This is a genomic window from Microbulbifer maximicatervae (SeqCode) (genome assembly GCF_056232625.1).
Map to the genome: position 1 here is coordinate 3345172 of NZ_CP174324.1, position 230686 is coordinate 3575857.

173 protein-coding genes and 2 tRNA genes (2 of these 175 running past the window's edge) are annotated in these 230686 nt (G+C 51.1%); 64 read left to right on the plus strand and 111 right to left on the minus strand.

Going from position 1 to position 230686, the window contains the following annotated elements:
- A protein-coding gene (locus ACJJI6_RS14630) for a SpoVR family protein (RefSeq protein WP_413664236.1) crosses the window boundary here: on the plus strand, nt 1–1461 show its 3' portion. 129 nt of this gene lie to the left of the window's left edge; 1461 of the gene's 1590 nt are visible here — the last part of the coding sequence; the start codon falls outside the window, past its left edge; it ends in the stop codon at nt 1459–1461.
- A gap of 76 nt (nt 1462–1537) precedes the next feature.
- Here ACJJI6_RS14630 and ACJJI6_RS14635 read toward each other — a convergent pair whose 3' ends face one another.
- The gene (locus ACJJI6_RS14635; RefSeq protein ID WP_413664235.1) at nt 1538–2110 is read right to left on the minus strand and encodes a helix-turn-helix domain-containing protein; all 573 of its coding nucleotides are present in this window, start codon (nt 2108–2110) and stop codon (nt 1538–1540) included.
- Between the two features lie 532 nt (nt 2111–2642).
- Here ACJJI6_RS14635 and ACJJI6_RS14640 point away from each other — a divergent pair.
- From ACJJI6_RS14640 to ACJJI6_RS14660, 5 genes are all read left to right on the plus strand, one after another.
- Nucleotides 2643–3863 (plus strand): multifunctional CCA addition/repair protein, encoded by a 1221-nt coding sequence (locus ACJJI6_RS14640; RefSeq protein WP_413664234.1) that lies wholly within the window; start codon nt 2643–2645, stop codon nt 3861–3863.
- Entirely contained in the window at nt 3847–4584 is a 738-nt protein-coding gene (locus ACJJI6_RS14645; protein ID WP_475710985.1) for a pteridine reductase, read from the plus strand. Before ACJJI6_RS14640 ends, ACJJI6_RS14645 begins: the two co-directional genes overlap by 17 nt.
- A gap of 108 nt (nt 4585–4692) precedes the next feature.
- Complete coding sequence (locus ACJJI6_RS14650; RefSeq protein WP_475710986.1) at nt 4693–5388, plus strand: response regulator transcription factor; 696 nt, start codon at nt 4693–4695, stop codon at nt 5386–5388.
- On the plus strand, nt 5372–6616 hold the full coding sequence (locus ACJJI6_RS14655) for a sensor histidine kinase (protein ID WP_475710987.1): 1245 nt from the start codon (nt 5372–5374) through the stop codon (nt 6614–6616). Before ACJJI6_RS14650 ends, ACJJI6_RS14655 begins: the two co-directional genes overlap by 17 nt.
- Nucleotides 6617–6821: 205 nt before the next feature.
- Nucleotides 6822–7880: a type 1 glutamine amidotransferase domain-containing protein gene (locus tag ACJJI6_RS14660; protein WP_475710989.1), complete on the plus strand. Its 1059-nt coding sequence runs from the start codon at nt 6822–6824 to the stop codon at nt 7878–7880.
- Nucleotides 7881–7901: 21 nt separating this feature from the next.
- Here the strand turns inward: ACJJI6_RS14660 and ACJJI6_RS14665 are convergent, their stop codons facing one another.
- Entirely contained in the window at nt 7902–8363 is a 462-nt protein-coding gene (locus ACJJI6_RS14665) for a winged helix-turn-helix transcriptional regulator (protein WP_282934464.1), read from the minus strand.
- A gap of 148 nt (nt 8364–8511) precedes the next feature.
- Here ACJJI6_RS14665 and ACJJI6_RS14670 point away from each other — a divergent pair, with 148 nt between their 5' ends.
- On the plus strand, nt 8512–9624 hold the full coding sequence (locus ACJJI6_RS14670) for an NADH:flavin oxidoreductase (protein WP_444936744.1): 1113 nt from the start codon (nt 8512–8514) through the stop codon (nt 9622–9624).
- Nucleotides 9625–9693: 69 nt separating this feature from the next.
- Here ACJJI6_RS14670 and folK read toward each other — a convergent pair whose 3' ends face one another.
- The 3 genes from folK to tsaD are packed head-to-tail and all read right to left on the minus strand — an operon-like array spanning nt 9694 to nt 11656.
- A complete protein-coding gene (gene folK / locus ACJJI6_RS14675; protein WP_444895330.1) occupies nt 9694–10185 on the minus strand; it encodes a 2-amino-4-hydroxy-6-hydroxymethyldihydropteridine diphosphokinase in 492 nt (163 codons plus the stop codon).
- Between the two features lie 2 nt (nt 10186–10187).
- On the minus strand, nt 10188–10577 hold the full coding sequence (gene folB / locus ACJJI6_RS14680) for a dihydroneopterin aldolase (protein WP_413664226.1): 390 nt from the start codon (nt 10575–10577) through the stop codon (nt 10188–10190).
- Nucleotides 10578–10621: 44 nt separating this feature from the next.
- On the minus strand, nt 10622–11656 hold the full coding sequence (gene tsaD / locus ACJJI6_RS14685; protein WP_445355152.1) for a tRNA (adenosine(37)-N6)-threonylcarbamoyltransferase complex transferase subunit TsaD: 1035 nt from the start codon (nt 11654–11656) through the stop codon (nt 10622–10624).
- 173 nt (nt 11657–11829) lie between these two features.
- Here tsaD and rpsU point away from each other — a divergent pair, with 173 nt between their 5' ends.
- The 9 genes from rpsU to ACJJI6_RS14730 all read left to right on the plus strand — a co-directional run bounded on the left by rpsU (nt 11830) and on the right by ACJJI6_RS14730 (nt 21418).
- Entirely contained in the window at nt 11830–12045 is a 216-nt protein-coding gene (rpsU, locus tag ACJJI6_RS14690) for a 30S ribosomal protein S21 (protein WP_020411530.1), read from the plus strand.
- Nucleotides 12046–12242: 197 nt separating this feature from the next.
- On the plus strand, nt 12243–12689 hold the full coding sequence (locus tag ACJJI6_RS14695; protein WP_108731584.1) for a GatB/YqeY domain-containing protein: 447 nt from the start codon (nt 12243–12245) through the stop codon (nt 12687–12689).
- A 15-nt stretch (nt 12690–12704) separates the two neighbouring features.
- Nucleotides 12705–14669: a DNA primase gene (gene dnaG / locus ACJJI6_RS14700; protein ID WP_475710991.1), complete on the plus strand. Its 1965-nt coding sequence runs from the start codon at nt 12705–12707 to the stop codon at nt 14667–14669.
- 196 nt (nt 14670–14865) lie between these two features.
- Entirely contained in the window at nt 14866–16734 is a 1869-nt protein-coding gene (gene rpoD / locus ACJJI6_RS14705) for an RNA polymerase sigma factor RpoD (protein ID WP_475710993.1), read from the plus strand.
- A 90-nt stretch (nt 16735–16824) separates the two neighbouring features.
- Complete coding sequence (locus ACJJI6_RS14710; protein WP_444912029.1) at nt 16825–17244, plus strand: diacylglycerol kinase; 420 nt, start codon at nt 16825–16827, stop codon at nt 17242–17244.
- A gap of 285 nt (nt 17245–17529) precedes the next feature.
- A tRNA-Ile gene (locus tag ACJJI6_RS14715) sits at nt 17530–17606 on the plus strand.
- A 289-nt stretch (nt 17607–17895) separates the two neighbouring features.
- Nucleotides 17896–18561 (plus strand): hypothetical protein, encoded by a 666-nt coding sequence (locus ACJJI6_RS14720; protein WP_444912028.1) that lies wholly within the window; start codon nt 17896–17898, stop codon nt 18559–18561.
- 8 nt (nt 18562–18569) lie between these two features.
- Nucleotides 18570–19781 carry a helix-turn-helix domain-containing protein gene (locus tag ACJJI6_RS14725; RefSeq protein WP_475707704.1) on the plus strand — a complete coding sequence of 404 codons (1212 nt, stop codon included), beginning with the start codon at nt 18570–18572 and terminating at the stop codon, nt 19779–19781.
- A 623-nt stretch (nt 19782–20404) separates the two neighbouring features.
- Nucleotides 20405–21418 carry a zinc-dependent alcohol dehydrogenase family protein gene (locus ACJJI6_RS14730; protein ID WP_475710995.1) on the plus strand — a complete coding sequence of 338 codons (1014 nt, stop codon included), beginning with the start codon at nt 20405–20407 and terminating at the stop codon, nt 21416–21418.
- A 58-nt stretch (nt 21419–21476) separates the two neighbouring features.
- Here ACJJI6_RS14730 and ACJJI6_RS14735 read toward each other — a convergent pair whose 3' ends face one another.
- Complete coding sequence (locus tag ACJJI6_RS14735) at nt 21477–22421, minus strand: GlxA family transcriptional regulator (protein ID WP_475710997.1); 945 nt, start codon at nt 22419–22421, stop codon at nt 21477–21479.
- A 509-nt stretch (nt 22422–22930) separates the two neighbouring features.
- Here ACJJI6_RS14735 and ACJJI6_RS14740 point away from each other — a divergent pair.
- Together ACJJI6_RS14740 and ACJJI6_RS14745 are read left to right on the plus strand one after the other, a co-directional pair.
- Nucleotides 22931–24019: a hypothetical protein gene (locus ACJJI6_RS14740; RefSeq protein WP_475710998.1), complete on the plus strand. Its 1089-nt coding sequence runs from the start codon at nt 22931–22933 to the stop codon at nt 24017–24019.
- A 128-nt stretch (nt 24020–24147) separates the two neighbouring features.
- Nucleotides 24148–24423, plus strand: a complete 276-nt coding sequence (locus tag ACJJI6_RS14745; RefSeq protein ID WP_475711000.1) for a hypothetical protein — start codon at nt 24148–24150, stop codon at nt 24421–24423.
- A gap of 62 nt (nt 24424–24485) precedes the next feature.
- Here ACJJI6_RS14745 and ACJJI6_RS14750 read toward each other — a convergent pair whose 3' ends face one another.
- The 5 genes from ACJJI6_RS14750 to pepB all read right to left on the minus strand — a co-directional run bounded on the left by ACJJI6_RS14750 (nt 24486) and on the right by pepB (nt 30669).
- Nucleotides 24486–25202, minus strand: coding sequence for a CARDB domain-containing protein (locus tag ACJJI6_RS14750; protein ID WP_475711002.1), 717 nt, complete (start codon nt 25200–25202; stop codon nt 24486–24488).
- Between the two features lie 290 nt (nt 25203–25492).
- Nucleotides 25493–26539: a DUF3667 domain-containing protein gene (locus ACJJI6_RS14755; protein ID WP_475711003.1), complete on the minus strand. Its 1047-nt coding sequence runs from the start codon at nt 26537–26539 to the stop codon at nt 25493–25495.
- A gap of 67 nt (nt 26540–26606) precedes the next feature.
- On the minus strand, nt 26607–27761 hold the full coding sequence (locus ACJJI6_RS14760) for a DUF3667 domain-containing protein (RefSeq protein WP_475711005.1): 1155 nt from the start codon (nt 27759–27761) through the stop codon (nt 26607–26609).
- A 232-nt stretch (nt 27762–27993) separates the two neighbouring features.
- Nucleotides 27994–29148: a DUF3667 domain-containing protein gene (locus ACJJI6_RS14765; RefSeq protein ID WP_475711006.1), complete on the minus strand. Its 1155-nt coding sequence runs from the start codon at nt 29146–29148 to the stop codon at nt 27994–27996.
- Between the two features lie 231 nt (nt 29149–29379).
- A complete protein-coding gene (pepB, locus tag ACJJI6_RS14770; protein ID WP_282934502.1) occupies nt 29380–30669 on the minus strand; it encodes an aminopeptidase PepB in 1290 nt (429 codons plus the stop codon).
- 357 nt (nt 30670–31026) lie between these two features.
- Between pepB and ACJJI6_RS14775 the strand changes: the two genes are divergently transcribed.
- Nucleotides 31027–32253 carry a tetratricopeptide repeat protein gene (locus ACJJI6_RS14775; RefSeq protein ID WP_475711008.1) on the plus strand — a complete coding sequence of 409 codons (1227 nt, stop codon included), beginning with the start codon at nt 31027–31029 and terminating at the stop codon, nt 32251–32253.
- Nucleotides 32254–32259: 6 nt separating this feature from the next.
- Here ACJJI6_RS14775 and ACJJI6_RS14780 read toward each other — a convergent pair whose 3' ends face one another.
- From ACJJI6_RS14780 to ACJJI6_RS14845, 14 genes are all read right to left on the minus strand, one after another.
- Complete coding sequence (locus tag ACJJI6_RS14780; RefSeq protein WP_475711010.1) at nt 32260–32625, minus strand: thiol-disulfide oxidoreductase DCC family protein; 366 nt, start codon at nt 32623–32625, stop codon at nt 32260–32262.
- 35 nt (nt 32626–32660) lie between these two features.
- Complete coding sequence (locus tag ACJJI6_RS14785; RefSeq protein WP_413664211.1) at nt 32661–33128, minus strand: cupin domain-containing protein; 468 nt, start codon at nt 33126–33128, stop codon at nt 32661–32663.
- A gap of 53 nt (nt 33129–33181) precedes the next feature.
- The gene (locus ACJJI6_RS14790) at nt 33182–34585 is read right to left on the minus strand and encodes a rhomboid family intramembrane serine protease (RefSeq protein WP_444914887.1); all 1404 of its coding nucleotides are present in this window, start codon (nt 34583–34585) and stop codon (nt 33182–33184) included.
- Nucleotides 34586–34723: 138 nt separating this feature from the next.
- Nucleotides 34724–36886, minus strand: a complete 2163-nt coding sequence (locus ACJJI6_RS14795; protein ID WP_475711012.1) for a mechanosensitive ion channel family protein — start codon at nt 36884–36886, stop codon at nt 34724–34726.
- Between the two features lie 99 nt (nt 36887–36985).
- Nucleotides 36986–37558 carry a DUF6515 family protein gene (locus tag ACJJI6_RS14800; protein ID WP_475711013.1) on the minus strand — a complete coding sequence of 191 codons (573 nt, stop codon included), beginning with the start codon at nt 37556–37558 and terminating at the stop codon, nt 36986–36988.
- A gap of 128 nt (nt 37559–37686) precedes the next feature.
- Nucleotides 37687–38943 (minus strand): PepSY-associated TM helix domain-containing protein, encoded by a 1257-nt coding sequence (locus ACJJI6_RS14805; protein ID WP_475711015.1) that lies wholly within the window; start codon nt 38941–38943, stop codon nt 37687–37689.
- Between the two features lie 77 nt (nt 38944–39020).
- Nucleotides 39021–41120 carry a TonB-dependent siderophore receptor gene (locus ACJJI6_RS14810; RefSeq protein ID WP_475711017.1) on the minus strand — a complete coding sequence of 700 codons (2100 nt, stop codon included), beginning with the start codon at nt 41118–41120 and terminating at the stop codon, nt 39021–39023.
- A 238-nt stretch (nt 41121–41358) separates the two neighbouring features.
- Nucleotides 41359–42477: an efflux RND transporter periplasmic adaptor subunit gene (locus ACJJI6_RS14815; protein WP_475711018.1), complete on the minus strand. Its 1119-nt coding sequence runs from the start codon at nt 42475–42477 to the stop codon at nt 41359–41361.
- The gene (locus tag ACJJI6_RS14820; protein WP_475711019.1) at nt 42474–45569 is read right to left on the minus strand and encodes an efflux RND transporter permease subunit; all 3096 of its coding nucleotides are present in this window, start codon (nt 45567–45569) and stop codon (nt 42474–42476) included. The genes ACJJI6_RS14815 and ACJJI6_RS14820 overlap by 4 nt, the downstream gene beginning before the upstream one ends.
- A gap of 399 nt (nt 45570–45968) precedes the next feature.
- Nucleotides 45969–46205, minus strand: a complete 237-nt coding sequence (locus tag ACJJI6_RS14825) for a hypothetical protein (RefSeq protein ID WP_475711021.1) — start codon at nt 46203–46205, stop codon at nt 45969–45971.
- A gap of 117 nt (nt 46206–46322) precedes the next feature.
- Nucleotides 46323–47444, minus strand: a complete 1122-nt coding sequence (locus ACJJI6_RS14830) for an efflux RND transporter periplasmic adaptor subunit (protein ID WP_475711023.1) — start codon at nt 47442–47444, stop codon at nt 46323–46325.
- Nucleotides 47441–50536, minus strand: coding sequence for an efflux RND transporter permease subunit (locus ACJJI6_RS14835; protein WP_475711025.1), 3096 nt, complete (start codon nt 50534–50536; stop codon nt 47441–47443). Before ACJJI6_RS14835 ends, ACJJI6_RS14830 begins: the two co-directional genes overlap by 4 nt.
- Before the next feature lie 141 nt (nt 50537–50677).
- Entirely contained in the window at nt 50678–51493 is an 816-nt protein-coding gene (locus tag ACJJI6_RS14840; RefSeq protein ID WP_475711026.1) for a LytR/AlgR family response regulator transcription factor, read from the minus strand.
- A 4-nt stretch (nt 51494–51497) separates the two neighbouring features.
- Complete coding sequence (locus ACJJI6_RS14845; protein ID WP_475711027.1) at nt 51498–52586, minus strand: sensor histidine kinase; 1089 nt, start codon at nt 52584–52586, stop codon at nt 51498–51500.
- Nucleotides 52587–52707: 121 nt separating this feature from the next.
- On the opposite strand from ACJJI6_RS14845, the gene ACJJI6_RS14850 reads away from it, so the two are divergent.
- Entirely contained in the window at nt 52708–53178 is a 471-nt protein-coding gene (locus tag ACJJI6_RS14850; RefSeq protein ID WP_475711028.1) for an EVE domain-containing protein, read from the plus strand.
- On the opposite strand, the gene ACJJI6_RS14855 is transcribed toward ACJJI6_RS14850, so the two are convergent.
- The 3 genes from ACJJI6_RS14855 to bioD all read right to left on the minus strand — a co-directional run bounded on the left by ACJJI6_RS14855 (nt 53175) and on the right by bioD (nt 56049).
- Nucleotides 53175–53366, minus strand: coding sequence for a DUF3094 family protein (locus tag ACJJI6_RS14855; protein WP_413664201.1), 192 nt, complete (start codon nt 53364–53366; stop codon nt 53175–53177). The genes ACJJI6_RS14850 and ACJJI6_RS14855 overlap by 4 nt on opposite strands.
- Nucleotides 53367–53475: 109 nt before the next feature.
- A complete protein-coding gene (locus ACJJI6_RS14860) occupies nt 53476–55257 on the minus strand; it encodes an acyl-CoA dehydrogenase C-terminal domain-containing protein (protein WP_475711030.1) in 1782 nt (593 codons plus the stop codon).
- Nucleotides 55258–55362: 105 nt separating this feature from the next.
- Nucleotides 55363–56049, minus strand: coding sequence for a dethiobiotin synthase (bioD, locus tag ACJJI6_RS14865; protein ID WP_475711031.1), 687 nt, complete (start codon nt 56047–56049; stop codon nt 55363–55365).
- 232 nt (nt 56050–56281) lie between these two features.
- On the opposite strand from bioD, the gene ACJJI6_RS14870 reads away from it, so the two are divergent.
- Nucleotides 56282–56770 carry a L,D-transpeptidase family protein gene (locus ACJJI6_RS14870; RefSeq protein ID WP_445359356.1) on the plus strand — a complete coding sequence of 163 codons (489 nt, stop codon included), beginning with the start codon at nt 56282–56284 and terminating at the stop codon, nt 56768–56770.
- Nucleotides 56771–56816: 46 nt separating this feature from the next.
- On the opposite strand, the gene bioC is transcribed toward ACJJI6_RS14870, so the two are convergent.
- Genes bioC through bioB form a run of 3 tightly spaced genes read right to left on the minus strand, consistent with a single transcriptional unit; the run spans nt 56817 to nt 60597 of the window.
- Nucleotides 56817–58361 carry a malonyl-ACP O-methyltransferase BioC gene (bioC, locus tag ACJJI6_RS14875; RefSeq protein ID WP_475711032.1) on the minus strand — a complete coding sequence of 515 codons (1545 nt, stop codon included), beginning with the start codon at nt 58359–58361 and terminating at the stop codon, nt 56817–56819.
- Nucleotides 58358–59551: an 8-amino-7-oxononanoate synthase gene (gene bioF, locus ACJJI6_RS14880; RefSeq protein WP_475711033.1), complete on the minus strand. Its 1194-nt coding sequence runs from the start codon at nt 59549–59551 to the stop codon at nt 58358–58360. The genes bioC and bioF overlap by 4 nt, the downstream gene beginning before the upstream one ends.
- Nucleotides 59548–60597, minus strand: coding sequence for a biotin synthase BioB (gene bioB / locus ACJJI6_RS14885; protein ID WP_475713460.1), 1050 nt, complete (start codon nt 60595–60597; stop codon nt 59548–59550). Before bioB ends, bioF begins: the two co-directional genes overlap by 4 nt.
- Before the next feature lie 180 nt (nt 60598–60777).
- Between bioB and ACJJI6_RS14890 the strand changes: the two genes are divergently transcribed.
- Together ACJJI6_RS14890 and ACJJI6_RS14895 are read left to right on the plus strand one after the other, a co-directional pair.
- A complete protein-coding gene (locus tag ACJJI6_RS14890) occupies nt 60778–61470 on the plus strand; it encodes a ComFC family protein (RefSeq protein ID WP_413664189.1) in 693 nt (230 codons plus the stop codon).
- A gap of 159 nt (nt 61471–61629) precedes the next feature.
- Nucleotides 61630–62775 (plus strand): beta-ketoacyl-ACP synthase III, encoded by a 1146-nt coding sequence (locus tag ACJJI6_RS14895; protein WP_475711034.1) that lies wholly within the window; start codon nt 61630–61632, stop codon nt 62773–62775.
- 135 nt (nt 62776–62910) lie between these two features.
- Here the strand turns inward: ACJJI6_RS14895 and ACJJI6_RS14900 are convergent, their stop codons facing one another.
- Nucleotides 62911–63399 carry a DUF1203 domain-containing protein gene (locus ACJJI6_RS14900; protein WP_475711035.1) on the minus strand — a complete coding sequence of 163 codons (489 nt, stop codon included), beginning with the start codon at nt 63397–63399 and terminating at the stop codon, nt 62911–62913.
- Between the two features lie 96 nt (nt 63400–63495).
- Nucleotides 63496–64041 (minus strand): PadR family transcriptional regulator, encoded by a 546-nt coding sequence (locus ACJJI6_RS14905; protein WP_444926528.1) that lies wholly within the window; start codon nt 64039–64041, stop codon nt 63496–63498.
- Nucleotides 64042–64283: 242 nt separating this feature from the next.
- On the opposite strand from ACJJI6_RS14905, the gene alaE reads away from it, so the two are divergent.
- The 5 genes from alaE to ACJJI6_RS14930 all read left to right on the plus strand — a co-directional run bounded on the left by alaE (nt 64284) and on the right by ACJJI6_RS14930 (nt 68894).
- Nucleotides 64284–64781, plus strand: coding sequence for an L-alanine exporter AlaE (gene alaE / locus ACJJI6_RS14910; RefSeq protein ID WP_413664185.1), 498 nt, complete (start codon nt 64284–64286; stop codon nt 64779–64781).
- A gap of 40 nt (nt 64782–64821) precedes the next feature.
- Nucleotides 64822–65523 carry an aspartate/glutamate racemase family protein gene (locus tag ACJJI6_RS14915; RefSeq protein WP_444895362.1) on the plus strand — a complete coding sequence of 234 codons (702 nt, stop codon included), beginning with the start codon at nt 64822–64824 and terminating at the stop codon, nt 65521–65523.
- 374 nt (nt 65524–65897) lie between these two features.
- Entirely contained in the window at nt 65898–67271 is a 1374-nt protein-coding gene (locus ACJJI6_RS14920; RefSeq protein WP_475711036.1) for a response regulator, read from the plus strand.
- Nucleotides 67272–67439: 168 nt separating this feature from the next.
- Nucleotides 67440–67793: a DUF4870 family protein gene (locus tag ACJJI6_RS14925; RefSeq protein ID WP_444914904.1), complete on the plus strand. Its 354-nt coding sequence runs from the start codon at nt 67440–67442 to the stop codon at nt 67791–67793.
- A 381-nt stretch (nt 67794–68174) separates the two neighbouring features.
- Nucleotides 68175–68894, plus strand: a complete 720-nt coding sequence (locus ACJJI6_RS14930; protein ID WP_413664181.1) for a cysteine hydrolase family protein — start codon at nt 68175–68177, stop codon at nt 68892–68894.
- Between the two features lie 557 nt (nt 68895–69451).
- Here ACJJI6_RS14930 and ACJJI6_RS14935 read toward each other — a convergent pair.
- Both ACJJI6_RS14935 and ACJJI6_RS14940 read right to left on the minus strand, forming a co-directional pair.
- Nucleotides 69452–70759, minus strand: a complete 1308-nt coding sequence (locus ACJJI6_RS14935) for an NAD(P)/FAD-dependent oxidoreductase (protein WP_475711038.1) — start codon at nt 70757–70759, stop codon at nt 69452–69454.
- A 1131-nt stretch (nt 70760–71890) separates the two neighbouring features.
- The gene (locus ACJJI6_RS14940; protein ID WP_475711040.1) at nt 71891–73765 is read right to left on the minus strand and encodes an MFS transporter; all 1875 of its coding nucleotides are present in this window, start codon (nt 73763–73765) and stop codon (nt 71891–71893) included.
- Nucleotides 73766–74087: 322 nt separating this feature from the next.
- On the opposite strand from ACJJI6_RS14940, the gene ppc reads away from it, so the two are divergent.
- Complete coding sequence (gene ppc / locus ACJJI6_RS14945) at nt 74088–76751, plus strand: phosphoenolpyruvate carboxylase (protein WP_475711041.1); 2664 nt, start codon at nt 74088–74090, stop codon at nt 76749–76751.
- A gap of 71 nt (nt 76752–76822) precedes the next feature.
- Here the strand turns inward: ppc and ACJJI6_RS14950 are convergent, their stop codons facing one another.
- A complete protein-coding gene (locus tag ACJJI6_RS14950; protein WP_444926523.1) occupies nt 76823–78067 on the minus strand; it encodes a DUF945 family protein in 1245 nt (414 codons plus the stop codon).
- 680 nt (nt 78068–78747) lie between these two features.
- On the opposite strand from ACJJI6_RS14950, the gene ACJJI6_RS14955 reads away from it, so the two are divergent.
- The 3 genes from ACJJI6_RS14955 (at nt 78748) to ACJJI6_RS14965 (ending at nt 80854) form a co-directional block, all read left to right on the plus strand.
- Nucleotides 78748–79134 carry a hypothetical protein gene (locus ACJJI6_RS14955; RefSeq protein WP_444940161.1) on the plus strand — a complete coding sequence of 129 codons (387 nt, stop codon included), beginning with the start codon at nt 78748–78750 and terminating at the stop codon, nt 79132–79134.
- A gap of 134 nt (nt 79135–79268) precedes the next feature.
- Nucleotides 79269–80207 carry an NADP-dependent oxidoreductase gene (locus ACJJI6_RS14960; protein ID WP_444959200.1) on the plus strand — a complete coding sequence of 313 codons (939 nt, stop codon included), beginning with the start codon at nt 79269–79271 and terminating at the stop codon, nt 80205–80207.
- A gap of 47 nt (nt 80208–80254) precedes the next feature.
- On the plus strand, nt 80255–80854 hold the full coding sequence (locus tag ACJJI6_RS14965) for a DUF1287 domain-containing protein (protein WP_475711044.1): 600 nt from the start codon (nt 80255–80257) through the stop codon (nt 80852–80854).
- Nucleotides 80855–80881: 27 nt separating this feature from the next.
- On the opposite strand, the gene ACJJI6_RS14970 is transcribed toward ACJJI6_RS14965, so the two are convergent.
- The 3 genes from ACJJI6_RS14970 to ACJJI6_RS14980 all read right to left on the minus strand — a co-directional run bounded on the left by ACJJI6_RS14970 (nt 80882) and on the right by ACJJI6_RS14980 (nt 82609).
- Nucleotides 80882–81736, minus strand: coding sequence for an AraC family transcriptional regulator (locus ACJJI6_RS14970; protein WP_475711046.1), 855 nt, complete (start codon nt 81734–81736; stop codon nt 80882–80884).
- Between the two features lie 80 nt (nt 81737–81816).
- Entirely contained in the window at nt 81817–82119 is a 303-nt protein-coding gene (locus ACJJI6_RS14975) for a DUF1330 domain-containing protein (RefSeq protein WP_444940163.1), read from the minus strand.
- 58 nt (nt 82120–82177) lie between these two features.
- Entirely contained in the window at nt 82178–82609 is a 432-nt protein-coding gene (locus tag ACJJI6_RS14980; RefSeq protein WP_475711048.1) for a DUF4345 domain-containing protein, read from the minus strand.
- 209 nt (nt 82610–82818) lie between these two features.
- Here ACJJI6_RS14980 and ACJJI6_RS14985 point away from each other — a divergent pair, with 209 nt between their 5' ends.
- From ACJJI6_RS14985 to ACJJI6_RS14995, 3 genes are all read left to right on the plus strand, one after another.
- Nucleotides 82819–83733 carry an SDR family NAD(P)-dependent oxidoreductase gene (locus ACJJI6_RS14985; RefSeq protein WP_444959196.1) on the plus strand — a complete coding sequence of 305 codons (915 nt, stop codon included), beginning with the start codon at nt 82819–82821 and terminating at the stop codon, nt 83731–83733.
- A 117-nt stretch (nt 83734–83850) separates the two neighbouring features.
- Nucleotides 83851–85758, plus strand: a complete 1908-nt coding sequence (locus ACJJI6_RS14990; protein WP_475711050.1) for a multicopper oxidase family protein — start codon at nt 83851–83853, stop codon at nt 85756–85758.
- A gap of 175 nt (nt 85759–85933) precedes the next feature.
- Nucleotides 85934–86374 (plus strand): nuclear transport factor 2-like protein, encoded by a 441-nt coding sequence (locus tag ACJJI6_RS14995; protein WP_475711052.1) that lies wholly within the window; start codon nt 85934–85936, stop codon nt 86372–86374.
- Nucleotides 86375–86669: 295 nt separating this feature from the next.
- Here the strand turns inward: ACJJI6_RS14995 and ACJJI6_RS15000 are convergent, their stop codons facing one another.
- The 7 genes from ACJJI6_RS15000 to ACJJI6_RS15030 form a co-directional block, all read right to left on the minus strand.
- Nucleotides 86670–87569 carry a hydroxymethylglutaryl-CoA lyase gene (locus ACJJI6_RS15000; protein WP_475711053.1) on the minus strand — a complete coding sequence of 300 codons (900 nt, stop codon included), beginning with the start codon at nt 87567–87569 and terminating at the stop codon, nt 86670–86672.
- On the minus strand, nt 87569–89569 hold the full coding sequence (locus ACJJI6_RS15005) for an acetyl/propionyl/methylcrotonyl-CoA carboxylase subunit alpha (protein WP_475711055.1): 2001 nt from the start codon (nt 89567–89569) through the stop codon (nt 87569–87571). The genes ACJJI6_RS15000 and ACJJI6_RS15005 overlap by 1 nt, the downstream gene beginning before the upstream one ends.
- A gap of 5 nt (nt 89570–89574) precedes the next feature.
- The gene (locus tag ACJJI6_RS15010) at nt 89575–90372 is read right to left on the minus strand and encodes an enoyl-CoA hydratase/isomerase family protein (RefSeq protein WP_282934596.1); all 798 of its coding nucleotides are present in this window, start codon (nt 90370–90372) and stop codon (nt 89575–89577) included.
- 72 nt (nt 90373–90444) lie between these two features.
- Entirely contained in the window at nt 90445–92052 is a 1608-nt protein-coding gene (locus ACJJI6_RS15015; protein WP_475713461.1) for a carboxyl transferase domain-containing protein, read from the minus strand.
- Nucleotides 92053–92170: 118 nt separating this feature from the next.
- Nucleotides 92171–93340, minus strand: a complete 1170-nt coding sequence (locus tag ACJJI6_RS15020; protein ID WP_475711056.1) for an isovaleryl-CoA dehydrogenase — start codon at nt 93338–93340, stop codon at nt 92171–92173.
- 110 nt (nt 93341–93450) lie between these two features.
- A complete protein-coding gene (locus tag ACJJI6_RS15025; RefSeq protein ID WP_444911985.1) occupies nt 93451–93867 on the minus strand; it encodes a MerR family transcriptional regulator in 417 nt (138 codons plus the stop codon).
- A 98-nt stretch (nt 93868–93965) separates the two neighbouring features.
- The gene (locus tag ACJJI6_RS15030; RefSeq protein ID WP_475711057.1) at nt 93966–95078 is read right to left on the minus strand and encodes a hypothetical protein; all 1113 of its coding nucleotides are present in this window, start codon (nt 95076–95078) and stop codon (nt 93966–93968) included.
- Nucleotides 95079–95388: 310 nt separating this feature from the next.
- On the opposite strand from ACJJI6_RS15030, the gene serB reads away from it, so the two are divergent.
- On the plus strand, nt 95389–96498 hold the full coding sequence (gene serB, locus ACJJI6_RS15035; RefSeq protein WP_475711059.1) for a phosphoserine phosphatase SerB: 1110 nt from the start codon (nt 95389–95391) through the stop codon (nt 96496–96498).
- Nucleotides 96499–96926: 428 nt separating this feature from the next.
- On the opposite strand, the gene ACJJI6_RS15040 is transcribed toward serB, so the two are convergent.
- Nucleotides 96927–98870, minus strand: a complete 1944-nt coding sequence (locus tag ACJJI6_RS15040) for a M1 family metallopeptidase (RefSeq protein ID WP_475711060.1) — start codon at nt 98868–98870, stop codon at nt 96927–96929.
- Between the two features lie 311 nt (nt 98871–99181).
- Between ACJJI6_RS15040 and ACJJI6_RS15045 the strand changes: the two genes are divergently transcribed.
- Complete coding sequence (locus ACJJI6_RS15045) at nt 99182–100843, plus strand: alkaline phosphatase D family protein (RefSeq protein WP_444892634.1); 1662 nt, start codon at nt 99182–99184, stop codon at nt 100841–100843.
- Nucleotides 100844–100911: 68 nt separating this feature from the next.
- On the opposite strand, the gene ACJJI6_RS15050 is transcribed toward ACJJI6_RS15045, so the two are convergent.
- Together ACJJI6_RS15050 and epmB are read right to left on the minus strand one after the other, a co-directional pair.
- Entirely contained in the window at nt 100912–102999 is a 2088-nt protein-coding gene (locus ACJJI6_RS15050) for a GGDEF/EAL domain-containing response regulator (protein ID WP_444926510.1), read from the minus strand.
- A 381-nt stretch (nt 103000–103380) separates the two neighbouring features.
- A complete protein-coding gene (gene epmB / locus ACJJI6_RS15055) occupies nt 103381–104421 on the minus strand; it encodes an EF-P beta-lysylation protein EpmB (RefSeq protein WP_475711062.1) in 1041 nt (346 codons plus the stop codon).
- Between the two features lie 750 nt (nt 104422–105171).
- Here epmB and ACJJI6_RS15060 point away from each other — a divergent pair.
- The 4 genes from ACJJI6_RS15060 to epmA all read left to right on the plus strand — a co-directional run bounded on the left by ACJJI6_RS15060 (nt 105172) and on the right by epmA (nt 108772).
- Complete coding sequence (locus ACJJI6_RS15060; protein ID WP_444918856.1) at nt 105172–105882, plus strand: iron-containing redox enzyme family protein; 711 nt, start codon at nt 105172–105174, stop codon at nt 105880–105882.
- 202 nt (nt 105883–106084) lie between these two features.
- A complete protein-coding gene (locus ACJJI6_RS15065) occupies nt 106085–106879 on the plus strand; it encodes an aldolase (protein WP_475711063.1) in 795 nt (264 codons plus the stop codon).
- A 313-nt stretch (nt 106880–107192) separates the two neighbouring features.
- Nucleotides 107193–107765 carry an elongation factor P gene (efp, locus tag ACJJI6_RS15070; RefSeq protein WP_108731510.1) on the plus strand — a complete coding sequence of 191 codons (573 nt, stop codon included), beginning with the start codon at nt 107193–107195 and terminating at the stop codon, nt 107763–107765.
- 53 nt (nt 107766–107818) lie between these two features.
- The gene (gene epmA, locus ACJJI6_RS15075) at nt 107819–108772 is read left to right on the plus strand and encodes an EF-P lysine aminoacylase EpmA (protein ID WP_475711065.1); all 954 of its coding nucleotides are present in this window, start codon (nt 107819–107821) and stop codon (nt 108770–108772) included.
- Here the strand turns inward: epmA and ACJJI6_RS15080 are convergent.
- The 13 genes from ACJJI6_RS15080 to ACJJI6_RS15140 form a co-directional block, all read right to left on the minus strand.
- Nucleotides 108759–109571, minus strand: a complete 813-nt coding sequence (locus ACJJI6_RS15080; protein ID WP_475711066.1) for a GNAT family N-acetyltransferase — start codon at nt 109569–109571, stop codon at nt 108759–108761. The genes epmA and ACJJI6_RS15080 overlap by 14 nt on opposite strands.
- A gap of 92 nt (nt 109572–109663) precedes the next feature.
- On the minus strand, nt 109664–110491 hold the full coding sequence (gene cysE, locus ACJJI6_RS15085) for a serine O-acetyltransferase (RefSeq protein WP_413664156.1): 828 nt from the start codon (nt 110489–110491) through the stop codon (nt 109664–109666).
- 1 nt (nt 110492) lies between these two features.
- Complete coding sequence (locus ACJJI6_RS15090; RefSeq protein WP_444918853.1) at nt 110493–111479, minus strand: SrkA family protein kinase; 987 nt, start codon at nt 111477–111479, stop codon at nt 110493–110495.
- A 159-nt stretch (nt 111480–111638) separates the two neighbouring features.
- The gene (locus ACJJI6_RS15095; RefSeq protein WP_475711067.1) at nt 111639–112109 is read right to left on the minus strand and encodes an ankyrin repeat domain-containing protein; all 471 of its coding nucleotides are present in this window, start codon (nt 112107–112109) and stop codon (nt 111639–111641) included.
- A 56-nt stretch (nt 112110–112165) separates the two neighbouring features.
- Complete coding sequence (locus tag ACJJI6_RS15100) at nt 112166–113665, minus strand: catalase (RefSeq protein ID WP_475711068.1); 1500 nt, start codon at nt 113663–113665, stop codon at nt 112166–112168.
- Between the two features lie 165 nt (nt 113666–113830).
- Nucleotides 113831–114217: a DUF6632 domain-containing protein gene (locus ACJJI6_RS15105; RefSeq protein ID WP_444906580.1), complete on the minus strand. Its 387-nt coding sequence runs from the start codon at nt 114215–114217 to the stop codon at nt 113831–113833.
- A gap of 25 nt (nt 114218–114242) precedes the next feature.
- Entirely contained in the window at nt 114243–114620 is a 378-nt protein-coding gene (locus ACJJI6_RS15110; protein WP_413664152.1) for a VOC family protein, read from the minus strand.
- A 145-nt stretch (nt 114621–114765) separates the two neighbouring features.
- The gene (locus ACJJI6_RS15115; RefSeq protein WP_444906581.1) at nt 114766–115182 is read right to left on the minus strand and encodes a hypothetical protein; all 417 of its coding nucleotides are present in this window, start codon (nt 115180–115182) and stop codon (nt 114766–114768) included.
- Between the two features lie 197 nt (nt 115183–115379).
- Complete coding sequence (acs, locus tag ACJJI6_RS15120; protein WP_475711069.1) at nt 115380–117317, minus strand: acetate--CoA ligase; 1938 nt, start codon at nt 117315–117317, stop codon at nt 115380–115382.
- 216 nt (nt 117318–117533) lie between these two features.
- Nucleotides 117534–117899: a cupin domain-containing protein gene (locus ACJJI6_RS15125; protein ID WP_413664150.1), complete on the minus strand. Its 366-nt coding sequence runs from the start codon at nt 117897–117899 to the stop codon at nt 117534–117536.
- A 40-nt stretch (nt 117900–117939) separates the two neighbouring features.
- On the minus strand, nt 117940–118314 hold the full coding sequence (locus ACJJI6_RS15130) for a 2-thiouracil desulfurase family protein (protein ID WP_445359337.1): 375 nt from the start codon (nt 118312–118314) through the stop codon (nt 117940–117942).
- Nucleotides 118315–118370: 56 nt separating this feature from the next.
- Nucleotides 118371–120194 carry an Ig-like domain-containing protein gene (locus ACJJI6_RS15135; RefSeq protein WP_475711070.1) on the minus strand — a complete coding sequence of 608 codons (1824 nt, stop codon included), beginning with the start codon at nt 120192–120194 and terminating at the stop codon, nt 118371–118373.
- Nucleotides 120195–120459: 265 nt separating this feature from the next.
- The gene (locus ACJJI6_RS15140; RefSeq protein ID WP_445359334.1) at nt 120460–120954 is read right to left on the minus strand and encodes a 2-thiouracil desulfurase family protein; all 495 of its coding nucleotides are present in this window, start codon (nt 120952–120954) and stop codon (nt 120460–120462) included.
- Nucleotides 120955–121132: 178 nt separating this feature from the next.
- On the opposite strand from ACJJI6_RS15140, the gene ACJJI6_RS15145 reads away from it, so the two are divergent.
- Complete coding sequence (locus ACJJI6_RS15145) at nt 121133–122050, plus strand: polysaccharide deacetylase family protein (RefSeq protein WP_445359333.1); 918 nt, start codon at nt 121133–121135, stop codon at nt 122048–122050.
- A 44-nt stretch (nt 122051–122094) separates the two neighbouring features.
- Here the strand turns inward: ACJJI6_RS15145 and panD are convergent, their stop codons facing one another.
- Nucleotides 122095–122481, minus strand: coding sequence for an aspartate 1-decarboxylase (panD, locus tag ACJJI6_RS15150; protein WP_413664143.1), 387 nt, complete (start codon nt 122479–122481; stop codon nt 122095–122097).
- Between the two features lie 13 nt (nt 122482–122494).
- Nucleotides 122495–123343, minus strand: coding sequence for a pantoate--beta-alanine ligase (panC, locus tag ACJJI6_RS15155; RefSeq protein ID WP_445359652.1), 849 nt, complete (start codon nt 123341–123343; stop codon nt 122495–122497).
- A 293-nt stretch (nt 123344–123636) separates the two neighbouring features.
- Here panC and ACJJI6_RS15160 point away from each other — a divergent pair, with 293 nt between their 5' ends.
- The 6 genes from ACJJI6_RS15160 (at nt 123637) to ACJJI6_RS15185 (ending at nt 130756) form a co-directional block, all read left to right on the plus strand.
- Entirely contained in the window at nt 123637–124335 is a 699-nt protein-coding gene (locus ACJJI6_RS15160; protein ID WP_413664141.1) for a DUF6515 family protein, read from the plus strand.
- Nucleotides 124336–124568: 233 nt separating this feature from the next.
- Nucleotides 124569–126491 carry a biosynthetic arginine decarboxylase gene (gene speA, locus ACJJI6_RS15165; protein WP_475711071.1) on the plus strand — a complete coding sequence of 641 codons (1923 nt, stop codon included), beginning with the start codon at nt 124569–124571 and terminating at the stop codon, nt 126489–126491.
- Between the two features lie 71 nt (nt 126492–126562).
- Nucleotides 126563–127756 (plus strand): saccharopine dehydrogenase family protein, encoded by a 1194-nt coding sequence (locus tag ACJJI6_RS15170; RefSeq protein WP_475711072.1) that lies wholly within the window; start codon nt 126563–126565, stop codon nt 127754–127756.
- A gap of 69 nt (nt 127757–127825) precedes the next feature.
- Complete coding sequence (nspC, locus tag ACJJI6_RS15175; RefSeq protein ID WP_108731493.1) at nt 127826–129019, plus strand: carboxynorspermidine decarboxylase; 1194 nt, start codon at nt 127826–127828, stop codon at nt 129017–129019.
- 63 nt (nt 129020–129082) lie between these two features.
- Nucleotides 129083–129955 carry an agmatinase gene (speB, locus tag ACJJI6_RS15180; RefSeq protein ID WP_413664138.1) on the plus strand — a complete coding sequence of 291 codons (873 nt, stop codon included), beginning with the start codon at nt 129083–129085 and terminating at the stop codon, nt 129953–129955.
- Nucleotides 129956–130066: 111 nt separating this feature from the next.
- Complete coding sequence (locus ACJJI6_RS15185) at nt 130067–130756, plus strand: DUF6515 family protein (RefSeq protein ID WP_444895406.1); 690 nt, start codon at nt 130067–130069, stop codon at nt 130754–130756.
- Here ACJJI6_RS15185 and ACJJI6_RS15190 read toward each other — a convergent pair.
- The 6 genes from ACJJI6_RS15190 to rpsF form a co-directional block, all read right to left on the minus strand.
- Nucleotides 130746–131837: a winged helix-turn-helix domain-containing protein gene (locus ACJJI6_RS15190; RefSeq protein ID WP_475711073.1), complete on the minus strand. Its 1092-nt coding sequence runs from the start codon at nt 131835–131837 to the stop codon at nt 130746–130748. The two genes, ACJJI6_RS15185 and ACJJI6_RS15190, sit on opposite strands and share 11 nt — an antisense overlap.
- A 54-nt stretch (nt 131838–131891) precedes the next feature.
- Complete coding sequence (dnaB, locus tag ACJJI6_RS15195) at nt 131892–133334, minus strand: replicative DNA helicase (protein WP_108731490.1); 1443 nt, start codon at nt 133332–133334, stop codon at nt 131892–131894.
- 109 nt (nt 133335–133443) lie between these two features.
- Nucleotides 133444–133890, minus strand: a complete 447-nt coding sequence (gene rplI, locus ACJJI6_RS15200; protein WP_282930238.1) for a 50S ribosomal protein L9 — start codon at nt 133888–133890, stop codon at nt 133444–133446.
- A 36-nt stretch (nt 133891–133926) separates the two neighbouring features.
- Entirely contained in the window at nt 133927–134769 is an 843-nt protein-coding gene (locus ACJJI6_RS15205) for a YybS family protein (protein ID WP_413664135.1), read from the minus strand.
- A 43-nt stretch (nt 134770–134812) separates the two neighbouring features.
- Nucleotides 134813–135043: a 30S ribosomal protein S18 gene (gene rpsR, locus ACJJI6_RS15210; RefSeq protein ID WP_108731487.1), complete on the minus strand. Its 231-nt coding sequence runs from the start codon at nt 135041–135043 to the stop codon at nt 134813–134815.
- A gap of 12 nt (nt 135044–135055) precedes the next feature.
- Entirely contained in the window at nt 135056–135499 is a 444-nt protein-coding gene (gene rpsF, locus ACJJI6_RS15215) for a 30S ribosomal protein S6 (protein WP_282930240.1), read from the minus strand.
- Between the two features lie 353 nt (nt 135500–135852).
- Here rpsF and ACJJI6_RS15220 point away from each other — a divergent pair, with 353 nt between their 5' ends.
- Nucleotides 135853–136680, plus strand: coding sequence for an alpha/beta fold hydrolase (locus ACJJI6_RS15220; protein ID WP_475711075.1), 828 nt, complete (start codon nt 135853–135855; stop codon nt 136678–136680).
- 223 nt (nt 136681–136903) lie between these two features.
- Nucleotides 136904–137701: an isocitrate lyase/PEP mutase family protein gene (locus ACJJI6_RS15225; RefSeq protein WP_444918840.1), complete on the plus strand. Its 798-nt coding sequence runs from the start codon at nt 136904–136906 to the stop codon at nt 137699–137701.
- A gap of 778 nt (nt 137702–138479) precedes the next feature.
- Here the strand turns inward: ACJJI6_RS15225 and rlmB are convergent.
- Nucleotides 138480–139235, minus strand: coding sequence for a 23S rRNA (guanosine(2251)-2'-O)-methyltransferase RlmB (gene rlmB / locus ACJJI6_RS15230; protein WP_444936796.1), 756 nt, complete (start codon nt 139233–139235; stop codon nt 138480–138482).
- A 12-nt stretch (nt 139236–139247) separates the two neighbouring features.
- The gene (gene rnr / locus ACJJI6_RS15235) at nt 139248–141986 is read right to left on the minus strand and encodes a ribonuclease R (protein WP_475711076.1); all 2739 of its coding nucleotides are present in this window, start codon (nt 141984–141986) and stop codon (nt 139248–139250) included.
- Nucleotides 141987–142229: 243 nt separating this feature from the next.
- Between rnr and ACJJI6_RS15240 the strand changes: the two genes are divergently transcribed.
- Nucleotides 142230–142316 (plus strand) — tRNA-Leu (locus tag ACJJI6_RS15240).
- Between the two features lie 171 nt (nt 142317–142487).
- Here the strand turns inward: ACJJI6_RS15240 and ACJJI6_RS15245 are convergent.
- The 3 genes from ACJJI6_RS15245 to ACJJI6_RS15255 all read right to left on the minus strand — a co-directional run bounded on the left by ACJJI6_RS15245 (nt 142488) and on the right by ACJJI6_RS15255 (nt 165922).
- A complete protein-coding gene (locus ACJJI6_RS15245) occupies nt 142488–161120 on the minus strand; it encodes a filamentous hemagglutinin N-terminal domain-containing protein (protein ID WP_475711077.1) in 18633 nt (6210 codons plus the stop codon).
- 111 nt (nt 161121–161231) lie between these two features.
- Nucleotides 161232–163217 carry a ShlB/FhaC/HecB family hemolysin secretion/activation protein gene (locus ACJJI6_RS15250; protein ID WP_475711079.1) on the minus strand — a complete coding sequence of 662 codons (1986 nt, stop codon included), beginning with the start codon at nt 163215–163217 and terminating at the stop codon, nt 161232–161234.
- A gap of 83 nt (nt 163218–163300) precedes the next feature.
- A complete protein-coding gene (locus ACJJI6_RS15255) occupies nt 163301–165922 on the minus strand; it encodes a bifunctional serine/threonine-protein kinase/formylglycine-generating enzyme family protein (RefSeq protein ID WP_475711081.1) in 2622 nt (873 codons plus the stop codon).
- Nucleotides 165923–166511: 589 nt separating this feature from the next.
- Here ACJJI6_RS15255 and ACJJI6_RS15260 point away from each other — a divergent pair.
- From ACJJI6_RS15260 to ACJJI6_RS15285, 6 genes are all read left to right on the plus strand, one after another.
- Nucleotides 166512–167000 (plus strand): Hcp family type VI secretion system effector, encoded by a 489-nt coding sequence (locus ACJJI6_RS15260; RefSeq protein WP_413664127.1) that lies wholly within the window; start codon nt 166512–166514, stop codon nt 166998–167000.
- A 163-nt stretch (nt 167001–167163) separates the two neighbouring features.
- On the plus strand, nt 167164–169071 hold the full coding sequence (locus ACJJI6_RS15265) for a type VI secretion system Vgr family protein (protein ID WP_475711082.1): 1908 nt from the start codon (nt 167164–167166) through the stop codon (nt 169069–169071).
- 13 nt (nt 169072–169084) lie between these two features.
- The gene (locus ACJJI6_RS15270) at nt 169085–169663 is read left to right on the plus strand and encodes a DUF6931 family protein (protein WP_413664125.1); all 579 of its coding nucleotides are present in this window, start codon (nt 169085–169087) and stop codon (nt 169661–169663) included.
- 3 nt (nt 169664–169666) lie between these two features.
- Complete coding sequence (locus ACJJI6_RS15275; RefSeq protein ID WP_413664124.1) at nt 169667–169960, plus strand: PAAR domain-containing contractile injection system baseplate protein; 294 nt, start codon at nt 169667–169669, stop codon at nt 169958–169960.
- 713 nt (nt 169961–170673) lie between these two features.
- Entirely contained in the window at nt 170674–171156 is a 483-nt protein-coding gene (locus ACJJI6_RS15280; RefSeq protein WP_475711084.1) for a DUF6795 domain-containing protein, read from the plus strand.
- Nucleotides 171157–171179: 23 nt separating this feature from the next.
- Nucleotides 171180–172334 carry a lipase family protein gene (locus ACJJI6_RS15285; protein WP_475711086.1) on the plus strand — a complete coding sequence of 385 codons (1155 nt, stop codon included), beginning with the start codon at nt 171180–171182 and terminating at the stop codon, nt 172332–172334.
- Between the two features lie 98 nt (nt 172335–172432).
- Here ACJJI6_RS15285 and tssH read toward each other — a convergent pair whose 3' ends face one another.
- The 18 genes from tssH to ACJJI6_RS15375 all read right to left on the minus strand — a co-directional run bounded on the left by tssH (nt 172433) and on the right by ACJJI6_RS15375 (nt 196821).
- Nucleotides 172433–175102, minus strand: coding sequence for a type VI secretion system ATPase TssH (gene tssH / locus ACJJI6_RS15290; RefSeq protein WP_475711087.1), 2670 nt, complete (start codon nt 175100–175102; stop codon nt 172433–172435).
- A gap of 41 nt (nt 175103–175143) precedes the next feature.
- Nucleotides 175144–176274, minus strand: coding sequence for a type VI secretion system baseplate subunit TssG (gene tssG / locus ACJJI6_RS15295; RefSeq protein ID WP_475711088.1), 1131 nt, complete (start codon nt 176272–176274; stop codon nt 175144–175146).
- On the minus strand, nt 176238–178067 hold the full coding sequence (gene tssF / locus ACJJI6_RS15300; RefSeq protein ID WP_475711089.1) for a type VI secretion system baseplate subunit TssF: 1830 nt from the start codon (nt 178065–178067) through the stop codon (nt 176238–176240). Before tssF ends, tssG begins: the two co-directional genes overlap by 37 nt.
- Nucleotides 178067–178540 (minus strand): type VI secretion system baseplate subunit TssE, encoded by a 474-nt coding sequence (gene tssE / locus ACJJI6_RS15305; RefSeq protein ID WP_444895421.1) that lies wholly within the window; start codon nt 178538–178540, stop codon nt 178067–178069. The genes tssF and tssE overlap by 1 nt, the downstream gene beginning before the upstream one ends.
- Before the next feature lie 5 nt (nt 178541–178545).
- Complete coding sequence (gene tssC, locus ACJJI6_RS15310) at nt 178546–180060, minus strand: type VI secretion system contractile sheath large subunit (protein ID WP_475711090.1); 1515 nt, start codon at nt 180058–180060, stop codon at nt 178546–178548.
- Between the two features lie 107 nt (nt 180061–180167).
- Entirely contained in the window at nt 180168–181655 is a 1488-nt protein-coding gene (gene tssC / locus ACJJI6_RS15315; RefSeq protein WP_444895423.1) for a type VI secretion system contractile sheath large subunit, read from the minus strand.
- Nucleotides 181652–182173: a type VI secretion system contractile sheath small subunit gene (gene tssB / locus ACJJI6_RS15320; protein WP_413664115.1), complete on the minus strand. Its 522-nt coding sequence runs from the start codon at nt 182171–182173 to the stop codon at nt 181652–181654. The genes tssC (ACJJI6_RS15315) and tssB overlap by 4 nt, the downstream gene beginning before the upstream one ends.
- 44 nt (nt 182174–182217) lie before the next feature.
- Nucleotides 182218–183522 carry a type VI secretion system protein TssA gene (tssA, locus tag ACJJI6_RS15325; protein WP_444895424.1) on the minus strand — a complete coding sequence of 435 codons (1305 nt, stop codon included), beginning with the start codon at nt 183520–183522 and terminating at the stop codon, nt 182218–182220.
- A gap of 178 nt (nt 183523–183700) precedes the next feature.
- Nucleotides 183701–184471 (minus strand): hypothetical protein, encoded by a 771-nt coding sequence (locus tag ACJJI6_RS15330; protein WP_444895425.1) that lies wholly within the window; start codon nt 184469–184471, stop codon nt 183701–183703.
- A gap of 149 nt (nt 184472–184620) precedes the next feature.
- Nucleotides 184621–185346 (minus strand): SapC family protein, encoded by a 726-nt coding sequence (locus tag ACJJI6_RS15335; RefSeq protein WP_444895426.1) that lies wholly within the window; start codon nt 185344–185346, stop codon nt 184621–184623.
- Nucleotides 185347–185362: 16 nt separating this feature from the next.
- Nucleotides 185363–186040: a type VI secretion system-associated protein TagF gene (tagF, locus tag ACJJI6_RS15340; RefSeq protein ID WP_444895427.1), complete on the minus strand. Its 678-nt coding sequence runs from the start codon at nt 186038–186040 to the stop codon at nt 185363–185365.
- Nucleotides 186041–186054: 14 nt separating this feature from the next.
- A complete protein-coding gene (gene tssM, locus ACJJI6_RS15345; RefSeq protein WP_475711092.1) occupies nt 186055–189597 on the minus strand; it encodes a type VI secretion system membrane subunit TssM in 3543 nt (1180 codons plus the stop codon).
- 57 nt (nt 189598–189654) lie between these two features.
- Complete coding sequence (gene icmH / locus ACJJI6_RS15350; protein ID WP_413664109.1) at nt 189655–190518, minus strand: type IVB secretion system protein IcmH/DotU; 864 nt, start codon at nt 190516–190518, stop codon at nt 189655–189657.
- Nucleotide 190519: 1 nt separating this feature from the next.
- Nucleotides 190520–191857, minus strand: a complete 1338-nt coding sequence (gene tssK, locus ACJJI6_RS15355; protein ID WP_413664108.1) for a type VI secretion system baseplate subunit TssK — start codon at nt 191855–191857, stop codon at nt 190520–190522.
- 72 nt (nt 191858–191929) lie between these two features.
- Complete coding sequence (gene tssJ, locus ACJJI6_RS15360; protein WP_445355220.1) at nt 191930–192589, minus strand: type VI secretion system lipoprotein TssJ; 660 nt, start codon at nt 192587–192589, stop codon at nt 191930–191932.
- On the minus strand, nt 192567–194438 hold the full coding sequence (tagH, locus tag ACJJI6_RS15365) for a type VI secretion system-associated FHA domain protein TagH (RefSeq protein ID WP_475711094.1): 1872 nt from the start codon (nt 194436–194438) through the stop codon (nt 192567–192569). Before tagH ends, tssJ begins: the two co-directional genes overlap by 23 nt.
- 86 nt (nt 194439–194524) lie before the next feature.
- On the minus strand, nt 194525–196021 hold the full coding sequence (locus ACJJI6_RS15370; protein WP_475711095.1) for a type VI secretion system contractile sheath domain-containing protein: 1497 nt from the start codon (nt 196019–196021) through the stop codon (nt 194525–194527).
- Between the two features lie 80 nt (nt 196022–196101).
- Nucleotides 196102–196821: a transposase gene (locus ACJJI6_RS15375; protein WP_444895432.1), complete on the minus strand. Its 720-nt coding sequence runs from the start codon at nt 196819–196821 to the stop codon at nt 196102–196104.
- A 190-nt stretch (nt 196822–197011) separates the two neighbouring features.
- Here ACJJI6_RS15375 and ACJJI6_RS15380 point away from each other — a divergent pair, with 190 nt between their 5' ends.
- The 3 genes from ACJJI6_RS15380 to ACJJI6_RS15390 all read left to right on the plus strand — a co-directional run bounded on the left by ACJJI6_RS15380 (nt 197012) and on the right by ACJJI6_RS15390 (nt 202098).
- Nucleotides 197012–197875, plus strand: a complete 864-nt coding sequence (locus ACJJI6_RS15380) for a Stp1/IreP family PP2C-type Ser/Thr phosphatase (protein ID WP_444895433.1) — start codon at nt 197012–197014, stop codon at nt 197873–197875.
- A gap of 23 nt (nt 197876–197898) precedes the next feature.
- A complete protein-coding gene (locus ACJJI6_RS15385) occupies nt 197899–200982 on the plus strand; it encodes a DUF6531 domain-containing protein (RefSeq protein WP_475711097.1) in 3084 nt (1027 codons plus the stop codon).
- A gap of 93 nt (nt 200983–201075) precedes the next feature.
- A complete protein-coding gene (locus ACJJI6_RS15390; RefSeq protein ID WP_475713462.1) occupies nt 201076–202098 on the plus strand; it encodes a succinylglutamate desuccinylase/aspartoacylase family protein in 1023 nt (340 codons plus the stop codon).
- Nucleotides 202099–202105: 7 nt separating this feature from the next.
- Here the strand turns inward: ACJJI6_RS15390 and ACJJI6_RS15395 are convergent, their stop codons facing one another.
- The 13 genes from ACJJI6_RS15395 to ACJJI6_RS15455 form a co-directional block, all read right to left on the minus strand.
- Nucleotides 202106–203326, minus strand: a complete 1221-nt coding sequence (locus ACJJI6_RS15395; RefSeq protein ID WP_475711099.1) for a lytic murein transglycosylase — start codon at nt 203324–203326, stop codon at nt 202106–202108.
- Between the two features lie 177 nt (nt 203327–203503).
- Nucleotides 203504–204157 (minus strand): PAQR family membrane homeostasis protein TrhA, encoded by a 654-nt coding sequence (trhA, locus tag ACJJI6_RS15400; protein WP_282930278.1) that lies wholly within the window; start codon nt 204155–204157, stop codon nt 203504–203506.
- Between the two features lie 141 nt (nt 204158–204298).
- Nucleotides 204299–205621 carry an adenylosuccinate synthase gene (locus ACJJI6_RS15405; RefSeq protein ID WP_413664100.1) on the minus strand — a complete coding sequence of 441 codons (1323 nt, stop codon included), beginning with the start codon at nt 205619–205621 and terminating at the stop codon, nt 204299–204301.
- A 112-nt stretch (nt 205622–205733) separates the two neighbouring features.
- Nucleotides 205734–206927: an ATP phosphoribosyltransferase regulatory subunit gene (locus ACJJI6_RS15410; RefSeq protein WP_475711100.1), complete on the minus strand. Its 1194-nt coding sequence runs from the start codon at nt 206925–206927 to the stop codon at nt 205734–205736.
- 199 nt (nt 206928–207126) lie between these two features.
- Nucleotides 207127–207999, minus strand: coding sequence for a protease modulator HflC (gene hflC, locus ACJJI6_RS15415; RefSeq protein WP_413664098.1), 873 nt, complete (start codon nt 207997–207999; stop codon nt 207127–207129).
- 11 nt (nt 208000–208010) lie between these two features.
- Nucleotides 208011–209165, minus strand: a complete 1155-nt coding sequence (gene hflK, locus ACJJI6_RS15420) for an FtsH protease activity modulator HflK (protein WP_475711102.1) — start codon at nt 209163–209165, stop codon at nt 208011–208013.
- Nucleotides 209166–209351: 186 nt separating this feature from the next.
- Complete coding sequence (gene hflX / locus ACJJI6_RS15425) at nt 209352–210662, minus strand: ribosome rescue GTPase HflX (RefSeq protein WP_413664097.1); 1311 nt, start codon at nt 210660–210662, stop codon at nt 209352–209354.
- A 131-nt stretch (nt 210663–210793) separates the two neighbouring features.
- Complete coding sequence (gene hfq, locus ACJJI6_RS15430) at nt 210794–211078, minus strand: RNA chaperone Hfq (RefSeq protein ID WP_020413623.1); 285 nt, start codon at nt 211076–211078, stop codon at nt 210794–210796.
- A 191-nt stretch (nt 211079–211269) separates the two neighbouring features.
- Nucleotides 211270–212193, minus strand: coding sequence for a tRNA (adenosine(37)-N6)-dimethylallyltransferase MiaA (miaA, locus tag ACJJI6_RS15435; protein WP_413665829.1), 924 nt, complete (start codon nt 212191–212193; stop codon nt 211270–211272).
- 70 nt (nt 212194–212263) lie between these two features.
- On the minus strand, nt 212264–214150 hold the full coding sequence (gene mutL / locus ACJJI6_RS15440; RefSeq protein ID WP_475711103.1) for a DNA mismatch repair endonuclease MutL: 1887 nt from the start codon (nt 214148–214150) through the stop codon (nt 212264–212266).
- Nucleotides 214151–214195: 45 nt separating this feature from the next.
- Nucleotides 214196–215506 carry an N-acetylmuramoyl-L-alanine amidase gene (locus ACJJI6_RS15445; RefSeq protein ID WP_413664095.1) on the minus strand — a complete coding sequence of 437 codons (1311 nt, stop codon included), beginning with the start codon at nt 215504–215506 and terminating at the stop codon, nt 214196–214198.
- Between the two features lie 55 nt (nt 215507–215561).
- On the minus strand, nt 215562–216056 hold the full coding sequence (gene tsaE / locus ACJJI6_RS15450) for a tRNA (adenosine(37)-N6)-threonylcarbamoyltransferase complex ATPase subunit type 1 TsaE (protein ID WP_475711104.1): 495 nt from the start codon (nt 216054–216056) through the stop codon (nt 215562–215564).
- Nucleotides 216056–217537: an NAD(P)H-hydrate dehydratase gene (locus ACJJI6_RS15455; protein WP_475711105.1), complete on the minus strand. Its 1482-nt coding sequence runs from the start codon at nt 217535–217537 to the stop codon at nt 216056–216058. Before ACJJI6_RS15455 ends, tsaE begins: the two co-directional genes overlap by 1 nt.
- Nucleotides 217538–217671: 134 nt before the next feature.
- Between ACJJI6_RS15455 and queG the strand changes: the two genes are divergently transcribed.
- Nucleotides 217672–218781: a tRNA epoxyqueuosine(34) reductase QueG gene (gene queG, locus ACJJI6_RS15460; RefSeq protein ID WP_475711107.1), complete on the plus strand. Its 1110-nt coding sequence runs from the start codon at nt 217672–217674 to the stop codon at nt 218779–218781.
- Between the two features lie 13 nt (nt 218782–218794).
- Here queG and orn read toward each other — a convergent pair whose 3' ends face one another.
- Nucleotides 218795–219334 (minus strand): oligoribonuclease, encoded by a 540-nt coding sequence (gene orn / locus ACJJI6_RS15465; protein WP_108731440.1) that lies wholly within the window; start codon nt 219332–219334, stop codon nt 218795–218797.
- 86 nt (nt 219335–219420) lie between these two features.
- Here orn and rsgA point away from each other — a divergent pair, with 86 nt between their 5' ends.
- From rsgA to asd, 3 genes are read left to right on the plus strand one after another with little or no spacing between them, the layout of a single operon-like run.
- Nucleotides 219421–220461 carry a small ribosomal subunit biogenesis GTPase RsgA gene (gene rsgA / locus ACJJI6_RS15470; RefSeq protein WP_445355230.1) on the plus strand — a complete coding sequence of 347 codons (1041 nt, stop codon included), beginning with the start codon at nt 219421–219423 and terminating at the stop codon, nt 220459–220461.
- On the plus strand, nt 220458–221252 hold the full coding sequence (locus tag ACJJI6_RS15475) for a sulfurtransferase (RefSeq protein ID WP_413664089.1): 795 nt from the start codon (nt 220458–220460) through the stop codon (nt 221250–221252). Before rsgA ends, ACJJI6_RS15475 begins: the two co-directional genes overlap by 4 nt.
- Before the next feature lie 25 nt (nt 221253–221277).
- Nucleotides 221278–222141 (plus strand): archaetidylserine decarboxylase, encoded by an 864-nt coding sequence (gene asd, locus ACJJI6_RS15480; RefSeq protein ID WP_444918811.1) that lies wholly within the window; start codon nt 221278–221280, stop codon nt 222139–222141.
- Nucleotides 222142–222193: 52 nt separating this feature from the next.
- Here the strand turns inward: asd and ACJJI6_RS15485 are convergent, their stop codons facing one another.
- From ACJJI6_RS15485 to gltB, 4 genes are all read right to left on the minus strand, one after another.
- Entirely contained in the window at nt 222194–223546 is a 1353-nt protein-coding gene (locus ACJJI6_RS15485) for a cyclic di-GMP phosphodiesterase (RefSeq protein WP_475711109.1), read from the minus strand.
- Nucleotides 223547–223716: 170 nt separating this feature from the next.
- Nucleotides 223717–224796, minus strand: a complete 1080-nt coding sequence (gene hemE / locus ACJJI6_RS15490) for a uroporphyrinogen decarboxylase (protein ID WP_475711110.1) — start codon at nt 224794–224796, stop codon at nt 223717–223719.
- 160 nt (nt 224797–224956) lie between these two features.
- Complete coding sequence (locus tag ACJJI6_RS15495) at nt 224957–226375, minus strand: glutamate synthase small subunit GltD family protein (RefSeq protein WP_282930294.1); 1419 nt, start codon at nt 226373–226375, stop codon at nt 224957–224959.
- Between the two features lie 20 nt (nt 226376–226395).
- Nucleotides 226396–230686, minus strand: partial view of a glutamate synthase large subunit gene (gene gltB, locus ACJJI6_RS15500; protein WP_475711111.1) — the 3' portion only. 158 nt of this gene lie beyond the right edge of the window; the window shows 4291 of its 4449 coding nt (coding positions 159–4449); the start codon falls outside the window, past its right edge; it ends in the stop codon at nt 226396–226398.

The following is a 230686-nucleotide window of genomic DNA, read 5'->3' on the forward strand; positions in this document are numbered from 1 at the left end:
GAGTTTGGGTTAGATACCTACCCAAATCAGATTGAAGTTATCTGCTCAGAGCAGATGATGGATGCCTACTCCTCGGTAGGAATGCCAGTGGGTTATCACCACTGGTCTTTTGGCAAACAATTTATCAGCGTGGAAAATAATTACCAGCGCGGATTGATGGGGCTGGCTTATGAAATAGTCATTAATTCTAATCCCTGCATCGCTTACCTCATGGAAGAAAATACCATGACAATGCAGGCTTTGGTGATTGCTCACGCCTCCTATGGGCACAATTCTTTCTTTAAAGGGAATTACCTATTTCGCTCCTGGACAGATGCCAGCAGTATTATTGACTATCTGATCTTTGCCAAAAATTATATTTCCCGCTGTGAAGAGCGCTACGGGCTTGATGAAGTCGAGGCCATTCTCGACTCCTGTCATGCCCTAATGAACTACGGTGTAGATCGCTATAAACGCCCTTACCCAATCTCGGCTATTGAAGAAGAACGCCAACAGCAAGAGCGAGAAGAGTACCGCCAGAGACAGCTCAATGATTTATGGAGGACCATCCCAAAACTCGGTGACGGTATAGAGGAGACAAAGGAGAAACGTTTCCCCGAAGAGCCTCAGGAGAATATCCTGTACTTTGTTGAGAAAAATGCCCCTCTCCTGGAAAACTGGCAACGGGAGCTGGTGCGTATTGTACGTAAACTGGCCCAATATTTTTATCCACAGCGGCAAACCCAAGTAATGAATGAGGGCTGGGCTACCTTCTGGCATTACACTCTCTTAACCGAGCTGTACAAGCGCGGGCGGGTGACTGAAGGCTTTATGATGGAGTTTCTACAAAGCCACACCAATGTTATCTACCAACCCTCTTTTGACAGCCCTCACTACAGCGGTATCAATCCTTATACCCTAGGCTTCAGTATTTTTACTGACTTACGGCGTATCTGTGAAAGCCCCACTGAAGAGGATCGCCGCTGGTTCCCAGACATTGCTGGAAGCAATTGGCGTGAAACCCTTCAATTCGCCATGCGCGACTTCAAAGATGAAAGTTTTATTTTACAATTCCTGTCTCCCAAGGTTATGCGAGACATGAAACTATTTTGTATCAGCGACAACGATAAAGAGAACGATATCATTGTCAGCGCAATTCACGATGAGAGCGGTTATCGCCAGTTGAGAGAGAACCTTGCGGGACAGTACAACCTAGGCAATCGGGAACCAAACATCCAGGTATATTCAGTAGATACCCGTGGTGACCGTTCACTGACCCTGCACCACACACAACACCGCCGTCGCCCTCTTGGTAAAGATACAGCAGAGGTATTAAGGCATCTTCACCGGCTATGGGGCTTCGATGTTCACCTGAACAGCTTGAACGGGGATCAAATAACGGCCAGTTGTCACTGCCCGGAGCAAGGTCGGGACCGACCGGAGGGTGAAGAAGAGTCTATGTTAATACCAAAACCCATTTAGGTTTCAGCGCGGGAGCTGTTGAAATACCAGCCCCGCACAGAATGGGGAAATAATACCCACTAGCGAATCGCGCTACTTAGGCATCAGCTTCCAACAAAAGCTTGGCCTTTGCAGAAAGTTCACCGTGCTCAGAACGGTGAGTTAAAAGAGCATCAGCTCCAGCATCCAGCCAACGGGCTTTCTCGCCATCGTCATCAGAAGGCACAACCAGAATGCTCAGGTTCGAGTATTCACTGCGGGATCTGAGGTAGTCCAGCACCTGAAACCCACTCTCCCCAAGCAATCCAGTGTCAACCACTAACAACGCCGGCTTGGCACTCGCCATCAAGATACCAGCGGAAAAACTATCACTGGCTACTTCTACTTCACACCCCATCTGCTGAAGCGCCTGGCGTCCACCTGAAGTCAGCTCAGGATCAGTCGTTAACAAAAGCACTTTTCGACTGGGAACTGCCAGGTCGTTCGGAACTGGCATTGAGTTGTCCCGCAGGAACCCCACGAAATCCTCAACACAGATACGGTGGTCACCACGCCCTGGAAGTTTGTATGCCTTGAGCTGGCCACGCTCAATCCAGCGAATCACCGTTCGGAAGTTAACACCGCAGTACCTGGCTGCTTCCCCGGTGGTTAGCACATGTAATTCGCTCATCTTTATTCTCCCCAACAACTGCGATTAAAAAGAAGAACAGTCAACTTCCCGAAGGTATCCTCTGCCCCACAGAGTTACACGTGAAATTATCCTGCCCAGCTGAACCGCCCCTATAAATTATGCTGTTTAATGCTGCAAACCCAGCCCGAAATTCGGTCCATGTAACTTATTAACGAACAGCGGAACAACCCCCTCAAAAAATACTAATAGATATAGTTGACAGGTAAGACAGGTTTCTTAGAATGACACTAGATTCGTGACTTGGGACTTGTCACGCGATCCTTTCCAGTGGCGTGGCCGTTAAGTCAGAGCCCCCACAGTTGGCAAAGAAATGTTTGCTAAGCGAATACCCTAAGACCCTGGGCCCCCTTGTTTTTTCGGGGCCTTTTTTTTATCTTGCCGAAGCTTCTTACACTCCTACCGCTCATCCTCCGTCCAGCAGACAAACCTGGAACAACGCCGGAACAAATGGACTTATGGCAGTACAATCACCTATCAGATCACTGGTCCCTCCAGCTCTGGAGCAAATGCTTTGAAGATCTACCTTGTTGGCGGCGCAGTGCGCGACAGACTTTTGAATCGCCCAGTCACCGAGCGTGACTGGGTAGTGGTTGGGGCAGATGCAGATAGAATGCAGGACCTCGGATACAGCCCAGTCGGCAAAGATTTTCCAGTATTCCTACACCCTGAGACCGATGAAGAATACGCGCTCGCTCGCACCGAAAGAAAGAGCGGCCACGGCTATGGCGGTTTTACCGTTAACGCCGATGCCAATATCACTCTGGAAGAGGATCTCCTGCGGCGAGATCTCACTATTAATGCCATTGCAGAAGACATCGACGGCAAGCTAATAGACCCCTACGGCGGGCAGAAAGATCTGGAGGCACGGCTTTTGCGCCATGTTTCTCCTGCATTTGCCGAAGACCCCCTAAGAATACTGCGAGTAGCCCGCTTTGCCGCCCGCTACCATCACCTTGGCTTTAGCGTTGCCCCTGAGACCATGATACTCATGCGCCAGATGGTAGAAGCGGGTGAAGTGGAATATCTGGTGGCCGAGAGGGTCTGGAAAGAGGTAAGCCGGGCACTTACCGAGCCAGACCCCGATATTTTTATTCGGGTACTGCGAGACTGCGGCGCCCTATCAGTACTTTTACCAGAGTTAGAGAATTTGTTTGGTGTTCCTCAGCCGCCCAAACACCACCCCGAAGTGGACACTGGAGAACACGTACTGCTAGCCCTGCGCGCCGCACCGGCAGAACTCCCCTTGCGTTTTGCAGTTCTGCTACACGACCTGGGCAAAGGACTGACTCCCGAGGAAATTCTTCCCAGCCACCACGGCCACGAGGCCGCCGGCGTGCCCCTGGTAAAGGCCGTCTGTGAGCGCTGGCGTACCCCAAAGGAGCTGACTGCACTAGCTGTCGGGGTCTGCGAATATCATCTGCATTGCCACAGAGCCTTCGAATTGCGCCCACAGACCATTATGAAAATGATCCGCAGTCTGGATGCCTTGCGACGTCCCGAGCGATTTAAAAACTTTCTTCGCGCCTGTGAGGCAGATGCCCGAGGTCGTGAGGGGCTGGAGAATAGAGATTATCCACAGGTGGACTTTTTGCGTGCCGCTCGAGATGGGGCAGCGGCAGTAACTGCCGAGGAGTTGATTAAACAGGGCTACCAGGGTGCGAAACTCGGGCAAGCACTGGACCGGGAGCGCATCAAGGCAATCGCCAAAGTAAAGGATGACTACATTGCGTAATGTGTTGATTACCGGTGCCGCCGCACGCCTGGGCCGTGCTATTGCTGAAGAGCTGCATAGAGATCACAGAGTTGTTATTCACTATCGCAACTCGGCTAATGCTGCCAAGGCCCTGGCAAACAAGCTGAACCAACGTCGCCCCAACTCTGCCATAGCGTTGCACAGTGAATTGAATAGCGCCGAAGCCTGCTCCAATCTGGCCCAGCGTGCACAAGAGGCCTGGGGCGGTATTGATGTTCTGGTCAACAATGCCTCAGCATTTCACCCCACACCTGTGGGAAAGGCGACCGAGGAGGACTGGGATCGGCTGGTAGGCAGCAACCTCAAAGCCCCCTTCTTTCTCACTCAGGCCCTGAAAGAAACACTCAGCCAGCAGCAGGGTTGCGTTGTTAATATGGCGGATATTCACGCCGAGCGCCCGATGCCCAAGCACACTATTTACTGCGCCGCCAAAGCAGGACTGGTAATGCTGACAAAAAGCCTCGCTCTGGAGCTATCGCCCCAGGTGCGGGTCAATGCAGTCGCCCCCGGTGCCATTCTTTGGCCGGAGCAAGAGGCAACTAACGAAGCCAAGAAAGCAAAAATCACCCAGCGCATTCCTTTGGCTCGAACTGGTGACCCCAGCGATATCGCCAAGACCGTGCGCTTCCTTGCCTGTGATGCCCCCTATATCAACGGTCAGGTTATTGCCGTTGACGGCGGCCGCAACCTCAATATCTAGAGCGGTCCAACCAATATCTAAAACAGTCCAACAATGGGGCTTCACTTCAATTTCACCGGCACTCTGTCAGAATGTTTTGTAACTTCCTCTACCAAAAGAGATTTGCCGGTGCGCTCACTGAAGATATTGTTGATTGAAGATAACCCCACTATCGCCCGCCAGCTTGCCGAATTCCTACATGCTGAGGGCTGGCAGATAGATTATGCCCACCGGGGTCGCCAGGGCTTACAGCTGGCCCTGGAACAAATCTTCGACCTGATCATTCTCGACCTGGGCCTGCCGGATATGGACGGCTTGGAGGTCTGCGAAAAGATCAAGGCACAAGCGCCAGTTAACATGCCAATTCTGATGTTAACTGCCCGAGATGCTCTCGCAGATAAGGAACGCGGATTTGGTATCGGTACCGATGACTACTTATGTAAGCCCTTCGAACCAAGGGAACTGATACTGAGATGCCGCGCCCTGGCACGTAGACACCAGCTGCATACCAGTGAAGAAATTAAGGTCGGTGATTTACAGATAAACCAGCGCCAGCAAGCGGCCTACCGGGATAAACAACATCTGCCCCTGACAACTATCGGTTTTCGCATTCTCACTATGCTCGCCCAGGCGTCGCCAGCACCAGTAAGCCGCTCGGCAATAATCCACCATATTTGGGGTGATGAACCCCCAGAAACAGACGCCTTAAAATCCCACATTTATAGTCTTCGCCAAACACTGGATAAGCCTTTCCAGGCCCCTATGTTGAAAACCATCACTAATCTCGGTTATCAGTTGGAAACTCCCAATGCGCGAAACCAGTAATTTACAGAGGAAGGTCTTCGCTATTTTTGGCAGTTTTACCCTGCTGCTATGCTTGGTGTTTTTTGCCATTTGTATGATGGTGGCCTATATAGTTGAAGACCATTTACTTGATAACTTATTAGCCGGAGAAGTCCGCTACCTCGAACAGCAGGCAAGACTGACTAATGCGACCCCAGAGCCACGCCTACCCTATTTAACGCTATACACTGAAAGCAAAATAATTCCGGCCGAACTGCGCACTGCCTTACCAAGCTATGCAGAAAAGGCTGAGTGGTTTAGTGATACGGAACATCACTTCCATTTACGCAGAGTACATTTTCCGGACAACCATTCCGCCGTTCTCGTAGCTGAAGTCAGTGAATTGCTCACTGTTACCCGACAATCTTCAAAGCTTCTCTGGCTTTTTGCCAGCGCCTGTATCTTGACCCTACTCTTAGCCCTCTATTGTGCTTTTCGTATTTCTCGTAAAACCATCGCGCCTGTAGTAACCCTCGCTAAAGCAGTTCAGCAGCAGAGAAACTGCGATTCTCAAATTTCCCTGCCCTATAACAATGAACAAGATGAAATCGGTTATCTCGCAAGTACGTTGCAAGACACTCTTAACCAGCTCAAGCTAACATTGCGCAGGGAAACTGAGTTTACCCGGGATACAAGCCATGAGTTGCGCACCGGGCTAACCATTCTGAAAAGCACACTGGCTCTCAGTCAAAATCGGGAAATGACTTTAGCTGAGAAAAATGAGCTATTAGAAACTGTTACCGGTATGGAAAAAACCGTTAAGACACTATTAGCCCTCGCCCGCTCTGAGTCTCTACAGTCGGAAGATATCCCATTGTGCGCTTTACTAGAGGAACGTCTTTTAGCTCAACACCAGTTAATTGTACAAAAGCATTTTAATGTTGATTTAAAGTTAGGGCACAAAGTCAGAGTCCTGGCCAATCGACACCTGGTAAGTCTGCTCTTCGACAACTTGATCAGCAATGCATTACAGCACGCTACCAGCCCTGAATTGGTTATTACCTATAAGGGGGACACACTCTTTTTTGAGAACGCCACAGACAACCAATTAGATCTAGAAACCTCCCTCTTACCCGGCCAAAAAAGGGAAGGCAGTGACGGTATTGGTCAAGGCCTTTTCCTGGCCAAGAGAATCTGTGAAGCCTTAAATTGGACCATCTCTATCCAATGTCGGAACAATATTTATCAGTGCGCTCTATCTTTTACATAGTAGCGTTCTAAGATTCAAATTTTTACCGTATGTGCTCGAGATGCATAGTGAATCGGCATCCATACCTTATACAATCTCGAGTGCAGCTTTTTCTTTCTTCCCAAATAGCAATTACAATCTCACCTGAATTTCACCTTCCATCCCTTATTCTCCTACGAACTCACTTGAAGATTTTCCGTCTACTACTGCAATTTTGGAGATTAATATGTTGAAGAAAATTGTTATTTCCCTGGCACTGACTTTGTCCGTATTTTTTGGTTTTATTATTTGGATTAAGGGCCTAATTCCACCCCAAGATCAGGACTTTTCCACTACGACAGTAAGTGACCTGCCGTATTTACAACAATTACCCAGGGAAAGCCGAGGAAAAATCTTAGCTGTTGTCACCAGTACTGAAACGATGGGAGGTAGTGGCAAGGCAACTGGTTATGAATTAACTGAACTGGCACGCCCCTATTACATCTTCTCAGCCAACGGATTTATTGTCGATATTGCCAGTCCCAAAGGCGGCAAACCGCCTGCGATGATCGATAAAGATGATCTGGGGCCTTTCGACTATGCCTTTCTCAATGACCCGGAGGCACAACAAAAGGTCAATCACAGTATTCCTATCGATCAGGTATCAGCAGAAGATTACCAGGCCGTATTTTTTGTCGGCGGTAAAGGCACCATGTTTGATTTCCCCGACAATCCCCATATTCAGTCCCTGGTGCGGGAAATCTATAACAGCGGCAAAATTATCGGAGCGGTATGCCACGGGCCAGCAGCCCTTGCCAATGTCACCCTGGAAAATGGCAAGCCCTTAATCGCCGATCGGCAGATCAGTGCTTTTACTAACGAAGAGGAGCTTTTTCTTATCCCTGACGCCGAGCAACGATTTCCATTCCTGCTTGAGGATCGCTTACGTGAGCAAGGCGCGTTTTTTCAGGCTGGGCCCACTTACCTGGAACAAGTCAGCGTGGATGGCCAGCTTATTACCGGGCAAAACCCCTGGTCCACCTGGCTGGCAGCTGAGAGTATGGTAAGCGCGATGGGGTATACCCCTGTTCCACGCCAAATCACTCCGGCGGAGCAGACCGTCAAATTACTACTCACTTATGAGCAGCGCGGCTTTACCGAGGCCACAGAGAAATTACACAAGCTGCAGGAGAAAGGGGAAATAGACCAGCGCCTACTGGCCATGCACGGCGTTGTCTCTGTTATGCGTTGGGAGCCGGGCAGGGCTCTGGACATAATCAGACTGCTATCCAAGAGCCAGGATTGATAGAGCTCCTCAAAAAGCCAGCTAGCCAGCCTGCTCTAGGGGCTGGCCATTTTCATCCACAAATAATACATCGCGAATACTGAGTTTTTGCCCTTGGGCATTTTGCACAGCAACTTCGGAGATAGGCTCACCACTGTTTTTATCGACCAGATGCATCCCATCTTTATTGCCGTTCCAGCGCAGATTCCACTGGCGTAGGGCGATTACCACCGTAAACAGGTCCCGACCTTTTTCCGTTAAACGGTACTCGTAGCGAGTGCCGTGTTCACCCGCATCAAAGCGTACCAGCACCTCGTTATCCACCAGACGTGATAACCGATCCACAAGGATATTTTTGGCAATTCCCAGGTTTCTTTGGAAATCTACAAAACGGCGAGTACCCAGCATCGCCTGCTTAATTATCAGCAGGGACCACCAGTCCCCCACTTCATTCAGGGCACAGGCCAGAGAACAGTCGAGATCATCAAAGCGTTTACGTGACATACCCCTAGTATACCGGTAAAAGAGTTGCAATACGAAACCAGATATTGAACTCAGCCTCGAAATAAGGTCTTATAACGCAACCGTTTTAATTGTGACCTAGTGGGACCAGTGAGTCCCAGTGTTGAATCGAGACATTCAGGAGAGAAATATGAGTGGTTCCCTGGACAACCTACTGCGTCCTTTCGAGCATAAATCCCTAAAGCTGCGCAACCGGGTCGCAATGGCCCCCATGACCCGCACTATGTCACCGGGCTATTCAGCCAATGACCAAGTGGCCGGCTATTACCGCCGCCGAGCTGAAGGTGAAGTGGGACTAATTATTACCGAAGGCACCTTCGTTAATCATAAAGCCGCAAACGGCTACGAGAATGTTCCGGCAATCTACGGTGAGGCCGCTCTCGCCGGCTGGAAAAAAGTGGTAGACGAAGTACACGCTGCCGGTGGCCAGATTATCCCGCAGTTATGGCACGTAGGCTCTGTGCGCAAAGAGGGCATAGGCCCGGATAAATCAGTGCCCGGCTATTCCCCCTCAGGCTTGTTCAAACCCGGCAAACCCAATGGCCAGGCGATGAGCAAAAAGGACATCCAGGAAGTTGTACAAGCTTTTGCAGACGCAGCCAAAGCAGCCAAGGAAATTGGGTTTGACGGTGTAGAGATTCACGGCGCCCACGGCTACCTGATCGACCAGTTTTTCTGGGAAGGTACCAACCAACGCGATGACGAGTACGGTGGCTCCATCGAAAATCGCACCCGCTTTGCAGTGGAAATTATCAAAGCGGTACGTGAAGCCGTAGGCGAAGATTTCGCCATAGTGTTGCGCTACTCCCAATGGAAGCAGCAGGATTACGAAGCCAAGTTGGCGCAAAACCCGGAAGAACTGAAACGCTTCCTAACACCGCTAGTTGAAGCCGGCGTTGATATTTTCCACGCCTCTACAAGACGCTTCTGGGTGCCAGAATTTGAGGGTTCTGATCTCAACCTGGCAGGCTGGACCAAGGAATTGACGGGAAAACCGGTAATTTCTGTCGGCAGTGTCGGCCTTGACGATGATTTTATCGGCGGCAATAACCAGGGCATGGGCGGTACTGCCAATCCTACCGATTTAGGCGAACTGACCCGCCGTATGGACAACCAGGAGTTTGACCTGATTGCCGTTGGCCGCGCGCTATTACAAGACCCACACTGGTTTGCCAAGGTGCGTGAAGATCGCGCGGAGGAAATCACTCCGTTCACTAAAGAAGCGCTAATGAGCCTAAGTTAATTACTCCTAATAAAAAAGCAGCCTCAAAGGGCTGCTTTTTTATCTACTTTTTTTAGAAATTTATCGGAATCACGGCCAAATAAATTCCACCGGCCACAATTTTTGTGAAGCCTGGTCGTACTCATCCCACAGCTGACGGTAAGTTTTCTGCTCGACCGGGTGCAATTCTTCTGGAGCAATCTCTGCCAGAGGCTGTAAAACAAAGGCATTTTTTACAATCTCACCTCTAGGCAATTTTACCCCATCGACAGTTCCGGTCAGGTGATCATAGGTGAGAATATCAATATCCAGAGTGCGCGCGCTGAACTTGGGCCCGGAACGCAGGCGGCCGTTGGCATCTTCAATACCGCGCAGACACAGGGCCAGCTGTCCTACCGGCAAGTCAGTTTGCAGCCCCACCACCAGGTTGTAAAAGTTATCGCCCTGGAAACCCACCGCTTCACTTTCGAAGACCCGGGACACCTGTAATTCGCCAAACCGCCCGGTCAAGGCATCCAGCGCTGCGCGGATATATTGCGCACGATTGATATTACTACCGAGGCTGAGATACACCTGAGCCACGTTTACACTCCCGCAGACATCGCTGCTGCACCTTTTGCCGGCCTCTCGCCGCGCTCAATAATGACACCCACATCCCTGGACCCTCTGACCGCACCCGGCTTGGACAACCGCATTCGCAGCCAGCTTACAGAAAACTCTTCCCTGACAATTGCCGCAGCCTGCTCTGCCATGGTCTCCACCAACAGAAACTCACTGCTTTCAATAAAAGCGATCAAGCGCTTGGCCACCGCTTTATAGTTAAGTGTGTACTCGATATTGTCTGTGCGCGCCGCCTCACTAATATCGAAGGCCATCTCCAAATCGAGACTGACCGTCTGTCGCACTTCCCGCTCCCAATCGTAAATACCAATAATGGTATTCACCTTTAAATCCCGTATATAAACAATATCCATTTATCGGCTCTTTTCTTTTTACTGCCAGGCTATTCCTGGGATTTTTAAAGTTCGGTCTTGGGCAATTCTGTCATAGGCCAGCGCGGACGCACATCTACCGCAAGGCTCGTCTGCTCCCCTGCTTTTAAACGTAAACTACCGGCGTAGGCGATCATGGCGCCGTTATCAGTGCAGAATTCATGGCGGGGATAGTAGACGCTGGCGTGATCCTTTCGCAGGCTCGTTTCCAAACGCTCACGCAATAATTTATTTGCGGAAACTCCACCGGCAATCACCAGGGTTTTATAGCCGGAAGCCTTAATAGCGCGACGACATTTAATCACCAGGGTATCCACTACCGCCTCCTGGAAAGCCGCAGCAATATCTGCGCAAGTCTGCTCGTCCGGCAAACCATCCTCGAGGGCGTGTTTACGCACCGTCGTCAGGGTGAAGGTTTTAAGACCTGAAAAACTGAAATCCAACCCCGGTCGATCCGTCATAGGCCGCGGGAAGGTAAAGCGTTTGGGATCTCCTTTCTCCGCCAGGGCAGCCAAACGCGGGCCACCGGGATAATCCAGGTCGAGCATTTTAGCGGCCTTATCAAAGGCCTCGCCGGCAGCGTCATCCAGGGATTCACCCATCAGTTCGTAATCGCCGAGCCCCCGCACCTCCACCAGCTGGGTGTGTCCGCCGGAAACCAGCAGGGCCACAAAAGGGAAGGCGGGCGGATTATCCTCCAGCATTGGGGCCAGCAGGTGGCCTTCCATATGGTGCACCGCCACCGCCGGAATATCCCAGCCATAGGCCAGTGCACGGGCCGCGCAGGCCCCGACCATCAGCGCTCCCACCAGACCGGGGCCTGCGGTATAGGCGATACCATTGAGGTCTGAAGGGCTGGTATCGGCCTTCTTCATTACCTGTCGAACCAGCGGCAAGAGCTTGCGCACATGATCACGGCTCGCCAGCTCGGGGACTACGCCGCCATAATCGGCATGCAGGTCCACTTGACTGAACAGGGCATGGCTGAGCAAACCGGACTCAGAATCGTAAATAGCGACGCCAGTTTCATCGCAGGAAGTTTCTATACCAAGGACGCGCACTTGATCTCATTCTCGTGACTACTTCGAGGGGTGGTTATCATACTGGAAAATGGGGTTGCGATCCCGTATAGGAGTGTTTAGAATTTGCGCCCTCGCTGTGAACCGGCCACCGGATGCAACTGCGAGAGCATTGCCGGAATGGCCGAGAGAAACGAATTTTAACAGGTATCCTAATGCCCTCTGTACGAATCAAAGACAACGAACCTTTCGATATCGCCCTGCGCCGTTTCAAGCGCTCCTGTGAAAAAGCAGGCGTACTGTCTGAAGTACGTCGTCGCGAGTTCTACGAGAAGCCCACCGCTGTTCGTAAGCGCAAAGCTGCTGCCGCTGTAAAGCGTCACGCTAAAAAGCTTCAGCGCGAAAACCGCAAGTTCCAGCGTCTCTACTAAGAGCCGCAGGCTGCATAAGCCTGTCGCAGCGAGGCGGCCGGACGGGCTTAGCCCGTAGCGGAGCTATAAAGAACGGCGTGCGAGCCATACTCGCGCGCCGTTTTTCGTTTGGGCTAACGCATTTCCCCCGCCCAGCAGACAAGCTATCCTAAGCCCCTGATCCAAAATTCATTGCCAACAATCTCGGAACACTCACTATGAGCACTCTCAAGGAAACCCTGACTCAAGCCACTAAAGACGCAATGAAAGCGCGAGACAAAGAGCGCCTGGCCACCCTGCGCCTGATCAACGCCGAGATCAAACGCGTTGAAGTCGACGAGCGCATCGACCTGGATGACGCCCGCATCCTCGCCCTGCTGGACAAAATGACCAAGCAGCGCCGCGACTCCATTACCCAGTACGAGAAAGCTGGCCGGGCTGAACTGGCAGCAGTAGAGCAGGCTGAAATTGAAGTTATCCAGGAATTCCTGCCGAAGCAGCTGAGCGAAGCCGAGATTACCGATATCGTTGCCTCCGCCGTCAAAGACACCGGTGCCAACAGCATGGCGGATATGGGCAAAGTCATCGCCCAGGTTAAACCCCAGGTGCAGGGCCGTGCAGATATGGGCGCGGTGAGCAAACTGGTGAAGGCCCAACTGGCCTAAGCTGAGCGAATCCCCATGGCCGGCAAGATACCCCAGCACTTTATTGACGATCTGCTCGCAAGGGCAGATATCGTCGAGCTGGTGGACAGCCGGGTCAAGCTGCGTAAAACCGGCAAAAACTACTCTGCCTGCTGCCCCTTCCACGACGAGAAAACCCCATCGTTTACCGTGAGTGCGGACAAGCAGTTTTATTACTGCTTCGGCTGCGGTGCCAATGGCAATGCCATCGGCTTCCTCATGGAGTACGACCGCCTGCCCTTCCCAGAAGCGGTGGAAAAACTCGCGGCCACCCGTGGACTGGAAGTTCCCAGGGAACAACTGGCACCGGGGCAAGAAAAGCGCCAGCGGGAGAGTCAATCTCTCTACCAGCTCACAGAGAAAGCCGCCGACTACTACCGTGAACAACTGCGCAACCACCCCGCCGCAGGCAATGCGGTGGCCTACTTGCGCAATCGCGGCCTCTCCGGTGAGATTGCCCGGGACTTTGGTATCGGCCTAGCGCCCCCGGGCTGGGACAACCTGCTCAATGCGTTAGCCGATACCCCCGAGAAAGCGGATCAATTGGAACTGGCAGGCCTGGCCATTCGCCGCCAGGACAGTGATGGCAATACCAAGCCCAACGCGCGCCACCACTACGACCGCTTCCGCAACCGTATTATTTTCCCGATCCGCGACCAGCGCGGGCGCGCCATCGCCTTTGGCGGGCGGGTACTGGGCGACGACAAACCCAAGTACCTGAACTCCCCGGAAACCCCGATTTTCCACAAGAGCCGCGAACTCTACGGCCTGTGGGAAGCGCGCCAGGCCAACCGCAATTTAGAGCGCCTAATTGTGGTTGAAGGCTATATGGATGTGGTGGCACTGGCCCAGTTCGATATCCGCTGCGCCGTCGCCACCCTGGGCACCGCTTGTGGCGAAGACCATATTCAACTCGCCTTCCGCCACACCTCGGAACTGCTGTTTTGCTTTGACGGCGACCGTGCCGGCCGCGCTGCCGCCCGCCGCGCTCTGGAGTCGGCCCTGCCGCAGATGCAGGACGGACGCAGCCTGCGCTTCCTGCTGCTGCCGGAAGGCGAGGACCCGGACACCCTGGTACGCCAACTGGGCGGTGAACGTTTCCAGCAGCTAATTAAGGAGCAATCCCTACCGCTGGAAGATTTTCTCTTCGACCTACTGAGCGAAGATATCAACCTGCAGACCATGGACGGCCGCGCGCGCCTGTCCAAACTCGCCGCCCCCCTGCTGGACCTGCTGCCCGATGGCGTCTACCGCCAGCTGATGTTCCAACAACTGGCCTCGCGCACCGGGCTCGACAAGGAAACCCTGCAAGAGGTTATCCGCACAGAAAAAGCTCGCACGCCGCAACAGCCCCACCCGCAACCTACAGCTGCACCGGGAGAGCCAAGCCAAGCACCCTCCCCTCACGAGGAGCTGGAGCACCGCACACCGCCGGAACCCTGGCAGCGCGACAACAACTTCAGTGAAAGTGCAGCACCGAATTACGACAGTCCGCGCCGCCAAAGCCAATATCTCCTGCCGCCAGAGCGCATGCTGATCGCCCTGCTGTTGCACCACCCGGAGCTGGCAACACAAATCGAAAATCCACAGCAATTCCCCATCGACGGCAATGCAGACCTGGCATTGTTTATCCAACTGGTGGAACTGTACAAAAGCCGCCCCCAATTAAATTTCTATCAATTGATCGGCCACTGGCGCGCACACCACAGCGCAGAATCTTGCGATACCCTGGCCAAGCTCGCTATTTCTCCACTGGTTTCGGTCGCGCGGCAACTCGCCCAGGATGACAGCAACCTGGAATACGATCCGCACACCGAATTTAACGACTGTCTGCTGCGCCTGAAACAAGCTGCAGACAAGCAGCGCAACCGCAATTTACTCGATCAACTTAAGAACAGCGCCCAGTTGAGCCCCGAAGAACAACTGGCTCTATTAGCCAATTGGCGAAAAAAGCAGAATTAATAAGCGCCAACCCCTTGAAAACTGCGGGCTCAGCACTATATTCACTCACCCCCGCCGGGCGGGATCGGGAACCCCAGCACCCTAAACATCGCACCTACGCCGTTACTTGACAGCTAGAGTGGTTATTGCTAGTGCAAATACGCTATAATCCCGCGTCTTTGTCCCGTATTTTCATTCCCAGAATTCAGGGTTGTGCATGACCGACAAAACCCAGCAACAGTCCCGCATTAAGGAACTGATCGCCCGCGGTAAAGAGCAGGGCTATCTGACCTATGCCGAGGTAAATGACCACCTACCGGAAGATATTTCCGATCCCGATCAGGTGGAAGACATTATTGGCATGATCAACGACATGGGCATCAAGGTGTTTGAAACCGCACCGGATGCCGAAGAGTTGTTGATGGCTGAAGGCGACAGCTCCGCTGATGAAATCGCCGCAGCCGAAGCTGCCGCTGCCCTGGCAGCCGTAGAGTCCGACGTAGGCCGAACCACCGATCCAGTACGCATGTATATGCGCGAAATGGGCACCGTAGAGCTGCTCACGCGCGAAGGCGAGATCGCCATTGCCAAGCGTATCGAAGAGGGCCTGCGCGAACTGATGGCCGCCCTGGCCTACTGGCCGGGTGCAGTGCAGCAGATCATCGATGAGTACGCTCTGATCGAAAAAGAAGAGCGCCGCATCCCCGATATTATCTCCGGTTGGCTCGACCCCGCCGACGAGGTTCCGCCCGGAGCCCAGGCCGGCCAAGCCGCCGCCGTTGCCAGCGCGCCGGAGTCATCAGATTCCGATGACGACGCCGAAGACGACGACAGCGATGACGACAGCAGCGACGAGGAAGAGGAAGCTACCGGCGGTATCGACCCCGAAGAACTCGCCGAGCGCATGAACGCGCTGATCGCCGCACAGAAAGTTGCCGACGAAGCCATCGCCGCCCACGGTCGCGATTCCAAAGAAGCTGGCCAGGCCCTCGAAGCCGTTGGCGATGTATTCCGCTTCTTTAAACTGGCTCCCCGCCAGTTCGACCCGCTGTACGGCGAAGTTCGCTACGTTCTCGATAGCGTGCGCGAGCAAGAGCGCGTGGTTATGGCCATGTGTATCAAACGCGCCCGCATGCCGCGCAAGACCTTTATCAAGGAATTCCCCGGCAACGAGACCAATGATGATTGGATTCCCGCAATCATCAAGAAAAAGCGCGATTACTCCGATGCCCTGCGCCACGTCGTAGACGAAGTTGTTCGCGCCCAGCGCAAACTGGCTCAGTTCCAGGAGCGCGCTAAGCTGGACGTAGGCCAGATCAAAGAGATCAACCGCCGCATGTCCATTGGTGAGGCCCGCTCACGCCGCGCCAAGAAAGAGATGGTCGAAGCCAACCTGCGTCTGGTTATCTCTATCGCCAAGAAGTACACCAACCGCGGCCTGCAATTCCTGGACCTGATCCAGGAGGGCAACATCGGCTTGATGAAGGCTGTGGATAAGTTCGAATACCGCCGCGGTTACAAGTTCTCCACTTATGCCACCTGGTGGATTCGCCAGGCCATTACCCGCTCTATTGCGGACCAGGCCCGCACCATCCGTATCCCGGTACATATGATTGAGACTATTAATAAGCTCAACCGTATCAGCCGCCAGATGCTGCAGGAAATGGGTCGCGAGCCCACTCCGGAAGAACTGGGCGAGCGCATGGAAATGCCGGAAGACAAGGTGCGCAAAGTCCTCAAGATCGCCAAAGAGCCGATCTCCATGGAGACGCCTATCGGCGACGACGAAGACTCCCACCTGGGTGACTTTATCGAGGATCAAAATCAATCCTCGCCGGTGGATACCGCCACTCAAACTGGCCTGCACGACGCCACCCGCTCCGTACTCTCCGGCCTCACCGCCCGAGAAGCCAAGGTACTGCGTATGCGTTTCGGTATTGATATGAATACCGACCACACTCTGGAAGAGGTGGGCAAACAGTTTGACGTAACCCGCGAGCGTATCCGTCAGATCGAAGCGAAAGCATTGCGCAAACTGCGACACCCCTCCAGGTCGGAGCATTTACGCAGCTTCCTCGACGAGTAAGCGCTAGACTAAAGCCCGGTTCAACCGGGCTTTTTTTTGTGACATAAAGATGACCTCCCCGCGCAGGCTTAGTGAAAGCAGGAGATAAGCATGCAAAAAGAAATGGCGAATAAGCAGGAAAAATCTGAAGAGATTGCCAACAAGCCCGGCAAGAAGGGGTTTGCTCGCCTCCTGGCTGCCACTAGCTACTCCAGTCAGGGGCTCGTCGCTGCATGGCGCAATGAGGAAGCTTTTCGCCAGGAAGTAATTGCCGCCTGCCTAATGGTGCCTCTCGCACTCTGGGCCGGGGAGACACCTACTGAGCGCGCCATATTGATTGCAGCCGTGATGTTTGTCCTCCCAATCGAACTTATCAACAGCGCTATTGAGGCGACCGTGGACCGCATCGGCCCCGAGAAACACCCGCTGGCCAAGATTGCCAAAGACACAGGCTCCGCCGCCGTCGCCGTCGCCCTCTTCGCTGCATTCCTGGTTTGGTGCTGTATCCTCATCCCTAAACTGCCGATTTAAATACTTTAGTATGAGATTTTGACCTCAATTTCGCATAAACAAGACAGCTGTACCAATTACAACCTCTAATTAATACTATCGAGCCAATTAAGGTGTTTGGCAGCTTTCGCAAGGTGGACGTCTACTCGATAAAGATTCAGTTGTTGGCGAAAGCTTGAGCAACAGGGAAAGAAGATTTCTAGAATTTGCCCATATCAGCCTTGAGTGCTAACAAAGGCATTGATTTGCAAGGGAAAATCTTGTACTTTTCCCAACCGCTTGCAACGATCCTCGCAAGCAATGTGTGGGCCCTTAGCTCAGTTGGTTAGAGCATCCGACTCATAATCGGCAGGTCCTGGGTTCGAGTCCCGGAGGGCCCACCACTTTCCTCTTCTAAAACTCTAAATACTTTACAGTGTTTAAACAGGCTCTCCTTAACCGATAACCACTCTTCAATTAATTTGAAAAAATTACCCCTATTAACCCTGTAAAGATTTACGCCCCGTTCCATATAGGGACTTAGATACCTAGCCTTCTTTATTTTCATAAAAATTCGACTAATAGTTACCACAGCCACCCAGAAAGAAATAGAGCATAAGCTACCCTAGCACTTGCAAAACTAAAATATTCAGGCAACAATTCCGCTTAACTAAACACAATGGACTGTGACAAATGACTGAACTCTTGAAGTCTCGCTTAATCCGCTATATAGCCAAGCACTTAGATAGAGAACTAATTCTTTCTATAGATGACGCTATACGTACCGCGTATGCCAAAGCGAACGCCAGGGTCCAAGAAGACATCAAGAATACCAGTCAAACTCGCCCCCGCGCCCAACTGAGACGCTATTATATTGATGATGCTTTAGCTGGCGCGCTGGCGAAAGGAAAACCATCAGTACAGCAGACCGTTCCTCGTGGTGAGCACTATATCGTGATCTGCTCAGGAAATATTACTCTTAGCCACATCGAACTCCATGGAAATTCTCGGGCGAGGCGCGCCAAACACAGAGCACTTCTCACTAAAAAAAATGCAATTTTAGAACCTGTAACACTTGACCTGTTTAAAGAAGCTCCTCCTAAATTTGACGATGCTTTACACGTGGTTGCAGTAGTTTTACACCCCGCTCCAGAGGTTCAAAACCAGTCTGAGCCGGGCGAGATATTTATTACAGTGCCTTATACGGACTGGACTGGCTACCATTTAGAAATTCCAATTCAAAAACTACTTATGGAGTATGAAACAGAGACAGAACATGATCCAAGCCTAAAGGACGAGGCTTGGCCAACACTGAAAGACGACTTGCAAAGAGAAGAAAATACGTCAAAGAGAAATTAGGTAGCGTTATGAGAACCGGAGTCAGCGGATTCCAGCCTGAGAGATTACTCCAGGCTAGAGAATCATTAGGTATAACAAGGGTCGCACTAGCGACCCTTGTTGGTGTTTCCCCTGCAACCATCTCAAATTGGGAAAAGGGTAGTCAGTTACCGGAAGAAGATAAGCTTCGTGCACTAGGAGAAGCTGTAAAGTTTTCAATGAGTTGGTTTTTAACAGACTCACCCAAGCACGGTGGCGCTCCCTATTTTTTTAGATCACTCTCATCATCAACGAAAACTGCAAGGGAGATGGCAAAAGTTCGATTAAATTGGGTGGCAGAAATGGCCAACATATTAGGTCAATGGGTAAACTGGCCTAAAGTAAATGTCCCCACCATATCGGAAGAAGCATTCCTAAAAATTACAGATTCTGAAATTGAAATGCTAGCTGCTGAGTGTAGAAAAACTTGGAAGCTAGGTATGGGGCCTATCTCTGACGTTGTTCTTACCTTAGAGAATGCTGGGGTAATATTTGCGCGTGACGAAATAGGCCACTTAAAAATGGATGGGGTTTCTCACTGGAGCCAAATAGACGATAGGCCTTATGTTTTTGTGACAGCAGATAAGGCAAACGGAATTAGAAGTAGGTTTGATGCAGCCCATGAACTAGGTCATTTAGTGCTTCATAGGAATATAGATGAATCTATGTTAAAACAACACTATAAAGAAATTGAGCGACAAGCTGACCTTTTTGCAGGTTGTTTTTTGTTACCAGCAGAATCTTTTTCTTTAGAGGTAAGTTGGCCAACATTAGAAACTTTACTATCTCTAAAACCTCGCTGGAAAGTATCAGTAGCTGCAATGATTATGAGATGCTACCAACTAAAAATAATAGATGAAGACCAAAAACTGAGATTATTTAAGGGGCGATCAGCAAGAGGGTGGACGAAAGGTGAGCCCTATGACGACCAATTTGCGTTTGAAAAACCTAGGTTACTCAATAGAGCAGCCAGAATGCTTGTAACAAAAGGTATTCTGAATCAGTCTGAACTTTCTCACAAGCTTGGCCTTTCAGAGTATTTAATAGAGTCATTGTGTGGATTGCCTTCTAACTTTTTTTCCTCTCAACCAATTGAAAATAATTTAGTAGAGTTAAAAGAGACGCTAAAAGAACGTACCGGCAATCAAAAAACAAATAACACTGGGAGTATTCTAAAATTCCCAGCAAACAAGATAAGATAAGCCTGCATATTATAAAAATGGTTGAGTGTAGGTAAGGCCCTCACTCGACCGAGTGGCACTGAAGAATTCTCACTTCTCCTTTAGTATCAGAAAATGGAATTTTTTCAGGAACCCCAGAATTTTTCAGATATAAATACAAAATATGCTCGCTTGTTGAAAATGTCGAAAAAAAATACGCGCCAATACAAATAAAAAACCGTAGATTACGGTCCTCATCCCCTGAAATATCACAAGCACTTTTTAGAGCCTCAATCAAGACCGCCAAGATCACACACCTAAAAGCTTTCATCAATATCAGTCAAACAACAAAGAAAACTAGTGCCAGAGGTGTCACGAAGTCTGAACCCTTAAATTATGCTTCAATAGAAATCAGTAATATATTAATACTCTGAGAAGGATATTAGCTTAAAAGATCGAAATAATTATTGATGATTACAATTTTATCCAACTCAGTTAGATGCCCTTACTCTAAATAATGTCAGATTCACCTACCTGAAACGACCTTTCCTTTAGACGTAGAAGGGCTATCCCTCAATTAATCTAGAAATTCCTCAGTTTATCAAAAGTGCCAAAGTTGATTTATTCTCTAGTGAACTAAGAAACCAATAAAAGGAAGGAAAACTATGAAGGCATTGACGCTAAAAACACCAGGCGGGCTAGAAAATATTTCGGTTAGCGACATCGCTGACCCGGGAGCACCCGGCCCAGGCCAAATCCGTGTTGCAATTAAAGCCTCCTCTCTCAACTTCCACGATCTTTTGGTCGCCAATGGCAGTATTCCCTCAGAAGACGGCCGCATTCTGATGTCTGATGGCGGTGGTATCGTGGATGCAGTTGGTGAGGGAGTTACCGATTTTCAGGTCGGCGATTCTGTTGTGTCATGCTTTTTCCCACAGTGGCCAGCAGGTACGCCTATGGCTTCCGTGGGTAATTTTGCCAATACGCCTGGTGACGGTATCGATGGGATGGCCGCTGAGTTTGTTGTGCGCGATCAGAGCGCCTTTACCCTTGCCCCAAAAGGCTGGAGCCACGTTCAGGCGGCAACCATTACTACCGCAGGCCTTACTGCTTGGCGAGCATTGGTAGTAGACGGCAAGGTAAAACCTGGCGACACAATATTGACTCTAGGCACTGGCGGAGTATCTATTACGGTAATTCAGATTGCCAAAATACTGGGGGCCAAAGTTATTGTAACTTCTTCTTCCGACAAGAAACTGGAACGCGCTAAAAAATTAGGGGCCGATCATGGCGTCAACTATCGCACCCATACACAGTGGTCAAAGAAGGTTATGGAGCTGACGGAAGGCAAAGGTGCGGACCATATTATTGAGCTCGGTGGCCCCGGTACACTAGAGCAATCGATCCATTCAGTCAGAGTTGGCGGCCATATTTCATTGATTGGTGTTTTGACGGGCCGCTCGGGAGAAGTGCCCACAGCACTGTTGATGGCCAAGCAGGCCCGGTTACAGGGCTTGATCGTTGGAAGCCGTAGGGATCAACGGGAATATGTCACCGCATTGGAAGCCAGCCAGATACAGCCAGTGATTGATAAGTCTTACCCTATGGAGGAACTGGCTGCGGCATTTGAGTACCAGGCCAGCGGGTCGCACTTTGGCAAGATCTGCGTCGAGTGGTAATGGAATAGCTCTCAATCTCGCCGCACTCTTAAAGCTAAGACACTTGTGAGAGCGCGGCTTAACTATTCCTACTGAAGTATGAGGGGGAAACTCCAAATTGGCCATAAAAAGCCCGGCGAAAGCTATCATAGCTTGCAAACCCTACCTGCCGAGCCACCTGAACAAGGCTTGCTGATTCACAGGTGATTAAATCCCGCGCCCGGTTTAAACGGAGCTGGTTTAGATAATGTCCGGGGGTGCTATTAAGATGTTGTTTGAACAAGCGAGTTAACTGGCGATCGCTGACGGAAATACGCTCCGCCATATCGGAAACGCTGATTGATTTCTGGTAGTTCTCCGACAGCCACTCCAATAGAGGATTGAGCCTCATACTGTCGCTGGATTGCACTTTAAGCAGATCAGAGTACTGTGACTGCCCTCCCCTACGCTGAAGATAAACGACCAGATCTTTAGCCACGCTGGCCGCAATAGTATTGCCATAATCCTGGCGAATCACTTCCAAGGCCAAGTCGACTCCAGATAGAATTCCCGCTGAAGACCACAGTTTTCCGCTTTCAATAAACAAGGGGTCCTGCTCAACCTGATAATTGACTGCTTGCTCGGCAAGCTGCCGGCAATGCCGCCAGTGAGTGGTAATACAGTGCTTTTGTTCCGGAAATATATCTGTTAGTAAGAATGCACCTGTACAGATACTCAAGACACGCTCTGCTTTGTCTGCGATTGCACGTAGCGCATTTACCTGCTTAGGGCTTAAGCGCAGCTGCCGCATCCCAGTACCGCCAGTAATGACCAGGTAATCAATTTCCCTATCCTGGTAAATATCAAAATCCACAGATAGGGCTTGGCCGTACGCGGTTTTAACTGATGCATTGGTTAAACCTATCAAACAACTTTTATAGGCCTCACTAACGAAACTATTAGCCTCCATAAAGGCATCCAAGGGCCCAAAGAGGTCTAAAGCCTGGAATCCATCAGCAACAAAAAAACCTATCTTCTTGGTCATAGCATCTCCTCCACACAGGGAATTGTACTCCAGTGGGCGCGTCTGCTATGACACATTTACGACACAAAACGACATTGGTACTTCACCTGAACTAGTTCAACATAGAACTACCTCCATGAAACTGAACCACCCAATCTCATAAGGCTGACAGAAAATTAGCTAGTCAGTCCAAATCCCACAGCAATTAAAACTCTACCATTCAGCTACTCAATGTTTGTAAGGTTTGTATTACCTAAACCGTTTGTACCAAATTGGTCAGCTCTTATCCTAAGTAGGAAGTTTTACTTAATAAAAAATAATCTTTAAGAAAATACTCAATATGCAAATGAACCAACCATGATGCCGGTCAAGTAATAAAAATTAATTTAGAGTTAACCTTCAGTTTTATTTACCAAACAAACTGCAGTTGCATTTTGCACCCACACCAATTTCCCAATCTATAAAAAACAACTTATTACTCCAAAAGTACCAATACCTAAAGCACAAGAAATACAGTAAGGATGTATTAAATGGCGTTACAGAAGTCCCCCGGACAAAAAAGAAAATCGATGGTGCGTACAGTATGTATTTTAGTTTTCCTTATTCTGACTTACTTTCTGTCAAACTATTACTCTCGTGCCAACAATGAATCATTAAGTTGGGTCGAAAATCATCAAGCTCTAGATGCTGAAGTAGTAGCGTTAAGAGAGGAGGAAGAAGAGTACCGGGGCCGCAAAGGTAAAAAGCGCTATCGTACAAATTACTATATTGACTATCAGTTTAACTATGAAGATGAGGACTTTGAATCCTCCGCAGAGGTTTCAAAAGGAATTTATAGTCAATATGAACAAGGTCAACCTATCGAAGTATGGTTTCCAGAGGGCGACATCTACGGTCATGTATTGGCGCAGAATGCTCAAAGAGATATCGAAAGTAACACACCTGTAGGAAACCTGATTCAAGCAGCACCTATCACTATAGGTATCTGCCTCGTCTTATATTGGATTTTAAGCTTCTTGTTTGTAAGGGAATCAAAAAAAGCACTACCCGAGGGCTTTTATACTGAGACGTCCTGGCTTGATATTGATGATAACTACCTCGTCGCCTTAGAAGGAGATGAACTCGTCTATTTTGATATCCCGAAAAAGCAGGCTTTAACTGCTCAATCTGCCTACCAAGCGGGGAAATCCCCTGAAGAAATATATCACTTGTGTAAACCTGAGACCGCAGCCCGAATCCCTCTCAATGAAATAAATTCACTTAGCAGTGACCACAATTCAGATGTAATAACTATCAAGTACGGGGATAAGACCCATTCTATTGAGTTCTTAAATCAAACAGTAAAAGCGCACGCATTAGAACGTATCGAGAAACAACTACCTGAGACAATGGATTATCAGCATATTCAGCGGTCTCGTTTGCAAGCCACTCTACCGTCACTTGTGATAGTAATACTGTTAATAGGCCTTATCTACTGGCTTGACTCATTTATTTTCCGTGCGATAGTTGGTTTTATTGGGCTAATCTCTGTGGCCCCGAATCTTTTGTCCAAATTAATTAGTCCGACAGAGACACGCCTCTGGGAGAAAGTCGAAGAAACCTCTGTAGAGCACGCATAGTGCAGAAGATGGCCAGCTTCGGCTGGCCGCTTAAATAGAGCTATCTGTTGCTCATAATCAAGCTCAGCTATACTGTCCCCAGAATAAACATAACGTCAGTCTGAAGACCCATTGGGATAGCAGAGATTATGAACTTCTCTTCATTAGCTTTTGCCATGCTCACCACAGCTACTACTCCTAATAGTTGCACAGATGGTATCGCTTTACTCCGTGGAGTAACAGCCATTGCCGCTGAATACCCTTGGCTAAGTGCAGATAAACAAGATTATATAGTCCGAGACTATCCACGAATGTATCTCGTGCTACCTAAAATACCAGGGGAGCAAACAGTCGGTAATGAACAGCCTAATGCTGCGGTGGATAAAGAAAGCTGCCAGGTTATTAATGTGTTTCTTTCGAGCTGATCTTATATAGTATCTCAAAGCTCCCTACGGCTTAGTTCCGGGAGCTCTCCCCCTATCTACTACTACCCTTGCTCAGCATAAGTCAGTGTATTGTTATTTTCGTTACACTCATCGACGAGATTGGTAAAGTCAGCAGTTACCTCTAAAACCGCATCCGGATCAAAAACCCAGTAACCCAAAGTAAATACAATACTTACAGTGCCACCTGCTGGAATTGCAGGCGTCGCCTGTACATCGTTGGCTAGTGTATCAATATCTAAAAGGCGAGCCTGGCTGATTGGCGCTGCCAGAGCACCTATATTAGTGATATCGACCACGATAATGGATTGCCCGGTTCCAGGATTCCAGATCGGATCATAGATTTGGCTCACTATCAGGTCAGGTTTATTACATACACACAGACACATATAGTGATCATCTTCTTTGACACCATAAGGGGTTCCGACATAGCAAACCGGCTTATCGTCAAACTGATTGCCATAGAGCCAGTGAGATGATGGGTCATTGACAGGTTTCTCGATTATTTCAGGGTCGCGAGTTACCTTACAAACACTGGTAGATTCAAAATCATCTATCAAGTCAGTAGCAACCTCTGACTCAGGCACCCCTCCAACCCAAATTGCGCAAGTCCGACGACATGTCAGTGGGCCCTGCCCCTGCCAATAATTTGGAAACCAACCCGCTTCATAGTTTTGCATACTTAAATCTTGAATTGGGTCTGCATAACTGCTAGAAGCTAAAACCCCTAGAATAACTACACGCAATATATATTTAAACATAACGCCCTCCATTTAAGTGAATACACCTATAAATTTACCCATTCCAGATTCATTTAACTTAGACTGAATTTATGGGCAGGGCGATTGTAAACTGTGCTTAATGAATATCTATGGAGACAGTAAAATTCTGGCGGGCATTAATTTTCTTTCTATTGAATGCAAACAAAAACAAACGCCTTCAAACCGTGTATTTCTAATAACAATTAGAATAGAAAGCCATCTATCATACAATTATAAATAGCAAAATAACGCAGCTGGATCAAGAATCACAAATTGGAATAACTAGAAATTTATAATTCAGCCAAACTATAAAATGCGGCCATTACCGTACAGAGTATAATTAGTGGCAGATAAACAAAATTTAAAACCGAGTATTTAATACAGGTCGAGACCCACCCCTCTTTATAAATATTCTTTTGCATCACTAGTAAATTTATTGGCATCCAAAGGAAAAGCAGTAGCAAAACCCCATAACATAAAATTTCCACCCAGAACAAAGGCTCAACAAATTCTTGCAAGAGAAAAATAGCAGTTCCTAGCAACAACGTTAGACTCACATAGGCATGGCTATGGAGCGATACAATAACATGCTCCATATACAGTTTTTCTCTACACGCATAAAGTAGCCACAATATACCTGAATATATTGGCAGCATAAGTAACAGCATTGTAGGAAGAGATCCGAAGAAAGCCTTAGCAAAGATTGTAGGGTTTTCCGACACTCGCTCAATATTACTTCTCGCCTTTTTGAATTCGATATCAAACCAATGACGCCATGACTGCGGCATAAACTCTACGGTATAGACTTTTTCTTCAATAATTGAGAGTACCCGATTAAAAGATATCGACCATACTTCTTGCTTATTTTCTGCTCCACGAATGTCCAATTTCCTGCCACCAGGTAAATCCCAGTCAAATTGTTTTTCTGTCTCACTTGTGGACGACGGAGCCATTTTGGCGGCAACATTATCGCTAGTGCGGATAGGCTGCTCTTGAGCAATACTCCAATCACTACTAATACGAATCAGAAAAAAGGCGCTTACGCAAAAAAAGATAAACAGCTTTACCGGGCTTACATATCGTGCTCTCCTTCCAGATAAGTATTCTATCGTTAAAAATCCTGGGGATAACAGTAAAGCCGGCAGTGTTTTCCACAAGCGTGAATCAAATGCCACAAGGGTATTTAGAAAGTCTCTAATTACACTTGATAAGCGTCTCACAATACCTTCTGCTGACTGTCCACAGCCATAACAGAAATGCCCCAATAAAATTGTATTACAGTTAGAGCAATAATCTTGCCTATCTACCGACGTTTCCTTTCGACTTCTAATACCCACTATATCTTCCGACTATATATAACTGTAAACTTTAAATGTCCATCAATTTATATCGCTAAAACCGTTATTACAATCCAGCCAAGCTCCAAACGATGGCAAAAACCGCTCCAATTGATAATAGACACAAGTAAGCCATCCCCAATACTGAATATTTACAAAAGGTTACAAACCAGCCTTGCCTATATATACGCTTTTGCATCCAAAGGAGATAAACCAGAACCCAAAAAATCAATAAGGTTATCAGGGCCTCTAAAGCTAATGTTATAGCAGTATACCCAGCCATGTTAACACTTAGCATGTATAAGGTATTTCCAATCAGGATACTTAGAAATATAAAAGCATGACTATGCAAAGCTACAATTAAGTGTTCCATATATAGTCGACGCTTAAAGATATAGAGCACCCATAACATCATGGCAAACATTGGCAACATGATTAACAATGCATAAGGAAGCGTCTTAAGAAATGCTTTCTTGAACCGATTTGGATTTTCAGTAACTTGTTTAATATTCTGGTTCGCATTTTCAATCTTGACATCCATCCAGTCTTGCATGGGCTTTGGCAGGCCTTTGATATCCATTCTTATTAATTTATTATCTGGATCATTGGCTGATGACTGCCAAACTGGCTCCGAATCCTCTTGGAAAATTATTCGCCCCTCATTACTGCCTTTAGCAATCTCATTTTTAATACCTCTTTTAATACCCTTTTCAACCACCTCTTTAGCTTCGGTAAGACTTATTTCAGCCTTCTTAATTTCTCCTAGCAGACCTTTTTGTTCAGGAATTTCAGTATGTACTGGCCGCCCCCCCTGCAAAAGGAGGTCGACACCCGATGCTTCTAACTGAGGTCCTTCTTTTGAAGCATCAGAACCCATAAAATTGATTGTCCAGTCTCCACTCAAACGGGTTACAAAAAGACTGGTGATACAGAGAAAAATAAATAGCCGTACAGGGCTTACATATCGAACACGACGACCAGAAAAATACTCTGTTGTTAAAAACCCTGGTCGGAAGAATAGCGCAGGTATGGTTTTCCATGTTCTGGAGTCAAACGCCAACAAGGTATCTAAGAAATCACCGATTACAGATGAAAAATGCCGCACCATACCTTTAACGGGCTGACCACAAGCATAACAATGGGGACCTAACAACTGTGTACAGCAGTTTGCGCACTTATTATCTTCATTACAAACACTTGCTATTGATGTCGTACTACTCAAGACCTACTTCCTTCGACATTCCCTTAAACTACTTACCACCAGTAATCGAAAGTCCAATTTTCTGAACAGAATTACGGATATAAGAATTTGCAATACAATATTCTGAATATAGACGGTGCTGCGAGCAAACTCTTTAGCTTAAATAACTTAACATCCAAGCAGCATAGCTTCACCAACACCAACCATTAAACGCTTATGCGTTTAATGGTTGGAATCCTATTAGGATATATCCTTATAACTCTGCCAAACTCCAAAGTACAGTAAGAGCCGCACCTACAGATAATAAAACTAGATAGGCTAACCCCAAAAAAGAATACTTAAACAAGGTCATGAACCAACCCTGCTGATATACACGCTTTTGCATCCAAAAAAGATAGACAGGAACCCAGAGAATTAATAGTGCCATCAGGCTATCAAGAGATGAGGATATAAATGCGTATCCGTCCAGTTGACTACTAATACTATAAAATAGGTTGCCAATCAGAATACTCAGGCAGATAAAAGCCTGGCTGTGTAACGCTACAATCAGGTGCTCCATGTAAAGTCTGCGTTTAAAGACGTAAAGCACCCACAGCATCATGGCAAATATTGGCAGTATGACTATAAGAGTTGACGGAAGAGCTCCCAAGAATGCTTTTTTGAAACGATTTGGATCATCGGTCACCCTTTCTACATTTTTATGGGCGCTCTCTACTTTACGGTTAACCCAATCTTCTAATGGTTTGGGAAGCCAATCAACTTGAAGAAACTCTCTATCTAACTCACTAATAGTCTCATTCAATCCTGAGGCCAGTTCCTCCTTAGAAAGGTTTTCCGATCCATTCTGGCCTCCATCAATTTCACTTAAATCTTCATTGAGTTTATGCAAATCACCGGTAAGCTTCTCTTGTCCGCTAATCAGATTTTTCTCAACATCTTCCAAAACAGCGACAGCATAACTATTGTTAACGTGCTTTTCTTTGCCTTTTCGAATATCTTCGATGGCGTCGTTATAACCTTGGCTCGCTTTTTCAACATCGACTGACTCAACGTCTACATTTCCAAAATTAATAGCCCAATCACTGTTTATCTGGGTTACAAAGAAGCTGGTGATACATAGAAAGATAAACAAGCGTACAGGGCTGACATAACGCACCCGTCGACCAGAGAAATACTCAGCGGTTAAAAATCCAGGTCTAAAAAACAGAGAGGGTATTGTTTTCCATGTGCGGGAATCAAAAGCAAGCAGGGTATCAAAAAAGTCTCCAATTACTGAGGAGAAATGACGAACCATGCCTTTAACCGGCTGACCACAGGCATAGCAATGGGGCCCCAATAGCTCTGCATGACAATTGGCACAATGGTTTGGATTATAATCCGAATTATTTGTAGAGGTTGCAGTGCTCATTACCGCTCACCGAATCACTGATTATCTTATTCACCTGGCAAAAGCTTCCAGGCCCAAGTATCTGCTAACGAACCAGAACCGAAATACCTCAATTAGCAGAACTCTACTAATATCCCGAATATCAGCTGGAGTACAATTTTTTTATGACTTATAGGTATTAAGAGAGAGGTAAAAGAAACGCGCCGACTATTAGGCGCGTTTCGAAGGGAATTTGGCATAAATTGCCGGTTGCTAATTATCCAAAAGGAAGCGTGCAATTGTACGCAGGCCGTGCCCTTTAGCACCTGGCGCCCACTGATCATTGCCACTGGGCTGGTAAGAGCCTGAAAGGTCCATATGCACCCAATTGCGACCTTCATCCCGTACAAAGCGAGCCAGGAAGGAGGCTGCCGTAGATGCACCAGGACTTCCCTCAATACCAACATTGGCGATATCGGCAAAGTTGGACGGGGTTTGCTCAAGGTGGAAACGCTCTAAAGGAAGCCTCCACGCCTTTTCATTTTCCTCAGAAGCTGCAGACAATACCTTTTGGGCTGCTTCATCTTCAAAACTAAAGACAGAGTTGAAATCCCGACCTACAGCCATCTTTGCTGCACCGGTCAGAGTAGCGGCATCCAATAACCAGCGAGGATCTTCTTCCGAAGCTGCAATTAAACCATCGGCCAGCACCAGACGCCCTTCAGCATCGGTATTCAGTATTTCTACACTCACTCCGTTTTTATATTTAATAATATCGCCCAATTTAAAGGCATGACCGGAGATCAGATTTTCTGCGCAGCAGAGATAGAGTTTGACCCGCTTGTTGAGACCTCTGGCTATTGCAAGAGCCAAGCCTCCAGTTACCATGGCCGCGCCACCCATATCGGATTTCATTGTGGCCATGTTGTTGGACGGCTTAATGCTGTAGCCGCCGGAGTCAAAAGTAATTCCTTTACCCACCAAACACATATCAACCGGCGCCTGGTCATCACCCGTCGGGTTGAAGTCCACTTGTAACATCACCGGCTCACGTACACTACCACGCCCAACGTTGTGGATACCGACAAACCCTTCACGCAGCAGGTCATCCCCGGCAACTATACGGTAAGTTACCGCACTGGGAGCCAGCTTTTGCAGCATTTCTGCAGCGCTCTCCGCCAATACACGCGGAGACACATCATCAGGAGTACCATTAGTAATTTCACGAACCCAGCGACTGGCATTTTCACGGGCGGCGAGTTCTTTTAACTCGGCGCTGTCATCAGTCCCCCAGTCAATTTTGTTGGATTTACGCGGGTTAAAAAAACCTGCCCAAAATGCCCAGCGGCTTTCAATGCTCCAGCTTTCTCCTTTGAGGACAACATCGTTGACCCCCATACCATCGAGCTTTCGGGCAGCTCGCTGCGCTGCAACCAACACAGCGCCTTTCGCAGCGCTAATATGAATATTGGCAGCGCTACCATCAAAGCTCAGCAGAGCTGATTCTCCCCAGGGTTCCGGCGCAAAGCCCTCAACCAAATGAATATGCATAGCCTTTGTCATACAACACCTATTTTGAAACTTGTGTACCAATTTTATCGGTATTTCTCCTGCATTCTAACAGGACATTAAAAATACTTGATGATTGCACCGCCACCGAGTCGACAGATAAACTGTGAACCAAGACAAAATAACTATTAAGTAGAGAAATTCGTTAGGGAAGAATAAATGGCTGATTCCTGCCACTATCACACTAGCAAGACTGCATCCTGGCAGTGCCAGCCCTGCAACCGTCAGTTCTGTGGCGAGTGTATTCCCGGCTCCAGCGCAAATTATCACGAGCAAGGACCCGACTGTCCCCTTTGCCGGAAGAGCCTGGAGTATATTGGGGCCAGTAACAGTGCAAAACCATTTTGGCAAATGGGACTGTTTTATTTCCTTTATGCTCTCAAACCAGGTCCATTAACTCTGATGGCGGTAGCCGCTGCCGGAAGCCTGGTAATTACCTCCATTGGGCTTCTCAGCCTCATTGCATTAGTGGCAGTTGTGGCGGTGGTAGTCCGTTACAACCTTTTAGTGATTGAAAAGCTCGCCGCAGGCCAACGGGAAGCCCCAGCTCTTACGGAGGCCCTGGACGGAAATGGAGCTGTATTACTCCTCAAAGTCGTCGGAATGACGCTGATTGCAATATTTGTCGGTTACAAACTTGTGCAATCTACCGGCAGCCTTGGAGTTTTAGCTATTTATGTGGCAGTGCTTTCTTTTTTAACGCCAGCTTCTATGATTGCCCTGGCTATCACACACAGCTTGAAGGCAGCAATCAACCCACTTAAGTTACTTGAATTTACTTTGGTTATAGGCTGGCCTTATTGGTTGTTATTAATTATTACTAATGTCATATCTTTCGCTCCAACCATTTTAATGGCTGTTGTTAGCGACAAGCTTCCCTCCTGGGCAATTATGCCAACAACAGCAGCTACTGTTACTTACTTTTACATAGTCTCAAGTGCTGTAATGGGTTATATCTGCTTGACTCGACAACAAAAACTCGGGGTAGCTACACTGTACGAAGATGACGACCATTACTTAGAGGAAAATGAATTCCTATGTAAACGAGCTCAGGCAGAAGCACAAATATTTTTGCGTGAAGGAGATTTCACTAGCGCTCGTCAGGCTTTAGTCGAGGGACTGCGCCGCTTTCCTAGCGACGAAATACTGAACGAACGCTATTACCGTCTGTTATTAGCAACCAAAGATAAAAAAGCCCTACTGGAGCTGGGGCCACATCTTTTAGAGAAATTTGTACAGATAAATCGCCCACACAAAGCGGCGGAGCTTTATATAGCTACAGAGCCCACTCCAGCTGTGCGCAAGTCTGAAGTTCGCCACGCTATCGCGCAGGTACTATATCATCAACATAAATATCAACTTGCAGCACAACTATTAAATAATCTACACAAAGAAGCCTATCCACAACTTGACGCCGCCTACCTATTATTAGCTCAAGTCTATATGGATGGATTAGGCCGAGAAGACTTAGCAAAAAAACTGCTTCACTTTCTCCGACAGAAATTCCCCGACAGCGCCTTGCGTTCTCAGATCAACACCTTGTGGAACGTATTAAACTCGACAACAGATATACATTGAGCACGACTACCAGTGCTTGAAAGCTCGATTCCAGAGATACAACCCTCTTGCAAAAAGATTGTAAAGGATATTTAGGCACCACCTCAGGCCAGGGAACTTCGACACCCTGGCCTTCCACAATTCCTTGGGGGAGTTCTCCCAAATCGTAATAAAAGCTTCGTAGCCTACTTTCAGATTTCCATCCGCATCCAATACATGCAGCCGCTCACGGATGAACTCTAAATCTGTATTCAGTTCCTTCGCTTTATCTTCATCAATATGAACATCTTCCCAATCCACTTGGCAGGTGACGGATTTTTTCTTTTGTGCTGAAATTCCTGCGTTACAAACTGGACAGGCGGAATTATAAAAGACCCGAATCTTTTCAGGCATATGCTAAAAATCCATTCTTTTTCTACCGGCGAAAACTACTTAGGGTGGTCAATGTCATCCCGATTCACCAACTCCCAAGGTAAACCACTATTTCGGTAGATCCGCTGATTTTTTTCTGGGTAGTCGGCAACATCATGTTGCAGTCGCTGGCCTACAACTATGCAGCGCAAGGTCACTTCCCCCACATTGCGCATCACATGAGCCGGGCCGCCAGCGGGGTAGCCAATAAAATCCCCTGCAGAAACCTGGTGGTGATCGTCACCAATACGCACCTCGGCCCTACCCTCCAAGATATAAACACATTCGTCTTCAAAATAGTGACAATGGAATTCTGTGGATTCATAACCTGGCTCGATTTCAATCATATGGAAACCAAAGCCGGATATGCCGGTAAGATCACCCAGGGACTTGTTTTTACGCACCGCATTGGCATTGAGGAAATGTACCTTGCGCTCCCCCTCCATCCCAGCAATTTCGGTCCCGGTCAAAATATAGCGACTCACTCTGCCCCCAATACATTACTTAATTATTTATAAGACATACCGAATTATGTTCTTCAACCTGAGGCAGCCATATCTTGGGTCATCTCTTTCACCTCGCGCGCGCGGCCTTCCTCACCCAGGCGACGATAGTAATTGACCAGAACCATTCCCAGCTTCGGAATCAAGGGGTGATTCACTCGCTGCTGTTTCAAGTGGCGCAGTAATTCCTCTAGCCACGGCCAGTCCTTTTCCTCCGCTGCACGCCGTGCCATCAATAAGTTTGCCTTTCCGGTGAGCGCCTTTGGACTTTTTGTTGCCGCCAAGTAGCGGCGATAGCCACTTGCCAGGGTATGGCCATCGATCTCCAGATTTCCTGCCTGGGCAAATAAAGCGAGATTGGCCCGGTGGTAACCGTCACTCTCTGGCGCCGCCGAGGTCAGTTCTATATAGCGCTCAATCAGTGTTAACGCCTGTGGATATTGCCGCACCGCTGAGGCTGCCGCTTCAGTGGCTTCCAGGATTTTTCCCTCTTCCAAAAAACGATCAATCCGCGCCAAGGCTACCCTTTGGGGGGACGGGGCCTCCTCTTCCTCCGGCATAGGTTCCACCATCGGGCGCCAGTACAACACCGCCAAAGTCAGGGCAAAACCCGCAAGTAAACCACCAGTATGGGCCCAGTAGGCAATGCTGGCATCTCCATACAAATAACCGAAAATCTCTTTACCCAACCACAGCGGTAACACCAGCAGCGCCGGTGCACTAAATTCGCCAAACATAAAACCAATGGTGTAAAAGAAACGTAGCCGGCGCACACCGTAAACCGCGACGAACATGCCCATAATTGCCGAGACCGCACCGGAGGCACCCACCATCGGTACATGACTGCCGGATTCCACCAGTACATGCAGACCTGCTGCCGCCAATCCTCCCACCAGGTAGAGCCCTATAAACCACAACCCTCCCAAGGCTAGTTCAACAGACAAGCCAAACAACAGCAGGAACACCATATTGCCTATAAGGTGATCCCAGCTTCCGTGTAGAAACATATGGCCAAAGGCCCCAGCAATACTCGGGTCTGCCGGTATCAGCCCCAGTGCGTTGCTACTGACCCTATCCCGCAGTTGGGCAAACTCCTGCCTCTGTCGTAACCACTCGGTCTCACCCTCTGCTTCGAGCTTCGGCAACAGCCAGTGGTGGAATTCAGGGTTACCCAGGGATTCCCGGTAAAAAAACTCTTCCCCTTCCACACCCATCTGCGCTCTCCACTCTGGGTGCATTTCATTGACATACACAAGAAAGCGTTGCTCTTCGAGGTCCGGTAAATCACTCTCAAAATAGTAATCTTCAGCTTCCTGCCAGCGAGCTTCATCCCCCCCTTGATAGAAAACAAACATCAGTAAGTTAAGGGCAATCAACGCAAAACACATTAATGGCGGCCGGCGCCAGTCGGGTTTGTTTTGGATGGGGATGATCAGCACGGGCTTCCCTTATTGTGATTTCATCAGCGCCCTGTGAGAAAACGCAGTAACACCGGTAAATGAACTTGCACCGACACAAAGGCCAGTGGGCTGAAAATACTATGAAATCCCGGAGGTGTCATGCCAGCCGGACCCCAGTTACTTCCTGGCAGTACGGCCAATGATCGCCGGAACATCCCAACTGCGCAGATGCAGATCTCTCTGAGGGAAAGGTACCTCAATACCCTTATCGCGAAATTCCCGCAACAACTCCAAGTTGTACAGGGCATAGGAGTCTCCCAGGGAAGTCACCATATTGCTGTTGACCCACACCACCAACTTGAAGTCAAGGGCATTATCTCCGAACCCCATCAGCCACACCTCGGTTTTTCGCTTCCAGTCGGTATGGGTGATATTGACTCGAGCAGCAGCTTCCAGGGCAGCTTCCCGCACCAAATCTGGGTCCGAGGCATAAGACACACCAAAGGGTACATGAATACGGCGCACAGGATCATCCAGTGTGTGGTTAATAACCCGGCCCGCAACAAACTCAGTGTTGGGCACCAAGATATCCACATTGTCCCGCGTGGTAATACGGGTTGAGCGCACGCTGATATCGCGGATGCGGCCAAAAACGCCCGACTCCAGCTCCACCAGATCACCCACTTTGAGAGGGCGCTCAAACAGCAAAATCAAACCGGAGATAAAATTCGAGAAGATCGCCTGAAGCCCAAAGCCAATACCTACCGACAGGGCTCCAGCGACCAGGGCCAACTTGGAGGTATCCAGGCCCAACATGCTGAGCACCACAATCAGGGCCGCGGAAATAAAGATGTAATGCAACACCCGCCCAAGATTGTACATGGAGGATTCACTGGCATGCTCCCTGCGCACAAGCCGGCGCAGGAAGGCCTGGGTGAGTCCAGACAATAGCCAGGCCCCCACCAAGACCACAATCATCTTGGCGATCAACCGCAGGGTTATCGGGTTCTGGGCAACAGTAAATAGCTGATAATCCGCCAACTTGCGCCAGCGGTTATAAGCTTGTCTTGCGCCCAGTGCGACTCGTTCGCGCACTGTTGCCCACCAACCCTGGCGCTCCTTGTAAACCTCCAGCTGGGCCTTTTCATAGCGCTGAATATCCTGCTCGAGGTCATTGGCGTGGGCCAAGCCACTGCCAATACGCTCAAAGTAAGACCACCAGCGACTCAGGTCTTCATTCTCTTCATCTTCACGCCAGGCCACCACCTGGCGCTGGCGCACCGCCAACTCCCGTGACGCACTTTCAATCACAGAGTTGGCGTTTTCCAATAAATCCCGACTGATAATCAGGGGGCGCTCTTCGCCCTCTTCATTCAGAACCTCATTGATGGATTGCAGCAACTCACTTTTGCGTTTTTCCAGCTGCTCCTCTAATAAGTCCACTTCAAGCTGCATCAGGGTGAGGTCTTTCTGCATATTGATGGTGGGGTCAGTGGAGGGTTCTGTAGTGCTTTGAATACTGGTGCGGGTCGCAGAAATACGTTCGATTTTCTTTTCGTTCGCGGCAATATCCTTATCTATTTCCTCTGCATCTTTACTGGAGTAGACGAGGGTATCCAGAAGTCTCCGCAATTTAATTTCTGCGCTGTTAATCTTTTCCCGCCAGGTTCCCAGGAAAGTATTAACGGTACTCAGCTGCTCAATAATATTTAGGTGATTTATTTGAGCTAAAAGTAGAGCCTGCGCCGCCTCATCCTCCTCTCGTCCACTGGAATCGCGCAGTACAATCACTTGTTTACGCAGTAAAGATAGAGACTGGGACTGGGTTGATTTAAGTTGGCGAGCCTCCAGTTCTACGCCTTTCAACCTACGTCGGCCACGGCTGATGGCAGAATCGGCCTTGGCCCAGTTCAATACCGTTGGGTTCTCTGGAAAATCCACATCCGGCATTAAAGGGACTTTCAGGTACTCCTCTCGTTTTTTCCAGGTAATTGCGATCCCTTGTAAACTTTGGCTAATCTTTTCTGCACCGTCCTGTAAGGCCTCATCCTCCGGCAAATCCTTTTCCCACTCCTCCCAGCTCTTTGTGACCAAGCTAAGCCATTCTCGTCGCTCTTCGGGAGAAGCACTGGTCCATCCAGTCCACCAATCTGCAGAGGGGTCAGCAAAATCCGGAACCTCCGGCTTAAACTCCTTGGGTTTACTACCGGGAAGCTGGGCGACACTGGAAACAGAGAGACAGGCGACGCTAAAGAAAAGGAGAAATGAAAGGGCGAGGTGAAGAAAAGAAAATTCTTTGCCGGCACTACAACGAGGGATGAAAAGGCTGGCACCCGGCATAAAATACTTCTATCCGTGAAAAAATCCGGCACTAATAAAATAGGCGCCTACTGGGCCATATTGTTCAGTGTAGCCCAGGGACTTCCCTGCCCCATGTATTTACCTGAAGCGCCGACTTTGACGCAAACATTTTCTGTATACCTTGCGATATTCACGCATAGCCTGCCTGGTTGTTTTACCAGGCTCACCCGTACTGCGCAGCAAATTTGCCGCCCGGGCTTCACAGTAAATATCCCAATCCTTACGATCGACTCGTTTACCCTCTGAGCGGTGCCGCAAATGGCGGGGCGGATACGCTCGGGGGTATATTTTCTTTTTCGGAGCTAGGGGATTGCGATTAACATGCTGCCAATTGGGAGGGGGTACGACCACCACATACTGATTGTCCTTGGGGTCTAATAGGAAAAAGGTACCATTACCCGCAAGCATATAATGCTTGTTACCCAAGGTAATGGGGGTTCCAAAAGGTACTCGGGCGACCCGAGCTCCCAGAGGCGGCTCAATCCGGGTATAGGCGTTGGGGCCTTTGCGGTAGAAATAACCATTTTTATAAAAAACTGTCTGGTTATTCACTTCGACAGGCTCAGCTCCGGGAGGCAGGTGGTCCGATCGAACCTGAGACTCCGAAACAGAACAGAAGAATACAAGAAATAGGGTAAGCAGGGATCGCATGGCTAATATCATCAGCAAATTGCAATCCGCTAAGGGTATGGTGCGAACAAGTCATCCCCAAGGCTATCCCAAGCGGTAACTAGAGCGCCATTAAATTGCTCCAATCACCACTGGTCTAACCGATAGAATTATACAGCTGTATTCGGCAAGGGAGACCTGCTATCCACCCGACTACTGACTGCCACACGACGTTTACGTAACCAGATTAAAACTCCAGTCACACTCAACATCGCAATCACCACCCCCATAATTGAAATCAGTATGCGACCAGGGAGACCGAGGATCCTGCCGGAATGCACTGGAAATTGCGCCTGTACAAATAAGTCTGCTGCCGTCCCTTCCCAGGGGATAAAGTCTCCGAGATATTCGCCGCTGTGGCCATCAAAAAATAGAGCCTTGTGACCAACACCTCCGGCGCCATGCCCTGCGCTGGCATCAAAAAATTCAGCTCGATATATCCCCCACTCCCGGGCATACCACAGGGAATTCAACGGTTGCTGCCAGCCAATCTGCGCAGCTTGGTTTTCTCCAATCGCGGCTATATCCCGAAAAGACAACGAGGGGGTAATTGGATTGCTGTGATCGTTAGGTGTGCGCTCTTCCAAGGGCGACGGAGTCACATCTGATACCAGCGACATCAGGGGAAAAAATACTTCTCGATAGAGATTCAGCGAGAAGGCCGTAAATGCAATTGTCAGCAGCAGCGCCCAGGTCCACAGACTGAACGCACGATGTAAATCAAATATGAGCCTGGCACGCCCAGCGCCGGCCTTAATCATCCATGCGGGCTTCCAGCGCTGCCACCAAGTCCGAGATGGCTTTCGGGTGGATTTCTTGCGGTGAGGTAAAGTCACCGCTAGTCCCACAAAGCAATCGATTGTCCATACCAGTGCAATAACGCCCAGCAGCCAAATCCCCCAGTGGTCAGTGCCCCAAAATTCAGGTATATGAAAACTATAATGCAGCTTGTACAAAAACGACATCAGGGTTTCAGTTGTTATTGGCCAGACACGTCCCCATTCGCGCTTACCAATAATTTCCCCATTGGTCGGATCGACAAATACCTGGTTGTAATCCACCGCAAAGAATTGACCGGTAGCCGGGTCAATTCGAGGCTCTACCCAGAAATACTGGGTGTGCCCAGGCTCCTGTACCAATTCAAAGTAGGATATTTGGACTTGCGGCAAGGACTCTTCAAGCCGTTCTGCCAACTCGATAGAGGCTAAGGGTTCGCCGCTGGAAGTAATTTTATATAAGTGGGGATTAAGCCACTCATCCAGTTCGTGATCCCAGGAGATAATAGCGCCGGTTAGCCCGGTGACTATCAGGAAGACCGCAGTAGCAAGCCCCAGGTAACGATGTAAAAGAACCAGGGTTTGACGCATAACATTTACCTAAAACTAAAAAACAGAAAACCCGGCACAAGTACCGGGTTAAACTGCAACGGAGTTAACTAAGCGCCTTAGTAGCGCCAGCTCACACTCAACTGTGCCTGACGCGGAGCGCCGTAATAGCCCTGGGTCCAATAGAGGCTGTTGATATATTTTTCGTTGGTCAGGTTATCAATATTGAGGCCAACCGTTAAAGCATCAGAAATATCGTACTTGGCAAAGGCGCTGAGCAACGCATAGCTATCCTGCTCTACACGAACACCCTCGACAGGCTCAATGTAAATATCATCCTGCCAATTGATACCGCCGCCGAACTTCAAGCCTTGAACTTGAGGTAAATCGTAGGCCACGGCCACCTTCAGGGTGTTGCGCGGAATATAAGTGCGATCTTCCTCACCGTCTTTATTGACTACTTCACTTAAGTGGGTAAGGCCAAAACTAACATTGAAATTCTCAGTAATTGAACCGATTAGCTCCAGCTCAACGCCCTTTGTAGTGAAATCACCACTCTCGTAAACATTCTTTCCATCAACCTTATCTAGGTATTCACCGAGATTATTCAGGTTGGATTCAAATAGCCCAACACTAGCCGTTGCTTGTCCACCCGCAAGGGAGTACTTAAACCCCACCTCGGAACTATCTCCCTCTGCGGCGCCCAATGGTTTAAATTCAGGGTTAACCCAAGACTGCGGGGTAAAGACTTCAGTATAGCTACCGTAGAATGAGAAACTATCGTTCAAATCAAAAGTGGCCCCTACATAGGGAACAGTTTCATCCGCCGAAGTGTCAGCATCAACACCATAATTGTAGCCGGATTGTTCCACTTCCATTTTGCGTGCGCCGGCCAATAAAGACAGGCTGTCGGTAATATTCAAACGAGTGGCAAAGTATAGGGACTTGTGTTCTTGATCGTCTTCGTGGCCATCTTCATAAGGATCAAAATCAACAAAGTCAGGCCGCGCCGTTGTGCCATTAGCCCAGTCACTGCCAAGAACCGGATAACCGTCGGAGTAGCTGTAGAAAGACTGGCCGGTAAGTTCGATATCCGCATAGTTGGCTCCCACCACCAACTCGTGATCACGGCCGAACAAATTGTAGGTTCCTGACAGGAATACATCCGCAATTTTTTGCTTTTCATCCAACTTGTAGCCAAAGGCATATCCATATAAACCCAGTTCGTTTTCTCTGTCTGGAGTGCCGTAAACATACATCTCCTCGACATCCATATCGATTTCATTCTGGGTCAGTAATGCAGTAACGGACCAGTTTGCGGAAAGATCCTGCTTCAGCTCAACAAAAGTCTGGGCTCTGTCTACATTGCGGAAAGCCCAGTCCGGTGCCGTGCTTGTGGAAATATCGTAATCGGTAGCGCTGCCATTGGTATAGAAAAGTGGCAGGGCACCTGACATGCTACCATCGGCTTCACTGCGATTTTGGCTGTGGCCTAAGGTCAGGGTGGTGGAATCAGTCAAATCTGCTTCCACAATACCGTAGTAGACACTGCCGTCAGTTTCGTAGCGGTCAAGATAAGAGTCAGCCTGATCCTCTGCAATCACCAACCGTCCTCGGACGTTATCGCTGATAGAACCTGAGATATCTCCCTGGGTGCGCAAACGTCCCTCTTCACCGACAACCAGATCTACACCCGCCTTGAACTCTTCTGTCGGACGCTTACGGATAAAGTTAACCGTCGCGGAGGGGTTAGCCAGACCTGTGGTCAGAGCTGCTGCGCCCTTCACCACTTCAACCTGATCAAATATCGCGGTGTCTTGATGCCCATGGGATAAACCAGAGGAAAAGGGAACACCGATACCATCGTATTGGAAGTTCACAATATCAAAGCCACGAGCAGTGTAATAAGTACGATCCGTCTCTACGTTCTCTACAGTTACCCCAGGGGTATATTTCAGCAGCTCATTAATATCCTGTAGGGCAAAGTCCTGGATTTGAGCTTGGGATATAGTTGTTACCGTTTGCGGAGTATCGTAAACAGATAGGCTTAGGCGAGAGGCGGTACTGGTCTCCTCCTGCACTCCGTAGACACTGACTTCTTCCATGGTTTCAGCAATGTCGCTTTCAGCAGACCAAGCAGAACTTCCCAGCGGGGCGAGCACGGTGGCAGCAATCCAGGCTGACAGCGCTTTTTTCTTCATTAAGCCGTTAATTTTCATCGGCTAAAACCTCATTCCAAATCAGTGAACGGTGCAGAGGCACCATAAACGGAGCGGATGATATTTGAACAAATATACGTCAGTCAATGCGAATGATTATTATTTAGTCGATGTACCCACAAATAGTTTGGATGGGGAGGGAACATCATTGCTTGGCGAAAGATTAGGAGGGCCAGGGCGATCACAAGCAGCGAGTCACCCTGTATTTGATCAGAAGGCCTTCAGGGAAAATCAGGAATTAGCCACTACCCGCCTGTAATGGCTCTTTATCCCGCACCACTTCCGACAGCACTTTAACTTCCTGTCCAGGCTGCAAGCGCTCAGCACCACGCACTATCACACGATCACCCTTGGTGAGATCACCGCTTACCGACACCCATTCACCATCTCCACTGCCGATACGCACAGATAATCGCTCAGCCTTATCCCCCTCGCCCACTCGATATACGAAGGTATCGCCATTTCTTAAAACCAAGGCATCCCTTGGCACAGACATGGTGGCCTGGGCCTGCGCAATAGGCACAGAGACCTGTACCGGCATACCGACAATCCAGTCCCACTGCTCCGGCGCACTCTGTGGCAAAGTTACCATCAGCTTAACTCGCCGGGAGCGATCGCTGGCCACAGGCACAAATTGACGTACCCGGCCGCTAAATAATTGATCATCCACCCGTGCCTCTCCCGGCAGAGAGACAGAATCACTGCGCAGTGCCACTGTGTCACCGATGCGAATCAGCGGCAGGGCCGTCAGGGGAATATCCGCCTCCACTTCCATCTGTGACATATCCAGGGCTCGCAGTAATTCCGAACCGGTGCGCACATATTCTCCCGCCTGTAAATCGCGGCTCACCACTAAAGTATCAAAGGGTGCATCAATGGCTGTTTTAGATAATTCATAGGCCCGTCGGTCGCGCTCAATTTGAGCCGCAATCAGGTCCTGAGCCATTGCCTCGCGCTCAGCCTGCTGCTCTTCCAATGCGGCTCGGGAGGTACTATTGGTTTCCGCCAACTTACTCAGTCGATTTAACTGAGCATCCATATAGGTCAACCGCGCACGCAGTTGTGCGATACGACTGTCACTATTGCGCAGCTGTAATCGCCAATGAGTACTATCCAGCTCGGCTAGGCGCTCACCCTTTTTAATAAAGCTGCCGGACTCAGCGACAAATTCCAACACACCATCCAGTTCAGAAGAAACCAGGATATCTCGTCGGCTCACCACCTCACCTGCAGACCACTGGCTCGGAGCAATTTCCCGAACTTGGGCCCGGTCCACCAATACCGCAATAGGATCGCCTTGCGCCCAAACGCCATTGGCACTCAGAGATAAAACGATACCTGCGAGTAATTTCTTCATTGTGAACTCCTCAGGGCAAACCTTTCGCGCATAGCCGCAAATTTGGGTAGTGGCAGGCTGCCGGTTTGCAGTAATGCCGGCAATAAAACCAGGGTAAAGAGCGTGCTCACTGCCATGCCGCCCACAATCACTGCGGCTAGGCCGCGGTAGATAACACTGCCTTCACCGGGAGCAACCAACAGTGGCAACATGCCAAACACGCTGGTCAGGGTACTCATAAAAATAGGGCGCAAACGCAGGCGCAAAGCCTGCTCTACAGCATCCACCCGAGTGCTACCTGCCATTTCTGCCGCTCGCGTCTGGTGCACCAGCAAAATAGCATTATTCACCACCAGGCCTAGCAGTATCACAAAGCCAATCATGGTGAGCAGATCCAGTGGTTGGAAATCGATCAAGTTTAAAATTTGTAGCGCCAACACGCCGCCCACCGTCGCCAGGGGCACGGTGAGCAATACCAGAGAGGCATCCCGCAAGGAGCGGAACAGTGCACTCATCAGCAGGAATAAAATTAGCAGCGCTAATAGGAAGTTTTGAGAAAGCGAAGCCAGGGCCTTATCCAAATCACTGGCATTTCCCCCTACCAATATACTGCCATCAGCAGGCAAGGCCTCACGTATTTGTGGCAGTACACTCAATTCCAGCTGTGCCCGCACCTCCTCCAGCGACACATCTTCCGGCGGTACAATATTCAGTGTAATGGTGCGCCGACCATCGACCCGACGCAAACTACCCGGCCCTACGGTACGCTCCACACTGGCCAGCTGACTAAGCGGCACCACTTCCCCACGAGGCGTTACCAACGGCGTATTTTGCAATTGCTCCGGGGTACTCCAGGGCTGCGCTTTAAAAATAATATCCAGGCGCTTTTCACCGTCAAAATACTCGCCGACATAGAGACCATTGCCCAGCGTTCGAACCAGTCCGCCCATATCCTGGCGATTCCAGCCCTGCTCCAGCATTGCGCGATCATTGGGGCGCACTGTCAATTCAGGTTCTGATAAAGATAAGCCTGGGTTGGTCTGCACCGGCGTTCCCGGCATCACCTCTTCAACAACCTCCACCCCAAGGGCAGCCGCACGCATTAGAGCTTCAGCATCACGGGATTGCAGATGAAGGGCGATATTGCGGTCACCGCCAAATTGGCCAAACAGATTACCCCGTGCAGCAAATCCTTGGAAATCAGGGATATCCACCAGGATTTCTTCCCGCAGGATTCTCTCCATCTCCTTAGCTTGATCCATATCCTTAACCCGCACTCCCATAGTGCCGCCATTAGGCCAGGTGATCACGTAGTAATTCTTTAGAGCAGGTTCGCGCTCACCACTCATGTAGGGTGCCATACGCTTATCCAGCTCATTGACGATTTCTGTTTCCAGAGTTTTGGTATTGGTGGATGCAGGGAAATTCATCCACACATCGACCGCATCCCTTTTAACGGGCGGTAAATAATCCAGGTTTGGCAAGAATAAATAAGTCGCAATCATCGGCATTAATAAAAGCCCACCAATAACCTGCCAACGACGCGCCCTGGTATTGGTCAAAGCCATAACCCGCGCCGTTATTTTTTCCCACACTCGGGAGAGACGGTCCTTGGTAGAGATAGGGGGGAGCCACAAGCGTGCAGCCAGGGGAACCACAGCCACTGCAACCAGCAGGGAAAACACCACCGCCACAGCAATGGTTAGGGCTAGGTCGCCAAAAACCTGCCCTTCAACGCTATTTAGGAAAAACACCGGTAGGAATATCGCAACCGTAGTTGCGGTACTGGCCAACAGCGCACCCCAGACCTGGCCTGCACCTTGCTCCGCAGCCTCCTCAGCTCCACTGCCTTTTTCCCTCAGGCGCACAATATTTTCCAACACTACTATCGCGGCATCGAGCACCATACCGGTAGCAAAGGCCAGCCCTGCCAGAGAGATGACATTAACGCTGCGGCCTGCGGCCGACAGCACCACAAAGGTCGAAAGTAATGAAATAGGAATCGCTGCAGCAACAATTAAGGTCGCACGCATACGCCGCATGAACCACCAGAGCACTCCGATAGCCAATACGATGCCCAAAATCATATTACCGCCGAGCAGATTTAAGGCCCGATAAACAAACACCGATGCATCAAATGATTGCACCAGCACAAGCTGCTCAGCTTTCAATTTAGTATCGTTCAGCTCAGCGACTTTTTGTTTAACTCGCTCCAAAGTAGCCAGCATATTGGCATTGTTGGTACGGTTAATACGAAGAGAAACTGCCGGGTTGCCATTTTGCGTGGTGACGCCGCGCGGCTCTGAAGGTCCCACCTTGACTTCGGCAATATCACCCAGGCGTACGGGCTGTCCATTGCGCCATTCCAGCACCAATTCGGATAAGTCTTTCGGTTCATATTCGCCGATAAAGCGCAGAGTATAACGGCGCCGTCCCACATCGGTGAATCCACCGGAGACATCCCTGGCCGACGCCAATTGTCGACTCACCGCCGGCAACTCTACTCCCAGTTCGGCTGCTTTCCAGGGATCAAAAATCACCTGTAATTCTTCCTGTGCCGCACTCCCAGACTGGGCCTGGACACTGGCAACTCCGAGCACCGACTCCAACTCCGGGCGCAGTACATCTTCAATCAGTCCGGCGTAGTCATCCAGGTTATTCTGGTTATCAGGTAATTTTTGCAGAAAGAAATAAGTCAGAGCTGTGGCATCGCCACCCCAGCCACCCAACATTACTCGCGGTGGTTCCGCATCCCGGGGCAATGGCGGCAGACTGCTCATACGACTGATAACGTCAATCAGCACCTTGTCCATATCGGTACCCATGGCAAATTCAAGATTTGCCCAGGCGCCGCCGCGACCGGCGTTAACTTGCATCATTTCCAGGCCAGTGAGGCCTTGTAAAACAGACTCAATCGGCTCAACAATTTCCGCTTCCACCTCCTTCGGTGCAGCTGCTCTCCAGCCCGCCTGAATGGCGATACGCGGATTATCAATATCCGGAAAAAGTTGAACCGGCAGCTGGCTGGCAAGGAAAGCCCCAAGCAGAACGGCCATAACCACTGCGACCCCCGCAGCGGCGGGATTTTTTAAAGCGACGCGTGTTAGTGCCATTACCTCAGCTCCAGTCTTTTATTGGCCCTGGAGGCTAACGGAATTTAAATTCCTTACAAGGAAGTTGCGACTAGTTGCCAGGAAAATTCGATCAGACCATGAAGAGCCTGCTAATTTACGGGAAAGAAAAGACACCTTCAATAAATGAAATTCACGCCTTAAGAGGCAGCGTTACAGCGGAAAACCCACCTGCTTTACTGCCCCATTGGAGAGCCATAAAAAATTTATGAATCAGAGGAAATGCTGGACTTTATTTTTATAGCTGCGGCTCATTTTTAGACATTCACCGCAATCTAACACCAGGTGGTATTCGTCATTAATATGGACACGTATTTCTCATACTTGACTTAAGTTTACTATGATTGAGCGGTGTATGCGCTAGGAGAGTTTCGGATCCAACTACTGCTCCAAGTTTTTCATAGTGATACGTATCACATGGGGCTCGCCTTGGACATGCATACACATATAGTTTCCAGAAGCATCGATCCGGTCGATTTCACTGGGGGTCACCGAAGTTATTTGCCCCGCATCTTTCACTACAACAAGCTCTATTCCGAGAGGCGGGCAGTTTGATCGAGCCGGGGATTTCGAAACAGAGCAAAAGAATACGAGAAGCAAAGTGAGCAGGGATCGCATAGCTATTGTCACCCGCAATCCGCTAAAAATACTGTTCGAGTGTGGCGATTCCAAACTTACTAACTCAGCTTCTCAACACCACTCTATAAGACTCCGCGATCAGTCACAAACTGGCCGTTATCCACTACCCGACTGTAACGGCTCTTTATCACGCACCACATTCGACAATACTTTAACTTCCTGTCCAGGCTGCAAGCGCTCAGCACCACGCACTACTACGCGATCGCCCTTGGTAAGATCGCCACTTACAGACACCCACTCACCGTCACCACTACCGACACGCACAGACATTCGCTCTGCCTTATCCCCCTCGCCTACTCGATACACGAATGTATTGCCATTTCGTAATACGAGAGCGTCTCTTGGTACTACTGTCGCCTCACGAGCCTTTGAAATAGGAACTGACACCTGTACCGGCATGCCTACAATCCAATCCCACTGTTCAGTAGGACTCTGTGGCAACTCTACCATTAGTTTTACGCGGCGGGAGTTCTCGCTTGCCACTGGCACAAACTGTCGAACCCGGCCAGTAAAGATAATCTCACTAGTACCCCCACCCTCCGAAGCGGATGTAACATCACTTCGCAAGGCAATCGTATCGCCAGGGCCAATCAACGGCAGAGCCCTTATGGGAATATCCGCCTCTACTTCGAGCTGTGACATATCCAAAGCTCGCAGAAGCTCCGACCCGGTACGTACATATTCCCCTGCCTGTAACTCACGACTCACCACTAAAGCATCGAATGGTGCCTCAATTGTCGTTTTCGAAAACTCGTAAGCACGCCTATCACGCTCAATTTCAGCGGCTAACAAATCCTGAGCCATCGCTTCCCTTTCCGCCTGCTGTTCCTCAAGCGCCGCACGCGAAGTGCTATTGGATTCCGCTAATGCGTTTAATCGGTTCAGCTGAGCATCCATGTAAATAAGACGAGCGCGTAAATGAGCAATACGGCTCTCACTATTGCTCAATTGCAGGCGCCAGTGAGTGGTATCCAACTTGGAAAGTGCTTCTCCTTTTCTTACAAAACTGCCCGGTTCCGCAACGAATTCTAATAAACCATCCAGCTCCGAGGATACTCGGATATCCCGGCGGCTCACTACCTTGCCCGCCGACCATTGACTGGGCGCCATCTCACGAATTTCCGCTTTATCTACCAAAACCGCAATAGCTCCATTTTGCGCCAACACCGGTACCGAGACGACAAAGAATAAAGCTATACACGCTACTCGTTTTTTCATTGGGAACTCCTCTCTGCCAATCTTTGACGTAAGCGGATGAATTGGGGAAGGGGCAAACGTCCTGTTTGCAAAAGTGCGGGTAATAAAACCAGTGTAAATAAGGTACTAATAGCCATTCCGCCAACAATCACGGCGGCCAATCCGCGATAGATTACACTGCCTTCACCTGGGGCAATTAGCAGAGGCAACATACCGAAAACACTTGTTAAAGTACTCATAAAAATGGGGCGCAAACGCAGGCGTAAGGCTTGCTCTACAGCCTCATCCCGTGTTGTGCCAGCAGACTCTGCCACACGAGTTTGGTGAACTAGAAGAATTGCATTGTTCACTACGAGCCCCAATAAAATTACAAAACCAATCATGGTAAGTAAATCAAGCGGCTGGAAACTAATTAAGTTCAGTACCTGTAATGCCAATACACCTCCTACTGTTGCCAGAGGCACAGTGAGGAGTACCAGGCCTGCATCACGTAGAGAGCGAAATAAAGCACTCATTAATAAAAATAAAATCAGCAGTGCCAAGAGAAAATTCTGAGAAAGAGAGATCAATGCTTTATCCAAATCGCTCGCATTCCCCCCTACCAAAATATTGCCGTCCTCCGGCAGAGCTTTTCTAATTTCTGGCAGTACCTCTGCTTCTAACAGTGCACGTACTTCCTCTAAAGATATTTCATCTGGTGGCACAATATGGAGAGTAATAGTACGGCGTCCATCAACCCTACGGAGACTACCAGGCCCTACAGTACGTTCCACATCAGCAAGTTGACTGAGGGGAACTACATCTCCACGGGGTGTTACCAGCGGGGTATTCTGTAGTTGTTCCGGCATACTCCAGGGCTGAGCCTTAAAAATCACATCCAGCCGTTTTTCACCATCAAAATACTCGCCCACATAAAGGCCGTTGCCCAAAGTACGGATCAAGCCGCCCATATCCTGACGGTTCCAGCCCTGTTCAAGCATGGCACGATCATTTGGTATAACACTTAATTCAGGCTCAGCAAGAGACAGACCGGGGTTAGTTCGTACTGGCGTTCCCGGTAGTGAGGATTTAATCACATCTACACCGTGAGATGCTGCCACCATCAGTGCATCAGCATCTCGAGACTGGAGGTGTAACTCGATGCTCCGATCCCCTCCGAACCGGCTAAATAAATTACCACGAGCAGCAAAAGCCTGGACATCAGGAATATCAACTAAAACCTCTTCGCGCAAGATACGTTCCATGTCCTTAGCTTTATCCATATCCTTTACCCGCACCCCCATATTGCCGCCCCCCGACCAGGTAATAACGTAATAGTTTTTCAGGGCGGGCTCCTTTTCACCGCTAATATAGGGCGCCATGCGGCGATCTAGCACATTAACAATTTCTGTCTCCAACGTTTTTTTATTGAACGCGGAGGGAAAGTTCATGTATACATCCACTGCGTCACGTTTTACCGGCGGGAGATAATCGAGATTAGGTAGGAAAAAATAAGTGGCGGCGACAGGTACAATAAATAATCCGACAATGACTTGCCAACGCCTGGCTGGAGTACGTGTCAACTTCATAACACGACCCGTAATAGAATCCCAAACCCCCTTGAGCCGATCTTCGCTGGAAATCGAAGGAAGCCAGAGTTTCGCAGCCAACGGTACTATCGCAACTGCTGCTAACAGAGAAAATACTACTGCAACCGCAATAGTTAGAGCGAGATCTCCAAAAACTTGACCTTCAATACTTTGAAGAAAAAATACCGGTAAAAAGATTGCCACCGTTGTCGCTGTACTTGCCAACAATGCGCCCCAAACCTGGCCCGCTCCACGCTCAGAGGCATCATTAGCATTTACCCCTTTCTCCCTGAGACGAACGATATTTTCAAGCACCACAATCGCAGCATCCAGCACCATTCCCGTGGCGAAAGCCAGTCCAGCCAGTGAAATGACATTGAGACTACGCCCTGCCGCTGACAGGGCAATAAATGTGGCCAGAAGAGAAATCGGTATTGCAGCAGCTACAATCAGGGTGGCTCGCATGCGCCGCATGAACCACCAGAGCACTCCCACTGCTAGAATGATGCCTAGAATCATGTTGCCACCAAGCAGGTTCAAGGCACGGTAGACAAATATTGAAGCATCAAAGGATTGCACCAATATCAGTTTCTCATTCTTCAGCTTGGTCTCATTAAGCTCTGCAACTTTCTTCTTAACCCGATCGAGTGTCGCGAGCATATTGGCATCATTAGTGCGATCAATTCGTAGTGATACCGCAGGGTTACCATTTTGAGTAGTGGCACCACGAGCTTCCGACGGTCCAACCCTTACCTCAGCAATATCACCAAGACGCACCGGCTGGCCATCACGCCACTCAAGTATTAGCTCCGATAATTCCTGTGGTTTGTATTCTCCAATAAAACGTAGGGTATAACGCCGACGCCCTACATCCGTAAAACCACCTGAAACATCACGTGCTGAGGCAAGCTGGCGACTCACCGCTGGCAATTGAATACCGAGTTCAGCCGCTTTCCACGGATCGAAAATAACCTGCAATTCTTCCCGGGCTGCACGCCCAGACTGAGCCTGAACACCAGCAACCCCTGATATTGACTCAAGCTCCGGCCGGAGCACATCTTCAATAAGGCCGGCGTATTCATCCAGGTGAGTGGCGTTTCCCGGCAGCTTTTGCAAAAAGAAATAAGTAAGGGGCGGGGTATTACCAAACAAGCCTCCGACCATGACCCGAGGGGGTTGAGCATCTCGCGGCAGTGGGGGCAAACTGCTCATGCGACTGATAACATCGATCAGTACTTTATCCATGTCAGTACCCATGGCGAACTCCAGGTTCACCCAAGCACCGCCACGGACTGCATTGACATGCATCATTTCAAGACCGGCAAGCCCTTGTAGAACTGACTCTATAGGTTCGACAATTTCTGCCTCAACTTCCTTCGGCGCTGCCGCTCGCCAATCAGCCTCAATAGTAATTCGGGGACTTGTGATATCCGGGAAAAGTTGCACAGGCAGTCGGCCGGCAAGGAATGCACCAAGCAATACAACCATAACCACAGCTACCCCCGCAGCTGCAGGATTTTTTAGAGCGGCGCGAGTGAGTGCCATTCCATGGACCCTTCTTTTTGTAATTGGGACAGAACACTAAAGGAAAAAAAAAATGAGGCAAGGCCTTAAAGACTAATTACTTAGAAATTTAGAGCAGACCAATAACTCTACATGATGGCAGCAGCCACTGGTCCGTATAGATTAGAGGAAGTGCTGTACTTTATTCTTGTAGCTGCGACTCATTTTCAAGCATTCACCACTATCCAGAACTAAGTGGTATTCACCATTAATATGGGCTCGTATCTCTCTTACTCGACTTAAATTGACGATAGTCGAACGATGAATCCGTTGGAACAATTTCGGGTCCAACTGCTGCTCCAGCTCTTTCATGGTGATACGCATCACATGGGTCTCACCCCGAGCGTGCACACACATATAATCACCAGCAGCATCGATCCAGTCGATCTCACTGGAGGGCACCAAAGTGATTTTGCCCGCATCTTTCACTGCAATTTTGTCCGGGTAGGCACTGCCGGCAAATTGCCCGCTAACCAATTTCTGTTCCAGCACCTCGGGGGATTCCTTGGTCAGATCGGCAACAGCTTCGAGTAATTGCTCTCGTTGGTTAGCGATATCAGCGTTGGCTCTCTGTTTCCTGACTCGGGTAAGAGCCAACTCCAAGCGCTCTTCTTCGATGGGTTTTAATACGTAGTCCACCGCATTGATTTCAAAAGCCTCTACCGCATACTGGTCGTAGGCCGTGACAAATACCACATGAGGCAGAGAGTCCAACGGAATCAACTGAACCAGTTGCAAACCGTTTACGCCGGGCATCTGGATATCCACAAATGCTACATCGGGCCTCAGCTCCAGTATTTTCTCCAACGCATCGCGACCATTGCCGCTCTCTGCAACCACCTCGATATCAGCCATCCGCTCCAGGCGCAGTCGCAAGCCGCGACGAGCCAGGGGTTCATCATCGACAACGATCGCCCTCAGGATCTCTACTCCACTCATTTCTTTATTCCTGTTCAAAGGGAATACGAATATTTACCGACAAGCCCCCTTCCGGACGATTGCGGAAACGCACTCTCTGGTCATCGCCATAAAGAGCCTTAAGGCGCTCACAGGTATTGCGAATACCCACTCCGTAGCCTTTGCCAATCAGGCGCAGCTCCTCTTCTGACATACCGGGGCCGTTATCGCTGACCTCCAGTAACAATTCGCCGGCGAAAACCCGTGACTTGATGCCAATCTCACCGCCCCACTCCAGTTGTGCAATCCCGTATTTGATCGCGTTTTCAACCAACGGTTGCAGCAACAGGCTCGGCACCAGGGCCTGGGGGGACTCCCCCTGTAAATCCAGATTCACCCCTAAGCGATCGGCGAAGCGCACCTTTTCAATGTCCAGGTACAGCATCAGCGCCTCAACCTCCTTCGCCAAGGTGACCTTCTGCATGGGGTCATTATCCAGAGAATGGCGCAGGAATTGAGATAGGCGCGTCACCATATTGTTGGCCGTGCGCCCGTCATTATCGAGGATCAAGGTGGAGATTGCGTTGAGTGTGTTAAACAGGAAGTGCGGGTTTAACTGGTAACGCAGCATTTTTAATTGAGCCTGATGCGCCATTGATTCCGCCCGCAACGCCTTCTCCTGCTGCGCCTGAGAGGAGCGGTAATACTTGATGCCGTAATAGAGCGCCGCCCAGGTCATCAGAATCAGAAATGAATAGGTGAACCAATAGATGGCCAGGAGTGCCGGGTGCTCATCACCATCGTGACCATACAGCCACAGAGAGCCGCTGAATTTTATTGCCGCCCAAATCACCGCCGCCATCACTACCAGCAATAAAGAACCTATTAATCGCAGCGCTGGAGGCATACTCCACAGGCGGTGAAAACCCAAACGCATGCTCTCGCTGAGAACAACTCCCGAAGTAGTGGCAACTATGATGTAGCCAGAGTGAATCCAGTGATCATTCACCCAGAAAAAACTGCCTACAAAGGTCAACAGCGTATAGCCCCCCCAACCAGAGAGCTGCAGGGCCCAGTACTGTGAGCGACGACTGGCCAGCTTCTGTGAGAGCCACTGAAGTGTTTTGCTTCCCATAATCTCCCGCTTACTGGGTAAAAATCTATGCGCCGATTTGACACTAATCGGCAGCTTCATACTAAATGGCGTCGAGAGCCGGCGAAACACCAACCGGCGCAGCAAAGAGACAAACTGCCGCATGACCTACTGGTTATTTAAATCTGAGCCCGATGAATACAGCCTCCAGGACCTCGCTGCCGAATCCAGCGGTTGCGGTCGCTGGGATGGTATCCGCAATTACCAGGCACGCAATTTTTTGCGCGATAAGGTGAAGGAAGGAGATGGCGTGCTGTTTTATCACAGTGCCTGTAAGGTGCCGGCAGTTGTGGGCACCGCTGAAGTGGTTCGCTCTGCCTACCCCGATCCGGCCCAGTTCGACCCAGAAAGCAAGTACTTTGACCCCAAGGCCAGCGAGGATAAACCGCGCTGGTACTGCGTCGATATTCGCTGGCGAAGTGAGTTCCAACGGCCGGTGCCCCTCGCAGAAATCAAGGGCACCCCCCAATTGGCAGAGATGGTGCTGGTAAAACAGGGGCGCCTGTCTATCCAGCCAGTTTCCGGTGACGAATGGCAGCTACTCCAGCACTTGGGAAGCTCCACGCCGCGCTAAACGATACCTTTTGTCTGGGCGATATACAGGCTCAGCAACGATAGCAGGGTCAATAACGCTAACAAGCCGAGTAACAGTACCCAGGGGCGGAAAGGCTTGCGTTCGACACTGTTAATGCCGGACTGCAGGTATTTATCGACCTTGGCTTGGTCTTCATCGGAGAGTTTCTTTTCGGAGGGATCTAACATGGGCACTTTCGCTCGTTATTTTTGTGCCCTGAGTTTAGGAGAAAGCTTTCTACAGCTCCACAAAAAAGCCCCGCAATGCGGGGCTTTTTAACACTTTCGCAGGGAGCTGTTAGAACAGCTCTTCCTCCAAGTCCATCAAGCTAGCGCTGCCTGCATTGACACTACCGGCCAATGCCTGGGTGCGTGGCAACAGGCGAGCAAAGTAGAAGCGCGCTGTCTTTATCTGGCCGTTGTAGAAGCTATCCGCCTCCGCTTTCGGCAGCGCCGCAGACACAATTTTCGCCCACATAAAGGCGTAAGCGACGTAGCCGAACAGGTGCAGGTACTCTACAGAAGCCGCACCCGGTGCGTGGGGGTCTTGCTGAGTGGCGGCAACCATATTCTCAGTTGCTTCACGCAGGCGTTGCATCTCAGCGATAAGCGGCTGGATAAACTCGGCCATTTCCTCGCGATCAATCTGGGCATCGATAAAACCCTGTACATCTGCAGCAAACAACTCGAACAGAGCACCGCCGGTAGCTACAGTCTTGCGCCCCACCAGATCCAGAGCCTGGATACCATTGGTTCCTTCATAGATCTGGGTAATACGCACATCGCGCACCAACTGTTCCTGGCCCCATTCGCGGATATAACCGTGGCCACCGAAGACCTGCTGACCGAGGATCGTGCAATCCAATCCCATATCGGTAGTAAAGGCCTTGGCCACCGGGGTCAGCAAGGCAACCATATTCTCCGCGTTCTTTTTCTCTTCACCCTCGCCGAACTTGGAAATATCCAACCACTTGGCCACGTAAGTGGACAGGGCGCGGCCGCCGTTCACCAAAGCTTTTTGGGTGAGCAGCATACGACGCACATCCGGGTGCACAATGATGGGATCTGCGGCTTTCTCCGGCTGCTTGGCGCCCGCTGGAGAGCGGCTTTGGATACGGTCGCGAGCGTATTCAACAGCATTTTGATAGGAGCGATCTGAAGCGCCGAGGCCCTGGATACCGACACCCAGGCGCTCGTAGTTCATCATGGTGAACATGGCCGCGAGTCCTTTGTTCTCCTCGCCGACCAGCCAACCCTGGGCACCGTCGAAGTTCATCGCACAGGTAGCGGAGGCCTTGATACCCATTTTGTGCTCGATCGAGCCACAGTTCACATCATTGTGCTCGCCGATGCTGTTGTCTTCGTTCACCTTGTATTTGGGCACCAGGAACAGCGAGATGCCTCTAGGTCCCTTGGGTGCGCCTGGCAATTTTGCCAATACCAGGTGGATAATATTTTCGGACAGATCCTGGTCACCGCCGGTAATAAAGATCTTGCTGCCGCTGATGCTAAAGCTGCCATCGCCACGGGGCTCAGCCTTGGTGCGGATAATACCCAGGTCTGTACCGGCGTGAGGCTCGGTAAGGCCCATGGCACCAGCCCAGGTGCCTTCATACATCTTGGGCAGGTATTTTTCTTTCAGCTCATCACTGGCGTGGGCATCAATTGCCAGGCAGGCGCCGTTAGTCAGAACCGGGTAGAGTGCAAAAGAGATATTTGAAGCATTGATCATCTCCTCAACCTGAGCGCCCAGCATTTTCGGCATACCCATGCCGCCGTATTCCGGGTTGCCCAGCAGTCCACCCCAACCGCCTTCACAGAAGGTGGCATAGGCTTCTTTAAAGCCTTTCGGCGTGGTCACCACACCGTCATTCCACTGGCAACCCTCTTCGTCGCCAGTGCGATTGATCGGATCCAGGGTGTTGGCAGCCAGCTTGGCCATCTCTTCGAGAATCGCATCTGCGGTCTCACGATCTACCGCTCCAGCCAACCCGGGCAATTCCGCCCAGAGTTTTTCCGCAGCAAATACCTCGTGAAGTAGGAAGTTCATCTCCCTTAGTGGCGCCTTATAGTCGGCCATGCTCCCGGTCCTCATTCAAGTGTTTCAAACGCTCGTTTGAATCTAGGGCCGAAGCGTCCCAATGTCAACAGTCTCGGGCCCTTGCGAGCCCGACAACTGCAGCGGTCAGTGAGGTAGAAGCGGAGTTATATCCAGATATTGCGCACCATTGCGATAGTCCGCAGCGGTGTCGAATGGAAGGGTACCTAGCAGAGGGGCGGGCAGTAGGGCCTTCAATGTCTGCAGATTCTCATCGGCTCGAGCCATCCCATCACGGGCGAAATTAGCTACCCAACCCGCCAGCGGCAGACCGTCGCGACGGATCGCTTCAGCGGTGAGCAGTGCGTGGTTGATACAACCGAGCTGCATACCCACCACCAGTATTACCGGTAAATTCAGCTCCCGAGGCAATTGTGAAAGGAAGCTTCTTGGGCCCAGCGGGGTGCGCCAGCCACCAGCACCTTCAATCAAAACCAGGTCGGCCCCTGCAGACATCACTCCCCGGCAGACGCCAGCCATCCGCGCAACATTTAACTGTTTGCCAATTTCTGCGGCCGCTATATGTGGGGCAATAGCGGGCTCCAGGGCAAAGGGGTTTACTTGCTGGTAAGGCAGCTTCAGAGTCATCGCTTCCTGGAGCAAAAGGGCATCTTCATTGCGCAGGCCATCATCCGTGTGCTCACATCCAGATGCCACAGGCTTCACTGCCGCCGTTTGCAAGCCTGCCTCCGCCGCTGCCGATAGCAGTGCGGCGCTCACATATGTCTTGCCGACCTCGGTGTCAGTACCGGCGATAAAATAGGTTTTTGCCAAGGCCTAACCCCCTCCTCCAATAAAAGTTAACTTTTTTCATGACGTGACTTTTCACGCCACTTAGATGGTGATAAATTAACCCGGTAGCGCAAATTTTGAACAAATCAGGCCGTACATCGATAAGAAGGCACGGGGTTGCGCTCACACAATAACCCCCTTTTAAAGGGGACAGACAGCAGGGATGCGGTGTCATTGCGAAATAACCGACAACTACCCGAACTGCTTAAAGACCATGCGATACCTGACCTTTGCCCTGCTCCTGCTGGTGCCAATCTTTGCTTCAGCGAAAGTTGATCCCGTTGACCACGTCGTAGTTTATAAGTCCAAGAAACTCATGCAGCTGATACGGGACGGCCGTGTCGTGAAAAGCTATACCGTGTCTTTTGGCGATAACCCCAGGGGACACAAGGTTCGCCAGGGGGACGAGCGCACCCCTGAAGGCCGCTACACACTGGACTGGAAGAATCCCAACAGCCGTTTTTACCGTTCAATCCACGTGTCCTATCCCAACAAGCAGGACCGTGCACGGGCAGCCAAAATGGGGGTCAGTCCCGGCGGTGACATTATGATCCACGGTATCAAGCCCCAGTGGTCCTATATGGAAAAACACCTGCGCCGCACCAACTGGACCGATGGCTGTATCGCCGTGGCCTCCAATCGCGAAATGGACGAAATCTGGGCTCTGGTGAAGACGCCAATCCCTATCGACATCTACCCCTGATCTCTTCAATCTTGCACCCGGCTCCCTGCGTTGCGATAGGCGCAGGTCAGCCGGATTTTTTTGCCCTGCAAGCGGTGAGATTCATATAGATCACCTCGTAAGTTACCGGCAATCCACGCTCTTCCCGCTTATTCTCATAGGCCACGGACAAGTGCTGCAGTTTGCGGCGACCTGTCATACCTTTATCCGCCGCCCGGTTAATATTGTGTGCACCCACTCCCTTAAGCTCCCGCATCAACTGGCGCAGGCTATCAAAGTGCAGTAGGCGCAATTCATCCGTAACCAATCCGCTGAGGTCACTGTGCAGTGCCGCTTCACGCCATTGCTCGGCGGGCAGGAACTGATTGACATGTACACCCCCATCCACTTGAGCCCAACTCTGTTTCAATTCCACCAGGGTTTTAGGGCCAAGGGTGGCAACCAGGCACCGCCCTTCAGGGGCCAGTATTCGCTGCAACTCAGCAAACAATTGCGGCAGGCGGTAGCACCATTGCAGCGCCATACTTGAAAACACCAAATCAATACTACCCGCCGCCAGGGGTAACTGCTCGGCATCGGCCGCAACGTAACCATCAGCTTCGGGTCTTTGCGTCCGGGCAAATTTCAGCATCCCCTCCGCCAGATCCAGGGCAATAATTTGCGCCTTAGGAAAATGCCGCCGCAACAGTTCAGTACCGAATCCGGTGCCACTGCCCAAATCGAGGATCGTACGGGGTGCCCAGCTGTCATCGGCTTGGGCCAACAGTTGCCGGCAGACTGCCCGCTGCAGATGGGCGCAATCATCGTAGCCCTGTGCTGCCCGGGTAAAAGAGCGAGCTACCGCAGCCTTATCAAACGGCTCAGCCGGGGGGGGGCCAATAGGCCCCAGAAACTCGAATAGATATTCAGCGACGATATCAGCCTTGGTGCAATGGGGTAAATGGCCCGTCTCGGGTATGACTTTAATAGTGCCCCCACACGCCTCAATGGACCGAGCAGCCTCAATGGGAACCAGGGCATCCCTGTCACCAAACAGGTGCCGTGCGGGCACGGACAGACGTTCCAGGTATTGGCGGTTATCCAACTCTGCCAGACAGCACAATGCTCCCCGCCAGGCATCACTATTTATTTGAGGTTTTTGTGCCTTGAGGTCTTTAAGCAAAGAGCGCATGGCGCTATCACCCCGTGCCTGCAGCGAGCAAAATCGCTCCCAGGTACTCTCCGGAGATGATGTAAAAGCATCGAAAAATGCCTCGAAAGTGCTCTCGGCCATGCCCGGCCAGCCATCTCGTTCCACAAAGCAGGCATTGGCAGCTATGGTCACTAGACCCAACACTTTGTCCTGCTCCACCATAGAAGCCAAGCGAACAGCCAACATGCCGCCGAGGGAGTGGCCAACCAGAATGCAGCGAGGGGGAAGCTGCAGGTAAAGCTTCTGCAGCAAAGCTTCTAGCGGGGGCCAATCTTCAGCACCCTGTGTCGCAAAGCCAGGTAACTCAATACAGTGGAGCTGGACTTCTGTACGGCTCTCGAGGGTTTTTACAAGCGACTGCCAAAGGAGTGCATTCCCGCCCCACCCGTGCAGGAAAACCAAGTGTTCAACCTGTGTCACTTATCCAGTACCCCTGCGCCCTGCAAAACCTGCTGTAACGCATTTAGTAACTCATCGATATCCTCAGTCCGGTGAGCCGCGCTCAGGGTAATGCGCAAGCGTGCAGTGCCCAGCGGCACGGTAGGCGGGCGAATGGCACCCACCAGGAACCCGCGCTCTTGCAATTCTCTGGCAACCGCCATCACGGTGTTTTCACAGCCCAACACCAGCGGCTGTATCGCACTGGCCGACGCCTGTAGAGGTAGGCCGAGCTGTAGTGCCCTCCGGCGAAAATAGGCGATATTTACCCGCAAACGCCCCTGTAACTGGGGCTCATCACGGATCAGTTCGATAGCCGCCAGGGCGCCGGCAGCCACTGCTGGCGTCATTCCGGTGGTATAGATATAGGGCCGCGCAAACTGGGTGAGGAAATCTATCAGTGACCGGGAGCCCGCAATAAAGGCACCGGCATTGCCAACCGCTTTACCCAGGGTACCCATCACAACCGGGGCTTGTTCCTGGGACAGCCCCGCCAGGGCACAGCTGCCCGCCAGTGGGTATGCTTCGCTACCCATTACGCCAAAGCCGTGGGCCTCATCAACCATTAACCAGGCGCTGTATTGCTTACACAGAGTGGCAATCTCAGCCAGAGGGGCCAAATCACCATCCATGCTGTAAACGCCATCCACCGCTACTAAAGTAGCGCCACCCCGGCTAGTAGCGCGCTGCAATTGGCGTTCAAGGCCAGCGAGATCGTTATGGGCAAAGCGCAGACTGTTGGCGCCACTCAAGCGGGCACCGTCAATCAGTGAGGCGTGATTAAGCCTGTCCGAAACAATATTGTCGGCTCGCCCCAACAGGGCACAAATAGTGCCGATATTCGCCATGTAGCCACTCGAGAATATCAGCGCCGCTTCTCGCCCGGTTACCTCGGCGATGCACTGCTGCAAGCGGTGATGAATATCTAGGTGACCATTAACCAGGTGAGAGGCTGTGGCGCCTGCACCACACTCCGCTCCCGCCTTCTGTGCTGCGATGACTTCCTCGCGGCTGGCAAGCCCCAAGTAGTCGTTACTGCTAAATACCAGTAGCTCCCGCCCATCGACCCGGGCTCGCGGCCCGGGTGCACGATCGAGGGTTTTTAGCTCCCGGTACAGATTCTGCTGGCGGCGCTCGGCGAGGCGCTGTTGCAGGACTTCATTCAGGGTCATTTGGCCGCGTCGTAGAAGAAGGCATCATTTTGCTGTTCGGTGATCTGCGCGTTCAATTTTGCTTCCACCTCAGCCTCATCGGCGTACTGCTGATACTCTTCTGGCTTAATACCCAGGCGACTGAACAACTGCATATCTTCGTTAGCTTCCGGATTCGCGGTCGTCAGCAGTTTTTCACCGTAGAAAATAGAGTTGGCGCCGGCGAGGAAAGCCATTGCCTGCATCTCATCGCTCATCTGCTCGCGACCGGCGGATAGGCGCACATGGGATTTCGGCATCATGATACGGGCCACAGCAATGCAGCGAATAAATTCGAAGGGATCCAGGTCCTTTTGTTCTTCCAGCGGGGTACCTGCGACTTTTACCAGCATATTGATGGGCACTGATTCGGGGTGCTCCGGCAGGTTCGCCAATTGCATCAATAACCCGGCGCGATCTTTATCGCCTTCACCCATTCCCACAATGCCACCAGCACAGACCTTCATTCCCGCTGAACGCACTCGCCCCAAGGTTTCCAGGCGATCCTGGTAAGTGCGAGTGGTAATAATCTCACCGTAATATTCCGGCGAAGTATCCAAATTGTGGTTGTAGTAATCGAGGCCTGCATCCGCCAACTCCTGGGCCTGATCATCATTTAGCATGCCCAGGGTCATACAGGTTTCCATACCCATCGCCTTTACTTCTCGTACCATCTGGGTCACGTAAGGCATGTCTTTTTTCTTGGGGGAGCGCCAGGCGGCCCCCATGCAGAAACGGGTAGCACCGCCGGCCTTAGCTGCCCTTGCCTCCTGCAACACCTTTTCAACCTTCATCAGTTTTTCCCGCTCCAGCCCGGTGTCATAGCGGGCACTTTGGGGACAGTAGGCACAGTCCTCAGGGCAAGCACCGGTCTTGATAGAGCAAAGGGTACTGACCTGTACCCGATTGGCGTCAAAATAAGCTCTGTGCACTTGCTGCGCGGTAAACATCAAGTCGCTAAACGGCATGGCGAAGAGGTCCAGTACCTGCTGGCGGGTCCAGTCGTGGCGGATCTCTGCGGCGGGCATTTGCTGGGCGGCAGTCACAGGGCGTACTCTCTCTGTTGCTTATTAAAATCGGATACTCACAGCCTGTTAGCAGGCTCTAGTGGAATCGATCAGCGGGCTCTAATTCAGCCTCTGCCGTTCAATCCACCAGACTGGCCAGTTTAGCCACGGCCAAACCGCTGTCAACTCGGAAGAGACGATATGGTTTACAAGCTTTTCAGTAGAAAACTTGCCCAAAGTCTGGCCCGCTGCCTGCTGTGCGGCGGAGCATCGGGAGAGGTTGGAATCTGTTCTGCCTGCACTCAGGAACTACCGGCGCTAGGCCGTGGTTGCCGCTACTGCGCCCTACCCTTGGCGGCGGCAAAAGATAATATTTGCGCGGCCTGTTTACAGAGGCCACCCGCCTTAAAGAAGATCAGCGCTGCCTGGCAATACGCTTACCCAATCAACCACTTAATCCAACATTTCAAATACCACCGGGACCTGGCCGCCGGACACAGCCTTATACAGCTAGCTGCCCGCCAATTGGGGCTTCCAGAGGATATGCCTGACATACTTACCCCGGTTCCTCTGCACTGGCGTCGCTATTGGCAACGCGGTTACAACCAGGCTCAACTTATTGCCAGTGGTCTGGGGCAAAACTGGTGCCTGCCAGTAGATCTGCAACTACTGCGCAAAACAACTTCCACCAAAACCCAGTCTCAACTCAGCCGCAACCAACGGCTGAAAAACCTGTCTGACAGCTTTGCCGTGCGCGGAGAAATATCGGGTGCCCATATCGGCCTGGTAGACGATGTTGTAACCACGGGAGCGACCCTTGAAATCATCACTCGCCAGCTACTCACAGCCGGGGCAAAACAGGTCAGCGCCTTCGTTTTGGCCAGAACGCCATGACTGTTCGGCGCGACTACAAATAGACCCATAGTCACCCCAACGTCACAATAGCTTACCTTGCCGTTCTGGCGCCTCAGTCCCTCTTCTGCCAGCACTGCTAAGGTTCTAACAGCGACTAAATTGCCCGCATTTCTGTTGTCGCGGGCCAGGAATTCAGCGATGAGTGAATACAAGTTGCCACGGGGCATTGTCATCAGCGGCACAGGCCTGTGGACCCCACCGGAATCTATTAGCAATGAAGAGTTAGTAGATGCCTATAACACCCATGCCGAGCAGTACAATCTTGAGCATGCTCAAGAGATCGAGGCCGGTGAGCGCGCAGCAAAACCTTTCTCTTCTGCAGAATTTATCGAGAAGGCCTCAGGCATCAAGAGCCGCTATGTGGTGACCCGCAATGGCATCCTTGACCCGAAGCGTATGCGCCCCCTTATTCCCGAGCGCGCAGATGACGAGCTGAGTGTACAAGCCGAAATGGGCTTAAAGGCCGCCAGACTAGCCCTGGAGAAAGCCGATAAGCAGGCGTCTGACATTGATTTGGTCATTGTCGGTGCCTCCTATATGCAGCGCGCCTACCCCGCTATTGCTATTGAAATCCAAGGTGCACTGGGTATCGATGGTTTTGCCTTTGATATGGAAGTGGCCTGCTCCTCAGCCACCTTCTCACTTCAGCGTGCGGTGGATGCGATCTGCTCTGGCTCAGCCAAAACTGTACTGGTTATCAATGCCGAGCTGGCCTCACCACAAGTGGATTACACCGACCGAGACAGCCACTTTATCTTTGGCGATGTAGCCGTAGCCAGCATTATCGAGCGCAGAGAAACCTGTACTGTCGAAAGCGCCTGGGAAATTCTCGGCACCAAAGCGAAAACCGTTTTCTCCAACAATATCCGTTCGAACTTTGGCTACACCGCTCGCGCCGCCGATGTGGACCCATTTGGTCCCGGTAAGTTGTTCCGCCAGAATGGCCGAAAGGTATTTAAAGAAGTTTGCCCCATGGCGGCGTCTCATATTGAAGCCCACCTGCAAGAGACGGACACCGATCCTCACAGCGTGCGCCGCTACTGGCTCCATCAGGCCAATATCAATATGAACAACCTGGTCGCCAAGAAGCTAATGGGTGACAATGCAAGCGTTGAGCGCGCGCCCATCGTTCTGGACCGCTACGCCAACACGGCAAGTGCCGGCTCAGTTATCGCGTTTAATTTACACAGCGATGACTTGCAGGTCGGTGACCGGGGAATTATCTGTTCCTTTGGCGCGGGCTATTCCATTGGCAGCTTGGTATTGGAAAAAATCTCCATTTAATTTTGAAATATTTTCGGAGTTCGGGAATAAATACTGAACTCCGAAACAACTACTAAAAAGACCGGTGGTTCTCACTCCCACTGACATCAGGATTTTATTTACCGGCGACCTGGCCTTCACAAATATCTATTAAAACTATGCGCGATCCAGCCGCAGCGCATAGCAACCATAAGCAGCGAAGCGCAGCAGAGCGAAATCAATCTCATCCTGCATAAAATATTCACTCACTTCTGTTTTTATTTGTTCAGGGCCCACCAATTTCGCAGACACGATGTGCTCTTCAGCGCTATAGGCGCGAAGCACTAGTGGCACACCACTCTTGAAATAATCTTCCGCATTATTATTTAGCGGGGGGAAGCTGTCCTGTGCTCTGAAGTCTTGTTCCGGCTGCGGCTGCGCCAGTACAAATACAGGCCCGTATTCCCGGTAAGGACCGGCAAAAGAGAAAGGGCAGTAGCTCGCCAGGAAGATTTTCTCCCCCGGCCGTGCGCGCCGTCGCACATCACGACATGGCTCACCGCCCTTGGCGCTCAGCTGCCGTACCGGCTGCCCTAGATCATCTAGACCTGCTTGACGAACCTTTTCTAAAAAATCTTCGCGGATAGGTGTTACGGTAAAAGTCATGGCTAAGGTCACCCCACTTGCTAAAAGAGCGAGGTTACTGAACACCAAACGGCATCGCTGGCCAGATTCGGGCACGTCATTCCAAGCGAGTAGCGGTTATTTTTTTACGGACTCTTCAAGCTCACTCAGCAGGCCTTCTGCCCAACTGATCCAGGTCTTTTCCGCCTCAATACCCAAAAGCAGGGTTTGATGTGCCAACCAGTAACGCTCCTGGAGTGCTGTATCACTCTTTAATACCCGCTCATTTTGCTCCTGGTAACTTTCCAGGGAGCTGCGATGTTGGCGCAGTTGGGCCTCCAGAGCACCTCGCATTTCATCCTTGCTCAGGTTGTGACCGGCGAACATACGCACCAGGAAAGGCTCGCGAATCTTCTGCGGCGCACTGGGCTGAGTGACCCAGTCACGCAGCTCGGCGCGGCCTAGATCCGTGAGGCTATAGACCTTCTTGTCCGGCTTGCCTTCTTGGGCTTGCTCTTCACAGTCCAGCAGGCCCTCCTCATGTAACTTGTGCAGCTCGCGATACATTTGCTGATGGCTGGCACTCCAGAAGTGGGAGACGCTGCGTTCAAAGCGCCGCTTAAGGTCATAACCACTGCCGGGCTCAATATCCAGCAAGGTGAGAACGGCAAAGCGCAAGGACATGAAAACTCCAACTCATCTTATGCAAAGAGTTGCATATTAACCGGTGCCAGCTATTCGTGACCAGCAGTCAGATTTCCATAACAAGATAATTAGATTAAAAAAACATTAAAAAATAGGACAAATGTATCGAGAGAAACTGGCAGTCGAGATGTAAGGCTAGCTTTTATGCAAATTGGAGATATAATCGCCGGCCTGTCGCCAAAGTCGTTTAGGCGGCCACTGTCTACGAGGTTGTTTGCCCAATGTCCGCGCCCGCACTATCCCCATCCAGTCCAGATGCCCCAGATGAAAAGGCTTCTGGTGCGCGCCGCTGGGACTTTATGCTGGACATCTTCGCCATGAATAGCTTCTCTTGGGCTGTAGCGATCCCCATCGAGCTGGTTCTGGCGGGTATGAGTTGGAACGAACACCTGAAAGTTCGCCTGATGGCCCTGGTATTCAATACCCTTATCGCCCGTCCATTCAGTATGTATCGCAACTGGATTGTGAACCGTTTTGGGGGCGGCGGCTTTATCAATGCCTATCTGGTAGACACCTTTGTATTCCTCAGCTTCCAGTTCCCGCTATATATGGCCAATATGCGCCTCGGTGGGGCCAGCTGGGACGAAATTGCCACCGCCAGTATTACTTTTATGCTCATCGCGGGAGCTCTTGGCCGCCCCTACGGAATTTATCTCGACTGGGTGCGCCGAGTGTGGATTAATACGCTTGTCCCCCTGTGGAGCAAACGCGCTGCCTGAGGGGTCACCGATACTCGATTAGGCATTACGAGAGAGGAACATGACTGTGTTGACCGATAACGCCATTGAAAACAGTTCCATGACCGTTGGCGTGGTCGCCGGCACCCCCACAGATACCCGCTTCGGATTGGACTTCCTCGCCGCGCGCCAACTTCGTGGCGTGGGCCTATCCCTATCTTCCTCTCCCCAGGCCCAGACTCAATTGCAAGCGCTGGAGCGCGACGCCCTTACCCAACAATTGATCGAAGCCATTGAGCAGCTGTACCAGGCCGGTGCAGAAGCGGCCATGATCTACTGCAACTCACTTTCCGGTGCTGTGGATATGACGGCGGTAAAAGCTGCTTCCCCCATTGAGGTGGTATCCCCTCTCGAGGTCTACGCTGAGCTTACCCAGCGCTACCGCAACTTTGGACTGCTGGCCGCCAACTGCCAAAGCTGCGCCAATATCGAGCGGGAAATACTCGAGCGCAATACAACCGCCAAAGTCATCGGTATTGGCAACTTGCAAATTGTGGAAGATATCGAGGACGGCCTCGCCGCAGAAATGATTGTTCGCCAACATGCCCTTGATGACTTGGTCGCGGCATTGGTGAAAAGCGGCGTACAGATCCTGATTTTGGGCTGCACCCATTTCGATTATTTTTATCGGGAATTGCTCGCACACTGCGATGGCATTCGCCTTTTCCTTCCCTCAGAGCGTATGTTGCAATTGCTGCAAGAGCGCATTCCCCAGGCTGCCTGAATACTATTTCCTCACGGCAGCTCCCGCGCAATTTGTTCTGGAGCTGTCGCTAAACTACCCATCCAACCTAGTAAATTGCTGCTAGATCCCTCTATGTAATCAGATGCAATCTGTGGATTAACTCCCTGCCAACAACCCGGCTACCCGATCCAAGGGCTGAACAGACGGGGCTGGCAGGCTACTTCTCTATTGGTACGTTCACTGAAGCGCCTCTGCTCCCCCCACAGCAGAAGGAAAATTTTTCTTGTACCAAAAGCGGGCTTATTGCAGTATCAAAAATCTCCGATGTGCCTGGGTATCCATTACAACAAGTCGTATTAAAACCTTTTTGGACTGCAGGATTTAGTCCAATTTAAATAACGTTGGTTACAAGGATGATAGAAACCACTTTGTCTGGGGGAATTCCCTCTCGTCACGTATTCTTGCGTGCCATATGCCTCGGCCTATTGGTCTCGGGTTCGGTATTTTTATCGAGTACTGCACAGGCCGATGTTATTACCACACTAAAAAGTCAGGTCCCGCTCTTTTGGGTGGGAATACCCGCTGTACTTGTACTGCTAATTTGTGCGTTTGCAATAAATAGGCAAGTTAAATTACGCCAATTAACCCTCGATACCAATGCTCGGCTTAAAAATTTGAGCAAGGAAAATAGCAATCTTTTCCAACAGGTACACAGTCGTAACAGCGAATTTGTCGCACTGGAAAAACAACTTGCTAATGCCCTTAGTGAGCTTGAACAATTGCGCCAGGAAAAATCTGATCTCCTCACCATAACCCGGCACCATTTACAGCATCCCCTGGATACACTTCTCGGCACTTTGAATTTATTAGCTCGCAGCGAAGACAACAATACGCGCGCCCTGGTAGAAATCGGGAAAAGACAATTAAATAGCGCCCTTAAATCCCTGGAGAACTTACATCAGTGCGGTAATGTTGAGACAGTAGAATTAAAACTCCCCACTGAAAGCCATCGTGCGCCCGGCAAACAGATCTCTGTTTTACTCGTTGAAAACAGTAAGCATGACTCCCTTCAACCCACCCTGGAAACCATGGGCCATAACGTACAGCGGGAGTGCAATGGGATCGATGGGAGCAGCGCTGCACTGCAAAAAAACTTCGATCTTATTTTGGCAGATACCCATCTTCCATTGATGGATGGTGTTGAAGCAGTGCGGGAAATCCGTAGGGAAAGAGGTGCAGAACTACCTATTTTTGCCCTTTTACAAAATGCCAGCTCTGGCGATAAGGAGCGCTACCAGGCCAGAGGCTTTACCGGGGTATTGACCCACCCGATCGGCGACCGACAGCTGATGCAATTATTGAGCTGGGCTGTTCGCCGAAGCCAGGGCATTGCAGGCCCCCAGGGAGCAAAGCCCACTCGACTGCTGAATACCAATACCCTATTTCGCCTGCGGGATACATTGGACCACCATACGTTTGCCGAATTACTCAGCGAGCGCACCGCTACCCTGCCAAAACAAATAACGTCATTAACCAGCGCTATTACTGGACGCCACTGGCTTGATGCAGAACAGCAGGCACAAAGACTGGCTCGCTCAGCTATTGAGGTCGGCCTCGAAACAATAGCTTCTCGCTTACGTACCCTGGCCGCAAACCTCTCTATCGATAGTGAAAGAGAACATTGTCGCCAACAGCGCACAGAGCTGTTACAGCTTATGCGCGAATCTGTGCGCCAGCTAAAGGCCTGGCGCGAGCGCAATGTTCACACTGAGTGGGCATTAAAATGAACCACCCTACTGTGGCCCGATTTCGAGTTACAGTACTCTTACTGGGAAGTAGTGGGGCGGAAGAGGCGTCTGCAATCCACCGCACAAATAACACATCCCAGCGCAGCTAAGTTGAAATGCACTATTTGCACCACACTATATTGGAGTGAATAGTAGAGAGATCAAGTTATGTCAGAGCAGTATCCCGAACGCAGTCAGGAAGCCCGAGAACAAAGCGGGCGCGACCTGGCCATTATGGTTTACCTGATCCAGGCGATCAGCTTATTTACCGCAGTGCCATTTTTTATCGGGGTATTAATCAACTACTTTAAGCGCAGCGATGTTCGCGGCACCCTGGCCGAGTCCCATTTCCGCTGGCAGATTCGCACCTTCTGGTTTTGGCTGCTGTGGACCATTGTCGGCTCCCTAACCATTTGGGTACTGGGACTGGGCTACCTGATTCTGGCAATTAACTGGGTGTGGGTAATCTATCGGGTTATTCGCGGCTGGCTGATGCTGGTAGACAGACGTCCGACCTATTAAAAGTAAGCCTTCAATTTGGGGCCCGAGTGATTGTGGGCCCTTATAAAATTCTGAGTTATTTAAATAAGTTCCCCGCTTCGAATATTTAGTCCACTTTCACACTTCAATACTTCGGACAGTTTTAAGAGATGAAATGGGTAGGAATTATGGGCGGGTATTGCCTAACGTCTCATGGACACAACTTTCAACGACTTAGATCTAAGTCTAAGATGTAGAAAAGTTGCCAGTATTTATGAGCGGTATAGTGACTACGGGGCTATAGCTGGATAAAGCCTTCCGAAGTGTTACGATTTAAGAATTACAAGATAGTACTGCTGTGGTTCTGTGGGGCTGCTATAACGGTTTTGTCTCATCGATAACCCCAACAACTAAGACTTGAGTATGGCTGATGATGGAGATGACAATGTGGTAAATTATCTGTCAACGAATATCAGCGCGGCTCTGGTTGTTGTCGACATGCAAAACGATTTTTGTTGCGCGGGGGGCTATTACGACCGTAGGCGACAGGGTTCCAGTAATATTGAGCTTGAAACTCCGTCACCAAGTAGAGATTGGAGTCCGCGGATCATCCGCAAAGGTGATGATCTGAAAAAGGTAGTTAATAATATTATTTTATGTATGAGGGTTGCCAAAGAGAGAGAGATTCCTATTCTTCTGTTAAAGACAGTTATTAAGCCAGATCATAAATATCTTAATTCTTTTCTTCGTGGCGAGGAAAATAGAGGTAGGTGTTACTATCCGTGTAAGTTAGGTACTTGGGGTGCGGAAATTATAGAGCCTATTTGGCAGATGGCAGAAGAGGGGGTAATTGTAGTTGAAAAGCATGTTTATAACGGCTTTGTTGGTACCTCCCTGGAAGAGGAATTACTAAGTTTAGGGGTTGATACAGTTTTTATTGTCGGTGTGGAAACACACATATGTGTCCTGGCTACTGCACAAAGTGCTTCATTTCGCTTCAAGACGTATGTTTTTGAAGATGCTGTTTGGAGTGCCAATTGTGAGCTTGCTAAGCATGCACTTTCAATATTTAAAGATGGTTATGGTTATATCGCTGATCACAAGATTTTGTATTTTGTGGGGGTATCACATGGCTCTCCATAAACAATATTTTAGAGTTGGTTTATCTTGAATTTAGTTTTCTGTCTAAACTATTTCGAATAGCTTGCCATATCCTAAAAATTTCGCGCAGTTTTAGGCTGTAAAACAGGCCGGCCCTTGGGTAGACCCTGAGGAAAATAAGGTTCGACCCTTCCGGGTATCTCGCTAAGATAGTAAAACTGTCAAGCGAGGTTAAGTATGAAAACAAAAAGTACACGAAGGAAATTCAAGCTGGAATTCAAGAAAGGGGTCTGAGCTCTAGTCTCTGAGCAAGGATATTCATTTTCTAGGACTGCAGAGGCTGTAGGAACAAATACCTGCGACGTGAGGTAAAGCAGTTGTGTATGGAGAAAGAAATCATAATTTTTTTCATGGGGAGGTTGTCTTCCTGTCGATATTACTAATAAGCCAACTCCCCGATCTCTGAAGACCTTTTGCCCTGCTCGCGCCTCAGTATCCTATGCATTGTCACTACTTCAGTGCCCCCCGGTGAGGATTAACCTTAAACAGGGCGACTTCGGTGTGTAGTCATCTTTTTGTCATGATAGTTTTTATCCTTATCAGTGCATTTTAAGACCGGGATTCAATGCTCGATTGGCTTGACTAAGTAAATAGAGCAGTATGGCCTTGGGCCAGCCGTGGATTGCCGCCAAGTGCATTTGGTAAAGGGAGTGGTAGGCCAAACTGGCAATACGGCCCTCAAGAGTAAGGTTTCTTCTTACAAAAGACCCCCTTAAGTTTCCTACAGCAGTGTTTGTACTAAGAGAAACCAGCGAACCACGATCCCGGTAATAGAAGTGCCCCAGGGATTTTTTTTCTATCAGGGCGATCAGGTTGGTGGAACAGAGCTTGGCCATCTGTTGTGCGGCGAGTGCACGTGATGGTACACGCCGTTTGTTACCGTCGATGCAGCTGGCACAATCCCCTATAGCAAAGACATGGGGGTCATTTTTACTTTGCAGGGTGGTTTTCACCTCTATCTGGTTGAGTTGGTTGGTGAAGAGACCATCCAACTGAGTGAGGAACTCCGGTGCCTTAACCCTGGTGACCCAGGCTCGAATTGCTGCGGGGATCTCTTTGCCGTCATCGGTAGTGAGGCTGTTGGCACTTGCAGTCTTAATATGGCAGTTGGTAAGTATACGAACCCCCATTTTAGATAGTTCTCGCGCGGCGCTGTTGCCTAATCTTGCCGGTAATCCCGGTAGTAACTGAGGCTCGGCCTCGACTAATGTAATGTCAATGGCACCGGTTCGGATACGCCCATATTGACTAACCTGTCTACTAGCAGCCATCAGCTCCGCAGAAAGTTCCACCCCAGTACAGCCACCGCCGATAATGGCAATTTGTAATGTTCTATCGGGGTGTGTTTCTAGGCATAAAAAGTAATCGAGCAGTTGCTTGTGAAATTTGTGTGCCTGCTCAATGCTGTCGAGAGGAATGCAGTGCTCGCGCACTCCTTGTGTATTGGAGTCATCGCTTATACTGCCAACGCAGATCACTAGATAGTCGTACTCTAGCTCGCGCGGAGGTATTAGTTCGCAGCCTTTGTCATTCAGCACCGCCCCTAGGGTCAAAATCTGGCGCTTCCTGTCGAGGGATTGTAGTGAGCCGAGCTGGAATTCATAGCCATTAGAGCTGGCGTGAATTTGGTAGTTAAGAGCATCCATGCTGGTATCTAATATGCCAGTGGCCACCTGATAGATTAGGGGCTTCCAGATATGGGTGCGATTCTTATCGACTAAAGTGATCTGAGCAGATGGGGCCTTACGCTTAAGCCCAAACATCCGAGTAGAATTGAAATGGCGTCCAAGTCGAGTTGCTAAATGAAGGCCGCTGGCTCCGCCACCGATGATCACAATCTTTTTCATGAAGGTTGGTCATCCTGTTTATTACTTAAAAAGTTGACTCACTAATCTTTTTATAACTCTTGTTGTATATAGGTGCTTGTCGGCGTCAATTTTGACGTCATAAAACTCAGAATTAACGGCGATAAAGTAATTTAGGCTAGTACGGGATTATCACACTTGGCTGTGTTCCGCTTCGTTATCGCGGGTAAGTAACTGCCGTCATTAGCCATTTCTACGCAGGTTTACCTTTGGGTGTGGCTTCTCATTGCTACTGATCACATCAATGATAGAGGCTTGGCTGCAACTCTCTACGGTAGTGCGCACACACAGGGCTCCACTTTGTCTGCCGCCTCTGCAGCGAACAGGCCACCACAGTCCTATGGATCTATGAACAGGGCCCAATGTCGCAGGGATTGCCATTCTTGCAGGTTTTATACAAAAGCCGCGATACAGGTGCGCGCCCGGCAACGGATTAGTAGCCCACATTTACAACGCTATGGCGTGGGCGTGGGAAATCTATCTCTATTGAGTAGACGCCAACCTTTTGGATAGGGTAGGAAAAAAATGGTGAAAATACAGAGTGAAGAACATGTATATTGAATACACAAGAGATTTCAAAGTTAGAGTGGTAGTTCTCATTAATCAACTGAAAGTAGAGAAGGCAAATTGGTCGAGAGGCCCAGCCGTAGAATAAGTATGACAAAGACAGCGAAATCTCAATCTCAATCTCAATCTCAATCTCAAAATGGTGATAATGAGATAAAATGTTTAAGAAAATAGGTTAAGAAATTATATAAGGAGGAAGCTTCCCTAAAAAGTGGGAAGTATTTCTGAAAGATTCGCGTGGGCAGCCCTTAATCCGTAGGGCATTGGTGTCAGGTACCTATGTAGATATTTGAGCGATTCACCCCAGGAGTTTTATAAGTATCTTCACCGTGATGAGAGTGATCGAGACATAGAAAATTGGCGAACTCTAGAAAGCACTTTCTCTCATGAGAATGCTATAGAAGGAGCGCGCGTAGCTTCCTACTGTGAGTATGAGTCAGTTAAATATACAACTTGGCTTCAGGTAATATAAAGGAATTATTGATTTTCTGAGCTAAGAATAACTAAGCCTCTATACGCATTCTCGTTTCTATCGTTCCTTCCTTATTAATTTCCCTTAAGATCTCGCATTTGTTTTTGTAGGCTTTCCGAATCTGTATTAATACTTTCTACCGGTTGCCCTGCGATAACAAGAACTTCGGGAAATAAGCGTCGTTTTCTTTTCTTTTTAAACTGCTGCACTGAATTCTCGGCTTGGGAACCGGCTCCATGTAAGGCAATGGGAATAACCGGAACAGACTTGCGCTTTAAAATTTCCTCAAGGTCTTTCAGAAATGGCTGCAACTCGCCATCTTCGCTGATTTTTCCCTCAGGAAAAATACAGAGTAATTCCCCATTTTCAAAACTCTCCACTATGGTTTTGTAAGTGCGTTCACGGCTGTTTGGATCATCAGGATCCAAACCTATGGGAATAGCATCGCCCATATGCAATATACATCGCAGTAAGCGGGATTTATAGATTTTAGGGTGTGCGATAAAGCGCACATAACGCTCGATGGTGTCCGCTAATATTACTGGATCTAGAAAACTGATGTGGTTACTGATAATGAGGGCGGGTCCCTCTCTGGGGATTTGATCCAATCCTTTTAGGCTGACCCGATAGAGGATTCGTGCAGGCAGCAATAGCAGCCCGCGCATGATGAACTCTGGTAGCTTGGCGAAAATCAGGGCGACCACAATCAGGTTTAGTAAAGCGATAATGATGAAATATGTGGGGATAGAGATCTTTAGGATATCCAGGAAAGTGATACTCACGAGAGTAGCGGCCACCATAAACAGTGCATTGACCATATTGCTGATCGCGATAATCTGCGAGCGGATCTTTACACTTGAGCGGTCTTGGATCATTGCGTACAAAGGAACAGTAAAAATACCGCCAAAAATACCAAGGAGCGCCATATTGAGAAGGATCCAATAGGAACCATGATGATTAAAAAATTGAGTCAGGTTTGCGTTGGGAAGTGTATGAAAACTATTGGATTGGAGACCCAGCGCCAATCCAGCGCAAGTGATGCCAATAGCACCCAATGGCACTAAACCCGATTCGATACGACCTCGGGATAGCCAGTTGCACAGCAACGACCCCAAGGCAGTGCCCACAGTGAGGCTGCTCAACAACAAAGTGATAACATCTTCATTTCCACCAAGAGTATCGCGGGTAAAGTTGGGAATCTGCGCAAGGAATGCGGTGATTGTCAGCCAGAACCAGGAAATAGCGAAAATGGAGTAAAACACTGGAGGTGTCTGCCATGCCAAGTACATGACACGCACGACGTGTGCCACCGGGTTCCAATTGATGTGCAGTTTCGGAGATGAAGGCGGGGCCTTAGGAATTGCACAACTTGCCAGAAAACCAATGACGGCCATGAATACCAAAATGACCGCGATAAATGTCAATCCGTGTTGGCCGGGATGGGTGAATCCGACCAATATAGTACCGACAATTGTTCCGGTCAGGGTACCAATAAAAGACCCCATTTGGATTAACGCATTGCCAGCGAGTAGCTCACTTCTATTTAATTGCTGGGGTATCAGGGAAAATTTTGCCGCACTGAAAAGTGTAGAGGAAGTGCCATAGCAGAAAAAGACCACCATGCTCAGGGCATAATGCTGGGTAAACATAGCAATAATACCCACGATACCTATGCCTATTTCGGCCAATTTGTAGATTCTGATGAGCTTACTTTTATCGAACTTATCGGAGATTTGGCCTGCCAAGGAGGAAAAGAGGAAGTAGGGCAGAATCATCAGGCTAAAGGCAATATTGATCAGCGTGTTAGCTTCTTCTTCAGCCATACGGAATGCGAGTAGAACTATTAACCCATTCTTGTACATATTACGACTGAAAACTGCAAGAACCTGGGTTACAAACAGCGGTAGAAAACGCCGCGTACCGAGCAGCTTAAACTGGTTTTGAGCCATTACTTATCGCTCTTGTGGGCAATGCTCCGCATGGTGGCTGTGGCGCTATAGATTGCTGCTTAAAGATCCAATGATGCTTATGCAGCTATGGATCTATCGGCTGAAATCCGAATCTGTACCTGAATATAGCGAATTCAGTAAACTGTCCGAAATGTTGACACTTTAAAACCGCCACAATCTGGCTGGACATTAACGCACCGATATTTCCCGTTATTTTTCCGCCAAAAGTTGCAGCTGCAACATTGCATGCTTCAGCGCAAAGTGTGCGAATATGCCTATCCGATTGACTTTCACCGCGTTGTTAACAGGGAGAAATAGATTCGTGAACCAGGACCAGAATGCCCCCTTGCGGGAAGATGTACGCCTGCTGGGTGACGAGCTCGGCGCAGTATTGCGAAACCAAGTTGGCGAGCCACTATTTGATACCGTTGAGAATATTCGTCAGGCGGCCGTTGAAAGCCGCAGCAAAGGGGCGATGCAGGCCGATCACTTGCGAGAGCTACTCGACCCCCTGGATGATGCGACCCTATTGGAAGTTGCCCGGGCATTCAGCCAGTTTCTAAACCTGGCCAATATTGCCGAACAGCGCCATCGCGAGAGACTGCACCGCCAGCACCAGCGCTTTCCCGGAGATCCCGATACAGACCGCGGCCTGCGACAGGTACTGGCAGAGTTAAGCAAAGCGGGGAAGTCTCCCGAGGAAATCCACGGGACACTAAAAGAGTTATCCGTAGAACTGGTCCTAACCGCTCATCCCACCGAAGTGACACGCCGTACCCTAATTCGCAAATACGATCGAGTTGCAGACCTGCTCAACACACTGGACAGGCCCGACCTGACCCCTGAAGAATCCCAGGATTTACGTCGCCACCTACAAGAACAGATCCTTTCCGCCTGGAGCACCGACGAGATCCGCCGCTCCAGGCCCACCCCAGTTGATGAAGCCAGGTGGGGCTTTGCCACCATCGAACAATCCCTGTGGCAGGCAGTTCCGAGGAGTATGCGGGAAATAGACAGTGAATTGGCCCTGGCCAAGCTGCCCCCATTACCGGTTGATTGGGTTCCCATCCACTTTGCCTCTTGGATGGGGGGAGACCGGGACGGCAACCCCAATGTCACCGCCAGCGTCACCCGGGAAGTTCTGCACCTAGCCCGCTGGATGGCCGCCGACCTCTATCTGCGCGATGTGGAAAACCTGCTCGCAGACTTGTCCATGCATCGCGCCAGCGAAGAACTTTTACAGCGCACTGGCCCCAGCCACGAGCCCTATCGCCTGGTGCTGCGCCAGGTTCGCGACCGTCTCAAAATAACCCGGGAAAAAATGGAGGCCCGCATTGGTCGACGTGCAGAGCCTTCCGGCCTCGCGTTTACCAGCAGCGAGCAGCTGGCCGACGAGCTGCGCCTGATCGACCGCTCCCTGCGCGATGTGGGCCTCTCAGCCATCGCCGATGGCCAACTTAAAGATACCCTGAGGCGACTCAACTGCTTCGGCATCACTTTATTGCGCTTGGATATACGACAGGAATCCACCCGCCACGCTGACACCCTGGATGCCATTACCCGCTATCTGGGTATGGGCAATTACAGCAGTTGGAGTGAAGAGGAGAAACAGGAGTTCCTGGTGTCCGAGCTGGACAGCCGCCGCCCACTGGTGGACGAGAGCTTTTACCGCAGTGATTTCTGTGACGAAGAGGTAAGTGAAGTCTTACAGACCTGCAAGGTCATTGCCGAACAGGGTCCCGAGGGATTAGGTGCCTACGTTATCTCAATGGCGACCACACCTTCCGATGTTCTCGCTGTAATGCTGCTGCAAAAAATTGCCGGGGTGCAGGTGCCAATGCGAGTGGTTCCCCTGTTTGAAACCCTCGACGATCTCGATGGTGCAGCTACCACTATGAGTACCCTGCTGAATATCCCCCTCTACAAGCAGCGTGTGCTCGATGGCCAGGAAGTGATGATCGGCTACTCGGACTCCGCCAAGGACGCCGGCTTCCTGGGCGCCGCCTGGGCCCAGTACCGCACACAGGAAACTCTCACCGGTATATTCCGCAACCACGGTATCCCCCTAACTCTGTTTCACGGCCGTGGCGGCTCCATATCCCGGGGCGGCTCTCCTACTCGTATGGCCCTGCTGTCGCAACCACCGGGATCAATAGCCGGACGTATTCGCGTTACCGAACAGGGAGAAATGATTCGCTTCAAATACGGCCGTCCCTCTGTAGCCGCCTACAACCTGGAGCAGTATGTCGCCGCAACTCTGGAGGCGACACTGATGCCCCCGGCAGAGCCGCGTTCGGAGTGGCGCGCGGAGATGGACCGGCTCACGGAAGTCTCCGTCGGCAACTATCGGGAAGTCGTGCAGGATGACCCAGCCCTGGTGGCTTACTTGCGCACTGTCACCCCGGAAACCGAGCTGAGCCGCCTGGCCCTGGGCAGTCGCCCGGCAAGGCGTAAACCCGGTGGCGGTGTCGAATCACTGCGGGCGATTCCGTGGGTGTTTGCCTGGACCCAGATACGACTGATGTTACCGGCCTGGCTGGGCACTGGCGCCGCCTTGGAGAATGCCCTCAAGCACGCAGATGAAACTGATATCTTGCGGGATATGAGCCGCCAATGGCCCTTTTTCCAAGGCGTTGTGGATATGCTAGAAATGGTACTGGCCAAGGCCGATCCCCGCGTTGCCTCCTGGTACGAAGAACGACTCACCCAGGATGCAGACCTAATCCAACTGGGTGTCAGTTTGAGAGAGCGACTGGCTCACACCGTAGAGGCCCTAAAACAGCTTACCGGGCGGGAGAGCTTGTTGGATAACAATCCCGTAATGCGCTGGTCCATCCGCGTGCGCGATCCCTACACTGACCCTTTGCACCTATTGCAGGCCGAGCTGATGGCACGTTTGCGCGAACGGGAAAGTGATGCGGTACTGGAAAGTGCGCTGATGGTCACTATCGCAGGGATTGCAGCGGGCATGCGCAATACGGGTTAAAAGACCACGGCAGCTGTGATGATACTGGGATTTGAGGCCTGCTTTTTTCACAATAGCAGGCCCCCAAGCAATCAGAACCTGCCGGTAAGTGCCATCACGAACAGGTCTGCCGGCAACTGCTCTCCATTCACCTCCAACTGGCCACGATTGACCTTGAGGTACATTTGCAGCTCACCCTTGTCTTCGATCAGCAGGCCATAATCTCGCAGAAGCATTGCCTGACCTACCAGGGGGGACTGCAAGAGCGCCTGCTCTGCAGCGCTAACGGTCATACTACCTACCAGCGGTTTGAGCCACTGATCGATCTCACTGGCACCTCGGCGGGAGGATTTGCGCATACCCCGCCAATCGATATCAGCATCTACTAACACCGGGCCATTGCGAGATTGAATCGCCAGCTGTTGCTCCAGGCGCAGCGGGCGGCTCATTTCACGGGCCCAATTCCGCTCAGGGGCCGGCAACAATACGCGCAGGTAGTGCCCCAGATCCGCAGTCTTAATTCTCGGCAAGGTCATCTGCTGGCGCACAGAGGTAATCGGTGTTGCCGAGTCCACGGTGGGAAGCTTCAGGTCACTGATAACTTTCAGGGTCTGTGCCGCCAATTCTTCCAAGGTCAGGTCCAGGGTAACATCGCGCAATTGAACCGGCCCGGAATCTGATTCTGCCCTCAGCAACGACAAGCGCAGCTCCGCATTACCGCCCTCGCCGGGCATATATTCAAACTCGCCTTCAAGGGGCTCGGTAAACAGTACTTCGATACCTTCGCGAATATGGCGCAAGCTTCCCAGCTCCACGACACCGTTCAGCACAGCACCGCTGTAATCCGTAGATACGGCAATCTCCCCACCGTCAAACTCCAGCTCCCCGAGTGGGCCAGTATTTTTGAAAGGGTCTAAGCGGAGGGTATTCAGCACCCGGTTGTCGGCGGTAACCAGGGTCTCCAGAACTACCGGACTCGCCTGTAAAGCGCCATAAATGGACTCCAATTGAGCGCGCAATTCAGGCTGTAGTTGATCCAGCTCCAGCCGGGTCTCGGTATAAACCACACCCAGGCGCGGCCCCTTAGAGGTAAGCAACACCGGCCCATGATGGATCTCGGTATTGAGCTGGGTAGTGCCATCCGGCAATGCCACTTCAGTATTGGTTTCAGCACCAAACCATCCGCGTTCGTAACCCGTGGAATTCCCCCCCTGCAAGCGGCCCAACTGCTGCTTCCAAATTTCCTCTACTTTGGGGCCGATAAAACCCGGCGCAGCCAGCGCAGATATCACCATTAGGGCAAGCACAATAAATAGAAGTGAACGCAGTAGTTTCATAAAAAATCATCTAGCGAAGGGGTTTGCGCCGATGGTATCAGATTATGCAGCTATTAGTGCGACAAGAGCCTCGTTACTTGGTACGAATGCTGAACATTCATCAACCACGGCATAAGGACCTACGACCCATTTCTAAAGAGCAGAATCTCGGCTTGTAAATTAGTAGATCTATATTTCAAAAGCTCTGCTCAAGCCTAAGAAGAGGGGTTTGTAAGCGGCCATAAATTGAAATTGACCATTATGCTGGAGATCAGCTCACAAGTCTCTTGATCTCCTGTGGCACGCCTGAGTAATTTTATGGCTCGTTGACAGTTTTAAACAACAATGTAATTTTTTAAACCACCCTTTAACTTCCCCTTAATCAGAGCAATTTAAAATGGTAGGTAACAATCTATTTTTCTTGTATTTCAATCTAACCCAGATTCTTATCTCCACGATTTAGCTTTCTTACAAATACCTCAGCAAAATAAAGGTCCTGATTACTATAAGAAAACCGCTATCTAGGAAATTTTTTGTTTTTTACCTATTCATGTAAAAAATAATTATTGAATTCATAACCGTTATCTCGATCGGATCTTAAAAGATACCTTTACAACAACCGAAACTTCCATTACCGCACGTTGGGACACTCCCCCAGTTTGAGTAGACTTGTGGCCAAACTAGGAGAAGGAGAAGACGTTATGCGATATCTTGTTTCAATGGTGCTCTTGTGTTCTCTCGCAGGTTTCAGTTATGCAGATGACCGCATGACGCGCCTCCCATCCAACGCTGAACCCGTGCAGATTCTCGGCAAGACTTATTATCAAAGTGGTAATAATTTCTATGCCTTTAACGAGCAGGGCCGCTATTTCTACAGAGTACAGCCCCCCACCCGTATTCGTAGCTATGAGAATCCCCGGGATATGTATATCCGCGGTTCACAACCCCGCCCCCAAACTTGGGGTCTGACTAGAGACCAGGTAGAAGGCTGTATGAATGCCGCTGCAGATATGGCAAATGCTAACCCTGCGGTAGGTGGTAAGATTTATATTCGCGAATATAACCGCTGTATCAGTAACTTGCGCTAGCCATTGTGGCTATATTTACTGCTACAAGGGGCCTTCGGGCCCCTTTCTCAATTTTTGTTTTTTTACAGTTACTCAACTAGTAAGTCTTTCAACACACTTAAGCTTTCAATCCTCTAATTTTAGAGCTGTGAAATATGCTAGCCGCTATTATCAGGTCTTATGGCAATCCCATCGAAATGGCAGAGATGCCTAAACCCTCACCGGATAAAAATAGTATTTTAGTAAAGGTTCAATCGGCCAGTATCAACCCCCTCGATAACTGGGCAATATCAGGGGCTTTACAAAATGTAATGCCTGTAAAAATGCCGCATATTGTCGGGTACGATGTTACTGGGAAAGTAGTAGAAATTGGCAGCGCTGTCAGAAATTTTAAAATTGGCGATCTGATATTTGCACGCCCCGATACAAATCAAGCGGGTACGATTGCCGAATACACTTCAATCAAAGCAATGGACGCAGCTATCCGCCCCAGCAATCTTTCCAACAATGAGTGTGCCGCTTTCCCTCTCGTGGGTTTAACAGCCTGGCAATCTCTCGTTGAAGTGGGAAAGTTACAGAAAGGACAAAAAGTCCTTATTCATGCCGGCTCTGGCGGAGTCGGTACTATCGCTATTCAAATTGCCAAATATATAGGCGCCTTCGTAGCCACAACCACCAGTGATGCCAACTTTACATTAGTCAAACGGCTCGGTGCCGACACTGTTATCAATTATAAAACCGAAAAATTTGAGGAATTACTCGAGGATTATGACCTTGTACTCGACTCTTTAGGCGGAGAAGTATTAGAAAGGTCTGCCAAAGTTCTTAACAAACATGGTCTATTAGTATCAGTCTCCGTCAAAGCTAAAGGGTCATATACCTTAATTGAAAAGATGAGGCAGCGTCTCCAACTAGTCTATTCATGGCCAAGTGGCACTACTCTCGCAGAACTTGCTTCATTACTTGAGAAAGGATTTTTGAAACCGGTTATTGATAGAGTCTACCCCATACATGAAACTCAAGCCGCACTCGACTACCTAAATAAGGGAAGAGCCAAAGGTAAAATAGTTATTGATGTGTTGCAGGGTAAATAAACGATAGTATAGGATTTCAACCTAGACTCAAAAAAACTGGAGCCCTAGTGAAACGGATATTTCTATTTTTGGGTACCCTGATTTCTGCCGCCAGTTATGCACAAAATATAACTTTGGCCGAAGCTGCTCTGGAGCGAACCTATCATAAGGTACGCTACGATCCTGCTTATGTGTCTATCCCCTATCCAAATGGAGATGTGCCGGCTGATACCGGTGTTTGTACCGATGTAGTGATTCGATCATATAGGAAGCTGGGGATCGATTTGCAAAAAGAAGTTCACGAGGATATATCGGGTCATTTTCAAGCCTACCCGTCTAAACGCATTTGGGGACTTTCCAGGCCAGATAAAAATATTGATCACCGGCGAGTACCCAATCTACAGGCTTTTTTTACTCGCAAAGGGCTATCACTCTCAATAAGTGACAAGGCAGAGGATTATCTACCCGGGGACATCGTTACCTGGATGCTGCCCGGTAATTTACCGCATATCGGTATTGTGACTGCGAAACGCTCTCAAAAAACCAACCGGTACTTGGTCGCACACAATATCGGGGCTGGACCCGTGCTGGAAGATATATTGTTTTCCTTTAAAATTACTGGGCATTACCGATACAACGCCAGCCAAGCAACCGAAAAGATTGAGTAGCGAAAAAACTACGCTATTGCCAAGCGATTACGGCCTTTCTTTGACCGGGATATGGAGAAACATTTCCGCTGTCGGGCTGGTAACCTGATATCTGGGTGGGTACAGCTCAAAGTCTGGCCTCTCAATATAGTCGTAATTGGACTTTGGCAACCAGCTTCCCCAAATATACTTCAATGTCTGTTCCAGGGTGGTAATAGATCCGCGGTGAACAAATTTTGCATATAGCTGCTCCGGTAGTTCCCGCGCCACCATTCCCTCGGGTACCTGAGTCAGGTCGGCAACCGGCGCGCAGCAGACATACTTAAACTGAATTTCATCACCCGCTTCCTCATAACATTCATAGATACCAAAAGATTCATCGCTGATACGATTGGAGATTTTATCCCTGTAGGGCCGAAATGCAGACCAGAGCTTTGGCAAGCTGAGATTTTCATGGTCGTATTCCTGCGCTACCCCCACCAATTGCATCGCTGGCCGCGAAATAATTTGTGGCTCCATGGACAACTCATTTTGCAAGAAGTGCAGCATATGAGGGCTAAATTGATCCTTATACAACAACCGAAAAGGATCCTGCTGCTTTCGATACTGTGCCGGGGTTACGTTAAATAAAGCTTTAAACGCGCGAGTAAACGCTTCTTGGGAGTCAAATTGGCACTCCATGGCAAGCTCAAGAATACCAATATCTTCACTCAACAACCTCTTTGCGGCGACGGTCAATCGGCGCTTACGCAAATACTCTTTCGGTGAGTCCCCCACTAATGCCTTAAAAATACGGCTGAAGTGGTAGGTGGAGTAATGAGAGGCAGCAGCAATTTCGTGAACAGAAATTTTGTCATATAGATGCTGCTCTACGAAGTTAATACTTTTAAAAAATCTCTGCATGAGAGGCTCCTTTACTGCCAGTCTACGTTGGGACGGTGAAATTTTCGAACAATACCTTCCCGGTTTAGTATGCCTTTAAATTAAATTCGCTCACTAGTGATAAAAAAGCGTAAATGGGCAAATGCTTTGTCCCTCAAAGGAATAATAGCCTGGTAGGCTGGATCATTAAAGAATGCATAGATCGCCTCCCGATCCGGAAAAGATACCACAACAAATGCCCTTGGTGACCGCCCCCCGTCCAGGGCCTCTTCCACATCATAAGAAGCAATAGGCACCCCCCCATACTGTTGCATTAATTGCGGTGCCAGACCACTATACTGCTGAAGAGCCTGCAATTCCTGTAAGTTTGGTGAAGACTCTATATGTAAAAATACTGGTAACAAAGTAATAACCTCTTAAGTGTAAATAAATTTTAGTTGCTTAACTAAGAGCTTCTAATGACTAACTTTGAGAGGCTACTCGCCTATGCCAAAAAACCAGAAGTGGAACTATCGCAAGCTCAATAATCGTAGGGGGTAAGACCTGATCATCCACCAATCCAAATTCCAGAATATTGCTTAAGCGGCCCAGACCGCCAATAAAGAGGGATAAAGCCACGAAGTAAAACAATGCTTTATGTTTTTCGATATTGCTCAGGAAATACAGTAGAACCAATCCCTGGGCAAAGAAAACACCAAAGGCAAATCGATATTGATTATCCCCAAATCCTCTCAAGGGGCTATCCGGGCCAAAAATCATAGCACCACCACTCAGAGCTACACTGCCATTCAGCCCTCCAAATGCACTGATACCACCGGGTACAAAACAGATCACCGCTAGCGCTACCACTAACAATTGGAAAATTTTTCTTTCTATAGAACTCGCCTGATTCATAGTGTCACCTTAGTTTGCCGTATTTGGAGTGATGACCTAATCATATTGGCCAGTAAGGCCCTATTTTTGATATTTCTTGCGGTCTTGGTATCCCACTAAGACAGCAAGAAATATCAAAAGACGAGGCGCTTAACCGCTTATCTTTCTCTCCAACAGCCGGGTATATCCATATCCGGGCACCAGTTCCCAATATCCACAGAGACAGAAAGATGATTAAGAGTGTTTTGATTACCGGAGCGAATGCAGGCTTAGGCAGGGAATGCGCCAAGCAACTGGCGGAATACCAGCAGATTAACAAGATCTATCTCGGCTGCCGCAATCTGCACAAAGCCAAGGAAGCCCAAGCCGATCTGGTGTCGGAAACAGGCAGGAATATCTTCGAAGTATTGCTGATCGATGTCGCGGATCAACAATCCGTGAAAGAGGCAGTTAACAACCTGGACTCCCCGATTGATGCTTTGGTTATGAATGCTGGCGGTACCGGGGGGAAAGAGTTTTACGACAAGACCCCCGAGGGAGTCACACAAATTTTCGCCGTCAACCTGCTCGGGCATGCACTACTGACTAACGAGTTACTGAAAGCCAATAAATTAACCCAGACTGCTATCTACGCCGGCTCCGAAGCCGCTCGCGGTGTAAAAGAGATGGGTATGAAGCGACCAGACCTGAAAAGCGCCTCTGTGGGGGAGTTTATGCAGATCTGCGAAGGAGAGCTCTATGCCAGTACCAAAGACGCTACGGTACCCTATGGTCCGATAAAGTATATGGGCGCCCTATGGATGTCTTCCATGGCGCGGGAATTCCCCCATATCCGCTTCGTAACCATGAGCCCCGGGGCTACTGTAGGCACAGAGGGCTTCAATACACTGTCGTTATTCAAGCAATATATGATGAAGGGCATGATGCGGATTATGCTGCTATTGGGCAAAGTCCACAAAGTAGAAATAGGCGCCAAGCGCTATATCGATGCCCTGCTGGATACAACATCCTTCCGCACAGGTATTTTTTACGGCAGTGAACGTGGATTGACTGGACCTCTTGGTGAACAGCGGAAGCTTTTCCCGGACCTGGACAATCCTACCTATCAAGACAATGCCAAAACGGCGATCAATCGCTTTATCTAATGAAGGGTCCCAACAGGGAAGGGCCCTGTACACCCTTCCCTGCCCCCAAGTTAACGCCACCGATACCGCTTGTTTACCTATACTTGACTGTTAAATACTTACTGCTAAAAACAGCCAATGTTTCGGGTAATCTTTTCCCTGCTGTTGTTAATTCCCCTTGCCCTGACTGCTGCTGAAGATGTAGCTAAAGCAACTCCCCTGCGGCTGCTGGATCCAGCAACTGTGGATAAGTTCGTCAATGAACTGCCAATACCCGCAGAAATCCGCCCTCAGGGCTCAGCCTCGATTAAACTACCCGCCCGCCCCACTGAAGTTTGGATGGGGCTACGGGATAAGGAAGGCAAACGTTTAATGACAAAAGCCTGGGGTTTTGAATATGCAGGTCGCATCCACTCTCCTGGCCCTACTATTCGCGCCCGAGAAGGCCAACCGGTATTTGTACACTGGGCCAATGAGCTACCGGGTCCACATCTATTTCCTGTGGATCGATCCATTCACCTCGCCGACGTAAAAGATCCAAAAGCTGTACCTATGGTTATCCACCTTCACGGCGGGCATACAGAGTGGAAAAGTGACGGCAACCCCCTCGCTTGGTACACCCGCAATTATCGTGAGACGGGACCATTATTTGAGAAAAAGATTTACGAATACGACAACTCCCAGGATGCCGCCACTATCTGGTATCACGACCACACCCTGGGCATGACGCGCCTTAATGTTTACGCAGGTCTATTCGGTTTTTACCTGGTTGGCGATGACAATGAAGACCGTCTGATACAGGAGAAACTGCTCCCTGCAGAAGAGCGCACTTTTGTAGCCGCTATTACAGACAGCTTGTTTAGCTCCGATGGGCAGCTGTATTTTCCTGGCTGGAGGGACCAGCCTCCATCACCGGTTTCCCATGAGGTGGTTAAGGCCAATTGGCCCAATCCGTCCCATCTCGACGAATTTTTTGGCAATATTATTCTGGTAAACGGCATGACCTGGCCCAAAGTCAGTGTCACTCCACACGTCTATCGATTTCGGTTACTCAACGCATCTGATACCCGCACACTGATACTCAGGATCGACGAAAATACACCCTTTGTACAAGTCGGCGGTGACGGCGGATTTCTCGATTACCCTGTAAAATTGAACGAGTTGATATTGGCACCCGCAGAGCGAGCAGATGTTTTAGTAGATTTCAGTGGTTATGAAGAGCGTGAACTAACACTGCGGAACTTTGGGCCGGATGTCCCTTTTAAAGGATTTGTAGAGGCCAATGATCCAAAGAGTTCAATTCCACTTGTCTATAACCCGGATGGTAAACGCGTATTAAGCGATGGGCGCGGCGGCATCACACCAGCTACCGATCCAAATACTACAGGCCAGATCCTACAATTCCATATTGCTTCAACATCGATAAACACCCCTTCTAATAAACAGAAATCAGAGATTAAAAATACCACTGGAGATTTAAAACTCAGCCTAAATACTCCCTTGCGCGCCCCACTTAATAGGCTTAACCAAGCCAGTCGCACACGACAACTTGCCACCTATCGGTTGGATGATCCCTATGGCCGCAATCTGCTCATGTTAGGTCCAGTAAAGGAGGGCTCCCTATTTTTTGAAGACCCTACTACAGAAATAATCCAACACAACGCAGTTGAGATCTGGGAAATATACAACCCTACAGTATCGGCTCATCCAATCCATATTCATCTGGTGGAATTCCAGGTACTGGATCGCCAGCCTTTTAAAGGAAAACTTATTGCCAAGCAGCAGAAATTTATGCATACAGATAAGATATTTCAGGGTGCACGCCTGGAAATAGAATCTCTACAAGGGAAACCCCTTCCACCACAACCAGAAGAAAGCGGCCCCAAAGATACGGTCATCGCCCTTCCCGGCCAAGTAACACGGGTAATTGCGCGCTTTGATCGAGAAGGCCTCTATGTATGGCACTGTCATCTGCTCTCCCATGAGGATTACGATATGATGAGGCCGTTTAGGGTGTTGGCGCCAAAGCCAATAAACAACCAGTAATCTATTAACCTCTAATCTCAGATAAAGAGTAAACACCTAAAAACTAATCGATAAGCCGAACAATAAATAAGACAGCAAGAAAAAGAATAGAACCAAACAACATTATCAATGGTTACAATCATCCAAGAAAACCAACAATAACTCGGAATTGATCTGTACAAAATAAGTAATTACGATGAAAAAACTAATAATATTATTATTTTTTACACTGGCATCAGGGGCAATTGCCACTGAAATACCGGAATTAACAAAGGAAAAATTGAAGAAAAAAGCTGTCCTTATCAATGAGCTACAGAACAAAATGCTGATGAAGGGATCGACAGTCGAAGATATCGACAAACTATTTTCTCACTACACAGACGACTTTATCTATATTCATGAAGTTTATGGCGGCACCTACACCAGAGAGCACCTATACAACAACTCCATAAAGTATTTAAAGGAGGGAGAATATCAAATGACTGGCGCTAGATATAAAATTATATCAATCATCGCTGGTTACAAAGCAGTCTCACTTGAGCGGCAACAAACCTATCAAGGCGTTACCTCTAACCACTTAACAGTATTTGAATTTGAGGGTGATCAGATTTCTAGGATTATTGAATACTGGAAATAGGAATCTAATGAAATGTTTGATTATAGAGCTCTATACATGTCTCTAAATCTATCACTCTACATGTCGTTAATTTCTGTCAATAAAAATCAACAACCAAGAGGGGATATTATTTCTCTAAGCGGGAAGCTGAGCAGACGCTTAAGGATTGAAATTTAAGAATTAACTGAGAAGGGGTGAGGCAAAATATCTTAGAACAGGCAACCCTGTTTATTTTAGCTCTGACAAAAATGATTCTAAAATTATCTAAAAGGTTCTCTCCAGAAAAAACACTCTCTGGAGAGACCCCACTACTCACTCAGCAGGGCACCAAAGCCTTAGCCACACGGGAGTTAGTCTCCCGCCCCAGCTGTTCAGAAATAAAGTTCCCAGCCTCTGCCAGCAACTGTAAATCCACGCCGGTTTCAATACCCATGCCATTGAGCATATAAAGTACATCCTCACTGGCAACATTACCGGAAGCGCCACGGGCATAGGGGCAGCCGCCCAGGCCGGCTACGGCGGAATCTACTACTGCGACACCCATTTGTAAGGCCGCGTAGATATTGGCCAATGCCTGGCCGTAGGTATCGTGGAAATGCACCGCAAGTTTTTCCACAGGCACGCGGGTCATTACCTGCTCCAGCATACGCTTGGCGGATTCCGGGGTGCCGACACCGATGGTGTCGCCGAGGGAAATTTCGTAGCAACCCATTTCCAATAGAGCGGCACTAACTTCTGCCACTTTGGCCGGATCAATATCGCCTTCATAGGGGCAACCAAGTACGCAGGATACGTATCCGCGCACGGGTATACCGTCTTGCTTCGCTTTTTCCACCAGTGGACGGAAGCGCTCAAGACTCTCAGCAATACTGCAATTAATATTTTTCTGGGTGAAGGCTTCTGAGGCCGCGCCGAATACGGCGACTTCATCCGCTTTGGCTTCCACTGCGCGCTCATAGCCTTTTAAGTTTGGCGTGAGTGCGCTGTAGATAACACCGTCTTTACGCTGGATACCCGCCAGCACTTCCTCGCTGGCAGCCATTTGCGGTACCCACTTGGGGCTGACAAAACTGCCGGCTTCAATAACCGACAGCCCACTGGCACTGAGCTTATTCACCAGAGCGATACGGGTCTCCACAGAGATAGGCTGCTTTTCATTTTGCAGCCCATCGCGAGGGCCCACTTCGACGATTTTGACCTGTTTGGGCAAAGTCATTATTGCTCCTCCCCGGCAAAATCCACCAGCAGACTACCGCCATCCACTAATTCACCTTCAGCACAGAAGAACTGCTGCACGGTGCCGGCGGCTGGAGCCCGCAGGGTGTGTTCCATTTTCATGGCTTCCATTACCAGTAGCGGCTGGTCTTTTTCCACCGTAGAGCCGGGCTCAACCAGCAGCGAAATTATGGTGCCGTTCATAGGGGCATCCAGGCCGTGGGCCTGGTCATTGCTCTCGCCCATATCCGGTGGCAACAGCTTGAATTCCACCTGGGTGCCATCGATAAATACGGCACCGCCATCGCGGGTATCCACGGCGGAGAAACTCATGCGACGGCCATCCACCAACATCAAGTCCCGCCCTGGCAGAAGGCGAATCTCACCGCTGTTTTGTTCCTCAGGCAAGGCATCGCAAGTCCAGCGCAGGCTATCGCCCTCCGCAACAAAGCGAATTTGAGCGTGCTGGCCACGGTAGTCCACCGTCTGGGTACGACTGCCAGCCCGAGCATTGCGCCAGTTATCACCATTGTGCCAAGGAGAGAAAGGATCCCGCTGAGGTGCGCTATTGCGCAGATCGCGCTCTTCACGCTGCTGCAAATAACCGGCAATAGCAGCACATTTCAGCGGCGTCAGTGTCTGCTCCTGGTGCAGTACTTCCGCCTCGTAGTCCTCGATAAAGTGCGTCGAAATACAACCGCTGGCAAATGCCTGGTGATTGATCACTCGGCGCAGGAATTCAATATTGTGGCGCACACCGGCAATTTGATAATCACGCAGTGCGCGATCCAATTTGGCCAGGGCTTCTTTGCGGGTGCGGCCGTGGCAGATTAATTTGGCGATCATCGGGTCGTAATGCACGCTGATTTCATCGCCGGTCTGCACACCGGTATCCACTCGCACACCCTCGCCTTCCGCCGGGGGCTGGTGGCGCACCAACACGCCCGTTGCCGGCAGAAAATCATTGTCCGGGTCTTCGGCGTAGATCCGCACTTCCATGGCGTGGCCGTTGATCTGCAGCTCATTCTGGCTCATGGGCAGGGTATCGCCAGCGGCAACTGACAGCTGCCAGGCCACCAGGTCCTGGTCGGTGATCATTTCCGTCACCGGGTGCTCCACCTGCAGGCGGGTATTCATTTCCATAAAGTAGAAGGCACCGCTGGCATCCAGCAGAAATTCCACCGTGCCGGCCCCCACGTAACCAATCGCGTGGGCCGCGCGCAGGGCCGCTTCACCCATGCGGGCGCGCAGCTCCGGAGTCATGCCCGGTGCGGGAGCTTCTTCCACTACTTTTTGGTGGCGGCGCTGCACCGAGCAATCCCGTTCAAACAGGTAGACGCCATTGCCCTGCTGATCACAAAACACCTGGATTTCCACATGGCGGGGACTCACCACATAGCGCTCTAGCAACATAATGTCGTCGCCAAAGGCATTCATGGCCTCACGCTTGGCAGCGGCCAGAGCTTCGTGGAATTCATCGGCACTGTCGACACGGCGCATGCCCTTACCACCGCCGCCGGCAGCAGCTTTCAGCAATACCGGGTAACCGATACGATTGGCATGGCCTTCCAACAGCTCTTCATTTTGATTGGTGCCGTGGTAACCGGGCACCAGGGGCACATTGGCCCCTTCCATAATACGCTTGGCTGCGGACTTGGAGCCCATCGCCTCAATCGCGCCGGTGGGTGGGCCGACAAAAATAATGCCGTTGCTATCGCAGGCGCGGCAAAACTCCGCGTTTTCCGACAGGAAGCCATAACCCGGATGGATGGCATCGGCACCAGTCTGCTTGGCAGCACCCAATACTTTGTCGATATCCAGATACGAATCCCTGGCCGGGGCCGGACCCAGGTGCACCGCTTCGTCCGCCATCTGCACATGCAGAGCGTCGGCATCCGCATCGGAATAAACGGCGACAGTGGCCACCCCCAGGCGGCGCGCGGTCTTGATAATGCGACAGGCAATTTCGCCGCGATTAGCTATTAACAGTTTGCGAATCATAAAAATTACCCTTCGCTACCATTCATCCAACTGGGTGCACGCTTTTCCAAAAATGCACTCAACCCTTCCTGTCCTTCCGGCGACACACGCACGGCAGCGATCAGCGCGCTGGTCTGGCCCTGCAATTCATCGTTGATAACCCGGTTGGACATGGACATAGCCAGTTGCTTAGCCATGGCGACTGCCTTGGGGCCATTGTCGGCAATGGCATTCACTAATTTCTGCACATGCAGGTCCAGATCGGCCTCGGCACAGACTTCGGATACCAAACCGATCTGTTCCGCGCGTTCAGCGGGGAAACGTTCCGCTGTGACAAAGTAACGACGCGCATGGCGAGTGCCGATAGCATTGATGACATAGGGACTGATGGTGGCGGGCAGCAACCCGATTTTGACTTCGGACAAACAGAAGCTGGCGCGCTCAGAGGCCACGGCCATATCGCAGCAGCTCACCAGGCCCACGGCCCCGCCAAAAGCGGCGCCCTGTACTCGCGCAATGGTGGGCGCAGGAAAAGTGTCGAGCTTGTACAGCATGGCAGCGAGCGCAGCTGCGTCGCGGCGGTTTTCCTCTTCTGAATAAGTCGCCATGCGCTTCATCCAGTTGAGGTCGGCTCCGGCAGAAAAGCTCTTGCCATTGGAGGCTAGTACCAACACACGTACAGCGGGGTTTTGCGCCAGGGTGTCAAAGGTGGTGGCCAGCTCGTGGATCAGTTCATCATCAAAAGCGTTGTGGATTTCCGGCCGGTTCAGGGTGACCGTGGCCACGCCCTCGCTATCCACTTCGCACAGCAATTTATCGCTCATTGTAATTCCTCGATTGGGGCGTCTATCAAAAGCGGCACCGGAACATTTCGCTGGCGCCGCAACCACGGTTCCTTACATGCGGAACACGCCGAACTTGGTCTCTTCCGGTTCCTTGTGGCTGGCCGCCGCCAGGCACAGACCGAGCACGCGGCGAGTATCCGCCGGATCGATAACGCCGTCATCCCACAAGCGCGCGGAGGCGTAGTATGGGTGCCCCTGGTGTTCGTAGTTATCCACAATCGGCTGCTTAAACTGGCGCTCTTCCTCTTCGCTCCAGGATTCCCCTCGGGCGGCCATCTGGTCGCGCTTCACCTGGGCCAATACGCCAGCAGCCTGTTCCCCTCCCATCACCGAGATGCGCGCATTGGGCCACATAAACAGGAAGTTGGGATCGTAGGCGCGGCCACACATACCGTAGTTACCGGCGCCGAAAGAGCCGCCGATAAGGATGGTAATTTTGGGCACCTTGGCGGTAGCGACAGCGGTCACCATCTTGGCGCCGTGTTTGGCGATGCCGCCCGCCTCGTACTGTTTGCCCACCATGAAACCAGTGATATTTTGCAGGAAAACCAATGGAATCTTGCGCTGCGCGCACAACTCAATAAAGTGCGCGCCCTTCTGCGCACTCTCCGCAAACAGGATGCCGTTATTGGCAACAATTCCCACCGGGTAGCCCTGGATACGGGCAAAACCGGTTACCAGGGTGGTGCCGTACAACGCTTTAAATTCATCGAACTCAGATCCGTCCACAACCCGCGCGATAATCTCGCGCACGTCAAACGGCTGGCGCGAATCTTTGGGCACCACGCCGTAAATGTCTTCCGGTGGATAAATCGGCTCCACTGGCTTTTGGATATCCAGGCCGGGATTTTTGATACGATTCAGGCACGCTACAGAGCGGCGCGCCAACTGCAACGCATGTACATCGTTATTGGCGTAGTGATCGGAAACCCCGGAAGTGCGACAGTGCACCTCGGCACCGCCGAGTTCCTCCGCGGAGACTTCTTCACCGGTGGCCGCTTTCACCAGGGGCGGGCCCGCCAGGAAGATGGTGGCCTGCTCTTTCACCATAATGGATTCGTCTGCCATGGCCGGCACATAGGCTCCACCGGCGGTGCAGCTCCCCATAACCACCGCGATCTGCGGAATATTCTGTGCAGAGAGATTGGCTTGGTTAAAGAAGATGCGACCGAAGTGCTCTCGGTCTGGGAAAACGTCGTCCTGGCGCGGCAAATTGGCACCACCGGAATCCACCAGGTAAATGCACGGCAGATTGTTCTGTTCGGCGATGGTCTGCGCACGCAGGTGTTTTTTTACTGTGAGGGGATAATAGGTTCCACCTTTTACAGTGGCATCGTTGGCCACTATCACACAGGGCTGACCGGAGACGGTGCCGATGCCGGTAATAATGCCCGCGGCCGGGACATCTTCACCATAAACCTCGTGAGCGGCCAGCTGGGAAAATTCCATAAAAGGACTACCCGGATCGAGCAGCGCATCGATACGGTCCCGTGGCAATAATTTTCCTCGCGCCAGGTGTTTTTCCCTTGCGCGCTCGCCGCCGCCCTGGGCGATGGCTTCCACTTTCTCGCGCAGGTCTGCCACCAGCGCCTGCATCTGCTCGCGGTTTTCGCCAAAGGCGGCATCGCGCGTGTTTATTTTGCTCTGCAACTGATTCATAAAGTCCGATTCACTTTCCCGGAGAAAAGACCTCCACAGGGCGCAGCTTATTGCCGCAGTGCCCGGCTGGAGACAGCTGCCGCCGACAGGCGTCGGCGGCGAGAAGAAATGCCCAGCCTTAGCGGGTCTCTTTAAACAGCTCGCGACCAATCAGCATACGGCGCACTTCAGAAGTGCCCGCGCCGATTTCGTAGAGCTTGGCATCGCGCAACAGGCGACCGGTGGCGTACTCGTTGATATAGCCATTGCCGCCCAAGGTCTGAATGGCCTGCAGGGCCATCTGGGTTGCGCGCTCCGCAGTAAACAGGATTACTGCGGCGGCGTCCTTGCGCGAGTCCTCACCGCGATCACAAGCCCGGGCCACAGCGTACAGGTAAGAGCGGCTGGCATTCAGGTCAGCGTACATATCGGCGATCTTACCCTGCATCAGCTGGAACTCACCGATGGCCTTGCCGAACTGCTTGCGCTCGTGAATATAGGGAACCACCACATCCAGGCAGGCCTGCATAATACCGACAGGGCCTCCGGAGAGAATCGTGCGCTCGTAGTCGAGACCGCTCATCAATACGCGTACACCGCCGTTCAGTTCACCGAGGATATTTTCTTCCGGCACTTCACAGTCTTCGAACACCAGCTCACAGGTGTTGGAACCGCGCATGCCCAGCTTGTCGAGCTTTTGCGCCTGGGAGAAGCCGGCGAAACCGCGCTCAACGATAAATGCAGTGATACCACCGGAGCTGATGCCCGGCTCAGTGCGAGCGTAGATCACGTAGATATCGGCATCGGGACCGTTGGTGATCCACATTTTATTGCCGTTCAAAATAAAGCGATCACCGCGCTTCTCGGCGCGCAGTTGCAGACTTACCACGTCGGAACCGGAGTTGGGTTCACTCATGGCCAAGGCGCCTACATGTTCACCGGAACACAGCTTGGGCAGGTACTTGAGCTTCTGCTCGCGGGTACCATTTTTACGGATCTGGTTTACGCACAGGTTGGAGTGGGCACCGTAGGACAAGCCCACAGAAGCAGAGGCGCGGGAAATCTCTTCCATGGCCACAGCGTGTGCCAGGTAACCCATATTGGAACCGCCGAACTCCTCTTCCACGGTCATGCCCAGCAGACCCAGCTCGCCAAACTTTTTCCACATGTCCGCTGGAAACAGGTTGTCTTCATCGATCTGCGCCGCGCGCGGGGCCAGCTCCGCCTGGCAGAACTTGTAAACCATGTCACGGAGCATATCGATGTCTTCACCGAGACCGAAATTCAGGGTTGGGTAGGAGGTGTTCATAACGGCTCCACTGATATTTAAAAATGTCTTTAATTCAAATAACCGCCTTGGCGGCTGTTCAATACCACATGAGGCAACTGCGCCACTCTTGGCACAGTGCCGAAATCTGTTTAGGAAACGCTGCTGTCATCGCTTTGCGCCAGGGACTCACGGGCCCTGGATTCAGCTTCATCCAGCTCTTCCATGAGGCTTTCGATATCCCGCAGTTGCTGTTGTAACTGCAGTCGCTTTTGCGCGATGCGCTCCAATAGACGGTGCAACTGCTCTACATTGCCGTGGGCCGGGTCGTACATATCGATAATTTCGCGGCTCTCATCCAGGGAGAATCCCAGCCGCTTTCCGCGCAGGATCAGCTTTAGGCGCACACGCTCTTCGGGACTATAGACACGAGTCTGGCCGCGACGCTCCGGATTGAGCAGGCCCTTGTCCTCATAGAAGCGGATGGCGCGAGTAGTGATATCGAACTCCCGCGCCAGCTCGGAAATGCTGTAACTATGGGGCTCCATTTGGCTAGCTTCTGCTTTCATAACGACTTCCTCAAGATGCCATCAAGCCTAGCAAGAGTTTACGTTAACGTAAACGTAAAGCACGCGCCAAAAAAGAACCCTAAGGCACTTCCAGTCACTTAGCCCACGGGGGTCCTGTGGGGAGTAGACTCAGCGCCGAGCAGCTGTTGAAGCTGATTGTTGAGAAGTTTTTGATAGGAAGGGGTTAGGCCGGTCACCTCCAATGCCCAACCGGCACCGTGGTGCTCAATTCGCCCCACCAGGGAACTGTCTTCAAGAAGCTCTGGGTGCAAAAACAAGCCGCGGGACTGGTTGAGTAGCTGATCGGCACAGAAATCCGGACTCTGTGGCTGGGATGGGACTACCGCCAGAGCCAGCTTCAAACCGGTCGCACGGCTAACGCTCTGCATCTCCCGCAGCAATAAACCACAGCAGACTGCGCGGAAGGCCGCATCAGTTCCAGTGAAATCCAGGCCGATCTGTGGCCCGGCGCAACTCAGGGGGGTGGCACCGTATATGCGCTGCAGCAAACGCATGCGTCCATCTAGCTCCCGCTGCAAACCCTCCAGGGCACTGCGACTTAACTGGTTGCCCAACTGCGCCCAGTTAAGGGGGCGAAGATAAAGCCCAACGCTGGGCTCGGTAACTTCAGCTACAGCTTGAGCAGACTCAGTAACTTGTGCGGGCAATTTGCGCTCCCGGGACAAGCTACCGGTAAGCAGGGCCGCAGCTGCACTAAATGGCAGGGCAAAAACGAGGGTCAGCAACAAGCTGGCCCAAGGGAAGGTAACGGAATTACCAGGCTCAAACGCTACGGTAATATTGCCGGCAATACTATCGTGCAGGACCACTGGCTCGGTGATCGTCTCCCCCTCTTTCAGGTCCCCCACTTCGGCCAGGGAATTCGATTCCACATCCTCAATTAAAATGCCGGAAACCATTGGAAGCTCCAGCAGTTGGCGAGCGATCAGCTGTAAGCTGATACGATCCCCGGCCACAATACTCTCCAGGCTCTGCCCCGCGAGAATAGTCGCAGCCGCCTTTGCAGTAATTCTGTCTCGCTCTATCTGACCATCGCGCTGCTGACCATAAAAATGCCCCAGTGCCGCCGCACAGAATATTGCCAGTGTCACCCAGATAACCAGTGCCAATAGGCGCTGACGGGCGCGTTTGGACAACTGTGCTAATTGAGCCGGTATTTTGCGAAGAATAGATACAATGGAAACTGACATAAACGGCGGCAGACATCTTGCGTATTGTTTTTTTACTATTGCCCCAGCTGTTTTGGAGCAGCGAGCATTTTAACGGTAGGCACCAAAATTGTGCATACCCAATTAATTCCTGAGCGATTGGTAAAGCAGGCGGCGAATTAGTTCAACTCAACTCGCACAATTCGAAAAGAAATTTTACTCCCCATTCGAACTGAGCCCATTAAAATCCCTGCTGACCGGCAATCAATGAAATTAAAGCCCGGCAATTTTAGCGAAGAATCTCATAAGAGCTATAATGCGCCGGACATTTAATTCAATCGGGACAGAGCTTATGGGTGATCAAATAAATTCACAGGAATTCCACCTCTCCCTGAAACAGATTTCCCAGGCTCCAGGAAGTGGCACCCTGCGCTACCTGAGCTATCGAGATCATACCGCCAAGCTCGGCCTGGAGTATTCCGGTGAAGCCCCTTTTCCCGGTGAGGCTACGGACTTTACCCCGCCCCCCGAAGAACCGAGTGCACTTGAAGCCATTTGGTGTATCACCCTGCTGAGCCCCTCTGCCTCCCTATCCCAACTCCAATACCTTCTGCGATTTTTTGATGAACAACAGTGGAGCCTATTCGCCGCTGATACTTTGGCACAAAGACGCGATCGCACCGTAATCCGCTTCCAAATTGATGGCGATCTCGATTTTGACACCGCGCGCCTGGCCTGCCTTGGAGTGGCCGATGAGTTGGGAGTAGACCTAACAATCCAGGCTTCTGTTACCCAGAGGGTGCCAAAGCTGGCGGGCTTTGATATGGATTCAACCCTCATCGATGCCGAGGTTATCGATGAACTGGCAAAAATTACCGGTATCGGTGATCAGGTCGCCGCCATTACTCAGGCCACAATGGCCGGTGACATGGATTTCTGCGAGAGCTTTAAACGGCGCATGGCCTTGCTAAAAGGGTTTTCAGAGCAGCGTTTGGCAGAAATTGCCCGGGAATTGCCGTTAAAAGAAGGGGCCTATGAATTGCTGGCAGCCTTGCGCGCACTGGGCTGCAAAACGGCACTGCTTTCTGGCGGCTTTACCTACTTCGCAGAATTCCTGCAGCGAGAGCGCCTGCCCCTGGATTATATCCATGCCAATGAACTGACATTTGCCGAAGGGGCCCTCACCGGCGAAGTAGTGGAACCCATTATTGATGGCGATCGTAAACGCAAGTTACTGCAGGAAATTGCCGGAAGCTTAGATTTGGCACTGGAAAGTGTTGTTGCTATGGGTGACGGCGCCAACGATATTCCCATGTTGAATTTAGGGGAGCTGGGTATCGCCATTCACCCCAAGCCCAAGGTGAGGCTACAGGCCCCCCAGGCCATCAATCTGTTTGGCCTGGACGCCGCCCTCTACTTATTTGGTCTCAATGACCAACAAATTGCCAAGCTCGGGGTATAACCCGGCTTAGCTCTTAAAGCATCGCGTGAGGAAAAGGGAAACTCGGCCGCTTGTTGTGATCTGTGCAAGCACTGGGCCCGGGTTTCTGCCCACAACTGGCAAGAAAAAGCCCCAGGACAACTATTAATAAAGCCCGTTTATACATAGGTGCCTCCCTTCCTGAGTAAAATCTCTGGGCAGCAGAGTACGCAAAGGCAATCCATTTGAACAGCCGTTTAATGATTTTCATGCCAGAAATCTGGCGTATTAATCACGCTACCGTACCAGTTCACTTAGCTATAAAAACAAACTGAAAGAATGCCCATAAAAAATATTTTGTGGAGCACAACTTTAGCATTAGCCAAAGTGGAAGGGAAAAAGAAAGGGGAGAGTTGCCGCAACTCACATATTGACCTATGGGAATTGCGACAACTGGGAAAAGAGAGCGATTAACTCTCTTTCTTACCGTAAATTACCAGGCTATTTACTTTCACCGTCAGCGGGTGATAACCCACCTTGGCGCGCTCAAAAATGCGTGCAGCCACATCTTTTTTACCGGTCTCAACCATATTGCGATACAGCGGGCGCAGGAACTTGTTGCGGCCGATACTGGTGAGGAAATTCTCAAGGCGCTCGAAGGCCGGCTCGTAGTCGTTGCGCACTGCAATCATCAGCCAGCTGAAAGCCACTTCGTTATTGCGGGATTCGGTCAGGCCAAAGGCGCCGTCCAATTCCTTCAACTGCGCTTCCGTCAGTTTCTCCGGCATACCATCGAGGAAGTACTTCCACTGGTGGAAAGTCCAACCTTTGGTATCGATATCCTTCGCCGCCAGTTTGCCGTCCAACCACTGTTGACGCACTGGATCTAATTTAGTGAAGGCATCGGACTGCGGATGCGGCGCACCTTCGGGAATACCCGGATCGAAGATCCACTGAAGGATACGATCGCGGTCCAGCTTGTCAGCGTGCTCAACCAGCAGGGTTTTGTCGAGGTACTTAACGAAGTCTTCGGTGGTGATGCTCTGGAAGGAGAAGTGGTTGAAGTACTCCATCAGGAAGCGGTCAAACGCTTCGCGACCTACTTTCTGCTCCAGCTCATACAGGAACAGGGAGCCTTTCTCGTAGGGAATATTGGAGAAGACTTCATCGGGGTCACGTCCGCGCAGGTCGATCGCCATAATCTCATCGCGAGGCTCTTTATCAGCCAGATCCGCTTGCAGGTCGTCATAGCCCAGGGCCATTTCCATCTGGTAGCGCTCATCACCGTAGACGAACTGCATAATGCGGTTAGTCAGGTAGGTGGTGAAACCTTCATTCAGCCAAAGGTCTCGCCAGCTGGCATTAGTCACCAGGTTGCCGGACCAGGAGTGGGCCAGTTCGTGGGCAATCAGGGCTACTAGGCTCTTATCGCCGGCGATCACCGTCGGAGTGATAAAGCTAAGGCGCGGGTTTTCCATACCGCCGAAGGGGAAGCTGGGCGGCAGAATCAGCAGGTCGTAACGATCCCAGTGGTAGGGGCCATAAGCCTTTTCGGTCACTTCCAGCATAGATTCGGTATCGGCAAACTCCGCCGCTGCAGATTCCAGCATGGAGGGCTCAGCGTAGACACCGGTACGCTCGCCCATGGGCTTGAACTTCAGGTCACCAACCGCCAGGGCAATCAAATAGGAGGGAATGCGCTGGGGCATTTCAAACTCGTAGACGCCATCTTTGGCTGACTGCGGGTCATTGTTCGCACTCATGACTGCGCGCAGTTCTTTCGGAGTGCGTACAGTGGCGTTGTAAGTGAGACGAACTTTCGGGGAATCCTGCAGCGGAATAAAGCTGCGCGCATGGATCGCCTGGGCCTGGGTAAACAGGAACGGATGCTTTTTACCCGCAGTCTGCTGGGGCTCCAACCACTGCACGCCAGAAGCGCCCGGCGCTGTGCGGTAGCGGATAGTAATGCTGTCGGCATCTTCCGGCAGCTCAATATTTAGCGGGGTGCCCAGGTGACTGTCTTTCTCGCCCATGGAGAATTTTACTGGCGCGCCATCGGCGGACACAGAAACCACTTCCAGCTCGCGGGTATCGAGCACCATCGGCAGGTTCTTGTCGTTGAGGCGCTTGAAGTCCAGCTTGGCTTCGCCTTCGAGAACCTTGCGGGAGAAGTCGACAGTCAGGTCCAGATCCAGGTGCTGAATCTGGTAATCATTGCTGTTGGCGAAAGAGTGGTAATCCACACCGGACTGCGGCGCTTTTTCAACACCCGGCTTCTTCTCGATCACAGCGGACGCCTTCATCGGCGCGCTCGCACTGTCTAATTCGGCCTTAGAAGGCTCCGACTTGGAACAGCCACCGGCAACGGCAAGGCCGCCAACGATAAGACTGGTACACAGTAAACGGGGCAACATGGGTCTACTCCCTGAGTTCAGCTTTTCAATTTGCGCCACAGGATACCTGACAGAGCGCAGATGAGAAACGACAGGGGACTCTATACCCGCCGTAAGCGGGCACACCGATCACCCGCTCGAGCCACGGGTACCGACGGTCATGCCGCGTTTTGCCAATAAACCAGATTAATGTCTCAGTTTCGTCGCCCTAGGACGAATTTCATGACTAATAGCAGTAAGGGAGGAAAAATACTGACCGGGAATTAATACATCGTTCACTTTCCAGATTCAGACTGCGGTTCTTTTATAACAAGCACTACAAGGAGAACCCCATGTCTCTGTCCCGGAGGCGGTTTCTACAATTTTCCGGCGCAAGCCTGGCAGCCCTGCCCCTACTGAAAGCCTACGGTTCCGGCCAGGAGCCCTTCCAGCACGGCGTGGCCAGCGGTGACCCCCTGGCAGATCGCGTAATTCTCTGGACCCGTATCACCCCATCCGCCGATCCGGAATTCCAGTCCATGGTGCCCTACACCTGGCAGATCGCCCTGGACCCGGAAATGGCCATGGTGATCAATAGCGGCAGCGGTATTACCGGGCCCGATGTGGACTACACCATCAAAGTGGATGCCAGCGGTCTGCAACCCGGCACCAGTTACTACTACCGTTTCTACTCTAACGGTATCGACTCGCCCATAGGCCGCACCCGCACCCTGCCCATCGGCCATGTGGATAAGCTGCGCTTTGCGGTTACCAGCTGCTCCAACTATCCCATGGGTTATTTCAATGTTTACCGGGAAATTGCCCTGCGTGCAGACCTGGATGTGGTACTGCACCTGGGGGATTACATCTACGAGTACGGACCCGGTGGCTACGGTACCGGCACGGGCCTGGGGCGAGAGCCAGTCCCCGCCAAGGAAATGGTGGATATTCAGGATTACCGCCTGCGCTACGCCCAGTACCGCTCCGACCCGGATTTACAGGAGGTACACCGCCAACACCCATTTATCTGTGTCTGGGACGACCATGAAACCACTAACAACGCCTGGGCCGGCGGGGCTGAAAACCACAATGTCCAAGATGGCGAGGGCGACTGGTTTGTACGCCGCTCGGTAGCCAACCAGGCCTACTTCGAGTGGATGCCCATCCGCGATAACGGCATCTTTGATCTATTTGGTGACAGGGCCATCTACCGCAGCTTCCGCTTCGGCAACCTGATGGACCTGATGATGCTGGATACCCGCATCGCCGCGCGCTCCGAGCAGGCCAACTGGTTCGATCAGCAGACCGCCGACGACCCGGAGCGCAGCATCCTCGGTACCCAGCAGGAACAATGGCTGCACAGTAGCCTGACCCAGTCCCAGTCGGATGGCGTACGCTGGCGGGTATTAGGGCAACAAGTAATGATGGCGCAACTCACCCTGGCTCGGGATTTGTCTGTGAATATGGACCAGTGGGATGGTTACACCGCATCCCGCGAGCGCCTGTTCGACCACATTGCCGACAATAATATCGACAATTTTGTCGTCCTCACTGGAGATATCCACAGCTCCTGGGCCTGGGACCTGGCCAGCAATCCTTTCAGTATTTTGAAATACGGGCGCCTGACCGGACGCGGCGCCCTCGGCGGAGAATTTGTCACCCCCGGAGTAACCTCCAGCTTCCTGGACAAATCCCACCTGACGGATGTTGCAGCGATTGCTATGGACGGGTTAATACCACACCTCAAGTGGGTGGAGATCACCCAGCGCGGTTACCTGTTGATGGATGTTTCCCACTCCCGCGCCAAGGCCCACTGGTATCACGTGGATACAGTCACCAGTCAGAATTACAACGCCAGCCTGGCAAGGATTTATAAGCAGGAAGCCGGGCAGAACCATATCCAGCGTGCCTGGAGTGAGAGCACTTCCGGCGAGCTGGTGCCGGAGCCGGCACCGCAGTATGGCGCCCTGGCTCGCAATACCATTGCGGCCCTACGCAGCCGCTACAACGTCTGATTTACAGGCAATAAAAAACCGCACCCCTGTAAAGATGGTGCGGTTTTTTAAAGGCCTACCGCGAGAGTTTATTCGAGACTGAAATCGAAGTTCATATCCTCCGCCGGCGCCTGCACATAGTACCCCTGAATATAATCAGTACCGGTCTGCCACAAAGTCGGCAGCATACTGGCCTGCTCAATATGGGGCACTATCACCTTGGTATCCGCCTCACCCAAGCGCTGTACCAATCCTGCCAGGGAGTCACTGCTCTCGCCTTCATCCTGGACCTCGCGCACGAAGGAGGGATCGATCTTGGCGATATCCACTTTCACATGCTCAAGAGCCTTGAACGGATTGAGTCCAGTGCCGAAATGACAGACCGAAACGCGACAACCCAATTGCTGGACCTGAGTGGTAAAGTCCCGGGCCGCGTGCAGGTTGCTGTTGATATCCTCCTGACGCAACTGGAAGATCACCGTTCCCGGCGCAACCTTGGCAGCTTTGAAGGCAACCCCCAGCCAGCCGGGTAAGCTGCTGTCCACCAGTGAAGCAGTGGTGATATGCAGCATCAAAGAAATATTCTTACCCTCAGCCCTGGCGGCTGCGGCGGCCTTGATCGCGGTAATAATTACCCAGCGATCCATTTTCGCCGACAGACCCGCATCGCCGAGTTCCTGCAGGAAGGCCAGCGGCGCCAGCTCTTCCTTGTCATCGAGCATACGCACCAATACTTCGTACAGCTGCTCGCCAGTTCCCTGCAAACTGAGGATTGGCTGGTAGAGCAACTTCAGACTGCCAGCTTCCAGCGCTTGTACCACCCGTGCACGGTGATAGGTATCGGCGTCGGCACCACCTTCAGTATCCGGCTCGTAGAGCGCAAAATTCCCACCTTTCTTCTCTTCACCCAAGGCCTGCTTGTGAGCAGATAGCGCTTGGTCCAGCACCTGTTGCGCACCGCTGGAGGCCTCACTCATCAGGGAAATACCGATAGAGGCAGTAATTTGCAGGGTTTTGCCATCTGCATCGAAGATGGTATCGGAAATCTTCTTCAATATATCCTGCGCGCGTTGCTCGATGCTGTCCGGAGTTGTATTCGGGCTGAGCAGGCAGAAGGCATCTTCACTGTAGCGGGCCAGGGTATCGCCACTGCGTTGGCAGGATTTGAGTAATTCCGCCATGCCTTTTTGCAGTGCGTCGGCACCTGCCACTCCAACAACTTTCAACACTTCATCTTCAAAGCGATCCACTTCTATCAGCATCAGACCGCCAGTATTGTGGGAGTCCGCTGCAGATTTGATGCTGGAATCCAGTACCTGCAGGAAGTGCTGACGGTTGAAAAGCCCGGTCAGCGGATCGCGATTCTTGATATCGCTGAGCTGCGCTTCCAATTGCTCCGTATCACCCCGGCGCGAGGCAATACGCACCTGCAGACAGCGCTCATCGTCGTAGGTGGTGCTGAGTACCTCTGCGCGGGTAGGCAGGGAATCGCCAGAGGCGGTCTTAGCGGTAAATTTCCACTCTTTCGCCTCCAGCTCATTGTTGTCGATAGCGCAGCTTTTGAGGAATTCACGCCCCTCTTCCTGCTCATTTTCAGCCAGCATATCAATCAGTGGCTGGTATTCGATGTCCTCGCCAGAGTCGTAACCAAAGCGCTCTGCAAGGGAGTCATTGGCGTAGACGATCAAGCCATCAGATATATAAGCGATGGCATCTTTGGAGCTATCGAGTAGCTCCTTGGCACGGTTAAGGGTCGCGTGATAGCGCCGGTCGTGTAGGCGAGCCTGACGGCGATTGGCGAGCGCCCCCAGCTCCCGCTGTATCACAAAGAGAAGGTGTTGGTCTTCATCCACCACTACGACATCGCGGGCTCCGAGCTTCAAACCTTCCACCACGGGTTGGGCACCGGTGCGCTCGGTCAGCATAATTACCGGGACATCTTTTTGCAGCTTGCTGATGGTGCGCAACGCCACTGAGGGGGGCACTTGAGTACTGCTTTCAGCCGCGATCACTAAATCCCAGGTTTTATCCTGGAGCAGGCGGTTAAACACAGCCTCGCTGGCCACATGCTGTGCTCGGTTGGGACGGCCTGCGTTGTGCAGCATACTCACAAGGCGCTGGGCTTCCGACGGGGTATCGTGAATCAGGAGAAGTCGTATTGTGTCGTTGCTACTCATTATTTGCTCTATTTTTTTAATGGCGGCACACAGCTACCGCTGGCGGTAATTTTAGGGGGCGTCAAGGATGGCATACAAGGGTAGATCAAACTGGTACCTGTGATCTAAATCACACAACGCTCCCCTATAAAAGCTTCCGCCTTTCCCATTTGCGAAACCACAGCCGCTAACCAAACTTTCCCAACCTAAGAAGCCCCTGAATACAGCGCTATAAAGCGAAATAGCAGCTGCTGAATAGGTCGACCGGCCAACTATATCTGGCACGGGCGTTACGGGGTTAGCCTAGATCAATTTGGCGATATTTATTCGCCCAACCTATTTCTCTTCATGAAAATCCCTGTCGAATACACAAAGACAACCCTTACAGCTATCAGCTGAGGTTTAGCTATGCTCAGCAACTACCGGGGACTTTGATGGGACGCCGGGGATTTCACGCACCAGTTTGGGTACCAGATAACCGGGTAACTGCTGGCGGAGATGTTCGATTAACTCCAGCGCTTTCGCATCAGAGACTTCAAAATGTGCGGCACCATTTACTCGATCCAGCTGATGCAAATAGTACGGAAGTACTCCTGCTGCAAAGAGGGATTCGCTCAACGCACCCAGCGCCTCGCGACTATCATTGACGCCTTTTAATAGCACCGCTTGGTTGAGCAGGGTGACCCCTGCGCTTCGCAACTTTTGCAGAGACTCCCGCACCTCACTATCAATTTCATTGGCGTGGTTGCAGTGCAACACCAGCACGGGCTTCAAGCGGGAACCGGTAAACCAATCCAACATTTTCTGGTTTACCCGGCTGGGAGCAACTATCGGGAGGCGGCTGTGAATTCGCAGCTTATCTACATGGGGAATCTCAGCCAGCTCATCGGTGAGCCAGGCCAGTTGACGGTCACTCATTACCAAAGGATCACCGCCGCTCAAAATCACTTCGCGCAGCTCAGTGCGCGCGCGAATGTAGTCTAGAGCTGCCAGGCTCTGTCTGCGAGTTAGGTGGTTGTCGCCGTAGGGGAATTCACGTCGGAAACAGTAACGACAATTGACCGCACACTGGCCCGCAGTGATCAGTAGTAGGCGCCCGTGGTATTTGTGAACAACTCCAGGCAGAGGGTTAGCCTCTGCCTCTTCAAGGGGGTCTGCACTAAATCCCGGCACTCTCTCCAACTCATCCGCACCGGGTAAAACCTGTAACAACAATGGGTCTTCGGGATCGCCGCAACGCATGCGCCGGACAAAGGGGCGCGGCACGCGCAGGGAAAAGCCAGAAGCTGCTTGCAAGGCCTTCGGGAGGTTACGCGGGTCTAGCTGTAGTAATTGAATCAACTCTGCCGGATCAGTGACCAGATCAGACAACTCATCCTGCCAGCAGCGGGATTCCTGTGTGTCGATAAGCTCTATACCGGGGGCCGATGATGACGCCATCATGGAGATACACTACAAAATAAGAGATTGTATCAGATCCCCCACTGCAATCTCCCGCCACCACTGACAGTGATGCCCCACGAAGGGTGCCGTGACCAGGTAGACATGGGAATTCGTACAGACCCATCAGAGAAATGGCATCTGTTTTAGACCCTGTCTAGTGAGTTAGTTGAACCCTCAAATCGATTCCCTAGGGTAATTACATAAACTGAATTTATTTTTGCAGAAACCCTATAAACATAATCAAAAAATCTTCACCAATCTTCTGTGGAAAAATATCGGATAGTTGGACTGTATCTTTAAGCAACTAGAGCCTTAACTCTTCTTTACCTGAATTTAGGAGCCGACTCATTACCGGCGAAGCAAGTATTCACTCTACCTACCAATAAAAACCCCTACCCCACAAAACACTCCATTGCAATAAAGAAAATCTACACAGTCGACATTTCCACAGTGAATTCAGGAAGCAAAAAACATTCTCCTTGAGAAATTCGGCAAGGATAAAGCAAAGCAAAAATTATTTATTAATAAAATTTTTATCACTAGAAAAAACATCTTCTAAAAACCACCAACAAATACCAAAAAATTCATAATTCCCTTATTCACAATAGGGATAATTCGGTGTTAATTTAAACGCCGGCAAAGAAAAACCATTTTGTCGACACCGCCATAGGCGGGCACTATCAAGAAACAAATAAAACACCTAAAAGGTGTCCAAACAGTAAGTTTAGAATTACAAAAAGGAATTACTCAATGGAAATGCAGCTTGAATTGCTTGAAGCCAATAAAGACCTACTGATTGAGCAAACTCGCGCACATCCTTTCTTGAAGCGTTGCCGTGAAGGTTCCATTACGCTGGACGAATTAAAAATATTTTTGGTTCAACAAGGGATCTACAGTGGATTTTTTGTTAGATACCTCTGCGCAATGATGGCAAACCTCCCGAGTAACCACGAAGTCCTGGAGCTTGCCGAAAATCTAATGGAAGAGCTGGGCCTGGAACCAGACAGCCCCAAACCCCATGCAGAAATCTATCGCGAAACCCTCGAGCATTTTGGTTTGACCCTGGAAAACGCAGAAGTTTTACCAGGCACTCAGCACCTGATCGATACCATGTTCAAAAACTGTCGGGACCTCAGGGCCAGTGCAGGATTGGGCGCCCTATGCCTGGGAGCCGAAGCCTTGGTACCCGATTTATATACAGATATTGTTGCCGGATTCCGCTCTTGCGGCGTAACCGATGCAGAAATGCAATTTTTCCTGCTGCATATTGAATGTGATGACGGCCATGCAGAAACCATTCGCGATATTATGGTAGATATCGGCTCCAAGGATCCCAGCCAACTGGACATAATGCTCGAAGCCGGGCGCCACCTCGTAGAGGCCCGCTTACAATTCTTCGATTCTATTGAAACCGCCTACCACTCCACTAAACATAAAAAAGCTGAAGCTGTTACAGCTTAATGAGCAAGCACTTATCAACCCACTCACAGGTGTTGTTGGAGAAAGCACGGGCATAGGGAAATGCCACCAACATAAATTCGACAGAGATCGAATCATTTTGAGTTAGGTTTTTAAAAATTATTCTGCGATAAGAAAATAAAAAAGGAAAATTTATTAAATATCGCAGAATTAATATGACTTGCTGTGAGAATTGGAGATAACAATGGCTGAAACACTATCACTGGCAAAAAACGAACTGGTTAAACGAGCCAGTGAAGCAATGAAACAGCACCTCAGCACCCCCGAGTGGTCTCTGAGAGAAAAGCTTGCGCTGACTTGCCGAATTTTATTTAACGATGGCCACGACTCCGGCCTGGCTGGGCAAATTACCGCCCGCGCGGAAAAACCCGGTACTTATTACACCCAACGCCTGGGCCTCGGCTTCGATGAAATTACCTCATCCAACTTATTGGAGGTCAACGAAGACCTCGAAGTACTGTCCGGAGAGGGCATGGCCAATCCGGCCAACCGCTTTCACTCCTGGATCTACCGGGCGCGCCCCGATGTGAACTGCATCGTGCATACCCACCCCATGCACGTATGTGCGCTTTCCATGCTGGAGCGCCCGCTAAAGATTTCCCATATGGACGCCTGCATGTTGTATGAGGATATTGCCTTCCTCAAAGACTGGCCGGGTGTACCCGTGGGTAACAGCGAGGGCGAGCTGATTTCCGCCGCTATTGGGGACAAGCGCGCAATCCTACTGGGACACCACGGCCTGATTATGGCCTGTCGCTCTGTAGAGGAAGCTTGTGTAATGGCGGTTCAGTGCGAGCGCGCTGCCAAACTGCAAATATTGGCTGAATCAGCCGGCACCATCCAGGATATTGATCCCGAACTGGGCCGCGAAGCCCACGACTGGATTCTCCAGGAAAAACGCACGCAAGCGACTTTTGCTTACTTTGTGCGCCGCATGCAGAGAAAAGGTTATGGCGGCGGGGACGACCCATTAAGTTAAGTGCTTTTGTGCAATGGGCTAAAGCCCATTGCACTGCCGGCTGCCCCAATAATTGCAGCTTGGCTATAACAACCGAAGCGCCTCCCCTCCATTTCTCTCTGGCTATTCGTTCAAGCTCCCACCCTCCTGTATAATCCCGCTCCATCATGCAGGGCTGGCGGTGAAGTCTCTTTTCCCCAGCCAGACGAGTTACCTGCGGCTACCATTTGTGGCGGAAGCGGAGGGCGTTAGCCCAGCCTTGGCCGGAATCGGCTAGAAACAAAAAACTCGTTAAAAATCATATAGATAAATGACTTAAAGGGCTCTATTTGCTATGGCTAGTTACTCCACTAACGAATTCAAGGGCGGCCTCAAGGTGATGCTGGACGGCGACCCCTGCTCAATCGTGGAAAACGAATTCGTCAAACCTGGTAAGGGCCAGGCGTTCAACCGCGTGAAGCTTCGCAACCTGAAAACCGGTCGCGTATGGGAACGCACCTTCCGCTCCGGTGAAAGCCTGGAAGCGGCGGATGTGATGGATCGCGAAATGGAATACTTGTATAACGATGGCGAGTTTTACCATTTCATGGAGCCCGAGACTTTTGAGCAGCACCAAGCCAGCAGCGATGCTGTGGGCGATGCTTCAAAATGGCTCAAAGAGCAGGATATCTGCACTGTAACCCTGTACAACGGCTCTCCGCTGGCAGTTACTCCGCCCAACCACGTTATCCTGGAAATTACCGATACCGATCCGGGCCTGCGCGGAGACACCGCCCAGGGCGGCACCAAACCGGCCACTTTGGCTACCGGCGCTGTTGTGAAGGTTCCTCTGTTCCTGGAAATCGGTGAAACCATCAAGGTAGACACCCGCACCGCCGAATACCTGGGCCGTGCCAAGGAAGACTAAGTACCTCCTCCCCTCGAGCGGCCTACGGCCGCTCACCTCCAGAGCTACCCCTCATGAGCACAGATACCTGGCGCCCCACCGCCACTATTGCAGCCCTGCGCCAACGCGCTGCGCTACTCGCTGAAATACGCACATTTTTTGCTGAGCGAAATGTTGTAGAAGCCGAAGTTCCGGTGCTATCCCAGCGCGCCACCAGCGACCCCCATATCGAGTCCATCACCACCGAATGCCGGGGCGAAAGCGCCTACCTGGCCACCAGCCCGGAATTTGGTTTAAAGCGTTTACTCGCCGCAGGATTCGGAGATTGCTACTACTTGGGTAAGGCTTTTCGCCAGGGCGAATCCGGCGGTCGACACAACCCCGAGTTCACCATGTTGGAGTGGTACCGCTGCGGTTGGGACGATCACCAACTGATGGAGGAGGTCGCCAAGCTGCTCTGCGGTATTTTGGCGACGGACCAGGTTCAGTCCCTCAGTTACCGGGAATTGTTTTTGCGGGAGCTGCAACTGGACCCCCACAGTGCCAGCGAAGCCGAGCTGATTTCCTGCGTTAAGCGGGAAATGGAATTGTCTTTTGCACCCCGTGAACGCAGTGAGTGCTTGGACCTGCTGATGAGCCACCGCCTGGAACCCACCATGAGGGAGGGCATCACCCTGCTCTACGACTTCCCCGCAGAGCAAGCGGCACTGGCAAAAGTGGTGGCGGACGAACAGGGGACCCCCGTAGCCAGGCGCTTCGAAGCCTATGTGGGTGGATTGGAACTGGCCAATGGCTATTGGGAGCTGACCGACAGCACGGAGCAGCAGCGCCGCTTTGAAAAGGATCTGGAATACCGCCGTGCTAACCAGCGCCCTGTACACCCCTTTGAAGAGCGTCTGGTTGCGGCCCTAGATCAAGGCATGCCCGAGTGCGCCGGGGTCGCACTGGGAGTCGACCGATTGCTGATGTTAAAAGCCGGTTACCAATCGATTGATGAAGTTATCGCCTTCCCTTTCAGTCGGGCTTAGCGGCCGCCGGCGCCGGAGTATATTGATAGCGGGCAACCTCGCCAACTGCAAAAAAGCCACTATCGAGCAGTAGCTGCTGACGATCCGCCGGCACTAAAGCCACAAGATTTTTATGGTGGCTACCCTGGGCAGCGGTTAGCAGATGCTTGAACAGGGCCCGACCAATCCCGCGACCCCGGTAATCCGGAAGTGTCACCAGGTCATAGAGCCCCAGTGCATCCGCTGCCGCAAACAGGCAACCGGCGGCCACCGGCACACCATCCAGCTTAGCGAGAAATAATTTCAGTCGCCCGCGCCGCTGCTCGGGGATTTCCTGCAGGCCCTGATAGAAGTGCGCCAACTGTGCCCCCTCCAGCTCCCCTGCCGCCGCTGCCTGCACCGCGCCGTAATCAAGCAAGGCCTCTTTTTTCACCGCACTAATGGCCAACTGTTCCACTACCGGAACCTCGGCAGCGCTGAGTCGGGGTATCTCAGCGGCCATAGCTACCTGGGACTGGCGCCGCTTTAGCCCAAGCTCATCCAAAGCGTCATTGTCCAGGGGTTTGGAGGCACTGTGCCAAAGGGTGAAGGGGCTGTGCCGCTCGGCAAAATAATCCAGCGCAAAACGCTGAATAATGCGCGGCGGCATTACCATATTGGAAATCACCTGATTGAGCCCAATGGAAGGCAGGCCGCTATCACTGCGGACAATACCTGTAATTTCCTTGGTGCAATCCGGAGTTACCAGGCTCGCGCGGTAATCCGCATAAGCCTCCAAATTTCGGCAGGTAAGATTTTTAGCGCTGAGACTATATTTCATGGGTCAAAGGATAGTGCCAAGAACAGTGCCGTTGCATCATTTCCCCAGTGATCCTAGCCCCGCAGCCTGTGTTCGCCACGGAGCGACAAGCCTTACTTCTGTACTTGCGACAGGGCACACTGGTCCATGGATAATGCCGGTTCAGCACAGGTGGCTGCCCCGACAACTTTTGCCGGCACTCCGGCCACTAACACCTTTGCCGGTACCGTTTTAAGGACCACACTTCCGGAAGCAATTTGGGCGCACTCGCCAATTTCAATATTGCCCAGCACCTTGCTGCCCGCACCGATTAAAACCCCGTGGCGGATTTTCGGGTGGCGGTCCCCGCTCTCTTTGCCAGTGCCGCCCAGTGTAACGGACTGCATGATGGAAACATTGTTTTCCACTACAGCCGTTTCACCTATAACGATACCGGTCGCGTGATCCAGCAATATACCGTCACCCATACGCGCAGCCGGGTGAATATCCACACTGAATACGACAGAGACACGGTGCTGTAAGAACATAGCCAGGGAGCGGCGCTGCTGCTGCCACAGCCAGTGGGCCACACGGTGAACCTGCAAGGCGTGAAAGCCCTTAAAGTACAGGAAGGGCTCGTGCAGGGAGTGGCAGGCGGAATCCCGCAGGTAAATTGCGTTCAAATCCGCTCGCGCCGCATGCCCTATGGAAGGGTCAGCCTGTAGCGCCTCATCGATAACCTCGCGAATTAACAGCGCCGGTGCCACCGCATTGTCCAGCTTGTTGGCTAGGTGAAAGCTGAGCGCCGCCTCCAGGGAATTGTGGTTCAGGATGGTCGCGTGTAGAAAGCTGGCCAGGATCGGCTCCCGCTCTACCTGCTGCGCCACCTCTATACGAATCTTCTCCCAGATCAGATCCGCCTCAGCCTCGGTGCATGTCGCATCCATTATTGCTTTCTCCATGTTACACAGCCCCCAGGGTCAACGGGGGCTCCAGCAGCGCAGACTGCTGCTCGCGCAATGCCAGTATATGCTCTGCCCAGTAACGGGCAGTATTAAACCAGGGAAACGCCTGGGGAAAAGCCGGGTCCTGCCAGCGTCGCGCCAACCAGGCGGCGTGGTGCATCTGCCGCAGGCAGCGCAGAGGCTCCACCAGCTGCAACTGCTGGGGATCAAAACTATAGAAGGTTTCATAGCCTTCCAACACTGCATCCAGGTAAGCGGTTTGCTCTGCGCGATTGCCGGAAATCAACATCCAGATATCCTGGATCGCCGGCCCCATCAGGCAGTCGTCCAAGTCCACAAACCAGGGAGTCTCATCCCGCCACAGGAAGTTGCCACTGTGACAATCACCGTGCAAGCGCAGCATATCCCAGTCCCGCTCAAACAGCGGGGCTATCTGTTCGATAATGTGGCCAGTGACGGAAGCGTAGGCCTCGCGGTTCTCACGTGGCAGGAAATCTCCATTCAGAATAAATTCCCGGCTATCGATTGCGAATCGCTGCAAAGTGAGGGATGGGCGATAGCTGAAAGGTTTGGCGCTGCCGGCCGCATGAATACGACCCAACATGGTCCCCACCTGCTCCAGGTGATCAAAGTTATCCAGCTCCAACTGGCGACCGCCCCGCCGGGGGAAAAGCGCAAAACGGAATCCAGCGGACTCCATCAGGGTGCGCCCATCAAACTGTATCGGTGCCACCACAGGAATTTCGGCCTCTGCCAGCTCCAGAGTGAACTGGTGCTCCTCCATTATCTGCTCATCACTCCAGCGCCCCGGGCGATAGAACTTGGCAATCAACGGCTCGGCATCTTCAATACCCACCTGATAGACGCGGTTTTCATAACTGTTTAGAGGGAAAATACGCGCATCAGAAATCAGTCCGGTAGTCTCAACACAGTCGATCACCACGTCCGGCGTGAGGGCTTCATAGGGATGATGATTCGAGGTCATAGTGGGTACCAACTGGATTGCAGCTGGCTATGCTAACGCGGTCGCGGGGGCGGGGACAAACTGAGAAATGTGCCGCAAGCTAAAGCGGCCATCTCAAGAGGATTTCACGCAGGATAGGAGCGGTGACACCATCCAATGCCAACCGCACAAAAAACTGCCTTAGTCGCCATTTGCCCGCTGTTGCTGCAATAGCTGAACCATTCGGTCACGACCAAAGACTTCGGCAAAATCCTCGGCGGAGTGGCCGGCCTTATTCACCTGCTGCGAATCGCAATCCTGCTTTAGCAGGGTTCGTGCAAGGGCAAACTCACCGCGAAAAATCGCTGCCATCAGGGCAGTATTGCCACGGCGATCCTGGGCACAGGCATCTGCACCTCTCTGCAACAGGTAATCCACAGCTTCCCCGTTGCCGTTGTAAGTGGCAATCATCAGTGCTGTGTAACCTTTCGGGTTGCGTACATCCAGGGGGAAACCCGCTTGCGAAAATTCACGCAGCACCTCGGTATCACCAATCCTGGCTGCGGCAAAATAATACTGAGAGAGTTCGGTAAAATCAGATTCCGTTTTTTCCGGCTCCCCTGCCTGAACCCCCAGGGTGAGAAAGAGTAGTGCGAATAAAAATGATCTCATAATTTCACCTGTATAAATTTAGCGGGCGACAGAGGTCGCCCGCACCTGGGTAAAAATTACCGGGCCAGTTTTTTCACGCGATCCAGATCGCCACCAGCCGCTTTGGTTAAGCGCTGTCCGTAGTCCTTGTCCGCTCGATAGAAGTGGCTCAGCATAATGTGCTTAGTGTTTTCATCACTCACTTTACCCAGATCACCAGCGAGGTTTTCGATCAGATTCTGGCGCTCTTCAGGACTCAGGCTGCGGTAGAAAGCACCCGCCTGGGCAAAAGGCAGTTTCTTTTCAATGGCCTTTTGCTGGGTGCTGCCATTCAACGCCTTGTTGCTATAAATACCTTTGGGGTCCTCGGTGCGCGTATCGATACGGCTCGGCTGATAGTTCACATCTGAAGTCTGTTGGCTGTAATTACCCGCCCCATCCTGGTTCCAGTTATTTACGGCAACACGGGGACGGTTGATAGGCAATTGCTGGTGGTTGGCCCCCAGACGATACATTTGCGTATCGGAGTATGAGAACACGCGACCCTGCAGCAGGCGGTCTTCCGAAGGCTCAATACCCGGCACAATATTGGCTGGCGCAAATGCGGATTGCTCAGTTTCCTGGAAGAAATTTGTGGGCACACGATTGAGTGTCATGGTGCCAACTTTGGTTTCCTTCACGTCCAACCACATTTTGGTGGCGTCCAGGGGGTTGTAATTGAAGCTGCTCAGCTGTGAGGGCTTCAGTACTTTAATAAACAGATCCCACTGCGGATATTCGCCTTTTTCAATCGCGGCATACATATCGCGAGTTGCGTGGCTGAAGTCCTTGCTCTGAATTTCTGCTGCCTCTTCCGCAGTCAGGTTCTTAATGCCCTGACGGGTTTTCCAGTGGAATTTCACATAGTTCACTTCACCCTTGTCATTGATAAATTTATAGGCGTGAACACCCCAGCCATCCATCTGGCGCAGGTTAGCCGGTGTACCGTAATCGGAATAGACCCAGCTCAGCATATGGGTGGATTCCGGCACATGGCTAAAGAAATCAAAGAAACGGTTGGGGTCCTGTTGATTAGTCACCGGGGAGGGCTTTAGGGAGTGAACCATATCCGGGAATTTAATCGCGTCGCGGATAAAAAATACCGGCAGGTTGTTACCCACTAAATCCCAATTGCCTTCTTCCGTATAAAACTTGGTGGCAAATCCACGGGGATCGCGCAGGGTTTCCGGGGAACCTTTTGAGTGAATTACTGTTGAAAAACGCACAAACACTGGCGTTTTACTACCGCGCTCAAACACCGCTGCGCGGGTTAAATCACTGAGGTCAGCCGTCGCAACAAATTCACCGTGAACACCAGTTCCACGAGCATGAACTACACGCTCGGGAATACGTTCACGGGCAAAACGCTGCAATTTTTGAATCAGTTGAACATCTTGCAGCAAATTACCGCCATTTTCTCCGGCGGTTTGTGCGTTCTGGTTGTCTCCGACAGGGGCGCCATTATCGCGAGTCAATGTCTCTGCATTGGCACCGCCTATCAGACCGATAGTTAATGCAAATAAGGGTAAGTATTTCATGGGATTATTTATCTCTACTGCCATCTCTATTACAGGAGTAGAGCTTATAGGGGAGAACAATAAGCGGGAAATTAGACCTTGTTATCGCTCTTATAGCAGGGATCAATAACGGTGAGTCAGAAAGAGCAATTCAGATTTTTTAGCAAGTCAAAATAAAGTAAATGCTCAATCAGATTTTTTTCGCCTGGGCATAAGGTACCAAAGCACAGCGGCAATCAAAAAAAGTGCGGGAATATCTCCCATCAAATTGATTCGCTCTGTTTTATCCACCAATGCCTGCACCAACATAATGACGGCGTGTACAAGGCTGGACCATATAGTGAACCAAATTAAACTGGCATTTGCGGCGGGATTTTTTGCAGCGCGTATTAAAAACACCCCCAAGGTGACATAAATACCGATAATCATTTGCTCGTATTCTGGCTGCCGCGGAGTCCAGCCCCACCCTTCCGGCCAAATCCACATCATCATCGGGTAAATCGCCAGAATAAAAAGCACTCCTACAACGACCAGCGCTATTGGCAGGTATTTTGCTCGAGTTGCCTCGTTCATAAATTACTCCCAAATCTCGATCGACTTATTCCTGTAAGTCCCCTGGTAAATGACACACCACTTCCAGGTTATGTCCATCGGGATCAAGTACGTAGGCGGCGTAATAATCCGGGTGATATTGTTCGTAGACAGCCGGTGCGCCATTGTCTTTACCCCCGGCCTCCAGGGCCAAGCGATAGAACTCCCTGACCACCTGCCGCTCTTCAGCGCGAAAGGCGATATGCAATTGTGGAGTGGTGCTGGTCCCTCCACGAATCCAGAGTTCCGCTTTATCCGCCCAACCAAAGCCCGCCCAATCGTCAAACTCCATCACCAACTGGTATCCCAGTGGCATCAGTGCCTGCTGATAGAAGTCCTTACTGCGTTCATAGCTGTGCACATAAAGGCGAATATGATCAAGCATCGTATAAACCTCGGGAGGGAAGCGGATACTTCTGCAAGATAGCCTAGCGAGGGGAGTCACGCCGACTTTTAAACGTACGAGACCAAGAGGAGGTTGTGGCAGGTGGTTCACTTCATGCAATCATACCCGCCACTGAAGGTTGGGATTAGGGGGAGATATACCAGTGATAAATACCGTAAGAAGCGACGCCCAGACCAAAGAACAGCTGCCCCACCAACAAAACCCTGAAAGCGAAAGTGTAACGGGCCAAGTCACCTCGGCGAATGGCATCGTTGGAAAAAATTCTCGCTTCCTCCGGGAATCCCATTTCCAGGGTTTTCAGTGCCGGAACTGCAAGCTTGAGAAGCTGGCGGCTGCGAATGTCCATCAGCCAAAATACGGTTACCAGTATGACCACAAACCCTCCCAGCAACGCCAGGATTAGAGGGTGGAAGTCTTTCTCCATGGCAGTGAAAATTCCGCCCTCAACAAACATGGTTAACACAACAAAAAAATTAAAAACCTTGAGGCGCTGATCGGCGGCGAAGCGGTAGTGATCGCAGAGGTACTGTCCCTGTTCCAAACGGAATCTCCTTAACTGTAAATACCCTTAAAACAATATCCGGAGTTAGAGGGTTACTAACTGTGCAAAGCAGCAGGCATTTACTTGTCTATTTAGCTGAAAATGGCGCAAAAACCGGGGAGGAATTTAACCTCCTGCCCCAATGAAAAGGCCGGGCTATGCCCGGCCAATAAAGCCTTCACGCGCCAAACCTATGGTCAGCGATTTTCGCGGTGATCAATCAATGCGTCAACCACAGTGGGATCGGCAAGAGTAGAAACGTCTCCCAGGTTATCCAGCTCATTGCAGGCAATCTTCCTCAGGATACGCCGCATGATTTTGCCGGAACGGGTTTTTGGCAGTGCAGGCGCCCATTGGATAAAGTCAGGCTTGGCAATTGGCCCTATCTCCTTGCGGCAGAGCTCAATTAATTCAGCCTTCAGCTCATCACTGGGCTTATGGCCAGATTTGAGCATTACAAAGGCATAGATTCCCTGCCCTTTGATATCGTGGGGATAACCTACCACCGCTGCCTCCGCCGTATCATTGTGCAGTACCAGGGCGCTCTCAATCTCAGCTGTTCCCAGGCGGTGTCCAGAGACATTTAACACATCATCAATGCGCCCTGTAATCCAGTAATAACCGTCACTATCGCGGCGGGCACCATCGCCAGTAAAGTAATAGCCGGGGAATGCGGAAAAATAAGTATCCAGCATTCGCTGGCGATTGCCGTACACATCCCGAATCATGGAGGGCCAACTCTTTTTAATCACCAGGGAGCCCTCGCCTTCCCCTTCAATCTCCCGGCCTTCACTATCCAGCAGCGCGGGCTGTACCCCAAAGAAGGGCCGAGTTGCCGACCCGGGTTTCAGAGCCATGGCACCGGGCAGTGGAGTGATCATCTGCGCACCGGTTTCAGTCTGCCACCAGGTGTCCACAATCGGGCAGCGCTCATCGCCCACCACGCTGTAATACCACTCCCAGGCCTCCGGGTTTATGGGCTCACCCACGGTGCCTAAAAGTCGCAGGGAGCTGCGCTCGGTGGCTTTTACAAACTCATCACCAGCGCCCATCAGCGCCCGAATCGCTGTCGGCGCGGTGTAGAAAATATTGACCTGATGCTTATCCACAACCTGCCAGAAGCGTGAGGCATCCGGGAAAGTGGGCACGCCCTCAAACATCAGACTGGTGGCCCCGGCACACAATGGTCCATAGACGATATAGCTGTGCCCAGTGATCCAGCCCACATCGGCAGTACACCAGAAAATCTCTCCCTCGCGATAATCAAAGGTATATTTGAAGGTCATGGTGGCCATCAGCAGATAGCCGGCAGTGGTATGCAGGACCCCTTTGGGTTTACCGGTAGAGCCCGAGGTATAAAGGATAAACAGCGGGTCCTCCGCTCCCATCACTTCAGGCGCGCAGTCCGGCTCCATCTCACCTATGGATTCGCCATACCAGATATCACGCTTACTATCCCAGTCTACCGGTGTGCCCTTGTGTTTAACCACAATGGCCGTATGCACATTAGGGCAGTCCACCAGCGCTTTATCCACATTGGCTTTAAGCGGTACTCGCTTACCGCCGCGAACCGCTTCATCAGCAGTGATCACCAGGCGACAATCGGAATCGAGAATACGGTCTTTCAGGGACACCGGGGAGAAACCACCAAATACTACCGAGTGCACAGCGCCGATACGGGCACAGGCGAGCATGGCGTAGGCCGCCTCCGGGATCATCGGCATATAAATACACACCCGATCTCCCTTTTTAACTCCCCGGGATTTCAACAGGTTGGCCAAGCGGCACACATTTTCATAAAGGCTCTGATAGCTGATTGCCTTACTATCAGCGGGATCATCTCCCTCCCACAGAATCGCAGTCTGCTCGCCACGGCTTGCCAGGTGCCGATCGATGCAGTTTACGGTTACGTTCAACTGGCCATCGGAGAACCAGGCGGTATGACCTTTGTGCAGATCCTCCTCAAGAACCTGGCTGAACGGCTTGTCCCATTGCAAAAAGTCCTTGGCCTGTTGTGCCCAGAACGCCTCTGGGCTCTCTACCGACTGGCGGTACATTGTCTCGTAGTCTTCGGCGCTAATAAGCGCATTGGCAGCAAAACCGGGGGAGACTGGGCGGGTATGCACTTCAGACATCATCTTCTCCTTTATTATTAGCGCGGCATGGCTAGCCTAGAGAAATCTGAGTTTATTAGAGCTTTATTCTTGTCACTTTATAACATAGCCGCTGCGAAACAGTCCCCTCATCTCAAAATTTGGCATGGGGCGAAGACAATCCAACGCAGGCCCTGAAAGGTGCAAGTTAATCAGACAAGCAAACAGTAAAAGAAAGTTGATTAACCGCTCAATCACTTAGATCCAGACATCATTTTTCGCAGTTAGATCTCCACCGGCATCGCCCGTATTAACGACCCCTTTAGGCTCAATCAATAGTACTTCACATTCCTGTTCAGCTCTGGGTTTATGCTCCACACCCTTTGGTACTACCGTCATCTCACCAGGTCCAAGGGATATAACACTATCGCGAAACTCGATCTGCATATGCCCGGAAACTACAACAAACACCTCATCGGTATCGGGATGATCATGCCAGGTAAATTCACCCTGGATCTTAACCAATTTAAACTGGTAATCGTTCATCTCGGCAATCACTTTAGGGGACCAGTGCTCCGAGAACAGGTTCAATTTTTCTTTAAAATTGATAACTTTAGAATTCACTTTTATACCTACCTTTAATATGACTATATATCTGGAAAGCTTAGTTATCTCTGGATACTTCCAAAAGTTTCCTAAGCCTGCCCACAATATTCTGGTTAAATACCTGTATACCCTCCCTCCTCCGTAGTGCAGACACAACGCCAGAACCAACTATTTTCGCACCAGAAAAAATACCATCGTAAATATAATCACTACCACATGATGGGCTATTTTCCGTAAGTACTGCGTATTTAATATTGTGCTGCAGACATAGCTGTAATGCCCGTTTAGCTCCCCGTATAAATTGCTCAGTTAAGTCTTCTTTATTTATCCCTAAAACTTTGGCTGAGCCCGCTAAAACCTCTGCACCTCTACCGCCGCTAATCTCAGCCGGAACCCTGGGAACAGGCAGTCCGACTGCAACCTCAGAAAACAAATCAACTTAAGTTTGCCTGTACCGGGTTATCAGCCCGGTACATTTAACAGAGAAAACTAACGAGATTGGAAAATAAGAAAGCGGTTATTACCCGAGTCGTTGATAATCAACTTATCTTCATAAGCGGTAATACCGTCGGGCCATTTCAGCGTAGCTGCACTTGGCAACTCCCCCTCGTCAGCAACCCCATTTTGGTTGCTATCGTTGAAGGCACTGCGATCAAAATCTTCCTGCCCCAAGACAATATCTGCCGGAGCGAAATTTTCCTGTGGCCACTGGTTCCAGATCAACACTCGGTTATTTTCGCCGTCCACCACAAAAAGCTGAATGCCGTTAGACCAGATACCCCGCTCTAACAAACTCAGGGTTTGTCGACTCGGGGGCTGACTTTCATCACTGACAAAATCTGCTTGCCCCAAAACTATATCCGCCGGAGCAAAGCTACTAGTAGGCATTGAGTTCCACAGAAGTACCCGGTTATTTTCCGAGTCGGTGATGGCTAACTTTTCTCCATCGCTCCACACATCTCCGGGCGTAGCCAATGTGCGAGCACTGGGCTGCTGCATAACCGAGCCATCTTGCTCACGGTCGTTAGGGGTGCAGTTTTCCAGTGTGGATTGGCCCAGCAGCCAATCCGGTGCCGCATCTTCCATTGAGGGCAAGTCATCCCACACCACCATTCGAGCTTTAGACCACGAGGCCGCGAATACGCGTCCCTCGGCAATCATTGCACTGGAATATACGGAGCCGTTACCCTGGCAGCTGTCCTGCGGCAGTTTGGCACTAGGCAGTGCCCGACCATCTTCGGGAATAGTATCGTAAACAAAAATACTGTGGCCCCGAGTACCAAACAAGTAATTTATTAAAAGTTTTCCACTATCAAAACTTATGCTTGTGGGCCCGCGACCAAACTCTCCCCCGCTGCTATCGTCAAGACTATCTTTATTAAGCGCCGCATTGGCCGGCGCTCCATTGCTTGTGGGGACCGAATTAAAAATTAACACCCGATTATTTGTATAATCGGGTACGAACAACTTCCCCTCATCAGTAACGGCAGCGGAACCCAGGGGGCCCTCGCCAAGATTCTTTGCATTGATGGCGGTCAAAGTACTGGAAAAATCATCCTGGCCGATGACGACCTGCGCACTGTCAAAATTCTCAAAGTACAATGGCACAGTAAAATTGTGCTGTTCAGCGGGGAGATCCAGGCCAGCGGGGTCTTTGGCTTCAAGGTGCAGGCTGCGATTCTCCCCGGACAGCCAGCGGCTCTTGGGAGCTATCACCAAGGTGTCGTCATTAAAGCGCGACTGGGACCAGGTCAGAGTGTATTCATCATTCAGCAACAAACCGCTAATTTGCAGGCTGTCGCGATCCATCGACTCAGAAAACTGTACCGTGATTGCGCCATCCTTCTCCAAACGCTCCTGTGCTGGGGATACACTGACTACGGAAGGGGCAATTTCATCCACGGTATAGTGAACATCAACCTCTGCCATCTGGTTGCCAGCCGCATCCTGCGCGGCAATTGTCAGGGAGAGTTCTAGTCCCTTTGCCCACTCCGCTATCGGGGTTAAGATCAGGGTGTCCTGATCGACTTGAGAGAGCTCTCCCATTTCCTGCATGGCGCCACTTAGAGACACATCCTCCAATGCCACCGCTTCGCTAAAATCCAGCAGTAGGGTGCCGGTTGCTGCAATAGAGGCCCCGCTGGCGGGAGTCAGTGTCAGGCTCGGCGGAGTGGTATCCACAGGCGCAGGATCTTCACCACCACCACCGCTGCCACCGCTGCCACCGCTGCAGCCATAAAACGCGGAACTGATCGCCAGTACCAATGCGGCTTTGATAAACTTGCTATCGGCTTTAAAAAACTTGCCTTCCACCACTGCCTCCTGCAGCCATTTAAATAGCCAACAGGGTATTCAGTCTTACCTGTTTATTGCCACAGCAGTCACTGCCAATCTGGACCCTAAAAATGACAAAACCTAACAGGCTGGGTGCTGTGTCACAAAAGGATAATTTTCAGGGACACTGCGCTAATCGTACCGACATCTGGCAGCCACCGGCTTCGCCGGTATTAATCAACCTACAGGGCCTAACTATGACCAATGCCCTTTTTGCCGATCTAATTTTATTAATACTAACAACTTAGTTAGCTCTGGATGCACTTATCAATTCTCTAAGTTGCCCAACAGTATGTTGACTAAAAACTATTATTCCCATCCTTTGAAGAAGCGCAGACACAACACCAGAACCCATTATTTTTGTCCCTGAAAAACTGCCATCGTAAATATAGTTACTTCCGCAAGAGGGACTATTTTCCGTAAGCACTGCATACTGGATATTGTGTTTCCTGCATAATTCCAGAGCCAGTTTGGCCCCCAGCATAAATTGCTCAGTTAGATCTGTTCTATCACTACCTATAACCCCGGCAGTTCCATCTAACACCTCTGTTCCATTTGCGCCACAGATCTCAGCCGGCACCCTCGGAATAGGCAATCCTGCCGCCACTTCCGGACACAAGGAAACAATTTCCTGAGTATCCACAAGCCACTCAAAATCATCGCTATTGGCCTCAACACTACTACCGTCATAGCGCACGGCGCAGTTCAAAAGGCAGGAACTAACAAGTATTTTGGCCATATACATCTGAAGCTATAGTGGACACAATAGGAAGCCGAACTCTACCGCAACTGAGCCTAGGCTACTGGACAACGCAGGTTTTCTGACCAGTAAATTAAGACAGAAAACCTGAATAGAAGGACAACTAAATCCTAGCCTGGCGAACAGCTCGTAAATAAACTCATTAGAGTAATAAACCATGCAGCGTTCAGTCATATTATTGATAATTTACTTGTTGGCAATCCCAGTCACTAGCGCCAAACAACTGGCAATTACTTTCGATGATGCCCCACGTAAAGCCGATGGTTATTTTGATGGACCAACGCGGGCTAAAACGTTAATTGAAAACTTAGAAGAATATAAAGTTGGCAAAGTAGCCTTCTTTTCCAATACTCAATCCTTCGATAAGGAAGGGTTGGAGCGGATGAACCGCTACGATAAGGCTAGGCATATTATTGGCAATCACACCCATAGCCATCCCAATTTTCTGGAAACAGGGCTATCCACTTATCAAGCGGATTTTTTGCAGGCCCACCAGCTGCTTCAACAATTTGACAACTTTAAACCCTATTTTCGCTTTCCCTATCTGCGCGAGGGAGAAACTGTCGAAAAACGCGATGGTATCCGGAATCTACTACAGAAAAATAACTATCAAAACGCCTATATCACCTTAAATAACTACGACTGGTATATCGAAGAACTTTTCCAAACGGCAGTAAAAGATGGGAAAGCAGTTGATATGGAAAGACTCTCCAACTTTTATGTCGACGTTCTTATGGCGAGCATTAAGTACTACGACGATATGGCAATTAAATATCTCGGGCGCTCCCCAAAGCACGTCATACTGTTGCATGAAATGGATATTTCAGCCCTGTTTATTGGTGATCTGGCTGAACGACTGAGGAAGGAAGGCTGGGAGATAATTCCTTTAGAGGAGGCCTATCGGGACCCCATCGCCAAATACCAACTCGCCCAACCGATCAAATATAACCCTGGCAGAATCGGCGAAATCGCTTTAGCTAAAGGACAAAAGAAAAACCTCTGGCACTACACCCTGGACGAGTCCTACCTGGAAAAGAGGTTTAATCAGGAAGTGTTATTAATGTCTGGTCAATAAGTGGCGGGAGTGCTACAGGGCACAACGCCCTGTAGCGAGAAGAGTCAGGCTTCGGCTAGCTGAACCGGAATCGTATTAGTGCTGCGCTCTACCTTGTTGTTCTCATCCAGGTAGACCAGCTTGGGCTTGTGGTTATCGGCTTCGCCCTCTGTCATCTGCGCATAGGAAGCGATAATAATGCGGTCACCCACCTGTACTCTACGTGCAGCGGCGCCGTTCATGGAGATAATACCGGAACCGCGCTCGGCGAGGATCACATAGGTGTGGAAGCGCTCACCATTGCTCACATTGTAAATATCGATTTTCTCGAATTCGCGCAGGCCAGCCAGCTCTACCAGGTCCTCATCAATTGCACAGGAACCGTCATACCAGAGTTCGGCCTGAGTCACTGCGGCCATGTGCAACTTGCACTTCAACATTTCAATTTGCATAGTTGGATGCCCCTCAGAGTTCCAGGGAAACATTGTCGATCAGGCGCGCTGCACTAGTGTACATAGCTCCCAGGATCGTGATTTCTTTATCGTCATCTGCCGCTGGCTGTAAATCCTTGCTGTAACAGATGGAGAAGTAGTCAACTCGAAAGCCACTCTCTTCAATTCGCTTGCGCGCCTCTGTTTCGAGGTCGGCGAAATCCCGGCGTCCAGCCACAATTTCATCCTTGGCCCAGTTAAGTAACTGATTGAGCACAGCAACCTTCGGTCGCTCTTCCGCAGTGATATAACCATTGCGAGAGCTCATTGCCAAGCCATCTTCCTCACGGTGCACCGGCGCCGCCACAATTTCGACCGGCATACACAGGTCTTCCACCATACGGCGGATCACTGCTAATTGCTGGAAATCCTTAATCCCGAAAATAGCCTTATCCGGCTGCACAATGTTGAAAAGCTTCGAAACTACAGTGGTGACCCCTTCAAAGTGACCCGGTCGGCTGGCGCCGCACAGGACATCGGTCATCGCCGGACAAACCACGCGGGTCTGCTGATCCATGCCGTTGGGGTAAATCTCACTCTCATCCGGGTGGAACAGGAAGTCACAGTCCGCTTCCCGCAGGCTGGCCATATCCCGCTCCATAGTGCGCGGATACTTATCCCAATCCTCATTCAAACCGAATTGCAGTCGGTTGACGAAGATGGATACCACAACCAGATCGCAGTGTTGCTGGGCGATTTTGACCAGCTCTATATGGGCATCGTGCAGATTGCCCATGGTTGGCACAAAGCCGACGGTCTTGCCGTCTTTGCGGGCCTGGGCCAGCGCCTCGCGCAGACTTGTTACGTGGTGGAAGACTTGCATCTTGCTACCGCTCACTATGAATCAGCGCGGCATCATACTCGCTGAGACCAGGTGTCTCAACATAGCAAAATTGCCGCTCTCAATAAGATTTCGCCGCAGAATCCAGCCTGTGGCCCCGCCAGACAATCTCTGCCCATACCTGAACTGCTAGTCACTATCGACGCCGTCGATTGCCGCCGAATTTTACCCCATTCAGTTCAGGAAGTGTTCAGACCCGCCAGGGCAAACTTCACGCCAAGATACACAAAAGACCTGATCTGAAAGAAAAGAGCCCCACGCTCGGGAGAGATGTTATGAAACACCTCACTACTGCCATCGCCACCCTAAGCCTGCTGCTGATCGCAGCACCTGCCCTGTCCGAGTCACATCGCGGACACCAGCGCGCCATGGACGACCACCACAAATATGGAAGAGCCGAACGCGAGCAGCGCCACTTAAAGAAACAGCACGACAAGCATCACGACCGCCAGCAGGAAAAGAAACGCCGCAGACAAGAGCGCAAGAAAGAAGAGCGCAGACGTGAACGCAGAGAGGAGCGCCAGCACCGCCGCGAAGTTCGCCACGCCTATAAAGAGGGCTACAACAAAGGCTATAACAAAGGGCATAGAAAAGGCCACAAGCAGGGCCACCGCCACGAATACCGCGCGGCACACAGACCGGTTTACCGCCACGGTTATCGCGGCCACCGCCCCCACTACCGCCCCTCGCACTACGGTTATGGCTACCGCTGGCGCCACCTGCCGCGTAATTTCGTCAGTATCAGTATCGGAACAGCGGGCTTCTACTATAGCGATGGAATTTTTTATCGCCCGGCTTCTCACGGCTACGTAGTAGCCCAGGCCCCCCACGGCGCTATCGTGCACAGCCTGCCAGCATCAGCACTGACCGTGGTAGCCGGTGGACACAATTACTACGTGGCCTATGACACCTACTACCTGTGGGACCATAGCCACCGCGGCTACCGGGTTGTCCCCAAGCCGACCTATTACTGATTACCCAATCCCCCCCTCCCTGCGGCCCTCGGGCTGCCTTTTTTTACTCAAATTTGCGCAGATCAATCACCTTCTTAAGCCCCCTGTCGCAGAGTGCAAAAGAGCTGGCCACCCACTCACTCCCCATTTACTTTTCAGTGCGCAAAAATTAGCGTTTTTTTATCTATAGTTATTGCTTTCCGGCCCTGCTGGGCCCAAGATTCGCGCCCGCCAAATATCAACAGAAAGGCGCCATGAAGAAGCAACAAGTAAAAGACTGGACTTGCGAAGATTCGGCCGAACTCTACGGCATCCGCAATTGGGGCGCCGGATATTTCGATTTGAACGAAAATGGTGAAATTTCACTGCAAGTCGACGGCCCCAAAGGGGTAACACACAGTGTTTCGCTGATGGACATTGCCCGAGGCGCCACCGAGCGCGGCTTGGGTATGCCCCTGCTATTGCGTATTGAGAACTTACTCGAAGCGCAGATCGCCCGGATTAACGAATCCTTTGCTCGCGCTATCGACGATTGCGGCTACGGCAATGTTTTTCGCGGCGTGTTCCCCATTAAGGTGAACCAGCAGTGTCAGGTGATTGAAGAAATTGCCAATGCCGGCCGCCGCTTTAACCACGGCCTGGAGGCGGGCAGTAAAGCAGAACTTATCGCTGCCCTGTCCATTCTGGATAACACCGAATCCCTGATCGTTTGCAACGGCTATAAGGACGAGGAATTTATTAACCTCGGACTGCAGGCCCAACGCCTGGGCGTACAGGTTTTCTTCGTCGTGGAAACGCCCTCGGAAGTGGAGACCATTATCCGCTGCGCCGAGCGCGAGCAGGTGCGCCCCAATATCGGCGCACGGGTAAAACTCGCCTCCAAGGTGGGCGGCTACTGGAATGCGACCAGTGGCGACCGCAGTATTTTCGGCCTGGGCAGTAACGACCTGATCGCCATGGTCGATCAACTGCGCAACCACGATATGCTCGACTGTCTCAAGTTGTTGCACTATCACCTGGGCTCGCAGGTACCGAATATCCGCGACATCCGCACCGGAGTTTTGGAAGCCTGCCGCTACTACGCCGATCTGGTGGAAGAAGGCGCACCCATGGGCTACCTGGATCTGGGCGGTGGCCTGGCGGTGGATTACGATGGCAGCAAGACCAATTACACCCACTCAAAGAATTACTCCCTGGACGAGTACTGTGTCGATGTAGTGGAAGCCATTATGGGCACCCTCGATAGCGAGGGAGTCGAACATCCGGTGATTATCACCGAATCCGGCCGCGCCACTGTAGCCTACTCCTCTGTACTGCTATTCGATATTCTCGACACTACCCGTTTCGAGCCGGTGGAGCTGGAGCACACCAAGATCAGCGAAGGCGACCACCAGATGCTGCTCAACCTGCAGGACGCAGTGCGCAGTATCACCCCCAAAAACCTGCAGGAGAGCTACAACGACGCCCTCTACTATCGCGACGAGGTGCGCTCCCTATACCTGCACGGCCAGGTGAGCCTGCGCGAGCGCGCCAATGCGGAAAACCTGTTCCTGCAGGGCGCCCAGGATATTCGCAAATTACTCGATGAGGCCGAAGAGATTCCCGCAGATCTGCAAGCTCTGCCGGAGGTACTGTCGGATATCTACTACGCCAATGTGAGCGTATTCCAATCGGTGCCGGATATCTGGGCTATCGACCAGGTATTTCCATTGTTGCCGATCCACCGCCTCGACGAAGCGCCGACGCGCTCCGCCATCATCGCCGACATCACCTGTGACTGTGACGGCAAGATCGACCGCTTTATCGGCCGGGAAAAAGAGCAGAAAACCCTGCCCTTGCACGAACTAAAAGATGGCGAGGACTATATCCTCGGCACCTTCCTGATCGGCGCCTACCAGGAAACCCTGGGCGACCTGCACAACCTGTTTGGGGACACCAATGTCGTGAGCGTACGCATTCAGGAAGACGGCAGCATCGACTTCAGCCACGAGATTCACGGCGACAGTATTTCCGATGTACTGAGTTACGTAGAATATCAACCCAAGGCGCTGTTCGAGCGCTTCCGCCGCCTGGCGGAACGCGCCGTTAAACAGGGGCTGATTACCGCTGCCCAGCGCAAGCAGATTCTGCAGACTTATACCGCCAGCATGAGCGGTTACACCTATTTCGAAAAGTAAGTTTGAATAATAAGGCGCCAGCGCCTTTGAAAAGATAGCGGCAATAAAAGCCGCAGATTAAGGAGATCTTTATGGCCAACGTACTGATCATCGGCGCCGGCGGTGTCGGCCAGGTGGTTGCGCACAAGTGCGCACAGGTTGCTGAGGTATTTGAAAATATCACCCTGGCAAGCCGCACCAAAAGCAAGTGCGACAAGATTGCCGCTATGCTGCCGCGCAAAATCGACACCGCTGAAGTAGATGCGGACAATGTGCCTGAACTGGTAAAGCTGATCGAAAAAGTGAAGCCGGACTTGGTCATCAACGTGGCCCTGCCCTACCAGGATCTGCACATTATGGATGCCTGCCTAGAAACCGGCGTGCACTACTTGGATACCGCCAATTACGAGCCGCCGGAAGAGGCCAAGTTCGAGTACAAGTGGCAGTGGGCCTACCAGGAGAAGTTCGAGAAGGCCGGCCTGATGGCACTGCTGGGCAGCGGCTTCGATCCCGGTGTCACCAGCGTATTTACCGCCTACGCCAAGAAGCACCACTTCGATCGTATCCACACCCTGGATATTCTCGACTGTAATGCCGGCGACCACGGCCTGCCGTTCGCCACCAACTTCAACCCGGAAATTAATATCCGCGAGATCACCGCCAACGGTCGCTACTGGGAAAATGGCCAGTGGGTTACCACCAAGCCGATGGAAGAGAAACGCATATTCAACTTCCCCGAAGGCATTGGTGACAAGGATATTTACCTGCTGTACCACGAAGAGCTGGAGTCCCTGTCCAAGCACTTCCCGGAAATCGAGCGCGCGCGCTTCTGGATGACCTTTGGCGAGAGCTACCTGAAGCACCTGGAAGTTCTGCAGAACGTCGGAATGACTGGCATTGAGCCGGTGGAATTCCAGGGCCAGGAAATTGTACCTATCCAGTTCCTTAAAGAGCTGCTGCCAGATCCCGCCAGCCTCGGCCCGCTGACCAAAGGCAAGACCTGCATCGGCAACATTATTCGGGGCACCAAAGACGGCGAAGAGAAAATCTACTACGTCTACAACACCTGCGACCACCAGGACTGCTACCAGGAAGTTCAGTCCCAGGCGATCTCCTACACCACCGGCGTACCGGCCATGATCGGTGCCAAGATGATGCTGGAAGGCAAGTGGATGAAGCCCGGCGTGTGGAATATGGAGCAGATGGATCCGGATCCCTTTATGGATGACCTGAACAAGTACGGCCTGCCCTGGCAGGAAACCTGGCTGGATAAGCCCTTCCAGTAAATCGCTTCTTTCCCGACCTAGCGGGGCGGACTCCAGTGCCCGCCCCGCCGCACCAGGATATAACGCACCATGGACCTCACTCCCCCCGTTGACTATTTCGGCAGCTTCGATCCCTACCGCGTTCCCTCTCCCTGTTTTGTGATCGATGAAATTGCCCTGCGCAATAATTTGGCATTGCTCGCCGATGTACAGGAACGCAGCGGTGCCAAGGTACTGGCAGCGCTCAAGGCCTTTTCCATGTTCAGCACCGGTCCCATCGTGGCTGAATATCTATCCGGGACCTGTGCCAGTGGCCTGCACGAAGCCAAACTGGGGTTCGAAGAGTACGGCGGTCGCGACAAAGGCAAGGAAGTTCATGTCTTCAGTGCCGCTTACAAGGATGAGGAACTGCGGGAAATACTGCAATTTGCCCACCATGTAATTTTCAATTCCTTCTCCCAGTGGAAGCGTTTTCGGGAGTTGTGCCTGGATATGCAACAGCAGCGGCCAGAGCTGCGTTTTGGCCTGCGTATCAACCCTGAGCATTCCGAGGGCCACACCGATCTCTACGACCCCTGCGCCCCTTGTTCGCGCCTGGGCATCGTGCGCTCGCTGTTTGAAGGAGAGTCCCTCGAGGGCATCAGCGGCCTGCACTTCCACACGTTATGTGAACAGGATTTCAAACCTCTGCAGCGCACAATCGCTGCCGTGGAGGAGAAGTTTGGCGATCTGATACCACAAATGGAGTGGATTAATTTCGGCGGCGGCCACCATATTACTCGCCGGGATTACCAGGTGGATGAGCTGGTCGAAGCGGTGCGCAGCTTTTCCGACAAGCACAATGTACAGGTCTACCTGGAACCCGGTGAGGCCATCTCCCTGTTCGCAGGAGTCCTTGTGGCTGAGGTAGTGGATATCGCCTGGAATGGTGAAAACCAAGCCATCCTCGACGCCTCTGCCACCTGCCATATGCCTGATGTGCTGGAAATGCCCTACCGACCGGAAATTACCGGTGCCGCTCGCCCCGGTGACTTACCCCACACCTATCGCCTTGGCGGACAGAGTTGCCTGGCCGGCGACAGCATCGGCGAATACAGCTTCAGTCAACCACTGCGGATTGGCGAGCGACTGGTGTTCGAGGAAATGGCCTACTACACCATGGTGAAAACCAATACTTTTAACGGTATCCCCCTACCGGCTATCGCCCTGTGGAATTCGGATACCGACGACCTGAAGATGATCAAAACTTTCGGCTACGAAGATTTTAAGGAACGCCTCTCCTAAACAGTGCCGATAGAGATAGATGCGGCAGGCAATGAGTTATTGCCTCCGCCAGAGGACCAGTAGATGTTGTCAGAAAACGAATACCCCATTTTTCTCGGCTCCGAAATCGAGCAGCCGAAGCCGGAAGACGCCCTCTTTCACATTATCCCCATCCCCTATGAGGAAACCGTCTCCTACGGTGGCGGCACCGGCAAGGGCCCGGCCTCCATCCTGGAGGCATCCTGGCAACTGGAAACTTTTGACAACTTCTCCAACCCCTGTGACCTGGGCATCTACACCCGCTCGCCGGTCTCGGTTTCCGGCCCTGCAGAACAGGTGATGGAGAATATCGCCGCCGCCACCAAAGAAGTGTTGGCGCTTGGCAAGATGCCGGTGGGTATCGGCGGTGAGCATTCGGTGACCTGGGGTATTATCAAAGGGCTACTGGACGCCGGCGAAACCGATTTTGGCGTGGTGCAGATCGATGCCCACGCCGACCTTCGCGATCGCTATGAGGGCCACAAACACAGCCACGCCAGCGTGATGCGTCTAGTGGTAGAAGCCGGTGTCCCCTTGTTCCAGCTGGGTATCCGCGCCTATTGCGAAGAGGAAGTGCAGGCCCGCAAGGACCACAACGTGGGCTATCTGGATGCCCACCAACTGGTGCCCAACAATGTGCAGGAATTCCAGTTACCGGAGAATTTCCCCAAGAAAGTCTTCTTTACACTGGATGTGGACGGTATGGACCCATCGGTCTTCCCTTCCACCGGCACCCCGGTACCCGGTGGTCTCGGCTGGTACCAGACCCTCAACTTATTCGAATCCGTTGCGCGACAAAGAGAGATTATCGGCTTCGATCTGCTGGAATTTGCACCGATCGAGGGCTTTCACGCCTATGATTTTGCCGCCGCACAGCTGATGTATAAGCTGATGGGAATCATTCAGCGCAACCGCTGACCACTGATCCAGCCTCCGGCACTTTGACAATTCTTAACCAATTAACCTGTCTTTAATGTCAGGATAAGGGTTAGTATGTCAAATGTGAGTAATCACTTCGCTGGAGAGACTGTGAATAAACTGAATGTCGTAATTGGCGCCAGTGCGTTCCTGGCGCTGGCCGCTTTTGCCTTTAGCCCACCGGCCGATGCGCGCGGTTATGAGCGCGGGGGAGATCATCGCCACCACCACCGTGGCGGTGTTTATCGCGGACCACGTGTTTCGATCGGATTTGTTGCGCCCGTACTACCCGTTGGCCATGTGCGTGTCGCAGTTGGCGGACGTCCTTTTTACTACCATGGCGGGCACTTCTACCGCCACGGTCCCCGTGGTTACGTCGTTGTCGCTGCCCCTCTGGGCGCCTCGGTAGTCACCCTGCCAACTAGTGCTGTCAGAGTCCATGTAGGCGGAATTACTTATTACCAGTACGCCGATGCCTACTATCAGTGGCACCCCGCTACTCGAACTTATGTCGTAGTAGCACCACCTGCAGTGGCTGTAGCTCCAGCACCCGTAGCCGTTGTTCCAGCGCCTGCGCCGGCTGTCGCCGTTCCTGTTGCAACGGCAGCAGCTCCCGCTACTGTGCCTGCAACCCCGAACCCGGGCCCTGAGGGTTTCCAGCCCGGACAAGTGGTGGAAACCCTACCCAATGGCTACGCCGCTGAAATTATCAATGGCATCCAGTACTACCGCTATGGCGGCAATTACTTTATGCCTACCCAGCGCGATGGCCAGGAGGTCTACGTAGTCGTCAAGCTGTAAGCGCGGCTTCGCTTTCCAGCCCGTGAAAGCGGGCAAACTGCCCCAGAGCCCGGTGGTAACTCGCCTCCAGCGAGACGCCGGGTTTCTTGTCCCAGTGCAAGGCCTCTACCCGCAATACACCCGCATCCCGGTCTGCCTTCAAGTCCACCTGCCCCACGAATTGATCGCCGTATAAAATCGGCAGGCAAAAATAGCCATAGCGGCGCTTGGTCGCCGGTACATAGCATTCCAATTGATATTCAAAATCAAATAGCCGGCGCAGGCGTTTGCGCTGCAATATCACTGGGTCAAACGGGGATAACAGGCGCACTTTGCGCGATGGTCGTACTGGCTCCCAATCCAGATGCTCGGTGAGCATCAGCTCTTTCCCCCACTGAGTGAGTTCACCGGTTGCCAACATGCGCTTAATTGCCAGCTGGATAAGGGGTTTGTCGTCCCTGCGCAGGTAAGCAATTTCCTCCGCTCGGCCAATCCCCTGGCACCCCAGAAAAGTGCGCACCAGATGGCTACCGTACTCAATTTCCGAGGCGGCATTGGTCGAGATTTTTGCTGGCAGTATCCGCTCCGGGAGATCGAAGACTTTTTGAAAGCCCTCCCGGTGACTGACCATCAGCTCACCTTCATGAAACAACTGCTCCAGGGCTTTCTTTTCATCGGACCACTCCCACCATCCACTCTTGGTGCGCACAAAATCGCTGGCCCGCAGGGCGCCCTCCTCTCGCACACGATCGAGAACATAGCGACACAGCTTGGCATTCTTTTCAAACCAGTGGCGCTGACCGGCGCGGATACGATCCATACGCACCCGCGCATAGGGGTAGTGGGCCATTGGCAGGTAGGCAGCGGCGTGGGACCAGTACTCGAAAATTTCGCGGTGCTCTTCAGCTTCAGCCAGGTGTGACTCGCGGTAACGGGGCAGGCAATTGTAGAGCTGGTGGTGGTGGGCCCGGGTAATTCGCTGGATAGCATCCAACTGTAGGGCGCCAAGATGTTGCAACAACCCCGACAATCCTTCAGTCCAAGAGCTGTGGATAAATTGGCGTTGCAGCACCAGTGCGCGGATCTTTTGCTCGGATAACAAGAAGTGGCTCCCCTAGGCTCGGATATTCGACAGCCGCGAACCTAGCAGAAAGGCTTATTCGCCCTGGTAGTATTCTGGCGCCAGATTGTCGAAGCGAGTGTATTTGCCCACAAAGGCTGCGCGGCAGGTGCCGATCTCACCGTTACGCTGCTTGCCGATAATCAACTCGGCCATCCCTTTATCCGGGCTGTCCTCGTTGTAGTATTCATCGCGGTAGATAAACAGGATCACGTCAGCGTCCTGCTCGATCGCCCCGGATTCCCGCAGGTCCGAGTTCATCGGCCGTTTGTTGGGGCGCTGCTCTACTCCCCGGTTAAGCTGCGACAGGGCAATCACCGGGCACTCGTATTCTTTCGCCAGCGCCTTGAGAGAGCGGGAGATCTCGGAGATCTCCTGGGTGCGGCCCTCAGTAGACCCCTTCACCTGCATCAGCTGCAGGTAGTCCACCATAATCATGGCGGGCATACTCTTGGCCTCGGCGTCTTCGCGGCTTAACTTGGGGTTCTCGCGCATCAATTTGTTGATGTGATCGCGCACAGTGCGCTTGGTACGTGCGCGCACCTCGCTGGGACTCAGTGCCGGCGTATCATCGATATACAGGGCCTTGCCCTTCATCTTCTGCACGGCGCTGGACAGCTTGGGCCAATCCTCTTCCTGCAGCTTGCCGTTCCTGATGCGCCCCTGGTCGATACGACCAATAGAGGACAACATCCGCATCACCAGGCTGTCCGAGGGCATCTCCATACTGAAGACCAGAGTCGGGCTCTCCTGGCAGAGCATGGCGCTCTCGATAAAATTCAATGCCAGTGCGGTCTTACCCATGGAGGGACGCGCGGCGAGAATAACCAGTTCGCCCGGCTGCCAGCCGGAGGTGCGCTGGTCCAGCTCGGTAAGACCGGTACTGATACCGGTGATATCACCCTCGGTCTTAAACAGCTCATCGATGCGCTCGACAGTCTTTTTCAGCAGGGTATCCACGCCGACAAAGCCGCCCTCTTTGGCGCGCCCCTCGGCGATTTCCGCCACGCGGCGCTCAGCCATTTGTAACAGGTCGGCGGAGGCAAGGCCACCGGGATTAAAACTGGTGCGGCTGATCTCACCGGCAGCGGCGATCAGCTGGCGCAGCATGGAGCGCTCACGCACGATCTTGGCGTAGGCGACGATATTCGCTGCGGAGGGAGTGTTTTCGGCCAATTCCGCCAGGTAGGCGGGGCCACCCACTTCACCGAGCAGGTCGCGGCTGGCGAGGCCTTCGGCGAGGGTAACGATATCCAGGGGCTGTTCGCCATTACTCAGCTCGCCCATAACCGCAAAGATCTTGCGGTGACTGGCGCTGAAGAAATCCTCTTCACTCAGCTGTTCGGCAACGGCGTCAATACGGCCCGGGTCCAGCATCAGGCCGCCGAGCACAGACTGCTCCGCCTCTACCGAATGCGGCAGGGGTGAACTCTCTTCGCTGTGGATCTCTTCTTCAGGGGCGGCGTATTCGTCGATCATGGAACTTTACTGGATAGTAAAAACAAAACAGGCGCTGGACCCGATAGGGTGCAGCGCCCGATTGTAGCCCGGCTGGCGCCCGAAGCACCAACCGTTCGTCAGCAAAACCTTACTCGGCTTCGATAACGACTTTAACTGCAGCAATTACGTCGGAGTGCAGCTGTACGTCTACGTCGTACTCGCCCACTTCGCGCAGCGCGCCTTCCGGCAGCTTAACTTCAGCTTTAGCTACTTCAACGCCACCAGCGGAGATCGCTTCAGCGATGTCGCGAGTGCCGATAGAACCGAACAGCTTGCCTTCGTCGCCAGCGTTAGCAGCGATGGTAACAACCAGGTCGGCCAGCTTGGTAGCGCGGCTCTCAGCTTCAGCCAGCTTAGCGGCAGCAGCGGCTTCCAGTTCAGCGCGCTTAGCTTCGAACTCAGCAATGTTAGCGGCGGTAGCAGCAATTGCCTTACCAGTCGGCAGCAGGAAATTGCGGCCAAAACCGGCTTTAACATCAACGCGGTCACCCACGTTGCCCAGTTTGCCTACTTTATCGAGCAGAATAACTTCCATCTCGGTTTCCTCAATTTCTGTATTGTGCGGGCGCGCTTATTTGGAAGAGCGTCCGCGAATATCTATCCAGCTATCTACCAGGGCCAAGCCGCAGAGGAAGCCTGCCAGGGGCAGCCCTCCAATCACCAGCATGATGTACATCGCCACCAGGGGACCTACCCCCCAACCGCGACTGGCAACCAGCCAGTGGACCAGGGCAATACCAGCTACCACCATCGGGAACGCAATCACCGCTCCCCAAAATGCGTAGCCTGGGGTTACCAAGCTGACTACCCACAACAACATACTTGTCGCTGACAGCCACAGGGGCAGGCGCAGCTGGTGGAACTCCTGGCGGAAACCGCCGGGGTTGTACAGCAGGGCTTGCCAATAACGCCCCAGTACCAGAGCCAATGTGGCGCTCATCGCCGATATCAGGCCCAGGTAACCGGTAATTTGCAATTCACCCGAAAATATCTGCTTCAGTTCATCCATTGGAACAGTATTGGGCTGTTCCGCTGCATTCTCGACTGCCTGCAAGAACCCTTGCATCAGTCCTCCACTGAAGAGAGAGGTCAGCAATATGCCTGCTGCTGATGCCGCCGTTACAGCCACCAGGCCAGCGGCCCAGGAGCGACTGCTGCGCAATGCCATGGCGCCGCAAAAAACTGCAACAAAATGGCCTGCGGATATACCAGTCACCAGTGGTGGTACATGACCACTCATACCCATAACGACAATCGGCAACAGAGCCCAGGCCAAAACCATCAGGCCGTCACTGCTGCCTCGGCGCAAACTCACCAGAGCGAGAATTGCCGGGCTTATCAGCGGAATCCCCAACATGGTGAGGATTACCGCCCTGACGCGTCCGCGCATAATAAATTCAGCTACGGCGCGCATATCTAGATAGCTTCTCTATTAATGAGTCTAAGCAAACTGCGGCTTAGGCTTCGTGGCTGTCCGTGTACGGCAGCAGGGCCAGGTAGCGAGCGCGCTTGACCGCAGAGGCCAGCTGACGCTGATACTTGGCTTTGGTACCGGTAATACGGCTAGGAACAATTTTGCCAGTCTCGGAGATGTAGGCTTTCAGGGTATCGAGATCTTTGTAGTCGATACGCTTAACACCTTCAGCGGTGAAACGGCAGAACTTGCGACGACGGAAAAAACGTGCCATCTGATAATCCCCTTACTCTTCGCTTTCAGCGTTATCGGAAGAAGCTTCTGCAGCGTCGGAAGAAGCTTTCTCTTCTCCGGCGCGCTCGCGACGCTCGGTGCGCTCTGCACGGGCAGCTTTGCGCTCACGGCTTTCTTTTTCCGCTTTCATGATCGGGCTCTCTTCAGTGATCGCCTCGTCTTCACGAATTACCAGATTACGGATAACCGCATCGTTGTAACGGAAGTTGGTAGTCAGTTCCTCAAGGGCTTCTTCAGAACATTCTACGTTCATCAGAATGTAGTGAGCCTTGTGGATCTTGTTGATCGGGTAAGCCAGACGGCGACGGCCCCAGTCTTCCAGACGGTGAACCTGTCCACCGCTCTCCTTGATGGACGCAGTGTAGCGCTCCACCATGCCAGGTACCTGCTCGCTCTGGTCCGGGTGAACCAGGAATACAATTTCGTAATGACGCATTTTAGCTCCTTACGGGTTAATCAGCCTCTCGGACAGTCCGATGAGGCAAGGAGTACAACGGGCACGGATAAACCGGGCCCATTGCGGGCGGCGTATTCTAGGCAGTTGTGGGGTTGGTTGCAAGTTGATCAATTGCATCAAGCCCAACGCCTTCGCCTGCCCGGTTGCAAGTTGATCAATTACCTCAAGCAAGTGCATTCGCATTCCAAGTTAGAGGTTGATCAAAATGACTACTCTGCCACTCGCCTTGTTTCTGGGATTTGGCGGATTGGGACACAGCACTGCTCGGTCTGGTCATGGGTTTGGCAGGCTGGCTTCGCCTATGATGCCGGACTGTTAAAGGGAGAAGTACCATGCCCCAACAAACCCACCAATTAGAATTTGGCGCCTTCCAGGTACCAGTAACCACAGTACACAACGGCGAAGGCCCCCTGGTATTGGTGCTTCCCGCGATGGGCGTACCGGCCAACCGCTACCGCCTGCTTCTGGAAGAGCTGCAAAAGCTCGGTTACAACACCGCCATCAGCGAATTGCCCGGCACCGGGGAGAGCCTGCCGCGCCCCCACCGAAATGCCGACTACGGCTACAACGATCTGGTATTTTCGTTTATTCCAAAGTTAATCCAACTGCTGGAACAGCAATTCCCCCAGGGGCCAGCGCTGATTCTCGGCCACAGTATCGGCGGCCAAACCAGCACCCTGGCAGCCCGCGCCGGCCTCACTGGTAACGCCAAGGTTGTCAGCATCGCCTCCGGCCATGTGGACCACCGTAGCTGGAGTGGTCTGCACAAGTACGCCATCCTGCTCTTCGCCTCAATTGCCAGTGTGACCTCAAGCCTGCTGGGTTATTTCCCCGGTGCGCGCATGGGATTCGGCTGGCGCGAAGCGCGCAGGCTGATGAAAGACTGGGCCCGATCCATATTTAGCGGTCGCTTTGCACCGGAGGATCGCTTTGGGCAAATGGAAAAGACAAGCCAGCCCACCCTGCATATTGCGCTGGACGGCGACCCCTTCGCCCCTATTCAGGCTGCCCGTAAATTAGCGGCGATCGTCGGCGGCGAAACCCGGGAGATGAAACCCACTTATCCCAAGGGCAACCCTCACCTCAGCTGGATCAAGAATCCCGCCCCCGTAGTTGAGGCAGTACAGCAGTGGCTACATAAAGATCCCGCTCTCAACTGATTTTCCTTTTTTCTGTCTTTCCTGCATGGCCAAGAAAGCAATTCACAGCTTTCTTAGCCATGTATTAATAAAAACTGCCCGCTCCACCTCCCTCCCACATCGCAGCCAACAATCTTATTTGTCTTTCCGGTTTTCACGGTTCAGTTCCGTTTGTGGCCAGTGAATCAATCTCTTGAGCGGTAAATTCACCACTCAAACGACATCGCTCAAGTAGGTTATCCCCATGAACAACAGCCCATTCAATACCTTCACCAAGTTGCACCAAACTGACGCCCCACTGATCCTGCCAAATGCCTGGGATGCTGCCAGCGCTTTAATCTGCCAAAACACAGGCGCCCAAGCGGTAGGTACCAGCAGTGCCGCCGTCGCCTGGTCACTGGGTTATGCCGATGGCGGTGCCCTGCCAGTTGAGGAACACCTAAACGCTATCGCGCGGATTGCCCGGGTGACCTCATTACCTCTGAGTGTGGATATTGAAGATGGATATTCTCAAAACCCCGAACAGGTAGCTGAGCTGGCTTGTAAAATGATGGAGCTGGGCGTAGTGGGTATCAATATTGAAGATGGTAACGACACCCCCGAATCTCTCGGCGAAAAGATCGGCGCTATTCGCCAAGCACTAAACGGCCGCCCGCTTTTTATTAATGCCCGTACCGATGTTTATCTCAATGCACTCGCAAGCGGTGATAAAGCGGTAAATATGTGCATAGAGAGGTTAGAGCTTTATAAGAGTGCCGGTGCTGACTGCGGCTTTGTGCCTGGGCTCTCTTCAATTGAGGAGGCAAGGAGTTTGGCAACGGGTATCAACCTGCCAATCAATATTATGCTGCTTCCGGGAATTGCTCCTATATCGGAGTTTTTTGCCGCAGGCATAAAGCGCTTTAGTACCGGGCCAGCTTTATTCCAATCTGTCTATGGCCATTTAAGCGAATCATTAAAACAGCTGGCAGCGGTTAAAAGTGACACTAATTTGTTTAGCACGGCGTTGGACTACGGCACTATGAACTCCGCATTTACTTAAAGGATGTGGAAAGAAGTTTTATGTCCGGGTATTTCTATACCCGGCTTGTAAGGACTTACAGTAACCCCGTGGATCAAAGTTTCGAAAGAACTAAATAATTCTCCGCTCACCAACCTAATATGGGAACACCGCAATTTTAAATATTGAGCAATTCTCTAAATCTTAAATGGGGGAAAATTATCTGTAGATATTTATACGACCTAACTGATGAGTTTAAAGAAACCATTACATCTATTAGGTAAGAGCCAGCTATCATTATTTACTTCGATTGCCAACCCGCCCACTTAGCAAAATCTACCAGGACAACAAATGGTACTACTATCAGCCACCAACAAATAATTTTCATTCTCATAAATATATTATTTTCCTAGTATCATTCTATACCTATGATATAAGTGCCGTGACACTTTAACTTTTAGAGTAGTGTCAAATTGCTGCTTTTTATTTCAGCAAATATTAATAAGAAAGCCCTAAGGGGCTCCGAATAACTAACCGATTCGCTGTAACACAAAGACACCAAAGAAAATCCAGACTGGTATATTAGAAGCGGCTAACAAACGCATTAAAACATCAACACTTCAAATGATTTAAGTGTGCCCAATCAAAAGATACTTAAAAAGTCGACTCCAGAATCCAATTAACAATAAAAGTCATGGTAGATACTTTCATCACCATCCAGAGGTTATTTGGAAAGCTTTATAGAGGCCAGATTTGTTATAACCACCAGATTGCACGGCCAGTGAAGATCATCCCTGGCACGCGCAGAATAGACCAACTATTAGCCGTTGCGCTGACGCACGGCCTCAAATAAGCAGACACCCGTGGCAACAGAAACATTTAAGCTGCTTACCTCTCCCGCCATGGGAATTTTGATCAGATGATCGCAGTGTTCCCTAGTCAGGCGACGCAAGCCGCTGCCCTCGGCACCCATAACCAGCGCCAGAGGGCCGGTTAACTGACTTTGGTATACATCCTGTGTCGCCTCACCGGCTGCACCATATATCCACACTCCCGCCTGCTGCAACTGCTGTAACGCGCGAGCCAGGTTAGTCACGGTGACAAAGGGCAATACTTCGGCAGCGCCGCAGGCCACTTTGCGGGCTGTTGGTGTCAGTCCGGCGGATTTATCTTTCGGCGCAATCACCGCATGTACTCCGGCAGCCTCTGCCGAGCGCAGGCAGGCACCCAGGTTGTGGGGGTCAGTCACGCCATCCAGCACCAACAAGAAAGGCGCTTCGCCGCGCTGATCCAGTTGTTTTAGCAGGTCGAACAGGAATTTTTCATCGTGAACTTTTGTTTTGCCAGAACAGATAGCAACAACACCCTGGTGATTAGCGCCATCCTCAACTTTTTCATCCAGCGCTCGCCGGTCAATAAAGCGCACGGCAATATCATTTTTTTCCGCCTGCTGGATTATTTTTTGCAGGCGCTGATCCTTGCGGCCACGCAGTAACAGAAGCTCCGATACATTCTGCGGAGAACCTTTTAGGAGGGCCTGCACTGCGTGCAGGCCATAAATAACTTCCTGACTCAATTTATTCCTCGATCACTTTTTCTTTTTACTGCTAGAAGAAATCTTTTTCTTCTTTTTTAGTTTACCCGAACGGGTTTTGGCGTTTTCAGCCTTTTGCGCGGCTTTACGGGCAGCCACTGCAGGCCGCTTTCCGCCCTTGCGTGTCGGGGTACGCTTTTTAATCTTGCGTTTGGGCTGGGCATCTTCGCCTTGCCCGCCTTCACCTCGCCTATTGAGCGGCTCTTTTTCCGGTTTTGCTACAGGGGCTTCAACACTGGCCTCTACTGGCACAGCCTCATCTGAACCCACCTTGCGCTTGCGGAAAGGCGAGGACTTGGCTGTGGTCTCGGTATGCTTGGCCCAGGGGTTAGCACTGGTATTGCTGGGTTTTTCTTTTTTATCGCGGCCCCGGCGCTCGCGTTCCAACTGATGTTCTACTGCCATTTCCATAGCGCGGGCACTCACCCGCGTACTCTCTTTCTTTTTCTTCGACTCACGCTTTGCGCGTGGGACCAGTTCATTCAAGGTGAAATCCACCTTGCGCTCTTCGAGATCCACCCGTGCAACCTGCACGGTGACAGAGTCACCCAAATGATAACGCTTGCCACTGCGCTCCCCGATAAGACGCTGGTGCGCCTGCTCAAAGCGATAATAGTCTTTGGGCAGGGCAGTGACATGTATCAGGCCCTCCACGTAGAGTTCATCCAACTCCACAAATAATCCAAAGCCGGTTACCGCACTGATAACACCGGAATAGGTCTCGCCCACATGGTCTTGCAGATATTCACACTTAAGCCAGCTGAGCACATCCCGGGTCGCATCGTCGGCGCGCCGCTCGGTCAGCGAACACTGTTCCCCAAGTTGCAACATGGCCGGCATGTCGTAGGGTAAAATCTGCTCTCGAGCAATCGGTTTGGCACCGGGCACAGAGTGAACTTTTTTTGCCACCGCAGCTTGGTTGGCGCTGCCGTTGCGTATCAACCAGCGCAGCGCCCGGTGCAGGAGCAAATCCGGATAGCGGCGAATCGGGGAGGTGAAATGGGCATAGGCCGGGTAATCCAAACCGAAGTGTCCTCGATTCTCCGGCTGGTAAACCGCCTGGTTCATAGAGCGCAGCAGCATCACCTGAATAATATGCGCATCTGCACGGCCCTCGATCTGCTCCATCAGGTCCTGGAAGTCTTTGGGCTGGGGCTCACCACCACCGGGAAGGCGCAATCCCAATTCACCCAGGTATTCGCGCAAATTACTGAGTTTTTCCTCTTTGGGCGCATCGTGTACCCGGTAGAGTGCGGGCAGTTCCGATAGCTCCATCAGACTCGCCGCGCTGACATTGGCCGCGAGCATACACTCTTCGATCAGCTTGTGAGCATCGTTGCGCACCACCGGAATAATCCGCTCAATTTTTCGTTGGGCGTCAAATATTATCCGGGTCTCGGTCGTCTCAAAATCAATAGCACCCCGGCGCTCCCGCGCTTGGCGCAACGCCAGGTAGAGGTCGTGGAGATTGTCCAGGTGTGGGGTGAGGGTCGCAAATTGCTTGCGGGCACCACTGTCGCGGTTATCCCGCTCATCGAGTATTTGCCCTACCTGGGTATAAGTCAGGCGCGCGTGGCTGCGCATAACCGCCTCAAAGAAACGATAATCCTGAATTTCACCGCTTCGGTTGATGTGCATTTCGCACACCATACACAACCGATCGACATCGGGGTTCAGGGAGCAAAGGCCGTTGGACAATTTCTCCGGCAGCATGGGTACAACGAAATCCGGAAAATAAACCGAGTTTCCACGGCCGTGCGCTTCCTCATCCAACGCACTACCCGGACGTACATAGTGGGAAACATCGGCAATGGCTACCAGCAATTTCCAATTGCCATCGGGTAAAAGTTCGCAGTAGACCGCATCATCAAAATCCCGCGCGTCTTCACCATCGATAGTAACCAATGGTAACTGGCGAAGATCCACCCGGGATTTCTTGTGGTCCTCAAGCACTTCATCGGCAATTTCATTGACCTCGGCCGTCAGTGCACTGGGCCAGGTGTGGGGAATTCCGTAATTGCGAATCGCAACGTCAATCTCCATACCCGGGGCAAGGTGGTCACCGAGAACTTCGCTAACCTCACCTTGCGGCACTTTATCCCGGCCCGGTTGGGTAACAATTTTTACTACGACATACTGGCCGTGATCGGCTCCGGCGGTATCCTCAGAGGCCACCATAATATCCAGGTTAATACGAGGATTGTCCGGGCGCACAAAACAAATACCGTTTTCCCGATACAAGCGCCCAGCCAGCTGCTCGGTATTGTGCTTGATCACCCGAACAACAGCGCCCTCGCGTTTACCGCGAAAACCTCCGGGGGTTTCCCGAACTAATACCTCGTCACCATCAAAAACTTTACGCATCTGTCGATGGGATAAAAATAGATCGGTGCCGCCACCACTGGGGATAACAAAACCAAAACCATCCCGGTGCCCCATAACCCGGCCGCGTATCAGGCTCATTTTATCCAGTACACCAAAATCACCGGCGCGGTTGCTGGCAATCTGCCCATCCCGGGACATGGCGATCAAACGGCGCCTGACTCCTTCGCGGCGATCCTCGTCGGCCAATTCGAGTAAATCAGCCACCGTTTCCCAGGGTACAGGCTCCGCTTGTTTTTCCAGAATTTGCAGCAAGTACTCCCGACTGGGCACGGGCTTTTCGTATTTCTCTGCCTCGCGCTGGGCATGAGGGTCAGCATTGAAAGGGTCTGAGGTATTTTTTTGAGTCAAAACAGCATCCGTTGTTGGGCAGTTGCCAGGGTTGGCAACCTCCGGAGATTATCCGGCCATAAAGAAAGGCGGCGTTGGTGGTGGATTCCTGGTCAATAATTCGCCGCTATTGCACGCATTATAAGCGATTTCGCCAATTTTCCCGACCTAAGAAAAAAATGATGAAAAAAGCGCAACGCAGCCGTTGACACAAGGGGGGCAGATCTCTATAGTTCGCGTCCTCAACGGAGCACACGTTGATTTGCCCAGGTGGCGGAATTGGTAGACGCGCTAGCTTCAGGTGCTAGTGACCTAACGGTCGTGGAGGTTCAAGTCCTCTCCTGGGCACCAATTCCAAAAAGGCTGACTCGAAAGAGTCGGCCTTTTTTCGTTTGTGGATTTTACAGTTGCCAAGATCACCCCGCTTCTTTTTGGTTACATCAAAAGATAAAACACCCGATGTAAAAAAGCCGGCCCCATGGGCCGGCTTTTTCTAAATAAAGTTAAACTCAATTAATCTAATTACATGCCCGCATTGCCCGAGAGCCCAGTGTGATCAGATTGATCCGCTGTTGAGTCTGAAGCCCCTTCATCTAGCACCGCATCAAAATCGGAACTCGTTTCAGGTACTTCCTCTACTACCGCAGATGCCGGTTGCAGCTCCCCAGACCTCAATCGCATCTCCGGGGAATTTACTGCATCCACGCCACTCGTATACGGGTTAACAGCACTGAAAATTGCGGGGTCCAACTGCGTGAAATCCTCCACACTATTTTGCACCGCAGACCTGAGGCCTTGAGCCGCTTGAGCGCCAGCAATAGATTGGAGTTCATCACCCTTACTCGTAAAGCTTGGCACCTGGCTTATAAATTCCGGTTCGTAATAAGAAATAGAAACGATTTCAACATTCTGAGTTGCATCCATACGCAGAGGTATCAACTCACTACCAATCACACTCCAAAGTTCTGTATCCGTTCCCAGAGTGACATTGGCTGCCGTAATATGTGTATCTCCGTAGGTTTCAGCAGTAAGTGCCCCAAAGCCTAAGCTCGCCAGCTGTACATTACCTCGCCCAGCATCGATTTCATCAATTACCAGGTCCTCTTGAGCCAGTACAGTTATATCAACATCAGGACCAGAGGTCGCTATCCCAAGAACACCAACATCAGATTCAATGTCTACATCTCCAGCAACGGTAAGCTCTGCACGATTTGCTTTCAGCACACCTCCGATAGTGCCACTCGAACTGCTCACCACACTAATATCTCCAGTGCCGTCGTAGCCCAATCTCATACCACTAGAATGGAAAGATAATCCCGCCCCGTCACTATTAAATGGACCAGAGTAATCGCCACCATCGACAAAATCAAAACTCAAGTCTGTTTCCAGAGATAAAGTACTCGCGGTGTTATCAAGCAGCTCAAATTCAGAGAAATCGTAATTACCTACACTATTTCCTGTAGAGAAAATCTGCCAAACATCGTCGGACATATTGTACTGGAAGGAATCGTTTCCAGAGCCGCCGGAAAGTGCAACAGCATGATCTCCCGCAGTATCCACCTGTAAATAGTCGTCACCGTCACCTAGCGAAATACTATCGATAGTAGTGCCAGAAAGCGTTACTGCATCGTCGCCTTCTCCACTGTCTATACCGTTAAGCTGCCCCCCAGACAAATTGAAGATATCCACTCCAGTACCAGCATAAATATATTCTATACCGCTAAATGAAAGTGATTTCTCGCTTGTCGACACACTATTTTGCGAGGCCGTTATATCCCAGTTTGCATCCACATTAGCGCCATAAAGCGAATCTTCAGCACTACCAGCAGATAAACTCTCCAAACCAGCAAAGGTTACCCCGCCTACAGTCATCGTATCCAAGCTGCTAAATACGTACTCACTAGCAACATCTTGGCCAACATAAACACCGGCGCCCTCAACAAGCTCTAGATTATCAAACTCAACAGAAATACTATTAACCGTAGCCACAGCGCCGCCGCTTACTAGCGAATTATCATTGACGCTAGAAGTCCAGGTTGCTCCATCCGCGATTACCGTGTCATCTCCAGTCCCGGCATCAAGTATTTCCAGGCCTGTAAAATTGATACCTGCAACGCTGATATCCCCCTCAGAAGAGAGGGTAAATTGATCATTACCTGAAGTACCAATTAACTTATCCGCACCATCATAACTTGTAACTAAATTAATTCCGGTAAAAGAAATACCCGCTGACTCAAGCCCATTATCAGTTAGCTCAAAAGTGTCATCAGCCCCAGTACCAAGTAATTGAGCATTATTAGTTGCAACTGCATCTATACCACTAAACTCAACATCGTTAACTGTAACTTCGCCATTGACACCATTGAGCTGCCAACTAGTTGCATCACTTGAAATTTGGTCGCCAACACTTGAACCAGCAGCTACTTGGGAAACCGAGCTGAAAGTAATTCCGCGAACCTTCAGTTCTTGCCCTAACTTACTTAGCTCAAATACATCCGACTGGTCATAGGTTGCTGCATCAACAATTGCGTTGTCAGCATCCACCATTTCAATGCCGCTGAAGTCGATACCCGTGATAGCGATATCGCCCTGATTTTGACCTAAGGTCCAACTCTCACTACTAATACTTTCTGTGCCAATAATCGAGTCTGAGGTTCCCGATGCTGCAATGCTAAACAGCGCAGAAAACTCCATATTGTCGACTGTAACCAAAGCAGCGCCACCCTCACTACTAATAGTGAAGTCGTCACTATTACTGCTGCTCAGGCTGCCGTCGCCACCACTCAGGGCTTCGGCGCCGGTGATGGTGACGCCGTTGTGCACCACTTGGTTGTCGGTGGCGGTCAGGCTCCAGCCGTAGTTGGCGCCGCCGCTGACACTGTCGGCACTGCCGCTGGCGGCGATGCTGCTGAGGCCGGCGAAGACCATGCTGTCGACGGTCACTTCGTCGGCGTCATCATTAAAGCTGTAGCTGTCGGTTTCGCTGCTGCTCAGGCTGCCGTCGCCACCACTCAGGGCTTCGGCGCCGGTGATGGTGACGCCGTTGTGCACCACTTGGTTGTCGGTGGCGGTCAGGCTCCAGCCGTAGTTGGCGCCGCCGCTGACACTGTCGGCACTGCCGCTGGCGGCGATGCTGCTGAGGCCGGCGAAGACCATGCTGTCGACGGTCACTTCGTCGGCGTCATCATTAAAGCTGTAGCTGTCGGTTTCGCTGCTGCTCAGGCTGCCGTCGCCACCGCTCAGGGCTTCGGCGCCGGTGATGGTGACGCCGTTGTGCACCACTTGGTTGTCGGTGGCGGTCAGGCTCCAGCCGTAGTTGGCGCCGCCGCTGACACTGTCGGCACTGCCGCTGGCGGCGATGCTGCTGAGGTCGGCGAAGACCATGCTGTCGACGGTCACTTCGTCGGCGTCATCATTAAAGCTGTAGCTGTCGGTTTCGCTGCTGCTCAGGCTGCCGTCGCCACCGCTCAGGGCTTCGGCGCCGGTGATGGTGACGCCGTTGTGCACCACTTGGTTGTCGGTGGCGGTCAGGCTCCAGCCGTAGTTGGCGCCGCCGCTGACACTGTCGGCACTGCCGCTGGCGGCGATGCTGCTGAGGCCGGCGAAGACCATGCTGTCGACGGTCACTTCGTCGGCGTCATCATTAAAGCTGTAGCTGTCGGTTTCGCTGCTGCTCAGGCTGCCGTCGCCACCGCTCAGGGCTTCGGCGCCGGTGATGGTGACGCCGTTGTGCACCACTTGGTTGTCGGTGGCGGTCAGGCTCCAGCCGTAGTTGGCGCCGCCGCTGACACTGTCGGCACTGCCGCTGGCGGCGATGCTGCTGAGGCCGGCGAAGACCATGCTGTCGACGGTCACTTCGTCGGCGTCATCATTAAAGCTGTAGCTGTCGGTTTCGCTGCTGCTCAGGCTGCCGTCGCCACCGCTCAGGGCTTCGGCGCCGGTGATGGTGACGCCGTTGTGCACCACTTGGTTGTCGGTGGCGGTCAGGCTCCAGCCGTAGTTGGCGCCGCCGCTGACACTGTCGGCACTGCCGCTGGCGGCGATGCTGCTGAGGTCGGCGAAGACCATGCTGTCGACGGTCACTTCGTCGGCGTCATCATTAAAGCTGTAGCTGTCGGTTTCGCTGCTGCTCAGGCTGCCGTCGCCACCGCTCAGGGCTTCGGCGCCGGTGATGGTGACGCCGTTGTGCACCACTTGGTTGTCGGTGGCGGTCAGGCTCCAGCCGTAGTTGGCGCCGCCGCTGACACTGTCGGCACTGCCGCTGGCGGCGATGCTGCTGAGGTCGGCGAAGACCATGCTGTCGACGGTCACTTCGTCGGCGTCATCATTAAAGCTGTAGCTGTCGGTTTCGCTGCTGCTCAGGCTGCCGTCGCCACCGCTCAGGGCTTCGGCGCCGGTGATGGTGACGCCGTTGTGCACCACTTGGTTGTCGGTGGCGGTCAGGCTCCAGCCGTAGTTGGCGCCGCCGCTGACACTGTCGGCACTGCCGCTGGCGGCGATGCTGCTGAGGTCGGCAAAGACCATGCTGTCGACGGTCACTTCGTCGGCGTCATCATTAAAGCTGTAGCTGTCGGTTTCGCTGCTGCTCAGGCTGCCGTCGCCACCGCTCAGGGCTTCGGCGCCGGTGATGGTGACGCCGTTGTGCACCACTTGGTTGTCGGTGGCGGTCAGGCTCCAGCCGTAGTTGGCGCCGCCGCTGACACTGTCGGCACTGCCGCTGGCGGCGATGCTGCTGAGGCCGGCGAAGACCATGCTGTCGACGGTCACTTCGTCGGCGTCATCATTAAAGCTGTAGCTGTCGGTTTCGCTGCTGCTCAGGCTGCCGTCGCCACCGCTCAGGGCTTCGGCGCCGGTGATGGTGACGCCGTTGTGCACCACTTGGTTGTCGGTGGCGGTCAGGCTCCAGCCGTAGTTGGCGCCGCCGCTGACACTGTCGGCACTGCCGCTGGCGGCGATGCTGCTGAGGCCGGCGAAGACCATGCTGTCGACGGTCACTTCGTCGGCGTCATCATTAAAGCTGTAGCTGTCGGTTTCGCTGCTGCTCAGGCTGCCGTCGCCACCACTCAGGGCTTCGGCGCCGGTGATGGTGACGCCGTTGTGCACCACTTGGTTGTCGGTGGCGGTCAGGCTCCAGCTGTAGTTGGCGCCGCCGCTGACACTGTCGGCACTGCCGCTGGCGGCGATGCTGCTGAGGCCGGCGAAGACCATGCTGTCGACGGTCACTTCGTCGGCGTCATCATTAAAGCTGTAGCTGTCGGTTTCGCTGCTGCTCAGGCTGCCGTCGCCACCGCTTAGGGCTTCGGCGCCGGTGATGGTGACGCCGTTGTGCACCACTTGGTTGTCGGTGGCGGTCAGGCTCCAGCCGTAGTTGGCGCCGCCGCTGACACTGTCGGCACTGCCGCTGGCGGCGATGCTGCTGAGGTCGGCGAAGACCATGCTGTCGACGGTCACTTCGTCGGCGTCATCATTAAAGCTGTAGCTGTCGGTTTCGCTGCTGCTCAGGCTGCCGTCGCCACCGCTCAGGGCTTCGGCGCCGGTGATGGTGACGCCGTTGTGCACCACTTGGTTGTCGGTGGCGGTCAGGCTCCAGCCGTAGTTGGCGCCGCCGCTGACACTGTCGGCACTGCCGCTGGCGGCGATGCTGCTGAGGTCGGCGAAGACCATGCTGTCGACGGTCACTTCGTCGGCGTCATCATTAAAGCTGTAGCTGTCGGTTTCGCTGCTGCTCAGGCTGCCGTCGCCACCGCTCAGGGCTTCGGCGCCGGTGATGGTGACGCCGTTGTGCACCACTTGGTTGTCGGTGGCGGTCAGGCTCCAGCCGTAGTTGGCGCCGCCGCTGACACTGTCGGCACTGCCGCTGGCGGCGATGCTGCTGAGGCCGGCGAAGACCATGCTGTCGACGGTCACTTCGTCGGCGTCATCATTAAAGCTGTAGCTGTCGGTTTCGCTACTGCTCAGGCTGCCGTCGCCACCGCTCAGGGCTTCGGCGCCGGTGATGGTGATGCCGTTGTGCACCACTTGGTTGTCGGTGGCGGTCAGGCTCCAGCCGTAGTTGGCGCCGCCGCTGACACTGTCGGCACTGCCGCTGGCGGCGATGCTGCTGAGGCCGGCGAAGACCATGCTGTCGACGGTCACTTCGTCGGCGTCATCATTAAAGCTGTAGCTGTCGGTTTCGCTGCTGCTCAGGCTGCCGTCGCCACCGCTCAGGGCTTCGGCGCCGGTGATGGTGACGCCGTTGTGCACCACTTGGTTGTCGGTGGCGGTCAGGCTCCAGCCGTAGTTGGCGCCGCCGCTGACACTGTCGGCACTGCCGCTGGCGGCGATGCTGCTGAGGCCGGCGAAGACCATGCTGTCGACGGTCACTTCGTCGGCGTCATCATTAAAGCTGTAGCTGTCGGTTTCGCTGCTGCTCAGGCTGCCGTCGCCACCGCTCAGGGCTTCGGCGCCGGTGATGGTGACGCCGTTGTGCACCACTTGGTTGTCGGTGGCGGTCAGGCTCCAGCCGTAGTTGGCGCCGCCGCTGACACTGTCGGCACTGCCGCTGGCGGCGATGCTGCTGAGGTCGGCGAAGACCATGCTGTCGACGGTCACTTCGTCGGCGTCATCATTAAAGCTGTAGCTGTCGGTTTCGCTGCTGCTCAGGCTGCCGTCGCCACCACTCAGGGCTTCGGCGCCGGTGATGGTGACGCCGTTGTGCACCACTTGGTTGTCGGTGGCGGTCAGGCTCCAGCCGTAGTTGGCGCCGCCGCTGACACTGTCGGCACTGCCGCTGGCGGCGATGCTGCTGAGGCCGGCGAAGACCATGCTGTCGACGGTCACTTCGTCGGCGTCATCATTAAAGCTGTAGCTGTCGGTTTCGCTGCTGCTCAGGCTGCCGTCGCCACCACTCAGGGCTTCGGCGCCGGTGATGGTGACGCCGTTGTGCACCACTTGGTTGTCGGTGGCGGTCAGGCTCCAGCCGTAGTTGGCGCCGCCGCTGACACTGTCGGCACTGCCGCTGGCGGCGATGCTGCTGAGGCCGGCGAAGACCATGCTGTCGACGGTCACTTCGTCGGCGTCATCATTAAAGCTGTAGCTGTCGGTTTCGCTGCTGCTCAGGCTGCCGTCGCCACCGCTCAGGGCTTCGGCGCCGGTGATGGTGACGCCGTTGTGCACCACTTGGTTGTCGGTGGCGGTCAGGCTCCAGCCGTAGTTGGCGCCGCCGCTGACACTGTCGGCACTGCCGCTGGCGGCGATGCTGCTGAGGCCGGCGAAGACCATGCTGTCGACGGTCACTTCGTCGGCGTCATCATTAAAGCTGTAGCTGTCGGTTTCGCTGCTGCTCAGGCTGCCGTCGCCACCGCTCAGGGCTTCGGCGCCGGTGATGGTGACGCCGTTGTGCACCACTTGGTTGTCGGTGGCGGTCAGGCTCCAGCCGTAGTTGGCGCCGCCGCTGACACTGTCGGCACTGCCGCTGGCGGCGATGCTGCTGAGGTCGGCGAAGACCATGCTGTCGACGGTCACTTCGTCGGCGTCATCATTAAAGCTGTAGCTGTCGGTTTCGCTGCTGCTCAGGCTGCCGTCGCCACCGCTCAGGGCTTCGGCGCCGGTGATGGTGACGCCGTTGTGCACCACTTGGTTGTCGGTGGCGGTCAGGCTCCAGCCGTAGTTGGCGCCGCCGCTGACACTGTCGGCACTGCCGCTGGCGGCGATGCTGCTGAGGTCGGCGAAGACCATGCTGTCGACGGTCACTTCGTCGGCGTCATCATTAAAGCTGTAGCTGTCGGTTTCGCTGCTGCTCAGGCTGCCGTCGCCACCGCTCAGGGCTTCGGCGCCGGTGATGGTGACGCCGTTGTGCACCACTTGGTTGTCGGTGGCGGTCAGGCTCCAGCCGTAGTTGGCGCCGCCGCTGACACTGTCGGCACTGCCGCTGGCGGCGATGCTGCTGAGGCCGGCGAAGACCATGCTGTCGACGGTCACTTCGTCGGCGTCATCATTAAAGCTGTAGCTGTCGGTTTCGCTGCTGCTCAGGCTGCCGTCGCCACCGCTCAGGGCTTCGGCGCCGGTGATGGTGACGCCGTTGTGCACCACTTGGTTGTCGGTGGCGGTCAGGCTCCAGCCGTAGTTGGCGCCGCCGCTGACACTGTCGGCACTGCCGCTGGCGGCGATGCTGCTGAGGTCGGCGAAGACCATGCTGTCGACGGTCACTTCGTCGGCGTCATCATTAAAGATGTAGTGGTCATCATAGATACTGCTGAGGGCACCATTGCCGCCACTCACAGTGCCGGCATCAGCAATAGTAATTCCAGCATGGACCACCTGATTATCACTACTTGCCAGCGCCCAGCCATAACCATCTAAGCCTATTACTCCAGCATCGTCAGCAATTAGAAGGGTTACACCTTCAAAATTTATCTCGTAATTGGTTGCTGCATTTTCTGCTGTAACAATCCAATCCTCACCTGTATAGCCTGTAACACTATTTGCAAACCCATTAGTTATTACATTTTCCACACTCGTGAAGTTGTATTCATATCCATTGCTCAGATCACCATCGGTATCTGATGCGATATGACCACTCCCAAGAACATGAAAGTCACCTGACTGATCTGCTCCAATCGACAGGTAGCTCGCAGCGATGTCACTTAAATTAAGGAATAGAATGCCATTAATTTCACCGTCGTCTATATAAGCTTCATCGACTTCGAGCGTATCTGCTCCGCCAAGCGCATCAACAGTTTCCAGGTTGCTAAAGACAAGGCTGCCACCAACTTCTAGATCACCGCTATCAGTAAGAACAAACTCATCTACTCCATCGGTGCCCAGTAGGATATCGGTATCTGAACCATCCCCTTTACTATTAGCATCAATAGTGTGATTAAAGCCGGTAAATGCAATCTCATTCGCAGTGATTTCACTGTCACTCACCAGAGCAAAGGTATCACTCTCCTCAGAACCAACGATTACCCCTGTTGTGCTATCAGTAAACGTCACACTATCCATATTCTGGAAAGTGATGCCGGTATTAATCAGCTCTTTGGCAGTACCAGTGAGATCTACTTGTGTTGCGGTAATCAAGGTATCCGCATCACTGGCATCCGACTCCGTACCCGCATCGATGGTGCTGTTAAAGCCCGTAAAGCTAATCTCGTTTGCAGTGATTTCCGAGCTGCTGACGATCTCGAAAGTATCACTGTTACTGGAGCCCGCAATAATGCCGGTTGTGGCATCGCTAAACGCCACACTGTCCATATTTTGGAAAGTGATGCCGGTATTAATTAGCTCTTTGGCAGTACCGGTGAGATCTACTTGTGTTGCGGTAATCAGGGTATCCGCATCACTGGCATCCGACTCGACGCCCGCGTCGATGGTGCTGTTAAAGCCCGTAAAGCTAATCTCGTTTGCGGTAATTTCCGAGCTGCTGACGATCTCGAAAGTATCACTGTTACTGGAGCCCGCAATAATGCCGGTTGTGGCATCACTAAACGCCACACTGTCCATATTTTGGAAAGTGATGCCGGTATTAATTAGCTCTTTGGCAGTACCGGTGAGATCTACTTGTGTTGCGGTAATCAGGGTATCCGCATCACTGGCATCCGACTCGATACCCGCGTCGATGGTGCTGTTAAAGCCCGTAAAGCTAATCTCGTTTGCGGTAATTTCCGAGCTGCTGACAATCTCGAAAGTATCACTGTTACTGGAGCCCGCGATAATGCCGGTTGTGGCATCACTAAACGCCACACTGTCCATATTCTGGAAAGTGATGCCGGTATTAATTAGCTCTTTGGCAGTACCGGTGAGATCTACTTGTGTTGCGGTAATCAGGGTATCCGCATCACTGGCATCCGACTCGATACCCGCGTCGATGGTACTGTTAAAGCCCGTAAAGCTAATCTCGTTTGCGGTAATTTCCGAGCTGCTGACGATCTCGAAAGTATCACTGTTACTGGAGCCCGCAATTATTCCGGTTGTGGCATCGCTAAACGCCACACTGTCCATATTTTGGAAAGTGATGCCGGTATTAATTAGCTCTTTGGCAGTACCGGTGAGATCTACTTGTGTTGCGGTAATCAGGGTATCCGCATCACTGGCATCGGACTCGATACCCGCGTCGATGGTGCTGTTAAAGCCCGTAAAGCTAATCTCATTTGCGGTAATTTCCGAGATGCTGACGATCTCGAAAGTATCACTGTTACTGGAGCCCGCAATAATGCCGGTTGTGGCATCACTAAACGCCACACTGTCCATATTCTGGAAAGTGATGCCGGTATTAATTAGTTCTTTGGCAGTACCGGTGAGATCTACTTGTGTTGCGGTAATCAGGGTATCCGCATCACTGGCATCCGACTCGATACCCGCGTCGATGGTGCTGTTAAAGCCCGTAAAGCTAATCTCGTTTGCGGTAATTTCCGAGCTGCTGACGATCTCGAAAGTATCACTGTTACTGGAGCCCGCAATAATGCCGGTTGTGGCATCACTAAACGCCACACTGTCCATATTCTGGAAAGTGATGCCGGTATTAATCAGCTCTTTGGCAGTACCGGTGAGATCTACCTGAGAAGCGGTAATCAGGGTATCCGCATCACTGGCATCGGACTCGACGCCCGCGTCGATGGTGCTGTTAAAGCCCGTAAAGCTAATCTCGTTTGCAGTGATTTCCGAGCTACTGACGATCTCGAAAGTATCACTGTTACTGGAGCCCGCAATTATGCCGGTTGTGGCATCGCTAAACGCCACACTGTCCATATTCTGGAAAGTGATGCCGGTATTAATTAGCTCTTTGGCAGTACCGGTGAGATCTACTTGTGTTGCGGTAATCAGGGTATCCGCATCACTGGCATCGGACTCGATACCCGCGTCGATGGTGCTGTTAAAGCCCGTAAAGCTAATCTCATTTGCGGTAATTTCCGAGCTGCTGACGATCTCGAAAGTATCACTGTTACTGGAGCCCGCAATAATGCCGGTTGTGGCATCACTAAACGCCACACTGTCCATATTCTGGAAAGTGATGCCGGTATTAATTAGTTCTTTGGCTGTACCGGTGAGATCTACTTGTGTTGCGGTAATCAGGGTATCCGCATCACTGGCATCCGACTCGATACCCGCGTCGATGGTGCTGTTAAAGCCCGTAAAGCTAATCTCGTTTGCGGTAATTTCCGAGCTGCTGACGATCTCGAAAGTATCACTGTTACTGGAGCCCGCAATAATGCCGGTTGTGGCATCACTAAACGCCACACTGTCCATATTCTGGAAAGTGATGCCGGTATTAATTAGCTCTTTGGCAGTACCGGTGAGATCTACCTGAGAAGCGGTAATCAGGGTATCCGCATCACTGGCATCGGACTCGACGCCCGCGTCGATGGTGCTGTTAAAGCCCGTAAAGCTAATCTCGTTTGCAGTGATTTCCGAGCTACTGACGATCTCGAAAGTATCACTGTTACTGGAGCCCGCAATTATGCCGGTTGTGGCATCACTAAACGCCACACTGTCCATATTCTGGAAAGTGATGCCGGTATTAATTAGCTCTTTGGCAGTACCGGTGAGATCTACTTGTGTTGCAGTAGTTAAAGTATCTATAACACCGCTATCAGCACCGGCATCAACAATTTCCAGGTTGCTAAAGACAAGGCTGCCACCAACTTCTAGATCACCGCTATCAGTAATGGCAAACTCATCTACTCCATCGGTGCCCAGTAGGATATCGGTATCTGAACCATCCCCTTTGCTATTAGCATCAATAGTGCGATTAAAGCCGGTAAATGCAATCTCATTCGCAGTGATTTCACTGTCACTCACCAGAGCAAAGGTATCACTCTCCTCAGAACCAACGATTACCCCTGTTGTGCTATCAGTAAACGCCACACTATCCATATTCTGGAAAGTGATACCGGTATTAATTAGTTCTTTGGCAGTACCGGTGAGATCTACCTGAGAAGCGGTAATCAGGGTATCCGCATCACTGGCATCGGACTCGACGCCCGCGTCGATGGTGCTGTTAAAGCCCGTAAAGCTAATCTCGTTTGCAGTGATTTCCGAGCTACTGACGATCTCGAAAGTATCACTGTTACTGGAACCTGCAATAATGCCGGTTGTGGCATCGCTAAACGCCACACTGTCCATATTTTGGAAAGTGATGCCGGTATTAATTAGCTCTTTGGCAGTACCGGTGAGATCTACTTGTGTTGCAGTAGTTAAAGTATCTATAACACCGCTATCAGCACCGGCATCAACAATTTCCAGGTTGCTAAAGACAAGGCTGCCACCAACTTCTAGATCACCGCTATCAGTAAGAACAAACTCATCTACTCCATCGGTGCCCAGTAGGATATCGGTATCTGAACCATCCCCTTTACTATTAGCATCAATAGTGTGATTAAAGCCGGTAAATGCAATCTCATTCGCAGTGATTTCACTGTCACTCACCAGAGCAAAGGTATCACTCTCCTCAGAACCAACGATTACCCCTGTTGTGCTATCAGTAAACGTCACACTATCCATATTCTGGAAAGTGATGCCGGTATTAATCAGCTCTTTGGCAGTACCAGTGAGATCTACTTGTGTTGCGGTAATCAAGGTATCCGCATCACTGGCATCCGACTCCGTACCCGCATCGATGGTGCTGTTAAAGCCCGTAAAGCTAATCTCGTTTGCAGTGATTTCCGAGCTGCTGACGATCTCGAAAGTATCACTGTTACTGGAGCCCGCAATAATGCCGGTTGTGGCATCGCTAAACGCCACACTGTCCATATTTTGGAAAGTGATGCCGGTATTAATTAGCTCTTTGGCAGTACCGGTGAGATCTACTTGTGTTGCGGTAATCAGGGTATCCGCATCACTGGCATCGGACTCGATACCCGCGTCGATGGTGCTGTTAAAGCCCGTAAAGCTAATCTCATTTGCGGTAATTTCCGAGATGCTGACGATCTCGAAAGTATCACTGTTACTGGAGCCCGCAATAATGCCGGTTGTGGCATCACTAAACGCCACACTGTCCATATTCTGGAAAGTGATGCCGGTATTAATTAGTTCTTTGGCAGTACCGGTGAGATCTACTTGTGTTGCGGTAATCAGGGTATCCGCATCACTGGCATCCGACTCGATACCCGCGTCGATGGTGCTGTTAAAGCCCGTAAAGCTAATCTCGTTTGCGGTAATTTCCGAGCTGCTGACGATCTCGAAAGTATCACTGTTACTGGAGCCCGCAATAATGCCGGTTGTGGCATCACTAAACGCCACACTGTCCATATTCTGGAAAGTGATGCCGGTATTAATCAGCTCTTTGGCAGTACCGGTGAGATCTACCTGAGAAGCGGTAATCAGGGTATCCGCATCACTGGCATCGGACTCGACGCCCGCGTCGATGGTGCTGTTAAAGCCCGTAAAGCTAATCTCGTTTGCAGTGATTTCCGAGCTACTGACGATCTCGAAAGTATCACTGTTACTGGAGCCCGCAATTATGCCGGTTGTGGCATCGCTAAACGCCACACTGTCCATATTTTGGAAAGTGATGCCGGTATTAATTAGCTCTTTGGCAGTACCGGTGAGATCTACTTGTGTTGCGGTAATCAGGGTATCCGCATCACTGGCATCGGACTCGATACCCGCGTCGATGGTGCTGTTAAAGCCCGTAAAGCTAATCTCATTTGCGGTAATTTCCGAGATGCTGACGATCTCGAAAGTATCACTGTTACTGGAGCCCGCAATAATGCCGGTTGTGGCATCACTAAACGCCACACTGTCCATATTCTGGAAAGTGATGCCGGTATTAATTAGTTCTTTGGCAGTACCGGTGAGATCTACTTGTGTTGCGGTAATCAGGGTATCCGCATCACTGGCATCCGACTCGATACCCGCGTCGATGGTGCTGTTAAAGCCCGTAAAGCTAATCTCGTTTGCGGTAATTTCCGAGCTGCTGACGATCTCGAAAGTATCACTGTTACTGGAGCCCGCAATAATGCCGGTTGTGGCATCACTAAACGCCACACTGTCCATATTCTGGAAAGTGATGCCGGTATTAATCAGCTCTTTGGCAGTACCGGTGAGATCTACCTGAGAAGCGGTAATCAGGGTATCCGCATCACTGGCATCGGACTCGACGCCCGCGTCGATGGTGCTGTTAAAGCCCGTAAAGCTAATCTCGTTTGCAGTGATTTCCGAGCTACTGACGATCTCGAAAGTATCACTGTTACTGGAGCCCGCAATTATGCCGGTTGTGGCATCGCTAAACGCCACACTGTCCATATTCTGGAAAGTGATGCCGGTATTAATTAGCTCTTTGGCAGTACCGGTGAGATCTACTTGTGTTGCGGTAATCAGGGTATCCGCATCACTGGCATCGGACTCGATACCCGCGTCGATGGTGCTGTTAAAGCCCGTAAAGCTAATCTCGTTTGCAGTGATTTCCGAGCTACTGACGATCTCGAAAGTATCACTGTTACTGGAACCTGCAATAATGCCGGTTGTGGCATCGCTAAACGCCACACTGTCCATATTTTGGAAAGTGATGCCGGTATTAATTAGCTCTTTGGCAGTACCGGTGAGATCTACTTGTGTTGCGGTAATCAAGGTGTCCGCATCACTGGCATCCGACTCGGTACCCGCATCGATAGTGCTATTAAAGTCAGTAAAAGTGATGTCGTTAGCAATAAGTTCCGAGCTGCTGACGACCTCAAAAGTATCACTGTTACTGGAGCCCGCAATAATGCCGGTTGTGGCATCACTAAACGCCACACTGTCCATATTCTGGAAAGTGATGCCGGTATTAATTAGCTCTTTGGCAGTACCGGTGAGATCTACCTGAGAAGCGGTAATCAGGGTATCCGCATCACTGGCATCGGACTCGACGCCCGCGTCGATGGTGCTGTTAAAGCCCGTAAAGCTAATCTCGTTTGCAGTGATTTCCGAGCTACTGACGATCTCGAAAGTATCACTGTTACTGGAGCCCGCAATTATGCCGGTTGTGGCATCACTAAACGCCACACTGTCCATATTCTGGAAAGTGATGCCGGTATTAATTAGCTCTTTGGCAGTACCGGTGAGATCTACTTGTGTTGCAGTAGTTAAAGTATCTATAACACCGCTATCAGCACCGGCATCAACAATTTCCAGGTTGCTAAAGACAAGGCTGCCACCAACTTCTAGATCACCGCTATCAGTAATGGCAAACTCATCTACTCCATCGGTGCCCAGTAGGATATCGGTATCTGAACCATCCCCTTTGCTATTAGCATCAATAGTGCGATTAAAGCCGGTAAATGCAATCTCATTCGCAGTGATTTCACTGTCACTCACCAGAGCAAAGGTATCACTCTCCTCAGAACCAACGATTACCCCTGTTGTGCTATCAGTAAACGCCACACTATCCATATTCTGGAAAGTGATACCGGTATTAATTAGTTCTTTGGCAGTACCGGTGAGATCTACCTGAGAAGCGGTAATCAGGGTATCCGCATCACTGGCATCGGACTCGACGCCCGCGTCGATGGTGCTGTTAAAGCCCGTAAAGCTAATCTCGTTTGCAGTGATTTCCGAGCTACTGACGATCTCGAAAGTATCACTGTTACTGGAACCTGCAATAATGCCGGTTGTGGCATCGCTAAACGCCACACTGTCCATATTTTGGAAAGTGATGCCGGTATTAATTAGCTCTTTGGCAGTACCGGTGAGATCTACTTGTGTTGCGGTAATCAAGGTGTCCGCATCACTGGCATCCGACTCGGTACCCGCATCGATAGTGCTATTAAAGTCAGTAAAAGTGATGTCGTTAGCAATAAGTTCCGAGCTGCTGACGACCTCAAAAGTATCACTGTTACTGGAACCTGCAATAATGCCGGTTGTGGCATCGCTAAACGCCACACTGTCCATATTCTGGAAAGTGATGCCGGTATTAATCAGCTCTTTGGCAGTACCGGTGAGATCTACTTGTGTTGCGGTAATCAGGGTATCCGCATCACTGGCATCGGACTCGACGCCCGCGTCGATGGTGCTGTTAAAGCCCGTAAAGCTAATCTCGTTTGCAGTGATTTCCGAGCTACTGACGATCTCGAAAGTATCACTGTTACTGGAACCTGCAATAATGCCGGTTGTGGCATCGCTAAACGCCACACTGTCCATATTTTGGAAAGTGATGCCGGTATTAATTAGCTCTTTGGCAGTACCGGTGAGATCTACTTGTGTTGCAGTAGTTAAAGTATCTATAACACCGCTATCAGCACCGGCATCAACAATTTCCAGGTTGCTAAAGACAAGGCTGCCACCAACTTCTAGATCACCGCTATCAGTAATGGCAAACTCATCTACTCCATCGGTGCCCAGTAGGATATCGGTATCTGAACCATCCCCTTTGCTATTAGCATCAATAGTGTGATTAAAGCCGGTAAATGCAATCTCATTCGCAGTGATTTCACTGTCACTCACCAGAGCAAAGGTATCACTCTCCTCAGAACCAACGATTACCCCTGTTGTGCTATCAGTAAACGTCACACTATCCATATTCTGGAAAGTGATGCCGGTATTAATCAGCTCTTTGGCAGTACCGGTGAGATCTACCTGAGAAGCGGTAATCAAGGTATCCGCATCACTGGCATCCGACTCGGCGCCCGCGTCGATGGTGCTGTTAAAGCCCGTAAAGCTAATCTCGTTTGCGGTAATTTCCGAGCTGCTGACGATCTCGAAAGTATCACTGTTACTGGAGCCCGCAATAATGCCGGTTGTGGCATCGCTAAACGCCACACTGTCCATATTTTGGAAAGTGATGCCGGTATTAATTAGCTCTTTGGCAGTACCGGTGAGATCTACTTGTGTTGCGGTAATCAGGGTATCCGCATCACTTGCATCCGACTCGACGCCCGCGTCGATAGTGCTATTAAAGTCAGTAAAAGTGATGTCGTTAGCAATAAGTTCCGAGCTGCTGACGACCTCGAAAGTATCACTGTTACTGGAGCCCTCAATAATGCCGGTTGTGGCATCGCTAAACGCCACACTGTCCATATTCTGGAAAGTGATGCCGGTATTAATTAGCTCTTTGGCTGTGCCCGTGAGATCTACTTGTGTTGCGGTAATCAGGGTATCCGCATCACTGGCATCGGACTCGGTACCCGCATCGATAGTGCTATTAAAGTCAGTAAAAGTGATGTCGTTAGCAATAAGTTCCGAGCTGCTGACGACCTCGAAAGTATCACTGTTACTGGAGCCCGCAATAATACCGGTTGTGGCATCACTAAACGCCACACTGTCCATATTCTGGAAAGTGATGCCGGTATTAATTAGCTCTTTGGCAGTACCGGTGAGATCTACTTGTGTTGCAGTAGTTAAAGTATCTATAACACCGCTATCAGCACCGGCATCAACAATTTCCAGGTTGCTAAAGACAAGGCTGCCACCAACTTCTAGATCACCGCTATCAGTAATGGCAAACTCATCTACTCCATCGGTGCCCAGTAGGACATCGATATCTGAACCATCCCCTTTGCTATTAGCATCAATAGTGCGATTAAAGCCGGTAAATGCAATCTCATTCGCAGTGATTTCACTGTCACTCACCAGAGCAAAGGTATCACTCTCCTCAGAACCAACGATTACCCCTGTTGTGCTATCAGTAAACGTCACACTATCCATATTCTGGAAAGTGATGCCGGTATTAATTAGCTCTTTGGCAGTACCTGTGAGATCTACTTGTGTTGCGGTAGTCAGGGTATCCGCATCACTGGCATCGGACTCCGTACCCGCATCGATAGTGCTGTTAAAGCCCGTAAAGCTAATCTCGTTTGCGGTAATTTCCGAGCTGCTGACGATCTCAAAAGTATCACTATTGCTGGAACCCGCAATAATGCCGGTTGTGGCATTGCTAAAATCCACCGCATCCAAATTCTGAAAAGTAGTCCCATTATTAACAAGCTCTTTTTCAGCACCGGTTAAATCTGCCTGGGTGGCGGTAATTAACTTATCAGTAACGCCACTATTAGAGCCGGCATCTACTACCTCTATATCGCTAAAAGATATACTAGTGGCGGAATCATCCTCACTCTTGGAAACACTAAAACTATGCTCTACAGCCCCGGAGCTAATATATTCAGCTTCGGATGAAAGCGTATACTTATCTTCTCCCTCACCGCCGGTGATTACCGCAGTTCCAGAAAATTCTATATCACCAAGTTCGTTTTCTGAGCCCTCGCCAGACTGCCCCACTAAGAACGAAAAATTAGTAGCCTCAATAGAACCGGTATTAACAAATGAATCTGTCGTGTTAACCTCAAGTTGCGCATTGACATCTTCAGTTACTCCGTCAGATAGGAGAGAAACCTCTAGGTCTCCACTGTTAATAACACTCCCGCCAGAACCAAAAAGACGAATTTTTCCATCACTGGTATCAATACCTCTAGCCTGAATAGAGCCTTCATTATTTACGGCAGCAGTGAATAAATCACTAGATACATTTGCTTCCATTAAGACAGTTGCAGACTCAATAGAACCACTATTAAGCACCGCACTTTCAACACCTAGCGTATTTTCCGCTACAGCAGATGTCACCTCAACTCCGATCAACCCATCGGAGTCAAAGGTTAAAGCAGCTGCATCCCCTGCTGCTAAAACCACTAACTCAGCTTGAATCAGTCCGGTTGTGTCAGCGAGAGAGGTATCTCCAAGGCTGTTCTCTACGTACTTACCTACGAGGACTGCACTAGATGCGTTAATAACGCCTCTATTAATAACAAAGCCCGCTTGACCATCAACGCCGGCACTTTCAAGTACGAAGTCCGTGTTTAAAAATTCCTCATCCGAGTATTCACTCGGGTCAATAGCAAGCCCAGAAACAGTGAGTGCGCCTACATTTACTGTCGCTGTTTCCGTGAAGAGAACCCCCCGAGGGTTCACCAAAATAACATGACCATCTGCCTGTATTGACCCGTGAATCGTACTTGCGCTTTCATCAAGAATTCTATTGATAGCAATATCGCTTTCTGACTGCAGAAAACTAACTATCTCATCTTCCTCAACATCAAACGAATCCCAATCAATCGCTAAAAGATCTTGGCCTTGAGTAATGGTGGTTACATTACCAACCGTAGTTATACTGCTATCTTCAGCGCCGACGGTAATTACGCCATTCTGTGGCGCAGCATGAACCAAAGGGCTTAGTATTCCAGCTACCATTCCAAAACATGTCAGATTTGACATTCTGATTGCTGAGGCCAGCTTAGTTAACTTCAGAGAATGTTTATTGCTTTTCATACCAGCACCTTTCGTAGAGCTCCTGCTCAACTTCAGCTAATAAATAATTTTAACTAATTAGTTATAAAATACAGAAAAATCCGCATATACCGTCGGCTCATCCATATCGAGCCCCGTGCCTTCAATTGATGAGGCAGTCTTAATCGGCCAGGCTACCGATAGTTTACTGGCAAAAAATTCATTCCAGTTAAACTTAAAGAGTAAACCTCCACCGGCAAATCTCGCCCAATCATCTTGTTTGCCTTCTTTATAGTTATTTACGATGCCATAGCCAAAATCGGTAAATAACGCCATTTGAAACATATCATTTAGACGCTGATCAAATAGGATCGGATTTATCATATCTGGAAAAGTCATATACCATTCAGCAGATAATAGCCCTGCGGTATCAGCTGAAAAATCCCTTACATCAAACGCCCGCACCCCATTGGCCCCACCGAGCGACAACTGTTCAAAAGCTGGTAAAGCACTATCACTATATTGTGCTCGGGCCTTGAGTATCAGACGTGATTGATCATCGCTAAATGGCATAGGTAAAAACAGGAGGGAACTACCACTCAAAGAAAACTTAGCAAAATTATCACCGCGCTCCTCTTGCAGAGACTCCTCTAGCTCTCTTTGATGATCTCCATATTGAACATTTGTGCTCAATATATTGAGCATGGGAATCACACCACTAGAGAGATGATCAAAGTAAAGGCCCAGCTCTCCACCATATACGTGATCGCCCGGCTCATCAAAAGAAGTGATGGCCAAAAGATTAGACTTTTTCTCGGTTAAACTGAAAGAACCGGTAAGGTTAAAATCCCTAGATCTTCGGAATTTATGGTCTAAAGTAATTGCATAACTTTTGTTATCACCATGTATATCCAGCTTATTTACTGTATTATCTGGGTCTTCTACGTCTTTTAAAATAAATTCATTATGAGCAGCCGAGAACTGAACTCGTGTGCGGGGACCAAAAATTGGAAAACTATACTTAAACTGCCCCAAATCTGAACCAAAATTTGATTCATAATTAGTTAAGCTAGTCGATTTTAAATATCCAACGGAAAGAGCATCACCGATCCCTAAGGGATTTAGCCAGTCAATGGTTGTATAGAAGCGTTGGTCGCCTGTGTAAGCTGAGCCATGGTTATCGGTTCTGAAGGTGGCTTTCCAACCTTTTGCATCTCGAACCTTTAAGTTAAGCCGTGTTTCGCCTGGATTTTCTCCTGCACTAAAATAGCCAGTAACATTTAAGCCCGGCAAGTCATTTAGTAGATAAAGCCCCTCCTCAATACTCTCATGATTAACTAATTTTCCACGCTGTCCCTCAAAAGGCTCTGCTAACTGCTCTAATGCATATCCCTTATTGTCTTCCGCAACAACCTGCCCTAACAAACCTTCTTGAACCGTGAGAGTAACCACACCATTTTCAACTTCCTGTGCAGGAATTTGAACTTGCGCAAGAAATAAGCCTTGGCGACGATAGAAATTAGTGAGTTCCGCGGCTATTTCTTCAAGATCCGCATAACTAATACCACGTTCTTTATTTTGCTTTTCGATAACACTAATTAATTTTCGCAATTCCGAAGGACCCAATCCGCCTGGATTGAACTGGGCATCCATACCATCCAGCAATACTGCTAGCTCTTCCAGATTCTCCACTGTATAGCCACTAGAAAGGATTTTGTCCTCCTTCATGAACTTAATACGCAGATCCTCAGCCATCTTCTCGACCGTTTCACGATCAATACCGAATTCTGGGTACTCTTCCAGACGGTGGAATTGAAATTTTTTGATTGTAATTCGTGGCCCTTGATTCCTTTGAGATACTTCTGGAATTTCAGTATCCAGATTAGGGGCTTTTGCTTCGTAAGTTCGCTGCAAAAAATCCTTAGTTACATCAGCCTCATTAACTGTGGCTGTATCTTGATCAAAAGCCTCTCTAACCTGACTTCTAAAACTCGAACCTTCATCCTGAGCATAACCAGGACATTGAAACAGTAAAAAGCTAGCAGTCACCGCGAATGCCAGCTTATTTTTTTTAAGCCCGAGCATTTTTCCCCCAGACAATTAATTTAAGAAATTTCAGTATGCCAAGCTGTTGTGTACTTATTTCAGTCTCGGTCAAAAACAGATTATTAATTTACATCCCTAACAATACGAAACCCTGTTAATCGATCTGGCTCGCCAGTATGGTGCTTCTTGGTTATTGCCAAACAACGACTCATAGGGTCCTCTCGGCTACCGCCAAGTGCCATTATCTCTTCGCCAGTGCCACGAACCCACTCTTGAACATTCCCCACAGGGTTTACCAGACCAAACCCGTTTGCGGAACCAGAGCTCACCGGTACTAGCTCAGCACCTTTTTCAATACCCCCATACTTCAAGTGACAGTTGCGGTCTGCAACTTCACCCTGCCCATTAGCACTCGCAGCCGCGAACCATTCCTGCTCAGTGGGCAAGCGGTATTTATACCCGGTTTCATCGCTCAACCAGTTCAGATAAGCCTCAGCTATCTCAATGGGTAAATTATTTGCTGGCAACGCTGATAAACCCAGCTGCAATGTCCCACAACCGCCAATGGTGTCACAATAAATTTGGAGGTCTCCATTACTCACCTCATATTTCCCTACAGCCAAATGGCGCCCACCTTCTCCCTTGATAACGACCATCGCCGGGCCTTGAGTTCCATCTGCCAAGCGATCACGACAACTGTATCGCTCACCTCGCCCACCACTGCCCGGCGGGAGGTGGCCGCAGAAATCCAAGCGAAACTCCTTCAAAGGTTGATAAGTAGGTACAAGAGCTCTGAACTGATCGACTAAGGACTCCGTTTGAACTGGGTCCCTCGCACCCAAGGTTGACGCGCATTTCGCCAACTCAGCGCCGACGACAGGTCTAATTTTTCTCGCTTTTACCGCATCAAGGCGCGCAAGCCGGGAAAGCTGTGTACCAACACCTGGAACGCTCATTTCAAAGCTGCAAGTCAGTGCAACCTCCATATCATCGAGCACCGCATCAATTTCTTTTTGCTTAGCGGCGGCTACACGACGGCGCTCGGCCCTCTCCTCAGCCAGACGAAGCTGCTCAGCCTCTCGTTCTGCTGCTACTCGCTCAGCTTCTAGCCTCTCCCGCAAGCTTTCTCTATCTGCAGCTAGCTGCGATTTGATCGCCGCTGCTTCACTGGAATCACCATACCAATTAGCCACGCCCTTGAGCATCACATCTGCCTGATCAAGATTGCCTAGATTCAATTGACCTGTAGCGGCTGCCAAAAATAGCTCTGATATCTGGCGACGCGAAGTATCTTGAAACTCTTTATCAGCAGGGTTCAACTCAGCGTACTCTGCCAATTCAAGCCTGAGATCCTCCTCCCACGCAGGAGTCAGAATACTCAGTGCGATTAGCCTAGATATTGCCTCTTTTTTGTCCGCAGTACGGCGCTCCAACAACTCCTGCTCATGTTTGCGCTCCAGCTCAACCCTGACCCGTTCCTGTTCCACTGCGTTCTGTTGCTGCAAGTGGCTGTAACCTACTACAGCCCCACCTAAGACCAGTACAAACGCGCTTCCCAGAACCCACTTCCAAGCCTGACTGACGAAGAAAGCCTGAACAAATTTATCAACTGTACTTGTTCGATTTTCCCGTTTCAGCTCAAGCGCTAATTCAAGTGCTCTCCACTGCCGACGATTAAGCCCCTTGATTCGCTTGGGCCGCAGGCCCTGCTCTAGCGCCTTATCTGCTGGTGTCTTGTCATACGGGTGACGACCGCAAAACAGCTCGTAGGCTACACACCCAAGTGCAAAAACATCGTCACTCGGAGCCGGCTCCGCCCCTTTAAGCATTTCAAGGCTTGCATATGCAGGGGTCAGAGCTCCGAGAGTACCTGCGTCAAATACGGTAGTTTCACCAACCTTGTTGGCGATTCCGCCTTCAGAGACAGCTCGGGCAATACCGAAGTCAAATACTTTTGCACCTTTCTTATTGGTGACAAAAATATTGCCTGGCTTAAAGTCCGAGTGAACAATTTTATGGGAGTGGGCATATATCAGGGCTTGGGAGATATCCCAAAATACCGAGCGGGCACGCTCGGGCTCCAACCCAACATCGGCATGGTCGCGCAACAACTTGTCCAATGGAGCACCCTCAAGGAACTCCATTGTCATAAACACGCGATCTCCATCGCGGTCAAAATCGTAAACCGTTACGATATTAGGGTGTGCAAGCGTTTGTGATTTACGCGCTTCCCGCTGGAGAGAAATAAAAGCATCGGGATGCTTTTGGAAATCATCATTAAGCAGCTTGATAGCGACATAGGGCTCGCTGTCACTGGCTTCCAATTTACGGCGGTCAAGGGCTTTGTAAACTGCCCCCATCCCCCCAACACCCAGGAGTTTGTCAAGCTCAAATCGACCTTTGATTACAGTTTTAGTCACTGCATTTGAGCCGGAAGCTTCAAAGGGTTCAGGTATTACTGCCGAATCAGCAGAAACACCACCCAAAACTTCATTAGCCCCAGCCCCACTTCCCATCCGATTAGGATTAGGAGAGGGCGCAAAGACAGTAGCATCTGAGCTAAAGCTGGCAGCAGCCGAAGGGATTACCGGTTGGGCACCTTTAACAGGGGGGTGATCATTTGCTCCAGTCTTATCCTGCTGCACAACAACGGTGATATCACCATCTTCTGTCAGCCCACTGGTTGATTGGCCTGAGCCCGGCGGAGTGTCACTCGGCCGAACAATACGCGTCTTATCGTTCAATTCCGCCTCCATGGGAAACCATTACGACACATCCAAATCCGCAAAAACTTTGTTATTGATCTAATGGGCAAGGCAATAAAGTAGGGTGCGAAGTATATCGAACAGCCTATGTGGCAACAATGAACCAATATTCAAATAAATTTGCCTTAACACGCCATCAAACTATTATTTTGATCCAGCCCCCGAAAACACTGAGTATCGCTCCGATTTAAGGCTGAATTACATATTATTACAAAGCAAGCTTATCAAAAAAATACCGGTAAATGCTTTCAAATAGATATTTGACTGTCAATCAATATGCATGACTCAAACCACTTATTTATCCCCGCTAGAGATTTGTTAGTTTTTAGCAATGTTAAATTAGTGTCAGAGTCAATTTGAGCAAACAGGCATAAATCGTAACAGCATAAAATCGCCTCTAGAAATTAGTGCCAGAGTCGATTAAATAACTCGAAAATTAGTTTGTTTTTAGCTTTCTCTTTGTTTAAATCATCACAGTTGCCACCGCGACGACCACCTGAACTACTGCGAATCGCGGTGGTAAGGGATTAACCACCAACATCACACGCCAACTAATGAGGGACATCCCATGGCTATCTACATGAACTACAACAACAAGGCCATCAAAGGCAATGTTACTGCTTCCGGCTACGAGGACTGGATCGAAATTGACAGCTTCAACTTCGGTGTTGGCCGCGGCATTACCATGGAAGCTGGCGCCATGTCAAACCGCGAAGCTTCTCGCCCAAGCCTGAGCGAAGTAAGCTTCACCAAGCGCATCGACGCTGCTTCCGGCGGCCTGTTCAAATCTTCTGTAACCGGTGACGAAGGTGTTACCGTTGAGATCCACGTAGTACAAACTGGTGCTAACTCTGTAGAGAAGTACGCTGTTTACAAACTGGAAAACACCCTGATTTCCTCCTACAGCATCGGTGCTTCCGCTGGTGGCGCTCCGGCTGAGTCTGTATCCCTGAGCTACGCTAAAATCGAAGCAGATCTCAACCACGCAGACAAGACCAACAAGAACCCCAAAAATATGCGTGTTGGATACGATCTGGAAACAGCCAAGCCGCTGTAAGCCAGCAGAATCTGATCTGCATATATAATGGTCTGCAGGAAAACTGCAGACCATTATTTAGCAGTTATTTAGCTGAACGCTTGTTGAGTTTTCAGCTAAATAACTGAACGTATAATAACTAGTACTATTCTCCAAGGCACCGTAGGGATAGTAGGGGCTGCCCATGACTACATTAAATCAAGATAGAAGACTGATTAAAGTCGACAGCCCACTCGGCACGGATGCGGTAATCGCTACCAGCCTGCAAGGCGAAGAGCACATTTCCAAACTCTTCCGCTATGAAGTTCAGCTCCTGTCCGATGACCATGCAATAAGCCAGAAAGATATCGTCGGGAAGGCTGTTACCATTTCTGTTCACCACTCAGAAACTCCTCGTTATATCAATGGTTACGTCACTCAACTTTCTCTACGCGATGTAAACACTGAAGGAGTACGGAGTTATAGCGCCACAATTCAACCAGGCCTTTGGTTTACGAGCCTCGGAGGTTCCAACAGAATCTTTGAAAAGAAATCTGCTAAACAGATTCTTGAAGAAGTTTTGGGTGAGTACAGCAAAGTTGTTAAACTAAGCGTCAAATTAAATGCTGAATATATAACTCGTGAATATTGTGTGCAGTTTGATGAAAGCGATTTTGAATTCATCAATCGCCTTATGGCTGAAGAGGGTATCTCCTATTACTTCAAGCACTCAAATGGGCAACACGAACTTGTACTTTGTGATGATAGCCAGGATTTCTATGACTGTGAAAGCGAACAGATAGAGTACGATGGGAGCGGCAGTCATCCGACAAAAAACACCGTAAGTAGTTGGCAGCGAAATTTCAATTATCATGGTGGCGGTTTTGAATTGAAAGATTATTGTGAGTTCACCGCAACAAAAGATAATAAACAGCAAGTTAAAACCACTAGCCAACTGAATGATGTCAACAATTACATGCGCGGCCTTTATGGGCTAAACCATTTCCAGGCTGACGGTGAAAATAAGCACAAATTTACAGATAGTTACCATAAAGCGCTAGCCGAGCGCTCAATGGAAGCACAAGAAGCTTTATTTGATGTGAGCCATGGGCGCAGTGACTGCCCCTCATTCACAGCGGGCGGCCGTTTTAATTTTGACCACACATTATCGTCAGAGAAAGGGAAGTACCTGATTACTTCCGTACATATCTCTGCTACAGACGGCAATAGTGCGGAAACACATTTCCACAATACTTTCAGTTGTATCCCATCATCAGTAACTCCAAGACCTGAACCGAATGTTTTTGCGAAGAAAGTACACTCTCCGCAAGTCGCACGCGTCCTTGAAGTTAAGGCCACCACTTCTGACAGTTCACAAGACCCCTACACCCAAATCAAAGTGAAGTTTCCATGGAATTCACAGCAGAACAGCTGTTGGGTACGGGTGATGCAGTCATTTGCCGGAAAAAACTGGGGCGCCAACTTTGTCCCCAGAGTCAATCAAGAAGTTATTGTTACTTATATTAATGGTGATCCAGATAGACCACTGATAACTGGAGCCGTATATAACGGCGACAATCCTGGTCCCAACTACACTGCGACTCAAAGCGGCTGGAAAACTGAGTATGAAGGTAGTGCCTTTAACGAACTTCGATTTGATGACAAAGGCGGAAGCGAAGAGCTTTATATGGAAGCCGGCAAAGACCATAACTTTGTCGTCCATAATGACCAAACAGGTAAGATAGAGAACAAACAAACCCTTGAGGTTAAGCAAGACCGGACTATTACGGTTACCGATGGCAGTGAAGTTGTCACCATCTCAAAAGGTGATCAGAAACTTAATGTCAGTAAAGGCAATCAAGTTGTAACTATCGGGTCAGGAAATCACACACTCAAGATCAGTAAAGGTTCTCAAACTACTGATGCAATGGGTGCAATTAAGATTTCCTCCAAAGCATCCATTGAACTAAAAGTCGGCGGTAGCAGTATTAAACTGACTCCAGCTGGTATCACCATCAAAGGAACAATGCTTTCCTGTAAGGGCGACGCTACTGCAGAAGTTAAAGGTGGCGGAATGCTGACCCTGAAAGGCGGCGTAACCATGATTAACTGATGGGGATATACCAATGACAGACCTCATTAAAGTAGAAGCTCTCACCGCAGATGAGCTACTTAAGAATTTTGAAGTTAGTGACGAGGCAGAAGATCATCTGGTACCGGATACAGCACCAGAAGTCAGCATAAACCGCCTAGTGGAAGCAGGCCTATTTCCAGACGCGATCAAGTTGCTTGCTCATGGTCTACCAAAGCGGGAAGCCGTGTGGTGGGCTTGCCTCGCGGCCCGAGATATCCAAGGCCCTCAAACTGACGATGACAATGTGAATGCGCTTAATGCAGCTGAGACTTGGGCAAAAAAGCCCAGTGAAGAAGCCCGCTTACGCTGCAAACTATTCGGCGATAAAACAAAACATAAAACTCCAGCGAGCTGGGCGGCTACGGCAGCGAGTTGGTGTCATGGGAGCTTAGCAGCCGAAGGTGAGCCGGTAGTAGAGCCGCCAGAACACCTTTATGCTCATGCAGTCGCCGGCAGTGTTACTCTTGCTGCCGTGCTATCTGACCCAGTCGATCCAAATAAAAGGTTCATGCGCTATATGGAGCAAGGTCTCGATCTAGCTCGAGGCGGAAACGGTAGGGTTGAGGGATAAATTATGGGTAAGCCAGCTTCCCGCATTGGTGATATGCATGTATGCCCAATGGTCACCGGCACAGTCCCTCATGTGGGTGGCCCAGTAGTAAGCCCAGGAGCACCCACTGTTATCATCGGTGGGATGCCTTCAGCAACCGTTGGTAGCACCTGTACCTGTGTTGGACCGCCCGATACGGTCGCTATGGGAAGCACTACAGTAATGTTGCAAAAGAAACCCGCAGCAAGGATGGGAGATACCACAGGGCATGGTGGAAAAATAGTCATCGGTTGCCCTACAGTATTAATAGGTGGATAAAATATATCGATCTCGCCTGCTTACTAAGCTCGGTGTGCCAGCATAGATGAAATTGGAGACTGACGTTATCCAATTAAGATCACCCCATATCTATGTTTAAGAGTATTCAAACATGCCGCTCTCATCGAGTGGGCGTATCTCTGCCACACCATATCTGCTGAATAAAGATAATGGCTTAAAATATAAGCCCCAGTACACAAGACAACACTTCCTGTGTACTAAAAGTGATTCCCTCTTCTATTAAGAAATTTAGCCAACCACAATGGAAAAGCTATCTATCTAACATAAACACTTTAAATCCAAAGAGAGTCATCCACATATTAATGCTTGTCTTGCACGGACCATGGGCAACCAACCGGAAACCGGAAACCGGAAACCGGAAACCGGAAACCGGAAACCGGAAACCGGAAACCGGAAACCGGAAACCGGAAACCGGAAACCGGAAACCGGAAACCGGAAACCGGAAACCGGAAACCGGAAACATTAAACGATTTTATTAAAATAAAAATAACACAAAATTACCAACTAAATATAAACAATGTGTTTATATAACCCACAGATCAATAATTAAAATATTTCACACAACAAATTTAACCAACAATATTTTCGACGACCCTCTATTTAGAAATCTTTGCCTATTCCATAAATTTAACTAAAGAACAACACCAACCGAAGAAAATTACTTTAGCCAATACGGCCGGAGGATATTTAGCATGCACAAGAAATATAAATTTAAATTATTTCTAATATTTTTTTTATTAACTGCCATATCACCTGGAGGAAATAGCGCTATGGCCTCATTCAACCCCTTTAAAGCTTGTACATTTTCAGAAATGAAAATCAAGTTAACCCTAAATGGAGAACCTGTATCAGGGGCTAAGATCACACGCTCCATACAATGGCAAAAAGAATGGATAGATACATTCACATCTGATGAAAATGGATTTGCAGTATTACCCGCAAAATTTGCGAATTCTGTAAAGCAAGTTCTACCTGTCGAGTTTGTCTCAGCACAAAAAATCACAGTCGAGCATAACGATAACTCCTACAAAATATGGGTTTATGCAAAACGACAGCCTGAGGAGAACTCAGAACTTAACGGAAAACCCTTTAATCTTACTTGCGAACTGTCTGATGAGATGGAACTAGAGGAACGATTCGGCTCATATTTAAAAACATCGTGTAAATTTTCTTAAACAAAAATAGAGACAACAACATCATGCTTAGCCCAACCTACAGTGCAAAATTGGCTGCAGACACCTATCTTGTCAAAGAATCTAATACTCGCGAACTTTTTTTCGAAGTATATAAAGAAGATTTTGAGATTGATGAAGAGCTTTCTGGCAAGTTCAATGCCGAAGCTGGCGCTCTAGTTTTTGTTAAAAGTACAGATACTCGAGGTATAGTGCTCTCGGGCAAGAAACAATTCAAGGGACAAGCCTTCGTAAGTATATTGGGCACTGCCAGCCTATATGATGTATTAACTGACCTAAATGCTGGAGTGAAGAGATTTCATACTGGAGGAGCGGTCCATCAAGGATTCTTTTATACTTTTGAGTCCTTTTTACCGAAGTTAGAGAGCTTTGCACGCAATCTCCCTAAAGACATTCATACCATCCATTGTGTAGGACATAGTCTTGGTGGGGCATTAGCCACTTTAGCTGCTGATTGGCTTTCCACAAATACAGGCAAATCTATAAAACTGTATACATTTGGAAGCCCTCGAGTTGGACTCGATCACTTCGCCAGCGGCTGTAAAAGAAGGCTTAAAACTGAAAATATTTATCGTGTATATCATCGTGCAGATCCAGTACCTATGGTCCCCACTTGGCCTTTTATTCATGTTCCAAATGGTGGAACTGGAGACTTTGAGCTGCCAACCCCAAGTCTTAACCCTGGTACAAACCATAGCAGTACAACCTACGTATCTTCCGTATCACCCAACGGTACTAGCTTAGACTGGGATGGTATAAAATTGAGAAAGCCTAAAGGCAGCCTGGAGAAAAGTGTTGAAGCATGGCTCAAGTCCGATGGCATTCTCTCTTTAACCATGAATACTGCATGGATAGCTGGTGAGGCCGTGCTTTGGGTACTCAAAAAAATCACTCATCTTGCGGGAATTTCACTGATAGCAACTGGCGGAACTGCTTTTACTCTTCTCGACAGGCTAGCAATATTCTTGAACAAAGCTTACCAGATTAGTAAAGACATTTCTTTTTGGGTATTACGGCTTATCCGCAGGCTAGCACAGCTCATTGGATTAGCCATTGTAGAGGGTACCGATATTACAGTTTCCTTTATACGCATGGTCTTCCTACGTATGCATCGCGCGGTATCGGATTTAGTAATGAGAGCGGGTAGACCTAACCAGTAATTATTTTTTAAGACCAGTTGTATCGATATGGTTATTAGTGGTACCAAGCCCAGCAATAATGTTTTATTAATATCATCGCTGGGCTTATTTACAATTTTCTATTTTACTATGTAACTAAAGTCCCCTTCTTCCGTTGCGGATACTTTAATTATTTTCACTTCTTCACCGCGCGCCATTTTATCCAAACATTCACTGGCCAATTCAGGCAATAATGTTTTGTTCAAAATAACTTCAATATTACGAGCACCTGTATCAGCTTCGTGGCAACGAGCAACGATGTTAATCAAAACATCCTCGTCATAACTAAAGGACGCTCCATAATGCTCGTGAACGCGCTTTTCAATCTTGCGCATATTGATTCTGCAAATCTCTACCAGATTTTCATCATCGAGAGGGTAATAAGCAATCACATTTGCTCGACCGAGGAAAGCTGGTTTGAATTTTTGTAGCAGATGTGGGCGGATATTATCCATCAATACATCTGGCTCAGGCTTTTCTTCTACCTGACTGAAGATAGCTCTAATTGCATCCTCCCCTGCATTGGAGGTCATAATTATTACGGTGTTCTTGAAGTCAATATCCCTTCCTTCACCGTCTTTAATAGTTCCCTTGTCAAACAGGTTATAGAAAACATCCTGCACACCTGGGTGAGCTTTTTCCATCTCGTCCAATAAGATTACCGAATAAGGCTTACGGCGTGCAGCTTCGGTAAGAACACCACCCTCTCCGTAACCTACATAGCCGGGAGGAGAGCCCAACAGCATAGATACTTTATGCTCTTCCTTGAATTCAGCCATATTGATGGTCGTGATATTTTGCTCACCACCAAACAGCTCATCAGCCAAGGCAAGTGCAGTCTCTGTTTTACCCACACCGCTAGTACCACAGAACATAAACACACCCACCGGTTTACGCGGGTCTGTCAAGCCTGCTCGAGAAGTGCGAATTGCCTGGGCTACAGCCTCAATAGCATGAGGTTGGCCAATAACACGCTTATTAAGGCGCTCTGCCAAAGTCTTCACAGCAATGATTTCATCGCTAACCATCTTACCGACAGGAATTCCAGTCCAGTTGGCAACTACTGCGGCAATAGCCTGTTCATCAACAGCTGGCTGCATTAACGGGGTATCCCCCTGGATAACTTCCAAGTCCGCGGTTAATGTTTTGAGCTGTTGCTGATAGTCGGCTAATAAGGCCTCGTCGAGTGTATCTTCACCTTCACCACTTTGGACTTTCATAAACTCTACATCGATCTGATCGCGGAGTTGCTGAATCTGTCCGATTAGCTCGTTCTCTTTAAGCAGTTGCTGTTCGAGAACTTCCAAACGCTTTTCTTCAGAAGCTTTAAACTCTTTAAGCTCTGCCAGTTGCTCCTCATGCTCACCCATTGCCGCGTTTTCACGCTCAAGTTTAGCCAGGGTAATATTAGTCCGATCGATATTGATACGAGCATCTTCAATCGCCCCAGGAGTAGCAGACTGACTGAGAGCGACACGCGCGCAGGCCGTATCCAGTAAGCTAACAGACTTATCTGGCAATTGGCGTCCGGGAATATAACGATGAGATAATTTGACCGAAGCTATGATAGCCTCGTCCAGGATGCGTACTTTATGGTGCTCCTCCAACGAGGTTGCAATACCACGCATCATATCAATTGCGTTGCTCTCATCAGGCTCTTCAACTTTTACTACCTGGAATCTACGGGTCAGAGCAGGATCTCGTTCAAAATATTTCTTATATTCCGCCCAGGTTGTGGCAGCTAAAGTGCGTAATTCACCGCGTGCCAGTGCAGGCTTCAAGAGATTAGCAGCATCCCCTTGCCCCTCTTTACCACCCGCGCCAATCATGGTGTGCGCTTCATCAATAAATAGAATAATTGGCGTTGCAGATGCTCGCACTTCTGAAATTACAGACTTCAAACGGTTTTCAAACTCACCTTTTACACTGGCACCAGCCTGAAGAAGTCCTAAGTCAAGCGTGCGTACGGCTACACCACGAAGTGGCTCAGGTACATCACCACTAGCTATTCGAAGAGCAAAGCCTTCAACGACGGCAGTTTTACCAACACCTGCTTCACCAGTCAGGATCGGATTATTTTGACGCCGGCGGGTTAAGATATCGATACATTGGCGTATTTCCTCATCACGACCAAGTACAGGGTCAATCTCTCCCTTCTTCGCTCTTTCAGTTAGATTGATTGTATATTTGTCCAGAGCCGGAGCTTTAGAAGCAGCTGCAGCAACTGCAGCTGCGCCATCATCCATATCCGCCGTGGCGCTAATATGACTAGATTCTCCACTTTGCCCAAACATTGCACGAGCGGTTTCGCGAATCGATTCTGGAGCTATCTCTTTCAGTTCTGGGCAGGATTCTAAAATCTGGCGACGGGAGGTTTCTTCCAATAAAAGTGCAGCCAAAAAGTGTCCGGAGCTGATTGCTCTATGCCCATAATCAATAGAAGCCAGCATCCAAGCATTCTTCGCTGCTTCTACGATAGTTGGGGACAGGGCTGGTGGACGGCTGCTGCCGGCCCGAAATCCAGCAATCGCTGTAGCCAGCTGCTTGGCAAAATTTGCTGGATTACAGTCGTGTTTTTCCAATAGATGGTAAAGGTCAGTATCAGACTGATCCAAAAGTTTCAGTAACCAATGCTCTAATTCAACATTGTACTGGTTCTGTGACAGACAAAGCCCAGCAGCGCCCTCTAGTGAGTCACGCATATGCGGTGTCATGGTATCAACCAATCGCTTCAAATCGATATTGATCACGTTGAATATCCTTTCCTAAATAATAAAGTTATTAATTTTACTTATGCAGCAGGTAAAGCTTCATCAGGTGAAATATTGTCTGCACTTAAGGTTATTTGTACTAACCTTTCACCATCTTGTTCACTAGCCATGTGAGTATTCCATCCCAGTAAAGGTTCATTCTCAGCTTTTCTATTTAGCTGAACAGGTGCCACCTGGCTGGTTGAAAGTGTCACCGACAACTCAAAATCCAACTCAATACCAGCACTAAAGTGAATAAACTCCTTAAGCGATTCCAACTTTTTCGTACCCGGAGCAATAGTCATAAATTGCTCATAAGGCATTGACTCAATAATTACTCGAAATTTATTCTGGGCTTGGAAGCAGTGCGTACCCAGAATGGTATTTACTCCCAAGCAATTATTAATACCCTTCGGCACCTGAGCACTGGGCAGTCGACACAAGATATCATCCGGTAACTCATCCCACTGTCCCTGGAATTGTTCGATGCTTACCGTTAAATCAAAATAATGCTTGATCATGCTGGATAAAGCGGTAGCGGAACAGCGTCCGCTGGAAAGATGTCCTCCCATTCCAACAAGTGCTTCATCCGGTATCGGCATTCGATAGCGCATTTCACTTGTGCCAAGCCCTGCTAGGGATGCTAGAGCCTGGGTAAACTTGTCTGGCTCTCTAGAATTCTGCAGGCGTTGCCGTTCATAATTCACAGGCAACTGGTATTTATGCCAAGATTGGTAAAAAAGAGAGACACTCCGGTGATTAAACATATCCAGAAAATCACGCAGTGCCGTATTGTTCTCCCTAAGTTCCCTTTGCACTAACTCTGTCAGATAATACGGCATCACCCCCTGACTACCGATTAACCCTGTAAAACCCACCTCCATATGCCACTGATGAGTCTCATTTTCATCGGGCTCTTCATGTTCAACGTTTTTCTTCTCTAGACGTAAAACATCCGAACTAACAAAAGACAACCCAGATTGAGCACTAAACCGAATCAGCTCTTTATTCGGAGGGGCAGCGCTCGCTATAGGTTCTTTACTGAAACCTGTACCTGCCAGATGTACTGCACGCTCTACCAGCCTTACCGCTTGAAAAAAATCAAAGTTATAAGGCTCTCGGCGTAAACGCTCAATTACAGTAAAGCTTTTTCGCCGGCGCGAGGTGGCCATCGCTTCAACTCCCCATCTCGACCACTCATAGTGGCAATCAGTTTTGTAAATGAATTAATTGAACAGTATAAGCCCAGGAAACGCTCTATGATGCTAGCAAATAACAATGGACTTGTTCCTGTTAACATCATGGAATCAAGTTCAATCTCAACTTCTGTGCCACGACATAAAACTACACTTTGATCAATCTGAATCGGAGCAGTAACCGGTTTAGTATTAAGCTTCAAGAGTGATTCAATCAGGTTGCGAGTACTTGCCGAATCACGAAAATCGTAAAGCCTAAAAATTTCTTTTAACGCATTACATCCCTCTGCACCTGATAGGGAAAGATGATTTAAGTTAAGGTGGGAAATTAACCTCCAATATCCTCGCTCTCGTCGAGGCGGCCGTATAGTTGCCGTTGGGGAAACCACACAACTAATTCGGCTAACTGGCAAATCACCGTCAACAACCTCTAAATAAGGTTGGGCGCTACCACTAGGTAATTTCTTGGCCAGATTACGATTACAACACGTTAACTTAATATCTAACGTCTGATCACTAATTCGATGCGGATTAAAGTCAAGATCGACTAAGCTTATATCTATCTCGGATGCTTGTTCATTCCGATGCTCCCCTTCGATCACATCTCTGCGACGACTAAACCAAAAGGCAGATTGATCAGCATGATGTTGACTGTGTCGAATTCCATAGAAAGGCCGATAACTGGTTGTCTCTCCATCACCGTTAGTTGCCGCGACTTCATCCACTGAGTATATTTCCAAGCCATCACTCCTACGAGCATCCGGGACCACATGGTAACTATACTGCGAGTGATTAAGTGGAATAGGATCTGCACTTTGCTTAAATAAATTAACAACCGGAGCACAACCCAAAGCAAACATGCTTGGAGAAATCTGTTTTTCCAACTCTTCATGAGTTTCGGATAAATAAAAATACAGATTTAGCGTGTCGTCAAAGCTCTCGTTTAACGCCTCACCAATGTTCAACATATCCAAGAAAAGGAACTTTTCTGGAAAAGCAAAATATTCAGTTAGGAGTCGATATCCTACGAATGCGGTATCAGGATATGGCAATAAACCCTCATCTGGACTTAGCCCCACTTGACATATTTCATCCGGAGAGAGAAAAGTTGGCTTTGGATCACTCTCCCCATTGGCAACAACCAACCTTACACACTTACTGAGTAACAGGTCATATAAACTATAGATATGAGATGGTTGGCCACGAAGGAAAAATCGGAGACTCTCAGGGTTTAAATCAGAAAATTTTATGCTTGGGCTAAAAGTTTTAAGAGACAATTTTAAAACAGCATTAGCGCCCTGAATGTCATTACAGCCCGGAGCGATAAATGGCCTTGGCATCAGAGTGGCACTTACCGCCTGAAATGGACAAATTTCTGCCGGATAACAAGTAGTAAAGCGGCAGGTTTGCCCTTGAAAGCTGTCACTTTCGAGTAACGTCTTTGTTTCTACGCGAGTTATCGCATCCAAATCCTTTTCCGGTTCAAACTGAACAATGGCACAAGAGGGAATAGGACGAAGATAATGAGGATACAGAGTTTCCAGCATTGCATCCGTTAACTCCGGAAAATCATCACTCAGCTTTTGCTGCACCCGAGCATTCATGTAAGCGAAGCCGGACAACAGTCGCCCTACTAAAGGATCATCAACTGTGTCTGCATCCAGCTGAAGTCGGGATGCGGCAGCTGGGTGCATCTTTGCAAATTCAGCAGAAGTTTGCTGAATGAATGCGAGCTCGCGCTCGTAGAGATCTATTAACTTTTCACTCATCACATAATCTCAGAGACATCCACCAGCTGGGTAACTGGGTTGAGTGCCGAATCAAATACAATAACTTCCGATGCTGGATTTACATGTAATACAGCTTCTACACGAAAGCGTATACTAGGATCTTCGACATCCACTTTGTCTTGGGTGGTTACTTTTACCGAACGTATTCTGGGCTCAAAATTTAAAATTGTTTTTTCAATATCTCGACAAAACTGTTTTCGGCTAGCGGCAGAAGAAAGATTGACTGTTGATAGGTCTGGCAACCCATAGTTAATATTCGACTGTTCTAAACTTTCATGAGTTGAAGGTGCGGAAATACATTTAAATCTTGTGTTGAACAAGTATTCCAAATCACGACGCACCCCTTCACGCAACTGTCTCAACACTTGATGAGATTGATGTACATCCAATTTACTAGATGATTGTAATAATCGATCCAATACCGGTGCCAATAGTCGCTTTTCTCTAACCATAATAATTAGGTAGCTCCGACGCCGATTGTTGCCAATGCGGTTGTAAGTTTTAGCTCGGATACAAGATGGTCAACGGTGTAATGACTCTTGAGATGAATCACACTTTGATAGCTACCCGCTTTACCTGGCTCATCCGTTACTTGCACCCGGGACTCCCGTAGAGGGTATCGAGCCTGCATTTCCCAGGAAAGGTCATCCCTTCCCGTTGTATATTCATCCAACCAATGCTGCAACTGCCGCTCGCAATCTGCAGCATTCATATAAGCACCCACCTTATCCCTTATCATTACCTTGATATAATGAGCAAATCGAGATGCGCAAAGTATTTGTTGTAACATGGAGCTAATACGCGCATTAGCCGTGGCTGCTTTAGAAGTAAATTGCTTCGGCCTTTGAAGTGATGGAACACTATTAAAGGCGCTGTAAGGGGTATCGTAACAATGACTCAAGCATACATACCCTAAGTCACTTAAATCCCGCTCAGCAAAATCAGTTACCAAAATTGAAGTGGCCATTCGGATCATGCCAGGAGTACTATCTGGCCTATAAGGCACCATTGGTAGCTGGGTTACCAACCCTCCCCCCAAATGATCACGAGCAACTCCTCTAATATGTGAAAACCAGCCAACTTCACTAAATTCTCTTAATAGCACAGTACCCAATGCAAAGCAGGCGTTCCCCCATAAATAATTCTGGCTATGGGGTGCCCGTACCTGTTCCTGAAACCTCAAACCACGATAGGATGAAAACTCCTGATTATAGGGTTCTCTCATTAAAACTTGAGGAAGTGTTAAAGCAATAAATCGGCTGTCTTCCAGGTCCCGAAGGCCATTCCATCGAATGTATTCCTTTTGACGGAATACTTCTGAAAAATTGATAGGCTTTGCTAGATCCGAAAAGTTGTCTACGCCAAAAAGTTGTGGGGCTGATGCACAAACAAACGGTGCAAAGGCTGCGGCTGCAGTATGTGCGATGCCCTGCAAAGTAAAGACATCATCATAAGGGTGATCAGGCAGTGGCCGATGAGATACATAGTAATCTCCAAGTAACAAACCAAATGGCTCACCGCCTGGAGTACCGAACTCTTCATTGTATATAAGATGAAACAGGCCAGATTGGTCAAAATCCGGGGCCCTCTCCATATCCTTCGCCAGCTCTTTCCAGCTGGCATCTAAGAGTTTGATTTTAATATTTTCAGCATGGGGCGTATCAAACACTAAGAGGGATAGTCCCCGCCAGCTCGCTTCAAGTCTCTGAAACTTCTGGTGATGAATTATACAATTCAGCTGGTCACAGATTAGTTCATCCAACTCGGCGATAATTCGACCAAGATATTGGCGAACGGAATAATTATTCCTATTTGTACGAGGGGATAATTCTGTGAGCCAATATTCAAATGCAAAAAGGTCATCCGGTTCCTGCAGAAATTTATGTAGCTCTCTCTGCTGCCCTCTCGCCAATTTCTCCGGTAGAACATCTGGTTGATCTTCCGATATTTGGTCATGTGCTGCACGGGGCACCGGTATACTCCAACAAGAATTATTATTTGAATAAATAATGGTGAAACGCTGGCCTTGAACAAGGCCATGTGAAGAGAGAACCCGCCCCTAAGAGCGGGCCCGGAGCCTTATCCCGCAGATGGGATATTTGCCACCATACGCAAGGATGTCGTCAATTCTTCCATCTGTAACCAGGGTTTCAGATAGGCAATTGCACTGTAACATCCAGGCTGACCCGGAATCTCTTTTACTTCTACACGCGCTTCAGAAAGCGGGTACTTCGCTTTCATTTCAGGGCTCGCATCAGGATTGGAGTTAGTGTACTGGGAGATCCACTTGTTCAACCAACGCTCACAATCACCGGCTTCCATAAAGGAACCCACTTTATCGCGCGCCATTACCTTGAGGTAATGTGCAATACGGGAAGTCGCCATTAAATAAGGCAAGCGGGCAGAAATAGCTGCGTTAGCAGTGGCGTCAGGGTCATCGTATGCCTTTGCCTTTTGCGCACTTTGAGCACCAAAGAATACCGAGTAATCCGTATTCTTGTAGTGACACAGAGGCAAGAAGCCTTGAGCGCTTAACTCCGCTTCACGGCGATCGGTAATACCAATCTCTGTGGGGCATTTCTGATCGAGATCCCCATCGTCACTCTTGAACACGTGAGATGGTAGCCCTTCTACTTTACCACCACCCTCAGCACCGCGAATTGCAGTACACCAGGAGTTCTCAGCGAATGCTTGAGTCATCGTGGTGCCCATAACATAAGAAGCATTCATCCAGCAGTATTGATCGTGCTCTGCTGGACGGGAAACGCCGTCTTCATCCACTTCAAATTCTTCGAAGTCAAAAGCTTCAATCGGCTTGGTGTTAGCACCATAAGGGGTACGGGCCAGGGTACGCGGCATTACCAAGGTGACAAAACGGGAGTCGTCACTGTCACGGAAACTGCGCCACTTGATGTACTCGGCGGATTCAAAAATACCACCCAGATCTCTCGGTTTGGAAAGCTCCGTGTAGTCATCAAAACCAAACATGCCGGCACCGGCAGCTGCAACAAACGGACAGAAGCCAGCCGCAGCAACATTAGACATCTTGCTCAGAAGCTCGATATCCTCAGGGTGGCTGGTGAACTCGAAATCCCCGATCATTACGCCGTAGGGCTCACCACCCGCAGTACCAAACTCTTCTTCATAGATTTTTTTGAAGGTCTGGCTCTGGTCGAACTCAACTGCCTTATCCAGGTCGCGGAAGAGCTCGCGCTTGCTCAAATTGAGCATGCGGATTTTCATGGTAGCGCCAGTTTCCGAGTTCATGACCAGGTGATTCAGACCACGCCATGATCCTTCCAGTTTCTGGAATTTCTCGTCATGCAAAATCGCAGACAGCTGCTGGGACATGGCCTTATCAATCGCGCTAACAGCTTTCTTGATGGTCTGGGTCAGGTTGCGATCCCAGGTGACCGTCCCTTTCATTACTTGCTCTGTCAAATTCGCAAGCAAGTCTTGTGCTTCTTGAGGCTCAGTTTGTTTAGTTGCCGCAATCGCCTGGTCTAGGAGACTCGCCGATTGCTCTTCAGCTTCACTTCCTGCAACATTTTCTACTTCAGTGCTCATTCTGAGTCCTCTCCTTTATCCTCATTCAAGCCCAACTGGTCAGAGATAGCGCTGACGTTTTCTGTGCTCTTGAGAATATCCTCAAGTACTTTTTCAAGCTCCTCAGAGCGATCAGCTTTACTCAGCAGATCACGCAGCTTGCTACGGGCTTCAAGCAATTGCTTTAGTGGCTCAACCTGCTCAACAATCTGCTCCGGCGAGAAGGCGTCCATGTTGTTGAAGTCGAGATCAACAGCCATCTTGCTACCGTCACCAGTCAGGGTGTTTTCAACCTGCAAGTTCAACTTTGGGTTTACTTTACCCATTACGTCGTTGAAGTTATCGCGGTCAATTTGGATAAACTTACGATCTTTCAGAGCTTTGCGATTCTCGGCATTATCACCAGAGTAATCACCCATAACACCCGCCACAAAAGGAAGCTCCTTTTTGACTTCGGCTCCGTTAGTTTCAACATCGTAAGTGATATGTACACGCGGCTTACGCACGCGCTTAAGTTTGTTGTGGATGCTTTCAGACATCTAAGGTCTCCTTTCCGACTTTAGGGACTGCTGTTCTCAGTTAATTACCAACCAGTGCTGGCTTCTTCTTGCGGTTGCTCACCCCAACCTTCATCAGAGACTGGCGCGGATACACTTTCAGTAGGTGTATCTGCGGCAACCGCAGGAGCTGATGACGTGCCACTTGTAGTCACTGGTGGGGTTATATATTTTTGTGTATCCGTGCCATCGAGACGAACTCCCGTCAACTGGGAGTAAAGCGCCTTCGACTGATCATCAGGTAGCAATTCAGACATCAATTGTGAAACGGTCATTCGTCCCCAGCCTATCAGCCTCTCCAGGCCGGGCGCCAGCGGCGTATGCGGCTCATAGGTACGAAAATACTTTGCCGCCTGCTCAAGCAATTTTAAGGCATCTTCTCTGGACACTACCGGACCGGTAGGGACAGCTACAGCAGAGGCAGCCACAGAAGTAACCGCTGCTGCAGCTGCATTTCCAGCTTGAACTTCCCCAGCAGACTCTTTTGATGATTCAGACGCCACATCTTCTTGAGTCTGCTCCATAGACTCCAAGTGCGTCTTATAAATAAAGCGGCTTGTCCGCAACACCTCATCCAATAGAGATGAAATATTCGTGGATGGGGGGGCATCATGGCCGCAGCTTTGTCGCAGGCTATCATTTATGGTCTTAAAGTGCCCCAGCGCTGCCTCGATTGTCTGGACGAGGTTTTGAGCCCATTCACCGCTCGCACTGTTTACACATTGATCAATCTGCTCAAGGTTGTAACCCAGCGTTTCTATTCGGGCAGCCTTGGCATCGTCATCTGCAATTCTGTCAGCATCCCGAGCCTGTTGGAATTGGAAGAATGAATAGTCCCCATAATCCCCTTCGGGAGTAATACCGGCACTGCGAATAGGCATTAGCAAGGTGCCATCACCACCATCACCATTCAAACCTGTCAGGGGTGCTACTTTTGTCTCAAGGCCATCTTCGTCTGGTAAGGGATACAGACCTTCCCAATATTGCTCTACTAACGAGTCGATCACCTGCAGGCCATCTCTCAAGCCAATAAAGCCATGTAAGCGAATCAAGGCCTCGGTATACCAGCTGGCAACCTCCAAGTCCTTACTCTTTTTCCCTAGGATATTTTCTGCAGCTTTTGCTACATCCCTCCAAGGTGCGAGTAGGTCTGTGTCTGCATCATCGAACATTGCGGAGCGTTCAGCAGCCCTTGCACTGTTGCGAGCATCTTTGATCGAGTAATAATCAGAAGTTGGCGAACGATCCTCTCGGATATCTTCCCCTACGGGATTATCCTCTGAGATTGGAGCAACTAATTCATCGATATTTATCGTGTTTGGGAATGCCATCAAAAAAGGCCCTTATACCGAATCAAATCCTTTAATCAGAATTCTGAGAAGAGTACACGTTGTAGATATCTAATCAAGGCAAATAATGCGCTTGGTACCTATTACTTTAAAAAACATGTTCAGTTGACAATTTTACGCTATTTATTTTTGTTAGATTTTGGCTTCTTATTCCAAGCTATTACATCGGAACTAATGTTGGATCGCAACTGGCCGTATTAGCTACAAGTGTAAATGTGGTAAAAATATGCAAAAATTCAGTTCTACTTCTCTCAGAATCTTGAATAGATGACCACAAAAACACGGAATAGAAACTGTCCTGACATTGAAAAAATGTGACTAAGTAGTGAACTGGCGTTTCTGTAATATCAGCAGACATCTCATAAATATGTCCACTATGGTTACCCCCTCTCAACACTTCTGGTCCTGATATAAGAACACCATTCTCCACTCTGGTCAGGCATTGCTGTATTTGGGCTTTTCCAAAATGGTCAAGTAACAAACCTTGGGGGAGCTGACTTCGTTCCTGTCTCAATACAATCAAGTAGCGACTCAACTCTGGACTTCCCGCCTGAATTACCGCTTCCCGATTCAAGCTATCAAACTTTTGCCACCCCGAAGGAACCCCTATAGAAATCGTTCCCTCTTTATCTTCTAAGAAGGTAAGAGTCGGGGGCAAAGGAGATTCACCATAATTACTAGACTTTGCAGTACAGTGTATCAACTGATCATTCTGATAGAGCTGAGTGTGCCAGCCAGCCAACCAGAATTTATTCACTAACTGGCGGGCTTCCCCTCTATCATCCGTAGATTTGATTTGTGATTTTACACCTGTCAGAAGCCCCTTTATCTGACTAAAATTCAAGCCAAATTCGCGCCCTAATGCAGCTATTGCATAGCGTCGCTCCACAGAACTTCTTTTCTCCCCAGTAAAAATTATTCCGTAAGACATATCAGCAACCTTCGCTTCCTGCTCTGATACCTTCTTGACAAACCAGAGCCTTTGCTCCTTCCTTCTGGTTTCATTCTGCCCTTTCGCTTCATTAAACTGACGCTCTGAGGCAATAACATTTAATTAGATGTAGGTTGTTTTCTTCTAAATCAATGAAGCACTTTTACTTTATACTTCTGGTACAACGCACTTAAAGCTGATGCTTTCTGTAAGGAAAATAAATGAGAATAAATAAATGGGAGGTAACCCAACTCTCGTAACTTTAAAAATTTTTCCGCTTCAAGCTTTTGTAGCCTCGATTCAGAAATGCAATATACCCCTGTAAATTTATGTTTAAGGCCATCAGCCAAATCTATATTAATTATCTTTTCTTCTAGCAAATTGAACTTCTGCAAAATATCAACAAATTTCCAGACCTGCATCCTATTAAAGTGGCTTTTTTTTAGCCGGCGCTGTATTTCTAAGAGGTCTTTGCTTGCCTTCCCATCTACCTCAAATAAACTAACACTAGGAGAAGTGCATTTACCGGCGGATAGGAGCGAAGATTCGATACAAATATATGCACTGGAAAAATCATTTTGTTTATACTTCAAACAAAAAGGATAATTACGAACAGATTCAGGAACATATTCCCCTTGCCACTGCTCTTCTTGCCAGAAAAGATTTTCACCTGGTTTCACACCAAGCAATGCACTACTTTCAAGCTTCCCAGAGTCTTTTGACTTAGCAAATATGATAGGGCATGCATGCGCTACCGGTGTAAACTCAGTCAAAAGAATTGAACAAACATGTAAATTTTTACTGTGGGAAAGATCGCTTTTAAGTAATCTAACATTACGATGCTTTTTCTTATCCAACACGACCCACTGTTTCACATTGCGCCCCCACACCCTAATTCATATTTTGCTGCAATCGTACACCAAGCATTGAACTGTACAGTTCTGGGCTCGGCAATGACGGGCATAACAAAGTTGTCGGGGCCAAATGCTGTGACCCCTCGCTCCACCACAGACTATATGCGGAGTAGCTACTTTTGCTCATCTGCCCTAAAAGACCTGCAAAGCCTCTTTCCAGACTATTCGATTGGCCTGTGGAGACGACAAAGTCCCCCTGTGCTGGAGGCAGAGAGATAATGCCCGCTCTGTCAGGGGGAGCACTAAACGCCTCACATAATTGGTCTGCATGTAGCATATTTTGTAGCGATGTAATTGCTAATTCCGACAAGCTCTGGAACCAGCTCTTAGCATCAGACATAAAAGCAAATGCATCCACTACCGGGGATAGAGGAGCAGCAAATGTCAACGGAAAATAGCGCCCAACACTATCCACACTAGGCACTAAAATTCCGGCCCACGCATTGGCATCAATGATGCCTTTGCTGTGGACAAACCTCCAAACAGGACTGGTCAAGTAGTAGTCCAACCACTCTTGACCTACGAGTTCACGAGAACCAAATACCGCTCGTTGTAACCAGCCATCCCATACAGTGACAAAACTACCCGGCAGCTGCCGCTGAACAAAGTCCCCGTGACCCGGCAACTTACCAAAAATACCAACTGTATTTTGCAAATCATCTACTCCGTCTACAGGGTCTCAGGGCATCGATATCCGCGCAGTAAACTGCGGTCGAACGGATTGTTTACATTAGATGCAATCAATTTAAATTGAGCCTTTCGCCCTTCCTCAGAGAAAGTGACAAAGTGCTCTGCATTACTTCGCCCGGCTTCCAAATCTGAGCTCGCTAGCAGTCTGTACCATGCCCAGTCCCCTTCAAAATGCTTGCGATGAACAGTCTCATTCAGATCTTCAAAGATAATGCGGACACGATTACTTTCACCACCACGCCAAGTCAGCTTTTTAGTGGTTTTAGGGCCATGGGAGTATGGAACTCGCTGCTCTCCAAGTTCAAGTTCAAACAAACGAACACTGGAATCCAGTTTCGTAGGCTCAATACGGAAGGAGTAAGAAGCTCCTTCGCCAGCACTGAAGAAAGTTTTGCGAATACGTTCAGCTCGACGCAACTGGGAAAGAGCTTCCCTTGAAAGGCTAATGCCCTGCCCTTCAACGTATTTGATTTTCCAATTTCTGGTATCCACAAATGGCTTCAGATACTGATTGACAAATTTCTCCTCAATACCACCTGGCTTGAAGTACTGGTTAAACTCCATCACCGGCACTTCCTGATCACGGTCGCTACGCAGTGGGTACCGGTTTGCCAGGCTATTGCTATAGCTTTGATACACCTCTTCACGCCAGACACGGTTGATATGCGCCTTAGTCTTGGCCATTACCAGCCCCCAAGCGCTGTCAGCAATATCTGTCAGCCACTGGTCAAAAGGTGCTGGCGCATTAGCAGCCTTAACCCTTAACTGTTTAATCGCATCGCTACCGCCGGCAAAACGCGCTTTGGCACGTCCAAAGGCCGCTTGATTCGAATCGGGAGCGCTGTCGATCTCGGTGAGGTATTCCTGAATTTTATTAATAGTATCCAGGTATTCTTGGATACGCGCTGGTCGCCCCTTCTCACTCTGAGTGATTCGCTGGACCTCCTCAAACCTAACATCAACAATGTTTGGCTTGTAATGATCCTGCAAGGCACTGGTTGCACTACCCAGTGCGGCTTGTCCCAACTTTCGAGTAGTACTGGATACAGGTAGCGGTACCCCTGAAGCATCGACTGGAACCTCAGGACGAAGAGTCAGACGAGTGTTATCTGAAGTTATCTCAGTAATCGCAAGCAGGGGTGAGTAAATAGGATCAGACAACTTTGACAACACATCCAATGCCTGTGAAGTGCTACCAAATCTCTGAATTTTGAACCCGCCAAGGAAACCCTGCCAACGCTGTAAGTACTCCCCAAGATAGATTCGTTTTACTTCGTCACCAAGCTTTTCACGATCGGCTTCGGTAAAGTCCTCGCCACTCAGATCTCCACCATAAATCCAGCGCTCTTCAGCCATATTTGTCATCAGCTGAGAGTCCGCTCCAAAGTCCAGTTCTTTATAACCCGCCTTTGTATAAAGGAAGGGAATCGTGAAGTTTGGATTATTGGCTCCCATACCAAAAATTTGCTGAGTGTCTCCACCAATTTCCTGGTAGAGATCTACAGGGGTCAATCCGAAGTCACTATTTTGTAGTTGAGCAAATAACCGCTGAGGTACAGGGATACGACGCAGTTGCTGTCGCGCGCGAGCTACCACCCTCTCATTCTCTTCAATTGAATTGGGGAGAGGCTGAATAAATAGTTGATCTAGGTGGTAGCGCAGCTCTTCCTGTCTCCCAGCTTCACCGGGTAACTGACGCTCCCAGCGAGCAGTGTAATAAGCCTCTATGGTTTTCAAATCCATTTTATCTTGATTAAAAAACATCAAATAGGTTTTGAGAGTACTTACCAAAGCGGGATCATTACTTCCGAGACGACTCAGGTCACTCTCTATATCACGAAGTAAAGCGGGAAGATAAATAGTTTCTAATTTATGGCGATAGAGATCATTTGCCGCAGTATCAATTCTGGTATCATAAAGTCCCAAATTGCCAATCCACGGATGTTCCTCACGGTCGTAGACCGCACTAGCCCGCTTTAAAGGCTCTAACAGATTTAAGGCACTGATGGGCGTAATATTTTTGCCTTTCAGCCCACTCTCTGCGCCTTGGTATGCGCTGAGATTATCGCTAACCTCTCCCATGGATAATTTATTCTGTGCGAGACTGCCACTCCATAAGAAAATAGCTCCGACAAAGCCTCCCGCCAAAGTAGCAAAAACTCCCCGACGCAACCAAAGGTTGGCTGACTCAATCCGGCGATTAACGCCCACTAATTCAGCCTCGGGGAAAACGACATCCTTCAATAGTCGATGCAAGAAAAAGCTCTTACCAACACCCTGGAATTTTGGCCCGACGCTACGCTCCAGTCCAAAATCAGCAGTTACGGAGGACATCATACGGTCAACAGGACTGCCCTCCTGAGTGCCACTAGTAAAGTAGACCCCTCTGACCATAGGGACGGTTTCGTAACGATTTGGACCGAAAGTCTGCTTTACAAAATCTGTCAGAATATCTGTAAGACTTTCCATTCGGGCAGGAAAACCTTGCAATAACGCCCGCTTCTCTACATTCCTCTCCTGATGAACACGCCACAATACGCGCTGGTTCAAACGCTCTATCAGCTGCTCAAATTCTGCTTTGAAATTATCGAGAGGGGCCCCTACAGTGGCGTTAGCTTCACGGGGAAAACTCATTCCCCAAACTTGCTCACGCTCAGCTTGAGAGAGGTTGTCGAAAAACTCTGTAAAACCTGCAACTAAGTCACATTTTGTAAAAGTGAGATAAATCGGGAAGCGAATACCCAACTCTTGTTGCAGTTCATTTACACGCTGGCGAATAATTTTTGCCTGGTGTTGGCGCTGCTCTTCAGTTTGCACCATTAAATCTTGCAAGCTAATTGCAACCAGAGCACCATTGATCGGGCGGCGGCGGCGGTATCTTTTCAATAAGCTCAGAAAAGCTTTCCAAGCGCTATTATCGTAAACCCGATGACTGTCCTGAGTCGTATAACGCCCTGCGGTATCAATTAAAACTGCATCATTGGTAAACCACCAATCACAGTTACGGGTGCCCCCTACCCCACCCAGAGCTTCCTTCCCATGACTCTGCGCCAGCGGAAATTCCAACCCGGAGTTCACCAGGGCTGTTGTTTTACCACAACCGGGAGGCCCAATAATGATGTACCAGGGAAGCTGATAAAGGGAAACTTGTCCCTTGTCAGATTTAAACCGAGCACTACGTAATACACCCATTGCTTCACGGAAGCGACCAGAAAGAGCATTCAACTCTTCCAGCGAGCGTTCTTCGTCTGGATCTGTAGAATCGGCTTCTTGTGATTCCTCAATGCCTTTTATTAAAGCCTGGTTTTGGCGTCTCTCTACCAACCATTGGCTAATATTCCACACAAGCCAAATAGCAAAAATAAAAACAATAATAGTTAGCCGGACAGAGTGAGAAAGCGTGGCATTATCACTACCAAACTTAATGTAATCAGCCGCAAACCAAATGAGGAGGGAAAGAGCTGAGAGCCCTATGAGCCCCAACACCCACTTATTGGTAAAAAAGTTACGCAAGCGTTTCATGAATTGCTCCGTCTTCCAGGGTATCGACCATACCCAGGATCAATATCAGCCCGAGTGTTACCCTTCTCCTTGCGGAGACTCATCATCACTTTTGGACAAATCTAAAATCTGGTCCGCGACCGGTGTCGTCGTTTCATAGAGCCACCAGCGATAACCACTATAAGTTGCAAGTAACAATCCCAGGACAACACTCATAATCACCCAGAGAGGTATATAATGAATCAGCCGGGATTTTCGCTCTACGCATCCTTGCCAACGCGGCGAAAGATCTCGGTCCATTGGCTGCTTATGCTGTTCAATTGTTCTGTAGAGCTCATCACGAATCTGTTCTATTTGTTCGTGTCCACGCTGTACGAGCCGATACTTACCCTGAAAGCCCAAGCTCAAACACAGGTAAAAAAGCTCAAGGAGTTCCAAATGACTTGCGGGAGTTTCCAGCATGCGCTGCAAAATGACAAAACACTTCTCCCCTCCAAAAGTCTCTTTGTGAAATAGGCTAAGTAGAGAGTGCTGGCTCCAACCGCTAGCTGTACCCCAAGGCGTGGTCAAAACAACCTCGTCCACGACAGTACATAGTAAGTAACGGGCTGTTAGCACTGATTCAGGTGTCAAAGCCAGTTGCTTTGCCTCACGCTCGAAGCTTTGGATTTCCGTAGTAAGTCGCTTGTGCAAATCAGGTACGTTGGCGTGATTCATCGTTGTGCGCAATTTGATAATTACGCCTAACAATTTCGAAGCCGCAGACACCAATGGATTAAGACTGTTGCGGACTTGAGCCTCGACCGGGGCATCTTGGCTGGCAAAGAACTGTGGCTGAGCCTGAGCTGCTGCCGGTGCCGCTGCGGCACCGGGTGTCGGTATCAAAACCGTTCTATCCCCAGCATTAGGGGCCCGTGGAGGAGTAAAGCTGTCATTACTCATATTAATTATTCCTTATGGCCCAGAGTTCCATAGTTAATCCAGGGAACTCTGCGCCCAGATGCACTGCAAAACCACCCGAGCGAGTCATGGCCTGCCATAACTCTCCACTGCGCTCCACCTCAAAGTAAGTAAACCCTGCGTGATAGGGGATTTGTCGAGGAGCCACGGGAAGGGGGCGCAGAGTCAAGCCGGGTAACTGTGCAGAGATAAGTTCTCTAATCGCCTCGACAGGGGCAACTTTTGCCTGCGTGGGGAAGCGGCTGCGCAATAGATCGCCAGGCATATCCGCTTTTGCGGCCATAATAAAACTGGCTGATTTTAATAATGAAGGATCAGTAACCGGCGCAACATATATCCCAAATTTGCGCTGCACCAATTCCATTGCAATCGCTGTTTGCTCCAGCACTGTGGAGAGCGACTGCCTAAGCGCTGAAAACAGCCCAGCAAAGCTTACTTGCAGGTCTTCATGTGCATACACTGGAATTTCTGGAGGGCGCTTAGACTGAGCAGTAAACGTCGAAAGTTCGCCTGCCAACTGCAATAATTCAAGAAATAAGTTGTGCGGATGTAATCGGGGCTGAGCCGTGATCTGCTTTAATAAGGGTTCAAAGCGGTTAATAACCTGCAGTAACAAATAATCAGCAATTTCTGCAGATCCGCTTCTTCCGCTGTCGCTCAAACGATGACCCAAAGCCGAGCCTCGATGGTCGAGCAATCCTTTTACTTCTTCAATATATGCATTGATAACTGCAGAAGTCTCCGCATTTAACAGCGGTGGGATATAGTCAGAATCAAGCTCTACCGGCTTTTCCGGTTGGCGCTCTTTAATTCGAGCAACCCCAACCGCAGCATAGCCACTCAAATCATCACTACCTAATTTGAGACAAGCTCTTAACTTTCCGACTTGGATACGCGCAGACTCACCAGAAGACGCCGCACTATTACGGGCATCAAAGTTCGAAGCCTGATAACGTGCCTGCGGGAAATCCTCTTGATCTCGAATCGACTCCTGACTACCTGGGCGCTTCATCGGCACACATAGGTAGACTATTTCATCACGAGTATTAACCGGAACATCCAGAACATCCGGCAAATGCTCATTTTCAGGGGCAAGTATCGGGGTACCATCGGGAAAAACAGCTTTCACTCTCGATAGAGAAATTTTTCCCATCGATAATGGCTCACTATCGATCGCCAGCTCTACAATCCCCCAGGTATAAGGCCCGAGCGGAGCTGTGCGCGCTTCGACAAGCTGTTCGAGATAGCGATCCTGCTGTTGAAAATGCTGAGGGCGTAAAAACATGCCCTCGCTCCAGATCACTTTATTGTTTGCCGACATAAATGTTCCTTAAAAAGCTCTCGTAATATTTCCAGGGCAGCAATTTTTAATGCCTGGGCAATAATTTCTGCCCTATTGAGACCGCTGCATATCCGGGAGCGTTTTTTTCATTCTTTCATAATCTTCTTTGGAGATTGTTACTGTTTCCCCACTATCATCTTCACTGCCACGAGTAGTCAATTTTGCTCGACGACGCTTGGCAATATCATCTGGCGAACCAATTCGCACATCGGCCAGCGATACTTCATATTCATTTTTTTTGTGGTCTGTAATTGGCAGCACCATCAGTGCCTCTGCATCCTGATACTGTACAAACTCAGCTAGAAGCCCGATATATTTTACGTCCGGCGTTAAAGCCAGCTCTTCTATACGCTGTTCCCCTGGAGCAAACTCTTTAAGGATTACAGTATCAATCAAATCCTTGCCGAGGCGGGATTGAGCATTCTCGTAAAGGTTAAGAAAATCTTCACGGGCAAACTGGCGCTCATCCGCGAGCATAAACACTCGTATAACAACGGGAGAAGCTCGACCATCATCATCTGGGTTCACGTCATTCTGTGTCTCTACAACCAACTCGAGACTGGTATCCAGATTTAGAGTCCGCCTCGTTGTTTGACAACCAACAACTGCAACTGCCAAAACAGTGATTAAACTGACCTGAAATAATTTTTTAATCGACACAAGCAATTCCCTCTTTTCCGTCAACTTATTAATTTTTAATGCTTCGCGCATTTTTTAACTCTGATAATTGATTTTCATAAGTAACTGCAAATTCATCACCAAACAATTTGCGATAGCAATTATCCGGATCACCAACTAGCTCCCTGTAAATTGCAGTAAATCCTTCCCATTTTTTTGCATTTTTGTTTCCAAAAACGCCGGAAGTATTCCCCAGTCTGCGCTCAATATTTTCCGGGCTAAAGAATTTGAGCATGGCGTTGTAACCAGCTCTCATTCCAGCCAAAACTGCAACTTGATGATCTGACAAATCATCAAAACTATCCTTTACTGCCTCAGCGGGATTCATAAAAGCACCGGTACCCGCAAACATGGCTTCCAATGCATCCCGTTCCGTAGCACTAAATTTCAGCGGATTATTAGCTTCCGTTTGAATCATGGTTCGCTGCACACGCAGCTCATTCTTAATGCTGTTTCTTGCGCGCAAAAGGTCAATAAGACGAGCTACTGTTTCCCGGACAATTTCAGCTGCTTGCTGGTCCGCCTGTTGCAACTGGACCGGGTTCATATTCAGGCCAAGAGTAGATGCAAAAACGCTCCCCCCTGAAGAACCTGTGGGCTGAGTTACTGGGGGTTGCTGTAAATGCGAAAACTGCTGAGCTTGGGCAGCCAAATCCGGTTGTGGATTTGGTTTTGGCTGTAGTTGCGGTTGCGGTTGCGGTTGCGGTTGCGGTTGCGGTTGCGGTTGCGGTTGCGGTTGCGAGGACGATTGCCCGGAACCAAACCCTGGAGCGCCATCAACTTGTTGCCCCTGCATAGCAGCGAAAGAGTCTGCAAAGGGGTTATCTTGAGCAGGCGGAGAAATTGGCTGCTGATTAAACCCTTGGGGCTGCCCTAACGGCTGAGATTGCATTGCCTGTGGCTGTGGCTGTGGCTGTGGCTGTGGCTGTGGCTGTGGCTGTGGCTGTGGCTGTGGCTGCATAGCCTGAGGTTGTGGTATCGGAGTTGCGACAGGTTGCTGTGAAATCCCCTGGAAACCACCCATAGGAACTTGCGGCTGCGGAGATACCACTTGAGGTTCAGGCACCGCAACCGTCTCAACAACAGGTTCCGGTATCGGCTGGGGGTTTATTTGCATTGAGTGCTGGTCAGCTGGCACATGATCATCGTCACTACCATCTTTCCACCACTCATCATCAGACCATTGATTACTGGATTGCTGCTGACCCGTAGAACCCACTAAGCCACCGACGGGTGACATCTCAGGAATACCACCAACAAGACCAGACGGGTCAGATTGGCCAAAGGCAGCAAGTGGGTCCAGAGGGCCCGATTCCGAGGTGAGAAGACTATCGCTAGCTGGGGTATTGGCCTGATTACCCAGCCCAATCGAGCCCCACTCCCCAGTTTGAGCTACATCTGACTGCGGGCTGGAACCCGGCTCAAGCCAACTATCCAATTCTTTCGCTTCTGCCTGGCTTTGCATTTTTGCCATGGCATCCGCGCTGAATGTTGTTCGATCCGAGGTATCGAGAAAATCTGCACTTCCCAGACCTTTGGGAAGATCTCCCTCTTCCTTAGGCTGTCGCAATGAAACTTTCAATTTATATTCCCCGAGAACGATCATGTCGCCCTCTTTTAATGGGACTTGATTTCCCTTTCCTAACGGATTTTCTGAATCATTGTAATAGGTTCCATTAGTACTAGTATCTACCAGAAAAAACTGATTATCGGTAAAGGAAATCTGTGCGTGTTTTGAGGAAACCACTCGATCTGGATCGGGTAAAACCCAATAATTATCGGCAGAGCGACCCAAACTGCCACCAGCTTTCGTGAACAGTTTTGTATGTTTAAGCATATTGGCGCCAGAAGGGTCGGCCAATACTGATAGAATTAGATCCATTTATTCCTGACTCACAATAGTGGTTTATTCATAGTCTTCAGGTAGATTTTTGCCTGCATATTCCTGTAAAGATCCAACCCCTACACTTACACCCAAGGGCCTTTGAGTGTACCGCCACTCAGAGAACTAAAGCTCGGAAGAATGACTTGATCCCGCCCTTGCACCGAACGCATAGTGCTAATGCCAGCCTGCATAAATTTTGCAGCTGCCCTATCTGTCAGGAGCGCTTCTGCACAGGGCGTCAATAATTCGCCATTGGGTAACTTGCGTAAATGAAGGGGTAGGTCTTCATAGCTTGCAGACGAAGGCGGCTGTAATTTTCCAGTTTGAGAAAAACCTTGGCAAACAGCTAAACCCAACAAATAAACACTATTACCCCAAAGATAATATTCATGACCCTGCTCTGGGGTTAATTCTTCAAAATTGAAATACTCTGTTGTAGAGGTATTTTTCCCAAAGGGGAGTCTGAGCATAAATCTGGGAGCTGCCAATGCAACATGCTCACTAGCAGAGTATTCACGGACCGCCTGCCAACTTTCCGCAAACTGATCGCTCAACGGATAGTACCAATCATCAGGATCTACTGAACCTGACAAGTTTGGACAACCTGCTAATTTTGGATCCCCACCCAATAAAAGTGCGCTTCCCGCAGCTTCTGCAATCGTGGATAAATCTATCAGCAGGTGAAGGTCTCGCTCCTCATCAGTAACAAAGTAATCCCCTATGACTAGGTTATAGGGCATATTCCCAGAAGCTGTTTCACGCTCAACCAGTAACTTAAATGTCTGCGACTTTTCCAAGTCGCTTTCGGCTTCCGCAAAATCAGCTAGAAGCTCTTCTTTACTAACGTCTATTAAGTAAAAATCCAGGTTCCCGTGCTCTTCGACACGTCTCAACAAAAGTTGCAGACTCAGCCAACTAGCCTCTAACTGACGAAAATCACTATGATGCATCAGTTTACGCATCGCATCAGACGTAGCTTCAGCCAGGGCATTTAGATATTCACCCTGGCGAGGGTCCTCACTTTTCTGCACGTAAGGAGCGACAATATCTTTGATTAGCTGGTCAACCTGGAAAGTATTTTGGCCTTCCTTTGCATTACGCTCTCGACCGGCAGCCAGGATTTCATCCAATATCGACTGCTCGCTATCGCGCTGACCCAAGCCCTGCTGAATGGCTAACTCTGGTTTCCACTGTTGAATTTCCTCAGCAGCCTGCTGGAACTGACGCGGATCGAGCAGCCTGTGCTCCAGCTCAATAAACTTCTTAAACAGTGGCACACGGCTATAAAGGTAATCTGGGTGCAAATCATCAAAGCATGGTAATCCCAGAGGGCGATCCAGTACGGGTAACTGCAAACTCACACCTAGATCAGCAAAAACGCCCTCAAAGGTATCACGGTTCAACAGGTATACCCTTCGACTGGAAATCGTTTCGGGTTCACACTGGCGGCGACTCGCTCTCCCGCTGAAATCACCCAGGATCGCAACTTTCAATCTATCAGTGCCAAAATCCATAACTGGTTTTTCCTTATTGTTATCGCCAAGGATCTGAAATCCCGTTGAAATGCTGGGCCTACTCACAATTTGTCACCTGCTGACAGGGCTTAATTACCCTACTTCTTATGGCCTTTTAACGCCCTCAACCCGACATTAGGTTTTAGCTAGGCAGTTTCTTTTGGTTCTTTTTCGACTTTATTTGCTTTTTTAGGGCGACCACGCTTAAGCGGTCGCACTCTTTGGTTAACAATCTGCTCAATTTTCTCTTTAAACGCATCCCCGCCAAGCACATGGCCTAACTTAATCGTTTCAGCGATATAGTCGAGCAACTTTCGATCAAAGCTATACTGAAATAACTTCCTGTAAGATTGTGCCCTCTCCATCACGGTATTCCCTAAAGAAAGATACAAACGGTGATCCTTAATCAAATTATCTTTCTTAATGTTTGTGTGATGGTTAAAACTTGACCATTCATAGTCTTCAAGAGAATCAGCTAACCCCAAATAGAGGGGACGTAACTCCACATACCGGTAACACGTCAGTAAGTACGCATCAGAATCAATTAAGCTGGACTTATAACGCCCCCGCCATAGTGTTCCTGAGCGCTTGTAACGGTGATTAACAAATTGAACATAGCGACGTCCAAGGGATTGCATCATAGATGATATCCCATCCGGTATCGTGGGCGTAGCTATGATCTGAATCATATTGGGTAATAAAACATATGCGTGAACGTCAACGCCATATTGGTCTGACGCGTTACGCAAACTAATCAAATAATATTGGTAATCTTCCTCATCAAAGAAACAGGGCAGATTATTGTGACCTACCTGCACAATATGTTGAGGAACGTTTATCAAATTGAGCCTGGGCAAACGGGGCATTTTGCCTATGGGTCCTTTTTTAGCTGGCTAAAAGCCTTTTCTGTAGAGAGGTAAAGCTCTTATTATCGCAAATCAGTGAAAAGTATTTCAAACTTGGCATACGAGCAAGTTAACATTACCTTCGGTGATCGGTTGTAATAATATTGCGCCGCATTGTATTGCTTTTTATTAAAGGGGAGTTGCACCAGACATGGATCAAATTAGTCTGGCGGTCAACGGGCGTACTGACATTGGTCAGGTTCGTGAGGAAAACGAAGATAGTATTCGCTGGTACGCATCTGCGGAACAGCCTTTTGCCTATATAGTGGTGGCCGACGGCATGGGCGGTTACACCGGTGGCGCAACCGCCAGTAAAATTGCAGCTGAGACGGTTCAAGCCCACCTCGATGACCTGCTGAAACACACTTTTTTCTCCTGCACGTCTGAACAGCAACAGCTTATATTGCGCGCCACCCTTATCGACGCAGTCAACAGCGCAAATACAGCTCTAATCAACACCAAAAACCTGAACCCCCAGTTTTCCAATATGGGAACAACTTTGGTTGCCGCGGTCATGTGGCGCGACTTTTTAATCGTTGCACATATTGGCGATTCTCGCGCATACCTGTGGAACAATTATGGATTGCAGCGCCTTACACGAGATCACAGCGTTGTACAGGAGATGATTGATTCAGGTCAATTAACCCCCGAGCAAGCCAAAGAGTCCAATGTTCGCAACCATATTACCCGTGCCTTGGGGGTTTCCAGCTGTGTAGAGGCGGATATAAATAGCTGGAAACTCACGCAAAACGCACTCCTTTTGTTATGTAGCGACGGGCTCACTGAATATCTTGATGATCATGCGATAGAGCGCGTACTGGCCACTCATCGTCCGGCATTAGAGTGTGTATATCGTTTTATTGACGATGCTAATCGCCTAGGAGGGCGCGACAATATTACTGCAGGAATATTGGAATATTCTTCACAATCATTGCGTCAAATTCTACCCCACGAACAAAGTGTTACCGAACGTCCCAGCTCCCCCGACGTAACAATCCGAAAGTTACACCGCTGATTTGATTTATCGGACACTACAAAATGACACCGGAACGTCTTACCCAGCTAATACCCGACTTACTCAATAAGCTTACCCCCCCAACAATTAAACTCTCTCACGAGAACCCCGCATCAGTTATACGCTGGCTTTCCCAAATTGAGCGAACACCAGAAGACATCTCTCTCAATTTACGGAGAGAAGATTTTTGGCCAAAGCTGCCAGGCATTGAAGCCAATCGATATAGTATCGATTCGGCACCTATGGTTCCCCTCTTGCATGAGGTAGACGGCAGCCCAACCCAACTGACTAACCTCCCAGGGGTCAATCCAGCAAATAAGGTAATTCCAGCTCTGGAACGCAGCCATCAGATCGCTGAACACGTCGTCAGCAATACAGGGGAAGTCGCTTTTGAGCGAACAGACGTCATTATTCCAGGGCCATTGCCATTTGAATGGAAAAGGTATTTCCGCTCTTCCCTCAACGAGGACACTGGCATTGGCGCGGGCTGGCGACACTCCTTAAGTGAAAAACTTGTTGTACACGACCACTTCGTCAAGCTATTCACTGCCGAGGGCAGATCTGTAACCTTTAATTTACCCGCTATAGGTCATGGTTGTTACAATCGTTTTGAACGGTTAATGTTATTTCGGCAAAGCCTACACAGTTATCGTTTAACGACATTCGATCAATATCATAAGATTTTTCGCGCCGACGGCGTGAACAGCGCTTTACCACTTGCAGAAATTAGGGATCAATTTGGAAACGCCTTAACTATCGATTATCAAGAAGGTTTACCTAAAAAAATAGTCAGCTCTTGGGGCCGGGTTATTGAATTTAACTGCCAAGATGGTCATATCTTCAATCTAGTGAACGGTCACGCTGTAGAAGGGCAAAATAACCTCTGCGCTTACAACTATAAGGAAGGGCAATTAGTCGAAAGCTGCTGTGGGCTTAAAAGGGAAAAATATCAATATGACAATTCTCAACTGGCTCATCTGCACAGCAGCGAGTCTGGAAGCTATCAATTTATATATGATGAACACAATCGATGCTGCTCATTAAATTCAAATGAGTTATTCACTAGCTTAAGTTGGCTTGCGAGTAACAATAGCTGCACAGTCGAATCAGAATTATCCGGCCCGATTCATATACGCTTTAACAAGTTCGGTCAGAGAGTCTCTGAACAGCAAGAATCACGTATCTGTACTTGGCTGTATGACTCCTACGGCAACCTCTGCGAAGAGATTAAGGCTGATGGCCGTAGACTTTTCTTTCGACACGATGAATTCGGCCGACTGGTTCGCACCACTTCTCACGATGTGAGTAATCGATACTTTTACGATGACCGAGGTTACCTGCGTGCGGCATCTATCAACGATGAGACTCTGTGGCAATTCCAGTTCAATGCAAAAGGCCGCCCAGAACGTATCATTGATCCAGCAAAACAAGTCTGGAAATTTCTCTATACGGATCGGGGTCAGCTCACACAGATCCGGGACCCCGAAGGTGGCAAGGTAGACTTCAGCTGGGATGGGCAGGGGCAGCTGCAATCGATATGTAGAGATAAAAAGCTCCTAGGCCTGGAATACGACCACTGGCAACGAGTCATTTCGCTGAAAATGAATGGCGAACTGTGGCGTGAATGGAGCTATGGTAGTGCCGGTGAACTGCGAGAAGCTCGCCTAGGCATTCACCAATACGGCCTGGACTATTCCGAACGAGGCCTTACCAACGCTATTCACGGAGATAGCGGCCAAAGTATTCTTTGCGACCATGATAACGCCGGTAGACTCTGTCATATCAATTTTGCCGACGGCAACAATTGGGACCTCAGCTATAACCCAATCGGTGAGCTAGTCTGCCTGGAATGTCCCGCAGGAAACTACACTTGGGGATATGACTGCTTCGGGCAATTAGTTAGCCACAAGGCACCACAGGATCGAACTTGGCGTTGGCATTACAATATAGACGGCAGCCTGCATGAATATTGTGATAATGACTCTCGCTGGTACTTCAATTATAACGACAGCGGTGTATTAACCGGTATTCGCAATAACAGTGGCCAAAATAGTGAGTTCCACTACGACCAACATAACAGGCTAGTACAGGCAGACAATGCCCTTTCTTCGGTGCGATTTAAATACGACAGCCGCGGTCGGGTAACCGCAGAGCATCACGACAGTGCAGATATCCGGGATTTCAGTCTTCAGTATCAATATGACAAACGCGGCTGGTTAAAGAGTGCCAGCTCCGACAATCTCGACTTGTCTTATACATTCGCTCCTTGTGGAGCCCTGTATGGAATCGATGCCAATGGTGAAGCCATTGTTCGCACCGAATCCAAAGGCCAAGATATCCTCCAGGTTCAAGGAGAGGTTCGCAGTAATCACAAATATTTATTTGGGCGCCTGGTAGGCATGGAGTCCGGTCAAGCACTTTCCTGGCACTTTGATAAATCCCCTCCCCTGCAAATGACCAACCCGCTGCGGGCACAGCAAAGTCCGACTCAACCTCAAACAAAAAGTGACAAGCGCGGCAATATTATTAGCGAAAGCAACATACCAGGCCGCAAGGATTATCAATACCAGTACGACGGCTGGGGCCTGATGAGCCACGCGGAGTGCGGAGAATTTAAAACCTATTTCCGCTACGACCCCTTCGGTCGGCGGTTAAGCAAGACATGTACCCACCGAAAATCAACCCGGCAACGCCGCGTTGTCACTATTTGGAGCAGCCTGGGTATCTGGGGGGAAATTCACAATATTGACGGCAAGTCCCGAGGTTTAAGCCATTGGATTCACCAACCCCAAACCAATGCCATTCTCTGCCAATGGACTGCCGACAATATCGAGCATTACCTTTCCAACCCCGACGGCAAGCCACTCGCGATTTTTGATACTCAAGGTGCCGCTCAGTGGTCACAAGGTGGGGAGGCTGGAGAAAAAGGAAAAGACCCCCACAATCAAGGGCCGAGTGCCTGGCGGGGAACTAACTTACTCGCAGATGTAGAGACTGGGCTGTGGTACCACCCCTCCGGCTACTGGAGCCCAGCCCTCGGCGCCTGGCTAAATGGGGATCGCGCACATAACCTGACTACTTCTGCCCAATCAATCGGGCAACTGTAGCGAAGTATTCGGGCAGCTACGTCAACAATTGCTGCCCGGGTCAACTCTTATCTGCCTATACACTATGGGTATATCTATTTGCCCGTGAGTGTTATGGAAGAGCGCTTGGATTTTGAGATCGGTGGAGTCCATGTCTCCAGGGGCGAGTCCTGCCATATCGACCTGCCTGTTGTAAGGCTGTACACAAGCACAGAAATGGCAATCCCAGTTTATGTGCAGCGCGGTAAAAAAGATGGCCCCAAGATGTTCGTTTGTGCCGCAATACACGGGGACGAACTCAACGGCATTGAAATAATAAGCCGGCTTATCCAAAGCGGCCGCCTAAAGTCATTGCGCGGAACCCTGGTTGCAGTTCCAATGGTTAATGTTTACGGGGTACTGCAACATACTCGCTACCTACCTGACAGGCGCGACCTAAACCGCTCATTCCCAGGGTCGGCAAAGGGCTCTCTCGCCGCACGTATGGCTCACGTATTCCTCAAGGAAATAGTCACCAAATGCGACTATGGTATCGATTTACACACAGGGGCCGTACATCGCAGTAACCTCCCCCAAATTCGCGCTAACTTGGACGATGAGAAAACCCGAAAACTCGCCAAGGCCTTTGGTGTTCCCGTGCTACTCAATGCTTCTATTCGCGACGGATCCCTGCGCCAAGCAGCCGCGGATCTCGGGGTGAGAGTATTATTGTATGAAGCTGGTGAAGCCCTGCGCTTTGATGAACTCAGTATCCGCGCGGGTGTTAAAGGTGTGATCAATGTGATGAAGCAGCTGGAGATGTTGCCGCAAACCCGAAAGTCAAATGTGATAGAGCCATTTGTTGCCCGACGCAGCGGTTGGCTTCGCGCGGGGGATAGCGGCATCGCCAATCATCTTAAGGCACTTGGGGATCAGGTCTACCGGGGAGACCTGCTGGCGACCATTGCAGATCCATACGGCCAGGAACTGGACCAACTGATCTGCAATGAGGATGGAATCATTATTGGGCGACAGAATATCCCTCTGGTCCAGGAAGGCGAGGCGATGTACCACATCGCCTACTTCCGTGAACCCGAGGGTGTTGTCGAGAACCTGGAACTACTCCAGGATACGCTCCTACCGGATGAGAACTTTTAGGGACTCCCTATTGTTTCTTCAACAACTCCAAGACTTCCTTGCTCGGGTAACCCTGAACTTCAACGCCGGCACTCTTTTCAAATTCACTCACCGCTTTGCGGGTACCCGGACCTGCCTTGCCATCAATTTCTCCGGTGTAAAACCCTTTTTGTTTGAGCAACTTCTGCAACTCTTCCACTTGAACACTATCCAGTGGAGTAAATGGGCGCTTCCAATCATTTACCAAAGGCGCACCGCCGCCAATCCGGTCTGCCAACAGGCCTATAGCTATCGCATAGCGATCTGAATTGTTGTAACGCTTGAGGACAAAGAAGTTCTTGAACACTAAAAATGCCGGGCCATTGCGGCCGTCTGGTAACTTTAATTCGGCAATGGCTTTCTTGCTGGGAAAGGGCTCGCCATTGGCTCGTGTGACGCCGAGCTTCTCCCATTCGGCTACCGACATCTTCCCTGCAGGCATTTTACGAGCGGGAATATTGACCTCATAGCCCCAGGGTTTTCCTCGCTGCCAACCGTTACTGGATAGCAGGTTGGCGGCAGTCGCGAGTGCATCCGGAATAGAATTCCAAATATCCCGTTTACCATCACCATCGATATCCACCGCATAGGCCTGGTAGCTGGTAGGGATAAATTGAGTATGCCCCATAGCTCCGGCCCACGAGCCCAATAGGTGCTGGCCCTCAATATCACCGGCCTGCAAGATTTTTAGTGCAGCCAGCAACTGCTGTCGGCCAAACTTTTTACGCTGAGGGTCAGCGTAGGCCAGTGTTGCCAGGGAGCGAATGACACTGCGCATTACCTTATCATTGCCGAGGATGCCTCCAAAGCTGGACTCCACAGACCAGATCGCCAGCAGGATATTGGGGTCCACCCCAAAGCGTTTCTGGATCTTATCCAGCCAGGGCTTCATTTTCTCCTTTTCCCGCTTGCCTCGCTCAATCGCTCTCTTTTGCACCCGGTTATCAAAGTATTGCCACACCGGCGCTTTGAATTCAGGCTGATAGGCTGCACGATCCAGAACCCATTGGTCTGGAGAAGTGATTCCTTTAAAAGCTTGGTCGTAAACCTCCGCAGAGATTCCACTCTTAATCGAGGTTTTACGGAACTCCTTTACCCACTGTTCGAAGGCCGGATCGGCTTTCTCTTGTGCATGGGTATTGGAAACCAGGAGAACCGCGCTTATCGCGAGGATGGCAGACAGATATTGAAACCATTGCAATTTGGGCATGGAGTTACCTTCGACACAACTTTTGCTCGCTCAAGGGTAGAACGAGCCACTCTTATCCGAAAGGTGGATTGGCCGGTAACCGTTGAACTTCCCACCCACTATTAAACTGGACAGTCACATGAGAGGGAAGTTCGTGCTGCTCACCTTTAGGGTGAGCTCTGCCGCAAAACGGGAAGCTTAGGGAATGACGTAAAACAGCACCGCAAAGAAGTGCAAAATACCGCCCGCCAGCACAAAGAGATGCCAAATTGCATGGTGGAAGCGCAAACTGCGCCAGAGGTAGAAGGCAATTCCGCCGGTGTAGCAGAGGCCACCGAGAACCAGCAGCCACAGACCGCCGGTTTCCAGGCTATCTGAAAGCGGCTTGATAGCAGCAACCACTACCCACCCCATCAGGGCGCTGAGAGTAATCGATAGGGCTCGGATCTTCTTTAACGGGGTGAACTGAATAATCAATCCGATCAGCGCGAGCCCCCAAATAATACCGAACAGCCACCAACCCCAAGGGCCCCTCAGGGTAACCAGGGTGAAGGGAGTATAGGTTCCAGCAATCAATAGAAAGATTGACGAGTGGTCCAGGGTCCGCAGTATCGCTTTGGCGCCGATATGGCTGACTGCGTGGTACAGCGTGGAGGCTAGGAAACAGAGTATCAGGGTGGAGGCATAGACGCTGGAGCTGACAATATGCCAGGCGTCCCCTCGCAGGGCAGCAAATCCGGTCAATACACCCAGACCGGCAATCGCCAGAAGAGCTCCAACACCATGTGTCACACTGTTGGCGATCTCTTCAGCAAAACTGTAACGACTGGCAACGGAAACGGAAGATGACATAAATTAGCCCGGTTAAATTCAGGTCATAAGCCTGCGTGTAGTGCACGACCAATAACTTGGAACAGGTCTAATGATCAGAGGCCTCACTTAAAATAGCAAGGCCATCACCAGACTGCACATTCACAACCGGGCGGTCAGGGCTTAAACGCTAGCGTTGTGAATACCCATTTCGCACAAAGCGGAAGATTCGCGAACAATAGTTTCGTTGCGATCGGGGCCTGTAGAAACAATGTCTACCGGAGCGCCCACCAGCTCTTCGATTCGAGCGATATAGGCGCGTGCATTGGCCGGCAAATCTGCTTCACGACGCACACCAAAAGTGTTCTCTGTCCAACCGGGCATAGACTCATAAACCGGCTCGACACCTTCCCAACCTGCGGCATCAAAAGGTACTGGTACTTCTTCACCAGCGCTGTTGCGGTAGCCCACACAAACCTTTACCTCCTCGAGGCCATCGAGAACATCCAGTTTGGTCAAGCACAGGCCAGAAATACTGTTGATTCGGATCGCGTGGCGCACAGCAACAGCGTCAAACCAACCGGTGCGGCGCTGGCGGCCAGTGGTAGCGCCAAACTCGTGACCTTTTTCACCCAGGTGACGACCAACTTCGCAGTCCAGCTCAGTTGGGAAAGGACCACCGCCAACGCGGGTGGTATAGGCCTTGGTAATGCCCAATACATAATCCAGGTACAGAGGACCAAAACCAGAACCAGTAGCGGTACCGCCAGCAGTGGTATTAGAGGAAGTTACGAACGGGTAGGTACCGTGGTCAATATCCAGCAGGGAGCCCTGGGCGCCTTCGAACAGGATATGCTCTCCGTTTTCGCGCGCTTTGTGCAGGTGATCGGCAACGTCGGTGATCATCGGCACCAGTTGCTCACGCCAGATTTTGGCCTGCTCAACGGTGTCCTCATAACTGACCGGGTCAACTTTGTAGTATTCGGTCAGAGCGAAGTTGTGGTAATCAATCAGCTCTTTCAGCTGGTGGCAGAAGTTATCCCAGTTGCACAGATCACCCAGGCGAAGACCGCGACGAGCAACTTTATCTTCGTAAGCGGGACCAATACCGCGACCTGTAGTACCGATCGCTTTGGCGCCGCGTGCTTTTTCACGGGCCTGATCGAGGGCAACATGTACTGGCAAGATCAGCGGACACGCCGGGGAAAGACGCAGGCGCTCGCGCACAGGAACTTCGCGCTCTTCCAACTCAGCCATCTCTTTCAGCAGTGCCTCCGGGGAGAGCACCACACCATTGCCGATCAAGCAGGTTACGCTGGGGCGCAGGATACCGGAGGGAATCAGGTGCAGTACGGTTTTTTCGCCATCGATAACCAGGGTGTGGCCCGCATTGTGACCACCCTGGAAACGCACTACCAGCGAGACCTTCTCGGTTAGCAAATCGACAATCTTGCCCTTGCCCTCATCGCCCCACTGGGTACCCAGTACTACTACGTTCTTGCCCATCTGTATAAATCTCTAAACTCAGGTTTTTCTCTGCGGGAGCCGGGGCCCCACATAAATGGATGTCTGCGGGTAGGCCCGCGCGATAATAGGCACATCCACTGCGCCCGAAAAATCAGTCTCGTGGTTTTACTACCCACGAATCACCCTCAGCAACCAACTCGCGGTCACAGCGGGAATCCAGTTCACTATCGGCACCACCAGCGAGGGCTGTGATGACCACTTCGCCTTGAGCCCGCAGCTCGTGAATCGCCTTCCACAGTTCAGCGCCCTGGGAGCCTCTGACATCTGGCGCCAATATCGCAGCGCCCTCTTCAACAGCGGCGCTGCCCAGATTACTCAATGCCACCAGGTCACTACTGAAGCCTGTTGCTGGGCGATCGCGCCCAAACACGGCTCCGATACCGTTGTAACGTCCACCATTGGCCAATGCCTGGCCGTGGCCCGGTGTATAGGCGGCGAATACCAGACCGGTTTCATAGTCGTAGCCGCGTACTTCACTCAAATCGAAGAACAGTGTCACCTCTGGATAGCGCTTATTCAGAGCCTCAGCTACCTGCCTCAAATCGGAGACTGCCGCCAGCAAATTTTGCGGGGCTCCAGAAAAGAGTTCGCGGGCCTTATCCAGGCATTCCCGTCCCCCAACCAGCCCAGGGAGCGCCTTCAGCCACTCGGCAGCCTTCTGGTCGCCAACATTCTCCTCAACCCACTCGCACAGATCAGCAGTCGCCTTGCTCTGCAACATGGCCAACAGGGCGCTGCGCTGCTCGTCATTGAGGCCCGCCGCTTCAACCAGACTCTGGTAAATCGCGACGTGGCCCAGGTCCAGGTGCACTTGGCTGACACCCGCTACCTGAAGGCTTTGCAGCATCAGCGAGATCACCTCGAGGTCTGCACCGAGGTTGTCCACACCAAACAGTTCGGCACCAACCTGTATCGGCGCTCGCGAACCCATCGGGGTTCGCGGCTTGGTGTACACCACCTGACCGGCATAGCAGAGGCGGTTAGCGCCTCTGCGGGGAAAGCTGTGGGCATCAATCCGAGCAGTCTGCGGAGTCATATCCGCGCGTATACCTAAAGTGCGACCAGATATCTGGTCGGTAACCTTAAAGGTGCTCAGATCTACATCATGGCCCATCCCAATCAAGAGGGACTCGGTGAATTCCAACATCGGCGGTATCACCAACTCGTACCCCCAGCAGTGGTAGAGGTCCAGTAGTTGACGGCGCAGAGTCTCCAATTGCACGGCATCCGCAGGCAGAATTTCTGCAATGCCATCCGGTAACATCCAGCGATCGGCTTGAGTCATGATGAAATGAATTCGTCAGCGAAGAAATTGCGGTGCCACAGCGCTTGCCACAAACGAGCCGCAGCACTTCCCACAAAAAAACCGGGCTGGGCCCGGTTTGCGTGATTTTAGCATCAAGTGCTAACAGGAAGGTAGGGTTATCGAATCTAACCCGGCGCCTATAGCACCAGTTGCCCAGTGCTACATAGCATTTTCAGCCCTACTCTCCTTTCGGGTCTTTCAGGTAGCGGAAGAATTCGCTATCTGGATCGACCAGCATCATATCTGACTTGCTCCGGAAGGACTCCTTGTAAGCCTGCAGACTGCGGGTAAAGCGGTAAAACTCCGGATTCTTGCTGTAGGCCGCAGCGTAAATAGCTGCCGCCTCTGCATCACCCGCACCGCGTAACTCTTCCGCCTGGCGGTAGGCCTCAGACTCAATCACCACTCTTTGGCGATTGGCATTAGCCTTGATACGCTCACTGGCCTCCTGACCCTTGGCGCGATGATCCCGCGCCTCCAGCTCACGACCAGCGCGCATACGCTGGAACACAGACTCGGAGACTTCCGGCGGCAGGTCAATCCGCTTGACGCGCACATCAATCACATGCACTCCCAGGTCATCCTGAGCCACCTTATTCAGGTTTTTAGTGATCTCCGCCATCAACTCATCGCGCTCGCCGCTGACTACCTCATGCAGATCGCGCACACCAAACTCGTTCCGGAGCTGATCATTGATCCGCTCCGACAGCAGGCGCACCGCATTGCGATCGTCACCACGAGTGGCGATATAAAACTTATCCACATCAGAGATTCGATATTTGGCATACGAATCAACCATCATGAATTTGTTTTCACTGTTGAGCATACGAACGGGGCTGGAATCCACCGTCTGAATACGCGCATCAAACTTGCGCAACCTTTCCGCAAAAGGGATTTTGAAGTAGAGACCCGGCTCGGTGTAGGTGCGCACCAGCTCACCAAAGCGCAGTAACACGGCTTTTTCAGTCTCTTTCACTACAAAGGCGCTGGAAGAAAGTACCAATACTCCAACCAGGATGACAACAATGATACCCAGTGTTTTGTTATTCATATCATCCCCTCCTAGCGAATAGTCTGACTGCGACGGGTGTTGGCGTCATCCCGACGAAGGCGCTCAATAACACGCTGATAGACTTCCTCAATCATTACAGGCGAGGTGTCCTGGCTTTGGGCTGCTCGCGCTGCTCCAGCGCCGCCTTGCGCCAATTTATCTAGCGGCAGGTACATCATGTTATTGCCACCCTCTACATCCACCATCACTTTGGAGGTGTTGGCCATCACATCCTGTACCGCATCCAGGTAGAGACGCTCGCGGGTAACTTCCGGGGCACGCTCATATTCAGCCAGCAGTTTCTCAAAGCGTACAGCTTCACCTCGGGCACTCTCGATGACGCGGGCTTTGTATGCCTCGGCCTCTTCGATAATGCGCTGAGCCTGACCACGGGCAACCGGGATTATCTGGTTAGCATCAGCCTGAGCTTCATTTTGCAGACGCACCTCGTCCTCACGGGCTTTGGTCACATCGTCAAACGCATCCTGCACTTCGCGCGGCGCCTTAGCATCAGTGAGGTTAACCACATCAATGCGTATACCGGTCTGGTACAGGTCCAGATATTCCTGTAATCGTTCCTGCGTATCGGCAGATACTTGGGTCCGGTTCTGGGAAATCACACCGTTTAAAGTGAGAGAGCCCACCACGTGACGAAGGGCGCTGTCGGTGGCTTCCTGCAAGCTCTTCACCGGATCGCGAACACGCAGTACAAAAGACTCAGCATCCCCAACCTGCCACTGCACAGTGAGTACCACTTCTACGATATTGGCGTCTTCGGTCAGCATCTGACCGGTAGTGCGCTCAGTACGCACCTCAGTCATATTGACCTTGGTGACGTTATCGATAAGCGGCGGATTCCAGTGCAGGCCGGCAGATTCCGTGGAGTGGTATTTGCCCAGGCGCAAAACAACCGCCTGTTCGTTGGCGTTGACCTGGTAAATCCCCAGGCCGCCATAAATCAATACGGCGAGACCAATAACCAGCACCCAGGGAAATTTGACAGAGTCGCCACTTGGGCTGCCGCTGCCACCACCACCAAACAGGCCACCTAGTTTCTGCTGAATTTTTCGCAGTAGTTCATCGAGATCGGGCGGGCCTCCGTTATTGCGGTTACCGCCACCACCCCAGGGGTCTTTATTGTTACCACCCGGCTCATTCCAGGCCATTTAACTTACTCCAACTATGATCACTTAATCTTTTACTTCGGCGGATTCTAGCATCCATTGCCGACAAAATATTGCCGACAGGCCCTAGCCTGAGGCAAGTGGGCAGTCTGCGGAGACCAACCCCGAACAAATTCGACTAAAGGTCGCAATATGACCTGAATTTTAAAATCAATGTTTATACGACAACTACTCGGCAATGGGTTCTTCCAAAACCCATTCCGGCGCGTCATTGCCAGCAATATGTGGCGCCAGCAGACGCTGGAAATCACTACGCGGCAATAATATTTGCAATTCGCAGTCACCATTGTCGCGGTAGACTTCCGACTGCACCGCATTAATTTCAAATAGCTGCGCTCGCAGCCTGGACTGATGAGGCTTCACTACCAGTTGCCCGCGCACCATTTGCTCGCCCAGGCGCTCGGCAATAGCCTCAATTAAAAGTTCACAACCCGCACCTGTTACCGCAGAGAGCCAAACTGCCCGGGGTACACCCTGATCATCCCGGTCTATACGCGGTTCAAAATCTGCCAGCAGATCAATTTTGTTATAAACCACCAGTTGCGGCAGTTCCGAAGCATCAATTTCCTCCAGAACCGTTTGCACCTCTTCCATCAGGTGTAATCGGTCATCTGCCGCAGCGTCCACCACATGTAGAAGCAACGTCGCACTGGCGGCCTCTTCCAGGGTTGCCCGGAATGCCTCTACCAGTTTATGCGGCAAGTGAGAGACAAATCCCACCGTATCAGCCAATACCATGGCGCCAACATTGGGTAATTCAACCCTGCGCATGGTCGGGTCGAGGGTGGCAAACAATTGGTCCCTGACATAGACATCTGCATCGGTCAGGCGATTAAACAGGGTCGACTTGCCCGCATTGGTGTAGCCAACCAGAGATACGGTGGCCATTTCTGCCCGGGAGCGCGCGCGGCGCCCCTGCTCCCGCTGGCGGCGTACCTTTTCCAACCGCTTCTCGATGGAGTCTATGCGCGCGCGCAGCAGTCGCCGGTCTGTCTCCAACTGGGTTTCACCGGGCCCACGCAGGCCAATACCACCCTTTTGCCTCTCCAGATGGGTCCAACCTCGCACCAGCCGCGTTGCCATATGGCGTAGCTGGGCCAACTCCACCTGAAGCTTACCCTCGTGAGTTCGCGCACGCTGGGCAAAAATATCCAGAATAAGCCCTGTGCGATCCAGCACCCGGCACTTTAATTCGCGCTCAATATTGCGCTCCTGACTCGGAGACAGGATGTGATCAAAGATAACCAGGGCGGCTTCCTGATCTTTGACTACCTGGCGAATCTCCTCCAATTTACCTCGGCCAACAAAGGTCTTTGGGTCTGGAGTGGCGCGCTGGCCGAAAATAAAACTGACAGGATCTGCTCCGGCAGATAGGGCCAACTCCTCAAATTCACGAGGGTCGTCGGGACTGTCGATGGCGGAGAGTTCTAGGTGTACCAGTACTGCGAGCTCACCGGATTCCGGTCGATCGAAAAACAATGGGAATTCTCTATTGCGAAAAGGGCGCGATAAGCCCTGACTGAGGTGACAACCGGCAAGCCCTGCAAGGGGCTCACCGAGCTGCTGGCGCCCCGGCAAAACGGGGTGCAGGTGAAATTGATACGGATCTTTTAGCTAAAGGATTCGCGCTCACCGCCTTCACCATTACCCTCGCCGCCGTGCTGGGCTGCGGGATTCAATAGCGGTACGCGCACTGCACGCGACGGAACAACCGTAGAAATGGCGTGCTTATACACCATTTGGCTCACAGTATTTTTGAGTAACACCACGAACTGGTCGAAGGATTCAATTTGCCCTTGGAGCTTGATGCCGTTTACCAGATAGATAGAAACCGGAATACGCTCTTTGCGCAATACGTTGAGGTAAGGGTCTTGTAAGCTGTGCCCTTTTGACATCTTTTTTCTCCTTGTCAAAAAGCTGAATGCGGTATGCAGGCCGCAATCGCACCCGCGAAGAGCGCGGATCAAAAAACGACTGAGGTTGAATACGCGTATAAGTAGTGTAGTAGCGAGCCGGAAAAGGCCGGACTCTGTGAAAACTGACTGAACGGGCTTGTCGTTTAATAGCCCAACCACGTTATGGATGCTTAAGCGAGAAATTTCAAGGCTTCTGCCAATATTTCGTCATTCTCACGCACCCCACCTTGCTCATCCTGAGTGTACAAAGTTAGCAGGTCTGGCCAGCGCCGCAGCCAGGTTAACTGGCGCTTGGCAAGCTGCCTCGTCGCCGCAATTCCAGCGGCCACCATATCATCGTAATCGGTTTGGCCTTGCAAGTGTTGCCAAACTTGCCGATATCCCACCGCGCGAATTGCCGGTAAGTCCTCGTGCAGGTCTCCCCGGTCCAGCAGGCCCTGGACTTCATCAATAAAGCCCGCCGCGAGCATCTTGCGAAAACGCAGTTCAATACGCTGGTGAAGCAGGGATCGATCGCGGGGCATAATGGCCATCTGACACACTTGGTACTGCTCCTGTATTCCCCCAGCTTCCTGCTCGCGACGCAACTGCGAAAGCGGAACACCGGTGAGGCGGTAAACTTCCAGCCCCCTTTCGATACGTACCGAATGGTTGGGATGTAGCTCAGCCGCCAACTGCGGGTCCACCTGGGCCAGCTCCGCATGCAGTGCAGGCCACCCTTCACGCTCTGCGCGTGCTTCAATTTCTGCTCTCACCGCTGCATCCGCTTCAGGCAATTTTGCCATGCCTTCCAACAGAGCGCGGAAATACAACATAGTTCCGCCAACCAGTAATGGCACTTTACCAGCGGCGGTAATTTCTGCCATAGCTTCCAGCGCATCTTTGCGGAAGCGACCTGCCGAATAAGACTCAGACGGGTCACAGACATCGATCAAACGGTGAGGGTATGCAGCTAGCTCTTCTACTGAGGGCTTGGCCGAGCCGATATCAAGGCCTCGATATACGAGAGCAGAATCAACACTAATTAGTTCCACGGGCAAACGATCGGCGAGCGCCATGGCCAGATCCGTTTTGCCGGAAGCCGTTGGACCCATCAAGAAAATTACACGGGGCTTATCACCCGGCAAGCTGTTATTCAAACTACCACCCACTTCTGCCGCGTACCTATTGGCCGCGCATAAACCACTTATCCATATCTGCCAGTTTAACCTGGGTCCAGGTCGGGCGACCGTGATTGCACTGGCCACTGCGCTCCGTGCGCTCCATATCCCGCAGCAGAGCATTCATTTCCGGGATTGTCAGACGTCGGTTTGCGCGAACAGAACCGTGACAAGCCATTGTCCCCAGCACTTCGTTGATGCGCTCACCAATACGGGCGCTGTCGCCTTCGCCGAGCAGGTCCGAGAGTACATCGCGCACCAGCTGTTCCACTTCCGCGCCGTGCAGCATTGTGGGTACCTGGCGCACCAGTAAGGTCTCCGGACCGGCCCGCTGCAATACGAAACCAAGCGCGGTAAACACCTCGCTGCGCTCCTCGAAGCAGTCCGCTTCCCGCTGGCTGACAGCCAGACTCACTGGAACCAGGAGGGGCTGAGCCTGAATTCCACCGGCCGCATAAGCCACTTTCATCTGCTCATAGACAATGCGCTCATGGGCAGCGTGCATATCGACAACAACCATCCCGTGCTCGTTTTCCGCGAGAATATAGATTCCATGCAACTGCGTCAGAGCAAAGCCCAGCGGCGGCACTTCTGATTCGCCTTCAATGCCCGCACTGGCCCCTATGGTCGTCCCGGAAGATGCTTGGGGCACGGGCACTGGCCGGCTGCTAGGGGCGCCCCGCGGCTGTTGTGTCGCCGGGGATGAGTCCTGATACGGTTGGTGCAGAGCGCCATAAGCGTTCATCTGCTCGCGCAGATTTGAGGGCGAGGGGCGATTGCTGAGTGGCATTTTATGCTGCCCGGCAAATTCACCGGCCTGTAAACCCGTGACCTGTTCCTGGCGCTCCTGCTCCGGCTCGCTTTCTGTTTCCTCTTTCTGCCCCGGACGCACATCCGCCAGGGCCCGGTGCAAACTGCCAAACAGGAAGTCATGCACCAGGCGACTATCGCGAAAACGCACTTCGTGTTTGGTCGGGTGCACATTCACATCGACGGAAGCCGGGTCCAGCTCCAGATAAAGTACAAATGCCGGATGGCGACCATGGTACAAAACATCGGCGAACGCCCGGCGCACCGCGTGGCTGACCACCTTGTCGCGAATAGCCCGGCCATTGACATAAAAGAATTGTAAGTCGGCCTGGGAGCGCGAGAATGCGGGTTCCGCAACCCACCCCCACAGGCGCAGGCCGCTGCGCTCCACATCGATATGCAGCGCATTCTGCATAAACGCCGGCCCACACACCTGGGCGACACGGCGCTCCATTTCCACCCGCCCGGTGCCCGCACGCAGATTATGCACACCCTTGCCGTTGTGGCGCAGGCTGATAGAGACATCAAATCGGGACAGCGCCAAGCGCTTAATCGTCTCGTCAATGCGATTGAATTCTGTTTTTTCTGTGCGCAGGAATTTCCGCCGAGCGGGCGTATTGAAGAACAGATCGCGCACATCCACAGTGGTGCCGCGGGGGTGAGCCGAGGGCGCGAGCTGCGCCTGCATGTCGCGGCCCTCCGCACTTACCTGCCAACCCTTGCCACTTTCATCGCGGCTGCTGGTCAATGCCAGGCGCGCCACCGAGGAAATACTGGCGAGGGCCTCACCGCGAAAGCCCAGGGTGGCCACCGCCTCCAGATCTTCCAATGCATGAATCTTGGAAGTCGCGTGGCGGGCCAGGGCCATTGGCAGGTCTTCCCGCTCTATGCCCTTGCCGTTATCGCGCACTTTCATGCGCTTGCTACCACCGCCGTCCACATCGACCTCTAGCCGTGTAGCGCCCGCATCCAGGCTGTTTTCCAGCAACTCCTTGATTACTGATGCTGGGCGCTCAACTACCTCACCAGCTGCAATCTGGTTGGCGAGGCGGGGAGAGAGTTGCTGGATTTTATCGTGCATGAATCTGGCCTGTTAATGCTGCAAGGACCGCTCGACACTGAGGTCTCAGCCGGAAGGAATACTCAGGGTCTGCCCCACTCGAATCACGGAGTTCTTGATGCCATTCGCTCTCATCAGGGCGGCGACGGAGATATTATATCGCGCCGCGATACCCGAAAGGGTCTCCCCGCGAGCGATAACGTGGTTGCGAGACTTATCGCTCTGGTTGGCGGCGAGCCAGGTATCCGCCGGGGGGCGGCTCTTAAAGTGCGCCACTATACCGTCACTGAGCTTTTGCGCCAGCTTGCGCTGGAAACTGGGATCGCGCAGGCGTTTCGCTTCCTGGGGATTGGTAATAAAACCCGTCTCCACCAAAATTGAAGGCACATCCGGCGAACGCAGCACCGAGAAATTGGCCTGCTCCACCTGTTTTTTGTGCAGGTGAGTGACGGTGCCAATCTGTGACAGCACACTGGCGCCGATATCCAGGCTGGCATTCATGGTGGCAGTCATAGAGAGGTCGAGCAATACGCCGGCAAGGGTGTCATCCTTATCGCCTAGGCTCAAACTGCCGGCACCACCGATAAGATCGGACTCGTTTTCCCTCGCGGCCAAAAAGCGGGCGGTTTCACTGGTTGCGCCCCGGGAGGAGACCGCATAAACCCCGGCGCCACGGGCATCTTTACGGGTAAAGGCATCGGCGTGGATCGACACAAAAAGGTCCGCACGCATATTGCGCCCAATTTTTACCCGTTCCCGCAAAGGAATATAGTAATCCCCTGTACGCACCAGTTTGGCGGTAAAGCCCTTCTCACCGTTTATCTTTTTGTGCAGCTGTTTGGCAATCGCCAGCACCACATCCTTTTCCCGCAAGCGACCGGGACCGGAAGCCCCGGGGTCTTCCCCGCCGTGCCCTGCATCAATAGCGACAATGATATTGCGTTCACTACTGACCTGCTCCAGCGTCTTCTCGCTGCCTTTAACCTCGTCATAAAGGTCGATCACCAATCGATCCGGCAGGTTTTCATGGCGCCGCAAAGCAAAGCTGCGCGGATTGGCCTGCTGCTTAAGGTCCAATACAACCCGTAGATCTTTTTTATTCTGACGGGCATGGCGCACCCGGGCGATCGGCGTCTTGTCCAGGTCCAACTTGTCCAGCTCAGCCTTCAACTCGGTATCAGAGAGGTCGACAACCACCCGGTGGGGGTCCTTGAGGGTAAATAACTTGTGCTCTGCCGGGTCGCTTAAATCAAAAACCAGACGCGTATGGTCGGGTGCTCTCCAGACGCGCACACCTTCCACTTGCGTCGCAGAAGCCGGCAGGAAAACTGCCAACCACAGCGCGACAACTAACAGAGACCGCCACATAAAACTCATTACTTCCCAGCCCCTTTGCTTATTGGTATCAGTATTTCCCTGTGTTCAGGCGTTTTCAGGATGCTCGCAGCAGCTTTTGCAGCAGGTCTATTACGCGCTCACCCTGGGGCGAGTGCGCAATTAACCTGAGCTGGCGGCCACTTTCCGGTACTTCCAACTCAACTTCCAAGTCTGGAGCCGGCAATATGCCCTCACCCCGCTCGGGCCACTCTACAAGGCTCAAGCTCTGCGCAGAGAAATAATCCCGCACCCCCATAAACTCCAACTCTTCCGGGTCACCCAGACGATAAAGATCGAAGTGGTAAACCCGGTGAGCCTCAAGTTCGTAAGGTTCCACCAGGGTGTAGGTGGGGCTCTTTACCGCACCCTCGTGCCCAAAGGCCCTCAGTACCCCCCGGCAAAAAGTTGTCTTTCCCGCGCCCAGCTGACCATTTAAATACAGCGTCAACCCCTGTTGCAGGCCTGCCGCGAGACAGGCCTGCCCGAGTGAGTTGCCACCGGATACGGTGGCTGCTTCATCAGCCAAATGTAATTTCAATTCACTCGCCATCAATCTACCAAACGTCTAATCCAGGGCAATAAGTCCGTAGCGAGTAATCCCCGCATACCCTCTTCGGCAGCGCGATTACCCGCCTCTCCGTGTAACCACACCGCCAGTCGGGCAGCCTCCACCAGCGGCAAGTGCTGGCCAATCAATGCTGCAACAATACCGGTGAGGAGGTCTCCCATACCACCGGAAGCCATACCCGGGTTACCGCTGTTGATAAGATCAACACCACCATCATGTGCAATCAGGGTACCGGCGCCTTTAAATATCACTACTCCACTGAATTTTTGCTGAACTGCAATAGCAGCGGCGCGAGGATCGGCGAGCACCTCGGCGGTATCACAACCCAGGAGGCGGGCGGCCTCCCCCACATGTGGGGTCAACACCCAGTCATCCCGCCGGACCCCGGCCAGAACCCGGCCCTCGGCGAGAATATTCAATGCATCGGCATCTACGACCAAGGGCGCCTCAGCTCGGCCGGCTCGCGCCAGCAGCTGCTCACTCCAGGGGGAGCGTCCCAAACCGGGGCCCACTGCAATTACGCTGGGGCCTTCGAGCAGCGGTTCCAGCTCCTGCCCGGAAATCACCGGATGGGCCATCACTTCTGGACTGCGAGTTAACGCTGCGGACAAATGCTCAGGGCGGGTCGCCAGGGAAATCAGCCCGGCTCCACAGCGCGCTGAGGATTGCGCAGCCATCAATGCAGCACCGCCAAATCCGGTATCACCGCCGACAACCAAAATATGGCCAAACTGGTTTTTAAAGCTATCGGCGGCACGCGCTGACAGGCGACGGATGGCATCAGCCTCGTAACGCATAGCCAAAGGCTCAACTGCTCGGTAGGCAGCCTCAGGTGCCCCCAAGCCTTCGAAAATTACCTCTCCGCAGAGCGCCGGGCCGCGACCGCAGTAGAGCCCCATTTTGCGGCCGATAAAAGTCACCGTTATATCGGCACTGACCGCCTCGCCGGCACTGCCGGTATCGGCACTCAGACCGGAGGGGATATCCACAGCCAACACCGGGCCAGGGCTTTTGCGGATTCGCTCAACCGCATGCGCCACGCCGGAGCGCAGCTCACCGCTAAAGCCCGTTCCCAGCAATGCATCCACAATCAGTGTATTGGCATCCGCCGTATCCAGTTCTGCGAGAGAGTTCACCACCTGGACACCTTCCCGGCAGGCGTACTCATAGGCCTCCCGGGCATCGCCACTCAGGTGCTGAGGATCGGTACACGCATAAACGGTGACCGGGATTTTCTTTTGCGCGGCGAGGGCGGCAATCACATAGCCATCCCCACCGTTGTTCCCACCACCGCAGAAAACCTGTAGGCGGCCGATCTCCGGCCAGTGCCTGCGTAGATGTGAAAAAGCCGCGCGACCGGCGCGCTTCATCAGTTGAATGGAGGGGATTTCCAGTGCAGCAATCGTCTGTCGATCCAGCTCACGTACCGACTCGGCACTGTATAGAGGTTGAGGCGTGTCCATGCAGCTCCCGCGATGTGGTCAAGAATTCATCTGTGGCAAAATAGGCAATTACATCGCCATCGTTTGCGCCAACCGCAAAGTATACCGCCCCGGCCAGGCATTGTGCTTGCAGGGAATATCGAGCCGCTTTATCTATGACCGAATCACTGCTCGCCGACTTAGCCCAACAGATCAAAATTTGGGGCAGAGAACTGGGCTTCCAACAAGTGGGTATTACCGATTGCCAGCTGGAGGAGGAAGGGGAACGCCTGCGCGCCTGGATTGATGCGGGCTATCACGCTGACATGGACTGGATGGGCGCTCACGGTGAGAAACGCTGGCGCCCCGAATTATTGGAGCCGGGAACACTGCGGGTAATCAGCGTGCGTCTGGACTACCTGCCGCCGGACACCCAGCCGATTAAAGTGTTGAAGGATTCGAGTAAGGCCTATGTATCCCGCTATGCGAATGGCCGCGATTACCATAAGTTGATCCGCAAACGCCTGGCCAATCTATCAAAGCAAATTGATACCTATTGCGCCGAGCGGGGCATTGAATCGAAAGGTCGGGCTTTTACCGACAGCGCCCCGGTAATGGAGAAGGCCCTGGCAGCCAAGGCCGGCCTGGGCTGGATTGGTAAAAATACGCTGGTACTGAATTCGACCGCCGGCTCTTACTTTTTCCTCGGCGAAATCTACACCAACTTGCCACTCCCCATAGATATCAGCGAGGAGCATGATCAGTGTGGCGACTGTGTCGCCTGCCTCAGGGTTTGCCCCACCGATGCCTTTATCGATGACCGCACCCTGGATGCGCGGCGCTGCATCTCCTACCTCACTATTGAAAACAAAGGCCCAATCCCTGAGGAATTTCGCGAGCCCATCGGCAACCGAATATACGGCTGCGACGACTGCCAAATAGTGTGCCCCTGGAATAAGTTCGCCAAGCCCACCAAGGAAAAAGATTTTCATCCCCGACACGGACTGGACAATGGTGAGCTACTGAAGTTGTTTACCTGGAGCGAAGAGGAGTTCCTGCGCAAGACTGAGGGTTCGGCGATTCGCCGAATCGGCCACGAGCGCTGGCTGCGCAACCTGGCTGTAGCCCTGGGCAATGGGGAGGCCACGCCCGAAGTCATCAACACCCTGGAGAGTGCGCGCGTCGACGCCACGCCCCTGGTTCTGGAGCATATCGATTGGGCGCTGGAGCGGTTGCGCAGCGGGCGCAGGCGCAAGCGTAAAATCAAACGCAAGCCCGCTGGCTAATCGAGAGTGGGGGTCAGAGGCGGAAAAAAGTCTCGCGGTAGTGGCGCAATTCCTCAATAGAATCGCGGATATCGTCGAGCGCCAAATGGCTGCTGTGTTTTTTAACTCCATCCAAAACCTCTGGGCGCCAGCGACGAGCCAATTCCTTCACCGAGCTGACATCCAAGTTGCGATAGTGGAAATAGGATTCCAACTCCGGCATATATTTCACCAGGAAGCGGCGATCCTGGCCGATAGAGTTGCCACACATGGGAGATGCTCCCTCAGGGACCCACTGTCGCAAGAACTCCAGGGTCTCCCTTTCCGCGTCCCTTTCAGAAATACTGGACTCTTTAACCCGCGTTACTAGCCCGGAACCACCGTGCTGTTCGGTATTCCATTCATCCATTGCATCTAGCAAGGCATCGCTCTGGTGGATGACCATTGAGGGACCCTCGGCGAGAATCTCCAGGCGTGAATCCGTCACGATTGTGGCAATTTCAATAATGCGCTCTTTGTCCGGATTCAGGCCTGTCATCTCCAGGTCAATCCAGATCAGGTTGTTCTGATCCACAACGGGTCTCCTCAAACTTTCCGCGCAAGTTACCGCAACTACCCTGCAATAGCTATAATCCGCCGCTAGTCTCCAGGTGCTAGTGCATGAGTAAACGCAAATTAAATCGCCGCCAACAGTGGCGTATCAACAAAATCCAGCAGGAACGTGAAGCCCGCGCCCGCAAGCGTGAGCAATCTGCCGAAGAGGCCCTGGAAGAGGGGCAACTGGAGCAGGAACAGATCGGCCTGGTTATCGCCAACTATGGCACACAGGTTTTAGTGGAGAGCGAGAGTGATCCGAGCCTGCGCCAGCGCTGCCATTTGCGCGCCAATATCGAAACCCTGGTGACCGGCGATCGCGTTGCCTGGCACCCTGCCAGCGAAGACAGCGATGGGGGCATTGGTGTTATCGGCGCGCGCCTGCCGCGCAATTCCGAGCTGCAAAGACCCGATCGCTACGGCGACCTGAAAACTGTTGCAGCCAATATCGATCGCATATTGATCGTTATCGCCCCTTACCCCGAACCCTTTGCCAATGCCATAGACCGCTACCTGGTAGCCGCAGAGACCACCGGTATAGCACCCATGCTGCTGCTCAACAAAACCGACCTGATCGATGAACGCAATCGCGATTCATTGGAGGAGCTGCTCGCCCCCTACCCGGAGCTCGGCTATCCGGTTTTACGGTTATCCACCAAAACTGGCGAGGGCCTGCCGGAGCTGCTGGAAACCCTTGCGCAAGGATGTAGCGTTTTTGTAGGGCAGTCCGGGGTGGGCAAGTCATCCCTGGTCAACGCACTGCTTCCCAGTGCGGGCGCCCGCACCGGTGCTCTGTCAGAGGCAACCCAAAAGGGAACTCACACCACCACTGCGGCGGAACTGTTTCACCTGCCCAGTGGGGGTGATCTGATAGACTCCCCCGGGATTCGCGAGTTTGGACTCTGGCATATGGAGGAGTCCGCCCTACTGGAAGGGTTTGTGGAATTCCGACCATTTATAGGACACTGCCGCTTTCGCGACTGCCGCCACCAGGGCGAACCCGGTTGCGCTATCCAGGAGGCTCTGACCGATGGAAAAATTAGCGAGCGCCGCATGAATAGTTTTCTGCATTTGCGCAACAGCCTGGAATCGGAGAACAAGTTTTGAAACTGATCATCGAAGCGGAAGAGCTCGCGACTCAGCTTGAGCGCGAAGAACTGCTGATTGTAGACCTCAGCTCACCCCACAATTACCTCAACGGCCATATTCCAGGTGCTATTCATCTGCCGTTCCAGGCGCTGATGGCTGGCACCGCGCCCGCACCGGGCAAACTTCCCGGTATCGAACAGCTGACCCAGATTTTTCAAGCTATCGGCTTGAAGCCGGAACAACATGTGGTCGCCTGTGATGACGAAGGTGGCGGTTGGGCTGGGCGCTTTTTGTGGACCTTGGAAATGATAGGCCACCGCAATTACAGCTACTTGAATGGTGGCATGTTGGCCTGGCGAGGCGCCGGCCTTCCTCTCACTACCGAGGCACCGGATATTGAGCCGAGTGATATTCAAATCACCGTCAACAGCACAGCTGCGATGGACGCCCAGCAAATCCAGGATCAACTGGGCAATGATGAATTCCTTGTTTGGGATGCTCGCTCACCCCAGGAATATCGCGGTGAGCGGGTCCTGGCCATGAAGGGCGGTCATATCCCGGGAGCCATCAATTGCGAGTGGACCCAATTGATGGACCCGCAAAAAGATTTGCGTATTCGTGCGGATGCCCGCGAATTCCTCGCTGCACTGGGAATTGATAGCTCACACAAGATTGTCACCCACTGCCAGAGCCATCACCGCTCCGCTTTTACCTGGTTAGTGGGCAAGTCCCTGGGATTGGATATTCGCGCTTATCCAGGCTCCTGGAGTGAGTGGGGCAATTTGCCCAATACGCCGGTACAGCAGTAGATACATTGAGAAAAGACGTAGATTTATGAACCCTAAACTTTTTGCCGCCCTGCAATACCTCACGCCGCAACACGCACTCTCCCGTGCAGCCGGCTGGTTGGCGAATACAGAACTCAAGTGGATCAAAGATCCTTTCACCCGCTGGTTTGTGGAGAAGTACGGTGTAGATATGCAGGAGGCCAAAGAGAGCGACTGCACTGCCTACCGCACCTTCAATGAATTCTTTACCCGCGAGCTGGTGGACGGAGCCCGTCCCATTATCGAAGGGCAACACACCCTTGCCAGCCCTGCCGACGGCGCCATCAGCCAGCTGGGCCAGATCCATAACGGCCGTATTTTCCAGGCTAAAGGTCACGACTACAGCTTGGTAGAACTGGTGGGCGGTGATCCCAAGGTAGCGGCGCAATTTAATGACGGACACTTCGCCACTGTGTATCTGTCACCGAAGGATTATCACCGGGTGCATATGCCCATGGCAGGCACCCTGCGCAGCATGACCTATGTGCCCGGGCAGCTTTTCTCTGTAAATACGGTAACGGCAGAAAACGTTCCGCGCCTGTTCGCGCGCAACGAGCGTCTGGTCTGCGTATTCGATACGGAAGCCGGCCCTATGGCAATGATCCTGGTGGGTGCAATGATTGTCGCCGGTATCGAAACCGTTTGGGCCGGACAAGTCGCTCCTATCCAGCGCAAAGTCATCAACACAGATTATCTGGATAAGGCACCCATTCACCTGGAGAAAGGTGAGGAGATGGGACGCTTTAAGCTGGGCTCTACCGTCATTATGTTATTTGGTGCGGACCAGGTGAGTTGGCTCGACCAACTTGAGGCCGAGTCGCCCGTGCGCATGGGTGAGCATTTCGGTAATTTATTATCCGGCAAGGACTGATATTAATAAGAGACCGCGGCAGTTTTCACTGCCGCTTCGGGAAAGAGAGCGCTTATTTGGTCAGGCGCGTCAGCAGCTGCCCCAGTCGGCCACCGCGGAATAAATAATTGTCGCGAATATTCGCCGCATCCACCTGGGGGTAAGCTCCGGGCTCTATATCCCTGAGGATACTGACCTTTTCCTCGACACTCATCTTGCCACGCTCGATAAGCTTCTGCTCTCGATCCTCAACTTCAGCTAAGTCACACAGGCGAGGCTTGCTGAGCGTTTGTTTTTGCCCATCGAGAACGATCATTACCTTTGGTCGCAAGCGCCGGTCGTAGGTCTGTTCCACCACCACGCCGACTTCTCCGGTGGACAACTCTACCTGGGTACCTGTGGGATAGAGGCCAATAGCCTGAATGAACTCCACTACCAACTGCTCCTGGTAGGCGATACCCCGCAGGTCATACAACTTGGCAACTGCCCGGGATGGCGCTACCGGCTCACTGGAACCTCTTGGGTTAGTGGCTTCATCATAGAAAGTCACTATTCCGCACATGCGCGCCAACACTGAAATCCTGTCACCGCGCAAGCCCTCAGGGTAACCACTACCATCGTGGCGCTCGCAGTGGGCACTAATGACTTCGATAACCTTGGGATCTATTTGTGGGTCTGCCGACAGCATCTTGACGCTGTGCTGCACAAACTTTCGGTACTCCAGTTCACTGCGCGGGTCGCGCTGCTTCATCTGCAGCACTTCCCCGTCGATAGCCAGCTTGCCTACATCCTTCAGCAGAGTAGCCACCCCGAGTTTTAGTAAATCACTGCGTGAAAGACCGATATGGCGGCCGAATAGCACCGCCCAAATACTGGCACGCACCGAGTGACTGTAGGTGTGCTCATCCTTATCTCGTACACGAGCCAGCCAGGCAAACGCATCGGGACTGCGCAGCACACTTTCTACTAAATCCTCAACGACTTGGTTGACCTGCTGTACCGGTATGGGCCTGTTGTTAGCGACAAGCCCCATCACTTCACTCATACCATAGAGGATCTGACCGTGAAGCTTACGCGCGTTACTGGCTTCTCGCTGCGCCGGCTGCGGAGGGGGGTATTTTTTATGGGAAACAGTGACAGGTTTGCAGGGGATAGTGATCGCTGTGCGGCCAGAAGAACGACCCCTTGCGGAAGTGTCGCTGCCTCCGAGCAATCGACGCAGGGTAACACCGGCACTGCCGACAGTTTTGTGGACATCGACATAAACAAACCGGCAGTATTTCTGTAGCTGGCGGATTTCTTCCAAATCGCGGATATAAAAACCCTGCAGCGCAAATGGGGTTCGTGTCCAAGGCCGGTCAAGCTTGGAGACGAACATGCCGCGCTGTAAATCACCGACAGAAATTTTTGCTTGTTCGATTGCCACTGGGGAAGATGCCGACAACTGTAGTTAACGCTAAAACGCCGCCCTGAAAGACCCCGTGGCGTAAGATCCTCGGTCCTCTGGGCAAGCTCACCTTTATATCATGGAGAGATATTAAGGTTCACCCGCCCAAAGTGAGACTGTATTCACAGACTCAGAGATCAGTGGCTAGTTTAGGCGTGATATTGGGCTGACAGCTCTACCACAGCTTCAATCATGGCTCCGGCATGTTTGGGATCTACCTTCGGGGTAATTCCGTGACCTAAATTGAAAACGTGGCCACTACCTTGACCAAAAGACTTCAAAACAGCCGCCACTTCTGTGCGAATTCGTTCGGGACTCGCATAGAGAACAGCAGGGTCCAAGTTGCCTTGCAGGGCCACCTTGTCTCCCACTCGGGCGCGGGCGCTGCCAATGTCTGTAGTCCAATCCAAGCCCAGGGCGTCAGCGCCAGTATCAGCCATTGCTTCCAACCACTGACCGCCTCCCTTAGTGAACAGGATGGCCGGCACTCGACGACCGTCGACTTCTTTAATCAGCCCCTGGAGAATACTCTGCATATATTTCAGGGAGAATTCACGGTAAGCACTGTGGCTGAGTGCACCCCCCCAGGTATCAAAGATCTGTACGGCCTGGGCACCAGCGCGAATCTGGGCGTTCAGGTAATCGGTAACAGAGTCGGCCAGCACCGTGAGTAACTGGTGCATCAGCTCAGGGCGGTTGTAGAGCATTTCCTTACAGCGGGCAAAATCCTTGCTGGAGCCACCTTCAACCATATAAGTCGCCAGCGTCCAGGGACTGCCGGAGAAGCCGATAAGCGGCACGCGACCATTCAATTCGCGGCGGATGGTGGACACCGCATTCATCACATAGTCCAAATCCTTTTCGCTGTTCACCACTTCCAGGGCTTCGATATCGGCCGCCGTGCGCAGGGGCTTGTGGAACTTGGGGCCCTCGCCTTCGGAGAAGTAGAGGCCCAGGCCCATGGCATCGGGAATGGTCAGGATATCGGAAAACAGAATGGCGGCATCCAGCGGGTAGCGCTCCAGGGGTTGCAGCGTCACCTCACAGGCCAGCTCGGTATTGCGGCACAGATCCATAAAGCTGCCGGCTTCGGCGCGGCTGGCTCGATATTCCGGCAGGTAGCGCCCCGCCTGTCGCATCATCCACACAGGCGTTCGATCCACTGGCTGGCGCAGAAGGGCGCGAAGAAAGCGGTCGTTTTTCAATTCGGACGGTTTGGTATCAGACATAGGCACACCGAGCGGGCTAAAAAAACGGGCATTGTACAGGGGCTTGGCCGCTATACACAGGGTGGCAAAGATATTGCGGGGTGCCTATTGGGACTGGCACAAATGTGCACGGGAAAATAGGACAGTGAGGGGCGGTGCCCCCACTGCAAATCAGAAACGATTAAATATCCAGGTAATCGAGAATACCTTCACCGGCCTGGCGCCCTTCCCAGATAGCAGTCACTACCAGATCGGAGCCGCGCACCATATCGCCGCCGGCAAACACCTTTTCATTGGAGGTCTGGAATTTGTATTTTTGTTTTTCTGGAGCGACGACGCCACCCCAGTCGGCAACTTCAATATTGTGCTGCGGAAACCACTCTGCCGGGCTGGGACGGAAGCCAAAGGCCACCAGAACAATATCCGCCGGGATAATTTCTTCAGAACCGGGCACCACCTGAGGGCGACGGCGGCCGTTTTCATCGGGCTCACCGAGCTCCGTAGTGACCACTTTAACCCCGGCCACCTTGCCATCTCCAACGATCTCAACCGGCTGGCGATTGAACAGGAACTGTACGCCCTCTTCCTTGGCATTGGCCACTTCCCGACGTGAGCCGGGCATATTTTCTTCATCGCGGCGGTAGGCACAGGTTACGCTCTTAGCGCCCAATCGAATCGAGCTGCGGTTACAGTCCATGGCGGTATCACCACCGCCGAGAACCACCACGCGCTTGCCCTCAACCGAAACAAATTCGGAAGCATCGCGCTCCCAGCCCATATTGCGATTTACGTTGGCAATCAGGAATGGCAAAGCATCATGAACACCGGGCAGATCTTCACCGGGGAAGCCGCCTCTCATGTAGTTGTATGTGCCCATCCCCATAAAGACAGCATCGTAGTCATTGAGCAGCTGCTCAAAACTGATGTCCTTACCCACCTCAGTATTGAGACAAAACTCAACCCCCATCTCGGTAAACACTTCCCGGCGCTGCTGCATTACCGACTTCTCCAGCTTGAACTCGGGAATACCAAAGGTAATCAGGCCGCCAATTTCCGGGTGCTTATCGAACACCACCGGCTGCACGCCGTTGCGCACCAAAATATCAGCGCAGCCCAGACCCGCCGGGCCGGCACCAATCACCGCCACTCGCTTGCCCGTTTTCTCAACGTGACTTAAGTCCGGGCGCCAACCCAGGGCGAAGGCTGTATCGGTAATGTATTTTTCCGCATTGCCGATGGTGACCGCACCAAAACCATCATTGAGGGTACATGCGCCCTCACAGAGACGGTCCTGGGGACAAACCCGGCCACAGACTTCCGGCAGGGTATTGGTTTCGTGGCAGAGTTCAGCTGCCTCAATAACATTGCCCTCGCTGATCAACTTCAACCAGTTGGGAATGTAGTTGTGTACCGGGCACTTCCATTCGCAATAGGGGTTGCCACAATCCAGGCAGCGGTGCGCCTGGCTGGCCACCTGCCGCTCACTGAACGGCTCATAAATTTCAACAAACTCGCCGGTGCGGGTGATGATGTCCTTCTTCGGCGGGTCGATGCGACTTACGTCGATAAACTGGAAGTCGTTGTTCAGTCTGTCTTTCATACTGTTTCTCCACCCCGCCTTTATTCGCCGCGCTTGCGCACGTCGGAAAGAAGATCTGCAAGGCTCGCCGCCTTTGGTTTAACCAGCCAGAAACGGCTCAAGTAATCATCGAAGTTATCCAATAACTCGGCGCCCCAGGCGCTCTGGGTCTCCGCCGCATACTCCTCGATAACTTCGCGCAAGTGACTCTGGTGTGGCTCGAGAATTTCGCTGCTGATTCGGCGCAGCTCGATCAACTCATGGTTGCAGCGATCGAAGAAATCCCGCTCCATATCCAGGACATAGGCGAAGCCACCGGTCATACCGGCGCCGAAGTTAAATCCGGTGCGTCCGAGAACCGCGACCATACCCCCGGTCATATATTCACAGCAGTGATCTCCAGCCCCTTCGACTACCGCAAAGGCACCGGAGTTGCGCACGGCGAAGCGCTCACCGGCACAACCCGCCGCAAATAACTTGCCGCCAGTGGCGCCGTAGAGGCAGGTATTCCCGACAATACTGGTTTCCTGGGAGGCGAATGAGCTACCTTGCGGTGGTCGTATAACCAGCTTGCCGCCAGCCATACCTTTACCCACATAGTCGTTTGCATCGCCATCCAGGTACATTTCCAGACCACCGGCATTCCACACGCCGAATGACTGGCCGGCGACCCCTTTGAGGCGCAGTTTCACCGGAGCTTCAACCATGCCCTGGTTACCGTAGCGCTTGGCAATTTCACCAGACAGGCGCGCGCCCAGGGATCGGTCACAGTTGGTCACGTCGTAGCTGAACTCGCCACCTTTAAAGCCCTCAATGGTAGGCAGGATATCCACCACCATCCGCTCCGCCAGTTCACCCTTATCCCAGGGATCATTCGTCGCGGACTGACAGGTTTGCGGCTTGCTGTCCAACAGCTCATCCGTATGCAACAGAGGCGCGAGATCCAGCTTTTTCTGCTTGTCAGTTTCGCCATCCAATACGCGCAGTAAGTCCACACGCCCCACCAACTCTTCCAGGCTGCGCACCCCGAGCTTGGCCATCCACTCGCGGGTCTCCTCGGCGACAAAACGGAAGAAGTTCATCGCCATTTCTGCGGTGCCGATATAGTGCTCGTCACGCAGGTCTTTCTTCTGGGTGGCAATACCGGTGGCACAGTTATTCAAGTGACAGATCCGCAGATACTTACAGCCGATCGCCACCATGGGTGCCGTACCAAAGCCGAAGCTCTCGGCACCGAGAATTGCCGCCTTAATCACATCGAGGCCGGTTTTCAGACCCCCATCGGTTTGTACCCGAACCTTGCCGCGCAGATCATTGGCACGCAGGGTCTGGTGGGTTTCCGCCAATCCCAGCTCCCAGGGCGATCCGGCATAGCGAATCGAGGTGATTGGGCTGGCCGCTGTGCCGCCGTCGTAGCCGGAGATGGTGATCAAATCCGCATAGGCTTTGGCAACACCTGCGGCAATGGTGCCAACCCCGGGCCGCGATACCAGTTTTACCGACACCAAGGCATCGGGATTGACCTGTTTGAGGTCGTAGATCAACTGCGCCAAATCCTCGATGGAATAGATATCGTGATGCGGCGGCGGGGAAATCAGGGTCACGCCGGGCACCGAATAGCGCAGCCGCGCGATCAACTCGTTGACCTTGCCACCGGGCAGCTGGCCGCCTTCACCGGGCTTGGCGCCCTGGGCTACCTTAATTTGCAATACCTCTGCATTTACCAAGTAGTGCGGTGTTACGCCAAAACGACCGGAGGCAATTTGCTTAATCTTGGAAACTTTATCAGTGCCAAAACGGGCTGGATCTTCACCGCCCTCGCCACTGTTTGAACGCCCACCCAGGCGATTCATCGCTTGGGCCAGGGATTCATGGGCTTCGGGGGACAGGGCCCCCAGAGACATGGCCGCCGTATCAAAGCGACGCAAAATCTGCTCTGCCGGCTCCACATCTTCCAGAGCTACCGGTTCGATGTTCTCCTTGAAGTCCAGCATGTCCCGCAATGTCGCCACGGGGCGCTGGTTAACCAGCTCCGCATAGTCCCGCCACGCGGCATAGTCACCGGTGCTGGCAGCGCGTCGCAGGGTGGTCACCACATCCGGGTTAAAAGCGTGATACTCCTGGCCGTAGACAAACTTGTGCAGGCCGCCGGGGGAGACAGGTTTACGGGCTTTCCAGGCAATTTCAGCGCGTGCCGCCATATCGGCTTGCAGCTCGGGGAAGCCGGCACCTTCGATGCGAGTAGGCGCTCCGGGGAAACACAGACCCACCACATCCCTGGAAATACCCACCAGCTCGAACAGCAGTGCGCCGCGATAAGAGGCAACGGTGGAAATGCCCATCTTGGACAGGATCTTTAACAAGCCCTTGATAATGCCGTTGCGATAATTTTTCTGCGCCTCAGCGGCATCCAGCAGCAATTCACCGGTATCGATCAGGTGATTGATAATGCTGTAGGAGAAATACGGGTGTACTGCGGTGGCACCGACGCCGACCAAACAGGCCAACTGATGCGCATCGCGGGCGCTGGCAGTATCCACCACAACATTGGAATCACAGCGCAAGCCCGCATGCACCAGGTGGTGGTGCACCGCGCCTGTCGCCAGCAAAGCATCGATGGGCAGGTGCCCCTCGCGAATATCGCGATCGGACAGCACTACAATCACAGCCCCCGCCCTCACCGAGGCTTCAACTTTGGCGCAGAGCTGTTCAATCGCCGACTTGAGATCCTGTTCAGCGGGGTCGTAGTTCAGGTCGAAGATCTCCGCTTCGAAGCCCGGGCGATCAAGGGATAAGAGTGCCGTGTACTTCATATGGGAAAGTACTGGTGAAGACAGGATTACCCGGTCCGCGTGCTCTGGAGTTTCCTCAAATACGGATTTCTCTCGACCCAGGCAGGTCTCCAGAGACATCACCACGGTTTCCCGCAGGGGGTCAATTGGCGGGTTGGTTATCTGGGCAAACTGCTGGCGAAAGTAGTCGTAGAGCGAGCGGTTGTAGCGGGACAAAACCGCCATCGGCGTATCATCGCCCATTGAACCGACCGCTTCCTGGCCCGCCTCAGCCATGGGCCGGACGACTTTATCGCGCTCTTCCAGGGAGGAGCTGAACAGCTTTTGGTAAACCTTGAATTGCTGGTGGGAGAAGTTGTTGTCCACCGGCGCAGTAACCAGAGTAGAGCGGATACGGCGTGCTTTATCCTTGAGCCAACGCTTATAGGGCTGTGCCCGCTTGAGCATATTATCGATGTCAGCGGTGTGGTAGAGCTTGCCCTCTTGGGTGTCCACCGACAGCATCTGCCCCGGTCCAAGGCGGCCCTTAGCCACAACATCTTCAGGGGCGTAATCATACACGCCCACTTCGGAGGCCACGGTGATCAGGTCATCCTTGGTAATCACCCAGCGCGAGGGGCGCAAGCCGTTGCGGTCCAGGGTACACACGGCATAGCGGCCATCCGTCATCACCAATCCAGCCGGCCCATCCCAGGGCTCCATATGCATGGAGATATATTCGTAAAAAGCGCGAAGGTCCGCATCCATTCCTTCAACATTTTGCCAGGCCGGCGGCACTAGCATGCGCACGGCCCGGTGCAGCTCCATGCCGCCCGCCAACAGCATCTCCAGCATGTTGTCCAGGCTTGAGGAGTCGGAACCCTCACGGTTAACCAGGGGCACCAGCTCATTCAGCTCTGGAATCAGGTCAGTGGCAAATTTACTGGTGCGGGCAACAGACCAGTTGCGGTTGCCGGTAATAGTGTTGATCTCACCATTGTGCGCCAGCAGGCGGAATGGCTGGGCCAGGGGCCAGCGGGGCATGGTGTTGGTAGAGAAGCGCTGGTGGAAAACACAGATCGCGGTTTCCAGGCGCGGGTCGGCCAGTTCTGGGAAAAACTTGGGCAGATCAGCCGGAATCATCAGGCCTTTGTAGGAGAGAACACTGGTTGAAAGGCTGGCGATATAGACTTCGCTACTTAAGCGCAACTCGGCTTTGCGACGGGCCACATAGAGACGGGCATTGAATTTCGCCTCGCCGAGGGGCTCGTCTGCATTGTTGATCAGCAACTGCTCAAAGTGTGGCAGGCAATCCCGGGCAATAGGGCCCAGGCATTCCGGGTTAGTCGGTACGGTGCGCCAGCCGACAGTCTTTAGGCCCTGAGCTTGCAACTCAGTTTCGAGAATTTTGCGGGCTTTATCGGCTTCGGCTTGATCTAGTGGGAGCATGATTGATCCCACTGCGTAGGTTGCTGTCAGCTCAGCACCAAACAGGGTCTTGGCTTCTGCGCGGAGGAAAGCATCCGGCTTTTGCAGCAAAAGACCGCAACCATCACCGGTT

What these genes read in the sequence shown, in the direction of transcription:
- ACJJI6_RS14800 (WP_475711013.1), bottom strand. Translation starts at nt 37,558, where the DNA reads ATGCGATCCCTGCTTACCCTATTTCTTGTATTCTTCTGTTCTGTTTCG.
- ACJJI6_RS14985 (WP_444959196.1), top strand. Translation starts at nt 82,819, where the DNA reads ATGATTAAGAGTGTTTTGATTACCGGAGCGAATGCAGGCTTAGGCAGG.
- hemE (WP_475711110.1), bottom strand. Translation starts at nt 224,796, where the DNA reads ATGTCTGATACCAAACCGTCCGAATTGAAAAACGACCGCTTTCTTCGC.
- ACJJI6_RS14740 (WP_475710998.1), top strand. Translation starts at nt 22,931, where the DNA reads ATGGCGTTACAGAAGTCCCCCGGACAAAAAAGAAAATCGATGGTGCGT.
- ACJJI6_RS15225 (WP_444918840.1), top strand. Translation starts at nt 136,904, where the DNA reads ATGAACAACAGCCCATTCAATACCTTCACCAAGTTGCACCAAACTGAC.
- ACJJI6_RS14980 (WP_475711048.1), bottom strand. Translation starts at nt 82,609, where the DNA reads ATGAATCAGGCGAGTTCTATAGAAAGAAAAATTTTCCAATTGTTAGTG.
- ACJJI6_RS15025 (WP_444911985.1), bottom strand. Translation starts at nt 93,867, where the DNA reads ATGAAAGCAGAAGCTAGCCAAATGGAGCCCCATAGTTACAGCATTTCC.
- tssJ (WP_445355220.1), bottom strand. Translation starts at nt 192,589, where the DNA reads ATGCGCGAAGCATTAAAAATTAATAAGTTGACGGAAAAGAGGGAATTG.
- ACJJI6_RS14905 (WP_444926528.1), bottom strand. Translation starts at nt 64,041, where the DNA reads ATGTCCTTGCGCTTTGCCGTTCTCACCTTGCTGGATATTGAGCCCGGC.
- ACJJI6_RS15000 (WP_475711053.1), bottom strand. Translation starts at nt 87,569, where the DNA reads ATGACTTTGCCCAAACAGGTCAAAATCGTCGAAGTGGGCCCTCGCGAT.
- panD (WP_413664143.1), bottom strand. Translation starts at nt 122,481, where the DNA reads ATGCAAATTGAAATGTTGAAGTGCAAGTTGCACATGGCCGCAGTGACT.
- alaE (WP_413664185.1), top strand. Translation starts at nt 64,284, where the DNA reads ATGTCCGCGCCCGCACTATCCCCATCCAGTCCAGATGCCCCAGATGAA.
- tssA (WP_444895424.1), bottom strand. Translation starts at nt 183,522, where the DNA reads ATGGCATTCCCAAACACGATAAATATCGATGAATTAGTTGCTCCAATC.
- ACJJI6_RS15250 (WP_475711079.1), bottom strand. Translation starts at nt 163,217, where the DNA reads ATGCTCGGGCTTAAAAAAAATAAGCTGGCATTCGCGGTGACTGCTAGC.
- ACJJI6_RS14655 (WP_475710987.1), top strand. Translation starts at nt 5,372, where the DNA reads ATGCGCGAAACCAGTAATTTACAGAGGAAGGTCTTCGCTATTTTTGGC.
- speA (WP_475711071.1), top strand. Translation starts at nt 124,569, where the DNA reads ATGAAGAAGCAACAAGTAAAAGACTGGACTTGCGAAGATTCGGCCGAA.
- ACJJI6_RS15330 (WP_444895425.1), bottom strand. Translation starts at nt 184,471, where the DNA reads ATGTCTTACGGAATAATTTTTACTGGGGAGAAAAGAAGTTCTGTGGAG.
- ACJJI6_RS15105 (WP_444906580.1), bottom strand. Translation starts at nt 114,217, where the DNA reads ATGAACGAGGCAACTCGAGCAAAATACCTGCCAATAGCGCTGGTCGTT.
- ACJJI6_RS14960 (WP_444959200.1), top strand. Translation starts at nt 79,269, where the DNA reads ATGCTAGCCGCTATTATCAGGTCTTATGGCAATCCCATCGAAATGGCA.
- ACJJI6_RS15385 (WP_475711097.1), top strand. Translation starts at nt 197,899, where the DNA reads ATGACACCGGAACGTCTTACCCAGCTAATACCCGACTTACTCAATAAG.
- ACJJI6_RS14665 (WP_282934464.1), bottom strand. Translation starts at nt 8,363, where the DNA reads ATGTCACGTAAACGCTTTGATGATCTCGACTGTTCTCTGGCCTGTGCC.
- ACJJI6_RS14670 (WP_444936744.1), top strand. Translation starts at nt 8,512, where the DNA reads ATGAGTGGTTCCCTGGACAACCTACTGCGTCCTTTCGAGCATAAATCC.
- ACJJI6_RS15280 (WP_475711084.1), top strand. Translation starts at nt 170,674, where the DNA reads ATGCACAAGAAATATAAATTTAAATTATTTCTAATATTTTTTTTATTA.
- epmB (WP_475711062.1), bottom strand. Translation starts at nt 104,421, where the DNA reads ATGATGGCGTCATCATCGGCCCCCGGTATAGAGCTTATCGACACACAG.
- hfq (WP_020413623.1), bottom strand. Translation starts at nt 211,078, where the DNA reads ATGTCAAAAGGGCACAGCTTACAAGACCCTTACCTCAACGTATTGCGC.
- ACJJI6_RS14645 (WP_475710985.1), top strand. Translation starts at nt 3,847, where the DNA reads ATGACTACATTGCGTAATGTGTTGATTACCGGTGCCGCCGCACGCCTG.
- ACJJI6_RS15090 (WP_444918853.1), bottom strand. Translation starts at nt 111,479, where the DNA reads ATGACCTCGAATCATCATCCCTATGAAGCCCTCACGCCGGACGTGGTG.
- rplI (WP_282930238.1), bottom strand. Translation starts at nt 133,890, where the DNA reads ATGGAAGTTATTCTGCTCGATAAAGTAGGCAAACTGGGCAACGTGGGT.
- serB (WP_475711059.1), top strand. Translation starts at nt 95,389, where the DNA reads ATGGGTGATCAAATAAATTCACAGGAATTCCACCTCTCCCTGAAACAG.
- ACJJI6_RS15275 (WP_413664124.1), top strand. Translation starts at nt 169,667, where the DNA reads ATGGGTAAGCCAGCTTCCCGCATTGGTGATATGCATGTATGCCCAATG.
- rpsU (WP_020411530.1), top strand. Translation starts at nt 11,830, where the DNA reads ATGCCCTCTGTACGAATCAAAGACAACGAACCTTTCGATATCGCCCTG.
- ACJJI6_RS15375 (WP_444895432.1), bottom strand. Translation starts at nt 196,821, where the DNA reads ATGCCCCGTTTGCCCAGGCTCAATTTGATAAACGTTCCTCAACATATT.
- ACJJI6_RS14860 (WP_475711030.1), bottom strand. Translation starts at nt 55,257, where the DNA reads ATGGCCGACTATAAGGCGCCACTAAGGGAGATGAACTTCCTACTTCAC.
- ACJJI6_RS14730 (WP_475710995.1), top strand. Translation starts at nt 20,405, where the DNA reads ATGAAGGCATTGACGCTAAAAACACCAGGCGGGCTAGAAAATATTTCG.
- ACJJI6_RS14780 (WP_475711010.1), bottom strand. Translation starts at nt 32,625, where the DNA reads ATGCCTGAAAAGATTCGGGTCTTTTATAATTCCGCCTGTCCAGTTTGT.
- tssM (WP_475711092.1), bottom strand. Translation starts at nt 189,597, where the DNA reads ATGAAACGCTTGCGTAACTTTTTTACCAATAAGTGGGTGTTGGGGCTC.
- ACJJI6_RS14750 (WP_475711002.1), bottom strand. Translation starts at nt 25,202, where the DNA reads ATGTTTAAATATATATTGCGTGTAGTTATTCTAGGGGTTTTAGCTTCT.
- ACJJI6_RS15010 (WP_282934596.1), bottom strand. Translation starts at nt 90,372, where the DNA reads ATGAGCGATAAATTGCTGTGCGAAGTGGATAGCGAGGGCGTGGCCACG.
- ACJJI6_RS15390 (WP_475713462.1), top strand. Translation starts at nt 201,076, where the DNA reads ATGGAAGAGCGCTTGGATTTTGAGATCGGTGGAGTCCATGTCTCCAGG.
- ACJJI6_RS14635 (WP_413664235.1), bottom strand. Translation starts at nt 2,110, where the DNA reads ATGAGCGAATTACATGTGCTAACCACCGGGGAAGCAGCCAGGTACTGC.
- ACJJI6_RS14940 (WP_475711040.1), bottom strand. Translation starts at nt 73,765, where the DNA reads ATGGCTCAAAACCAGTTTAAGCTGCTCGGTACGCGGCGTTTTCTACCG.
- pepB (WP_282934502.1), bottom strand. Translation starts at nt 30,669, where the DNA reads ATGACAAAGGCTATGCATATTCATTTGGTTGAGGGCTTTGCGCCGGAA.
- ACJJI6_RS14895 (WP_475711034.1), top strand. Translation starts at nt 61,630, where the DNA reads ATGAGTGAATACAAGTTGCCACGGGGCATTGTCATCAGCGGCACAGGC.
- hflC (WP_413664098.1), bottom strand. Translation starts at nt 207,999, where the DNA reads ATGAATAACAAAACACTGGGTATCATTGTTGTCATCCTGGTTGGAGTA.
- ACJJI6_RS14795 (WP_475711012.1), bottom strand. Translation starts at nt 36,886, where the DNA reads ATGCCGGGTGCCAGCCTTTTCATCCCTCGTTGTAGTGCCGGCAAAGAA.
- ACJJI6_RS14775 (WP_475711008.1), top strand. Translation starts at nt 31,027, where the DNA reads ATGGGACTGTTTTATTTCCTTTATGCTCTCAAACCAGGTCCATTAACT.
- tssB (WP_413664115.1), bottom strand. Translation starts at nt 182,173, where the DNA reads ATGTCTGAAAGCATCCACAACAAACTTAAGCGCGTGCGTAAGCCGCGT.
- ACJJI6_RS14830 (WP_475711023.1), bottom strand. Translation starts at nt 47,444, where the DNA reads ATGAAAAAACGAGTAGCGTGTATAGCTTTATTCTTTGTCGTCTCGGTA.
- ACJJI6_RS14990 (WP_475711050.1), top strand. Translation starts at nt 83,851, where the DNA reads ATGTTTCGGGTAATCTTTTCCCTGCTGTTGTTAATTCCCCTTGCCCTG.
- ACJJI6_RS15145 (WP_445359333.1), top strand. Translation starts at nt 121,133, where the DNA reads ATGCAGCGTTCAGTCATATTATTGATAATTTACTTGTTGGCAATCCCA.
- ACJJI6_RS15260 (WP_413664127.1), top strand. Translation starts at nt 166,512, where the DNA reads ATGGCTATCTACATGAACTACAACAACAAGGCCATCAAAGGCAATGTT.
- ACJJI6_RS15380 (WP_444895433.1), top strand. Translation starts at nt 197,012, where the DNA reads ATGGATCAAATTAGTCTGGCGGTCAACGGGCGTACTGACATTGGTCAG.
- rpoD (WP_475710993.1), top strand. Translation starts at nt 14,866, where the DNA reads ATGACCGACAAAACCCAGCAACAGTCCCGCATTAAGGAACTGATCGCC.
- bioB (WP_475713460.1), bottom strand. Translation starts at nt 60,597, where the DNA reads ATGCCCGCCGCAGAGATCCGCCACGACTGGACCCGCCAGCAGGTACTG.
- ACJJI6_RS15495 (WP_282930294.1), bottom strand. Translation starts at nt 226,375, where the DNA reads ATGAAAGACAGACTGAACAACGACTTCCAGTTTATCGACGTAAGTCGC.
- ACJJI6_RS15405 (WP_413664100.1), bottom strand. Translation starts at nt 205,621, where the DNA reads ATGGGCAAGAACGTAGTAGTACTGGGTACCCAGTGGGGCGATGAGGGC.
- ACJJI6_RS15045 (WP_444892634.1), top strand. Translation starts at nt 99,182, where the DNA reads ATGTCTCTGTCCCGGAGGCGGTTTCTACAATTTTCCGGCGCAAGCCTG.
- tssE (WP_444895421.1), bottom strand. Translation starts at nt 178,540, where the DNA reads ATGGTTAGAGAAAAGCGACTATTGGCACCGGTATTGGATCGATTATTA.
- asd (WP_444918811.1), top strand. Translation starts at nt 221,278, where the DNA reads ATGAACCCTAAACTTTTTGCCGCCCTGCAATACCTCACGCCGCAACAC.
- ACJJI6_RS15160 (WP_413664141.1), top strand. Translation starts at nt 123,637, where the DNA reads ATGAAACACCTCACTACTGCCATCGCCACCCTAAGCCTGCTGCTGATC.
- ACJJI6_RS15095 (WP_475711067.1), bottom strand. Translation starts at nt 112,109, where the DNA reads ATGAGATCATTTTTATTCGCACTACTCTTTCTCACCCTGGGGGTTCAG.
- ACJJI6_RS15205 (WP_413664135.1), bottom strand. Translation starts at nt 134,769, where the DNA reads ATGCGCGCCGTAGCTGAATTTATTATGCGCGGACGCGTCAGGGCGGTA.
- ACJJI6_RS15455 (WP_475711105.1), bottom strand. Translation starts at nt 217,537, where the DNA reads ATGGACACGCCTCAACCTCTATACAGTGCCGAGTCGGTACGTGAGCTG.
- rsgA (WP_445355230.1), top strand. Translation starts at nt 219,421, where the DNA reads ATGAGTAAACGCAAATTAAATCGCCGCCAACAGTGGCGTATCAACAAA.
- efp (WP_108731510.1), top strand. Translation starts at nt 107,193, where the DNA reads ATGGCTAGTTACTCCACTAACGAATTCAAGGGCGGCCTCAAGGTGATG.
- ACJJI6_RS14660 (WP_475710989.1), top strand. Translation starts at nt 6,822, where the DNA reads ATGTTGAAGAAAATTGTTATTTCCCTGGCACTGACTTTGTCCGTATTT.
- ACJJI6_RS14930 (WP_413664181.1), top strand. Translation starts at nt 68,175, where the DNA reads ATGGCTGATGATGGAGATGACAATGTGGTAAATTATCTGTCAACGAAT.
- ACJJI6_RS14890 (WP_413664189.1), top strand. Translation starts at nt 60,778, where the DNA reads ATGGTTTACAAGCTTTTCAGTAGAAAACTTGCCCAAAGTCTGGCCCGC.
- ACJJI6_RS15395 (WP_475711099.1), bottom strand. Translation starts at nt 203,326, where the DNA reads ATGCCCAAATTGCAATGGTTTCAATATCTGTCTGCCATCCTCGCGATA.
- ACJJI6_RS15220 (WP_475711075.1), top strand. Translation starts at nt 135,853, where the DNA reads ATGCCCCAACAAACCCACCAATTAGAATTTGGCGCCTTCCAGGTACCA.
- nspC (WP_108731493.1), top strand. Translation starts at nt 127,826, where the DNA reads ATGGACCTCACTCCCCCCGTTGACTATTTCGGCAGCTTCGATCCCTAC.
- tagH (WP_475711094.1), bottom strand. Translation starts at nt 194,438, where the DNA reads ATGGATCTAATTCTATCAGTATTGGCCGACCCTTCTGGCGCCAATATG.
- ACJJI6_RS15110 (WP_413664152.1), bottom strand. Translation starts at nt 114,620, where the DNA reads ATGCTTGATCATATTCGCCTTTATGTGCACAGCTATGAACGCAGTAAG.
- ACJJI6_RS15285 (WP_475711086.1), top strand. Translation starts at nt 171,180, where the DNA reads ATGCTTAGCCCAACCTACAGTGCAAAATTGGCTGCAGACACCTATCTT.
- ACJJI6_RS15245 (WP_475711077.1), bottom strand. Translation starts at nt 161,120, where the DNA reads ATGTCAAATCTGACATGTTTTGGAATGGTAGCTGGAATACTAAGCCCT.
- ACJJI6_RS14735 (WP_475710997.1), bottom strand. Translation starts at nt 22,421, where the DNA reads ATGACCAAGAAGATAGGTTTTTTTGTTGCTGATGGATTCCAGGCTTTA.
- tsaE (WP_475711104.1), bottom strand. Translation starts at nt 216,056, where the DNA reads ATGGCGAGTGAATTGAAATTACATTTGGCTGATGAAGCAGCCACCGTA.
- ACJJI6_RS14845 (WP_475711027.1), bottom strand. Translation starts at nt 52,586, where the DNA reads ATGGGAAGCAAAACACTTCAGTGGCTCTCACAGAAGCTGGCCAGTCGT.
- ACJJI6_RS14995 (WP_475711052.1), top strand. Translation starts at nt 85,934, where the DNA reads ATGAAAAAACTAATAATATTATTATTTTTTACACTGGCATCAGGGGCA.
- speB (WP_413664138.1), top strand. Translation starts at nt 129,083, where the DNA reads ATGTTGTCAGAAAACGAATACCCCATTTTTCTCGGCTCCGAAATCGAG.
- ACJJI6_RS14955 (WP_444940161.1), top strand. Translation starts at nt 78,748, where the DNA reads ATGCGATATCTTGTTTCAATGGTGCTCTTGTGTTCTCTCGCAGGTTTC.
- ACJJI6_RS14695 (WP_108731584.1), top strand. Translation starts at nt 12,243, where the DNA reads ATGAGCACTCTCAAGGAAACCCTGACTCAAGCCACTAAAGACGCAATG.
- ACJJI6_RS15020 (WP_475711056.1), bottom strand. Translation starts at nt 93,340, where the DNA reads ATGAACACCTCCTACCCAACCCTGAATTTCGGTCTCGGTGAAGACATC.
- ACJJI6_RS14720 (WP_444912028.1), top strand. Translation starts at nt 17,896, where the DNA reads ATGACTGAACTCTTGAAGTCTCGCTTAATCCGCTATATAGCCAAGCAC.
- hflK (WP_475711102.1), bottom strand. Translation starts at nt 209,165, where the DNA reads ATGGCCTGGAATGAGCCGGGTGGTAACAATAAAGACCCCTGGGGTGGT.
- rpsR (WP_108731487.1), bottom strand. Translation starts at nt 135,043, where the DNA reads ATGGCACGTTTTTTCCGTCGTCGCAAGTTCTGCCGTTTCACCGCTGAA.
- ACJJI6_RS14935 (WP_475711038.1), bottom strand. Translation starts at nt 70,759, where the DNA reads ATGAAAAAGATTGTGATCATCGGTGGCGGAGCCAGCGGCCTTCATTTA.
- acs (WP_475711069.1), bottom strand. Translation starts at nt 117,317, where the DNA reads ATGTCTGAAGTGCATACCCGCCCAGTCTCCCCCGGTTTTGCTGCCAAT.
- mutL (WP_475711103.1), bottom strand. Translation starts at nt 214,150, where the DNA reads ATGCACGATAAAATCCAGCAACTCTCTCCCCGCCTCGCCAACCAGATT.
- ACJJI6_RS14745 (WP_475711000.1), top strand. Translation starts at nt 24,148, where the DNA reads ATGAACTTCTCTTCATTAGCTTTTGCCATGCTCACCACAGCTACTACT.
- ACJJI6_RS14725 (WP_475707704.1), top strand. Translation starts at nt 18,570, where the DNA reads ATGAGAACCGGAGTCAGCGGATTCCAGCCTGAGAGATTACTCCAGGCT.
- ACJJI6_RS14805 (WP_475711015.1), bottom strand. Translation starts at nt 38,943, where the DNA reads ATGCGTCAAACCCTGGTTCTTTTACATCGTTACCTGGGGCTTGCTACT.
- ACJJI6_RS14710 (WP_444912029.1), top strand. Translation starts at nt 16,825, where the DNA reads ATGCAAAAAGAAATGGCGAATAAGCAGGAAAAATCTGAAGAGATTGCC.
- ACJJI6_RS15015 (WP_475713461.1), bottom strand. Translation starts at nt 92,052, where the DNA reads ATGAATCAGTTGCAGAGCAAAATAAACACGCGCGATGCCGCCTTTGGC.
- ACJJI6_RS14920 (WP_475711036.1), top strand. Translation starts at nt 65,898, where the DNA reads ATGATAGAAACCACTTTGTCTGGGGGAATTCCCTCTCGTCACGTATTC.
- cysE (WP_413664156.1), bottom strand. Translation starts at nt 110,491, where the DNA reads ATGGAGAAAGCAATAATGGATGCGACATGCACCGAGGCTGAGGCGGAT.
- ACJJI6_RS15410 (WP_475711100.1), bottom strand. Translation starts at nt 206,927, where the DNA reads ATGACTCAAGCCGATCGCTGGATGTTACCGGATGGCATTGCAGAAATT.
- ACJJI6_RS15040 (WP_475711060.1), bottom strand. Translation starts at nt 98,870, where the DNA reads ATGTTGCCCCGTTTACTGTGTACCAGTCTTATCGTTGGCGGCCTTGCC.
- ACJJI6_RS15445 (WP_413664095.1), bottom strand. Translation starts at nt 215,506, where the DNA reads ATGAGTTTTATGTGGCGGTCTCTGTTAGTTGTCGCGCTGTGGTTGGCA.
- ACJJI6_RS15050 (WP_444926510.1), bottom strand. Translation starts at nt 102,999, where the DNA reads ATGAGTAGCAACGACACAATACGACTTCTCCTGATTCACGATACCCCG.
- ACJJI6_RS15270 (WP_413664125.1), top strand. Translation starts at nt 169,085, where the DNA reads ATGACAGACCTCATTAAAGTAGAAGCTCTCACCGCAGATGAGCTACTT.
- epmA (WP_475711065.1), top strand. Translation starts at nt 107,819, where the DNA reads ATGAGCACAGATACCTGGCGCCCCACCGCCACTATTGCAGCCCTGCGC.
- ACJJI6_RS14915 (WP_444895362.1), top strand. Translation starts at nt 64,822, where the DNA reads ATGACTGTGTTGACCGATAACGCCATTGAAAACAGTTCCATGACCGTT.
- ACJJI6_RS14835 (WP_475711025.1), bottom strand. Translation starts at nt 50,536, where the DNA reads ATGGCACTCACTCGCGCCGCTCTAAAAAATCCTGCAGCTGCGGGGGTA.
- ACJJI6_RS14820 (WP_475711019.1), bottom strand. Translation starts at nt 45,569, where the DNA reads ATGGCACTAACACGCGTCGCTTTAAAAAATCCCGCCGCTGCGGGGGTC.
- queG (WP_475711107.1), top strand. Translation starts at nt 217,672, where the DNA reads ATGACCGAATCACTGCTCGCCGACTTAGCCCAACAGATCAAAATTTGG.
- ACJJI6_RS14870 (WP_445359356.1), top strand. Translation starts at nt 56,282, where the DNA reads ATGCGATACCTGACCTTTGCCCTGCTCCTGCTGGTGCCAATCTTTGCT.
- panC (WP_445359652.1), bottom strand. Translation starts at nt 123,343, where the DNA reads ATGCAAGTCTTCCACCACGTAACAAGTCTGCGCGAGGCGCTGGCCCAG.
- ACJJI6_RS14815 (WP_475711018.1), bottom strand. Translation starts at nt 42,477, where the DNA reads ATGAAGAAATTACTCGCAGGTATCGTTTTATCTCTGAGTGCCAATGGC.
- ACJJI6_RS15005 (WP_475711055.1), bottom strand. Translation starts at nt 89,569, where the DNA reads ATGATTCGCAAACTGTTAATAGCTAATCGCGGCGAAATTGCCTGTCGC.
- ACJJI6_RS14840 (WP_475711026.1), bottom strand. Translation starts at nt 51,493, where the DNA reads ATGAGTGGAGTAGAGATCCTGAGGGCGATCGTTGTCGATGATGAACCC.
- ACJJI6_RS15080 (WP_475711066.1), bottom strand. Translation starts at nt 109,571, where the DNA reads ATGAAATATAGTCTCAGCGCTAAAAATCTTACCTGCCGAAATTTGGAG.
- ACJJI6_RS15265 (WP_475711082.1), top strand. Translation starts at nt 167,164, where the DNA reads ATGACTACATTAAATCAAGATAGAAGACTGATTAAAGTCGACAGCCCA.
- ACJJI6_RS14950 (WP_444926523.1), bottom strand. Translation starts at nt 78,067, where the DNA reads ATGAAACTACTGCGTTCACTTCTATTTATTGTGCTTGCCCTAATGGTG.
- ACJJI6_RS14970 (WP_475711046.1), bottom strand. Translation starts at nt 81,736, where the DNA reads ATGCAGAGATTTTTTAAAAGTATTAACTTCGTAGAGCAGCATCTATAT.
- folB (WP_413664226.1), bottom strand. Translation starts at nt 10,577, where the DNA reads ATGGATATTGTTTATATACGGGATTTAAAGGTGAATACCATTATTGGT.
- miaA (WP_413665829.1), bottom strand. Translation starts at nt 212,193, where the DNA reads ATGGGTCCAACGGCTTCCGGCAAAACGGATCTGGCCATGGCGCTCGCC.
- bioF (WP_475711033.1), bottom strand. Translation starts at nt 59,551, where the DNA reads ATGACCCTGAATGAAGTCCTGCAACAGCGCCTCGCCGAGCGCCGCCAG.
- tssC (WP_444895423.1), bottom strand. Translation starts at nt 181,655, where the DNA reads ATGAGCACTGAAGTAGAAAATGTTGCAGGAAGTGAAGCTGAAGAGCAA.
- rpsF (WP_282930240.1), bottom strand. Translation starts at nt 135,499, where the DNA reads ATGCGTCATTACGAAATTGTATTCCTGGTTCACCCGGACCAGAGCGAG.
- ACJJI6_RS14850 (WP_475711028.1), top strand. Translation starts at nt 52,708, where the DNA reads ATGACCTACTGGTTATTTAAATCTGAGCCCGATGAATACAGCCTCCAG.
- tssG (WP_475711088.1), bottom strand. Translation starts at nt 176,274, where the DNA reads ATGGCCACCTCGCGCCGGCGAAAAAGCTTTACTGTAATTGAGCGTTTA.
- ACJJI6_RS15140 (WP_445359334.1), bottom strand. Translation starts at nt 120,954, where the DNA reads ATGGCCAAAATACTTGTTAGTTCCTGCCTTTTGAACTGCGCCGTGCGC.
- tssK (WP_413664108.1), bottom strand. Translation starts at nt 191,857, where the DNA reads ATGTCGGCAAACAATAAAGTGATCTGGAGCGAGGGCATGTTTTTACGC.
- ACJJI6_RS14765 (WP_475711006.1), bottom strand. Translation starts at nt 29,148, where the DNA reads ATGAGCACTGCAACCTCTACAAATAATTCGGATTATAATCCAAACCAT.
- dnaB (WP_108731490.1), bottom strand. Translation starts at nt 133,334, where the DNA reads ATGATCGACGAATACGCCGCCCCTGAAGAAGAGATCCACAGCGAAGAG.
- ACJJI6_RS14900 (WP_475711035.1), bottom strand. Translation starts at nt 63,399, where the DNA reads ATGACTTTTACCGTAACACCTATCCGCGAAGATTTTTTAGAAAAGGTT.
- dnaG (WP_475710991.1), top strand. Translation starts at nt 12,705, where the DNA reads ATGGCCGGCAAGATACCCCAGCACTTTATTGACGATCTGCTCGCAAGG.
- ACJJI6_RS15065 (WP_475711063.1), top strand. Translation starts at nt 106,085, where the DNA reads ATGGCTGAAACACTATCACTGGCAAAAAACGAACTGGTTAAACGAGCC.
- ACJJI6_RS14810 (WP_475711017.1), bottom strand. Translation starts at nt 41,120, where the DNA reads ATGAAAATTAACGGCTTAATGAAGAAAAAAGCGCTGTCAGCCTGGATT.
- ACJJI6_RS15030 (WP_475711057.1), bottom strand. Translation starts at nt 95,078, where the DNA reads ATGTCAGTTTCCATTGTATCTATTCTTCGCAAAATACCGGCTCAATTA.
- ACJJI6_RS15060 (WP_444918856.1), top strand. Translation starts at nt 105,172, where the DNA reads ATGGAAATGCAGCTTGAATTGCTTGAAGCCAATAAAGACCTACTGATT.
- ACJJI6_RS15170 (WP_475711072.1), top strand. Translation starts at nt 126,563, where the DNA reads ATGGCCAACGTACTGATCATCGGCGCCGGCGGTGTCGGCCAGGTGGTT.
- ACJJI6_RS14825 (WP_475711021.1), bottom strand. Translation starts at nt 46,205, where the DNA reads ATGCGATCCCTGCTCACTTTGCTTCTCGTATTCTTTTGCTCTGTTTCG.
- tssF (WP_475711089.1), bottom strand. Translation starts at nt 178,067, where the DNA reads ATGAGTGAAAAGTTAATAGATCTCTACGAGCGCGAGCTCGCATTCATT.
- ACJJI6_RS14855 (WP_413664201.1), bottom strand. Translation starts at nt 53,366, where the DNA reads ATGTTAGATCCCTCCGAAAAGAAACTCTCCGATGAAGACCAAGCCAAG.
- ACJJI6_RS15100 (WP_475711068.1), bottom strand. Translation starts at nt 113,665, where the DNA reads ATGAAATACTTACCCTTATTTGCATTAACTATCGGTCTGATAGGCGGT.
- icmH (WP_413664109.1), bottom strand. Translation starts at nt 190,518, where the DNA reads ATGAGTAATGACAGCTTTACTCCTCCACGGGCCCCTAATGCTGGGGAT.
- ACJJI6_RS14925 (WP_444914904.1), top strand. Translation starts at nt 67,440, where the DNA reads ATGTCAGAGCAGTATCCCGAACGCAGTCAGGAAGCCCGAGAACAAAGC.
- trhA (WP_282930278.1), bottom strand. Translation starts at nt 204,157, where the DNA reads ATGTCATCTTCCGTTTCCGTTGCCAGTCGTTACAGTTTTGCTGAAGAG.